We start from the raw sequence: 230,686 nt of genomic DNA on the forward strand, positions 1-230,686 counted from the left end.
CCGACGGCACCCTTCGGACCCGGTGACACCACCCCCCAGGTCATCCCGTCGACAGGGGGACACAGTCATACCGGGCCCGGAGGCCAGCGGCCCTCTTGCAGGACCGCGAAAAAGATAACGGGGGCGGACACCCGGTGGGCGACCCAGCGTTCCGGACGGACGGCCGAGCTGTCAGCACAGGCAGTGTTCCGGACGGACAGCCGAGCTGTCGGCACCGGTCGGCCAGGCACCCTGACGCAGAGTGAAGGAACGGGCACGAGTAGCATGGGCACGTCACTGGCCCAAGTCCTCAGCGGCGCGACGATAGGTTCCCGCACGTGGTGAGCACAGCAATGACGGCCGGGGCACAGCTCAGCCGGGTGACTCTCGTCGGCGAGCGGCGCCGGGCGGACATCGTTCTTCCTTCCGACACCCCGATCGGGCAACTGCTGCCGGACATATTGCAGTTGCTGGACGATCGGGCCGCCTCCCGGCCGATGACACGGCAGTTGATCACGGCGGACGGTTCCGCCCTCCCGCACGACAGCACCCTGGCCTCGGCGGACGTCCCCGACGGCGCCGTGCTGAGGCTCGTCAGGGCCCACTCCGCGCCGCCCGCCCCGGTGGTGCACGACGTCACCGAGCTGGTGGCCGACGACCTCGACCTGCGGGCCTGGCGCTGGCGGCCCGCGGCGCGGCGGACCAGCGCCGGTCTCGCCACGATCGCCTTCGCGATGACCGCCGCCCTGCTCGCCCGGCGTGAGTTCGCGCTCAGCTCCCTCGCCGGTGTCCTCGCGGCGGTCAGCCTCGTACTCCTTGCGGGCGGCGCGCTGGTCTCCCGGATCGGCGAGCGCAACCGGGGCCTGGCGACGGCCCTGCTGCTCGTCGCCGGAGGCCTCGGTGTGCTCACGGCGTGGACCGCCGCCGACGCCTTCGACTGGGCACCCGCGGCCCGACTGGCCGCGGTGGCGGGGGCGTTCGTCCTCACGCTCGCGGTCCTCGGCCTCTGCACTCCGCTCGGCCGGGGCGGACTCGTCGGGTCCGCGGCGACCGCCGGGCTCCTCGCGGTATGGGAGGCGGCGGCCGGGGTGCAGGACGAACCGGCCCGGCTCGGTGCCGTGATGGCCGTGTTCTCGCTGATCGCCCTCGGAGTGCTGCCCCGGCTCGCGCTGATGGCCTCCGGGCTGACCGCGCTCGACGACCGCCGCTCCGGTGGTGCCTCGGTCAGCCGCCACCAGGTCGGCAACGCCCTCGCGGCGACGCACCGGGGCCTCGCGCTGGCCACCCTGGCCACCGCCGTCTCGGCGGCCGCGGGCGGCTGGCTGCTCACCGTGTCCGAGGAGCCGACCGCGTGGACGGTCACCCTCTCCTCGGTGGCCGCCCTGGTCCTGCTCTCCCGGGCGCGGGCCTTCCCCCTGGTCGCCGAGGTGGTGGCGCTCTTCGCCGCGGCCGCCGTGCTCCTGGTGCGGCTGGTGGTGGTGTGGACGCGGCACGCGGGCGGTGCCGCTCCGCTGACCGTGCTGTGCGCGGCCGCCGTACTGCCGCTCCTGGTGCTGGCGGTGCAGCCGCCCGAGCACGTGCGGGTGCGGCTGCGGCGGACGGCCGACCTGGTCGAGTCCGTCGGGGTGGTGGCGCTCTTCCCGCTCGCCATCGGGGTGTTCGGCATCTACGGGCAGCTGCTCGACAAGTTCTGAGTCACCGCAGCGCACACGGCTCCGGGTGGGGCATCGGGAGAGGCGAAGAGGAGAGAAGGACCGGCATGCCGAACGGAGACAACTGGCAGGGCGAGGTGCTGCGCGACCTGCGGGGCACCGCGGACGCGCCCGCCGCGGTGGGTGCGCGAAGCGCCGGGCAGCAACCGTCCGGGGCGCCGGAGCAGACCGTCCATCAGGGTGCCCGCGCGCAGCAGAGCGCCCCGCAGCAGCGGACTCCTCCCCCGCACCACCCGCCTCCGGCCGCGCCCGCCGCGCCGGTTCCGCAGGCCCGTCCGGGGCCTCCCGCGAGCGCTCCGGCTCACCCCGTCCGTACCCCCGACTCCCGCCCTGTCCTGGACCAGGACCTCGCCGCGGCCGGGCGCGGAGCACGGCGCGGGGAGCCGCCCGTGGCGCGTGCCGTGCGGCTGCTGCGCCGTACCGTCTCCTCCTCGGCGGCGCGGGAGGTCGCCGAGGCCGCCGCCACCGCCGAGGTGCTCCAGCAGCCGGTGACGACCGGCCGCCAGATCGCGGTGACCTCGATCCGCGGCGGCGCCGGCAAGTCGACGGTCGCCGCGCTGCTCGGCACCGCCTTCGCGCACTACCGCCAGGACCCGGTGCTGCTGGTCGAGGCCGATCCCGCGCTCGGTTCGCTGCCGCTGCGGCTCGGCGCCAAGACGCTGCGCTGGACCACCGGCGACCTCGCCCGGCTGGTCGAACCGCAGATGTCGCTGCTCGACGTCACCGGTTATCTGGTCCAACTGCCGCAGAATGCCTGGCTGTTGCCGGGGAGCCAAGGGCAGATCGGCGCGACCCTGGACATCAGGGCGTACGAGCGGGTCATGGTCTCGCTGCGCCGGTACTTCGGGGTGACGGTCGTGGACTGCGAGACCCTGCCCGCCGAAGTGGCCCGGGTCGCCCTCTCCGCGGCGCAGGCCCGGATCCTGACGGCGCCCGCCACCCTGGAAGGCGTCACCAGTACGCACGCGGTGCTGCGGTGGATGCAGGGGCTGCCCCCGCGCATCATCGCGGGCACCGTGGTCGTCCTCACCGAACTCACCCCGCACGGGGGCCTCGACCTCGGCAAGGCGTCCCGGGCGCTCGCCGCGACCGGGGCCGGTGTCCAGGTGCTGCCCTACGACCGGCACCTGGCGTCGGGAGGCGCGATCCGTACGGAGCTGCTCTCGCACGCGGCGAGCCGGGCCGCCGCCCGCCTGGCCGCGGAGGCCTTCCACCGCGCGCAGCAGCGCCGCTGACGCAGCGGCCGGGCCGCCCGCACCGCCCGGCCGCACCCGACGACGAGCGACGGACGACCATGAGCGACGGACACCGATGAGCACCCGCCTGATCCACCGCCCGGCCCGGACCGCCCGGCCGGCGGCCGCCCCCGAGGCACGCACCGTCGAGGCCCCGCCCAATCTCCCCGAGGGGAAGGCGGGCAATATCGCGATGTCGCTGCTGCCGGTGGCCGGGGTGATGTCCTCGGTCGTGATGATGACGGTGATCCGCAACAGCCAGTTCGCGGCGCTCGGCGCGATCATCCTGGTCGTCACGGTCATCGGCTCCGTGGGGCTGGTCTTCTCCCAGCGGGGCAAGGCCCAGCGCACCCGCCGCAACCAGCGCGAGGCCTACCTCGCCTATCTGGAGGAGCTGCGCGAGGAGTTGTCCGGCGAGGAGCGCGCCCGCCGGGAACTGGCCGACATCCTCAGCCCGCCGCCGGACGCGCTGTACGACCTGGTGCGCGACCCGGCGCGGCTGTGGGAACGTCGCCGTACCGACCCGGACTTCCTGCGCGTGCGCACCGGCACCGGCGAGATGCCGGTCCGCGATCTCCAGCTCGCCCAGCAGGGCTCCTCGGCGCTGACCCCGCCCGACCGCTTCATGCTGAACGAGGCCTCCGCGCTGATGTCCCGCTTCCGTACGGGGACGGAGCTGCCGCTCACCGTGCCCCTGGACCGGGTCGGCGACGTCAGCGTCATCGGCCCCCGGGCGGACTGCCTGCGCCTGGCCCGCGCCCTGCTGGTCCAGGCCGCGGCCACCCATGCCCCCGACGACGTGGCCATGGCGCTCGCCGTGCCCGGGGAGCGCCTTGCCGACTGGGAGTGGGCCAAGTGGCTGCCCCATCTGCTCGACGCGGAGCGCTTCGACGGGCCGGTGGCCGCCCGCCGGATCGCCCCCTCCGCGCCGCAGCTCGCCCGGGGGATGGGCGCGGAGCTGCGCCGGCGTGCCTCCTACGCGGCGGAGGTCCGGCGGGGGCTGTCCGGCAAGGACGCGCTGGCGATGAACTCCCGGCTGCTCGTCGTCTGCGACGGGCACGGCGAGGACGCCGTCGAACTGCCGCGCCCCGACGAGGCGGTCGGCCTGCGCGAGATGGGGATCACCGTGCTGCACCTGCTCGACAAGCAGGTGCGGGAACCGGGGCAGGTCAGCGTCCGCATCACCGTCGAGGACGGCCGGGTGCACATCGAGGACCTGCGGGAAGAGCAGCCGGTGAGCGCCCACGGCACCGTGGACGAGGTCGGTGTCCCCTTCGCCGAGGGCCTGGCCCGGATGCTCGCGCCGCTCCGGCTGTCCGCGGAGTCGCTGGTCGACGCGCCGCTGTCGGGCCCGGTCGGCTTCGCCGGGCTGCTCGGCATCGAGGATGTCGCCCGGCTCGATCCGGCACGGCTGTGGGCACCGCGCGGGGAACGGGCCTTTCTGCGGGTGCCGATCGGCATCGACGACACGCACGAGCCGGTCCTCCTCGATCTGAAGGAGTCCTCCGAGCTGGGCATGGGGCCGCACGGACTGTGCGTCGGCGCGACCGGTTCCGGGAAGTCGGAACTGCTGCGCACCCTGGTGCTCGCCCTGGTGGCCACGCATCCGCCGGAGGACCTGGCCATGGTGCTCGTCGACTACAAGGGCGGTGCGACCTTCGCGCCCTTCACCGGTCTGCCGCATGTGGCGGGCGTGATCACCAACCTGGAGAACCAGGCGGGGCTCGTCGAGCGCGTGCACTCTTCACTGGCCGGTGAGGTCAAGCGCCGCCAGCAGGTGCTGAAGGACGCGGGAAACATCGCGGACATCGGCCACTACGCGGCCCTGCGCGCGGAGAAACGGCCCGAACTCGACCCGCTGCCGCACCTGTTCGTGGTGATCGACGAGTTCGGTGAACTGCTCACCGCCAAACCGGACTTCATCGACCTCTTCCTGTCGATCGGCCGTATCGGCCGCTCCATCGGCGTCCATCTGCTGCTGTCCAGCCAGCGCATCGAGAGCGGCAAGCTGCGGGGCCTTGACACCTACCTCTCGTACCGGCTGGGGCTGCGCACCTTCTCCGCCGACGAGTCCCGCACCGTCCTGGAGACCACCGACGCCTTCCACCTGCCGCCGCTGCCGGGCTTCGGCTATCTGAAGGTGGACACCAGCCACTACGCGCGCTTCAAGGCGAGTTACGTCTCCGGCGCCTACCGGGGTCCTGTGGTGCAGGACGCGGAGGAGGACAGCGGTCCACTGGCCCTGCCGTACGAGGCCTTCAACACCCTTGCCGAGCCGGAGAGTTCGGGCGAGCAGGAGCTCGCGATGCGACGCCGGGAGACCGGTCCCACCGAACTCACTGTCGTCGTGGACCAGTTGGAGGGCGCGGCCGAGCCGGTGCGCAGGATCTGGCTGCCGCCGCTGCCGGAGGCGATCGCCCTGGACCGGGCCGCGGGGCCGGTGGCGGTCGGCGCCCGGGGCATGCAACTGGCCGCCCGGCGCGGCCCCTTGCAGGTGCCCCTTGGCCTCCTGGACGATCCCGCGAAGCAGTGGCAGGGCCAGTGGTTCCTCGACCTGACCGTGGCGGGCGGACATGCCGCCGTGATCGGCGGACCGCAGTCCGGCAAGACCAGCCTGCTGCGCACCCTGGTCCTGTCGACGGCGCTGACCCACACCCCGCAGGAGGTCGGTGTCTACGGACTGGACCTGGTCGGCGGCGGGCTGCAGGCGCTGGCCGGGCTGCCGCATGTCGGCGGGGTGGCCGGGCGGGCCGACCGGGAGCGCGCGGCCCGCACGGTCGAGGAGGTCCGCACGATGCTGGCCGAGCGCGAGGAGCTCTTCCGCCGGCACGGCATCGACTCGGTGGAGCAGCTGCGGACCCGGCACGCGGCGGGGCAGCTGCCCGAACTGGCCTCCGCCGAGATCATCCTGGTGATCGACGGGTTCGGCGCGCTGCGCGACGACTTCGAGGAACTGGACGACGCGGTCGGCGACATCCTCAAGCGCGGCAGCGGCTACGGCATCCATGTGGTGGCCGGCATGCTCCGCTGGAACGACGTCCGGATCGCCGCCCAGTCCAGCTTCGGCACCCGCGCCGAACTGCGGCTCAACGACCCGAGCGAGTCCAGCATCGACCGCAAGCTCGCCGAGACCTTGTCCGCGGACGAGCCCGGCCGGGTCCTGACCGACGCCAAGCTCTTCGCGCAGACGGCGCTGCCGCGCACCGACGCCCTCCCCGAGACGACGGAGCTGGGCGCCGCCCTCGAACGCACGGTACGCACCGTACGCGCCACCTGGACCGGCGAACTCGCCCAGCCGGTACGGGTGTTGCCGCGCGTCCTCGCCCCGCACGAACTCCCGGGGCCCGCCGAGGAGCCGCGGCGGGTGCCGATCGGACTCGACCAGTCGGCGCTGCGCCCCGCGCTGCTCGACCTGTTCGCCCACGACCAGCATCTGCTGATCCTCGGCGACAGCGAGTGCGGCAAGACCAATCTGCTCAAGGCCGTCGCCCAGGGCCTGATCGAGCGGTACGGCGAGGAGGAACTGGTCTTCGCCGTCATGGACCCGCGGCGGGGCCTGCGCGGGGCGATCCCGGAGGAGTTCCGCGGCGGCTACGCCTACAACGCCAAGCTCTGCGCGGCTCTCGCGACAGGGGTGGCGGGCCAGCTGGAGAAGCGGCTGCCGGACGAGTCGGCCGACAACGAGGCCTTGGAGCCGGGCAGTTGGGGCGGCGGCCCCCGCATCGTGGCCCTGGTCGACGACTACGACGTCCTGACCACCGCGGGCCAGGCCCCCTTGGCGCCTTTCCTGCCGTACATCCCCTCGGCAGCCGACATCGGCCTGCACTTCGTCCTGACCCGCCGGGTCGCGGGCGCCTCCCGCGGGATGTACGAGCCGCTGGTGCTCGGCCTGCGCGAGTCGGGCGCCTCGGCGCTGCTGATGTCCGGGGACCGCGGCGAGGGCCAGCTCTTCCCCGGCGTCTACGCCTCCCCCCAGCCGCCGGGGCGGGGCGTCCTGATCCAGCGCGGCCGGCCGAACCGCCTGGTCCAGACCGTGCACACCGCCTGAACCGCGCGGCACGCCCGCAGCAGGACGACGACCGCAGACCGAAGGGCAAGCGACCGTGACCAAGGACGTCATCACCCTCAGCGCCAGCATGCCGGAGCCCCTGGGCGTCCTCGCGAGCCTCTTCGCCGGGGGCCCCGACAGGTTCCTCGGCACCGCCGGCGAGGACGCCGTGGTGCAGCTCTGCGACGAGCGGGGCCGCCCGCTGGTCTCCGTCGAGGCGCCCTTCCTGGTGCAGGTGCCCGGGGAGGCGGAGCGCCTCCTCGGGGCCGAGGCGCCGCCGCTGCCGTACTGGTGGACCGAGGCACGGGCGACCACCGGGGTCGAGGAGGCGGAACGTATCGCCGGGGGCTTCGCGGCCCGGCTGGCCTCGCTGTCCGCGGGCACCACCTGGCCCCCGGAGGCGGCCCGTTCGCTGGCGGTGGTGGAGTCCGAGGGCGTCCAGGTGGCGCCGCCGCCCGCGGCCGCGCAGCCCGCCGTGGACGTCCTCACCGAGAAGGCCGCGGTCATCATCCAGGACCGCCCGGTGATCGCCATGACGGCCTGGCTCTCGGACGCGCTGCGGGCCACCGCACTGGCCGGTCTGGCCCTCCAGATCGTCACCCCCGCGTCCGCCCGGCTCTCCCTCGCCGTCCGCACCGTGCTGGGCGGCTGGCCCAACCGCTGGGTCGTCCAGGACGAGGAGTCGGGCTACTACGACGGGCTCTCCGGATCCGTGCTGAGCTGGCAGGACGGCATGTTCGCGCCCGTGCCGGAAGCCGGGGGGCCGGGCGGGGACGCGGAGCCCGCGGTGGCACCGGCCTTCGGCCGGGTCACGGACACCGGCGAACGGCAGCTGGCCGTCTCCTTCCGGACCGTGCACCCCGCCGACGACCGGCTGGTGCTCGGCGGCGCACTGGAGGCCCTCTGGCGTGAACTCACCGGGGCCCCGCCCGCCGGCTGGAGCACCGCGGAGCCGGTCAGCCTGCCCTGGTCGCCGCGGCAGTTGACGGATGTCGCCCACGACCGGTCTCCGGAACCCACCTGGGCGGTGGCCGTGGGCGGAACCGGGCGGCCGGGGCTCGCCACACTTCAGATCAGCCGCACGACGGCGGGCGTGGAGGAGGACGTCACCCTGGCCTTCGGCTACGGGCCCGGTGAGGAGCCACCCCTGGACGCGCTGCGGCGCGCGGCCGGCACCCTGGCCACCCGCCACCGTCTGCAGTCGATGCTGGTGCAGCTGCGCAAGGCCCGGCGCGATCTGCTGGTACCGCCCTGCTTCGAGGGACCGGGGGTGCCGCTGGCGTTCGTGCTCGGCGCGGAGGAGGTCCGCGGGGTACCGGGCGACCGGGCCCGGCGCACCCCGCTGCCCGAACCGCCGTTCCCCCTCGGCCCGAGGACCCGCCCCGCCCTCTACTATCCGCTGCCGGGCGACCCCTCGGACCTCTCCGGCTGGCAGGAGTACGAACGCCTCGTACGGCACCTCAAGGGCGCGTGACCACCCGGCGCGGACCCGTGCGTCCCGGCCCGGTCTCCCCGCCCCGTTCTACGGTGGAACCCGGCCCGGACAACCCGAGGAGTCGAAAGAGCGATGTCTGTACGTGTACGTCCTGTTGCGACGGCTGATCTGGTGGACGAGTACGGAACCCGGCTGGAGGTCCCCGAGGTGCAGTTCCGGCAGTTCGGCGGGCGCCGGTCCTTCGCCGGGCCGGTGCGCACGGTCGCCTGCCACGAGGACAACGCGCTGCTGCGGGAGTTGCTGCGCACCCCGGGCGAGGGCGCGGTGCTCGTCGTCGACGGGCGGGGCTCGCTGCGCAGCGCCCTCGTCGGGACGTGATCGCCGGGTCGGCGGTCGCGAGCGGCTGGGCCGGGGTGGTGGTGTACGGCGCGGTGCGCGACAGCGCCGCGCTCGGCGGGCTCGACCTCGGCGTCAAGGCGCTCGGAACCATCCCGCGCAAGAGCGGCAAGGCGGGCGAGGGCAGCGTCGACACCCCGGTGACCTTCGGCGGGGTGACGTTCCGCCCGGGCCGGATCCTGCACGCGGACGACGACGGGATCGTGCTCCTGCCGGCCGACTGAGCCCCTCCCCCGCCACCCGGAAGACCGCTGCTCAGCACAGGTTCCGCCCCGTTCCCCGCGGGGCGGAACCGCCCTGCCGCAAGGCCTGCGTACCGGGCCCTCGGACAAAGCCCGATCCCCGCCACCACCTTGCCAGGTATGGTAAGCCTTACCTAATTTGACTCCGGACGGTGCGGACGCGGAAATGCGACCGGATCCGCCGTACCGATGATCCCAACCGACGTGAGGAGCACGGGAGATGGGCGCGTTGACCGCAGTACGGGAAGACCGCTTCCAGTGCCGTCGGCCCGCCCGGCTGTACGTGACCAGGGTGCGGCGCACCGAGCAGCTGACCCCGCGTATGGTCCGCGTCACCTTCGGATCCGAGGATCTGTCGGCCTTCCTGAGCAACGGCACCGACCAGCACGTGGCGCTCTACTTCTACGAACCCTGGGTGGACCTGCCGCGGCCCTTCACCCCTGAGGCCGCACGCGAACTGCTGCCCGTCGCCCGGCCCCGGCTGCGCCGCTACACCATCCGCGCCGACCGGCCCGAACTCGGCGAGGTCGACATGGACTTCGTCCTGCACGGCAGCGACCAGCTCGCCTCGGGCTGGGCCGCGCGCGCGAAACCCGGGGACGAGAGCATCTGGTACGGGCCGAGCCCCGCCAACCCCCTCGACCCCGAGACCCCCTGGTGGCTGCTGTTCGGCGACGAGACCGCGCTGCCCGCCCTCGCGGCGAGCCTGGAGCAGCTGCCGCCCGGCAGCAGGGCCCGCGTTGTCATCGAAGTCGCCGACGCGGAAGAGCAGTTGCCGCTCTACACCGGCTCCGGCACCGAGATCACCTGGCTGCACCGCAACGGCCGCCCGGCGGGCAGCCTGCTGCACAAGGCGGTGTCCGCGCTCTCCCTGCCGCCCGGCCCCGGCCGCATCTGGGGCGCCGCCGAACGCGGCGTGACCGGCGCCCTGCGCGAGCACTTCGTCCGCGGCCACGCCATCCCCCGGGACCGCACCCGGCTCACCCCGTACTGGACCGCCGGGCACAGCCAGGACGGCTAGGGCCTTTCCTTCCGGCCAGACTGAGCCCGCGTACCGCAGGGCAGGGTCCGGGCCCGGGAGCGGGAGCGGGCCCGGGGACGTAGCCTGTCCCCGAGCCCTGAGATGCCGCCCAGTTGGCACGCCGGCACGCTTGAGAGCGCGGATCAGTCATCATGTCGTCGTGTTCTGCCTTTGAACTACCGTGCACCGGACGCCGGTTGACGGGTACCACCCGCCGACCGGCGTGAAAGAGAGCTGCACGGGCCGGACTTGAACCGGCATCCGACGACCAGGTCCGGCCCGGTCGATCCGGCGATCGGCGGCGAATGCTGAGCCTGGAGCAATAGTCTGAGATTCATCGCGGTCCGCCTCTGCCGGACTTGGGCCACCGCGGCAGGTGTGCCGCGGGGAGGATTCGAACCTCCAGTGACAACCGCGTGTGTCACGACAAGCTTCAGTTTCAGCTTGCGCTCCTCGCGCACCCCCACCGCGTAGCAGCGGCAGGGGAGTTGATGACGCTACCCGAACAGGTAGCCGAAGACGACCTCACCCACCCGCTCGTCGGTGACCTCCGCGCCGTTCGCCTCCTCGCGGGCGAACTTCACCGCCTGCTGCAACTTCTCGACCCGGTCCAGGAGTTCGTTGACCCGGCGGGCGGGCAGCGCCCCGGAGAACTTCACCGTGGTCCAGTACCCGACGGGCACGTCCTCGTAGTACACCTCGACCTGCGCCGGGTGCTTCTCGGTGGCCTCGGCCTTCACATGGTTGCGCGGCACCTTCTTGGTCCGCACCGTGCGCACCGGCTCGGTCTTCCACGCGTCCGTCGACGGGTCCTGCACCCAGGACTCGGAGGCGTCCAGCACCGGCAGCTTGCGTACGAAGGTGTTGATGTCGGTGAGCTGCTTCTCCAGGAACAGCAGGTACGAGACGGGCACCTGGCTGAGCAGGGTGCGCCCCTCGACCGTGACATCGGCACGCGCCGAACAGTTGGCCCAGTCCTTCGTGGCGGTCACATCGAACAGCCTGCTCAATGTGCTCGCCGTGTCCCGCAGCACATCCTCGGCCTTCACCTGCACCCGCGTCGACTCGGGCGGCAACTGCTCACCCTCCTCGTCCTTCGGCTGGTACGTCCGCGAGATGCCTGCGAGCAAGGCGGGCTTCTGCAGCCCGTGATGAGCCGCCGTCAGGTCCTGATGCGACTTGGACTTGACGCCCTTCTCCACTGCGATGATCTGGTTGAGTTTCGCCACGCCGGAAACGTAGCAGGGTCAACTGCCGCTGTTCGAAGGGTTATTGGCAGCCACCGATCATGACCGCGAACCCGTCGAGGTGGCGGACGAGACCGTACTCGAACAGGACGTCCAGGTCGGGCGGCGTGTCGTCCGACAAGGTCGACAGGAGCGGGTACCTGCCGCTCTCCAGGAGCTGCCGGCGCCGGGAGCGCTGGCTGTCGGACCAGCGGTTCAACGTCATGCCGCTGTTCCGCTCGGCCCGGACCTCGTCGGCCTTGGACAGCGCGACGGTGATGACGAGCGCGTGCAGGGTGAGCGTCTCCTGGAGCCGGACGTCCATGGGAAGGTCGAGGCCGTCCAGGGCCCGCAGCGTCCACTCGGTGTACGCCATCATGTTCGGCACCAGGGCGGGACGTGTGAACGACACGACGTGGGGCAGCCACAGGTGCCGGCGGCACAGCCGCCACTGCTGACGGGCCGCGAGTTCGAGCTTGGCGCGCCACCCCCGCGGCCCCTCCTCGGGCAGACCGAGATCGCCGAAGACCAGGTCGGCCATCTGCGTCAGCAGTTCCTCCTTGCCCGCGACGTACCGGTACAGGGACATCGGACCGAGGTCGAGTTCGGCCGCGAGCCTGCGCATCGTCAGGGCCTGGAGCCCGTCGGTGTCGGCGAGTTCGACGGCGGTCCGCAGGATGCGCAGCCGCAGCGCCTCCTGGTCGGGCGTCTCGGTCCCCCGCGCGATCGGAGTGGCGCTCCGGTCCGCCGACGGCGCCGGCGGCCGGGCGGCCCGCGCGCTGACCACCGTGCCGGACCCGACGCTCGCCTCGACGAGGCCCTCGTCCCGCAGGACGGCCGTCACCTTGGTCGCGGTCGCGATCGCGACCCCCCACCGCTGCGCGATGGCCCGGATGGACGGCACCCGGTCACCGGGGCGGAGATCGCCGCCGAGGATCCGGGAGCGGATCTCCGCGGCGATCACGCGGTAGGGCGGTTCGGACTGCTGCGCTGACGGCACGGGTTCCTCCGCTGGCTGGGGCGCACTCCAGGATGCCAGACACATTGAACTAGTTCACTTGACCCACAGCACTAGTGCACTACGCGCCTGGATCGCGCACTTCCCAGCCCATTCAGCCAATACGTTGTACGCACAGCGATGCACCAGACGGCGTATCGGAGAACGGAGGAGACGGGACTATGCAGAATCGGGACATCCTCGTATCGGGGGGAGGCATCGCCGGAGCGACCCTGGCCTACTGGCTGGGCCGGTACGGATTCCGGCCGACCGTGGTCGAACGCGCCCCCGCCCCCCGCACGGGCGGCCACGGGATCGACATCCGCGGCACCGCGCGCCAGGTGATCGAGCGCATGGGCCTCGTCGCGCAGGTCCAGAACGCGCGCATACGCAACCGCGGCATGGCCTGGATCAATGAGAAGGGCAAGCCGGTGGCCCGGATGAACCTCGACGTGTTCGGCCCGTCCGGCGGCCCCGTAGCGGAGTGGGCGCTCCTGCGCACCGACCTGGCCCGGATCCTCTACGACGCGATCCGCGACGACGTCGAGTACGTCTTCGACGACGCGATCACCCAGGTACGGCAGGACGAGGACGGCGTCACCGTCACGTTCGCGTCGGGCGAGCAGCGACGGTTCGACCTGCTCGTGGGGGCGGACGGCGTCCATTCCGCCGTCCGCGGCCTGACCTTCGGCCCGGACGACCACTGCGTCCGCGACCTCAACTCCTTCATCTCCCTCTACTCCGTCGACTGGGACACCGACCTCGGCGGCAGCCAGCTGATGTACACCCTGCCCGGCCGCGCGGGGCGCCCCGGCAGGACGGCGGCCCTGCGGCCGCTCGCCGAGCCGGGCAGGGCGATGGCGGGGTTCTTCTTCCGCGATCCCGGGCTGGAGTTCGACCGCCGTGACACGATCGCGCAGAAGCACGTCGTGGCACGCCACTTCGGGGACGCGGGCTGGGAGGTGCCGGGTCTGCTCGCGAAGATGTGGGACGCGTCCGACTTCTACTTCGACCGGGTCGAGCAGGTGCACCTCGACACCTGGTCCACCCGACGGACCGTGCTGGTCGGCGACGCCGCCTACTGCGCCTCCCCCATGTCCGGGATCGGCACCAGCCTCGCCCTGGTCGGCGCCTACATCCTGGCCGGCGAGCTCTCCAGGGCCGACGGCGACCACCGCACGGCCCACGCCGCCTACGAGTCGGCGATGCGCGGGTTCACGGACCGGGCCCAGGAGTTCGCCCGCACGTCCGGCGACAACGGGCTGCTGCCCGACTCACCCCGGCAGATGTGGCTGCGCAACCAGTCGGTGCGGGCCCTGCCGTACCTGCCCCGACGCATCGCGGGCCGGGGCCTGGAGCCGGTGGCCCACACGGTCGTCCTCGACGACTACGCAAGCCCGGCCCACCGCTGACTCCACCCCTCCCCCACACACCAGTCCACCCATCCATCCATGCATCCACCCCTCCATGCATCCACCCCTCCATGTGGCCATGTGGCCATGTGGCCGAAACGTAGGAGCACACCATGAGCGTCAGCACTTTCCTCTGGGTCGACGGCCAGGCCGAAGCCCTCGCGACCCACTACACGTCGCTGTTCCCCGACTCCGTGATCGGTGACGTGCAGCGGGACCCGGACGGCAACGTCACCACCGTCGACTTCACTCTGGCCGGCAGCCGGTACGTCGTCTACAACGGCGGCCCGCAGTACCCCATCACCCCCGGCATCTCCCTCTACGCGGAGTGCGACACCCAAGCGGCGCTCGACGCCCTGTGGGCGGGCCTGACCGACGGCGGCAAGGAGGGCCCCGGCGGCTCGCTGGTCGACCGCTTCGGGGTCACCTGGCAGGTCTACCCCTGCCGCCTGCGCGAACTCCTGCGCGACGCCGACCCGATGACCGCCGAGCGCGTCCTCACCGCTCTGCACTCCATGACCAGGATCGACATCCAGGTCCTGGTCGACGCCCACGCAGCAGCCCAGGCCTGACACCCCGCGGAAGGCACGAACCCATGATCTCCACCAGTCCCCCCACACCCCGGCGGCACATCCGCCCAGGACGTGCGCAGCCGACGCACGGCCGCGTGCGCGCGGCGTGGACCCTGGCTCTGCTGACGACGCTGTGTGCGGAACTGACGTTCACCGCCGTCGCCGTCCCCAGCACCTGGGTGCTCCTGCCCCTGCTGCTGGTGATGTACGGCGCCGGTGTGCTCCTCGTCCGCGAGGCCGTGGTCCGCTCCGGCGGCGGATGGCCGAGCCTCGTACTGCTCGGGCTGGCCTACCAGTTGTCCGAGGACGGGCTCGGCCTACAGGCCCTGAACAGCCCGGACATGTACGACGCCGCCGACTGGGGCCTGCGTGCCCTCGGCATCAACTGGACGTACTGGGAAAGCCAGATCGGTGTCCACGTCGTGCTGAGCGTGCTGCTCCCCGTCATGATCGCCGACCTGCTCTTCCCTCACCTGCGCGGTCGCGCGTATCTGCGCGGCGGCGGCCTCACCGTCACCGGTGTGCTGGCCGTCCTCGGCGTCGTCGGCCTGCGTGTCTTCGTCTCGGCCACCGAGGATTCCGGCTACCGCACCCCGCTGGGCTGGACCCTCGTCTACCTGGTGGCCATCGCTCTGCTGGCCTGGCTGGCCCTGCGCGTACTGCCGCGACGCCGGCCGCGGAACACGGTGCAATCCGAGCGCCGGGCACCGCGCCCCGGCGTGGTCGGCTTCGTCTCCCTCTACCTGACGATGGCCTTCCTGACCACGCTGCTGCCGCTCGGCCTCGATGGAGACCTGCTCTTCGGCGACGCGATGTCGCAGCCCTTCCGGCTGATCGCCGCGGCGATGACCGCGGTGCCGTTCGCCTGGCTCGCTGCGCGCTGGCGGAGCGCGGGCAACTGGACCGACCGCCACCGGCTCTGGCTGATCGGCGGGATCCTCATCTCCCACACGGCGTTCATGATGCCGGGCTCGTGGACGAGCGCGCTCATCGGCCTGGTCACCCTCGCTCTGGAGATCCTGGCGCTGAGGATGCTGGCCCGCCGCGTCCCCCACCTCGACACGCCACCGGAGCCTTCTCCGGCCCGGTGACCCCGCCCTCCACCCGGCTGCCTTGCCCGTCCTCGAACGGGCAAGGCAGCCGCAGGTGTCTCCGACACCGCCGCTCATGCCGTCCGGCACCGGCACGGAAGCCACACGGAACCGGCCGCCTGCACGCCCTCTCTGCACCACCGGAACGACGGCGGCCTCCGCATCACCCCCCGACGGTCCCCAGTCCGTCCATGCCGGACCTCGCTCCCGGGCAACCGACTACGCCCTTCGGCAGCTCACATGTCGACCTACGGATGCCGGGAGAACCACAGCCGCGCCTGTCCACCGCCGATCCACCGCGGACGATCAGCGCGCCCCGGGCTGGCAGTAACGCACCCATTTCGATCACGAAGAACACAAAACCCCAGGTCACGAACTATGTGACCTGGGGTTCAATGGAGCCGCCTTCGGGATTCGAACCCGAGACCTACGCATTACGAGTTGTCCGATCTTGGTCCGGCAGTCTCCATGCGCATCCGAAATCCCAGGTCACCCCTCGTCTTGGACAGTGGCGGAGGACAGCGGATGACTGCGGGCGGCTCATCAATCGAGACCACAAGTGAGACCCGCTCCTGCGCGCCACGCTCGGGTGGCGGGCACCGCCCAGCACCACTGCCGCCGGCACGCGTTGAGCAGGGTGACCGCGACCGTTCAGGCGTTACGCCACGCCTCAAAGAACCGCTCCCGGTCCTGCGCCGTCTCGAACTGCCGCCGCCCGGCCAGGGCAACGTGCCACGCGCTCATCTCTGCATCCCGCAGCCAGAGTTCACCGCCGTATCGCCCGCTAACTCCGACAGCGCTTCCATCCAGGGTCGAGCCGATGACCTCCGCGACGTCGGCACGCTGAGACGGCGCCAATTCCTCCAGAAAGCTCAGGACACGCGATGCGATGCCGCCTTCGTTTCCTTCGTGAATGCGATCGAAGAAGGGACCCCCCCCCATGTTGGCCGGGACGATGTTCCATGCGGCCTCGCCTGCGGCTTCGAGGATGCGCCTCCAGAAGGTGCCCCCCTCCGGGGTGCCCGGCAACGGGAGCGCTGCGAAGAGGTCGATCAAGTGGCCATTAGCCGCTCGGCTGTACGCGGAGTCGCAGGTTGCGGCAGAGGCGATCTTGGCCACGTGTTTGACGGTGAGGCCGCCGTCCTCGGGCCAGTCGAGGGGGGTGTTGAGATCCTGAGCGAGGTGCTGTTCCAACTCGTCGTACTCATCAGGCTGCTTGCTGCCGAAGTACCGGTTCACGATCACGCCGTCCCCCTGGGGTTCCGTCTGATGCTCGACCCAGTCAGCATGCCAGCGAAGGCGATCTTCGACGCGAGCGATTCCAGCCGAAGTGGCTCGTCAGCGCCAGCCGCGTGGGACGCGCGACCGCTTCGTCCCGAACGCGATCAAGGCCACAGCGACCTGGGATCGAGCGTGCTGACCTGCTCGTTCTGTTCCGACCCTGTCCATTACCGTCCAGGGCCGTCCGGACTCGGCTGCGGCGATTGGCCCCCTGTTTGGCCCCCTCTGGGACCCAGGAACGCAACGGCTTAGCTGGGCGCCAGGGGCGCTTGGAGAGGGCAGCAACTAGTTCGCGCGATCAGCCAGCTCTCTGCCGACGCGTTGATGTCCCGGCTGCCATCCTGTGCTGGCGTGCTGTCCAACGAGGCGTGGGGCCGTGCATCGTCCGTCCTGCCTGTAGCGAAGCCCTAGCAGAGTGCACTTTCGCACTTAAACCCACATGCGACACCTTCAACATATTGAGCCGATCCCCATCCAACGTCTACACTTGTTGGACTACGACCTGTAGAATTTTCCCTTCTGGCGTATTGATCAAGACTGGACGATCGGGGGACGCATGAAAATCTCAAAGAATGCACTGCTTCCCCAGTTTGAACGACAGACAGATTATTTCGATTACTTTTCCGGCAGTGAAGTTCCGGACGTTCAGCAACTTCAAGATAAGCGCTTGAAGGCTGGTCTACAGAAGACGTATCTGTTGGAAACTGTCGACGGTGGCAACGCGGGGGGCGGTCCATCTTTAGCGGAAATTTTCCAGCGTAGCGAAATTCGCATCGATGAGCTTTCTGGCGATGACGGAGTGCACGCGCTCTACGCGCCATCGGGAGAGCGTGTAGCAGTTCTGGAGGAAGTTGACTCCAGATATCTTGCTTTGTATACGCTCTTGCCTTCGGTGGAATCAGATAAGCTCGTCAAGGATGCTGTAGCCGCTAACCCTTTCCTTGACCATCTGTGGCTTTCGTCGCAAAGTTTCCTTACGCTCTGGACGCAAGTCCTCCGAGATAACAACAATAAGCGATACGGGAAAATCACCTTCGAGCACGAGTCGATCTATGAAACTCACGAGGGCGACGAGGAATATTTCCAGGATGAACGCAGGACATCACGCTTTACGATGGTGGACAAGCTGGAAGTAATTTCCCAGAAGATGGACCCACTGTCCCAGGAGTATGCTCCGCTCGCGTCAATCACGCAGCTTCGAATTCCTGCTCAAGGTCGCGGAGGTCACGATCTCTACTACGACGGCAAGTTGACCAATCGAAGCAGTTCATTTTTGGATCACCGTGCCACTGTTCGTGGAGTTGTAGATCTGTACCGTGCGCTAACTAAGCGCGTCGAAGAGCAGCTATGGGTTTCTGCATCTGGTCCTCACGGGATCGCCGACGGGAATTTTGGATCGATTGCCGAGATCGTATTCAGCAAAACTCTCCCGGAAGACCTATTTAAACGCTGGGTGATTAGCCTGTTCAATAACAGGCGAAATCGTTTCAGGGTTACTGGCTACCCAACTTGGCTCAGTGACAGGAAAGTTCACGCCAATGCGATAGATCAGCATTTGTGGCAGCCTCTAGTGCTTGAAATGACGCCAGAGCGGGTTATTGCTGTTTTGCCTCACGGCACATGCGGTAATTCGATCAATCGACTCGTGTCGAATATTCAGCGCTTCGTTGATCCTAAGGTGACAGCGTACATCGGCGATCAAGAGTACGGGGCTTTGATTCAAGGGGTGGCAGTCTAAGCCCAGGGGGGGAATTGCTTACTCGTGACCCGGTGTTCCAGGTCAACACGTGCTTGTGGCTGGTTGCAAAGTCGACGCCGGCTAAAGATGGTAACCGACCGTTTTTTGACGCGGGATACAGGCTTCGCTCTCTAGGGGCAAAGCTTGCTTTCAGCGCGGAGTTGCGTACACAACTCGCACAGCGAGGATGGGGGCCTAATCCGCCCGAGCCTGACTTGCTATTCCATCACCTCGCTTCCGGTGACCATCTAGTCCTGGAATGCAAGGCTTCCAGTTTTAGCAGAGAGTCTAGTACTGCTGGCCAAGCCCGTAAGCTTCTGGTTTCCTGTGCAGATTCCACTACAGCGGTCGGGATAGATGGTCAAGCCGTGGTGGTCTACGTACTGCCAAGTGAGGATTACCCACTCCAGGCGGCAACACTGCAAGAATTGGCCAGTGAGCTGACGGAAGATGGTTTTCTGACCGCAATATACGGAGTGCTCGGACTCAAGATTGACGATGAAGGCCTGTGGGTCGAACTGCGAATCGGCCAAGATTCATCGCCGCATTTGGCGAGCCTCGAGGATAGATTCCTGATAGTTGCTGGGGATCCCAAGGAAGCCCGTCCTTTATACTTGATCCCTTACGACCCAACTGCGGCTGACAATCAATCCCGTGAGGAACGGGAGTACTGTCACCAAATCCTGCTTGAACGATGTTATGTAGCCGCCGTCCAGATAATCGGAACCGCAGATGTTCCGGAATGCGTGGTTATCAAGGGTGACGAGCTTTTCCGTAAGGCTACATATGGGGTGTCGGATAAGTGGCACGCCAAGGAGATCGGCCCACTCAAGAGCAAGATAGTTCACGGCATGGCGACCCTGCTAAATAAGAAAGAATTGCAGGGAAGAGTGACTGTGAACAACAATCAGGTTGAGCTGTTGCTGCGGGATGAGGACGACAGAGATCTGGCAATCAGTAGATTGCTGAAAGCCAACACGGTGCAGCTTGCCTTGAAGGCATCCAGCGGGCAAACAGACATCGATCACATCGACTGACATGCGAAAACCTGACGCATCGTGAGTGCGGAGAGAAACGTACGCATCCCTACGAGGGAGCTGCGTACGTTTCCTTCCGTACGAGTCCAGAGCAGTACACGGGAGAGCGGCGAGGGAGCCCACTGCGTGGTGCTTCTTCGGGCGGAGTCGAGCAGGCCCTCGCACGCGACCATGCGGGCTGCACCCCAAGCGCCGTGTCACATTTCAGTGCGTCCAGTCGTCAGGGCCTCCGCCCCGCCACTGGATGAGTGTGGAGCGGACGACGTCCATCTCATCCCAGTCCTGTAGCCCTGCCTCCTGCATGAACCGGGCGACGTCCTGGACGGAATGCGCGCGGCCGAGGATTGTCCCGTCAACCCGCACTCGCCGACCGCCGTCCTCGTCGGGCGGATAGATCACAACAGGTAGGGCAGCCATGCGTTCAGCGTCCCCCGGCCGTTGAGCGAACGCACGTTCAGATCCTAATCAGAGACCCGGACAGACTGTCCGGGTCTTTCTGTTGCGTAGCCCTGACCCTTGTGCCGAGGCAAGCATGGCAAGGCCCGCTACCAGCCGCAGCAGTGGCTCTGTACCGTGAAACTGGCCCCTCACCACCAGTAGGAGGCAAGACGCAATGCGTGGTCTCGGAGATCACCTCAGCATCGGCGAGCGGATCGCGTTCTACCGCAGGCGTCGCGGCCACACGCAGGAGGTCTTGGCCGGACTTGTCGGCCGAAGCACCGACTGGTTGGCGAAGATCGAACGAGGGAGCCGGAATCCTCCCCGTGTCGACATGCTCGCCGAGCTGGCGCGCATCCTGCGCGTTCCGCTCGGGGACCTGCTCGGGCAGACCGTGCTCATGGAAGACGAGCGGCAACAGGACGACGTACCTGCGGTGCGCGACGCCCTCATGAGTCCGCGCCGGCTGTCCCGACTGCTCTTCGGCCCCGAGGCTGAGACGCAGCTCCCTACACCTGCGCCGGTGGCTGTGCGCGTAGAGCAGTCGTGGAACGACTATCAGGGCGGGCGGCTTGGCAGCGTCATCGCGGCCCTTCCGGGGCTTCTCCAGACCGCGCAGGAACTGGAGGAGCGGGCGACACGGCGCGGCGAGGATCGCGGAGACTGCTGGGCCGTGTCCGCCCGCACTCACCACCTCGCCGCGACGACGCTCGCGAAGATTGGCGAGTCCGATATCTCCTGGCTGGCTGCTGAGCGCGCGATGCGGGCCGCTGACGAGTCGGACAACCCGCTTGTGCTCGCGTCGGCCGCGCGTTCCGGAACGCACGCCCTACTCGCCAACGGCCGGTACGACGACGCCCTGGAGCTGGGCAACACTGCCGCTGCATGGCTGTCGTCTCAGGTCACCGAGCAGGACCCGGAGGCGCTGAGCTTGCTGGGCATGATTCACCTGCGCGCCGCCGTAGCGGCTGCTCGCCATCAAGACCGTTCCATCGCGAATGGGCTGCTGGACCGTGCCGAGGAACTCGCGGACGACCTCGGATCCGATGAGAACTACTGGCAGACGGGGTTCGGGCCCACGAACGTCGTGCTGCACCGCTTGTCCATCGAACTGGACCTGGACAACATCGCGTACGTGGTCGAGAACGGCCGGATCAACGTCGACCACATGCCGCAGGAACGCAGCGTCTCGCACCGCATCGACTACGCGCGTGCGCTGTCGTTGGCTGGGCAAAGCGACGAGTCCTTCGCCGAGCTGCGGACGGCTGAGCGCACGTCGCCACAGCTTGTACGCAACAATCCCAGGGTGCGCGAGACCCTGCGTGACCTGATCAAGCAGGCGCCTGTTTCCAGCGGCTCGCGTTCGTCCGAGGTGTTCGTGATGGCTCAACGATGCAAGGCGGTGCAGTGAGTTCAAGCAAGCGCGGGGTGCTCGGGGTCGTCGGATCGGCGGCTGGAGGCGTAGAGGCGCTGCGTACCGGCCTCGTAGAGCCTGCGATCGACCGCGGATGGCAGGTGGCCGTAACCCTCACGCCGACTGCTGGACAGTGGCTTCGGCTCACTGGCGAGGCGGAGCGCTTGGAGGAGGCCACCGGCTTGCCCGTCCGGTACGAACCGCGGCTCCCAGGCGACGCACGGCCGCACCCGCAAGTCGACTGCTACGTGGTCGCTCCCGCGTCGGCCAATACGGTGGCCAAGCTCGCCATGGGGTTGATGGACAACCAGGCGCTGACGCAGGTGGGCGAGGCCATTGGCACGCTCTCGCTGCCGGTTGTCGTCTTCCCACGGGTGAACGCGGCTCACGCTCGCCATCCGGCTTGGGAGCACCACATCGAGGCCCTTCGGTCCGGTGGCGTCCGCGTCGTCGATGAGCCGGACGTATGGCCGTTGTACGAGCCGCGGGAGGCGCCGGCGGGCCGTGACCTCCCGTGGGACGCGGTGTTGGACGCCGTGGAGGCCAGCGCTAAATGACTGGTCGTCAACCTGCCTGACCTGCAAGGAAAGAGGACCCGGACACTCTGTCCGGGTCCTCTGCCGTTCCGTCCCACATGCTCATTGGCATGTCAGGCATCAACGAGCAGAGCGGCGAACTGCAAGGTATGACCCCTGCCGAACTCGCCTTGATCAAAGCGAGCTTGAGGGAGGCGCACGCCACCGTGGGACGACTGGTGGAACGTGCCGGCGAACTCACGGTGCGGGTGGAGTCTCGCTACCAACGATCTGTTCAAGGCGGTCCAGTCGCTCACCCAGCACGCGCAGGGCGTCATGGATCGTGCTGAGTTCAGTCGCCAAGGCGGTGAACGCAGGGCTGCTGCCCGGTTCGGTGCCGAGAGGCACGGACGGATCGCGGACGAACGTGCCACGGCCCTGCTGGCTGAGCACGAGCCCTTCGTCCCGAAGCTGGCTGTAGGCGCTCTGCACGGTCATGAGTTGAACGTGCAGCTCTTTGGCGAGCGCACGAGCTGCGGGGAGCCGGTCGCCGGGCTTGTAGTCGCTGTCAGGGGCCGTGATCTTTGCGCGGTACTCGGCTGCGATGTCCTTCGCCGTCGGCGGCTGCTGGGGCGCTTCGGGGCTCTCATCCATGCCTCCGAGCGTAACCGGACCTAGGTCAATCTCCGATCGCTTCGATGGGACCGCTTGACACTTAGATTGACATGGGTCAATCTGAAGTTGCGACGGAGCGAGAGCCCAGAAACGGGCCTCATCGGTTCGATCGCAATTGCTTGACCTGCACGAACGGGCGTCGAGTCTCCGGATTCGGCGCCAAGGGGCCCGGGATAGATCGGGCCGAGGGTCCCGGATCCCTGGTCAACCGGAGGGCTTAGGCCGAAAGGCCACTCCATGCGCCTGCAACGGGAGCTCGTGTTCCCGAAGGAGACAACGCACCACCCCAACCCTTTCCGCAGCTCATCGGCTGCGGCGGTTGCCTCCGCTGCTCGTCTCGTACGAGCAGCGCTGAGGGGAGCCGGAAACTCCGACTTCAACGGCGCGAGCCCCCGGTGCTCTAACACCGGGGGCTCTGTTCGGGCCGTTGTGACCTGCTTGGAGGCCACGACCCATGAACCACATCGTCACTGTTCAGGACGCTGTTACCGCGTTCGCTCCGTTCATGGAGCCCACGGACGCTGAGCTGGACGCCATCGACGCTGAGATGCCCGTCATTCTCGCCGATGTCGACCTGCTCGACGCGGAGATTGCCACCTTCGATCGCACTCCGACGGAGCTGGACGAGCGGCGCATCCGCCGGGCCCGTCGCCGCGCGCTGGCCGCCCGCGTGGCCCTGGTCAACCGCACCATTGAGCAGGCGGGCGGTGCCGCATGAGCGCCGCCGTGCGGGACCTGTCCGCCGCACACGCTGAGGTGAAGGCGGAGATCACGCGGACCGACAGCAAGGCCAGTCTCCTGCTCGCCTTCATCGGCGCCGTTCTGGCCGGTGTGTGGAGCGCGGGCAAGGATCTGCCGCTCACCGCCTACACGCTCGCCCCCGGCCTGGCCGGTATCGCGACGTTGCTGGGTGCCGCCTCGCTGCTGCTTTCCTCGGTGCGACCGAACTTGTCCGGTCGGCACGGTTTTCCGCTGTGGGCCACGCTCACCCCTGAGCAGATCAGGGATGCGGTGGCCACCGACATCGCCACCGACATCGCGGGACTGTCTCGGATCGCCGTCACCAAGTTCACCGCCCTGCAACGTGCGATCGACCTGACCCGAATCGGCGGCACGCTGCTCGTCGCAGCCACCGTCATCACGCTTGGCGGTGCAGCATGACCTCTGAGGCCCGCAAGGAACTGAGCAAAACTCAGAAGGTCGTGCTGGGAGCGGCATTCGTTCCGATGCTCGCGACCGGGGTGTTCGGCGGGATCGGCACCTACTCCAACATCAGCGGCGCCTACGGCAAGGGCACTGCGCTCGGGGCCGTGGCGGCCGGTGAGGGCGCGACTGCCGTCCTCGCCCTGGTCCTGCTCGGGCTGACGATGCTGGGCCAGTCCTCGCCGCGCATCGTGCGCCTCGGGCTGTGGGCGCTGCCGGCCGCCGCGTCCGCGATGGCAGCGATGGCGGCCGACGATCCGGGCACCACGGTCATCTACGCCATCACCCCGATGGGCATGTGCGTCTCTGCCGAGGGCATGGCGTTCCTGGCGCGCCGGATCGCGGTGCACACCGAGGGTCGCGACGCAGAGGGCGAGCGGCATGCGGTCGAGACCGTGCAACGGCTCGCCTATCACCGGGCCCGCGCCGCCAACCACCCCGACAAGAGGGTGCGGCAGCGCTCGGATCGGGCATCGTGGCGGCTCGCCCGCAGGGTCGGGGTCGGGGATGCGGAGTTGGGATCGAGGCTGCTCGATGTGCAGCGCGAGCGCGTCACAGTCGGCGCGGACGCCGCACTTGGATCGATGTTCCACCTCACCCCGGACGGGCCTTCGACCGAGGGTGCAAAGCAGGAGGAATCAATCGAGATCGTAGGGAAACGGTCTATGGCTGACCTGCCCGAATCGGCCCCCGCACCGATCACTGGCGGCCCGCTCGTGCTGCCGCGTGCGGTGCCGGTCGGGTTCCTGAAGTCGACCCTTCCGAGCAAGCCTGTGAAGGCGATCGAGCCGTCCCCGGCCGCCTCGATCGAGCGCCGCACGGCCCCCGCCGAATCGAGCAGGCCGCGCCGCGCCACCGGCCGCGTGCCGGACGTCGCAAAGCCGATCCGATCGAAGCGCACCCCTGAGCAACTGCTCGGCGAGGCGCGCGCGATGACGGCGGATTGGCCGGACGTGAAGCTGACCGCTGAGGGCCTGCGCCGTGAGCTGCACACGTCCCCGGCCAACGCTCGAATGCTGCGCGAGACGCTGCGTGCCGAGCGCGCCTCGTCTGCGGCGTGACCTGCAACTACTGCCTGCCGACCTCGCTGTGCAGGTGCGTTGTGCTGCTCCTACCTCCAAGACCAGCACAACGCAGCTTGACCAGGGTTCGGCCGCTCACCTTCCACCGCGGCGGCCGAACCCCTTCAACTCCCGTGAAGGAGAACCCCCAGCATGACCGAGATCGACGTATCCGGTCCGCCCGTTGAGGCGCCGGAAGAGGAGACCACCGAGACCAGTGCGCGGGTGCTGCCGTTCCTGCGCAAGGAGACCGCCCCCGCCGCCGCGACGGTGCCGACCGAGGAGGAGGCGAAGCCGGGTGAGTGGGAGGCCTACCTCCCCGACAGCGACGACCCGGAGGCCGAGGGGCTGACCGAGGGCGCCGAGGTCGACCCGCCCAAGCAGGCGTATCCGCCGTCTGCGGCGGAGTGGATGGAGGCCAAGGACAAGGCCCGCCTTCCGGTCCTGCCGGACTGGGTGAAGCTGCCCGACCAGCGCAAAGCCGTCCGCAAGTGGGCGGTGCGGCACTACTCGACGATGGTCGGCTATCACGCGGTGCGCCTGCCGATCGTCTACACCCCGAAGATCGTGGCGTACTCGCCGATCGGCGCGTGGCGCTGGTCGACCGCGATCGGCCGGTGGGTCTTCGACGCGGAAGGCAAGGCCCTGCGCCTCGCCTCCGTCGTCAAGGAGGACGCCGCGGAGTATCTGCGGCTTTCTCACCAGCGCAATGATCGGGTGCGGCTGCGCGGCATCGTCGCCGCGCTCGGCACGTTCATCGGCCTCGCCGCGGCGCTGACCCTGTATGTGATGGCGCCGTCGTGGCTGCTCATGCTCGCGATGGCCGCGCTGACCACGGCACTTGGGGCGGCGGGGGCGCCGGTGGACCGGCCGCTGATCGACCGGGCCAAGGTGACGTTCCGCAAGCGCAAGCTGTCCTCGGACATCGTGATCCGCGCGCATGAGGTGGCGGGGCTGACGGAGAAGGACATGTCCGTCGCGTTCCCGCGCCCGATCGGCCGGGACGGGGACGGGTGGCGCGTGGTCGTCGACCTGCCGTACGGCAAAACGTTCAAGGACGCGCTCAAGGCCCACGGCCGCCTCGCCTCCGGCATGGACATCGCGCCCACGCAGTTGTTCATGGACCCGGACGAGACCAGCAACCGGCGCGTGTCGTACTGGATCGCGGACCGTGACCCGCTCGCCGTGCCGTCGGGTAAGTCGCCGCTGCTCGGGGCGACTCGGGTGGACTTCTGGAAGCCGTTCCCGTGGGGTGTCGACGAGCGCGGCAACCCGGTGATGGCGACCATGCTGTGGCTGTCATTGCTGGTTGGTGCGGTGCCGCGGCAGGGCAAGACGTTCTCCGCGCGCACCATCGCACTCGCCGCGGCGCTCGACCCGTACGTGAGGCTGTACGTGTTCGACGGCAAGGCGTCGCCGGACTGGCGGAAGTTCGCGCTGGTCGCGCACCGGATCGGGTTCGGCATCGTGCCCAAGAACGGCCTCGACCCGGTGGAGCACCTGCTCGCCTCGTTGCGCGAGCTGAAGGCGGACGTGGAGGACCGCTACCACCGGCTGTCGGAACTGCCGCTGCACATCTGCCCCGAGGGCAAGCTCACCCCGGAGATCAGCCGGGACAAGAAGCTGAACATGCCGCTCACGCTGTTCGTCGTCGACGAGGTGCAGGAGTACTTGCAGCATCCCGAGCACGGCAAGGAGATCCTGGCCCTGCTCGTCTACCTCGCCCGCGTCGCCCCCGCGGTCGGCGTGAGCGTGATGACGTCGACGCAGAAGCCGGACGACAAGGCCTGCCCCTCCGAGCTGCGTGACCAGCACCAGGCCCGGTTCGCGCTGCGGGTCGGCGCCTACCAGGTCTCGGACACCATCCTCGGTGCCGGGTCCTACAGCGAGGGTCTGGACGCGTCCAAGCTGCTCAAGTCCCACAAGGGAGTTGGCCTGCTCAAGGGCATGTCCGACGACTCGGGAATCGTACGCACCTACCTCGCCGACGGTCGCGACGCGGAACGCATCCTGACCCGCGCCGCCGCCCTGCGCGAGGCCGAGGACACCCTGTCCGGCGACGCCGCCGGACAGGCCCCGGCCGCCGAAAACGCGGCCACGGTGCTCGACGACGTCGCGCAGGTCCTCGGCAAGGGCGAGACCAAGTTGTGGTCCGAGACCATCGTCGACCGCCTCGCCGAACTGCGCCCCGAGGCCTACGGGGCGTGGGCGGAGATGGAGCCCAAGCCGAAGGCCGAAGCGCTCACCGCGGCACTCAAGCCGTTCGGCATCGGCACCGAGCAGATCAGTCGCCGCGTGAACGGCGAGCAGTTCAACAAGCGCGGCATCAAGCGCGACGACATCACCAAGGCGATTACGGAGCGCAACAAGAAGAGGGACGCCGGATAGGTCTCACGGCGTGCTACCGGTAGCGACGAGCGTCGCTACCGGTAGCAACCCTGCTAGCGACCCAAACCGCCCCTGATCAGGTCGCTAGCGAGTAGCGGCCCACCTGCGGAAACCCTTCAAAACCGCCCGAGAGGCCCTGCCATGACTCTCTCCGCGCTCACTACCGCCTTCCTGTTCCTCGTCACGCTTGGTTACGGAGTGCGGTGCTGGCTGTCCCCGTTCGGCGACTGCCGGCACTGCGACGGGATGGGCCACGCCATCAAGCACGACCGCAAGGGCAAGCCCAAGCGCGGCAAGGACTGCCGCCGATGCAAGGCCACCGGCAAGCGGATACGCGTCGGTCGCCACCTCTACAACGTCAGCCGCCGCACCTACCGCGCCGGCACCCGTTGATGGTCGCCACCATGCTGCGCCTCGCCGCGCTCGGCATCGCCGCTCGGGCTGCTGCTCACGTCCTGCCTCGCCCACTGACCTGAAAGGCGGCTCTCGTGACCGTCACGATCCCGCTCGTTCTGCTGCTCGCCGCCGGGCTGCTCGCGCTGCTGCGCTTCCGGGCGCTCGGTGGCGGCGCCGCCGTGGTCGCCGTGCTCTTCGGCTTCTACCTCTCCTCCACCGACGCCAACGGCACCATCAACGGCCTCGTATCGGCCATCACCAGCGCCATCCCGAACCTTGGAAGCTGAAGGGACCGGCCGTGAACGAACCCACCCTGCACTGCCCGCCCACCACGGCGAGCACGGTCCACTACCCGGCCCCCGTACCGGCCCCGGCACCGATGGTGCCCATGCAGCCGGACCAGATTTCCGCCGTGCAGTCGATTGTGCTGCCCGACGGCCGCGTGGTCACCGGCTACGCCATGGACGCGGCCAAGCCCGAACCGTTCGCTGCGAAGCCGCCCGTCTCCCGGGCCGCGGTGAACATCGCGCTCGGGGGTATCGGCTTCGCCGCGGTGTGCGGCGGCCTGCTGATGCTCACCACGTTCATCGCCGCACTCGCCGCGCTCATCCAGCAACTCGTCATCCTCGCCGCGGTCATCTTCGGCGGGTTCATTGCCGCTCAGGTCCTCGGATCGGGCCGGGGCGGCGGAACGACGGTCAACATCCGCAAGGCCGTCATCAAGCGCAACCACTTCCACAGTTGAAGAGGAGCACCGCATGACCACGCACCCGACCCCCGCCGCGGTGGCGGACCAGGCCGCTGAATCGGTCCGCAGCCTCAACCACGCCACCCAGCACGTCAAGGGCGAGCTGGCCTACCCGAGCGACGCGTACGACGTGGTCGCCTCGCTCAAGACGCTCACCCAGCGCCTCCCGCAGACCTTCGACCAGCTCTCCGCGTTCGTGGAACGGCTCGGCAAGGTTGGCGCCGTCACAGCCGACTACGGCGACCCGGAGGAGCACATCGGGGAGGCCCGGTCCGCGCTCGCCTCCGCCGCACTTATCGCGCAGACGCTCACCGAGCACCTGGATCGCACGCACAACGCGCTCTCCCCGCTCGGCTACAGCGCCACCGCCGAGCAGTAGCTACGCCAAGGGCGGCCCCCGCATCTCGCCAAAGAACTGGGGCCGCCCTTGTCCACCTGCCCACAACAGACCTGTGGAGGTCTCCTAGCATGACTCAACCGACCGATATTCGGCGAGAGTACCTGCGCCTGTACGGCATGAACGAGCACCAATACGCCGCCCTACAGCTCGCTGCGTCAGGCTTCCCGGTCCTGCCGCTGAGGGTGGGCAAGGTGCCGTTCGGCAACTGCCGCACCTGCACCCGCAACGCGTGCGGCGGCCGGCCGAACATGAGGACCCCCGGCCCGTGCGCCTGCCCGGCGCCCTGCCACGGCTGGGCCGCCGCCACCACCAACCCGACCGTCATCACCTCGGGCATCTGGCGGCGCGCCTGGGTGCAGGCTTCTGCGGTCGCCTACCACCCCGGCGGCGCCGGTCTCACCGTCGTCGATCTAGACGATGCCGACGCCCTCGCCTGGGCACGCGAGAGCCTGCCTGCCACCCAGACCGTGCTCACCACTCGGGGCGAGCACTGGCTCTACCAGGGCGCCATGCAGTCCGCCAACGCGGTACGGCCCGGCGTCGACATCAAGTCGACCATGCAGTACGCCCGGTGGCTCGGCCCCGGCACCGGCACCCTCACGGCACTCCCGGACGTGGTGCGCGCGCTGATTGTGAAGGAACGCGCCTCCGTCCGGCCGGTGGCCGTCACGGTCCGCGCACCGGGCAGGAACGGGCCGTGCCCGCACCGCACGCCGACCTATCTGGAGCGTGGCCTTGCCATGGCCGAACAGCGCGTCACCGACGCCTCCAGCGCGGTGCACGCCACCGTCTACCGCACCTTCCTGGCGGTGCTCTCCACGCACGGCCGGTGCGGCTGCCTCACCGACACGCACATTGCGCGCCTGTTCACCGCCGCTCAGGCCAAGGGCGAGACCGCCCGGCACTGCACCGACGCGTGGGCCAACGCCCGCACCGCACTGGGGATGTGAACCATGTCCGAGGACGAGAAGAACCCGGCCCGCGAGGTCATCACCGACTACGCGCAGGCGCACTTCCGCTACTTCCGCACCGCCGACGGCACCGTCTACGCGCAGAAGAACGGCCACCCCGTGGCCCGCCCTATCCGCTCCCAGGGCACGACGGGAAGCCATCGGCAGGAACTCATGGTCGGCCTGTTCAAAGACGGCATCGGCGTCTTCAACGGCACCGCACTGAAGGAGGCGTTGGATCTGATCGAGGCACTGGCTCTGACCGAGGACACGCAGGCTGTGAACATTCGCGTCGCGCCCGGATTCGACGGCGCGACCTGGCTCGACCTGGGCCGCGACGACGGGCAGTCGGTGCGCATCCATCCCACCGGGTGGGACATCCTCACCCCCGACCCGCATGAGGTGTGCTGGCGGCGCACGCAGCTCACCGGGGAACTCCCGCTGCCCGTCAAGGACACCGACGGCAAGGGCATCGATCTGCTGTTGCGGCTGTGCAACTTCGCCACCGCCGCGAGCGAGTCGCTGGCCATCGCGTGGCTGATCGGCTGCCTAGGCCCGTCCGTGCCCGTCCCAGCACCGTTCCTCACCGGCCCTCAGGGCGCGGGCAAGTCCACGGGCGGGCGGATGCTCATGAGGATCATTGAGGGCATGAGCGGCGATCTGAGGCGCGCCCCGAAGGACGAGGCGAACCTGATCGCGGCCGTCGCCGCCGGGTGGGTCACAGCCCTGGACAACCTCTCCCACATGGCATCTGACCTGTCCGACGCCATGTGCTGCATCGTCACCGGCGCCGAGGACGTCAAGCGAGCCCTGTTCACCGACGGGGATGTCTACCGCACTGGCTACCGCCGCCCCCTGCTGCTGACCGGCATTGACGTCGGCATCATCCGGCCCGACCTCGCTGAACGGCTCCTGCCGCTGCGCTTGGAGCGGCCCACGGTGCGGCGCACCGAAGCGGAGCTGTGGGCGGAGTACGCGGAGATCCTGCCGGTCGTGCTCGGCTCGCTCCTGGACCTCACCGTCCAGGTCCGCGCGGTCGAGGCGGAGACACCGACCGACCTTCGGATGGCAGACTTCGCGCACCTGTGCGCGCAGCTCGACACCGCGACCGGGCTCGGAGCGCTCGCCGCCTACCGGGCCGCCCTGGACGATCTCAACGACGACGTGATCGAGGGGGACCTGCTCGCGCAGACCGTCCTCAAGCACGCCGAGAGCATCGAGCCGGGCGGAAACGAGCGGATGACGTCCACGGAGTGGCTGCACCTCCTCAGCGGGCTCTACAGCGGCGAGGACTGCCGTCCCCTGCCCAAGGGCTGGCCGACCACGGGCAAGGTCCTCTCCGACCGCCTCAAGCGCATCCAGCCCACACTGGCCGCACGCGGCACGTTCATCGACTCGGGCCGCACCGCCGAGGGCCGCTACGTCGAAATCGCACGAGCGGGCAACCCGCCCCCGAACGAGCAGAAGCAGATGTTCTGACCGGCGCGGACCGCGTTCAAAAGGCAAGAGGAGCACGCCGCGCCGAGGGGTGCTCCTCTTGCTGTTCGGCGGCTCGCCGCCGCCCAAAGGACGTGCCGCGAAGCGGCCCCTTCTTCGCTCTTGAGCGCATGCACTACCAACAGACACCGCCCTCCTTTTTCCTAAGGAGGGAAATGCTGCGTCATCTGCGTCATGCAAGCCGAAAAACGCTCCCGCACCTGCGGAAACAGACATGACGCAGACGGCAACCTCTGCGTCATCCTGCGTCATCTGCGTCATGGGCTGCGTCACCGATGACGCAGCCCATGACACACGCATGACGCAGACCCACACCACTGCGTCATGCAAAAGCCCTGGTCAGAAGCCCAAATGACGCTGATGACGCAATGACGCAGAAATCCCCAGCTCGGACACACACGGCACCCAAAGACGTACTGCCGAGGAGGCACCCCCCGGATGAGCACGGCTATCGCTGCCCCTGTCGACCGACTCCTCTACAAGCCCGAGGAAGCTGCCACGGCACTCTCGCTTGGACGCTCCACCGTCTACGAGCTGATGGCCGAAGGCGCCCTGAAGTACATCAAGTTGGGCCGCACGCGCCGGATTCGGCGTGCTGACCTCGAAGCCTTCGTGGAAAGCCTCGCCGTTCTCCCCAACTGATCCGCACACCCCCTGAGGCGCCCCGAGCACTCCGCTTGGGGCGCCTCCCGCATGGAGGAGTTCATGAGCCCCCGCAAGCCCAACATGGAATCGTCCATCTACCTCGGCGCCGACGGCTGGTTCCACGGCCGCGTGACGATGGGCGTCAAGAACGACGGAAGCCCCGACCGTCGGCACCGCCGCGCCAAGACCGAGCCCGAGGTCAGGCGCAAGGTCCGGGAGTTGGAACGGCAGCGCGACCAGGGCAACGCACCCGCCGCAGGCCGCAAGCCCACCGTCGCGAAGTGGATGGAGACCTACCTGACCGACATCGCCAGCCTGAAGCTCAAGCCGCGGTCCCTGGACGACTACTGGTCCAAGACGCGCAACGACATCATCCCCGGCGTCGGTCAGCACCGCATCGACAAGCTGCGGCCGGAGCACCTGGAGCGGATGTACCGAGCGTTGCTCGACGCGGGGCGCGCTCCCTCGCACGTAGTGAAGGTGCACCGCATCCTGTCTCGCGCCCTGAAGATTGCCCACCGCCGCCGCATCGTCGGCGAGAACGTCGCCACGCTCGTGGACCCACCCAGCGTCGACGAGACCGAGGCGAACCCCTTCACCAAGGAAGAGGCGAAGGCGTTCCTTGAGGCGGCCTCGAAGCGGCCCACCTTCATGCGGTGGATCGTCGGTGTCGGCATGGGGTTCCGGCAGGGCGAGACGCTCGGCCTGCGTTGGGCGTACGTCGACCTGGAGGCAGAGCTGTTCCACCCCAAGTGGCAGCTACAGCGCCTCACCTGGCGGCACGGCTGCACCGACCCTCGCGCCTGCGGGACGCGCCTCCACCGCTTCGAGCCGTGCCCGCCGAACTGCACCACGCACAAGGGCTACAAGCGCGGTTGCCCCAAGCCGTGCACCAAGACGTGCTCGAAGCACGCGAGTGCCTGCCCTGAGCGCAAGGAGGGCGGTCTCGTCTTCACCCGACCCAAGACCAAGAAGAGCCAGAACGCCGTACCAATCCCGCCCGTGTTCCTCCCGTTCCTGCTCGACCACAAGGCACAGCAAGATGAGCTGCGGACCGCAGCGGAGGAACTGTGGGAGGAATACGACGTCGTGTTCTCGCGCCCGGACGGTCGCCCCCTCGACCCCCGCGCCGACTACGAAGAGTTCAAAGAGCTGCTCCGAGAGGCCGGGATCGACGACCGCCGCCTCTACGACGGGAGCCGCCACACTGCCGGCACCATCCTGAACGAGCTGGGCGTAGACATGCCCACCATCATGGAGATCCTGCGGCACACCCAGATCAGCCAGACGAGGCGCTACGTGACGGGCAGATCACACCTGTCGAAGGACGCGATGCGGCGAATGGGAGAGTTCTTCGCCCCGCCGTCTGCGGGCCCCACTGAGACCAGAACTGAGACCGCCGACACCCGCGCGGCTCGCGCTCAGCGCCGTCGCCGCATCCGTTAAAAGCAAAAGCCCCAGGTCACGGCGAGTGAGTCCTGGGGCTTCAGCGGAGCCGCCTTCGGGATTCGAACCCGAGACCTACGCATTACGAGTGCGTTGCTCTGGCCATCTGAGCTAAGGCGGCGTGCCTGTGCATCCGTGGGTGCGGATGGCGGCCTCGCCAAGTCTACACAGGTTCGAGGGGTGCTCCGTACCGGCTTTCGGGGCGGCCCTCGGGGGTGCGGTCGGTGGGTGAAGGTGAGCGCTGAGCTGGGGGTTCGCGGGATGGGTGGGGTGCTGGTGGGGGGGTGGGGGTGGTCAGGTGCAGCGTTTGCCGGGGGTGGGGGCTCGGCCGGTGAGGAGGTAGGTGTTGACGGCTGAGTCGACGCAGCCGCTGCCTCGGCCGTAGGCGGTGTGGCCGTCGCCGGTGTAGGTGAGGAGGCGGCCGGAGTCGAGTTGGGCGGCCAGGGAGCGGGCCCAGCGGTAGGGGGTGGCGGGGTCGCGGGTGGTGCCGACGACCACGATGGGGGCGGCGCCCTTCGCCTCGATGCGGTGGGGTCCGCCGGAGGGTTTCACCGGCCAGTACGAGCAGTTCAGGGCGGACCAGGCCATGCCGCGGCCGAAGACCGGGGAGGTCCGCTCGAAGTCGGGGAGCGCGGCCTCGACCTCGGCGGGGCTGCTGAAGGAGGCGGGGAGGTCGAGGCAGTTGACGGCGGCGTTGGCGTACATCAGGTTCGTGTACGTGCCGTCGCTCTCGCGCTCGTAGTAGCTGTCCGAGAGGGCGAGCAGGCTGGTGCCGTCCTTCTTCTTCATGGCGGCGTTCAGGGCCGCGCGCAGCTGGGGCCAGGCGGCTTCGTCGTACATCGCGGCGATGACGCCGGTGGTGGCCAGTGCCTCGGTGAGGCTCCGCTTCCGGGCGGAGGTGCGCAGCGGGCGGGCGTCGGTCCGGGCGAAGAAGGCCGAGAGGTTCGCGCCGGCCTTCTCGGTGGTGGTGCCCTTGGTGCCGAGCGGGCAGTCCTTGCGGGTCAGGCAGTCGCGGGCGAAGGACTGGAAGGCCGTCTCGAAGCCCGCCGTCTGGTCCCTGTTCATCCGGCGGGCGGTCAGCGAGGGGTCCATCGCGCCGTCGAGGACCAGGCGGCCGACGCGTTCGGGGAACAGACCGGCGTAGGTGGCCCCGAGGAAGGTGCCGTACGAGGCGCCGACGTAGTTCAGGCGCTTGTCGCCGAGTACGGCCCGCAGGACGTCCATGTCGCGGGCCGCCTCCACGGTCGACATGTGCGGCAGCAGTGCGGCGGAGCGGCTCTCGCAGCCCGCGGCGAACTTCTTGAACGCGGCCACCAGGGCGTCCTGCTCGGCCTTGCTGTCCGGGGTCACGTCGGTGCGCGCGTACGCGTCCATCCGCTTGCCGTCCAGGCAGGTCACCGGCTCGCTGCGGGCGACGCCGCGGGGGTCCACGGCGACCATGTCGTAGGCGCCGCGCACCTTGGCCGGGTAGCCGAGGGCCGCGTACGACTGGAGGTAGCCGACCGCGGATCCGCCCGGGCCGCCCGGGTTCACCAGGAGGGAGCCCTGGCGTCTGCCGTCGCCGGTCGCCTTCTTCCGGGAGACCGCGAGCTTCACCTCACCGCGCGCGGGGTGCGCGTAGTCGAGCGGCGCCTTGAGGGTGGCGCATTGGAAACCGGCGGAGCCGCAGGAGCGCCAGCTGAGCTTCTGGCCGTAGAAGTGCGCCAGCGCGGACGGGGTCTTCTCGGGCAGCGCGGCCATGGCGGCGTCCGCGCGGTCGCCGCCCGAGTCACAGCCCGCGGCGAGCAGTCCGGCGGCGGCGAGCAGGGCACCGGCGACTCGGACGGCTCCGGGACGGCGGGTGCCACGGGCACCGGCGCCGGCAGTGGCACCGGCGCTCGCACCGGCACCGGCATCGGCACCGGCACTGGCACTGGCACCGGCACCGGCACCGGCACCGGCAAGGACTCCGACGCGGACACTGGCACGGGCGCGGGCGCGGGGACGGGATCTCATGCGGCGAGGGTAACGCTCCGAATGTGCTTCATCGCCGTAGGTGAGGAGGTGGGCCGTGTGAGGAGTTGGGCCGCGTGAGGAGGCGGCCTGTGTGGTGAGTGGCGCGCGGGAATCGGGAGGCGAGATGGGAGGCGAGCAGGAACAGGAAAGGGGGCGTCGGATCCGGGTGTCCCGGGCGCGGAGACCGGGGTCCGGGCGGGGCGGCCGGGGTCCGGGCGGGGCGGCCGGGGTCCGGGGGGCGGTGTCCGGGAGGGCGGTGTCCGGGAGGGCGGCGGCCGGGAGGGCGGCGGCCGCCGAGGCCGCCGGCCCCGGGCAGGTCAGCCCGCGCGCAGGGCCAGGGTCATCGCCTCCACCGCGAGGAGGGGGGCCACATTGCTCTCCAGTGCCTCGCGGCAGGCGCCGATGGCCTCGATGCGGCGGAGCGTGGACTCGGGCGAGGTGTCCTGGGCCATCCGCTCCAGGGCGTCCTGGACCTCGGTGTTGGCGAGGGCGGAGCGGGAACCCAGCTGGAGGGCGAGGACGTCGCGGTAGAAGCCTGTGAGGTCGGTGAGGGCGAGGTCGAGGCTGTCGCGCTGGGAACGGGTGCGGCGGCGCTTCTGCTTGTCCTCCAGCTCCTTCATCACGCCCGCGGTGCCGCGCGGCATGCGGCCGCCGCTCTGCCCGCCGAGGGCGGCCTTGAGCTCCTCGGTCTCCTTGACGTCGGTCTCCTCGGCGAGCTGGGCCGCCTCCTCGGCCGCCGTGTCCACGAGTTCCTGCGCGGCGCGCAGGGCTCCGCCGACGTCCTCGACGCGCAGCGGCACCTTGAGCACGGCGCGGCGGCGGCTGCGGGCCCGCTCGTCGGTGGCGAGGCGGCGGGCGCGGCCGATGTGCCCCTGGGTGGCGCGCGCCGCGGCCGCGGCCGCCTCGGGCTCGATGCCGTCCCGGCGCACCAGGACGTCGGCGACGGCCTCCACCGGCGGCGTACGCAGCGTCAGCAGGCGGCAGCGGGAGCGGATGGTCGGCAGCACGTCCTCGATGGAGGGCGCGCACAGCAGCCACACGGTACGCGGGGCCGGTTCCTCCACGGCCTTGAGCAGGACGTTGCCCGCGCCCTCGGTGAGCCGGTCCGCGTCCTCCAGGACGATGACCTGCCAGCGCCCCCCGGCCGGGGAGAGCTGGGCTCTGCGGACCAGCTCCCGGGTCTCCTTCACTCCGATGGAGAGCAGGTCGGTGCGGATGACCTCGACGTCCGCGTGCGTACCGAGGAGGGCGGTGTGGCAGCCGTCGCAGAATCCGCAGCCGGGGGCGCCGCCCAGCGCGCGGTCGGGGCTGAGGCACTGCAGTGCCGCGGCGAAGGCGCGGGCCGCGGTCGCCCGCCCCGAACCGGGTGGCCCGGTGAAGAGCCAGGCGTGCGTCATCTTCGAGGCCTCGGGCGGGGGTTGGCCCGTCTCCACGGCCGTGACGAGGGCGTCGGCGTCCCGGGCCGCGGCGCCGAGCTGTACCGCGACCTGTTCCTGGCCCACCACGTCGTCCCACACGGTCATGGCTGAGTCACCCGCCTCCTGTCCCTCTGTCCTTCGGTTCCGCCCACCTGCTGACCCGCCGTTCTGCAGTCCTGCTGTCCTGCAGTCCTCGGCGCCGGCACGCGCCGCCGACCGTCACCGCCGCCGAGCCCGCGGAACCGAAGCCCGCCCCACTGCCGGGCCGCCGCGTTTCCGCTGCGGCCATTGTGGTCCACACCTACGACAACCGGGCGCCCTGTGGACAACTCCCCCGCGCGCCACGGCCGAACCCGCCCCTGCCGCACACCAGTTCACGCACACAGCACGCGAGCCCAGCCCCACCGCACACCGGTCCGCCCCGCCGAACAAAGACCCGGGCCCCCGCGGTGAGCGGCGGACCCGGGCCCCGTACGGCACACGGCGTGCACGCACCCGCCGGACGACGGGCACGCACCTCACCGGACACCGGGCGCGCGACCCGCCGCGAGGCGAGCCGCGCGATCCCGATCAGGCGAGCGTGGTCGGACGCGCCCTGCCCCGAGGCGGAGCCTCAGCGCCAGCGGCGGCGCGGCTGCTCGTCCTCGTCCTCGTGCGGGCCGAGGAGTTCGTCGGCGAGGGTCGGGAGGTCGTCGAGCGGCGTCTCCTCGGCCCAGTCGGAGCGGCGGCGCGGGCGGCCGGACTCCGGGTCGATCTGCGGGAGTTCGCGGGTGCGGTCGTTCGACTCGGGCTGCTCCGGAGGCTGTTGGCCCTTGCCGGAGTCCTCCCGGAAGTAGTGCGAGGGGACCCGGTCGATCGGGTCGCCGCGCTCCTCGCGCACCTGGGGCAGCACCGCGGTCTCGTCGGCCCCGCGGGCACCCGGCTCCGGCGCCCCGGGCTGGGGCAGCACCGTGGTCTCCTCGGAGTCGTGGTGGTCCTCGGGGCGGACCGGCGGCAGGACCGTGGTCTCCGCCGCGTCCGCGGGCGGGGCCACGACCGGGGTCGGCACCGTGGTCTCGTTGTCCGGACGGCCGCTGTCGTGACGGCTGCTGTCCGCACGGCCGGTGTCCCGCACCACGGGGTTCTCGACCGTGATCTCGTTGTCCGGGTGGCCGGTCCCGGGCGGCGGGTTGCCCACCATGGGCGTCTCCACCGTGGTCTCCCGGTCATCGGCGGCTCGTGCCTCGGCGACGCGGGCGGCCTCCTCGCGGGCCGCGGCCTGCCGGGCTGCCTCGGCGCGGGCGGCCTCCTGTGCCGCGGCGGCCTCACGCTCCGCGGCCTCCTGGCGGGCGGCCTCCGCGAGGGCGGCTTCCCGCTGGGCGGCCTCCTCGCGTTCGGCGCGCGCCTTCGCCTCGGCGGCCGCGGCAGCGGCGGCCCGGCGCGCCTCCTCGGCGCGCAGCAGGGCCTCCTCCGCCTTGCGCTGCTTCTCCAGGCGGCGCTCCTCGGCCTCGGCATGCACCCGGGCCTCCTCGGCGGCGACCCGGCGGGCCTCCTCCTCGGCCTTGCGGCGGCGCTCCTCCTCGGCGGCCCTGGCCTGCTCCTCGGCGAGCATCCGGGCCTGCTCCTCCTCGGCCTTGCGGCGGGCCTCCTCGGCGCGCAGCCGGGCGGCCTCGGCCTGGCGTTCGGCCTCGCGGGCCTGGGCCTCTTCGAGTTCGCGGCGCTTGCGCTCCTCCTCCTCGGCGCGGAGGCGGGCGAGTTCGGCCTGCCGCTCGCGCTCCAGGCGCTCCTCCTCGGCCTTGCGCCGCGCCTCTTCCTCCGCGCGGCGCCTGGCCTCCTCCTCGGCGGCCCGGCGCGCCTCCTCCCGGGCCTCGATCTCGGCCTCGGAGAGCGGCAGTACGGTGTCCAGCCGGTGCCGGACGACCGCCGTGACGGCCTCGGGCTCCTGCCCGCCGTCCACCACGAGGTAGCGCCCGGGGTCACCGGCCGCCAGCGTCAGGAACCCGGAGCGCACCCGGGCGTGGAACTCCGCGGGCTCCGACTCCAGCCGGTCCGGCGCCTCCGTGAAGCGCTCGCGCGCCGTCTCGGGCGCGACGTCCAGCAGCACGGTCAGATTGGGTACGAGTCCGTCCGTGGCCCAGCGCGAGATGCGGGCGACCTCGGTCGGCGACAGATCGCGTCCGGCGCCCTGGTAGGCGACGGAGGAGTCGATGTAGCGGTCGCTGATGACGATGGCGCCGCGTTCCAGGGCGGGCCGTACCACCGTGTCGACGTGCTCGGCGCGGTCGGCCGCGTAGAGCAGGGCCTCGGCGCGGTGCGAGAGACCCGCGCTGGAGACGTCGAGCAGGATGGAGCGCAGCCGCTTGCCGACCGGGGTGGCGCCCGGCTCGCGGGTGAGCACGACCTCGTGGCCCTTGGCGCGGATCCACTCGGCGAGCGCCTCGGCCTGGGTGGACTTCCCGGAGCCGTCGCCGCCTTCGAGGGCGAGGAAGAAGCCGGTGGCCGGCGGCGCCTGGACCGGGTCCGCGCCGCGCAGCGCCTCCCGCAGGTCCTGGCGCAGCGGCACCCCGGAGCGGTCGTCGGACTTGGCGAGGACCAGGGCGGCGACCGGCAGCAGCAGCGCGCCGACCAGCATCAGCGTGAACGCGGCGCCGCCGTGCGCGAAGACGAAGTCGCCGTTGCCGAGGCGGTGCGGGCCGATCGCCGCGGCCAGCAGCGGGGCGGCGAGGGTGCCGAGCGCGACGAAGACCCGTACCACCGCCTGCAGATGGGTGGTCATCCGGGCGCGGCGGGGCTCCTCGGTCTCCTGGTCGATCAGGAGGTGGCCGGTGTGGGCGGCGATGCCCGCGGCGGTCGCGCCGAGGGCGAGGATGACGACGACGGTCGCGAGGTCCGGTACCAGTCCGGCGGCGAGCAGGGCGATCCCGGTCACGGCGAGCGAGAGCGCGAGCAGGCGGCGCCGGGAGAGGACCGGCAGTACGGAGGGGGCGAGGCGGATGCCCGCCACGGTGCCGCCGCTCAGGGCGAGCACCAGGAGCCCGTAGGTGACCGGACCGCCGTCGAGGTCCGTGCCGTGCAGCACGGCGACCGCGACCGCGGCGGAGACCGCCCCGGCGAGGGCGGCGCAGGCGAGCACGAGGAGCGGGATGGCGCCGGTGCGGCCCTTGTCGCGGCCGTCCTGGTGGCGGGGGCGGCGCAGTCCCTCCAGCGGGGAGCGCGGGCGCGGGGTGGCGGTCGCGGGCAGTTCGAGGAAGACGACGACGGACAGCGAGGCGGCGAACAGGCCCGCGGCCACATACGAGGTGAGCGAGGCCTGGTGCGCGCCGAACCAGTCGATGCCGGTGCCGAGAGCCTTGGTGAGCAGGCCGGTGACGACGAGGGCGGCCGCCGCGAGGGGCACGGCGACGAAGGCGGTACGCAGCGAGAGGCGGCGCAGCGCGTCCTGGTGGTCGGGCAGCGGGCGCACGCTGGCGCCCTCCGGCGGCGGCGCGGGCAGCAGGGCGGGGGCGGCGCTCTCCCGGCAGACGGTCCAGAAGCGCTCGGCGACCCCGGCGACGAAGACGGTGACCAGCAGGACCGCGAGGGCGTTCTGCGGGGACCAGTCGATCCACAGCGGGGCGACGATCAGCAGGAGCGCGCGCAGTCCGTCCGCGCCGGCCATGGTCCAGCGGCGGTCGAGGAGTCCGCCCTCGCGCTTGGCGCCTGCCTCGCGCCTGCCCGCGCCGGGCTGCTTCTCCCCGGTGGCGGTGGCGCCGGTCGCGGTGGCCTTCGCGGGCTTCTCGCGCCTGGTGCCCGGCGCGATGAGGGCGCTGAGCGGGCCGAGCAGGACGGCGCCGAAGAGCAGGGTGGCGAGAATGCGTGCCCCGAAGACCGCGGCGAGCGCGAACGCCACCCCGCGGTAGCCGCCGCCGAACGCGCTCTCCTGGATGGCCGCCTGGAGCACCAGGAGCACCAGGACGAAGAGCGCGAGGACGTCGCCGACCCCGGTGACCAGTTGCGCGCTCCACAGCCGCTTCAGCTGGGGCGCGCGCAGCAGGGCGCGAACGGCGCGCTCCCGGGAATCGGCGGCGAGATCGTCGTCGGGGGCCGCCTGGAAGGCCGCCCGCTGCTCGGTTCGCGTCATCCTGACAGCCTATCCGCAGGCTCCCGCTCGCCGTCGGGCCCGTCCGAACATGTGCACGTCTTCTCTCCGTTTCGGCCCGCCCGCACGGGCCAAAGGGGGCTGCCCTGCGCGAACCGGACGCGAGGTGCCCGCGGTCCGGGCGGGAGTGCGCTCGCAAACCGGCCCCGGCGCACGCGCGGATCGCGCACGCCCGAGTGGCCAGTTCTCGCGCACGCCCCGCGCCTGCCACCGCCATACGCCCGCGCGCACCCCGCTCGCGTACGCCCCGCCGATTCGCCCAGCCGACGCCCCGGACCCGCCCGGCCGACGACAAGGCCGCCCCCGCACCGGAGTGCGGAGGCGGCCGAAGTCGCAGGCGTGCGGGCGCGGGCCCGAGGCCGGCCCCGAGGGGTCAGTCCTCGGAACCGCCGGTGGTGGTCTTGGCGGCCGTCGCCTTCTTGGCGGTGCTCTTCTTCGCCGTGGTCGTCTTCTTCGCGGCGGTCTTCTTCGCCGTGGTGGTCTTCTTGGCGGCCGTCTTCTTCGCCGCCGTCTTCTTGGCCGGGGCCTTCTTCGCCGCCTTCTTCGCGGTCTTCTTGGCCGGGCCCTTGGCGCGCTTCTCGGCGAGCAGTTCGAAGCCGCGCTCGGCGGTGATCTCCTCGACGCTGTCGCCGGACCGCAGCGTCGCGTTGGTCTCGCCGTCGGTGACGTACGGGCCGAAGCGGCCGTCCTTGACCACCACCGGCTTCCCGCTGACCGGGTCCTCGCCCAGTTCCTTCAGCGGCGGCTTGGCGGCGGCGCGGCCCCGCTGCTTGGGCTGGGCGTAGATCGCGAGGGCCTCGTCGAGGGTGATGCCGAAGATCTGGTCCTCGCTCTGCAGCGAGCGCGAGTCCGTACCCTTCTTCAGATATGGGCCGTAGCGGCCGTTCTGCGCGGTGATCTCCACGCCCTCGGCGTCCGTGCCGACCACCCGCGGCAGCGACATCAGCCGGAGCGCGTCCTGAAGGGTGACCGTGTCGAGCGCCATCGACTTGAAGAGCGAGGCGGTCCGCGGCTTCACGGCGTTCTTGCCGGTCTTCGGGGTGCCCTCGGGGAGCACCTCGGTGACGTACGGGCCGTAGCGGCCGTCCTTGGCGACGATCTCGTGGCCGCTGACCGGGTCGGTGCCGAGCGCGAAGTCGCCGCTGGGCCGGGCGAGCAGCTCCTCGGCCATCTCGACGGTCAGCTCGTCGGGCGCGAGGTCCTCGGGGATGTCGGCCCGCTGGTGGTTCTCGCTGTCGCGTTCGCCGCGCTCGATGTACGGGCCGTAGCGGCCGACCCGGAGCACGATCTCGTTGCCGACCGGGAAGGAGGAGACCTCCCGGGCGTCGATGGCGCCGAGGTCGGTGACGAGCTCCTTGAGGCCGCCGAGGTGGTCGCCGTCGCCGTTGCCGGCCTCGGCCGCGACCCCGGTGCCCTCGCCCTCACCGAAGTAGAAGCGGCGCAGCCACGGCACGGCCTGCGCCTCGCCGCGCGCGATGCGGTCGAGGTCGTCCTCCATGCGGGCGGTGAAGTCGTAGTCGACCAGCCGCCCGAAGTGCTTCTCCAGGAGGTTGACCACCGCGAAGGAGAGGAAGGAGGGGACGAGCGCGGTGCCCTTCTTGAAGACGTAGCCGCGGTCCAGGATCGTCCCGATGATCGAGGCGTACGTGGAGGGGCGGCCGATCTCCCGCTCCTCCAGCTCCTTGACCAGGCTGGCCTCGGTGTAGCGGGCGGGCGGCTTGGTGGCGTGCCCGTCGGCGGTGATCTCCTCGGCGGAGAGCGCGTCGCCCTCGTTCACCTGGGGCAGGCGGCGCTCGCGGTCGTCCAGCTCGGCGTTGGGGTCGTCCGCGCCCTCGACGTAGGCCTTGAGGAAGCCGTGGAAGGTGATCGTCTTGCCGGAGGCGGTGAACTCGGCGTCCCGGCCGTCCGCGGCGGTGCCCGCGATGCGGACGGTGACGCTGTTGCCGGTCGCGTCCTTCATCTGGGAGGCGACGGTGCGCTTCCAGATCAGCTCGTACAGCCTGAACTGGTCGCCGCTCAGGCCGGTCTCGGCCGGGGTGCGGAAACGGTCCCCCGAGGGGCGGATCGCCTCGTGCGCCTCCTGGGCGTTCTTGACCTTGCCCGCGTAGGTGCGCGGCTTCTCCGGCAGGTAGTCGGCGCCGTACAGCTGGGTGACCTGCGCCCGGGCGGCGCCCACGGCCGTCTCGGAGAGGGTCGTGGAGTCCGTACGCATATAGGTGATGAAGCCGTTCTCGTACAGCTTCTGCGCGATCTGCATCGTCGACTTCGCACCGAAGCCGAGCTTGCGGCTGGCCTCCTGCTGGAGGGTGGTGGTGCGGAAGGGCGCGTACGGCGAGCGGCGGTACGGCTTGGACTCGACGGCGCGGACCGCGAACGCGGTCTGCTCCAGGGCGGCGGCGAGCGCGCGGGCGTTCGCCTCGTCCAGGTGGAGGGTGTCGCTCTTGAGCCTGCCGAGCGAGTCGAAGTCGCGGCCCTGCGCCACCCGCTTGCCGTCGACCGCGGCGAGCCGGGCGACCAGGGTGGACGGGTCGGAGGCGTCGCCCGCGCGGCCGGTGGCGAAGGTGCCGGTGAGGTCCCAGTACGAGGCGGAGCGGAAGGCGATGCGCTCGCGCTCCCGCTCGACGACCAGGCGGGTGGCCACCGACTGGACGCGGCCCGCCGAGAGCCGCGGCATGACCTTCTTCCACAGGACCGGCGAGACCTCGTAGCCGTAGAGGCGGTCGAGGATGCGGCGGGTCTCCTGGGCGTCGACGAGCTTCTTGTTCAGCTCGCGCGGGTTGGCGACGGCGGAGCGGATCGCGTCCTTGGTGATCTCGTGGAAGACCATCCGGTGGACGGGGATCTTGGGCTTGAGCACTTCCTGCAGGTGCCAGGCGATGGCCTCGCCCTCGCGGTCCTCATCGGTGGCGAGGAAGAGTTCGTCGGAGTCGCGCAGCAGGTCCTTGAGCTTCTTGACCTGCGCCTTCTTGTCCGCGTTGACGACGTAGACGGGCTGGAAGTCGTGCTCCACGTCGACGCCGAGGCGGCGCACCTCACCCGTGTACTTGTCCGGGACCTCGGCGGCACCGTTGGGAAGGTCGCGGATGTGCCCGACGCTTGCCTCGACGACGTACCCGGGGCCGAGATAGCCCTTGATCGTCTTCGCCTTGGCAGGCGACTCGACAATGACGAGTCGGCGGCCGCCCTGCGCGGCTTCGCTGGTCGGGGACAACTTCGCTCTTCTCTCCGTCGGCGCTGTGGCTCCCCGCTCGGCCCTGGGGCCGGGGGGCGGTCTTGGTGCGACGCTGCGGAGTGTGACGGTACAGCCCGCCCCCGTGTCAAACGGGAAAAGCCCGCAACGGCCACTCGAACGGTAACCCGACTACCGGCGTTTCTGCCGCACGGGCCGTCCGCCGGCCACCCGGGGAGCGGGCGGAGCGCACCCCTTCCCCGCCTCGCCGCAGACCGCCCGGCGAGGGCCCTGGGCCTGGTCAGGACCGCGGCCGGGGCGGTGGCCCGCTCCCCGGTGGCCGGGGCCGCCGGGTCCGCGGGAAATGCCGGAAACCCGTCCGCGGGGACCGGCAGCCGAGCGGGGAGGGAGGCCGCCGCGGCGGGCCCGGCGGATGCGACCGGGTTCACATCCGGCGGCGGGCGGCGGCGGCCGGTCAGCCCGCCACGGGCTCCAGAAATCCCTGCTCGACCAGGAGGCGGATCTGCGCGGGGGTGCGGTCGCGGAGCAGCACCGGGTCCTCGCCGAGCAGTTGGGCGATGGCGTCCAGGATCCGGCCCGCGCTCAGGCTGCCGTCGCAGACCCCGGCGAAGCCCGCGCCGACGGTGTCCACCTCGGTCGCCCGGCGCATGCCCCGGTGCTGGCGCAGCACGACGTGCTCGGGGTCCTCCGCCCCGGGCAGGCCGATCTGCTCCTGCACGACCTCGGCGGCGAGCCGGAAGTGCCCTTCGAGCAGGGCGGCGTCGTCATGCGCCCGCAGATAGTCCTGCCGCATGAAGTGGGCGTGCACCGTGTCGCCGAGCGGCTGCTCCACGGGGTGCGGCCACTCCTCGACGGTGATCGAGGGCTCGGCGGTGGCGTTGCGGCGCAGCGTGATCCAGCCGAAGCCGATCGCCTTGGTGCCGCTCGCCTCGAACTCCTGGAGCCAGGCGTCGTAGCGCGCGGCATACCGGGCCGGATCGCCGCGGTGCGCCCCGGCGTCCCGCAGCCACAGCTCCACGTACTGGGTGATGTCCTGGACCTCGCGCTGCACGATCCAGGCGTCGCAGCCGCGCGGCACCCAGGAGCGGACCCGCTCGGTCCACTCCTCGCCCTCGATGTGCTGCCAGTTGGCCAGAAACTGCGCGTACCCCCTCTCGTTGAGCCGCTCCCCCGCCTGCTGAACGAGCGTCCGGCACAGATCGTCCCCGTTCATCCCGCCGTCCCGGTAGACGAGCCGCCCCGCGCCCTGCTCGCCGGATCCCGCCGGTTCGTCGCCGAAGGGCCCCGCGGGCGAGATCACGAAGGGCGGATTGGAGACGACGAGGTCGAAGGTGCGCTCCCCCACCGGGTCGAAGAGCGAGCCCCGGAGCAGATCCGCCTCGGCCGCCCCGGAGAGCGCCAGGGTCAGCCGGGTGATCTCCAGCGCACGCGGGTTGACGTCGGTGGCGCTCACCCGGGTCGCGTGCCGCGTCGCGTGCAGGGCCTGGACGCCGGATCCGGTGCCGAGGTCGAGGGCGGAGTCCACCGGGGTGCGCACCGTGAGCTGCGCCAGCGTGGTGGAGGCGCCGCCCACGCCGAGGACGACGCCCTCGTCGGCGCTGCCGATGCCGCCCGCCCCGCCGACCGCGCAGCCCAGGTCGGAGACAATGAACCAGTCCTCGCCCGCGGGACCGCCGTAGGGCCGTACGTCGACGACCGCGGCCACCTCGCCCTCGCCGGCCGGCACCAGCCAGCCGCCGGCCAGGCAGTCCGCCACCGGCAGCGACTTGGCGGCGCTCTCCCTTGGCACCGGCTGCTGGAGCAGGAAGAGCCGGACGAGCGTTTCGAGCGGCGAGTCCCCGCGGGTGGCGTGCAGCGCGGGCACCGTCTCGCTGCGGGCGAGCGCCGCGTAGGCGGGCGCGCCGAGGAGTTCGAGCAGGCCGTCCGCGGTGAAGTCGCAGGCGAGCAGCGCCTCGCGCAGCCGCGCGGCCACGTCGGTGCGGTCGGATGAGGGCAGCGGTGTGCGGCGGGAAGTACTCACGCGCCCCATTGTGTCCGCTCGGCGGCGGCCCTCGCGCGGACGCGCATCCGGGCCCGCGGGTCCGGATGCGCGCCGGCGGAAGCCCGGGTCAGCTGCCAGCGGGCGGCGCGGAGGCGTTCTTGCAGCTCTCCTGCTTCGCCATCGCCTTGCCGACGTCGCCCTCCTCCAGGTCCTGCAGGGCGTTGTTGCCGCTCTTGCTGAGCTTGTCGAGTTCGGTGGCGATGCCCTTGAGGCCGTCCGCGAACTTCGACTGGTCACCGGCGTCGAGCTTGTCCACCCGCGTCTTGAGGTCGCCGTACGACTTCGAGATGCCGTTCAGCTCCTTCACCGCGTTCTTCTGCTTGTCCTCGCCGCCGTCCACCGGCGGGGCGCCCGCATCGTCGACCGCCTTGCCGATCGCCTTGTACGCGTCGGACATGTCCTGGAAGGCCTTGGAGTCGGTCTTCTGGACGTCCTTCGGGCTGCTGTTGTCCGAGGTCTGCTTCTGGATGGCCGCGTTGGCGTCCTCGATCTTCCGGGCCTGCGGCTGGACGTCATCGCAGACGGACTTGGCCCACTTGTCCAGTTCCTCGTTCTTGTCGTCGCCGCAACCCGACAGCGCCAGTACGAGTACCGCACCGCCGGACAGTGCGGCAGCAAGCTTCTTGTTCACCGGTTTGGTCCCTTCCATGGCTCTCGGCCCCGGAACTTACACGCCAAGTGGGCGACATCCGCGCGTCGTGCCAGTGATATGACCGCTATTGCAGCCATTTGCACCAAGGGAGAGAAGCCTCACGGGGTTCCACGGAAACCGCGACGGGCGGAGGGCGCGTCAATTCGCGCTCTCCGCCCGCCGTTTGACGCCGAGTCGGCTCGCCCGGGTCGCCGGGGCCGCCCCGGTCCGGACTACGGCACGGGGGCCGCCCCCGCCGACCGCGCCGGCCGGTCGGGGCCGCCGCCCGCCGTCTCCTCGCCGTCCTCCATGGCGATGCCGCGGCGCTTGGAGACGTACACCGCGCCGACGATGACGAGCAGCGAGACCACGGCGATCAGCGCGCGCACGCCCGCGCTCGCGTCCTCGCCGTAGCTGAACTTCACCACCGCGGGCGCGATGAGCAGCGCCACCAGGTTCATCACCTTCAGCAGCGGGTTGATCGCCGGGCCCGCGGTGTCCTTGAAGGGGTCGCCGACGGTGTCGCCGATGACGGTCGCCTCGTGCGCCTCGCTGCCCTTGCCGCCGTGGTGCCCGTCCTCCACGAGCTTCTTGGCGTTGTCCCAGGCGCCACCGGAGTTGGCGAGGAAGACGGCCATCAGGGTGCCGGTGCCGATCGCCCCGGCCAGATAGGCGCCGAGCGCGCCGACGCCGAGGGTGAAGCCGACCGCGATGGGCGCCATGACCGCGAGCAGTCCCGGCGTGGCCAGCTCCCGCAGGGCGTCCTTGGTGCAGATGTCGACGACCCGGCCGTACTCCGGCGTCTCGGTGTGGTCCATGATCCCGGGCTTCTCGCGGAACTGCCGCCGCACCTCGTAGACCACCGCGCCCGCCGAGCGCGAGACCGCGTTGATGGCGAGCCCGGAGAAGAGGAAGACGACCGCCGCGCCCGCGATCAGGCCGACCAGGTTGTTCGGCTGCGAGATGTCCATCAGCAGGTTCAGCGGCGCGTCCTTGCCGCTGACGCTCTCCCCGACGTCGTCCGCCGCGCTCACGATGGCGTCGCGGTACGAGCCGAAGAGCGCCGCCGCGGCGAGCACGGCCGTCGCGATCGCGATGCCCTTGGTGATCGCCTTGGTGGTGTTGCCGACCGCGTCGAGGTCGGTGAGCACCTGCGCGCCCGCGCCCTCGACGTCGCCCGACATCTCGGCGATGCCCTGCGCGTTGTCGGAGACCGGACCGAAGGTGTCCATCGCGACGATGACGCCGACGGTGGTCAGCAGCCCGGTACCGGCGAGCGCCACCGCGAACAGCGCCAGCATGATCGAGGTGCCGCCGAGCAGGAAGGCCCCGTACACCCCGAGCCCGATCAGGACCGCCGTGTAGACCGCCGACTCCAGGCCGAGCGAGATCCCGGCGAGGACGACGGTCGCGGGCCCGGTGAGCGAGGACTTGCCGATGTCGCGCACCGGACGGCGGCTGGTCTCGGTGAAGTAGCCGGTCAACTGCTGGATGAGCGCGGCCATCACGATGCCGATCGCCACCGCGATCAGCGCGAGCAGCCGCGGATCGCCGTCCTTCCCGCTGATCGCGGAGTCGGTGACCCCGTCCAGATCGGCGTACGAGGACGGCAGGTACGCGTAGACGGCCGCGGCCACCAGCACCAGCGAGATCACCGCGGAGAGGAAGAAGCCGCGGTTGATGGCGGACATCCCGCTGCGGTCGGAACGCCGGGGCGCCACCGCGAAGATGCCGATCATCGCGGTCACCACACCGATCGCCGGAACGATCAGCGGGAAGGCGAGCCCCGCGTCCCCGAAGGCCACCTTGCCGAGGATCAGCGCGGCCACCAGGGTCACGGCATAGGACTCGAAGAGGTCCGCCGCCATGCCCGCGCAGTCGCCGACGTTGTCACCGACGTTGTCGGCGATGGTGGCGGCGTTGCGCGGATCGTCCTCGGGGATGCCCTGCTCGACCTTGCCGACGAGGTCCGCGCCGACATCGGCGGCCTTGGTGAAGATGCCGCCGCCGACCCGCATGAACATCGCGATCAGGGCCGCCCCGAGGCCGAAGCCTTCGAGCACCTTGGGCGCGTCCGCCGCGTAGACGAGCACGACGGTGGAGGCACCGAGCAGGCCGAGGCCGACCGTGAACATGCCCACCACTCCACCGGTGCGAAATGCGATCTTCATCGCCCGGTGCGAAACAGTGGTGAGATCTTTCGGCGCTTCCCCTTCTCCGGGAGTCGCCTCTCTCGCCGCAGCCGCCACACGCACATTGCTGCGCACCGCGAGCCACATACCGATATAGCCGGTGGCCGCGGAGAATGCCGCGCCGATGAGGAAGAACAGCGACCGGCCGATCCGCTGATTCCAGTCGTCCGCGGGCAGCAGCATGAGCAGGAAGAACACCACCACCGCGAAAACCGCGAGTGTTCTCAACTGCCGGGCCAGATAGGCGTTCGCGCCTTCCTGGACCGCGGCGGCGATCTTCTTCATGCTGTCGGTGCCCTCGCCCGCCGCCAGGACCTGCCGGACCAGCACCGCGGCGACCACCAGGGCCGCGAGCGCCACGGCGCCGATGAGGATCACGATGAGCCGGTTGCCGTCGGTCAGTTCCGCGGCTGCGAGAGTGTGGGAATGGTCGAACCGCTGTGGGAGGGATAGCCCCGCCATTCGTCCTCCTTGACGCTGGGGCCGAGCTCACGATGTGGACGAAGATTCTAGGGACCGGGCACTCATCAATACAGAGCACTGCAATAGGAATTACTGCCCGTGAGGGGCCCGGAAATCGATCACTCCGCCGAGAACAGCCCGAACGTGCTAATGCCCCTAAAGCATTGAGCGCCCCCGCCCGCCGGAATTCGCAGGACCGGCACGGAAGCGGTAACCGCTGTTCATGGCTGTGCACTGCCGTTCCGGACGGTGCCGCTTCGCCCCCGGAAGACCCGTGAGGCGGCCCCCGCCACTCGCGCTCCACCACCCACCGGCGCGGGCCCACCGCCGCCCGGAAGACGGCCGCCCCGCGCGCCGACCGTTCCGGAGCGTAGGCAACAGAACCCGGACGGTGGGGCTGAGCCGTACGGAGGAGGAGGGCCCTACCGGCTCGTGCGGCGGCCCGTACGGCTCATGAGGCTCAGCGGCTCGTACGAAGGGCGCCGGGGCTTTGGCTCATACAGGCCCATACGGGCTCATGCGGACTCGTGCGGGCTCATACGGGCTCGCGCGGAGGAGTCCCGGAGCGCGGGTGGCTCGGAGGTGTGGAGATACGGAGGAGTGTGGTCCGGCAAGGGCCGGGCGGCGAGGCGGCCGGAGCGGGGCTCAGCACGAGGGCGCCGGAGCGGGGCTCAGTGCGGGAGCGAGGGCGGGACCACTCAGGCGACGGGCTCGGGGTGGTCGGGCGTGGTGGGCCAGGACATCCGGATGAGGCCGCCGTTCTCACCGGCGGAGACCTCGACGTCGTCGACGAGTCCGCTGATGACCGCGAGACCCATCTCGTCCTCGCTCTCGGCGTCGCCGTCCCCGGCACCGGAGGCGGAGTCGCCGCCGCTGGGTGCCTCGTCGCCCACCTCGATGGAGAACTGCTTCTCGTCCTCGATCAACTGCACATGCACGGGGGCCGCGATACTGCTCGCCTGATGGAGGCCCACGGCACGGCTGCACGCCTCACCGACGGCGAGGCGCACCTCGTCCAGTACGGCCTCGTCCACTCCGGCACGGCGCGCCACCGCGGCCGCCACGAGCCTGGCGGTCCTGACGTGCTCGGGCTGCGCGCTGAAGCGGAGCTCAACGGTGGCCATCCATCCCCCTCGGATGTACGGACGAACTGTCAGGGGGCCGGGCCCAGGGCCCGGTCCCCCGGCTGATCCGCCCCGGGCACACGGCCCGGAGCGACACCAGGATCTCAGTCGGTGGCAGCTACCGCTTCCTCGACCGACTGGTGGATCGGGAAGACCTTCGTCAGTCCGGTGATCCGGAAGATCTTCAGAATGCGCTCCTGGTTGCAGACGAGACGCAGCGAACCCTCATGGGCACGCACGCGCTTCAGTCCGCCCACGAGCACGCCGAGACCGGTGGAGTCGAGGAAGTCCACGCCCTCCATGTCGACGACGAGATGAAAACTCCCGTCATTGACCAGCTCGACCAGCTGCTCACGCAGCTTGGGCGCGGTGTACACATCGATTTCGCCACCGACCTCGACGACCGTGCGATCGCCGACGGTACGGGTCGACAGGGACAGGTCCACGAATCCTCCAGCACCTTGCTCTCGAGCGGTCGCCCTAGGGACACCTCGGCATGACCCCCCAAGACGGATCGCCAGCCGCGATGGCATTCAATCACTTACAAGCGGGCATGCACGACGCCTTCTGCCCATTGTCCGGCACGTCAGTGACAGACTCGGTGCCGATGGCCGAGAATCATCCTGCCCGTACAGGCCAGGACCACACTCCGAAACGGCTCGACCCGAAGGCGGTCCTGGACCGCCTGGCACCGGGCCCGAGCCGCACTTCGCGCATCACCCATACGGAGCACTTGCCCCCTCGTGCGGGCCGCCATGCAGTGTGGCCCGACCGCATCCGGCCAGAGATCATCGCCGCGGTGCAGTCCGCCGGAATCGAGCACCCCTGGGTGCACCAGGCCGAGGCCGCCGAGCACGCCCTGGACGGGAACTCCGTCGTCGTCGCCACCGGTACGGCCTCCGGCAAGTCGCTCGCCTACCTGGTACCGGTGCTCAGCACCCTCCTGGACGGCTCCGAGGCCCCCAACGGGCGGGGCGCGACCGCGCTGTACCTGGCGCCCACCAAGGCCCTCGCCGCCGACCAGTGCCGTGCCGTGAAGGAGCTGGCCGACCCGCTCGGCAAGGCCGTCCGGCCCGCCGTGTACGACGGCGACACCCCCGTCGAGGAGCGCGAGTGGGTGCGCCAGTACGCCAACTACGTGCTGACCAACCCGGACATGCTGCACCGCGGCATCCTCCCCTCCCACCCCCGCTGGTCCTCCTTCCTGCGCGCCCTGCGCTTCGTGGTCGTCGACGAGTGCCACACCTACCGGGGCGTCTTCGGCTCGCACGTCGCCCAGGTGCTGCGCCGCCTCCGCCGCCTGTGCGCCCGCTACGGCTCCGAGCCCGTCTTCCTCCTCGCCTCGGCGACCGCCGCCGAGCCCTCCGTCGCCGCGGGCCGCCTCACCGGCCTGGAGGTGCGCGAGGTCGCCGACGACGCCTCCCCCCGCGGCGAACTCGTCTTCGCCCTCTGGGAGCCCCCGCTCACCGACCTGCGCGGCGAGAAGGGCGCCCCGGTCCGGCGCACCGCCACCGCCGAGACCGCCGAGCTGCTCACCGACCTGACCGTGCAGGGCGTGCGCTCGGTCGCCTTCGTACGGTCCCGCCGCGGGGCGGAGCTCATCTCCGTCATCGCCCAGGAACGCCTGGCCGAGGTCGACCGCGCCCTGTCCCGGCGCGTGGCCGCCTACCGTGGCGGCTATCTGCCCGAGGAGCGCCGGAGTCTCGAAAGGGCCCTGCACTCGGGCGAGTTGCTCGGTCTCGCCGCCACCACCGCCCTGGAACTCGGCGTCGACGTCAGCGGGCTGGACGCCGTCCTCATCGCCGGGTACCCGGGCACCCGCGCCTCGCTGTGGCAGCAGGCGGGCCGCGCGGGACGCTCCGGCGAGGGCGCCCTGGCCGTGCTCGTCGCCCGGGACGACCCGCTGGACACCTATCTGGTGCACCATCCCGAGGCGCTCTTCCGGCGCCCCGTCGAGTCGACCGTCCTGGACCCCGACAACCCCTACGTCCTCGCCCCCCACCTCTGCGCGGCGGCGGCCGAACTCCCCCTGGCCGACGAGGACCTGGCTCTCTTCGGCCCCGCGGCACCGGGCTTGATGCCGCAGCTCGAAGCCGCCCGGCTGCTGCGCCGCCGCGCCCGCGCCTGGCACTGGACGCGCCGGGAACGCGCCGCCGACCTCACCGGCATACGCGGGGAGAGCGGCAGCCCGGTGCAGATCGTCGAGGAGGGCACCGGCCGCCTCCTCGGCACGGTGGACGCCTCGGCCGCGCACGGCACCGTCCACGAGGGCGCGGTCCACCTGCACCAGGGCCGCACCTACCTGGTCCGGCGCCTGGACCTGGAGGACGCGGTGGCCCTGGTGGAGGAGGCCAGCCCGCCGTATTCGACGGTGGCACGGGACACCACCGCGGTCTCCGTCCTGGAGACCGAGACCGAAGTCCCCTGGGGCGAGGGCCGCCTGTGCTACGGCTCCGTCGAAGTCACCCACCAGGTCGTCTCCTTCCTCCGCCGCAGGCTGCTCACCGGCGAGGTGCTCGGCGAGACCAAGCTCGACCTGCCTCCCCGCACCCTGCGGACCCGGGCCGTCTGGTGGACGGTGACCGAGGACCAACTGGACGCCGCCCGGGTCCCACCGGAGATCCTGGGCGGTGCCCTGCACGCCGCCGAGCACGCCTCGATCGGCATGCTCCCGATCTTCGCCACCTGTGACCGCTGGGACATCGGCGGCGTCTCGGTGCCCCTGCATCCCGACACCCTGCTGCCCACGGTGTTCGTCTACGACGGCCACCCCGGCGGGGCGGGCTTCGCCGAACGGGCCTTCCACACGGCCCGCGACTGGCTGACGGCCACGCGCGAGGCGATCACCTCCTGCGAGTGCGAGAGCGGCTGCCCGTCCTGCATCCAGTCCCCCAAGTGCGGCAACGGCAACGACCCCCTGCACAAGGCGGGCGCGGTCCGACTCCTGACGGTGCTGCTGCGGGGTGCGGGGGCGGAGACCGGGACCGAGACGGCGACCGAGGCCCCGGCGGAAACGGGGGCGGAGACGGGGGCTCTGACGGAGATAGACGCCGAGCCGAGCGGTACGGAGATCGACGCCGAGCCCAGCGATGTGGTGGCCGGGGGCGGAGGGCCTCAGTCCGGGGCCGGTTGAGGGCAGTCCGCGAGCGGGCGGGCTTCGCCTACGGGCGGGCCGCCGTGTCCGTGCGCACTTCTGTACATGCCTCCCTGTCCGCATGGCCGCCGTGTCCGTGCGCTCCTCTGTGCATGCCTCCCTGTCCTTTGGGCCTGTCTCCCTGTCCGTTGTGGATGGTTCCCTGTCCGTGCATGTGCCTGTGCAGGCCTCGCAGCCTGTTCGGATACGGCCGGGATCTGTGGCCGGTGTTTCCCGGTGATCCGTCGGTGCACCCGCCGGACCCGCCCTCGCTCGGGCTTCGGCGCGGAAGAAGCCCGCACCGGAAGCCGCGGTCACATCCGAGACCTCGCCTTGGACTTCGCACCGCAGGAGCCGGGCGCCCTGGGCGCGGGCCACTTCGGCGGCGCTCGCACAGGCGGGCTGCCGCCCCGCTCCGGCGTGGTCGGCGGCTGCCAGGGCCGCGAGGTCCGCGGCTCCGGCGGCCCGGTGGCGGACGACCATGGCCTGGCCCATCGCCAGGAAGGCTCCGCACACCACGCACAAGCAGGTAAGTGCCGCGAGGGCCCAGACCGTTGCCGAACCGCGGTCCCGCTGCGGGGGTGCACCGATGCCTTGCGGAGCGGCCCTGCCCGTCGGCCTACCGATGCGGGAGCCGCCCGCCCGCCGGTATCCCGTCTTCGTCACCTGCCCCCGCTCTCCTGGCTGTTGTCGATGCCGTCCCGTTCGGTTCGTGAACGGCTGGGTCCTCGGCATGGGCGGATACGTCACCACCCATCACCACCCCGCCCTCTGCCTCGTTCCGTCCGAGACCGCCGTCCTGGTCGCGACTGCCGTTCTGCCCCGTGCCGCCGTTCCGCCCCCTGCCGCCGTTCCGCCCGGCGTCGCCGTACTGGCCCGCGTCGCCGTACTCGCCCGCGCTGCTGGGCCGACCTCTGTCGCCCATCCCGCCCATCCCGCCTATCTCGCCTTGCTCACCCGTGTCGCCGCGCTGCCCGACCATCTCCTCCGCGAAGGCCACCGCCTCGTGCGTGAGCTGCACCGCCAGTGGGTCGGGCCCGGGCGAGGTCGCGGTGACCCTGACCTTCACGAGTTCGCCCTCGCGCCGGATCTCCACGCGGGCGTCCCGCGGCGCCGCTTCCTTCACCGCCGCGACGGTGGCCTCCTCGGGCTCCTGCCGTGCCGCGGCCCGAGCCCCCGCCCGGGCGGCGTCCACGCACTGGAGCTGGGCCCCGGCGGCCAGGAGCAGCCACAGGAGGCCCGCGACGAAGGCCACCAGCACGGGCAGGACCACCGCGGTCTCGGCGGTGACGAGACCCTGGTCAGGGGCTCCCGGTCCCGCCCGGCGGCGCGGGGCTCCCCGTCCCGCCCGGTGGCGCGCGCCCTCCGCTTCCCGCCTGGGCCGCCGCCCGGCCTCACAGCGCATGGAGCGCCTTCTCTACGATGTCCTGAAGTGCCTTGCGGGTCGCGGCACTTGTGATCACCTTGTAGAGCAGCCCCGCGAAGCCCACCGCCGCGATCAGGCCCATCGCGTACTCCGAGGTGACCATTCCCGCGTCCCGGCACCGGGCTCGCGCCCTTACGGCCCGCACGCGTACGCCCGTCCTCCGCGCTCCGTACATCGCTCGGTACATCTCAACCCCCATGAATGAACCCCTGTCCTGCGTCGCTGTCTCGGTTCTCTGATCTCTGTCTCGGGCGGCCGTCTCGGGCCGCTGGTCCCGGATCGCTGTCTCCGCGGATCCGCGGAGGTCGCGCTGTCGCCGCCTCCGCCGCGGTGCCCGCGTCGGGGGCACCGCCCCCGCCGGAGCGCGTACGGTCATCCGCCGCCTGCGCTCAACAACCCACCCGCCAGCCCGATGACCACGGGCAGCACCCCGATCGCCACGAAGGCGGGCAGGAAGCACAGGCCGACGGGAGCGGTGACGAGGACCGCGGCGCGGCGGGCGCGGGCGGTGGCCGCGCGTCCCCACTCGGCACGGGTCTCAGCCGCCAGGCGGGCCGCCGCCTCGGCAGCCGGGGCACCCGACTCGCCCGCGCGCTCCAGGAGCCGAGCCAGCGGTCTCGCCCCCGGCAGCGTCGCGAGCCGCTGCCAGGCGCCGGTGTGGCCGCCGCCGAGGCGCAGTTGGGCCGCGCCGGAGGACAGGCGTGTCCCCACCGGGCCGTCCATCGACTCCCCCACCGCCTGCGCCGCCTCCACCGGGGCGGCTCCGGCGGCGATGCAGGCGGCCAGCAGGTCGGCGGCCAGCGGGAGTTCCCGTGCGGCGCGTGCCGCGTCGAAGTCCGGCTCCGGGCCGGGCCCGCGCTGCCGCCGCCAGCACAGCCAGCCACCCGCCAGACCCGCCAGGAGTCCCAGCGGGCCGCCCAACACCACATACCCGGCACAGACCGCTCCGACCACCGGCACCCAGCGCCGCAGCACCGCGCGGCTCCGGGCCGACCGCGCTCCCGGGCGCGGCTTCGTCCGTACGCCCAGGACCGCTGTCAGGCGGCGCCTGCTGTGCCGCCGACGCCTCCGCTCCGTTGTCGAGGCCACCATGCACCAGGCCACTGTCATCACGCACAAGACCACCCCCAGGCTGTGGATAACTTTCATTGCTCTTCCGCTCCGCGCACGATCCGCAGCGCCCACCAGAGGCCCGCGGCCTCCAGCGAGACCCCCACGGCGAGGCAGGCGAGGCCCGCCGGGCGGTGCAGCAGGACGTCCAGCGGGCGCGCGCCGAGGGCGCTGCCGAGGAGCAGTCCCATCACCGGAAGCCCGGCGAGCAGCGCCGCGGTCGATCTGGCTCCGGCCAACTGGGCGCGGAGTTCGGCTCGTTGGGCCCGCTCCTCGCGCAGGGCCCGCTCCAGCCGCTGTACGCCCGCGGCCAGGCCCGCTCCCCGGTCCACGGCCACCCGCCAGCAGGCGGCCAGTCCGAGCAGGCCCTCGGCGCCCTCCTGCCGCGCGGCCGTCCGCAGGGCCGCCGGGACGTCGCCGCCGAAGCGTGCCGCGGCGATCACCGGCGCCCGTGCCGCGCCCAGGCCGCCGGTCTCCCGGGCGGCGAGGACGAGGGCACCGGGCGGCTGCCGTCCGGCACGCACCTCGCCCGCGAAGACTCCGCAGAGCGCGACCACCGCCTCGGCCCCGCGCTCCCGCCGGGCGCGTGCGGCCGAGGTGCGCAGGCCGTGCCGTACCGCCGGAAGGCACAGGCCGCCGAGGACCAGGGGCAGCGGCGAGCGCCCGAGCAGCGCGAGCGCGGCGGCGGCCACCAGGCACCACCACTCGCCGCCCGCCCGGCCCCGCAGCCGTGGCGTCAGCCGCTCGCGCAGCAGGCGGCCCGGCGCGAAACCGGTCCGCGCCCCGCACAGTCGGCGGAGTCTGCGCACCCCGGTGCGTGACCCGGTGGCCAGCCAGGCGGCCCCACCGGCGCAGCAGGCTCCGGCACAGGCCGCGCCCCACACCCCGCCCTGGCTCATGAGGCGCCCTTCAGGAGGAGTGCTTCGAGCCGGGGCCAGCCCGCCTCGTAGGAGAAGCCCTTGGTGCCCCAGCGGAGCGCGGGGACGGTCTCGACGAGTCCGGAGGCATCCCGTCTGAGGACATGCACCTCGGCGAGGCGTCTGCGACCGCCGCGGTCGCGGACCAGGTGGATGACCACGGACAGGGCCGCGGCCAGCTGGCTGTGCAGTGCCGCCCGGTCCAGGCCCGCGGCGGTGCCGAGCGCTTCGAGGCGGGCCGGGACATCGGCTGCCGCGTTGGCGTGCACGGTGCCGCAACCGCCCTCGTGCCCGGTGTTCAGCGCGGCCAGGAGGTGGACCACCTCGGGGCCGCGCACCTCGCCGACCACCAGCCGGTCGGGGCGCATCCGCAGCGCCTGGCGCACCAGGTCCTGGAGGGTGACGAGTCCGGCCCCCTCCTGGTTTGCGGGCCGGGCTTCGAGGCGCACCACGTGCGGGTGCTCGGGGCGCAGTTCGGCGGAGTCCTCGGCGAGGACGATGCGTTCGCCGGGTCCGACCAGGCCGAGGAGGGCGGCGAGCAGGGTCGTCTTGCCCGAGCCGGTACCGCCGCTGATGAGATACGAGAGGCGGGCGTCGAGCAGTGCCCTGAGGATGCGGTCGCCGCCCGGTGGGACGGTGCCCGCGGCGACGAGTTCGTCCAGGGTGAACGCGCGGGGCCTGACCACCCTGAGGGCGAGGCAGGTCGCCCCGACCGCGACCGGTGGCAGCACCGCGTGCAGCCGGGTCCCGTCGGGCAGGCGGGCGTCCACCCAGGGCCGGGCGTCGTCGAGCCGGCGTCCCGCGACGGCGGCCAGGCGCTGGGCGAGGCGGCGCACGGTGGCGGCGTCGGGGAAGGTGACCTCGGTGAGTTCGAGTCCGGTGCCGCGGTCGACCCAGACGCGGTTCGGCGCCGAGACCAGTACGTCGGTCACCTCGGGATCGGCGAGCAGGCGGTCCAGCGGGCCGGCGCCGATCAGCTCCGCGCGCAGGCGGTCGGTGGTGCCGAGGACCTCGGCGTCGCCGAGAAGGCGGCCCTGGGCGCGCAGGGCCTCCGCGACCCGGGCCGGTGTCGGTTCGCAGCCGCTCTCGGCCAGCCACTGCCGCACCCCGTCCAGCATCTTCGCGCCGACGACCGCGCTCATGCCGCGCCTCCGGCCACCGGGACCTGCGCCCAGAACCGGCGGCTGAAGCGGGCCAGCGGTCCGCGCGCGTCGCCACCGGGTGGGCGCCCCTTCTCCTGTGCCGCCAACAGGCCCTTTTCGAGCGGTAGTTCACCCGCGAGCGGGAGTCCGAGCAGCTGGGCGACCTCATCGGCGGCGAGTCCGCCGACGCCGCTGGTGCCGTGCCCGGGCGGCGCCACCACCACCCGCAGATCGCGCAGCAGCATGCCCGCGGCGGCGGCGATGCGCTGGGCCGCGGCGACGGCGCGCAGCTCCGCCGGGACCACGAGCAGGCCCAGGTCGAGCTGGGTGAGCACCTCGCCCGCGCTCTCGTCGACCCGCCTCGGCAGGTCCGCGACGACCACGCCGCCCCGCCTGCGGGCCGCGGCGAGCACCGCCCGTACCGCCTCGGGAGCGACGCTGACGGTCTCCCCGCGGTCCCAGCTCAGGACGCGCAGCGAGTGCAGTTCGGGGAGGGACTCCTCCAGGGCGTTGCCGCCGACCCGGCCGCGGGACTCGGTGAAGGCGGGCCATCTCAGCCCTTCGGCGCCCTCGCCGCCGAGGAGTACGTCGAGGCCGCCGCCGAGTGGATCGGCGTCGACGAGCAGGGTGCGCCGCCCGTCCCGTGCCGCGGTCACGGCCAGGGCGCAGGCCAGGGTGGAGGCCCCGGCGCCGCCCCGGCCGCCGAGGACGCCGACCGTGAACGCCGGGCGGCCGGTGCCCTCCGCGGCGTCGGCGATGCGGTCCACCAGCCACCGCTCGTCCCCCGGCAGCACCAGCACATGGTCGGCGCCGATCTCGACCCCTCGCCGCCAGACGCCCGCGTCGTCCTGGTCCCGGCCGACCAGGACCACTCCGCCTCTGCGGCGGGCCGAGCGCACCCGGCCCGCCGCGTCGTCCCCGACCAGGACGAGTGGAGCGGACTCCCAGGTGCCGCGCGCCGGGGGCACGCCGTGGTGCACCACCGGGCGCTCCGCTCCCGCCGCGGCGCACAGCCGCAGCAGGTCGTCGAGGAGCGCCATGTCCTCGGTGACGATCAGCGGTCCGTCCCGGCGTCCCTCGGCCGCCGGACGGTGCTCGTGCACCCCGGTTCCTGCCATGTCTCCCGCCCTTCGCCGCGTCCCCCGCGGGCTCCCCGTCGAGCCCGCGGCCCTGGCCGGCAAAAGGACGGGCGGACGGTTTTCGCCGGGCCCCGAATCCCTTGGGACATCCGGGCCACGGCAAACCGAACCGCTCGTGAACTTCGCAAGCAGGACGCGCAGGAATCACCGTGCAGGCATCCGGGAAATCTTGTGGATCTTGGTAAAAACCTGTGGATAACTCGACGGAGGTGAATAACTCCCCGACCCGTTCGGGGGAGTCCGGAGCCTTATTCGGCACCCCGGAACCCCTCACGCACAGTCACGGATCATGGTGAGGGCGGCGCCGGGCGCGCGAGGAGCGCGCGGACGCGCGTAGAGGGGAGCACCGCGGAGGCGATCGGAGGAAAACCCATCCGGACATGCGACGACCCCCGCCGGGGGGGGAGAGCGGGGGTCGTCCCCACGGCCGACTCGGGGGGGGAGGAGCCGGACCGGGTTAGCACGGTCGCGAACGATCCGTGACCTTCATGGTGTACCCGAGGGCCTTCTCAGGCAAACACACGCGCCACACCTTACGCCGAATGGCGGGCGCATATGCTCAGCGTGTGGAAAACCACTCCTTGCCCCGGACAGCGGCCTTCTTCGACCTGGACAAGACGGTCATTGCCAAGTCGAGCACGCTCACCTTCAGCAAGTCCTTCTACCAGGGAGGGCTCATCAATCGGAGGGCGGCGCTGCGTACCGCGTACACGCAGTTCGTCTTCCTCGTCGGCGGCGCCGACCACGACCAGATGGAGCGGATGCGCGCGTACCTGTCCGCGCTGTGCCGCGGATGGAACGTGCAGCAGGTGAAGGAGATCGTCGCCGAGACGCTGCACGACCTCATCGATCCGATCATCTACGAGGAGGCGGCCTCCCTCATCGAGGAGCACCACACCGCGGGCCGGGACGTGGTGATCGTCTCCACCTCCGGCGCCGAGGTCGTGGAGCCCATCGGTGAACTGCTCGGCGCCGACCGGGTCGTCGCGACCCGGATGGTCGTGGGCGAGGACGGCTGCTTCACCGGCGAGATCGCCTACTACGCCTACGGCCCCACCAAGGCGGAGGCCGTCCGCGAGCTCGCCGAATCGGAGGGGTACGACCTGGCGCGCAGCTACGCCTACAGCGACTCGGCGACCGACCTCCCGCTGCTCGAATCGGTCGGCCGTCCGCACGCGGTCAACCCCGACAAGACGCTGCGGCGGGAGGCCGCCGCCCGCGAGTGGCCCGTACTCGACTTCCACCGGCCGGTGCGCCTCAAGCAGCGGATCCCGGTGCCGCCGCGCCCCGCCCTGATGGCGGCGGCAGCGGTGGGCGCGGCGGCGGCCACGGCCGGGATCGTCTGGTACGCGAGCCGACGCCGCGGGACCGTCTGAGGACCGCCGCCGCGGGGGCCGGCGGCGAGAACACCCGGGCCCGTCCGCGCCGGAAGGCAAAGAAGTGGCGGCCCGGCTTCCGCTTGCCCCCGGACCGGAGTACAAAGGAGTCAACGGCCCGCGAGACCAGGGACATCCGAGAGGATCACCTCACCACGCATTCAGGCCCCACGGACCGCGCATGGAGACTGGGCACCCACGCGACGTCGACCCGTCGAATACGGGCCAGCCGCACCAGGTGACGGGCGAAGATCCCGGCCTGATGGGCACATCTTCGAGGACGCTTGGTAACCCGGTGGACATGCCAGCGGCGGTACGAGATCTCGTACCGCCGCATTCTTCTGCCCGGCTCCGGTCCCCGCGGGCCGCTCCCGGCGCCGGGACTCGTCCTGCCTCTCAGGCGGCCCCGCGCTGCAGGGCCTCGCAGACCGCGGTGGACTCCCGGGCGCCCAGTGCCACGGCGCGACCGCAGTGCGCGATCCACGCCGCCATGCCCTCGCCCGTGCCGGAGGCGTAGCCGTCGAGTGCCTCGCGGTACGCGGCGGCGCCCTGCTCGGCATGGCCCACCTCGCAGGGGGCGATGGACTTGGGGTCGAGTCCGCTGCCCACCAGGACGATGCGCTCGGCGGTGCGCGCCACCAGGCCGTTGTGCGAGGTGAAGGGGCGCAGGGTCAGCAGTTCGCCGTGCACCACGGCGGCGGTGACCAGCGCCGGAGCCTGACCGCCCGCGATGATCAGCTGGGCCAGGCCCTCAAGCCGCCCGGCCACCTCGTCGGCGCCCGGCAGCGGCAGTTCGCCGGACCCGTCGAACAGCTCCTCGTCGACCGGTTCGCCGGGCTGGCGCGGGCGGCCCACCTGCCCGGAGTCGTCCGCGGCGGCGACGAGGTGCAGCCGCGCGAGGACCCGCAGCGGCGACTGCCGCCAGATCGACAGCAGCTGCCCGGCCTCCGCCGTCAACCGCAGGGCCGCGCCCACGACGCGCGCCTCGGGGTCGGCGCTGAAGTCGGTCCGCCGCCGCACCTCTTCGAGCGCCCAGTCGGCGCCCGCGAGCGCGGCGGAGCCCCGCGCCCCGCGCAGCGCCGCCTCGGAAGTGATCTCGTTGCTGCGGCGCCGCATGATCCGGTGCCCGTACACGCGGTCCACGGACTTGCGCACGGACTCCACGGAATCGGCGACGCCGGGCAGCGAACCGAGCGCGGCGAGCGGGTCAGTCGTACTCATGGGGACGACCCTACGCAACCGCCGCCCGCGCCCCTCGAAGGAGTGGTCTTCTTCACGCCGGTGCGGGTCCGGGCGGCGGGGCGGCCTATGTTGATGAACATGAAGATCGCTTTCGTGGGGAAGGGCGGCAGCGGCAAGACCACGCTGTCCTCTCTCTTCATCCGTCATCTCGCCGCCACCGGCGCCCCGGTCGTCGCGGTGGACGCCGACATCAACCAGCACCTCGGCGTCGCGCTCGGGCTCGACGAGGACGAGGCGGCCGCGCTGCCCGCCATGGGCGCGCGGCTCACCATGATCAAGGACTATCTGCGCGGTTCGAATCCGCGCATCTTCTCGGCCGCCACGATGATCAAGACGACCCCGCCAGGGGACGGCTCGCGGCTGCTGCGGATCCGCGAGAACAACCCCGTGTACGACGCCTGCGCGCGGGGGGTGGAACTCGACGGCGGGACCGCGCGTTTGATGGTCACGGGCCCCTTCACCGACTCGGATCTCGGCGTCTCCTGCTACCACTCCAAGACCGGCGCCGTCGAGCTGTTCCTGAACCACCTGGTGGACGGCCGCGGGGAGTACGCCGTCGTGGACATGACCGCGGGCTCCGACTCCTTCGCCTCCGGCATGTTCACCCGGTTCGACATGACCTTCCTGGTGGCCGAGCCGACCCGCAAGGGCGTCGCCGTCTACCGCCAGTACAAGGAGTACGCCCGCGACTTCGGCATCACGCTGAGGGTCGTCGGCAACAAGGTCCGGGGGCAGGACGACCTCGACTTCCTGCGGGCGGAGGTGGGGGACGACCTGCTGGTGACCGCGGGGTACTCGGAGTGGGTGTGCGCCATGGAGAAGGGCCGTCCGCCGCGGTTCTCGCTCCTGGAGGACGTCAACAAGCAGGCCCTGGCGGCTCTTCAGGCCGCCGCCGACGAGACCTACGAGGCGCGGGACTGGGCCCGCTACACCCAGCAGATGGTGCACTTCCATCTGCGCAACGCCCAGAGCTGGGCCAACGACCGCACCGGCACCGACCTGACCGCACAGGTCGACCCCGACTTCGTCCTGGGCGAGCAGCAGGCCGTGGTGCAGCCGGGCTGAGCCGGGGTGCAGCCCGGCTGAGCCGCGCGCCGCGGGCGGCCGGCCGGGTGCGGTTTCGGCGGGCCGCGGGTGCGGGTGCGTACGGTCCGGGCGCGGTCAGGGGTGCGCGGGTCCGCCCGGGGCGCCGCTCGGCGTGCGCACCGGGCGGGCGGCGAGATAGCGGGACCAGCCGCGTGGCGGTGCCTGGCCGGTCCGCAGCTTCCGGAGCCCGGCGAGCAGCTCCGGGTCCTGGGCGTCGAGCCAGTCGGCGAGTTGCCGCAGGGACACGCAGCGCACCTCGCGCTGCGGGCACAGACGCCCCATCGCCTCCTCGACGGCCCGGGTGTAGGCGCCGCCGTTCCAGTCCTCGAAGTGGTTGCCGACGATCAGGGGCGCGCGGTTGCCCCGGTAGGCGCGGCGAAAGCCCTGGAGCAGCCCGTCGCGGAACTGGTCGCCCCAGTACGCCTGCCGGTCGGGGTCGCCCTGCGGGCCGCCGGACTGCCGGACCATGAAGTCCCGGTCGGTGGCCGGGACCTGGAGGCCGCCACCCGGCAGCGGGACCCGGCGCACGGACAGGTCCCACAGCCCGTCCGCCTTACGCGGCCAGACCTGTCCGGCGGCGCCGCTGCTGTCGTAGCGCAGGCCGAGTCCGCGCGCGAGGGGCAGGAAGCTCGCCCTGCCCTGGGGGCAGCGGGTGCGGGCGCCGGTGAGTTCCCGGTCGAAGTCGAAGGGCAGGGCGGGTTCGTCGGGCAGGGCGGCGCGCGTCTTCCAGTTCCGTACGAGGGAGCGGGTGCGGGCGAGTTCGACCCTCCACTGTGCCGTGTCCGGACCGTTCCGGCCTCGGCAGGGGCGGCCGGTGAGGAGGGTGCCGATCTCGTTGCCGCCGAGCCAGGCGCCGCGCAGCTGCCGCACGGTGTCGCGGACCGTGGACCGGGCGGGCGCCGCCGCCACGCGACGGGCGGGCCGCCGGGGCGGACCGCCGCCGGCACCGGGCGGAAGGCCCCGCAGCAGGTCCCGGCCGCTGAGGAAGTACGTCATCCGGGCGCCGTTGTCCTTGGCGACCTGGCGGAAGTGGGAGAACAGGCGGCGGTCGTCTTCGATGACACCGCTCCAGGTGAAGACCACGAACTGCGGGGGCCGCCGCCCGGGCGCGAGCCGGACGGGCCGGGGCAGCGCGGGCTGCGGGCCGGTGTACGAGGTCGAGCCGTCGCCGAGCAGGCGTACGGGGTGGGCCGAGGCGCCCGCCCGGGAATCCGGGGTGTCGCGGGCGGGGTCGGGCGGTGGCCCGGAGCAGCCCGCCAGCGCCGCCGCGAAGACCGCGGCGAGGCCGAGCCGTCGTACGCCTGTGCCGAGGGCGGCCATGGTTCGCCCACCTTCTTTCCGGGAGTCGCCCCCTCGCGCGCGGCCGGAGTCCTGCGCCCGCGGCGGCCCGGGCACTTCTGCGGGGGAGCGCGGCCGTCAAGGGCTCCCGGGAGGGCGGGGAGCCGCCAACCTCGCATGCCTGCCGGGGCAGTTCGGGCCGACCAGCCGATCAACACACCTATTCACACCCGCGGGTGAAGATCTGGACTGAATGCCGAAAATGTTCGACCCCCGTCTTTACTCTGCATTACGGTCCATTTACTGAATGTTGAGACATCCCACCACTGCCCCACCTCACCGCACGCGGTGTTCCACGGCCGCGCCGTCCCTCTTCTCAGCAGGGACCTCCGAGCACCCACGCGACCGCGCCACTCCTGAAGAGACGGGCCCATGAACCTCAGCCCACGCCCCTTGCCCGACACCTCCCCCACCGCCTCCGGCCAGAGCCCGCACGGCCCCCCGCGCCCGCGCGGCCCGCGCCTCGCGGGCGCCGACATCTCGGCCTCGATCGCGGTCTTCCTCATCGCCCTGCCGCTCTCCCTCGGCATCGCCCTGGCGACCGGCGCCCCATTGCAGGCGGGCCTGGTGGCCGCGGCCGTCGGCGGCCTGGTGGCGGGGCGGCTCGGCGGCTCGGTGCTCCAGGTCAGCGGCCCCGCCGCCGGACTCACCGTGGTGACCGCCGAGCTCATCCAGCACTACGGCTGGCGCACCACCTGCGCCATCACCGTGCTCGCCGGAGCGGCCCAACTGGCGCTCGGCTTCCTGCGGGTGGCGCGGTCAGCCCTGGCCGTGAGCCCTGCCATCGTGCACGGCATGCTCGCGGGCATCGGCGTCACCATCGCCCTCGCCCAACTGCACATCGTCCTCGGCGGCACCCCGGAGAGCTCGGTGCTCGCCAATCTGGGGTCCCTGCCCGGCCAGTTGGCCCGGGTGCATCCCGCGGCGCTGGCCACCAGCGCGCTCACCCTCCTGGTGCTCCTCGGCTGGTCCCGCCTGCCCGGTGGCCTCGGCCGTATCGCCCGGCCGGTCCCGGCCGCCCTGGCCGCGGTCGCGGCGTCCACCGCCTTCGCCTCGCTGGCCGGACTGCGGCTGCCTCGGGTGGACCTGCCCTCGTGGTCCAGCCACGCCCTGCCGCATCTGCCCGAGGGCCCGGTGCTCGGCCTGCTCGCGGCGGTGCTCACCATCACCCTGGTCGCCAGCGTGGAATCGCTGCTCTCGGCCGTCGCGGTGGACAAGCTCACCACCGCCCGCCCCGAGCCGCGGATGCACATCCCCCGGGCCGACCTCGACCGCGAGCTGCGCGGCCAGGGCCTGGCCAACATGGTCTCCGGGGCACTCGGCGGCCTGCCCGTGACCGGAGTCGCCGTCCGCAGCTCGGCCAATGTCCGGGCGGGCGCGGTGAGCCGCAACTCCACGGTGCTGCACGGAGTCTGGATCGTCCTCGCCGCGCTGGTCCTGGTGCCCGTGCTCGACCTGATCCCGCTCGCCGCCCTCGCCGCCCTGGTGATGGCCGTGGGGGTGCAGATGGTGAGCATCAACCACATCCGTACGGTCACCAGGCACCGCGAGGTGGCCGTGTACGCGGTGACCGCGGCGGGTGTGATCCTGCTCGGCGTCCTCGAAGGGGTCGGTCTCGGCATCGCCACCGCGGTCGCCGTCGCGCTGCACCGGCTCAGCCGCACCCGTATCACCCACGAGGAGGACACCGGGGGCAGGCATCATGTGCGGGTCCGCGGCCAGTTGACCTTCCTGGCCGTCCCCCGGCTCAGCCGCGTCCTGCACCTGGTGCCGCGCGGCGCGGACGCCCTGGTCGAACTCGACGGCTCCTTCATGGACCACGCCGCCTACGAATCCCTCCAGGACTGGCAGCACTCCCACCGCTCCCAGGGCGGCACGGCCGAGATCAGCGCCCGCTCCGGAGGACGGATCGCCGAACCTTCCCGGGCGGTCCTCTCCTGCTGCCGCCCCTGGACAGCCTGGCGCAACCACCACTGCGACCGTACGGACAAGGGCAGACCGGCGGCCGAGGCCCCGGTGGCGACCGCGGCCGGCGGTACGGAGGCCACCGAAGCCGGGAGGACTCCGGAGGCGGCGCGCTCGGGGCGGCAACTCGCCAGTGGGATCAGCGCCTTCCAGCGCGACACCGCCCCGCGGGTGCGCGAGGAGCTGGCCCGCCTGGCGCGCGAAGGGCAGCGGCCGACCCAGCTCTTCCTCACCTGCGCGGACTCCCGGCTGGTCACCTCGATGATCACCTCCAGCGGCCCGGGCGACCTCTTCGTCGTACGCAACGTCGGCAATCTGGTCCCGCCGCCGGGCGCGGAGGGCGGCGACGACTCGGTGGCCGCCGCGCTCGACTACGCGGTGGACGTACTGGAAGTGGAGTCGGTGACGGTGTGCGGGCACTCGGGCTGCGGCGCCATGCACGCCCTGCTGAACGCGCCACCGGCGGGCGGGTCCTCGCCGCTCGAACGCTGGCTGCGGCACGGGCTCCCCAGCCTCGTACGGGCGAAGGGTGCCGAGGGTCCGCGGCCACGGCTGGCCGGGCGGGAGCCGGCGGACGCCGCCGAACTGCTCAGCCTCAGCAATGTCGTCCAGCAGTTGGAGCACCTGCGGCGGCACGAGTCGGTGGCGAAGCGGCTGGCCGAGGGGAGGATCGCGCTGCACGGCATGTACTTCCATGTGGGCGAGGCCCAGGCATATCTGCTGAGCGGGGAGGAGCCGGTCTTCTCCGTGGTGGCGCCCGGGGAACGGGAAGGGGTGCATGCCTAGCCGGAGAGACGGAGAGACGGAGGAAGGCGAGGGCCGCGGCGCACCCGGGGCAGGAGGCACCGCCCCGTCGCCGGCGGCAGCGCTTTCCCGGCACGCTCCCCGTCCGGCCCGGCAGGACACGGGTGCTCCCGGTCCGGTACCCCTGTACCCGTACCGCCGGAGGTGCCAGGATCGGAGGGGTTGACCAGGTCACACCGGAGCTGAAGAATCCGCGCGATGACAAAAATGGTCTACACCACACGGGACAGTGTCAGCACGTGGGGAGCCAGCGAATGAACGAGCGTCCGTCGATCGCCAACATGCTCAAGGAGGAGCGCCGTTTCGCGCCCCCCGCCGAGCTGGCCGCGAACGCGAACGTCAAGGCCGAGGCGTACGAGCGGGCCGAGGCCGACCGGCTCGGGTTCTGGGCGGAGCAGGCGCGGCGGCTCACCTGGGCCACCGAGCCCACCGAGACGCTGGACTGGTCGAACCCGCCCTTCGCGAAGTGGTTCGCCGACGGGAAGCTGAACGTCGCCTACAACTGCGTGGACCGCCACGTGGAGGCGGGCAACGGCGACCGCGTCGCCATCCACTTCGAGGGCGAGCCGGGCGACAGCCGCGCCGTCACCTACGCGGAGCTCAAGGACGAGGTCAGCCGGGCGGCGAACGCGCTCACCGAGCTGGGCGTCACCAAGGGCGACCGGGTGGCCGTGTACCTGCCCATGATCCCCGAGGCGGTCGTGGCGATGCTGGCCTGCGCGCGTATCGGCGCCGCGCACTCGGTGGTCTTCGGCGGCTTCTCCGCCGACGCCATCGCGGCGCGCATCGAGGACGCGGACGCCAAGCTGGTCATCACCGCCGACGGCGGCTACCGCAGGGGCAAGCCCTCGGCGCTCAAGCCCGCCGTGGACGACGCGGTGTCCCGGGTCAGCGGGGTCGAGAAGGTCCTCGTGGTCCGGCGCACCGGCCAGGACGTCGAGTGGACCGAGGGCCGGGACGTGTGGTGGCACGAGGTCACCGGGCGGCAGTCCGCCGAGCACACCCCGGAGGCCTTCGAGGCCGAGCAGCCGCTGTTCATCCTCTACACCTCCGGCACCACCGGGAAGCCGAAGGGCATCCTGCACACCTCCGGCGGCTACCTCACCCAGGCCTCGTACACCCACCACGCCGTCTTCGACCTGAAGCCGGAGACGGACGTGTACTGGTGCACGGCCGACATCGGCTGGGTCACCGGCCACTCGTACATCACCTACGGGCCGCTCTCGAACGGCGCGACCCAGGTCATCTACGAGGGCACCCCGGACACCCCGCACCAGGGGAGGTTCTGGGAGATCGTGCAGAAGTACGGGGTCACGATCCTCTACACGGCGCCGACGGCGATCCGTACCTTCATGAAGTGGGGCGACGAGATCCCCGCCAAGTTCGACCTGTCCTCGCTGCGGGTGCTCGGCTCGGTGGGCGAGCCGATCAACCCGGAGGCCTGGGTCTGGTACCGCAAGCACATCGGCGGCGACCGCTGCCCGATCGTGGACACCTGGTGGCAGACCGAGACCGGCGCGATGATGATCTCCCCGCTGCCGGGCGTGACGGAGACCAAGCCGGGGTCCGCGCAGCGCGCGCTGCCGGGTATCGCGGCGACCGTCGTCGACGACGAGGCCAACGAGGTCCCGGACGGCGGCGGCGGCTACCTGGTGCTCACCGAGCCGTGGCCCTCGATGCTCCGCACCATCTGGGGCGACGACCAGCGCTTCCTGGACACCTACTGGTCCCGCTTCGAGAACCGCTACTTCGCGGGCGACGGCGCGAAGAAGGACGAGGACGGCGACATCTGGCTGCTCGGCCGGGTCGACGACGTCATGCTCGTCTCCGGGCACAACATCTCGACCACCGAGGTGGAGTCCGCCCTCGTCTCGCACCCCTCGGTCGCCGAGGCGGCGGTGGTCGGCGCGGCGGACGAGACCACCGGCCAGGCGATCGTGGCCTTCGTGATCCTGCGCGGCAGCGCGAGCGAGGACGAGGGTCTGGTCACCGATCTGCGCAACCACGTGGCGGCGACGCTCGGCCCGATCGCCAAGCCCAAGCGGATCCTGCCGGTCGCCGAGCTGCCGAAGACGCGGTCCGGCAAGATCATGCGGCGGCTGCTGCGGGACGTCGCCGAGAACCGCCAGCTCGGTGACGTGACCACGCTGACCGACTCCTCCGTCATGGACCTCATCCAGTCGAAGCTGCCGTCGGCGCCGAGCGAGGACTGAGGGCTCGGGCTCGGGGCACCGACAAGGACCCCATTGCCGCAGGGGCTGCCGGGTATCCGGTGGCCCCTGCGGTGTGTGGGGGTGCGGTGCGTGCGGGGGCTGGACGGTCGGCGGGGGCAGGGCTTTCGCTGCTGCTGGGCGACGGCTGACGGCTGACGGCTGACGGCTGACGGCTGACGGCTGACGGCTGACGAATAACAGATGACGGATGACAGATGACGGATGACAGATGACAGTCATTGAAATCTGTCATCCGTCATCTGATACCTGCCAGCTGATACCCGTCAGCCACCCCGCCCCACCCCCACCCCCACCAAGCTCACCCCCGTCTAAACTGAGCCCCACCCAAAGCTCAACCCACCCAAGCTGAGCCCCACCCAAAACCGAACCCCGCGCCCCTCTCCCCAAGACCCACCGAGTCGGGCGCCGAATTTCATGGTGTGCCGGGAAGTCTGGTCGGCAGCGCTTTCAGCGTTCCCTTTCGCCGATCGACCGGAGGCCCTTCGCATGGCCGCGCCCACCCCCCGCCCCAAGGTTCTCGCCAGGCTCTCGCTGCCCGAGCGGAACTTCGTGGTGAACGCGCTGCGCACCGAGACGGTGGGCGGAGTCCTGCTCCTCCTCGCCGCGATCGCCGCCCTGATCTGGGCGAACACGCCGCTCAAGGACAGCTACGAGTCCGTGCGTACCGCGCACCTGGGGCCCGGTGCGCTGGGCCTGGACCTGTCGGTGCAGCACTGGGCGGCGGACGGGCTGCTCGCGGTCTTCTTCTTCGTCGCGGGTGCCGAGCTCAAGCGCGAACTCGTCGCCGGGGATCTGCGCGACCCAAAGGCCGCGATGCTGCCGGTGATCGCGGCGCTCTGCGGGATGGTGGCGCCCGCGCTGGTGTATCTGCTGGTCAACAGCGCGGGCGGCGGTTCGGCGGACGGCTGGGCGGTGCCCACCGCCACCGACATCGCCTTCGCCCTCGCCGTGCTCGCCGTCATCGGGACCTCGCTGCCCTCGGCCCTGCGCGCCTTCCTGCTCACCCTCGCGGTGGTGGACGACCTCTTCGCCATCCTGATCATCGCGGTCTTCTTCACCGGCGAGCTGAACTTCGCCGCGCTCGGCGGGGCCGCCGCGGGCCTCGCCGTCTTCTGGCTGCTGCTGCGCCGCGAGGTGCGGGGCTGGTACCTCTACGTACCGCTCGCGCTGGTGATCTGGGGGCTGATGTACAACAGCGGCGTGCACGCGACCATCGCCGGGGTGGCCATGGGCCTGATGCTCCGCTGCACGCGGCGCGAGGGCGAGGAGCACTCCCCGGGGGAACGCGTGGAGCATCTGGTGCGGCCGGTGTCGGCGGGGCTCGCGGTGCCGCTGTTCGCCCTGTTCAGCGCCGGGGTCGTGGTGTCGGGCGGCGCGCTCGCGGAGGTGTTCGGCACCCCTCAGACGCTGGGCGTGGTGCTCGGCCTGGTGGTGGGCAAGACGGTGGGGATCTTCGTCGGGACCTGGCTCACGGCCCGTTTCACCCGGGCGGAACTCGGGGAGAAGCTGGCCTGGCCCGATGTGTTCGCGGTCGCCGTGCTGGCCGGAATCGGCTTCACGGTCTCGCTCCTGATCGGGGAGCTGGCCTTCACCGGGGATCCGGCGCTCACCGAGGAGGTCAAGGCGGCCGTGCTCACCGGCTCGCTGATCGCCGCGGTCTGCGCCACGGTGCTCCTGAAGATCCGCAACGCCCGCTACCGCAGGATGTACGAGGACGAGGAGCGCGACGAGGACCAGGACGGGATCCCCGACATCTACGAGACGGACGACCCCGAGTACCACCTGCGGATGGCGGAACTCCTGGAGAAGAGGGCCGCGGAACACCGCAGGCGTGCCCAAGTGGCGGGCGGGGGGAGCGCCGCGGACGAGCGTCCGGCATGATCTGTGACCAGAAACGTTCTACGGCACGTCAGTTCTCGTGGCTGACGGGCCTGTCCGGCTCCGATGGGGGCACACCACCTGAACGGCCGGACGCCGAGGAAGCATGGGAACGCCAAGGAAAGTGAGAACGCGATGAGCCACACCGACGGCCCCGTCGGCGCAGAACGCAGTCTCGGCCAGCTGGTCGCGCACGCGACCGGTGAGCTGTCCGCCCTGGTGCACGACGAGATCGCGCTCGCCAAGGCCCAGCTGCGACAGGACGTCAAGCGCGCGGGTGTGGGCTCGGCCGCCTTCACCGTGGCGGGCGCACTGCTGATCTTCTCGCTGCCGATGCTGAGCTTCGCCCTCGCCTACGGCATCCACGCCTGGAGCGACTGGCATCTGTCGGTCTGCTTCCTGCTGTCCTTCGCCGCGAGCGTGCTGCTCGCCGGGCTGATCGCGCTGGTCGGCGTGGTCTTCCTGAAGAAGGCCAAGCAGGGCGGCGGCCCGCAGAAGGCGGTCGCCTCCGCCAAGGAGACGGCGGCGGTGCTGCAGCACGCCAAGCCGCACCCGCGTGCGATCGGTGCCACCGACGCGGCGGCGCTGCCGAGCGCCGGTGAACGGAAGGCTGTGGCACGCTCGACTCCATGACAGACCCCGCCACCCACTCGGCGCAGCCGGCCTCGGTCGTACATGTCGACGGCCCCTGGACCCACCGCGATGTCGCAGCCAACGGCGCACGCTTCCACATCGCGGAACTGGGCGAGGGGCCGCTCGTCATGCTGCTGCACGGCTTCCCGCAGTTCTGGTGGGCCTGGCGCCACCAGATGACCGCCCTGGCGGACGCGGGTTTCCGGGCGGTGGCGATGGACCTGCGCGGAGTGGGCGGCAGCGACCGCACCCCCCGGGGCTACGACCCGCCGAACCTGGCGCTCGACATCACCGGCGTGGTGCGCTCCCTCGGCGAGCCCGACGCGGCGCTGGTCGGCCACGACCTGGGCGGCTATCTGGCGTGGACGGCGGCGGTGATGCGGCCGAAGCTGGTGCGCCGCCTCGCGGTGACCTCGATGCCGCATCCGCGCCGCTGGCGCAGCGCGATGCTCGGCGACGCGCGGCAGTCCGCGGCGAACTCCTGCGTCTGGGGCTTCCAGCGGCCGTGGATCCCCGAGCGGCAGCTGGTCGCCGACGACGGCGCCCTGGTCGGCGAGCTGATGCGGGACTGGTCGGGGCCGGTGCCGCTGGAGGAGGAGGCGGTGCGGATGTACCGCCGGGCGATGTGCATCCCCTCCGCGGCGCACTGCGCGATCGAGCCGTACCGCTGGATGGTGCGCTCGCTGCTGCGGCCGGACGGCTTCCAGTTCAACCGCCGGATGAAGCGGCCGGTGCGGGTGCCGACGCTGCATCTGCACGGCTCGCTCGACCCGGTGATGCGGGTGCGCAGTTCGGCCGGCTCCGGCGAGTACGTCGAAGCCCCGTACCGCTGGCGGCTGTTCGACGGGCTCGGGCACTTCCCGCACGAGGAGGACCCGGTCGCCTTCTCCACCGAGCTGGTGAACTGGCTGAAGGACCCCGAGCCGGACCGCTGAGCGCCCGGCGGCACCCGGTCCGGGACCGCCCTGCCGCTCGGTCCGAACTCCCGTCCACCGAACCGGATTTCGGGACCGATTTGGGTGTGCGGGCCGCGGTTACCGACCTTGAGGCCCGGGCAGACGTCGGGGTATGGGCTGGACTCACGACTACAGTGACGCAGCACGCCGCCGCGGCTCAGGAGCCTCTCTGACCCCTCGTCAGCAGGCCGGGCCGCCCAAGGGGGACCGGGGTTCCGGCTCCCCCGACATCGGCATTCCCCGCATTCTGCGCCGACGCGCCCGCTGGGTGTCGGCACGGCTGCGGCATCCCAGCCGCGGCTGAGGCCGCGGTGCTCCCCGCCTCCGGCGGCTCCGTCCGGCGCTGTCCGTCCGGGCCGCCTTCCGCACGCGCCCGCCCCCGCGGCCGGGTCGGCAGCCGCCGCCGAAGACCGATCGGCCCGCACGGCTGACGTACGGCCGGGCAGGTCCTGTGGGTTGGGTCTGCACTCCCCGCGCGGCTGACGTACCGGCCCGCGGTGGCCGGTCTGACGTACGCCCCTGACGGCTGGACAGTTCCGACAACCGGACGCACGGACGACCCGACAACCGGACGACCGGACGACCGGACGACCGGACGACCGGCAACTCGGACTGCCGGACCGCTCGGACGACCTGACAGCACGAACAGCGCGTGCAGCACGTACAGCCGGACAGCTCAGAGCGCGCAGCTGTCGCTGTCGACCTCCTGGCCGGCCGTGCGTCCCCGGTCGATGTCCTCGCGTACCTCGTCGTTGGTGAGGGCGTAGCCGGTGTCCGGGTCGTCCAGGGACTTGGCGAACACCACTCCGTAGACCTTGCCGTCCGGGGTGAGCAGCGGTCCGCCGGAGTTGCCCTGCCGCACGGTCGCGTACAGCGAGTAGACATCGCGGCGGACGCTGCCGCGGTGGTAGATGTCGGGGCCGTTGGCGGTGATGCGGCCGCGGACGCGGGCCGGGCGGACGTCGTAGGCGCCGTTCTCCGGGAAGCCCGCGACGATGGCGCTGCGGCCGCTGTCCGCGTCGGAGTCGGTGAACTCGAGGGCGGGCGCGTTCAGCCGGGGCACGTCGAGTACGGCGATGTCGCGGCGCCAGTCGTAGAGGACCACCTTGGCGTCGTAGAGCTTGCCCTCGCCGCCGATCTGCACGGTGGGCTCGTCGACCCCGCCGACGACATGGGCGTTGGTCATCACGCGCCGCTCGTCGAAGACGAAGCCGGTGCCCTCCAGGACCTTGCCGCAGCCCTGGGCGGTGCCGACCACCTTCACGATGGACTTCTTGGCGCGCTCGGCGACCGGGCTGCCGGAGAGCGCCGGATCGGGCGGCCGGACGTCCTTGATGGGCTCCTCGGAGAAGGGGCTGAAGACCTGGGGGAAGCCGTTCTGCGCGAGGACCGAGGAGAAGTCGTTGAACCAGGTGTCGGCCTCGGGCGGCAGGGCGCGCGAGACCCCGAGCAGCACCTGGGAGCCGCGGACCTCCCTGCCGAGGGTGGGCAGGGTGGTGCGGGCGAGGGCGGAGCCGATGAGCCAGGCGACCAGGAGCAGGGCGAGGACGTTGACCAGGGCGCCGCCGGTGGCGTCGAGGGCGCGGGCCGGGGACCAGGTGAGGTGGCGGCGCAGCCGGTTGCCGAGGTGGGTGGTGAAGGCCTGGCCGATCGAGGCGCAGACGATGACGATCACCACCGCGACGACCGCGGTGGTGGTGCCGACCTCGGCGTCGTCGGTCACGGCGTCCCAGAGCAGCGGCAGCACGGTGACCGCGACGAGTCCGCCGCCGAGGAAGCCGACGACGGACAGGATGCCCACGATGAAGCCCTGGCGGTAGCCGATCACCGCGAACCACACGGCGGCCGCCGCCAGCAGGAAGTCCAGCACGTTCACCGAATCAAGCCTCGCCTCACCTCGCGATCCTCAGGTCCCGTGCCCGGGCCGCCCGGCGGGGTCCGGGGGCGGGCCGCCGCGCCGGGAGAATCGTTCCGGGACCGCGGCGGGGCGCGGTCCCGGTCGTACACATGACGGGGGCCACCTTGTCATGAGTGCCAGTCGAGCGGGATCTTCCGCTCCCGGTCCCAGGGGCGTTCCCAGCCTGCGTAGTGCAGCAGCCGGTCGATCACTCCGGCGGTGAAACCCCAGACCAGGGCGGAGGCGACGAGGAAGGCGGGGCCGGTGAAGCCCCGCGGGTGGACGCAGGTCGCGCGGTTCGCCGGGTCCGTGAGATCGGCCACGGGCACCGTGAACACCCGGGCGGTCTCGGCGGGGTCGACCACGCCGACCGGGGAGGGCGCCCGCCACCAGCCGAGCACCGGGGTGACCACGAACTCGCTCACCGGGATGTACAGCTTGGGCAGCAGCCCGAAGAGCTGCACCCCCGCCGGGTCGAGGCCGGTCTCCTCCTCGGCCTCGCGCAGGGCCGCGCGCAGCGGGCCCTCGCCGTGCGGGTCACCGTCCTCCGGGTCGAGGGCACCGCCGGGGAAGGAGGGCTGGCCGGCGTGCGAGCGCAGCGTGCCCGCGCGTTCCATCAGGAGCAGTTCGGGACCCTGCTCGCCCTCGCCGAAGAGGATCAGTACGGCGGACTGTCGGCCGCCGCCGTCCTCGGGCGGCAGGAAGCGGCTGAGCTGGGTGGGCTCCACGGTGTCCACGGCATCGAGGACCGGGTCCAGCCAGCGCGGCAGTCCCTCCCTGTGCAACCGCACCGGCTCCTCGGTTCCCACCGGCTGTCTCCCGGGGCCGCGCGGCTCCCCCGCGGGGACAGCGTGTCCGGCCTGGCTCGCGTGTGTCATCGGCACCCCCCTTCCTCGTTCCCCGCCCTGTTCCGGCCTCCGGCTCCCGGTCCCCGGCTCTCCAGTCCCCAACGCCCCGCCACCCGCCTTTCGTTCCGCCCCTCCCCGTACGGCCCCTCCCCGTACGGCCAGTGCTCCGTACGGCCCGCTGCGCAGTGCGGCGGGCGCGGCGGGCGGCCGGGATCTCAGGCGGCGCCGAGCGGCGGGGCGGGTTTGCCCGGGTAGTCCGGCGGCGGTTTCAGGCGCTGGCCCGGCATGCCGCCCATCTCGTACTTGAGCAGCTTCCGCGCCTTCTCCGGGTCGGTCTCGCCCTCGCCGTACGACGGGCAGAGCGGGGTGATCGGGCAGGCGCCGCAGGCCGGTTTGCGGGAGTGGCAGATGCGGCGGCCGTGGAAGATCACCCGGTGCGAGAGCTCGGTCCACTCGCTCTTCGGGAAGAGCGCGCCGACCGCCCGCTCGACCTTGTCCGGATCGGTCTCCTCGGTCCACCGCCAGCGCCGCACCAACCGCCCGAAGTGGGTGTCCACGGTGATGCCGGGCACCCCGAAGGCGTTGCCGAGGACCACGAAGGCAGTCTTGCGGCCGACGCCCGGCAGCTTCACCAGGTCCTCCAGGCGCCCCGGCACCTCGCCGCCGAACTCGTCCCGGACGGCCCGCGCGATGCCCATGATCGACTTGGTCTTGGCGCGGAAGAAGCCGGTCGGCCGGATCAGCTCCTCGACCTCCTCCGGGTTGGCCGCGGCGAGGTCCTCGGGCTCCGGATAGCGGGCGAAGAGCCCGGGCGTGGTCTGGTTGACCCGCAGGTCGGTGGTCTGCGCGGAGAGCACGGTGGCGAGCAGCAGCTGGTACGGGTTCTCGAAGTCCAGCTCGGGATGGGCGTACGAGTAGACCTCGGCCAGCTCGCGGTTGATCTTGCGCGCCCGGCGGACCAGGGCGGTGTGGCTCTCCGGCGCACGGGCGGCGGCACCGGCCGCGGGGGCCTGCTTCTTGGCCGCGGTCTTCTTCGCCGCAGTGGTCTTCTTGGCCGCCGCGGTCTTCGAAGCCGCGGTTCTGGTGGCCTTCTTCGGCGCCGCGGACTTCTTCCCGGCGGTGCTCGTCGTCTCGGCGGTGGTCTTCCTCGCGGCAGCGCTCTTGGCCGCCGGGGCCTTCTTCGCCGTCGCCTTCGCCGTCTTCGCCGTCGTCTTCTCCGCCGCCGTTCGCTTCCCGCCGGTCTTCTTCGCCGCGGGCCGGGCCTGCGTCCCGGACTCGGAACTCTTCACCATGCGGGCAGCCTACGGGCCGCCGGTGACAGCGGGTGCGGAAACCGGCGGCAGGGGCTCCGGACCGGGAGCCCCCGCCCTCCGGCGGCCTCCCGCTCCGTACCCGCGCCGCCGTGACCGCTGTCCGAAACCCGACCCCCGCCGTCCCGGAGCGCGCAGAATGGGGCTCTTGACGCCCGGGCGAGGGGCTGTTCGCCCAGAGCGGAATTCGCGACGCCGGATCGCGGCGAGGCCGCCCCGGGCGCGCTCCCACCGGGGTTTTGCGGCACCCGTTCGGTCTACCGGCCGGTACGGACACCCGGCGGCCACGGGGCGCCCGGGCCCCCAATTGGCCCCCTCCTGCACGGCAACGCACGCCCGTGCGGCAGACTTGTGACTGATCGCACTGTGCGGACCCTCCCGCAACCCTCCGGCAAAAGGGGAGCAAGGTCCCCTGACAAGCCGACAAGGAGAGAACTCGTGGACGACGTTCTGCGGCGCGCCCCGCTCTTCGCGGCGCTCGATGACGAGCAGGCGGCGGAGCTGCGCGCCTCCATGAGCGAGGCCACGCTGGCGCGTGGTGACGCCCTCTTCCACGAGGGCGACCCCGGCGACCGCCTCTACGTGGTCACCGAGGGCAAGGTGAAGCTGCACCGGACCTCCCCGGACGGGCGCGAGAACATGCTCGCGGTGCTCGGCCCCGGCGAGCTGATCGGTGAGCTGTCCCTCTTCGACCCGGGCCCGCGTACGGCCACGGCCACCGCGCTGACCGAGGTCAAGCTGCTCGGCCTCGGCCACGGCGACCTCCAGCCCTGGCTGAACGCCCGCCCCGAGGTGGCCGCCGCCCTGCTGCGCGCTGTCGCCCGGCGCCTGCGCAAGACCAACGACCAGATGTCCGACCTGGTCTTCTCGGATGTCCCCGGCCGCGTCGCGCGCGCCCTGCTCGACCTCTCGCGCCGCTTCGGTGTGCAGTCCGAGGAGGGCATCCACGTGGTGCACGACCTCACCCAGGAGGAGCTGGCGCAGCTGGTCGGCGCCTCCCGCGAGACGGTCAACAAGGCGCTCGCCGACTTCGCCGGACGCGGCTGGCTGCGCCTGGAGGCGCGGGCGGTCATCCTGCTCGACGTGGAGCGGCTGGCCAAGCGCTCGCGCTGACGCCCCGGACCCGCCCGGTGGCGGACGCCCGCACCCACCGGCACCGAAGCCCTGGCCCGACGGCCCCGTAAAAGCAGGCGCGCCCCGCCCCCGCTCTCGCGCAGAGTGGGGGCATGCGCGCCGGAACGGGACTCGACGACCAGGGCTTCTTCGTACCCGAGGGTGCTCTCTCGCGGGTGCGACCGCCCTTCGACGCGGTGCTCGCCGCTGCCCGGCCCCGGCTCGAAGAGGCCTTCGCGGACCGGCTGGACGGTGCCTATCTGTACGGTTCGGTGCCGCGCGGCACCGCGCGGGCCGGCCGCAGCGACCTGGACCTGCTGCTCGTCCTCGCCCGGGAGCCCGGGCCCGCCGACCGGGCGGCGGCCGGGGAGCTGGCAGCCGGGCTCGACGAGGAGTTCCGGCAGATCGACGGCGCGGGCATCCTCCTGATGGGGCGGGAGCGCCTGCTGAGCCCCGCCGAACGCCACGACGGCGGCTGGTTCCTGGCCTGCCTGTGCACCCCCTGGTTCGGCACCGACCACGTACCGCTGCTGCCGCGCTACCGGCCCTCCTCGCTGCTCGCCCGCGAGACCAACGGCGATCTCGGTGCCCGGCTGCCGCTCTGGCGCGAGCGGGTGGCGCGGGCCCGTACGGACGCCGAACTGCGCCTGCTGTGCCGGGCCTTCGCCCGCAAGCTGGTACGGACCGGGTTCACGCTCGTGATGCCCCGGCTGAACGCCTGGACCAGTGAGCTGGACGCCTCGGCCCTGGCCTTCGGCGACTGCTATCCGCAGCGGGGCGCCCAGATGCGGCGGGCCGCCGCGGTGGCCAGGGAACCGCTCGCGGACCGCGCCCTGCTCGCCGCCTTCACCGAGGACCTCGGGCCGTGGCTGGCCGCCGAGTACGCCCGGGTGCACGGGGTGAAGTCCGAGGAGAACCCGAAGAGGGGCGGCTGAGGCGGCCGGGGGCGCTCAGCCGATGAGCCCGTGCTCGCGGAGGTATTCGAGCTGGGCGCGGACCGAGAGTTCGGCGGCGGGCCACAGGGAGCGGTCCACGTCCGCGTAGACGTGCGCGACCACCTCGGCGGCGGTGGTGTGGCCGTTCTCGACCGCGGTCTCGACCTGGGCGAGCCGGTTGGCACGGTGGGCGAGGTAGAACTCCACCGCGCCCTGGGCGTCCTGGAGGACCGGGCCGTGGCCGGGCAGCACCGTGTGGACACCGTCGTCGACGGTGAGCGAGCGCAGCCGCCGCAGCGAGTCCAGGTAGTCGCCGAGGCGGCCGTCGGGGTGGGCGACGACGGTGGTGCCGCGGCCGAGGATGGTGTCCCCGGTCAGCACCGCCCGGTCGGCGGGCAGATGGAAGCAGAGCGAGTCGGCGGTGTGGCCCGGGGTCCCCACCACCCGCAGTTCGAGCCCGCCGAGGGCGACCGCCTCCCCCTCGGCGAGGCCCTCGTCGCCGAGCCGCAGCGCCGGGTCGAGCGCGCGGACCTTGGTGCCGGTGAGCGCGGCGAACCGCCCGGCGCCCTCGGCGTGGTCCGGGTGGCCGTGGGTGAGCAGGGTCAGCGCGACGCGCTTGCCCGCCTGCTCGGCGGCGTCGAGGACCCGGCGCAGATGGCTCTCGTCCAGCGGTCCCGGGTCGATGACGACGGCGAGTTCGGAGTCCGGCTCGGAGACCAGCCAGGTGTTGGTGCCGTCCAGGGTCATCGCGGAGGGGTTCGGCGCGAGGACGTTCACGGCGCGGTCGGTGGCCGGCCCGGAGAGCACGCCTCCGCGGGGCTGGCCGGGAAGGGCTGCGGCGTCGGTCATGGGCGGGGTCCCCCAGGTCGGGCGTGCGTGGGTGGCGGTGACGACGGTAGCGACGGTACGGGGCGCGGGTCGCGGCGGGCGGCCCGTCTCCCATGGTGGTCGGCTCCCCGTGGTGGTCGGTTTCCCATGGTGGTCGGCGCGCGAGCCCCCGCGGGCTCCCGTCGGAAACTTGTCACACGGTGTTCTTCCGGGGCGCGCCCGCGGGGCCCCGGTCGCCGCGCTCAGTCCGCCGGCCGCCCCGGCTCCGCGGCCGGCATGCGGGTGGTGAACTCGGCGTGCCGCGGCCAGGTCAGGACCACCTCGCCGTCCTCGACGCGGGCGCGGGCGATCACCGGCTCCAGGTCCTGCCGCGCGGCGGCGGCAAGCGCGTCTGCCGCGCTCGGGTGGCCGACGAGGGCGCGCAGGGTGGCCAGGGTGGGCGGCAGCATCACCATCTCGCCCTTCTCCTGCCCGGCGACCGCCTCCTCGGGCCGGATCCACACCGAGAGGTCGGCCTCGGTGCGCTCGGGGCCCCGGCCGTGCACGAGGGTGCGCTGCCCGGCCGGGAGGGCGGCCACGAAGAAGAAGGTGTCGTAGCGGCGGGGCTCGAACTCCGGGGTGATCCAGCGGGTCCAGGCCCCGAGCAGGTCGGAGCGCAGCACCAGGCCGCGCCGGTCGAGGAATTCCGCGAAGGAGAGTTCGTGGGCGATGAGGGCGGCGCGGTCGGCCTCCCAGTCGGCCCCGGTGGTGTCGGCGACGACGGTGCCCTCCTCGGGCCCGGCGAGCAGCACGCCCGCCTCCTCGTACGTCTCCCGTACCGCCGCGCAGACGACGGCCTGGGCGGCGCTCTCCTCGACGCCGAGACGCTCGGCCCAGTCGGCGCGGCCCGGGCCCGCCCAGCGGACGTGCGCCTCGTCGTCGCGGGGGTCGACGCCGCCGCCCGGGTAGGCGTAGGCGCCGGAGGCGAAGGCCATCGAGGTGCGGCGGCGCAGCATGTGCACCTCGACCCCGGCGGGGGCGTCGCGCAGCAGCATCACGGTGGCGGCGCGGCGCGGGACGACCGGGGTGAGTTCCCCGGCCGCGAGCGCGCGGATGCGGGCGGGCCACTCGGGCGGGAAGGCCTGGCTCCGGGACTGCGGCTCGTCGGACTCTGCGTTCGCCATGGCCGGAGGCTATCCGCTGCGGGACGGATGTTCGAGAGGCCCCGGAACCGGAGCCTCCCGGCGATCCGCCGCCGCGCGCCGTACGCCGTACGGGACACGGCGTACGGGATGCGGCGTACGGGATGCGGTCGTACCGCTGCGGCCCGCGGCTCAGGCCTCGGTCAGCTCCACCTGGACCTCGACCTCGACCGGCGCGTCCAGCGGCAGCGAGGCGACGCCGACCGCGCTGCGGGCGTGCACCCCCTTGTCGCCGAGGGCGGCACCGAGGAGTTCGCTGGCGCCGTTGATGACGCCGGGCTGGCCGGTGAAGTCGGCGGCGGAGGCGACGAAGCCGGTGACCTTGACGACCCGGGCGATCCGGTCGAGGTCCCCGGCGACCGATTTGACGGCGGCCAGGGCGTTCAGCGCGCAGACGCGGGCGAGCTCCTTGGCCTCCTCGGCGGTCACCTCGGCGCCGACCTTGCCGGTGACGTGCAACTTGCCGTCGACCATCGGCACCTGGCCGGAGGTGTAGACGTACACCCCGCTCTGCACGGCGGGCTGGTAGGCGGCGAGCGGCGGGACGACCTCCGGAAGGCGGTGGCCGAGCTCGGCGAGCTTGGCCTCGACTGCGCCGCTCATCAGGACTTCTCCCGCTTCAGATAGGCGACGAGCTGTTCGGCGTTGGGCCCGGGCACGACCTGGACGAGCTCCCAGCCGTCCTCGCCCCAGGTATCCAGGATCTGCTTGGTCGCGTGCACGAGAAGGGGCACGGTGGCGTATTCCCACTTGGTCATGGGGGCGAGCCTATCGGCAAGCCGGGCCGGGCCCGCCGCCGCGCGGGCCCGGCGGGAGCGCGGGCGGTGTGATCCCCCTCCCGCCGGCGCCCGCTCGGTGCGTAGCGGGGCGCGGCACTGGTTAGGCTCGCATGTGTGAGCAGGTTCCAGGTCGTCAGCGGCAAGGGCGGTACCGGCAAGACCACGGTGGCCGCCGCACTCGCGCTCGCCCTCGCCACGGCGGGCAAGCGGACCCTCCTCGTCGAGGTGGAGGGCCGGCAGGGCATCGCGCAGCTCTTCGAGACGGCCCCGCTGCCGTACGAGGAGCGCAAGATCGCGGTGGCGCCGGGGGGCGGTGAGGTCTTCGCGCTCGCCATCGACCCGGAGCTGGCCCTCCTGGACTACCTCCAGATGTTCTACAAGCTGGGCGGCGCGGGCCGGGCCCTGCGCAAGCTCGGCGCCATCGACTTCGCGACCACCATCGCGCCCGGGCTGCGGGACGTGCTGCTGACCGGCAAGACCTGCGAGGCGGTCCGCCGCAAGGACAAGGCGGGCCGGTACGCCTACGACCACGTGGTGATGGACGCCCCGCCCACCGGCCGGATCACCCGCTTCCTCGGGGTCAACGAGGAGGTGGCCGGGCTCGCCAAGGTCGGCCCGATACACCACCAGGCGCAGGCCGTGATGCGCACCCTGAAGTCCCGGGACACCGCCGTGCACCTGGTCTCCCTGCTTGAGGAGATGCCGGTGCAGGAGACCGTGGACGGCATCACCGAGCTGCGGGCGGCGAAGCTGCCGGTGGGCCGCGTGATGGTGAACATGGTCCGGCCCGAGGTGCTCGACGAGGCGGCGCTCCGGCGGGTGCGCGAGACACCGCCGCGCGCCGCCCTCGCCAAGTCGCTCTCGGCGGCCGGGCTCGGCGGGGCGCGCCGGGGCGGCGGCGCCGAGCGCCTGGTGACCCCGCTGTTGGAGCAGGCCGGGGAGTACGCGGAGCGCTTCGCCCTGGAGAGCGGCCAGCGCGAGGTGCTCGCCGGGCTCGACCTGCCCTTGCACGAACTCCCCTTCCTCGCCGGGGGGTTGGACCTCGCCGGGCTCTACCGGCTCGCCAAGATCTTGCGGAAGCAGGGAGTGGCATGACCCTGGACGACGCGGCCCCGGAGCCCCTGGACGAGACCCCGCCCGCGCTCGGCGTGGACGCCCTGCTCGACGACCCCGGCACCCGCATCGTGGTGTGCTGCGGCAGCGGCGGGGTGGGCAAGACGACCACGGCGGCCGCCCTCGGCCTGCGCGCCGCCGAACGCGGCCGCAAGGTCGTCGTCCTCACCATCGACCCGGCGCGCAGGCTGGCCCAGTCGATGGGCATCGACGAGCTGGACAACACCCCGCGGCGCGTCCCGGACATCAAGGGCGAGGGCGAACTGCACGCCATGATGCTGGACATGAAGCGCACCTTCGACGAGATCGTCGAGGCGCACGCGGACGGCGAACGGGCCGCCGCCATCCTGAACAACCCCTTCTACCAGTCGCTCTCGGCCGGATTCGCCGGTACGCAGGAGTACATGGCGATGGAGAAGCTGGGCCAGCTGCGCTCCCGCGAGGAGTGGGACCTGATCGTGGTGGACACCCCGCCCTCGCGCTCGGCCCTGGACTTCCTGGACGCCCCGAAGCGGCTCGGCTCCTTCCTGGACGGCCGGCTGATCCGGGTCCTGATGGCGCCCGCGAAGGTCGGCGGCCGGGCCGGGATGAAGTTCCTGAACGCCGGGATGTCGATGATGACCGGCGCCCTCGGCAAGCTCCTCGGCGGCCAGCTGCTGCGGGACGTGCAGACCTTCGTCGCCGCCATGGACACCATGTTCGGCGGTTTCCGCACCCGCGCGGACGCCACCTACCGGCTGCTCCAGGCGCCGGGCACCGCCTTCCTGGTGGTCGCGGCCCCGGAGCGGGACGCGCTGCGCGAGGCGGCGTACTTCGTCGAGCGCCTGGCCGCGGAGGACATGCCGCTCGCCGGTCTGGTCCTGAACCGGGTGCACACCAGCGGGGCCGCCCAGCTGTCGGCGCGGCGGGCGCTGGCGGCGGCGGAAAACCTCTCCGAGGCCGGCATTGTGGATCTCGAGGACGGGAAAGCTGACCGGGGCGACACCGGATCCGGCGCCAACTCCCCTGCGGAGCAAGCCGGTTCGGACGATCCCGTACCGGCAGCGGGCGCCACCGGTACGGCCACCGAGGACCAGGGCTCCCCCGCCGAAGGACCGAGCGTGGACGAGATCACCGCCGGACTGCTGCGCCTGCACGCCGAACGCATGGAACTCCTGGCACGCGAACAGCACACCCGGGACCGGTTCGCCGCCCTGCACCCCGAGGTCGCCGTGACCGAGGTGGCGGCGCTGCCCGGCGACGTACACGACCTCGACGGACTGCGGACCATCGGCGAGCGCCTCGCGGCGAGCGGCGCGGAGGAGGCCGCGCCCTGACGCACGGGCGCGCGGCGAGGGATGCGGGCGCGCGCCGAGGGATGCGGCGTGGTGCGCGGCCGCGTCCGAAGCCGTCCGTGGCGGAAGGTGCCGTCGGCCGGGGCTCGTGGCCGATGTCAGACCGCGCCGAAGCGCGTCCCGGCCTCAAGTGCCGGGCGCCGAGGGCGTCTTGGCGGTCGGCACGAGGTCCCCTCGGCGGTCAGCCGACCGCCGCGTAGCTCTCGAAGACCTCGTCCTCCTCGCCGACGGGCAGCAGGCCCGCGTCGCGCTCGTACTCCGAGCGCGCGGTCTCCAGGAGCCGGCGCCAGGACGTGACGGTCGGCCTGCGGCGCAGCAGCGCCCGGCGCTCCCGCTCCGTCATCCCGCCCCACACGCCGAACTCGACGCGGTTGTCCAGCGCGTCGGCCAGGCACTCGGTGCGCACCGGGCACCCGGTGCAGACCGCCTTGGCCCTGTTCTGCGCTGCTCCTTGAACGAACAGTTCATCCGGATCGGTAGTGCGACAGGCCGCCTGCGCACTCCAGTCGGTAACCCAGCCCATACCGGCGCCGTCCTCTCCCGAATCGAGGCTCCCCCACCACGGCGACAGCGGCATATGCACCGCTGCCAGTTGAGGACGTTACGGAACGTGGGCAGAGCGCAACACCCCCTGCGGGCCCAATCTTGCATGGCCCGAACGGACTATGGGTACGCGGCAGATCACCCAACGGAGTGAGCCGAGGGCATATGCGACAAGCCCGGCATAGCAGGGCAGTTCAACGCGAGTAAATCGGGCGCTTCGTGACGCACTGTGCGATTCGGGGCAGGCTCCACCGGATTCGGGGACGGTGGAGGGGCGCCACAAGGCCTCATTGCCGTGACAGTTGAGAGCAGCTTAGGCCAAGGCATATACGCCTGTCCGGCGATTGGGAACGTAGGCTGGCCCCATGGGAAAGAAGCGCCCGGGCTCCGGCCTGTCCCCCGCCCAGCAGGTTGCCAAGTTCCTCGGGGTCAGCGTGCTCGCGGGAGCACTGATGGCCGGTGTCGCGCTGCCCGCGGCGGGCGCGCTCGGACTCGCGGCCAAGGGAAGCGTCGAGGGCTTCGACGACATCCCCGCCAACATGAAGCACCCGCCGCTGAGCCAGCGCACCACCATCCTGGACAACCAGGGCGGCAAGATCGCCACGGTCTACGAACGCGACCGCACCGTCGTCGACCTCAAGTCGATCTCCCCGTACATGCAGAAGGCGATCATCGCGATCGAGGACGCCCGCTTCTACGAGCACGGCGCGGTCGACATGAAGGGCATCCTGCGCGCCCTCAACGAGAACGCGCAGAGCGGCGGCGTCGCCCAGGGCGCCTCGACGCTGACCCAGCAGTACGTGAAGAACGTCTTCGTCGAGGAGGCGGGCGACGACGCCGACAAGGTCGCCGAGGCCACCCAGCAGAACATCGGCCGCAAGATCCGCGAACTCAAGTACGCGATCCAGGTCGAGGAGGAGCTGGGCAAGAAGCGCATCCTGGAGAACTACCTCAACATCACCTTCTTCGGTCAGCAGGCCTACGGCATCGAGGCCGCCGCCGAGCGGTACTTCTCCACCTCCGCCAAGGACCTCGGCGTGGAGCAGGCGGCGCTCCTCGCCGGACTCGTGCAGTCGCCGAGCCGCTACGACCCGGTGGCCTCCCCCGAGGAGGCGACCAAGCGCCGCAACACCGTGCTCGACCGGATGGCCGAGCTGCACGACATCTCCCCCGCCGAGGCGAAGGCGGCCAAGGCCAAGCCGCTCGGCCTGAAGGTCAGCCAGCCCAAGAACGGCTGCATCACCGCCGTGCAGGGCGCGGGCTTCTTCTGCGACTACGTCCGCGAGGTCTTCCTCAACGACCGGGTCTTCGGCAAGACCCGCAAGGACCGCGTGAAGGTGTGGAACCAGGGCGGCCTGACCGTGCGCACCACCCTCGACCCGCAGTCCCAGCAGTCCGTGCAGGACTCGGTGCGCGCCCATGTGAACCAGTCGGACGAGGTCGCCACCGCCGCCACCCTGGTCGAACCGGGCACCGGCAAGATCCTCGCCATGGGCCAGTCCCGCCCCTACGGCTTCAAGTCCGACGAGACGACGATGAACCTCTCCGTCGACCACGGCATGGGCGGCGGCGCGGGCTACCAGCCCGGCTCGACCTTCAAGCCCATCGTCGCCGCGGCGGCCCTGGAGCGCGGCACCCCCGCGGGCAAGCGCTACTCCTCGCCGTACGAGATGACGTATCCGAGCCCGGTCGCCCAGTGCGACGGCAAGCGGTGGAAGAACTACGGCAACGAGACGCTCACCAACGAGAACGAGTCCGAGCGCGGCCCGTACACGATGAAGGAGGCGACCGCGAAGTCGGTCAACACCTACTACGTGCAGATGATCTCGGACATCGGCATCTGCCCGGTGATCGAGATGGCCAAGGGGATGGGCGTGCAGCCCGCCAACGGACAGCCCATCCCGCAGACGCCGTCGATAGCGCTCGGCAGCTCGGAGATGTCCCCTCTCACGATGGCGAACGCCTACGCGACCTTCGCCTCCCGCGGCACCTACTGCAGCCCCATCGCCATCGGCTCGGTGACCGGCCCGGACGGCAAGGCCATGCGGGTGCCCAAGTCCACCTGCACCCGCGCCATGTCACCGAAGACCGCCGACACCGTCAGCGCCCTACTCAAGGGCGTGGTCGAGGACGGCACCGGCAAGCAGGCCGGCCTCGGCGCGGCCCGCCCGAGCGCGGGCAAGACCGGTACCACCGACAACCGCTACGCCGCCTGGTTCGTCGGCTACACGCCGAACCTCTCCGGCGCCGTCTGGGTCGGCGACCCCAAGCACCAGCGCCGGATGGTCGGCATCAACATCGGCGGCGTCCCCTACGACAAGGTCTTCGGCGGCGAGGTCCCCGGCCCGATCTGGAAGGACGCCATGACCGGCGCCCTGAACGGCAAACCGGCCCCCGGCTTCACCGACGTCCACATCCCCGGCGACAAACGGGACCGCCCCAAGCCCCCGCGCGACGGCGGCAAGCCCAACAAGCCCGACGACGACGGCAACGGCGACGACAGCCCCTGGCCCGGCATCTCCCTCCCGCCGGACTTCATCGGCGGCGGGGGGAACGGCGGCAACGGCAACGGGGGCGGGAACGGCAATGGGGGCGGTGGGTGGCCTCTGCGGTGAGGGGACTGTGGATGGTCCTCAGCTGTCGGTCCTCGGCCGTGCGGGAACGTGATCGGTCATGCGGGAACGTGAGTGGTGCGGTGGGCGCGGCTCGGTGGCACGAGTGGTGACCTGAGTCGACTGGCGACATGAGTCGACTGGCGACATGAGTGAGGGGCGCTTCCCGGGGTGGGTTCCGGGGAGCGCCCCTCTTCGAGTGCGGTCGGCCGGGGGCGAGTTGCTGCCGCCGGGGGTTCGCGGGGTGCTGTTGCACGCGGGGTGCTGTTGTACGCGGGCTGCGGCTGCTCTGGCGCGGCCGGGTGCTCGTGAGGCGGGGCTGAGGCCCGTTGCCCCCGTCAGCCGTTCGCGAGATGGAGCTGGGGGCGAGTTGCCCCCGTCAGCCGTTCGCGAGCCGCGGCCGCGGCCGGGCCACCGCCGTCAGCCGTTCGCGAGCTGCTGCTTCACCGCGGCGGCGACCCGGCCGCCCTCGGCCAGCCCGGCGACCTTCGGGTTCACGATCTTCATGACCTGGCCCATGGCCCGCGGACCCTCGGCACCCGCCGCCTTCGCCTCGGCGACCGCCTGGGCCACGATCTCGCCCAACTCCTCGTCGCTGAGCTGCTTGGGCAGGTACGAGTCGAGCACCACACCCTCCGCCTGCTCGCGCTCGGCCTGCTCGGGACGGCCGCCCTTGGCGAAGGCCTCGGCGGCCTCCCGGCGCTTCTTCGCCTCCCGCGCGATGACCTTCTGCACCTCGTCGTCGGAGAGTTCACGCGCGGTCTTGCCCGCGACCTCCTCCTTGGTGACGGCGGCGAGGGTCAGCCGCAGCGTCGAGGAGCGCAGCTCATCGCGCTCCTTGATCGCCGCGGTGAGGTCTTCCTGCAACTTCGACTTGAGCGTGGTCATGCGGCTCAGTGTCGCAGGTACGCGGCCCCCGCCGCCCGCCCAATTCCGCGGGGCGGGCGCGTGCGGGCTTCCCTGGGACGGGCGCGCACAGGCTTCCCGGGGCGGGCGCCGACGGCCGAGCGCCGGTCCACAACAACCGCGCTCCGGCCCGGGACGTCGGTACGGGGCCACCGCGGAGGCAATGCGGGAGCACCGCGGGGGGGTGCACGAGCGCCGCGAGAGGGCAGCGAGAGGGCGCGGCGACAGGCACCTCCGCTGCCGCCGCGCCTGCCCCGTGCCCCGTGCCACTGCAAGAAACGAAGAACGAAGACAGGAAGGGACCGAAGACGGCGCAGGAAGAGACCGTCGGCAGGTGGCTTACGGGCGGTCAACCCCGTTCGCGCAAACGGCAGTTGCCCGGCACCCCCGCCAAGCCGCCAGATCGAGCCGCGGTCCGGTCCCGACCCCGTACCGTACGTACCTCCCCCGCCGGCACCCGCGCCCCGGAACCCCGCCCCCGCCTCCCGCCCGCGCTGCCGGGCCCCCGCGGAGTCTGCGACGATGGGGAGATGCGCGCGCGATACGGAGTACCCCTGGGCATCACCGCCGCCGGAGTGGCGGGGCTGGCCTACGCCGCCGGATTCGAGGCCCGTTCCTTCCGCCTGAGAAGGGTCACGGTCCCGGTGCTGCCCGCGGGGATGCGCCCGCTGCGGATGCTCCAGGTCTCCGACATCCACATGGTCGGCGGCCAGCGCAAGAAGCAGCGGTGGCTGCGCTCGCTCGCCGGGCTCCGCCCCGACTTCGTGATCAACACCGGGGACAACCTCTCCGACCCCGAGGGCGTACCCGAGGTCCTCGACGCCCTCGGCCCGCTGATGGAGTTCCCCGGCGCCTACGTCTTCGGCTCCAACGACTACTACGGCCCCAAACTCCGCAACCCGGCCCGCTACCTCCTGGAGAAGGCCGCCGGCAAGCACGGCCTCAACGGCAACCCCCCGGCGGTCGCCGCCGTCCACAACCCCTGGGAAGACCTGCGCGACGGCTTCGACGGAGCGGGCTGGCTGAACCTCACCAACACCCGCGGCACCCTCAAGATCGAGGGCGTCGAGATCGGCCTGACCGGCCTGGACGACCCGCACATCAAACGTGACCGCTACGAACGGGTCACCGGCGGCCCCGACTCCGGCGCCGACTTCTCCATGGGCGTCGTACACGCCCCGTACCTGCGCTCCCTGGACGCCTTCACCGAGGACGGCTACCCGCTCATCCTCGCGGGCCACACCCACGGCGGCCAGCTCTGCATCCCGTTCCGTGGCGCCCTGGTCACCAACTGCGACCTCGACACCGACCGCGCCAAGGGCCTCTCCACCCACACCACCGCCGGCCACACCGCCCACCTCCACGTCTCCGCCGGCTGCGGCACCAACCGCTACACCCCTGTCCGCTTCGCCTGCCCACCGGAGGCGACGTTGCTGACGCTGGTGGCGGGAGCGGGAACGGCGACGGAGTGAGGTCACCACGCTGGGGTGAGGCACCGTGCGGGGGCGGGGTGTCCGGGGGTACTGCCGCGGGGGCCCGAGAGCCGCAGGCTGAGCTGCTGAGCTGGGGAGGCCCGCAGGTCGGTCCGCATCGACCGGGGCCCGGAAACCGGATTTCGTCTCCGGGCGCGGGTCCGCTAAAGTAATCGATGTCGCCGCGACGTGCACAGCGAAGCAGCGACATCGGGGTGTAGCGCAGCTTGGCAGCGCGCTTCGTTCGGGACGAAGAGGTCGTGGGTTCAAATCCCGCCACCCCGACAGCCGTAACAGCAGGTCAGGCCCGGTACTGAGAGATCAGTACCGGGCCTGATTTGCGTTTCGACCCTGTTTTGGAGCCATTTGGGAGCCAACTGGGTGTGATCTTCGGGATCCGGCTCCCAGGTTGACTCACGAGGATGGCATTCCGCCTCCTCCTAGCGCGATGTACGCCTCGCGCCCCGAATGAGTCACTGCACGGCTTGTGCCGAAGACCTGAGACGGTACGACGATCGCCATGCACGCTTGGTCTCCGACAAATGACCGGCAGCTCACACTCCTCACCCGCATCGGGGGCGGAACCGACCCCGTCACTTCTGACAGCCCCGAACTCGCCGTCACGGCCCGCGCGCTCAGGAACCGGGGCTTGGTGACCACTCCCAGGAAGAAGGGGAGGTGGCAGGGGGAGATCACTGACGCGGGTCGCTTCCGAACCGACGTGCCCCGTGATGCGGAAACACGCTGGGCTTGAGTACTTCGCGCCCCAGCTCATCAGCGACTCGGGCAACATCACGTTCTTCAACACTGGCAACGCTCTCGCTCGACCAGAAGTCTCGCGCAGATCCTGTTCGGGCCGCGGCCCTGACGACCGGGGCCATGGCAGCAGCCATGCTCGTCAGCGGCCGAGAAGGACAGCAGCGGGGACCACGTCCGCCCCATGAACCATGCGGACCACAGCGGGCAGCCGCAGCCGACGACGAGCTGATCCAACTACGCGATTCGCCACCATCCTGCAGAAGGACGGCGCCGAAGGCGGTAAACTGAGAGCGGCCGTACGGGAGTGTTCTTGGTCACACTTGAATCACATCCGTACGGCCTTTTACATGCCCCGACCCCTGTCGATCTTGAGGCGAATAGCCAGGCAAGTGCAGGGACGTCGGGCCCATAGAATGGCCGCCGTGACCGACAACACTCAGCGCCCCGACAGCGGGCCGAACAGCGCTCCCGAACTGCCGACCCAATATGCGCCGGCCGAGGTAGAGGCGCCGCTGTACGAGCGCTGGGTAGAGCGCGGTTACTTCGAGACCGACGCGAAGAGCGACAAGCCCGCGTACACGATCGTCATCCCGCCGCCGAACGTCACCGGCTCGCTCCACCTGGGCCACGCTTTCGAGCACACGCTGATCGATGCCCTCACCCGCCGCAAGCGCATGCAGGGCTACGAGACGCTGTGGCAGCCCGGCATGGACCACGCCGGTATTGCCACCCAGAACGTCGTCGAGCGGGAGCTCGCCAAGGAGGGCAAGTCCCGCCACGACCTGGGCCGCGAGGCGTTCGTCGAGCGGGTCTGGCAGTGGAAGGCCGAGTCCGGCGGCCAGATCGCCGGGCAGATGCGGCGCCTGGGCAACGGCGTCGCGTGGAGCCGCGACCGCTTCACCATGGACGAGGGCCTGTCCCGTGCCGTCCAGACCGTCTTCAAGAAGATGTTCGACGACGGCCTGATCTACCGCGCCGAGCGCATCATCAACTGGTGCCCGCGCTGTCTCACCGCGATCTCGGACATCGAGGTCGACTACCAGGACGACGACGGCGAGCTCGTCTCCATGAAGTACGGCGAGGGAGACGACACGGTCGTCGTCGCCACCACTCGTGCGGAGACCATGCTCGGCGACACCGCCGTGGCTGTTCACCCCGACGATGAGCGGTACCAGAACCTCATCGGCAAGCGGATCAAGCTCCCGCTCACGGACCGCACCATCCCCGTCGTCGCCGACGCCCACGTCGATCCCGAGTTCGGCACCGGTGCGGTCAAAGTGACCCCGGCCCACGACCCCAATGACTTCGCCATCGGCCAGCGGCATGGCCTGGAGTCGCTCTCCGTCATGGACGAGCGCGGTGTCATCACGGCCCACGGGCCCTTCGATGGGCTTGACCGCTTCGAGGCGCGTTCCGCGATTGTCGCCGCGCTGCGCGCCGACGGCCGGATCGTCGCCGAGAAGCGGCCTTACGTCCACTCGGTGGGCCACTGCTCGCGCTGCAAGACGACGCTGGAACCGCGGCTGTCTCTGCAGTGGTGGGTGAAGGTCGAGACGCTCGCCAAGGCCGCGGGTGACGCGGTCCGCGACGGCCGGGTGGACATCCACCCCGCCGACCTGTCGCAGCGGTACTTCGACTGGGTCGACAACCTCAACGACTGGTGCGTCTCACGGCAGTTGTGGTGGGGGCACCGCATCCCCGTCTGGCACGGCCCGGACGGGGAGACCGTGTGCGTCGGCCCCGACGAGCAGCCGCCGACCGGGGAGGGCTGGGAACAGGACACCGACGTCCTCGACACCTGGTTCTCCTCTGGCCTGTGGCCCTTCTCCACCCTGGGCTGGCCCGAGAGGACCGCGGACCTGGCCAAGTTCTATCCGAACTCGGCCATGGTCACCGGCTACGACCTGATGTTCTTCTGGGTCGCGCGGATGATGATGTTCGGCCTCTACGCGATGGACGGCGAGATCCCCTTCCGCACCATCGCGTTCCACGGGATGGTGCGTGACGAGCACGGCAAGAAGATGTCGAAGTCGTTCGGCAACACGGTCAATCCGCTGGACTGGATGGACAAGTACGGCTCCGACGCTCTGCGGTTCACGCTCGCACGAGGCGCCAACCCCGGTACCGACGTGCCGATCGGCGAGGACTGGGTCCAGGCGTCCCGAAACTTCGCCAACAAGATCTGGAACGCGACCCGCTTCGCGCTGATGAACGGCGCCACGGTCGAGGGCGAACTGCCCCCGGCCGAGCAGCTGTCGGCCACGGACCACTGGATCCTGTCCCGGCTGAACACCGTCGTGGCCGAGGCGGACGCGTACTACGACGACTACCAGTTCGCGAAGCTCGCCGATGCCCTCTACCACTTCGCATGGGACGAGGTCTTCGACTGGTACGTCGAGCTGTCCAAGACGACGTTCATGGCCGGCGGCGACGCGGCCAAGGTCTCGGCACGCGTCCTGGGCGAGGTCCTGGACATGACACTGAAGCTGCTCCACCCGATCGTCCCGTTCGTGACGGAAACGCTGTGGACCACGCTCACCGGCCGCGAGTCCGTCGTGATCGCCGACTGGCCCACGGACAGCGGGTTCCGCGATGCCGCGGCCGAGGCGGAGATCGAGAGCCTCCAGCAGGTGATCACCGAGGTTCGCCGCTTCCGCTCGGACCAGGGGCTGCAGCCCGGCCAGAAGGTCCCGGCCCGCTTGGACCTTTCGGGTACGGAGCTCGCTGCCCACGAGGCCGCCATCCGTCAGCTGCTCCGACTCCAGCCGGAAGGCGACGGCTTCAGTGCCACAGCGACCCTCCCGGTCGCCGGCGCCACGGTCGCGCTCGACCTGTCCGGCACGATCGACGTCGCGGCCGAGCGCAAGCGGCTGGCCAAGGACTTGGCTTCGGCGGAGAAGGAGAAGGCCCAGGCTGAGGCCAAGCTCGGCAACGAGGCGTTCTTGGCGAAGGCGCCGGACAACGTGATCGAGAAGATCCGTACCCGTCTGACGAAGGCCGAAGAGGACATCGTCCGGCTGCAGAACCAGACCAACAACCTGCCGCCTGCCTAGCAGCCAGAGGAAGCCCCGGACGCATGTCCGGGGCTTCCTTCATAGAGCGGGCGCGGCTACGGGATGCCGAGGGCCTCGAATGGGCTCGACAGGGAGAACTGCCGCTGGCGGGCAACCGCCAGGGCCTGTTCGAGGTCGAACTCGGCCATCCGGATCAGGTCGACGAGCCGGGACGGCTTCGAGGCCAGGACGAGGCGCGCGATGTCCTCGGCCGAGTCATCGCGGCTGAAGTGGTGCCGGAACAGGTCGAGGTTCTTCTCCACCACCAGCAGGGTCATGTCGAACTCGGAGATCTCGGCGTTGGAGACCCGTTGCGTCCGCGTATGGACCCGGTATTCGTGCAGCGGGCCGGCTATGCACACGATGTGGTTGGCTTCGCCCCTGCGGAACCGCCCGGCGAGGAGGTTCACGGCGAACGCCCAGTCCCCCCACTTCCGTACGTCCGGGTCGTAGAGACCGCCGTGTATGGCGTCGTCCCGGCGGTAGGCGATGGACGTGGGGACGTGGTGCTTGCGCAGGACCAGTTCCTCGCGGCACGGGTAGGAGGAGATGGTGAGCCCATCGAAGTCGCCGATCATCCGCGACATGGTGTGGACAAAGGCCACGTGCTGGTGGGTCTTGAGGAGCTTGACGGCCCGGTCCGGATAGCTGCCGGCCTTCAGCAGCTCGGGGTCCGTGGCGAGCCGGTCGTCGGCGTCGAGCTGCATCACGTACTCGAAGGAGGCTGCGTCGATGCCGGCGTTCCTGGCGGCGTGGTGTCCGCTGCGCTCCTGACGGACGATGCGCACCTCGGCGCGCTCGGCGCACTGCGCGATGGCTCGAAGCGTGGGCTGGTCGTCGGAGCCGTCATCCACGATCACGACTTCGTACGGGAACGTGTGGGGCTGCTGGATCAGGGATTCGACGGCCTCGACTAGGTCATCCCCCGAGTTGAAGCAGGAGATGACGAAGCTGATCCCCTCGGGCGTGCTCGACTTCACGGTGTTCTCCCTGTCTCTGATCAGGCTGCCCGGTTGTTGGCGGCAATGACGGTGGCCGTGGTCGCCTCGAAGCAGTTGCGCCCGGTTCGGCTGTCCTGTTCCGCGTGCTCGGACCAGAGAAGCGTGAGGTCCCAGCCGTCGTAGATCTGCTCGACGATGTGCCGGAAGGAGCCCGGGGAGTAGTCGGCCTCCCCTTCGATACGCAGCAGTCGGCCGTCCACGGACCTGCGGGTGATCCCCGTGAAGACTTCGAGGTAGTGGTAGTTCGCTCCACGCGCGTGAGTGACCGCGCTGGTGAGGAGGGACTCGACGTCGCGTCTCGCGAGGTAGTGCAGGACGTCCTTGGCGACGATGACCCCGAAGTCCTCATCGATGGCGAAGTTCTCGGCGAGGCATTCCCGAGGGTCGATCCGGCGGGCCCACTCGCCCGCGCCGTCGGTGCGGCGAAGCAGAACGTCGGTGGGTATCTGATCGACCGCTACGACGCGGAACCCGGCGCGCGCTAACGCGATGGTGTAGGTCCCGGTCCCGTATCCCAGATCCAATGCGGTAGTTGGGGTCCCGTCTCCGATGGATTCCAGGAGGGTGTTGAACCGCTCTGAGGTTGTGGCCTGGAGGTTCTCTGCGGTGTTCCGGCCGCGCGGGATCGCGTCCGCGTAGAAGGCATGCACGGATGCCTTCGAAACCAGCTCGTTCATGGGTAACTCCTCTGTGCCCTGGTTGGATTGGAGTTGCCGGCGCCTAAACGGGCACCGTGACCAGGCGCCCAGGAGCGAGCACCGACGAGGTGAGTGCCTCGGTGACCTGCATGGGCCGCAGGTGGCTCGCAAGGGAGCTGCGCTGCTCGGAGCCACGCAGCCAGTGCTCCATGAGCTGGCGGTTGCTGTCACTGTGGAACAGCCCGTCGAACGACTCCTCCGACATGTACTGCTCGTCGGGCAACAGCGCGGCGTTGGCGCGGGTGGTCACGCGGGCGAACGCGTCGATCCCGTCCGCGCTGACACCGCGAGGGATGTCGTAGCAGTGGACGTGGGTGGAGAAGAGCGTCGACAGCTGGGCCTCCAGGTTGACGCTCGACGTGCGGCCGTTGACGTTGTAGAGGCCGTCCGGCAGCTCGGCCCAGTCGCGGATGGAAGGGGTGGTCTGCTCGAAGGACAAGGTCCCGAGCGAGACGGTCCTCCCCGTCGCGGCGTCTACGAGACGGAACGTGGAGGTCACGTCGGTCTCGCCGAAACGGAAGCTCTCATCCGAGTCCGCCGGCCACCGCGCGCCGGCGTCCTGGAAGCTGCGGGCGATCGGCTGGGAGAGGCGCTGGTGCTGGTCGATGGGGAAGGCGCCGAAGGCGCTGACTTCCAACCCGAGTTGGCGCTCGGGGAAGAGCTCCGCGTTGAGCGACAGGATCTGGGTCGCGAGATCCACGTAGTGGTACGCACCGTGCATCATCATCCCGTAGCCGTACTTGTACGGGTGATCGTCGCGGCTCTCGAACTCCCGCTGGAGGTTCCACACACCGCCGGCGGCCCGTAGATGGAAAGAAGTCAGGGGCGCTTCCCACCGCTCCATCCGCTCCCTCAGCGAGGCAACGACCTTGTGGTTGTAGATCTGGTGGTACCGGCTCAGCGTCATCACCGAGTGCTCCGCGGAGGAGTCGGCAGCAACACCGATGAGTTCCTCCATGGTCTTCGTGATGTACGAGGGCTTGAACCGACCGTCGACGATGGGAGCCAGTACGGGCTTCTCCACCAGCGAGCTGATGTGGTTCTCCACGCAGAATCGCAGGTATGCCTCGTGAGCCCGTACCTCCGTGGCGATGTACACCTTCGTCGGTACGCCGGGTACTCGGAGGCGTTGGACGGCGGCCGCAATGAGCTCTTGCGGTGTCTCCCGTGCTCGGTCGCCGAAATCCGGCAGGTAAACGACTCCTCGCGGCTTCACACTCGCCGCCTGTATGCGCCCGTCGATTTCCGCCCGCTGCGACTCCAAATCGATGATGGAATAGGAGTCGATGTAACCGGAGTTGATGGCATCGCGAATGCACTGCAGGTACTTGTTGGCGACGATCTCATCAAAACCGACCACGATGAGGTGATGCATGGGTATCACGAGAACACCTTCCTGCTGGCCGAATGGGATGGATGCTGGTGACCGCTTTTGGGCGCGCGCCAGTAGGGGCTGAATTGCGTGATGCGTAACTGGCCCGAGCTCGACGGCTGGGAATTATCTGACTGCTGTCCCTGCTTCTCCGGAGCTGCTCCTCAGGGGACGACGGCTTGCGGTTCCTGTGTCTGCGCCGACCGCCCAGGCCGCGATGACTTCCCGTCCGGATCGACGAGGTGGGGCGGCTTGGCCGCCACGAGGCCGAGGACCCTGTCCTGTGCCACTGATCCCATCGGCACAGTCGGCGTGTTCACAGCCTCAATCCCGAGGGAAACCTTGCGAGGGACACCGTGACGTCCTGCACGAGCGGCCCGACGCTGTGGGTTCCGGCGAGGTAGAGGCCGAAGACCGTACACACCACGGCGTGACCCGCTTTGAGCCCACCACCACGGCATGAGAAGACGATCACGATGCCGAGGATCAGTAGGACAGCAACTTCGACAGCCACCGCGGAGCCCCCTTCGATCTCGTACGGATACTGGAGACCGAGGCGGGTAGACAACGACCGCGTCGGTGTGACCATGACAGCGGTCCGGACGCGCCCGGAGTATCACGGGCCGTTGCCGGAGCTGTTCATCATCGGCTCATGGTTGGTTGGTCTGACTTTTCAACATCCGCTTACACACGCGCCCATGAGAGGCTGACCTAGGCTCCGGATCACGACCAGAGATGGGCAGGCGGTAGGCGCGGTGGGAAAGAGTCGGCCGGGCTGGCGTCCGGACAGGTTGAGGCAGCAACGCGAAGCTCACGGCCTGACGTTGGAGGGCGCGGGCGAGCAGTTGCGTGAGGTGGCGCGGGCCGCGGGACTCGCGGTGCCGGCCGCCAACTTCCAGACGTTGTGGCAGCACGAGCAGGGCGAGATCTATCCCGGACCGCACTACCGCCGCGCGTACTGCCTGTTGTATCGCGCGACCGAGCCCGAACTCGGCTTCCGTAATGCCTTGCCCGACGAGGCCAGAAAGCTCAAGTTCACTGCGTCGAGCGAACCGCACAACGGGGCCCACGTGCTGGCGGTGGAGCGCGCGTTACTCCAGCTCTCGCCGGGTACGGAGGAAACCGACGGGCAAGGGGTACAGCAGCGAATCCTTGACGCCTGGAAGCGCCGTCACACCGGCGGCGACCCGAACAAGCCGACACTGCTGATGGTCGGCGGCTACGCCGGCAGCGGGAAATCGGAGTTCGCCCGCTTCATATCCCAGCTCACTGGTTGGCCGGTTCTCGACAAGGATCCGATCACGCGTCCCCTCGTCGAGCGCCTTCTCATAGAAATGGGCAGTGACCCCAACGACCGGCACACCGACCTCTACCGGGAGAAGGTTCGCCCGCTGGAATACCAGTGCCTGCTGGAGACCGCGTACGCGAACATCGACTGCGCGATCAGCACGGTCCTGAGCGCACCGTTCATCTCCGAGTCCACCGACCCTCGGTGGATGGGCCGCCTGATCAATCGCTGCGAAGCGCGCGGCGTCACCGTGGCCGTCGTCTGGATCCTGTGCGACCTCGACACGATGCACGAGTACATCACCTTCCGGTCCGCCGCCCGGGACAGCTGGAAGCTCCAGAACTGGGACACGTACGCCGCCGGGATCGACCTCGAACTACGGCCCGTCGTACCGCACTTGGTCGTCGACAACCGGCTCGGCGCTGCGATATCCCTCACGGACCAGGTGCGCCAGGTCTTCGGCACGGTGTTCCAGTGAGACGAGGCGTCCTGCTGTACGGGCCTCCGGCGGCAGGCAAGGACACGATCACGGCAGCACTGTCCGAACTCGACGAGCGGTACGTGCCGTTCACCCGACTGAAGATCGGGACCGGGAAGACCCAGGGCTACCGAATGGGCACACCGGAGCAGCTGGCCGCCCTGGAAGCACGCGGCGAGGTCATCTACCGCAACGACCGGTACGGCAACGTCTACGTCGTCGACCGCCCCGGCCTCGACCAGGCCACGGAGGACAGCAGGACTCCTGTCGTCCACCTCGGCCAGATGGCAGGGATGGAGCAGGTGACCGCCCTCTTCCCGGCGCACTGGGTGCGCGTCCTGCTGTGGTGCTCCAAGGACACCACCGCCCAGCGCTCACCGCAGCGGGGGGACACGGACACGGCGGCTCGGCTGGCCGCGTGGGACGCCACTCGGGCCGATCTCGTGAATCATCCACAGGCTCACTGGGAGTTGCGCGTGGACACGGATGTGACAGCGCCTCGTGAGGCCGCACAAAAAATCGACGACATCGTCTGCGCCACGTCACCTCGTTCCTGACGGCCAGGAGGGTAGCGAACTGACGCACGCTCGCCGCTCAACTCGGGCTGTTCAGGTCGCCTTCGACGCGCAAGGCTTCCAGCGCCTCGGCGACCCCCAGGCGCTCGTCTCTGCTGCCGTCCCACCGGGCGAGTGTGGCGGCAGCGGCGCGCATGAGTTCGTCGGGCAACCCGACATCACTGAGCAGAGCCGCCGCGTCCTCAAGCTCCGGGCCCCACCGCCAGGCGCGGGCAGCGGTCTTGGGGATGTAGTCGGTCTCCGCGAGGTAGCTGCGGGTGCGCTTGGCCGCGATCTCCAGCAGCTCGTCCACGACACCGTACGAGTCCGCCGCCCCGTACGCGACGGCGGCCAGCACGCGGGAGACCTTCTGGTAGCTGGAGTAAGCGAGCTTGAGTGCGGAGGCTTTGCCGATGCTGTCGCCCAGGACGTGGGGCCGCACGTCGATGCCGGCAAGAAGTTCGGCGATCCGGGCTGCCTGTTTGCTGGGGCCGGACAGATAGAGCGTCGGGCACTTGCCGCCTACCGGGGGCGATCCGACCACGGCGGCGTCGACGACCGGCATCGGGGCCAGGCAGTCGGCGATGCGCTGCACACGCGACGGCGAGACGGCATTCGCTTCAACATAGATCGCGCCCGTGCCGGCCATACCGAGCTCGGCCACTTGCGCAGCAGTCTCTTCCGCTGCGGCGGGAGGGCATAGAGAGAGCAGCACGTCGGAGCGGGAGACGAGCTCGGCCAGCGCCTCGGCTTCGAGACCCGCGTGCTCGGCCCGGCGGCGGGTTGCAACGCTGCGTCCGTCAGGACACCACAGGACGATGTGGCCGCGGGCGCGCAATTGGGCGCCGAAGGCGGATCCCATACTGCCCGGGTGCAACAGCCCGATGGTGTACGTCATGTCGTGATCCTCGTGCCGCCGGCGGAGTGCTGAAGCAGCAGGTCGATGGCAGCACGTGCATGCGGCACCGTGTGGTCCGGGCCGGGATCGTCCGGTGGCCAGGAGCTACCGCTGCCGATCCAGATGGTGCGCAGCCCCGCGGAACGTCCGCCGCCGATGTCGTTGACCGGGTTGTCGCCAACCATCCAGCCGCCGTCGCCCAGCACGGTGCCGCAGCGGGCCGCCGCCAGGGTGAAGTGCCAGGTCTGCGGTTTGCGCGCGTGGGCCTCATCGGAGACGAAGACGCCATCCACGCGCTCGGCGATCCCGGTGGCCTGCAGCTTGGTGCGCTGGATGTCCACTGCACCGTTGGTCGCCACTCCCACCCGCCAGCCGGCCGCACGCAGCTCGTCCAAGCCGTCGAGGACCTCGGCCTGGCACAACACCAAGGCCGCGATGTCGGTGTAGTACGCGCGCCACAGCTCCGCAGTCGACATGGGCAGCCGGTAGCGAATGCGGATCGCGTCAAATGTGGACGGATAGGCCCGCTCTGCCACCATGCTCAGGACGTACGCCCGCTCCTCGTCCGCCAGACGGTGCCGGGCGGTGAACTCGGCGGCCCATTCCGCGAGCGTTCCCCGCCGGTCCACGAGTGTGTTGTCGAGATCGAAGAGAGCCAGAGGGCGTCGCACATCACGCACCATAGTGCTGCAGCGCGTTAGTTCGTCGAGGTCGTGTCCCCTGTAGTGGCGTAACCGCGTCTCCTACGACTGACTCGGCCGATCACGTGACTTCTGCGGAGTCCCGCTTCGAGCCCGAAAATGTGGCAGCGCGCCCATGTACGCCCCAGTACACCTGGCGAGACCCGGCTTCCGAAACATGTCACCGCTACTGATCCAGTCGAGGACGAGGACACACGCAGCCCGAGAGTAGAAAATGGGTCGTCCGAGACCCAGCGGGGGGAAAGACACGCGTGCACGCGCAGGAGACCACGTTCAACGAACTCGTCCAAGGCGAAAAGCAGTATCAAGTGCCGCTCTACCAGCGCACCTACAGCTGGCAGCGGGATGAGCTGCGGCAACTCTGGGACGATGTGCAAGAGTTGGTCGAGGAGCACTTGGAAGGACGGCTCCCCGCCGCGCACTTCCTCGGCTCCGTCGTGCTGGCCCCGGGCCGGATCACCGCCGGCGGCATGCAGCGTTGGCTCGTTGTCGACGGCCAGCAGCGGCTCACCACCCTCATGCTGGCCTTTACGGCGTTGCGCGATCGCCACCGGGAACGCGGCGCGGAGCAGAAGGCCGAGCGCATCCATGACCTCGTACTCGTCAACAAATACCGAAACGGCGACGACCACTACCGGCTTCTGCCCACGCAAGCGGACCGCGACGCGTTCACCGCCTGTGTCGAGAGCTCACCCAGGGCAGGCGGCCCAGGCAACGTGGGCGCCGCCTACCGGTTCTTCCTGGGCGCCCTCTCAGAAGGCGAGGATAACGCCGGTGAGACGTGGACGGACGCGGTGGAGACCGTGCTGGGCGGTCTACTGTCGATCGTGGAGATCACCGCGTCGGAGGGCGACAACGTCTACCGGATCTTCGAGTCGATCAACAACACGGGGGTCGGACTCAGCCAGAGCGACCTCCTGCGCAACTACCTCTTCATGTGTCTGCCGAACCGGGGCGAGTCCGTCTACCAGAATCTGTGGCTGCCCATGCAGGAACGGCTGGGCCCCGCCAACCTCGAACTCCTCGTCTGGCTCGACCTGGTGGTGGCCGGCAACAGCCGGGCGAAGCAGAGCGAGATCTACCGGGACCAGAAGAAGCGCCTGGAGTCCCTGAGTTCCGACGAAGCGGCCCTGGAGGCCGAAATCGCCTCCCTGGCCCGCCGGGCGGAGCGTCTGATGCGGATCCTGGAACCCGAGCGGGAGCCCGACCCGGAGCTGCGCGAAGTCCTGGAGAGGCTCTCCCGGTGGGGCGGCCAGACCCACTACCCGCTGGCACTCCACCTGCTCGACCGCGTGGACGACGGGCAGGCCACACCCCACCAGGCCGCCCGGGCACTGGCGTACGCCGAGAGCTACATGGTGCGGCGCCTGTTCACCGGGCACTCCACTACGGGCAGCAACCGGGTGTTCATGGAGATGGCCAAGGAGATAGAAAAGGACGACGACCCGGCCGAGGCCGTAAGCCGCTTCCTGTCGAAGGGCAAGGCGGGTGCCCGTGTCTGGCCCGACGACGACGCCGTCCGCGAGGCGATCCGCACCCGGCCCTTCTACAAGGCGGGCCGCAGCAACCAGCGGTTCCAGGTACTGCGCAGGCTGGAGGAGAGCTACGGAGCCAGCGAACCGGTCGACTACGCCAAGGCGCACCTGACCGTCGAGCACGTGCTGCCGCAGAGCCCCTCACACCAGTGGCTGGACCTGCTGGCCGAGGAGACCGAGGACGGACAGGGCGCCGAGGAACTCCACGCCCTACTGGTCCACACGCTGGGCAACCTGACACTCTCGGCTGACAACGCGAAGCTCTCAAACCATCCGTTCCGCCGCAAGCAGGAAATCCTGGACTTCAGCTCCCTGCGGATGAACCAGGAGATCGCAGGGCGGGAGCGCTGGGGGAAGACGGAGATCCTCGACCGCGCCGCCGCCCTCGCCGACCGGGTGGTACGACTGTGGCCCGGTCCCGTCGCGGGCACGGTCCCGGTGGACGACGAGTGGTCAGGCTGGAAGGAGCTGCGGGCCGCGCTTCTCGCCATGCCGGCCGGGACGTGGACGACGTACGGTGACGTCGCGGCGCTCATCGGCACCCACGCCGTCCCGGTCGGCCAGCATCTGGCGTCCAAGGTGGGCCTGCACGGCGCCTACCGGGTGCTGACGGCGGACGGCCGCGTCTCGGCGGGCTTCAGGTGGCCGGATGGCCAGGACCTCGGTGATGTGCAAACCCGTCTGGAGGCCGAGGGAGTTTCCTTCGACGACGCGGGCCGGGCCCGCCGATCCCACCGGCTGACCACCTCCGACCTGGCAGCCCTGCTGGGCAAGGATGTCGCCGATGAGGCCGAGCCGTCACCGCGGGTCGACGGCGACGAGCAGCAGTCGGCGGCCAGTCGGTTCGAAACGCAGCTGCGTGACAACCAGATCGAGGAGACCGTCGACGGCGTCCTGGACGCCCTGCGTTTCTGGGAGCAGCAGGGCGGTCATCTCGCCTACGGCCGGGCAAGCGAGACCAGTTGCTTCCCCACAGTACGTTTCGGCAACGCGCCCGCTTCCCGAGAGCTGTGGCCCCTGGCTCTCTACCCGGTCTCCGGCACCGTCGAGGTCGTGTTCCAGTATCTGAAGAAGCGTCCCCCGTTCGATGACGAGCCGCTGCGGCGCGAGTTGATGAACCGCCTGAACGGGATCGATGGCATCGACCTGGCCGAGGCGAAACTGGACCTTCGCCCGTCCTTCTCGGTGGAGGTCTTCGCCGCGCACAGCGAGGAGATCTGCGCGGTGCTGGAGTGGTTCGCGCATACAGCGGCCCTGGCAGAGGCCCGCCGTATGATGGACGAGAACCCGGGCACTGCCTGACATCCTCCGTGCCCCCAGTGGAGTGGGGGGCACGGCATTCTGCTGGCCCCACGCACGTCACGCATGGGCCCAGTAGCCATGGCTTGCGGGACCTTTGAACGCTACGGACGCGGGTTGACGACCGGCGCTAGGAACGGGCTCTGCGCCCCGTGCCAGGACACCCGCAGTGCCTCGCGCGCCCGCGTGCACGCCACGAACAGCAGGTTCAACTCCCCGTTCAGGTCCTCCTGGTGCTGCTGGGCGTCGACCTCGACCGCGGTGACGGCCGACTTCATCGGCACGGTGCCGTCATTCACCCCGGCGACGGCGACACAGCGGAACTCCAGCCCCTTCATCCGGTGCATGGTGCCGATCCGGACACCGGCGCCATCGCGCCCGGCGCCGAGCACGCACGCGGCGAGGCCAGCCTGCTCCAGGGCCTGGGCGATGTCCCGCCCCAGCTGGACGTAGCGCACCGCCACACCGATGTCCTCCGCCTGCACCCCTGCGCCGGTCCAGTCCCGCACACGGGCCACCAGCGCCTCGATCTCCTCAGGCTTCGTGGCATACCCGGCCGTCTCCGGCCGCTCTCCGTGCATGGTGGAGCGGTATCCCGCCAGCGTATCGTTCCCGCCGTCCATGTCGTCCGGCTCCTCACCGGTCAGCAGTGAGGCCGACCAGGCCAGGATTTCCTGCGTGGTGCGGTAGTTGATCCGGAGTCGGTGCGAGCGGCCAACGACCTGGACGCCGAGCGAGCGCAGCGACACCCGGTTCCCGTAGATCCGCTGGTAAGTGTCACCAGCGAGGAACAGATCGTCCTGACCGGGAGCGACCAGGGCCCGCAGGAACCGCCACTGCGCGGGGTGCAGGTCTTGCGCCTCGTCGATCACGACATGGTGGTACGGCCTCTGTTCCCGGCCGTCCAGGAGACGTGCCGCCTCCGCACACACCTGAAGGAACGTCCACTCGCCGGCCTGGCGCAACTGCACCTCGAACGCGGTGACGGCTCGCCATACTTGAAGGCGTTTTAGCGGCGGGAGCGCGGTGCCGCGGCCGGTACGCGGCGCCTTCAGGTACTCCTCCGGTTCGGTCAGAGCCTGCGCGAGGACGATCTGACGCCACTCCTGGTCGAGGAAGACGTCCGTGAAGTCGATCCCCAACCGCTGCACAATGCGCGTCCAGCGGGCGGTGATCTCCTTCTGGTCGAAGACCAGTTTCAGTGGGGCGCCGCCGCGCTCCGCCCGTACGATCTCGTTGGCCAGGGCGTCGACGTTGACCACCCGGATCTTCGCTCGGACGTTCTCCTCCTCGACCAGCAGCGTCAGACAGCGCTCCAGCTCGGCCGCAAGATCCCTGGTGAAGGTGGTGAGCAGAACGCATCCGTCGGGGGCCTCCTCGGGAAGTTGCCGGGCCAGATGGTACGCCCGGTGCAGGGCGACCACCGTCTTGCCCGTGCCGGGCCCGCCGGTGACCCGGGCCGGCCCGGCGTAGCCCTCGTGGTACGCCACCCGGTACTGGCTCGGGTGCAGAAAGACCCGCCAGGCGTCGAACGGCCGCTCCAGGATTCCCTGCAGTTCGACGGGGCCCGACACGAGCGCGACCCGGCCGCGGGAACGGGCCATCGCGGTGCCCAGCTCGTCACCGTCGTCAGCCGCGGGGGTCCGCGCGGCGGTCCGGGCGTACGCCTGCACCAGTTCCCGGTCGATCGCCTCGGGCTTCATGCCGGTCGCGAGTCCCAGCAGTACGTCGTACTGATGCTCCGGCAGCACCTTGTGCAGTGCCTCCAGATGATCCTCGTCCGGGATCAGCCGGATGATCGGCAGGATCTCCTCGTCCACACCGAGGCTGCGCAGCACCTTGTCCGGGTAGTCGGAGGCGGGGAACAGGCGGGTCGGTTCCTCGGCGGCCAGCGCACGCAGCCCCGCCGTGGCCCGTTCCAGGGCCACGTCGTTGCGTATCTCAATGCCTTGCGTCGCCTCGTTCACCGACGCGCGGTGCTTGGCGGCCCAGTCGTTGGCCTTGTCATGGGGAAGCACCTTGAGCAGCAGGTAACTGTCGCCCGACTCGCCCTTGAGGACGACGCCGCGCCAGAAGCCGGTGATGCGGATGGTCCGCAGCCGCGGATCTTTCTGGTGAGTCAGCTTCTCCAGGTGCAGCCCAGTGTGCGTGGCTGCCGCGAACTTCTCGAACACCTCGAAGACCCGCTTCTGGACTGGTTTCTCCAACGCCGCGAACTCCAGCAGGAAGTCCCGGTGCATCCCCAGCGTCGCCATCCGCGCCCCCTCCAGAAGACTACGATCACCTTACTGACCGGCTCCGATTCGCGAGACCGGTCCGTACGTGCCAGGGCAGCCGGATCGCCTCGATCGCCGTCCGCCTGCGGCGCGGGTCAGTTGACTCGGCGGTTGCCGGGTGGAACCTCACTCCGATGCATCCCCACGACGACGGAGCCCGGCCCGTTGGCGGACAGGCTCTCGCGTATTAGGTCGATGACGTAGTCCCAGCCGGTGCCGCGCGTGCCGATCCATCCGTCCCTGAGCAGCGTGGTGAAGGTGGTGTTGTTCAGGTACCGGGGAACCGACTCCTCGACGATACGTGTCCCGCCGGACGGCCCGTCGGCCTCGGGGCGTTGAAGCAGTTCCTGGAAGTGCTCCCGCGTCAGATACATGCCAGGGATGAGGGCGGCGGAGTTCATCATGAAGGGCGTGGTGCGGCACAGTTTGACCATGCTGGGCGTGGGGACCAGGCGTGGATCCCCCAGCATCGTCGGCCCCTCCTGGCTGGTCCGAGCCCACTCGTCCTCGGCCTGGCACTCGTCGTCGACGGTCTCCATCCGCTTCAACTCCCGCTCGCCGGTGGCGTCGTGCCAGTACACCCAGCTGTGCCCGCTCTGACGCATCCGCTTGTACTGGACCATGGCCACGCTTCGGGCGTGCTCGTTCACGTAGATCATGTCGACGCCCATGACGGTCTCGGCGTTCGTGCGGTTGGCGTTGTACACGAACAGCCGATGGTGGGATCCGGAGCTGCGGCGGTAGATCCGCCAGCCGACCTGCACGGCGTCTTCACCCTCCATGCCAGGAAAGCGAAGGTAGTCGTGGACGATCTGCTGGTCCTCGATCTGCCGGAGGTCGGGCATCCCTTCGATGAAGGGGACGGATCGGGAGCGGGGATCGTCCCCGCCGAGCGGCTGCTGCCACGCTTCGAGTGGATCGCGGTCCGCGCCGAACGTCTCCATGACGGTGCCCATCGCGTCCTTCTCAAAGCTCCGCTGTTCTCCCTCCCGACCTGTAGGAGGATTGGCCCCCAGGCTGTTCTCCAAGCCATCCAGCGTCGCGTTCAGTTCCGGCCGCAGATGCCGGATGGCGGCGAGCAGGTTGTCGTCGGCCGCGGGAGACAAACGACCGTCGTCCTTGAGGAATCGGCGGCTGGCCCCCATCGCGCCCTCAAGGTCGACGAGCGGCAGCGGAACCAGGAGTGCGGTGAAGTCGCGGGCGAGCAGGGCACGTTCGTAGGTGCCCGACCGCCTGCCCGGGAAGACGCCGCCCACCCCGATGATCCTGCGCTGCTCATAGCGGGCGTGACGGTCCGTGAAGAAGGCGAGGCACCAGACGCGCGGCTTCCTCCATTCTCTGTACGGATATGCGAAGGTCCGCTCACCGCGGGTCAGCCATGCCGGAGGATTTTCGGGGAGCCGCTCCGTCATCAGCACGGTGCTGTGCACCAGAGCGACGGCGACCATTTGTGACCTCCTGCATCATGTGAAACCGGAGGCTCAATTGTTGGCCAGGTTCCGGCCGTCAGGGCTAAGTGGCCGTCAACCGGCCATGCAAATGGCGATGATTCGACGGTGACCGGACTTCATCAGGCGCCTGGCCACCGTGCGAGAACCCCTCGACGCTGCAACTCCCTTATGTGTTCCGCCATCCGTCCCGGCATGGGACCGCCGTTCAGCAGCACGCCTGCCTCGATGTTGCGCTCGGCGCCGGCCGCCGTGAGGTTGGCGCTGGAAAGAAAGAGGATCCGGTCGTCGGCCACCGCCAGCTTCGCGTGCAACCGGCTTCCGGGAGTGGGGCGTTGACCCGTCGGCCAGTGCCAGAGCCGCAGGCCCGGTACACGGGAGAAGGCATCGGCCGGCTCACGCCCGGAGAGTAGCCCGCCCGCGCCTTCCAGTGTCTCCACGACGATGTCCACTGTGACGCCCCGGGCCACGGCCTCGGACAGCGCTGCGGTCAGCGGTGCGTACGAGCGGGCCGAGTAGGTCACGGCGACGAGCCGGTGCTCTGCGGCGCCGACCACCTCCGTCAGCACCTGGGCGGTGGCGCGGCTGGGTGTCCCAGGCGTGGAAGGGCCGCTCCACACCGCACGGGCCTCGGTGTCCTCGCGCTGCCGGGTCCAGGCCGCCGCGTAACCCCGCAGATACGCCGCCGTCTCCGCCGCGGGAACGCTGTCCTCCGTCATCGACGCCAGCAACGCCGATACGGCTTCCAGCGCGGCCGGCGTCTGAAGCCTGCCGAGGATGTACGCCGGGGACCGGCCCTGGGAGAGGAGCGTGGCCAGCGCCTTAGTCCGTGTGGGCCCGAGCGAGGCGGCGGCCGTCGCTGCCGCCGCCTCGAAGCGCCTGCGGCTCACCCGGTCGATCCGCTCACCCGAAGTCCGGGATGAGGGCCAGTGATTTCGGGTCGCCTGCCAGGTGGGTGATGAACCGCCGGTCTAGGAAGCGGTTGCCGCGCTCGCACGTGGTCTCGGACACGAACAGGCAGGCGTGGCAGGCGGCACCGTGCAGGAAGTCCTCCGGCGCCTTGGGAAGGCGTTCGCCGCACAGCGGGTCCGAGGAGCACCGCCCCGCTTTGTACAGTGCCGTCCGTACGATCCTGGCCAGCCGGTTCTCACCGGTGCTCGGGTCCTGGTCGGCGAGGGAGACCAGCCCGCCGAGCGTGCCCTCCGAGTCCGGGACGGCCGTGTAGATGAGGATGCCGGTCCGCCGTTCCTCGGCGTCGCCGCTGTAGATCCGCTCGGCCAGACTCGCCGAGTTGTAGCCGCACTCCATCGCGATGGTACGGATGAGTAGGTGGGAGAGCGTGTGAAGGGCGATGTAGCGACTGCCCGGCCAGCCTTGCATCAGATCGGAGCCGTCCTGGATTCGTTCCGACCTGCGGTGCTCACGGAACCGGCCGAAAGCCGCGGCATGTGCGGCGAGGGCGTCGCTCGACGCGACCCGCTGCTCCCACTGCTCGATCAGGTGATCGTCCACCCTCAGAAACAGCCCCTCGCCACGCACCTCGCTGGCCGGCACCCAGTCGCGTTCGCGCCGCCCCAGGTCGACGCGGGTGACCAGGCCGGGGTCCTCGGGATCGGGGGCGTCCAACCGGGTGAAGCCGATGAGGGCCCGCACCTCGCGTAGCCGCTCCACCTGCCGCACCTGGGAGAAGACGGTGGACAGCGGCCCACTGAGCGAGGCGTCCACAAGCGCGAAGTCCTCGGTCGGGTCGGCGGTCTTCGCCGCGGACAGCACCTGCCACTCGGGGGTCAGCAGGTCCGGAGGGCCCGGCGGTTGCTCGGTCTCGCCCGCATCACCCGACAGGGCCGCGCGGTAGGCGGAGATGGCCTGCCAGACCTGTGCGGGCTCGTAGTCGCGAAGGTAGCGGTGGTGCTTCGACTTCTTGGCGAACATGGCGATCTCCGCCTCGTCCTCGAAGTCCTCCAGGTCCGGCCAGCGTTCCTCGACGAGCTTGCGCAGTGAGTCGGTCCCGGTGTCGGGCAGTGCCAGTGCACTGAGCGTCACGGGGAACCACTGGTTGGACGCGCCCACGACCAGCAGATACGGCGTCTCGTCGCAGGTGTCGTAGACGCCGTCCCACTGCGGATGCCGGCCACGGCAGCGGGGCAGGTTCTCGCGGCCCTTGTCGCCCATCGCGTCCCGGATGTTGCGTTTGGCCTTCTTACACACGAGGCATTCGAGGGAGACGTTGGCCGCGAGGTTGCCTCCGTTGTCGCGCATCCTCAGCGTCGGGTACGTCGTGTCGGGGCAGGCGCGGCCCTCGTGCACGAACTCCGTGTACGGGAACTCGTCGAGGTGGCCCTTGGTGCAGGCGAGCGCGAAGCGAGCGGCCACGGCGAGGGGCTTGCGGCCCTTCTTCTTCCGGTAGCAGTTCTCGTGGTAGAACCGCGCCTCGTCAGGGCGGCGGGCGTTGCTGTTCTCGAACCCCCACTTGCCCGAACCCAGGGAGGCCAGCTCATTGCACGCCGTACAGCGCAGCCACTGCGGGAAAGGGGTCACGGGCACGCCGATCCGTGCCGCGTTCCCCTTCGGGTCTGTGTCGGTGCCGGGGATCCACGGGGCGGCGCGCAACTCGCCCACCTGGTTCGGGCCGTAGCGCCGCAGGGCCCGGTTGACGGCCCCGCGGAGCCGAGGCTCCTCGATCACCGGGTCGGGCACACCGGCATAGCTCCAGTGGTCGAGGCCCTTGACCATGACGGAGAAGTTGGGCAGGTCGACTAGGGCGCCGACGCCGCCGGTGAACATGAGGTGGCTCGGCCGTACCGCCCCCACCCGCCTGAAGTATCCGCCGCCGCTCATGACCGCCGCCCCCTGGCCGTGCCGTTGTCGTCGCCGTTCCCGTCCGGGTCCGGCATCTCGCCGTGTTCGTCGCCGCTTTCGGTGTCCGGGCCGTCGGTGCCCTCGGCGGGCGGTCCGAACTCCCAGGCGTTGCCGGCAGGGGCCGACAGCACGGTGTCGGCGGACAACAGCATGTTGATCTCGTTCTCCGTCTCGCGCATCGACTGCGGGACGGTGAGCACGTCCCATCCGCTGCCGTCCGCGTTGCGCAGCAGTCCCAGCACCGTCTGCTTTTGCCGGGTCTGGCCCCGGTAGCCGAGCCGGCCCTGCTCACCCTTCTTGGCCGTCCAGGCGTCGCGCAGGGCGTCGATGCGCTCGGCGAGGTAGCCGCGCGCCCGGTCCCCGTCCACGGCCTCCGCGCGCGCCAGCAGCCGCCGCTCGACGTCCCGCACCCGCGGGTCTTCGAGGTCCACCCCCTCCGCGTCCACGTTGTCGGAGAACTCGTCGCACGCTTGCCGCACGGCGGAGACATACGTGGCGGTGGTGCCCCGGTCGAGCGCCCGCCGCGTGAACGGGGTCACCGACAGCGCCTCGACCTGCCGGTAGAACGTCGCGTGGTAGTGCTCGAAGTCTTCGAAGTGAGCGAGGTCTCGGGGCCGCGCCCAGTTGTAGAGCGTGATCACGATGCCGGGCCGCTTGGCCTGACGTCCGACACGGGAGGACGCCTGGATGTACTCGGCGGTGTTCTTCGGCTGCCCGGTGACGACCATCAGGCCGAAGCGGGAGACGTCCACGCCCACCTGGAGCATCGACGTGGCCAGCACGTGGTCGACCGGCCTGCGGTGCAGCGGGGCGGGCAGGACCCGGGGCTGACGGGCCCTCCCGGCGTCCCTGAGCTCGTCGACGATCGCCTTCTTGCGCTCCGATGTGTCGTGCTCCGGGTTGAACCCGATCTCCAGCCGCTTGAGGGTGGCGCTGATCTCTACCGACGAGATACGGGAGGTCAGCTCCTGGAGGTTGAGCATGTCGGTGTCGCGCAGCAGCCGGTTGGCGATGCCCCGGCGGCGTCCGTTGGCCCGCAGTCGGCTCGGCACGTCGTCGTCCAGGACGCGCCGCATACCGGCGAGTTCCTTGGTCGCGTTGAAGTATCCAACCACCGTCATGTACGGATCGGCGGGAGCACCGTAGAGGTCGAACATGTGCTGCCCGGCGAGCAACAGGATCTCCGCGACACGGATCTCGGCGGCCTTCATGCGCACCCCGTGCGCGCAGACGCCGTAGTAGCGCCGCCCAGGGTTGTCCCGGGTGACGTCGACCTGCTGGGAGAAGAAGGTGTCGCTGACGTCGACCACCTGCGGCGGGAAGATTGCCAGGTCTCGGGCGAACACGCCAAGCACCTGCGCACGGGCGTTGCGGGTGGTGGCCGTCGACGCGACGATCTTCGGCCCGGTGTCCCGGAGCTGCCCGTGGGAGTCCTTCGCCCGCCAGGTGCACAACTGGTCGACGGCCGACTCGAACAGCCCCACCGTGGTGCCCAGCGCCCCGGAGATCAGGTGCAGCTCGTCCTGGATGATGAGGTCCGGCGGTCGCAGCCGCCGCGGCATCGGTCGGCTGGTCACGGCCTTGTGCCGGTCCTTGGCGTTGTGCCGGGACCCGCAACCGATCTCCTCGTCGAGGTCGTCGTGGCGGTAGCCGTGCCGATCGCAGTAGGCACTCACGCGCCCGAACAACATTCCCGCATAGCCGCGCCACGGCAGCTGGGCGAGCTTGTCCACGGTCGCGATCAGCAGGCTCGGCACCAGCCGGTAGATCTCCTCGTCGACTGTGAGGATCGGCAGCCCCTCACCCCGCGCCTGCATCCGGGAGAACGGACAGGGCTCCGCGTCCTCCCCACGCGGGCAGTACACGATGACGCGCCGCCGTACGTCATCCGGTGCCACGTCACGCCACGCGCGCAGTTCCTCGCCGCACCATGGGCAGGACAGCACCTGGAGGACGTTCGCGTGCCGCCCCGAGGCGGACTCGTTGGCCTCGGCGATCTGCTGCGCCGCGTCCCCGTACCAGTTCGGCGAGACCCCGGCACCGACCCACAGCCCGATACGGAACGGCCTGCGGCCCCAGACCTCCTCGTCCTCCCTGCGGAGCACTTCCGTCGCGCACACGAGGGCGGAGGCCCGCTGGAACTGCTGCGCCGTCAGCAGCCGCAGGGTGTACCGCATCAGTACAGCGACGCCGTCCCGCCCCTCGCGGGCGTCCTCGCCCTCCCCGACGACCTTCTGCAGCCGTCGGATGGCGAACGTGTAGGCCGTGAGACCGAGATACGCCTCCGTCTTACCGCCGCCGGTCGGGAAGAACAGGAGGTCAACCGTGGCGGTGCTGTCTGCCCTGCGCTCCTTGTGCGCGGGATCGGCGAGGGAGCACAGGTTGAGCAGCACGAACGCCAGCTGGAAGGGGTACCAGCTCGCGGCCACGGGACCGCGCGCATCGATCTCGGCGTAGGCCGCCGCGTACGTGGGCGGCTTCTCACCGCCCTCGGCCCGCAGCGCGGCCGTCGCCGTGGCCCGCCGCTGCATGGCCATGGCCCGGTTGGCGAACCGGAACGCCCGCAGTGCGTCCCGGTCGGTGTGCAGCAGCTCGATGCCGAGGGCGATCCGGCCGCACGCGTCGCGGGCCTCGTCGACCGCCCGCAGCGCGGTGGTCCGCAGTTCGCCCGACAGCGACTCCGCCTTGGCGGCCTGCTGTTGCAACCAGCCGTCGTAGCCGTCGGCCAGCGGCTGCAGGGCCTTCAACAGCTCGTCGCGCCGCTCCCAGACGGCCAGTTCGGCGAGCTTGTCCATGCTCACTTCAAGACCGGCGAGCAGCGGCTGACGAGCTGTGTTCGGCGCGACCGTGGCCGGCACGTCCTTCACCGGCAGCCAGGTCGTCTCCAACCTGACCGCGCGCCGCCCCTTCGGCAGGACACTCGCGTGCACGGCGACGTTCCGCCCGTGAGCGTGCTTCAACTCCTGCCGGTACAGCAGCCGCAGATGCTGCTCTTCGGGGTTCTCCAGGATGTGGCCGGGCTCATCGGACAGCGGATCATCGATCGGCAGGAAGACGCTGGACTGCCCGTCGAAAGCCGTGACTTCCAGCTTCGTCTGGAACAGCCACTGCCCGTCCCGCAGTTCACGGGACTCCTCCAGAGAGTTGATCAGCGACACGTCGACGAAACGTAGGTTGTCCGCACCGTCGACCGTGCCTGGGCGCTCCCGCACGTGCACGTCGAGCCGGATGCAGGGAAGGTCCGGGTCGGTGTCGTCGACACCCTCCAGAACCTTGCGGACGGTGCCCGGTGAGTCGACGGGAATGTCCACCTCGTACCGGACGGGCTCCCGCGACCACGCTCGCACCGGTTTGCCGTCGTCAGTCTTACTGTCGCTCTGCCGGTACCGGCCCCAAGAGGCGACGACACTGAGCATGCCCACATCGGCCGGCACCAGGAAGCTCAGCCCCATGGACGACGCCCACAGCCGTCCGGCGGCCTGCGGGGTGAGCCGCTCTGCGAGCTCCGGGTCCCGCCCGTCCCCCTCAGCGCTGATCTCGGTCTCCGCCTGACCCGCCGCGACCTTCACGGGAGCGTCGGTCGGCGCGGGCCGGGGTCCGAGAAGCCCAACGAGGTAGCGGTCACGGGGCCCCGCGCTGTGCGGCGCCAGCGCCTCGGTCTCGTCGCCCCACGGCCCCAGCAGATCCCGGGAGATCAGCTTGCCGAGTTCCTCCCGGACGTCGTATGACGTCCCGGACTGGAAGGTCTGCGGGACCTCGTCCACGGGGTGGGGAACGCCCGGCTCCGGAACGGGGGCGTTCTGTGGTGACGACGGCATGCGCGTATCCCTCCCTGGGTGCGGACTGGCACCCGCGAACAACGATAGGGGGGCTCACTGACATTGGTGGGGTCGCGGTGAGCCGCACAGGGCCGTCCTGGTTCGGCAACGACTCAAAGCCGCATCGAGGGCTCAACTGGCATCGTGGCCCCGCCGAGCTACCGCAAGCCCCGCGGTAGGACACCACTTCAGGCTCGGGCATCCTGGCGGCACGACAGGCATTGGTGCGAGCTTGTTCTCCGCCCCTTTGGCCGTGATGCGCCCGGGTCAGCTCCTGGAAGATCAAGCACAACCACGTGAACACGGTCGTCCGCGACGGCCGCGTACCCAGCTGTGGTCGCTGGAGACGCGTGGCGCATCAGACGTTGCGTCATGAGCAGGTCTCTGCCGGAAGAGCGGTAGACCATCGTTCCGTATCGGTGTCTCAGCTGGTGGTAGCGCATGCGGATGCCGATTTTGGATGCGATACCGGCGATGGTGCGGGAGACGGATTCGGCACGTGTCCCTTCCCAGAATCTGCCACTTCCTGCCAGGTCGAGCGCCTTCATGACGACCGGCGGCACAGGGATGGTGTCCGTGCGTCCGCCCTTGCCCGTGACCCGGAGTAGTGCTGTGCCGTCATCAAGGGCGGACAGGTCTTCCCGGGCGAGTTTGGCCGTCTCGTGTGCGCGGAGACCGCAGAACGCCCCCAACAGGACCCAGGTCCTGTGCTCTCCATGTGTGGCTGCGGTGAGCCGGGTGAGTTCATCTTCTGGGAGCGGATGCGGTGTTGACCGGGGTGCTGCGGGCTTGCGTATGCCTTGTATCAGGTCCACTCCCAGCCATTTTCCGAACGCCTGGAGATGGTTCAGGTAGGTTCTGCGCGACCATGGACGCAAGGGGCGCGCAGCGAAGTACGTGATAACATGATCGACTTTGAGCTGGTCCACGCTTACGCCGGCGAAGCCAGCAATGGCGTTGATGCAACGTACGCGGGCTCCGATCGTGTTCGATGAGTAGCCGTCCGCGCGCTGGGCTTCGGTGAACTTGTCGAGTGTCATGAGGGACGTCATGTGCCCGTCAGTCGTATTCCTACCGTGGTGTGATGAGTTTGGCGGGATCCACCCCTGAATCGTCCTGAGCTGCACTCTTGGCAAGCGGCTTTCGTCTGGTAGCCAACAAGGGCAAGTCGTTCCAGGGATCCAACGTCTTGGGGAAGGGGTTCATCCTCACCCCCGAACAGGCAGACGACCTGATCCAGCGCGACCCCCGCAACAGGGACGTCCTCTTCCCCTACCTCAATGGCGAGGACCTCAACTCCCGTCCGGACTGCTCAGCCAGCCGCTGGGTGATCAACTTCCATGACTGGAGCGAGGAGCGGGCTCGGAGCTACCCCGAAGTATTCACCATCGTCGAGAGGGACGTGAAACCCGAACGACTCAAGAACAACCGCAAAGTGCGACGCGAGAGATGGTGGCAGTATGCCGAGCGAGCTCCCAAGTTGTACCAAGCCATCAAAGGACTTGACCGCATCCTGGTGGTAGCCCAAACCAGCCGGACCCAAATGCCCGCCAGGGTCCCAGTTGGTCCTGTATTCGACCAGAAACTTGTAGTATTCCCTCGACAAGGAACGGCCGATCTTTGCTTTCGAGCAAGTAGTTTCCAGTATCTCTGGACCCTTCGAATGGGTTCGACCAGGACTGCTGATCTTGTTTTTACTCCATCTACCTGTTCTGAAACGTTGCCGCAGCCACAGAATATCGACTCCTTGCAAGCAGCCGGAGATTCTCTTGAGGCGGTGCGCAATAGTGTAATGCTGGACCGTCAGATAGGACTGACGAAGCTGTATACCGCAATGCATGACCCAGCCGTCACCGATTCTTTCATCGAAGACTTGCGTAATGCACATTCGGCGGTTGATCGGATGGTGGCCCAAGCTTATAAATGGGCGGACCTCGATATTGAATGTGGATTTCATCCAACCCCGCAAGGGCTGCGATACACCTTTAACCCCGCCGTGCAGTCGGAAATCTTGGATCGCATCCTGGAACTGAACCACAACCGGCATCATCTGGAGTCTATTGACGCCGGAGGGGACAGTGGCGAGCGGTCGATGGGCAGTAGGTGTAGCAGGTCTCACTCCGGAGACGATGCCCTGTTCTGAGCGGCCGATTCTCTCAGAAGAGAACGTCGTCGACTGAAGTGAAAATCTTCGGCGAACTCACTGAGGCGTCGTTCCGGCTCTTCAGCCTCTCCCCGGTTTTCCGATTGGGGGCAATATTGCCCAACTCAAGGCCATGTTGGTTATGATTGAGTTCGAGCAGGCGGTCTAGAATCTCGATTTGCATAACTGGATCTACGGTGTAGCGGATGCCCTGCCGTGTCGGATAGAATCCGTTATCAAGGTTAAGGTCACCCCATCCGTAGGCGCCTGAAACCGCTCGATCGATTTCTCCGTGGAGGCTTCTCAGCCTCAGAATGTCACTGTCAATGACAGTCGCATCGTGGAGCAGATTGTAGATTTTCGTCAGGCCAAGTTGGCGATTTTCCATAATCGAACTGCGTGCAATTTCGAGGGCCTGTCCCATAGCGGTCAATTCGATGACTCTCTCGGGCAAGGGCAATGTATCGTACACGTCAGACGGCGTATACCGGAGATCTCCCTTGAGGCTTGATGCTCGCGCGATCGCCCATGCATAGTGGATGCCGCTGCTGAGCAGCGCCAGGTCCGCAGACCTATCAGTGGCGAAGACCACGGTTTGTTCGCTGACGACTTGGCCAGTAGGTACGAAGAGCGGCAGCCCAGTCTTGCTCACCCTTGCTACCACCAGGATGCGGTCAAGTCCTTTGATGGCTTGGTACAACTTGGGAGCTCGCTCGGCATACTGCCACCATCTCTCGCGTCGCACTTTGCGGTTGTTCTTGAGTCGTTCGGGTTTCACGTCCCTCTCGACGATGGTGAATACTTCGGGGTAGCTCCGAGCCCGCTCCTCGCTCCAGTCATGGAAGTTGATCACCCAGCGGCTGGCTGAGCAGTCCGGACGGGAGTTGAGGTCCTCGCCATTGAGGTAGGGGAAGAGGACGTCCCTGTTGCGGGGGTCGCGCTGGATCAGGTCGTCTGCCTGTTCGGGGGTGAGGATGAACCCCTTCCCCAGCACATAGGAGCCGATGAATGCTGGTGACCTCTCAACTAGCCCGCCACCCGGGTCGCTTGGTGCCCATCCTGATACCAGACGGTACGGCCGCCCCGAAACCCGAGACCGCGGATCAAGCGACGACGTGATACCTCGGACCACGACATCGTCCAGCACCCGAGTGGCCTCAGCGCCCAAGCCCGGCTTGGTGGTCCACACCGCGCAGTATTCCAGCGCCGCAGACCGCGAGGGCCAGCGTGCACTCTTCACTGCTCGGCGCACCTCGACGCCATCGTCGAGCAGCTGGTCGAGGCCGACCTCCCGAGTGTCGCCCTGGGCAAGGGTGTTAGTAGCGATCAGACCCGTCTGGCCGCGTTCGCTGAGCAGTTGGTGGGCTCGGAGTTCGAAGTACGCGACGAGGTCCGCGCTACCCCGTTGCCCCCGCCCCAGCCCCAGCACCAAGTACTCGCGATACGCCTGCCCCAGCGTTCCCGTCAGCTTCTGACCGCCGAGGAACGGTGGGTTGCCGATGATCGCGTCGAAGCCGCCCTGCTCGGCCTCGAAGACTTCGGGGAAGACGAGAGGCCAGTGCACGGGCAGGCGGACGAAGCCGTCCGTAGGTAGGTCCTTGCTCAGCCACTCCAGAGCCCGCGTCCGAGCTTCGTGGACCACGGGGTCGGAGTCACGGACCGCATCTGAGGCGACCGTGCTGGCCAATTCCGCGGCCTTGAGGTAGAGCGAGTCACTGCCGCCCACGGAGGCGAGGCCCGCTCCCGTCGTGAGGTCGCCGATCAGTCGTAGACGCTGAAGATGTTCGTTGCTGGCCGCGAGCAGGCGCCGCTTCTCGTCCAGGTCAGCGATGGAGTCGCTGTGGATTCCGGCGATGGCCTGACGGTTGCCCGACGCGCTGTGGACACGGGCGCGCGCCTGTTCCGTCCACAGCTCATCAAGGCGTCCTTCGTGCAGCTTGCGCCCCGCGACCGGATCCAGGTGAACGTTCTCGATCTGCTCCAGCTTGGCGACCCCCAACAACGAGTCCCCCGCCACCAACCGGTCGTCCAGAAACGTGAACGGGCGTTCCGGGTCCATGGAGATCAGCCACAGCGACAGCTTGGCCATCTCCACCGCCATGGGGTTGATGTCCACCCCATACAGGCAGTGCTCGATGATCAGGCGCCGGGCGCGGACCATCACCGGGTCACTCTCCGCGTCCGCCGCTGTCATGGCACCCGTTTGGTCGCGGTGGCTGCCGCGGAAGGCCAGAGCCTCTTCGTCCTCTGCCTCGACCCAGGCGTCGACCAGACGGTCCGCGAGGTAGCGGCAGGCGGCAACCAGGAAGGCGGCCGAACCCATTGCGATGTCGGCAACCTTGAGCTTCAGGATGTCGACTGCGCCGATGAGCTTCCACTGCTTGTCGTCCGCCGTCTGGAGCGGGCCCGGGCGGTAGACGAGTGGCTCCAGTGCTCCCACGGCGACCTGCTGGGCCAGGACACGCGGCGTGTAGTGGGTGCCGGTGTTCTTGCGGAGGCGGGATTCTGTGACGTACAGGCCGTCCTCCGGGATTACCACCGGCAGGCCGCGCAGGTCGTCGCGGAGGAGCCCGTGGAAGGGAAGGATGCGTTCGGCGAGGTCGCGGTCGTTCTCGGTGACCGCGAGCAGGCGGTGGACGGCCTCGCCCCGCGCCTGGTCGTCGCCGGGAGCGAGCAGCTTCTCCATCTTTGACGCCGCGGCCGGCGGCTTGGGGTCCTTGAGGTGCTCGTACAGCTTCTTCGACAGGCCCGGGAGGTTGGGCTTTTGGCCGGGGACCGCGCGTGCGCCCACTCCGAACGGGGCGGCCAGTTCCTCCAGTTCGGTCAGGCTCACCTCGTGTTCCAGGCCGGGCTTGCCGATGAGTCCGAGCACGGTGTCTTGGGCGCGCTTGCCGTCGTATGAGAGGAGGCCCTCGTAGACGTAGCCGATCTGCTCGACGTCGAGGGCTCGGAAGGTCAGCCGGCGCCGCTCCCTGTTGACGACGACGAACTGCACCGAGTCGAGGACGTGCAGGACGGTGCGGTCGTCGATCGGGAGGAGGGAGGTGTGGCCGTCTGCGGCCCGCGTGGCGTCGTCGTCCGTGGCGTCTGCGCCCTCCGGCACCGCCTCCAGCCAGGGGAAGCGCTTCGGGTCGAAGATCGAGCCGTCGTACGCGGGCAATGTGAGCAGGGGGTGGTCCACTCCGCCGTGGACGGCGTGGAAGAGGGCGATCAGCCGGTGCCAGGCAGCGGTGGTGTGGTCCAGGGAGTCCTCGCCGTCCGCGCGGCGGCGTTTGTCCAGCGTCTCGTACAGTCGCCCGGCCGAGTACGCCTCCGCGTAAAGCTCGTTGTCAGCGGGCAGCAGGCCCCGTTCCTCGGCGAAGAGGAGGAAGACGACGCGCATCATGACCGCGACTGCGCCCCGGTAGACCTCGCTCGCCGGTACGCCTGACAATCCCTTGCCGCCGCGTTTGACCATCCGGGCCTCGGCGCGGCCGATGGAGTCCACCAGGAGTTCGACGGCTTGACGGACCTGGATGCCGAGCGCCTCGGTGACGTCTTCCTGACCGTCCAGGCTCTCGCGCAGCAGCGCAGGAAGCAGTTCGTCCACCGGGCGTCCGAAGAACCGGCCGCGGCGGAGGAGGGACACCCAGGCGCGGACCGCCACCAGGTCGGCCGCCTCGTTCCAGGCGATGGTGTCGAAGGTGGCGCTCGTCGTGACGCCGCCGGGCGGTGCCCAGACCAGGGACCACCAACGGCCGTCGGTGACCAGCCCCAGCTCGACGCCATGGTGGCGCAGGACGTGGGCGAGCCGGTCGACTCCGCTCGCCGCCCAGGAGTCGTCCCTGATACGGCGGGTCGGCACGGTGTCGGGCGGGAGGACCAGGCCGAGGATCGGTACGTGCTGGGCGGTGCCAGCAGTATCCGGTTCGGCGGTGGGGTCGGTTCCGGGTCGGACGAGCGCGAAGTCGGGGCGGACGGTGGTGTCGGACCCGGGCGGGCTGACGGCGAACCGGTCCAGCAGCGTGTCGTCCTCGGCCAGGCTTTCGCCGCCGTCGCCGAACTGTCCGGCGCCCTCCCGCAGATGCAGGGCGTCGTCCCATTCCAGCAGGGTGCGCAGCTGGAAGCCGATCCAGTCGAGGCGGCCGGCGCCCTTGCGGTCGTCCTGCCAGATGCCGTGGTGGAGGCGGATGTCGGCGCGGCGCCCGCTGGGCACACCTTCCAGCTGTGGCCAGCTGCGCAGCAGGACCGGCAGGGTGAGAAACGGGCCGGACACCTCTACGAGGTTCAGCCAGTCCAGGTGCTGCTGCTTGCCGTCGGACGCCTTGGCCGCACGGATCGCGGCGGCGGAGGGGCGGCGGCCTCCGGAACGGGGCGCGGGGGTCATCAGTAAGCCTCCTTGGCAGGGATGACGAAGACGACGGCGACAGGGAAGAGATGATCCTGCGGCTCGCGGTAGCGGGCGGCGATCGCGGCGAGTTCACGCTCGCGTTCGTCCTCCACGCCGTCGAGCCGGGCCCGCCAGCGTTTGCGGTCGTCGGCGAGCTGGCGGCGTTCGTCGGGATCCTTCAGCTCGTCCAGGCCGAAGAGCGTGTCCATCCCGGCCGTCGGGGAGGCCGCCGTGGCGGAGGTGGTCTCGCCGAGCCGGTTCCGCAGAGTGCGCTGGAGACGGTCGAGGGTGGCGTTGATGCGCTGCTCCTCATCGGCCTGGCGCTCGGCCAGCCGGTCCATCAGGGACGCCTTGCGTTCCTTGCCGCGCGCGTCGACGGACTGGGTGAGGCCCTCGTACGTTTTCGGCCAGCTCTGCTGGAGGCGGTGGAGCAGGCGCTCCTTGGCGGGGCGACCCTCGGTGAGCGCACGGTCCAGGATCGAGGCGACCGCCTCCACGCCGCGCAGCCGTCGCTGCCAGCCGTTGTCGCCGAGCCAGCCGCCCGCGTGCAGGATCTCCTCGTGGAGGCGCTGCCCGTCCGTGCCGACCAGCACGAAGCGGGCGTACGCTCCGACGAAAGTGGTCTCCAGGGCCGGGTCGTCGCTGACGACGGCCGTGATCCGGCGCAGGTCGACGTTGTCCGCGTTCCATACGGCCGCGCGCAGGAGCCGCGTCGACATGGCGACGAGCGGATGGTTCAGATGAGCCAGCACGATGTCGGGGCGTCCCAAGGCTGCCTGCGCATCGAAGGTGACCGGGCGCAGGACGTCGGGGCGCAGCTTGTCGGGCAGGCCACGCGTGGCGCGCTCCCAGGAGCCGGTAAGCGGCGGCACGGTGTACAGGCCCTGCCGGAAGTCGTCTTCGGACGGCGCGTTCTCGTCGAGGCACGGTACGAGGGGCTGCTGGCGGGCCAGGTTCAGCGCGGTGTTCACCACGCGGGCGACCCGGTCCGGGGTGATGCCGAGTTCCACGGTCGTCTGCTTCAGCTGGGCGCTGAGCCGCCGCACCTGCTCGGTGACGTTCTGTTCGGCGTCCACCTTGCCGCCCGTGGGACGGCCCTTGATCTTCTTCGCGCGGGCGTGCTCGATGTCGAAGTCGTTGAGCTGACCCGTCATCCGCAGCTGGACCTTCTCGGCGAGCACGGCGTTGACCTCGCCGAGGTCCTCCTCCATCTGCGCGACCTTCCGCGCGATACGGGCCAGGAACTCCAGGTCGGCCTCGTACACGGCCGTCCTGGCCTTGTCCCAGGCCGCGCCGACGAAGTGCATGATCTGCGGGTTGTATCGCTGGCCGTACCGGTCGATGCGGCCGATGCGCTGTTCGAGCTTATTGGGGTTGAACGGGATGTCGTAGTTGATCAAATGTCGACAATGATCTTGGAGGTCGATTCCTTCGCTTGCGGCATCAGTGGCGATGAGGATGCGTACCGTGCCCTCAGGACTGGTGGGCTGCTCCTGGAATGCGAGCCGGATCTGCTCGCGCTCTTCAGCGTTCTTCCCGCCGTGGAGGGTGAGGACGCGGCCCTCCTGGGCCAGGCCCTCCTGCTGGAGCAGGTTCAGCAGCCAGTCCTGGGTGTCGCGGTACTCGGTGAACACGACGACCCGCTCGTTCCCCCACCTCCCGTCGGTGAGGCAGATGGCCTTGAGGGTCTTGACGAGCTCCTTGGCCTTGGCGTCAGGGGACGCCTGGTGGGCCTGGCCCCAGCGGGCCATCCGCTCCAGCAGCTCGGCCTCTTCCTCGGACGATCCCGGGGTGACCGTGGCGGCGCGGGTGATCGCGTCGTGCTCGGCCTCGGCCAGCTCCTCGTCGTCGAGCTCGGCCGCGTAGTCCTCGTACTGCGTGATCCACAGCGGGGTCTCGACCGGGGCCGGAACCTCCTTGTTCCCGCCTGACTTCGCCTTGGCTCGTACCGATTCGAGGTGGACGCCGACGGTGTGCGCGAAGGCGGCGGGGGAGGAGAACAGCCGCTTCTTCAGGAGCAGGGTGACCAGGTCGACGGCCTTCCTGCCGCCGCGCCGGTCGGGCGTGACCCGCTTCTTGCGCAGCTCGGCGTAGCGAGTGAGGAGGGCGTGGATCTCACGCTCGGTGTCGGGATACTCGACGGGCAGCGCCTTCGACTGGCGGACGTGGAAGCGGGGGTTGCCCTCCTCGTCGGTCACGGAGGTCTTCAGACGTCGTACGACGGTGTCGTCGAGGGCGGCCTTGTCCGGCTCGCCGCCGCGGAAGAAGCGCTGGTTGTCGATCAGTTCCAGCAGAGCCGTGTAGGACTCCTGGTAGCCGTTGTGCGGGGTGGCGGAGAGGAAGAGCCGATGCTCGAAATGGGGGGCGAGGCGTCGGATCAGCTTGGTCTGCTGGGAGTCGACGGCGTAGATCTGCTTGGGTGCGCTCGGGGCGACATGGTGTGCCTCGTCCAGGATCAGCAAATCGAAGGTACGGCGCCCGGGGCGGCCCGGCAGCTCCGTCGACCCTCCCGGGGGTAGCACCTCGTCGATAAGCCGCTGCGCCTTGGGCGTGCGCAACCAGGGGAGGCTGACGATGGTCAAGGGGAACACCCGGAACGGGTTGGCGGCGCTGCTGTGCGTGCGGCGCAGTTCGGCGCAGCAGGCAGAGTCGACCACGGTGAAGTCGAGGCCGAACTTGTCGGCCATCTCGTCGCGCCACTTGAGGGTGAGCCCCGCTGGGCAGACAACCATGACGCGGTGGGCCCGGCCTCGCAGCCGCAGCTCCTCGGCGACCAGTCCGGCCTCCACGGTCTTGCCGAGACCGACATCGTCGGCGAGCAGCAGATTGACGCGGGGGGCGCCGACGGCGCGAGCGACCGGTTCCAGCTGGTACGGCTCGATGGCCACCCCTGACCGGAAGGGGGCCTGGAGCGTCTTCACGTCAGCGGAAGCGACGGCGGACCAGCGGACGGCGTCGAGGAAGGCCGCGAGCTGCTCCGGCGGGTCGAACGCTCCGGTGGAGGCGTCGGGAAGGGAGCCGGCGGGGAGGACGCGGCGCCCCGGCTCGACCTCCCATATCACGGAGAGGGTGTCGCCGTAGCGGCCATCGGCAACGGATTGTAGATGCACCACGGTGACATCGCCGACCGGGGCGGCTTCGACTCCGGACACCACCCAGTTCTGGCCGCGTACCTGGACGAGAGCATTCTCCTTCGGCGGCGCGACGATTGCGGAGGCTTCGGAAGTACGGGTGGTTCCGGGCATGCGGACATCCTCCACTATCACTCTCGGCGAGACGGCGGTGCCTACCGGAGTGCCTCATATTGACAAGCGATTCGTTCGTTGACCTAGATCACATACTTTCTCCCCTGGTTGTGGACGGGGCGTCGACGGGTCACTGCGGGAGACGGAGCGCGCGGGTCAGTCTGCCCAGGCGGCTGACCAGACGCTCCACCTCGGCATTGGCGGGATGGTCGGGAGGCAGCGCGGTCCGTTGGTCGTCGGCGAGGTGGCGCAGAGCCTCCAGGGCTTCACCAGCCGAGCCTGAGCCCGCCAGGAGGGTGGCGATGTCCCGGCGGGTCTCCAACACCTCCGGATCCAGCGGGGGAAGCACCTCCTTCTGGAGATCGAGTGCCTCGCGCAGCTCCAGGAGGGCGGCGGAGTTGTGCCCGAGCCGGCCAAGGCAGCGGGCCGCCATCACCCGGCAAGCCGCGAGGTCCGCGTCCGGCGCGGAACGGGTCGACACGAGGGTTTTCGCGAGCTCCAGGCAGCCCTCGCGTGCCGCTTGCAGTTCCTGCCCTTCGAACTGCAACCGGAGGATGGCCAGTCGGCGGGAGACGACCTCCGGATGGGAGGAGTCGAAACGGGGCAGCACCTCGTTGAGATCCCTGCCCAGCAGCTCCAGTGCCTGTGACAACCGTCCCTCTGCCGCAAGGCGTTGCGCGCGCTCGCGCAGGTCCGCCGACTCCGCGGGCGACCCGGCCCCGGAGGTGGACGGCGGTTGCGCTGGCCGAACGGAAGGTTGTGCAGTTGCGAGCGGGGCTGGGGCGTGCTCCGGAACGGATGCGTGTGCTTTGTCCGAAGGAGGATCGTTCGGAAGGTCGCTGCCATCGTGCGGCAGGCGCGCGGTGGCCTTGCCGGGCCTCGGCGTTCCGGCGCGGGCGGCCTTCGGCACCGCCTGCTCGGCCCAGGGCGCGAGGGCCTCCCGGACTTCGGCTGCGTCCGCCGGCCGATCCTCCGGGCGCTTCGCAAGTAAGCGGGAGACCAGGTCGCACAGGTCGGCTGGTGCGTCGTCACGCAGCCGTTCCAGTGGTACTGGAGTATCGGCGATGTGCTGGACCACCAGGGCCAGCGGCTCGTCGGCCGTGAACGGCGGTCGTCCGCCCAGTATCTCGTACAGCACGCACCCCAGTGCGTACAGATCACTGAGGGGAGTGGCCGCCTGCCCCTTGCCTTGCTCTGGAGAGATGAAGCCCGGAGTTCCGGCCACCATGCCCGCGTCGGTCAACCGTGGCCCGTCCGGTGGTTGCAGGGCGGTGGCGATACCGAAGTCGAGGACGCGTACCGTGCCGTCTGTCGTGAGCATCACGTTGCGGGGCGTCAGATCCCGGTGGACGAAGCCGCGTCCGTGAGCCTGGACCAGCACGGAGCACACCTGGGCGCCCACCGCGGCGGCCCACTCCACAGGAAAAGGTCCGCGCTGGGCCACCAGCCGGTCCAGCGTGTGTCCGTACACGCGCTGCATGACCAGATAGAGCCGACTCGCTCGATGAGTGCCCGCATCATGGATGACCGGTACATACGGATGCTCCAGCTTGGCCATCAGTCGTGCTTCTCTGGTGAAGCGGACGACGGCGGGGTCCTGCGGATCGAGCCTGCGCGGCATCTTGGAGACAGCCGTCCGTGGTGTCAGCAGTTTCACCGCCACAGACCGGTCCAGCCGCTGATCGTACGCCGCCCACACCTCGCCCATGCCACCTCTACCGAGCAGCTCCGCCAGCTCGTAGCGGCCGTCGATCAGTTCGCCCCTAGACAGGTGATGGTCCCTCATCGTCTTCCCCGCGCTCTGTTGTCGACCCGGGTTACCAGTGGTCGCGGAGAGGCCGGGAATCGGGATGGGCGCGTGATGTCCATACCCGGGTCCGGGAAGGAGCCCCACGATGCGTCAGGTGTGGACGCAGGAACGTGAGGGGCCAGGAGGGACTCCACCGAGGTCGCGTCAGCGTGTCGCTCGCCGGGGTGCTTCGCGAGGAACCGGAGGACCAGATCTTCGAGGTCCGGTAGCTGGTCGTGGCGGAATGAGGCGAGGGCCGGAGGCGTACTGGTCCGGTGCGCCAGCATGACGAGCGCTGGTATCAAGGCGGTGGACGGGGGCTCTTCGGTCGGCATGAAGTACAGCAGGCAGCCCGGCGAGTAGAGATCGGCACGGTGGTCGAAGTGGGAATGAAGACCGCCTTCTTGCTCCAGGGCCCGTGAGTCCGGTGCATCGTGCCCTCTCACAGGACGGTCAATCGTGCGGGGATGGCGCCGGGCGCGGCCACCAGACTGAAGTCGATGATCTTCAAGGTGACGTTGGGCGCCACCACGACGTTCTGGGGTTTGAGATCCCCTGTGCACGAGACGTGCGGCGCGCACGGCGGGCAGCCCGGCAGTGATCTGCGCGCCTGCGACGCCAGCCGCGTCCACTGCGAGAGGACTGTGCTCCGTCACGAGATCCACCACAGTCGCGACGTCGGGGACGAGCTGCATCACGAGATGCTGCATCGTCTTCCACCCACGGGCGTTGTGCACGATCGCGACGTGGGGATGGTCGACTCCGGCGAGAGCGGCGGTCTCACGCCGGAAGCACCGGACGATGCGCTGCCGTTCGTCGTCGAAGTCGTGGAGTTCCGGGCGAATGAAATTGAGGGCGACCAGACGCCTCAGATGCAGGTCGGTGCAATTCCATAACTCGCGCATCGCTCTGTGGCCGATCGGCGTGCGCATCGCGCAACGATCGGCGATGCGCTGTCCCCGAGCCATACGGGGGCCTCCCCAAGGTATGTATATAACCGGCCCGTCCCGGACCATCACGGTGCGTGCATAGTCGCTGACGATCCTAGGTCAGCACGAGAGGACCTGGGAGCGGACAATAAGCTGGAAAGCGCGAAGGAAACCGAAGGGCCTGTTCAGGGTGAACCGGGGACGCCGGACGCCCCCATGCCGTACAGGCCGCTGCCACGGGAATCGCCACAGGCCCGCACACGTCCGTGGCATTTTCGGCCACCCACCGGCAGCGCTCATATGCGCCGCGTAACCTCACGGGCATGGAGGCATCAGCATCCGGTGCAGGTCAGGACGCCGACGAGGAGGCGCGGCGGCGGCTGAACGCGTACACATACCTCAGCGCGCCCGAGCGGCTGGAGCACGTCGCGATCATGCGGGTCTTCTGCGGAACTCTGCTGGCGGATCTCGCCGTCCCGGACGTCATGGCGAAACTGCGCCAGACCGGTGCTTCCGCCGTAGGGCTCGACGCCGACACTCTCACAGTCCGACTGGAACAGCTGGTCCAGTGGGGAAACCTGCTCCGCAGCAGCCACACGGTGAACGCGTCCAGCATCAGCGAGTACCAGCGTTCCCGCTCGCGCTACCAACTGTCGAAACTGGGCGAACGTATCCAGCGGGACGCCGACGGGGTCCTGACCGAGGCCGACGCCGCCCGCGAGGTCAGCAACGAACTGCTGGCCCTGGTCGAGCGCGGACTACGGGAGCTGGCCGGCCTCGCGACCGCGCCGGGCGGCGTCGAGCCGCAGGACGGGCTGGAGCGGATCAGCACGATGTTCGTGCAGTTCACCGAGTTCGCGGACTCCATACGCGACTTCTACGCCTACCTCGGACAGGTGCTGTCCCGCTACGACCTGGACAGCACCGAGTACCAGGGTTTCAAGGAGCTGCTCCTGGACTACGTCGAGGCGATCACCGAGGACGTAGCATTCCGCGCACCTCGGATATCGGCGGCGTTGGACACCCTGTGGCCGCACATCCCGGCTCTGCTGGACCGGCTGGACTCCCACGCCCAGGGGCTCACCGGGCTTTCGGCGCAGGCGCAGGGCGAAAGCCGCGCGGAGATCCGGATCCAGCGCAGCCGGGGCCGCGAATTCGCGGACTGGGAGGGCCTGCGCGGCTGGTTCAGCAACACCGACGGCTCGGGCAGCCAGGTCGACCAGCTACGCGATGCCACCCTGCGCGCGTTGCAGTCGCTGCTCGCCAACGCCAAGCGAATGCTGCGGTCGGCCACCGGGGAGATGTCCCGGCGCAAGGATCTGCTGCGGCTGGCCCGCTGGTTCAACGAAGCGGCGCCGCGGGACGCACACGACATCGCCGCCGCCGCCTTCGGGCTGTACGGTGCCCGCCATCTGGGCACACCTCCGGCCACCGACGAGGTGGTGCCCGCCTACACAAGCTGGTGGACCGGTCCGGTGGTCGAGGTACCGGTGGCCCTGCGTGAAAGAGGCAGCCGCGCCCAGCGGGGCCGGGCCTCCGCGGTGGAGGACCACTCCGCGCAGAAGCAGCTGCTGAGGGAGGCCGCACGGCAGCGGGCAGCGGCCAGAGCAGCGGCGGCGGACGAACTGCGCAGCGCGTCCGGCCGGTTCGCCGAGGTACGCCTCACGTCAGCGGCGCTCGGCCTGCTCTTGGAACTACTGGCCACAGCGCTCGGAAACGCACAGCTCAGCAGGCCCATCAGCACGGACGGGGAGAGGAAGGCGGTGTTCGACCTCGACTCGGCCAGCAGTGAAAACGCCGAACTACGTATCCGCCTCACCGTGCGCCGGACGGCGGGCACGCGAACGGTGCTGTACTCGGCCGACGGCGACCTGCAGCTGGAGGACCTGGAGCTGGACATCAGTCGCACCTCCGCCGCGGTCGGCGGCGAAGCGGAGGAGAGCGTGTCATGACGCTCCCTTCGACTCACGACGTAGCCCTGGCAGCCGAGCGCCGCACCGCCGCCCGGCTGCTGCTCGCCCACCCGCTGATCGCATCGGACGGCCCCCACGCCGACCTCTTCCCGCTGATCCGCAGGCACGCCGACTGGCTGGGCAAACGGTTCCAGCAGGTGCTCGGCTACCGCCTGCTGGTCGACAGCTCCTACGCCCGCCTGTTCAAGGCGGGGCTGGGGACGGATTCGGGTCATCGGCTGGAGCGCTCCACCGGCACCCCGTTCACCCCACACACGTACGCCTGCCTCGCGCTCGCCCTGTCCGTGCTGGTGACCGCGCCCGAGCAGATGCTCCTGTCACACCTGGTCGCCGATATCAGGGCTGCCGCAGCCGACGCCGGAATCGAGCTGGAGGAAACCGGCCGAGCGGCCGGGAAGCGGACCCTGGTCGCGGCTCTACGCCAGCTCGTCGACTGGGACGTGCTCATCGAGACCGAGGGCCATGTGGCCGCACTTGCGCAGGAGGCGGGCGGAGAAGCCCTGATCACGATAGACCGGGAGCTGGCACGCGTGGTCGTCGCCGGCCCGCTCTCCCAGGCACGGGACGGCGCCGACCTGGTCCGGCGGGCAGCGGACCCGGGCTTCGGCGGACCACGCACCTACGTGCGCCGGATGCTCGTCGAGACATCCGTCGTCCACCTCGACGAGCTGACGGACGCCGAGCGTGACTGGCTGCGCACCCGGCAGCGCCGGGAGGCCCAGGCTTTCTCCGAACTCCTTGGTCTGGAGATGGAGATCCGTGCCGAGGGCGTAGCGCTGGTGGACCCCGAGGAGGAGCTCACGGATCTGCACCTGCCGGGCACCGGGACCGTCGCACAGGCCGCGCTGCTGCTGGCGGAACGGCTCGTGGAACGGCTTCGGCCGCAGGAACCGGGGCATCCGGCGACCGGCGGGACGCTCGTCATCGGGGTGGCCGTACCGGACGGCCTGGTGGATGAGGTGCTCGCCGAGCTCATCGCCGAGTACGGGCAGCGCAGCAACTGGCAACGCGGCTACCTGGAGGACCTTCCCTCCCTGCGAGAGGCCGTACTGGACCTGCTGGTCCGCATGCGGCTGATGGCCCGCGCGGGCCGGCTGCGCGCCGAGGGCGAAGGACTGCCGGAGGGGTACGTCGAAGAGGCGTCGGAAGGACGCACGGTGACCGATGTCCATGGCGCACGGCCCGGCGGCGACGGCTGGGTGCTGCTGGCCGCAGCGGCCCGCTACGCCACCCAAGTCACGGTGCGCCCGGCCACCGCAGCCGGCAAAGGCACGGACGTTCAAGAGGAGTTGCCGCTATGACCACCGACGCGCGTGGCCTCGTTCCGCTGCCGCGCTCCGGCCACGCGACGGCCACCGGCGCGCGCTTCCGGCTGCACCGGGCGGGCATCCAGAACGTCTGGCAGTACGACGAGCAGGAGTTCTCCTTCGGCGACGGGCGGCTGCTGCTACGTGGCAAGAACGGCGCGGGCAAGTCCAAGGCCCTGGAGATGCTGCTTCCGCATCTTCTGGACGGCGACTCCCGGGCACTGGACGCGACAGGCACCGGCCGCACCACACTTGCCTGGCTGATGTTGGACGGGTTCGAGCAGACCAACCGTCTCGGGTATCTGTGGGTGGAGTTCCGGGGTACGGCCGACGACGGCGGTCACCGCCACCTGACGCTCGGTGCCGCCATCCGCGCCTCGAAGTCGACGCAGAAGGCGCTGCCGACGTTCTTCGTCACCCCGCTGCGGATCGGTGAGGACCTGCACCTGGTCGAGGCCGGTAAGCCGCTGCCGGTCGACCGGCTCAAGGAGATCGTCGGCTCCGACAACACGACCGACCGCGCGGTCCAGCACCGCTCACGTGTGGCCCGGGAACTGTTCGGCATGACCGACGCGACGCGCTACCGCAATCTCACCCAGCTCCTCCACCGGTTGCGGCGCCCGACGGTCGGCGACCGGATCGAACACGGGGGCCTGGTTTCCCTGCTGAGCGAGACCCTGCCGGGACTCGACGAGGACGTGGTCGAGAAGGTGGCGCGCAACCTCCACGACCTCGACGCCGTACGGGACGAACTCGGCCGCCTGGAACGCACCGACGCCGCCTTGCGTACGTTCCTCACCAGTTACCGCGGCTACCTGGCCGGGGTCCTGCGCACCTCCGCCAAGAGAGTGAGCCACGAGCTGAGCGTCCTCGCTCAGCGGCGCCGGGCGGCCGGAGACGCCGCACAGCGGACGAGCGACCTGAGGACGCAGGAGGAGGAGTTGGAAGGCCGACTGGAGACCCTGCGCGAAGAGGAACAGGACGCCCGGATCGACCTGGCCGCCCTGCACGCCAGTCACGCCTACCGCAGCCTGCGCGAACTGTCGGAGCGCCGTGGCACGGTGGAGGCGCTGCACACCGCCGCCGTGGCCGCGTTCACCACCTTGCGCAACGCCCATGACGCGGAGGAGGGCTCGGCGGAGCGGCTGGCCGAAGGTGTCGAACACCTCGGAAGCCGGCTGGCCGAGCTGGGAACCGAACATCGAGAGTTGCTGACACAGGCGGAAAAGGCCGGGCTTCCTACCGGCCATCTCGGCGAGGCGGTGGCTCTGCCGCGCACGGTTCTCGCCCAGGCCACCGAGACCGAACTGACGACTCCGGACGGGGAGACGTGTACCGTACGGCGCCGGTCGGTGGCCCGTGTGGACACGGTCACGGCGCAGGAAGGGCTGCAGTCCTGGCAGAACCAGTTGGAAAACGCCGAGTCGGTCGCGAGGAACCGGGCCCGGATGGTTCAGGAGGTGACCCACCTCATCTCACGGGCGGACGAAGCCCGGGCCGGGGCAGCCCAGGCTGATGCCGAGCGAGAACGGCTGGAAGGCGAAGCAGAAGACGCCGCCGGCCATCTCGACGGCAGCCGTGAGAAGGTCGCTGAGGAGAGCGGCGCCTACTCCCGTCAAGTCGCTGAGTGGGCGGCACGCACGCGGAATGCGCTGGGTGCCGACTGCCCGTCGCTTGACGCCGTCCACGCCGTCGTCGGCCTCGAGACTTCTACCGATGCGCCGTTCGCGGACCGCACGCTGCCGCCCGATATCGACAGCCAGGCGTGGCTGACCGCTCAGGCCGCGTTGGAGCCGTACGGCGAGAAACTCACCGAACGCCGGGACGCCCTGGTACTCGGCGTCAGCCGACTCGGCGAGGAACTCGACCGCCTGGCGGAGCAGAAGCGGGACTGGGAGCAACGTACCGACCCCGAGCCACCGGCCCCGCACCATCGCGCCGCCGCGAGGATGCCGGGCAGTGGAGCCCCTTTCTACCGGCTCGTGGACTTCGCGGACGACCTGGCTCCGGCCGACCGAGCCGGTCTGGAAGGAGCGCTGGAGGCGAGCGGAATCCTGGATGCGTGGGTGAGTGCGGACGGCGTCCTTCTCAATCCACGCACCCAGGACACCCTTCTCCAGCCGGGTCCCGTGCTATCCGACGGGTCGACTCTCGCCTCGGCCCTGCGCCCAGCCCCTGAACCAGATTGCGGCGTCACCTCCGAGCAGGTGGGGAGTCTCCTGGCCACCATCGCACTCGCATCGGCACAGGAGACCTCCGCGCACAACGCGGCCTTCTACGACGGCAGTTGGCGTCTGGGCGTACTCAGCGGTCGTCATGACAAGGACGCCACCGAGTACGTGGGGGCCGCCGTACGCGCCGAGACTCGGCGACGCATCCTTGCCGACTTGGAGGAGAGGATCGCGCATACGGAACAGCGGCTGACCGAGGTCCGCGAAGAGCTCGCCGCAGCCGATACCATGCGCCGGGCTCTCACGCTCGCGGAACGGGACTTCCCCAAAGCACGGAATCTTGCTGACGCATGGAGCAGGAGCGAATCAGCCGAGCGGACCCTGCGCGACCTGACCGCCAAGGCGACCCGAGCGGCGCGGCTGGCCGAGGAGGCACGCGCTCTCGCGGTATCGGCGCGAACCAAGGCGGAGGCCACCGCCTCCGCCCACGACATGCCCGGCGACCCCGCCTCCCTGGACCGTGTGCGCACCGCACTGGCTGGCCTGCTCAGCGGTATCGGGCATCTGCGCAGGGCCGTCAGCGGCACGGGTGAGCGGCTTGGTACCAACCAGGCCGATGCCGACCGGTACGGACGCGCCCAAGAGGATCGCCTGGCCGCGGACGAGAGCTACCGGCTCCACCGCGCCGGACTGCGCACCGCTGAGCAGGACCTGCGCACCCGCGAGGAAGCCATCGGGTCGTCCGAGGAGGAGATCCTCTCCCGCGAGCAGGAGGCCAAACAGCGCATCGCACACGCCGTCCGCGTCCTCCCCGGGGCGCAACGAGCCCGCGACGACCTCCACGACCTCCGCGTGCGCGCGGAAGAGGACGAGAAGCGCCTGCGCGGGACCCTGGCGGACCAGGAAACGATGGTCATCGACACCGGCAGCGCTCTTCGCGCTGCTCTCGGCCGACCGGAGGTGGTGCTCGGCGCCGGCCTCGACCGGTCCTCGCTGTCCGAGTACGTGTCGGACGATCCCGCCGCGGACGTGCGCAGCCGTCTGCGAGCGCTGCGGGCTCTCGCCGACGCCGTGGAGCAAGCCCTCGGCCGCCCGAAGGGCGAGGTGTCGGACAGCACCCTGCTCAACCGTCACACCGATCTGCGCGACCAACTGGCCGGCGGGTTCGACGCGCAGCTGGAGGAGCGCGACGGGATCAAGGTGTGCCGCTTGGTCGACGACCACGGGTCCCATGACGTCGCAGCCGTGGGCGAGCGGATCGCCGTGCAGGCGGCGGAGGCCCGGGGACGGCTCACCGAGCGCGAACGCGAGGTCTTCCAGCGGTTCCTGACCGGCGAGCTCGGCGACCACCTCTCGGCGCAGGTCATCACCGCGGCGAATCTGGTCGCCGCTCTCAACGACACCCTGCGGACCGTGCGCACCTCCCACGGCCTCGGTGTCGAGCTGCTGTGGAAGCTGGACGAGGACGTGGACGCGGATGTGCGCGCGGCCGTCGAGCTGCTGCGCAGTCCGTCGAGCCTCAGGACGCGCGACCAGACCGAGCAGCTGCGCGAGGTGCTGCAACGCCGAATCGAGGACGCCCGCCGTGCCGACCCGTCAGCCGGTTACGCCGCCCATCTGCGGACCGCGCTGGACTACCGCAACTGGTTCCGCTTCCACACCTTTGTGGTCGAGGACGCGGCTCCGGGCCGCCGTAGGAAACTGACCGGCCGGACCGGTCTCAGCCAGGGCGAACAACGGGTTCTCTCCTACCTCGTGCTCTTCGCCGCGGCAGCCGCCCATTTCGCCAGCCTCGCCGAGTCGGCACCGCATGCACCACGCCTGATTCTCCTGGACGACGCCTTCGCCAAGGTCGACGAACCCACCCACGGCCGACTGGGCCGCATACTCGTCGACCTCGATCTCGACTTTGTCCTCACCAGCGAGCGGCTCATGGGCAACTGGCCCGAGGTCCCGTCCTTGCACATCTACGAGTGCCTCCGCGACCCCCACGTGCGCGGCGTAGCCACGCTTCACTACACCTGGAACGGCCGCCACCGGCGTCTGATGTCCGTATGAGCGGACTGCCCTCCGCAACGCGCGACTGGTTGACGGGTCCTGGGCTCGCCCGGCTCTGGGCGGGCGTACGCAAACGCCTGGAGAGCAACGGCGTACAGGCCACCGGCTCTCTCCGGCTGACCGCGATAAACCCCCAGGAACGCAACGACCTGTCGCTCCTCCTGGGCAAACCTCTCACCGGTGCCGCCGTGACCGTACGGCTCGACGTACTCGACGCACGGCTGCGCGCCTCGGCCGCCGGGCTCGGGCTCCGGCAGACCCTGGAGGAACTCGGCCCGCCCGTCACCGACCGCCGAGCCGCCCGCGCGGACGCGACGGCACGGCGGGAGCAGGTGTGGTCATCCCTCGCTTCGTCGCTGGACGCCTCCCCGCTCGCCAGCCAGGAATGGGCCCGGCAGTGGTACGAGCTGTTGCGCCGGGCCGGCATTCCGCGAGGAGTGACGCCCGACGCGGCGGTGTGGACACTCCAGCAGGCGATCCAGGTCCTCACCACCCTCCTCGGCCCCGAGCGGGGCGGCGCACGCGGCCGAGGAGAACTCGCCGCCATGGCCACCGGCTCCGCGCACGGCCTGGACGACGGCACATGGCTCGCCCGCCTCGTCCAACGCGGCGCCGCCCTCGCCCACGGCACCGAGTTCCCCGACGACGCGGCAGGTCGGCGCGCTCTGTGGCGGCTGGTGTCCGTCACGCCGGACGAGGTCTCCAGCACGGTGCTGACCTACGGGCTGCGCCCCGAAGGCGAGGGCTGGCGGGAGCGTGCCCTACGTGAGCGGGCCAAGCATCACGCCGAAGCGCACTTGACGCCGCGCGACCTACACTCACTGCGGCTGAGACTCCCCGCCGGAACACTCGTCCACATCTGCGAGAACCCGCGCGTGGTGGAAGCCGCGGCGGACGCGGCCTGCGTCCAGCCCCTGGTGTGCACGTCCGGCAGCGCCGCCACGGTGGTCTTCACCCTTCTCGACGCCCTCGCCGCCACAGGCTGCCACTTCGCGTACCACGGCGACTTCGACTGGCCGGGGATCGCTCTGACCAACCGGGTCATCCGCCGCTACGAAGCCCAGCCGTGGCGCATGGGCACCGCGGACTACGAGCACCTGGCCGCTCGCAGCCAGGCTGAAGGCATCCCTCAACTGGCGCTCGATGGCCAGCCGGTCAGCGCGGACTGGGACCCTGATCTCGCGCCGGCCATGACTGCCCTCGGCGTCGCACTCCATGAGGAGGCCACGCTCGGCCTCTTGGTGGCCGACCTTTCACGCCTGGCGTAGAGACATCGGCACCATGCCGGACTCCGGGAGCCAAGCTGCTCTCAAGCCCCCGGCCTGGGTCGGTTCCCGACTCGGGCACCACTCCGGAGTCGGAAGCAAGTCCGGACCCAGCCAACTGCCGGGGCCGTAACCTCGACCAACTCCGCTGGATTACTGGGGTTGCCGTGTGAAAATGCCGCTCCGACCCGTGCCCGTGCCCACTGGAGATGACGTGACTATCGCGCACCTTGTGGCAGCGCCAGACCGGCAGCAGGCGCCGCTCAAGACTCTGGCTCACGTCGAGTTCCAACTGCGAGTGCTCGGGCTGCTCTGTGCCGCTGCGACCGGAAAACCTACCTCTTTGACTACACCGGGATCCCTCGATGTCTGGTCCCGCTACATCCTGCTACGGCGCAGTTCTCTGAGATGTGACATCTGTGAATCCGCCGCGCTTGACGTCGCCGACAGCATCAACACCGAGGTGGCTAAAGACACCTCGATCCGCCGAATGCGCAACCAGGTGTTCCACGGTGGCCCAGATCCGGAAAACGTAGACCTCGATGCACTCCATCAGGTTGTCTCAGCCAACGCGGACCACATCGTGGCGATCTATGCACACGGGCACGTCACCGAGCTGGAGCCGTTCTTCATTCCCATCAACGGCGAGCTCGCCGCCCTGCACGATTACTCCGAGGGATCCGCAACCTACTGGCCCCGCCACGGGCACGCGACCGATGTCACGCGGCCGGAGATCCTTGAGGCGCTCCAGAAGCTGGGGCCGCAACGCGGCGACCGGCTTCTGGAGAGCTTCGCGCTGGACATCCAGAAGGATCTGGACGGTTTCGCCGCACGGGAGTCAATCCAGACTCTCGTCGCCCCGCCCGAGCCAATCGTGGTGCGCTGGGATCTACGCACGTCCGGTGGCACGATCCGGCGCGTCGACCGGTTCGAGCTGAATGCTGATCACGCCCGGGTCTGGCATTCCGAGTCGGGCACAAGGCCGTACAAGGCATTCCTAGCGGACATCTGCAATTGGGAGCTCCTCAAGGAACGACTCCTGGAGGAGCTCGAGGAGCAGGTAACGGAAGAGAGTCTGATCAGGGAGGAGCTATTCCCGGATCTCAAGCAGCATGTCCCCGATGTGTCTGCGCGGGTCTGTGTCGCAGATGGTCCGTTCGGAGATGGCAGCGACGTCACCATCACTCAAGCGTGTGAGCGGATCGCCGCCCGGACCGGCATCTACAGTTCGTACACGAACCTCATCACGCTCACCGGTGAGGCCGGATCAGGCAAAACGCATAGCCTGCTGCAGTTTGCTCGGGAGTCACTCGCCCGTGGCGGGGAGCTCGCCCCCATTTCGATCTACATCTCGTCGAGCGGGAAGAGTGCAAACAGCCTCGACACGCTTCTCGACGCCAGTATGGGGCGTACGTTGATTCTCAACTCGCGTTCCGTGCTGGCGCTGTGCCGCGCGGGTCTGGCGATTCTGGTGATCGACGGCTTCGACGAGTTGCTCGGCTTCCGTACCTACGACAACCCACTGAGCGGTCTGAGGCCGATCCTGGACGCACTGCGCGGCCGGGGAACAGTGATCCTGTCTGCGCGGTCAAGCTACTCTGAAGCCCGCCTCCGTCAGGACCTGGAACTTCACGCCTCGATGGACTGGCCGCCATATGTGACGACGCTCGAGCTCCTGCCATGGCGGCCGGAAGAACTACGGGAACTCACCCACAGACTCCCTGCCGAGGAAGCCCGGGCCAAGATGTCCCCGGAGATTCGGCAGATGTTGACTACACCGTTCTTCTGTCTAGCCTTCGCGGTCTGGGCACGGACCGATAAGTCGCTGGAGTTCTTGCAGTTTGTCGTCGAGACCTACCTACAGCGCGAACGGCGCAAGCAGCCTGGCCAGGCCGGCGTCGAACTCTTCAGCTCGGGAGTGCTTGCCGACATCTTCTCCGAGGTTGCGGAAATGATCGCCCGGAACGCGGTTGCGGAAGTCTCGGAAGACGATCTTGAGTTGGCAGCGTCACAAGCTCTGGACCGTGACCTCACGAAAGAGGAGAAGCGTCGGCTGATCGCGCTGTGCGGAATGAGCGCCGAATGGGCGGAGAATGAACTCTCGTTCAAGTTCACTCACCTCGCCATCGCCGAGCAGTTCCTCGCCCGGCAGGTTGCCCGGCTGCCGCTCGACCAGGCAGCCTCCCTGTTGTTCAGCGTTGCCATCTCGGGGCTCTGCGCGCAGCTGATCGTCTCGATTTGGCGAACGGAGCGTGGCAACGTGCCGACCGAACTGATCGCCGCACTCCAGGAAAAGGTGACCGCCGCCGAGCCCTACGACCAGCGTCTACCTGGGGCGATCAGTCTCGGCGAGCTGTGGGCGAAGATTCACGGAACCGGTGACGGCCCTCGCTCCGTGCGGCGGATCACGGTCGAGTCTCTAGAGCTCGGTGGCTCCGGCCGGGTTTCACTCGAGGAGGCGCATGTCCAAAACCTGACCGTGGGGCCAGATATTGAGCTTCGGCTGGCCTCCAGCCGCGTCGATAGACTGGATCTGTCGAAGTCGACGGGCGTCGCCCTGGTGGGAGACTCCTACAAACAGGTGCTCGAGTTGCTGACGCAAGACGAGTTGGCGGTTGGGCAGTCGAGGATCAAACACGCGCTCGGGCTGGCCGAGGAAGTTACCGAAGACATCACCGAGATCGACAGCTACTTCAAGTCGAACATCGCCCTCGCCAGGGGGCCAATCATTGTGAACTCGCGTGATTTCGCACCCGACGACAACCGGCTCAACTGGGTTCGAGAATACGGTCTCGACGCTTGGCAGGGCTTCGTCCGCAGGATGCAGGAGGAAGGAAAAATCACTCTTGAAAAGGTGAATGCGAGTGGGCGCCAGAAAGTGCGACTGCGCCTGACGGAGGCATTCGACGAGCAGTGACGCGGACAGGCCCGTCACCGTGCTGGCAGGCGACGGGTCACTCCGGCGGGGCAGCGATCTCCGCTCGACAGGCGTTGTATCACCGAGAACCCGGAAGACCTCAACTCGGCGGTCGGCTCGGTGACATCCGTCGTCACCATCTTGCAAGGGACTCACCACTGCTGTGGCTGCGCTACACGGCTGATCCACGTTCGTACAGGACCCTGGGAGCCGTCTGGGAGCCAACCCGCTCTCCAAGCCCCTTCGACACGAACCGACACCGCCCCACACCAACAACCTGACCAGGCAAAACAGCAAACCAACCGTTGATGATCAAGACCGACCCTCATCCGGGACGAAGAGGTCGTGGGTTCAAATCCCGCCACCCCGACAGTGAAGTACCAGATCAGGGACTTGATCCGCATCGCGGGTCGGGTCCCTGAGTGGTTTCTCGGCCTTCTTGGGAGTCGTTGGGGAGTCACCGTCCCTCTCCGTCCCGTTCCCCCTTGATTCTCGAAGCAGTCGGTTTTCGACGGTTCGGCGATCCGGTGATTCCGTGGGGAGGCCCTCACGGTGCCACCACCCGCGTACGCTCAGTGTGCCCGACTCACCAGCCGGACGGACGCACGAGGGACACCGTGGATCATCTCTTCACCGTCGACGGCCAGCGGGCCACGCCGATATCGCGGACCGGGCTGGCCGCCGAGAACCTGTTGGAGCGGCAGCACCTTCAGGAGTGGGTGATCGCTCATCCCCAGGTGCTCGGGGAGTCGGTGCTCGTGGTCACCGCGGAGTACGACCGGTGGGCCGACACCGACGGGGTGCCGGCTCGTGACCGGCTGGATGTCCTCGGGCTGGATGCGACGGGGCGGCTCGTCGTGGTCGAGCTGAAGCGTGGCACGGCTGACCGGGACGTTCACCTCCAGGCGATCACGTACGCCGCCCTGGTCTCGCGCTTCGACCTCGACACCCTCGCCCATGCGCACTGCGCCTTCCTGTCCCGTAGAGGGGAGGCACTTGACGTCGAGGTGTGCAGGCAGCGGCTGCTGGACCATGTGGACGGCGAGTGGAGCCCCGCGTTGCTCCAGCGTCCGCGGCAGGTCATCGTGGCCGCCGACTTTCCGAAACAGGTCACGCACTCCGTGGTCTGGCTCTCCGAGATGGGCATCGACATCGATCTCGTACAGGTCGGTCTGTGGCGGGTGGAGGGGCATCTCGTCGCCGGATTCACCAAGGTGTACCCGACTCCGGAGGTGGAGGAGTTCACGCTTGCTCCCGCCCGGGTCGAAGGCGAGGCGGTAGCCAGGAAGTTGCAGGAGCGCTCGCATTCACGCAAGGCCGTCCATGTGCTCGTCGATGCGGGCCTGCTGCCCGAGGGGACCAGGCTGCTGATGACGCCGCGCCACGGCGTCACGGAGGCCATCCGCGCCGACATCCGGTCCTGGGTGGCGCAGGACACCGCCCGAGCGGCCGCCACCTGGACCAATGACACCGCCAAACCCCTGCTCTGGGACGCGGACGGAGCCGCCTACTCCCCCACCGGGCTCGCCAACCACATCTTCACCAGCGTGACCGGCCGCAGCGTGGACGGCATCCAGGGAACGAAGTGGTGGGACGTGGACACCGCCCACGTGCCCGCCGGTGTCGACCCCGAAGCATGGGCGACGCTGGCGGGCTCCGACCTGACCGCTCTGGCCCGACAGGTCACCGGCACCCGCAAGGACTGGACCGAGCTGCACACCCTGCTCGGCGGTGTCACCGCAGGTCGGTGGACCACGTATGGCGATCTGGCGACGGTGGTCGGCAGCCATCCGGTCCCCATAGGCCAGCACCTCAGGGCCTGCGGCCGATGTCCGAGCCCCTGGCGCGTCCTCACGGCCACCGGAGAAGTCAGCCCCGGCTTCCAATGGCCCGACCCCGCGCGTACGGACACGGCCGCTTCTGTCCTGGCGGGGGAAGGCGTGCGTTTCGACGGAGGAACCGCCGACCCGGAGCAGCGCATGCGCGAGGAAGAACTCCGGCAGCTCCTCGACGGCTGAGAGCCTTCATCGTTCTCAACAACCCCACGGAGGACGGGAATTGCCGCAGGGCCCGGGCGATAGGGGTCGAAGGGAGACCTCACGACCTGCGGTGAGCCAAGGCGTCACTACGATCACCCCCCATGGACTGGCTGGAGCGCGCCGCGACGTTGCGGCAGTGGAGTCGGCAGTCCCGGCACCGGAGTACGGGAGCTTCGGGCCAGCCGAGCCACCGGGCGGCTGGTGCCGGAGCTGCGGGCGGCCCTCCACCGGGAACCGTCGCTGCTGGGCCGCATGGCACGGGTGCTGCTGGACCTGCACTTCCCGCCCTCGCTGCACCAGGACCTGTGCGAAGCCGTGGGCCTGGAGCTGGAGTTGGCGGAGACGGATGCCCTCGCTCCCTCCACGCGGCAACCGCGGGATCGACGCATGAGGGAACTGGTGCTGACGGCCTACGAGTACCAGTGCGCCTTCTGCGGTTACGACGGCATGATCGGCGCGGTGCCGGTCGGCTTGGAGGCTGCGCATGTGCGGTGGTGGGCGTTCGACGGGCCCGACGACATCGACAACGGGCTGTGCCTGTGCTCGCTGCACCACAAGCTCTTCGACAAGGGCATCCTCGGTATAGGGGACGGCCACCGCATTCTGGTCTCGCAGCGGTTCGTGGGCCGAAGCGCTGCCGCCCGCGCGCACGTCACCGCGCTCGCGGACCGTCCGATCCTCGGCCCTCAAAACGGAATCCCACCCGTCGCGGCGACGCACCGCTCGTGGCATACCAGCCAGGTATTCCAAGGTTCCCCGCGGAGCGTTGCCTAGTCGAGGTCCTCCTTGAGAAACGCCGCATGACGGGCGCGGGCTTCGGTGCGGAGCTTTTTTGTCAGCTCGCGTCGGTTCTCTCCTCGTGTCTTGAGGGCGTGGCAGTTCGGGCAGAGGGCCACCATTGCGTCGGGGACGTCGGGGCCGCCTCGGGCCAAGTCGTCGACGTGGTCGACCTCCAGGAGAGGGGCGCCCTTATCGGTGCGTTCGGTGGGATGTCCGAGGCAGGAAGGATTTTCGCAGCTTCCCTTGCTACGAATCAGCACGGCATCGCGGGCTGCCGGTGAGCGGAGGTATCGCTCTACGTGAGCCAGTTTGGCGGGAGTTGAACGACCGCTCGCGGTGTTGATTGCTGCCGCGGTGAGCCGCTGGTACAGCTCGCGATCGCTGAGGCGTGGCCCCTTCGACTTTGGCGACTTTGGCGCCTTCGATGACGGCGATGACGAAGATGCGGAGTCTGCGGCCGATGCCGTAGTAGGGGTAACCGCAGGAGCGGACCGCACCTCAAGAGGTACGACATCTTCAGAGTCATCGTGGAGCATTCCGTCGTCCTGCTCGAGGGCTTCGCGCACCGAGGGAGGCCATGAGTTGGGCAGGGGCGAGGGAACCGGGGCGAGGATCCAGACGAACTCGCGGCGTTGCTTGCCGTCTTCACCTCGGCCCCAGCGCCGGCGGCGTTGCACGATGACCGCCCAGGTCTCGAATGTCCAGTGGCCGTTATGGGGCTTGTGCCAGTAGCGCAGGGCTTTCTTCTGTATCTGGTAATTCGCCATGCTGTGATTACCGGCTGACAAGGTCTGATCGCCGGAAAGGCCGTCTCCCGTATAGGCGATCCAGTCCGAATCTGGCACACGCTGGTCATCGTAGGGACCCTTATCGTCCGAGTAGACGGTAAGAATTCCGTCGGCGAGAGGGGTGATGCCGAGCACGCGGTTTCCACCGTAGGCATCTCCGATTTTTCCGCGGTGCTCGTACGGCTCCCCGCGCAGAGGTCGGAGACCATCGAGGGTCTCTCCGGCCATCAGTTCCTGGAGGCCCAACGCGTTGATCAAGGGCGCGGATTCGTGATCGAAGAAGCGTACAAGCAGCGTGCTGACCGCCCAGGCAGCGAACGCAAAGTCTGTGGTGAGGCGGTCGTAGTCCTGCTCCGGGAGACCGGCGAGTGGGTTTGCCTTATTCATGGCCGGCAGCTTTGGGGTTCCTCCCCCGCTCGCCGGGAGAAGATCAGCGGACTCCGCCACCTCCCACAGCTTGTTCTCCCGTTTGATCTTCTGTAGCTCCCAGAAGGCGCGCAGCGTGGCCTGAGGACCCTCGGCGGCGCCCGCGAACTCGGTGAGCAGTGGGCCGACGGCATCGCGGATGGTCGTCCATGAGTGCTGTCTCGGGTGTCCGTGGACCGCCTGAGCAATTGCCCACAGCAGGAACAAGGGGCGATGGCGGCGCCGACCGGTGCGTTGAGAAGCGTCCAAGTCCTTGAACTGCCCGATGCGCTTGATCAGGGTCCGGCCCTCGGTCACGTCGTCGCTCCAGTCCTCCAGTACCAGCACTAGTGGGACTATCTGATCAGACGACACTGACAGCGGCGTTCCGTAGGACGGACTGGAGTGCGATATCGCGGTCGCAGGGCGATGCCGCGTCCGGGACTCAACCAAGAAGGGCAGGTGCAGCGTTGATCATCTTCGGCACCAAGGGCTACCTCTACCAGTTGGCCATACTCACCCTCGTCTGCGGGCGTTGCGGGACGCCCGCCGCGCACACGCTGCGGAAGCGGGTCACGAAGTTCACCTTGTTCTTTGTGCCGTTGTTTCCGTTCTCGACGAAGTACGCGACGCAGTGCACCTTCTGCGGGGCCGAGGTCCAGGTCCCCAGGGCGCAGGCGGAGCAGCTCGAAGCCCAGGCGCACATGCAGGGGCAGGGACAGGGGCAGGGACCCGGTCAGGGTTATGGCCAGGCCCAGGGGCAGGGGCAGGGGCAGAACCCGTACGGGCAGCCGGGCCAGTACGGGCAGCCGGGCCAGCCGCCTCAGCAGCAGCCCTACCAGTAGCCCGACCGGCAACCCCACGCCGACAACCCCATCGGCAGCCCCACCCGCAGCCCGACCCGCAGTCTGTGGAGATCGCCGGCGCCGCGAGCGGTCCCGCCCGTACGTACGTTCCTCAGTTGTTCCTCAGTAAGCGCGTTCCTTCCGCCTCTCCCGTGAGCAGCCTCACTTTCCGTGAAGGTTTGGGCATATCTCGGGCGGAGCCGGGGAGGTAACCGGGTCGCTGGTTCGACCAGTGGCAGTGCTGGGTGACCAGTGGCAGAACTGTGTGAGCGGAAGGCAGTACAAGGTGGCGTCGATCGAGACCGGTCACGTGGGCGGGGACGTGGAGAGCGTTCCCGTGGACATCGAGACCCTTCACGTGGACGGGGTGTGGCGCGCGGCGGCGGCCGGTGGGACCAGGGAGGTCCTCGACCCCGCGGACGCGAGCACGCTCCGGGTGGTGTCCGAGGGCGGTGCCGAGGACGTGGACGCGGCGGTGGCCGCGGCGCGGCGGGCCTTCGGGGGTGGGGCGGGGGCCTGGCCGACCACGCCGGTGGCGGAGCGGGCGGCGCTGCTGCGGCGGGTCGCGGAGCTGCTGCAGCGCGACCGCGAGGAGATCGCGCTGGTGGAGAGCCGGGACACCGGCAAGACGCTGGAGGAGGGGCGGGTCGACGTCGACGACGTGACCAACGCCTTCCGCTACTTCGCCGACGCGGTGAGCAACGACAGCGGCGGGCGGGTCGTCGACGCGGGCAGCGCCGAGGTGCACAGCGTGGTGGTGCACGAGCCGGTCGGGGTGTGCGCCCTGGTCACGCCGTGGAACTATCCGCTGCTCCAGGCGAGTTGGAAGATCGCGCCCGCGCTGGCGGCCGGGAACACCTTCGTGGTCAAGCCGAGCGAGATCACCCCGCTGTCCACCGTGCACCTGGTGCGGCTGCTCGCCGAGGCGGGGCTGCCGGACGGGGTCGCCAATCTGGTGACCGGGGCGGGGGTGCCGGTCGGGCAGCGCCTCGCCGAGCACCCGGATGTGGACCTGTTCTCCTTCACCGGCGGTCTGGCCAGCGGCACCACGGCCGGCGCCGCGGCGGTCAAGGGCGCGAAGAAGATCGCCCTCGAACTCGGCGGCAAGAACCCCAACGTGGTCTTCGCCGACGCCTGCGCGAGCGCCGAGGGCTTCGACACCGCGGTCGACCAGGCGCTGAACGCCGCCTTCATCCACAGCGGGCAGGTCTGCTCGGCCGGGGCCCGGCTGATCGTCGAGGCCTCGGTGAGCGAACGCTTCGTCGCCGAGCTGGCCCGCCGCGCCGAGCGGATCAGGCTGGGCCGCGGTACCGAGGAGGGCGTGGAGTGCGGGCCGCTGGTCTCGCGGCAGCAGTTGGAGAAGGTGGAGGCGTACGTGGCCTCGGCGCTGGCGGAGGGGGCCCGGCTGCGCTGCGGCGGCTCCCGGCCGGAGCCCGCTGACGTACGGCCCGCGGGCGGCTACTTCTACGCGCCGACGGTTCTCGACGGCTGCCACCGGGAGATGAAGGTGGTCCGGGAGGAGACCTTCGGGCCGATCCTCACCGTGGAGACCTTCGCCTCCGAGGAGGAGGCGGTCGCGCTGGCCAATGACACCGAGTACGGGCTCGCCGGTGCCGTCTGGTCCGCGGACACCGCCCGGGCCCGCCGGGTCGCCGCGCGGCTGCGGCACGGCACGGTCTGGATCAACGACTACCACCCGTATCTGCCGCAGGCGGAGTGGGGCGGTTTCGGGAAGTCCGGGATCGGGCGGGAGCTGGGGCCCACGGGCCTCGACGAGTACCGGGAGAGCAAGCACATCTACGAGAACCTGCGGCCGGAGCCGGTCAAGTGGTTCGCCGGCTGACGGGCGCCGTCCGGCCGGGCAGGCCCCGCGCCCGCCCGGCCGCTCTCCGGTGCCCGTGACGACCTCGTCTCCGCAGTGGGGGGCTGGTGGTCCGGTCCCGGTGATCCGGGCCCATGATCCGGACCCCATGATCCGGACTCCGTGAATCGGTCCCGGTCATCGGCCCCGGTCATCGGCCCCGAAGACCGGCCCTCCTGACCCGGTCCTCGCACCCTGGCCCGGTGACACCGATGACCGACCGCCACAGGCCACAGGCAACCCGCCTCCCGCCTCCCGCACCCCGCCCCTCGTTCCCTCTCCCGTCCCGCATCGCCGTCCCCGTCCCCGTCCCCCGCGCAGAAGGAGCCCTCCCCATGCCCCCCTCGCCCGCGAACGCCTCACCCACCGACCCGCCCGCAGATCCGGCAGCAGATCCCGCCGCGGACCCCGCCGCGGGGACGAGCCCCGGTACCGCCCGTACCCCCCGCACCCTCCGAGCCGACTACGTCATCATCGGCGGCGGCACCGCCGGGTCCGTGATCGCCTCGCGGCTCGCCGAGGATCCCGAGCTGAGCGTCCTCGTGATCGAGGGCGGTCCGAGCGACCTCGGCCGCGAGGAGGTGCTGACGCTGCGCCGGTGGCTCGGTCTGCTCGGCGGTGAGCTGGACTACGAGTACACCACCACCGAGCAGCCGCACGGCAACTCGCACATCCTGCACAGCCGGGCCAAGGTCCTCGGCGGCTGCTCCTCGCACAACACCCTGATCTCCTTCAGGCCGCTGCCCTCCGACTGGGACGAGTGGGAGGCCGCGGGCGCCGCCGGGTGGAACGCGGCGGCCATGGACCCGTACTTCGGCAGGCTGCGCAACAACATCGTGCGGGTGGCGAAGAAGGACCAGAACGAGATCGCCGCGGACTGGATCGAGGCGGTGAAGTCGGCGCTCGGGGTGCCCGAGGTGGTCGGCTTCAACGACCGGCCCTTCGAGGAGGGCGTCGGCTTCTTCGACCTCTCCTACCACCCGGAGAACAACCACCGCTCCTCCGCCTCGGTCGCCTATCTGCACCCGCATCTGAAGGCCGGGGACCGCCCCAACCTCCGTCTGCTCCTGGAGACCTGGGCGCACCGGCTGGACATCGCCGAGGGCCGTGCGAAGGGCGTGCGGGTACGGACCGCCGAGGGCGAGGAGGTCTGCGTCGAGGCGGGGCGCGAGGTGATCGTCTGCGCCGGTGCGGTGGACACCCCGCGGCTGCTGCTGCACTCCGGCATCGGGCCGCGCGCGGATCTCAAGGCGCTGGGCATCGACTGCGTGCTCGATCTGCCGGGGGTCGGCGAGAACCTGCTGGACCACCCGGAGTCGGTCATCGTCTGGGAGACCCACGGGCCGATCCCGGACAACTCCGCGATGGACTCCGACGCGGGCCTCTTCGTCAAGCGGGACCCGGAGCACCGGGGCCCGGACCTGATGTTCCACTTCTACCAGATCCCGTTCACGGACAATCCGGAGCGGCTGGGCTACGAACGGCCAGAGCACGGCGTCTCGATGACGCCGAACATTCCCAAGTCCCGTTCCCGCGGGCGCCTTTATCTGACCTCCGCCGACCCGGAGGTCAAACCCGCCCTGGACTTCCGCTACTTCGAGCCCGCCGCGGACGGCAGCGACTACGACGGGCAGACCCTGGTCGACGGCATCAAGCTGGCGCGGAAGGTGGCGGCGGCCGAACCCTTCGCCAAGTGGCTGAAGCGGGAGGTCTTCCCGGGTCCCGAGGTCACCGAGGACGCACAGATCAGCGAGCTGGCGCGGAAGGCCGCGCACACCGTCTACCACCCGGCCGGCACCTGCCGGATGGGGGCGGCGGACGACCGACTCGCCGTGGTCGACCCGCAGTTGAAGATCCGCGGGCTGAGCGGCATCCGGATCGCGGACGCCTCCGTCTTCCCGACGATGCCCGCCGTCAACCCGATGCTCGGCGTCCTGATGGTCGGCGAGAAGTGCGCCGACCTGCTCAGGGGGACCCCCGCTCCGGCACCGCAGGCCCCGGCACAGCAGTCCACCGCACCACACCATTCCCGCACCGAAGAAGGAGGTGACGCGTGATGACCGGCACCTCCGGCGGCGCATCCGCCGAAGCCAAGTCCGAGAACACCCCGGCGAAGAGCGGCACTCCCGGGCAGGCCGCCTCCGCGGCTCCCGGGTCCGCGACCACCGGGTCCGCTACCGACGGGCGTGAAGTCGTCTTCTCCGTACGGGAGTTGTGGAAGGTCTTCGGGCCGAAGGCGGAGCGGATACCCCAGGACGCCTCGCTCGCGGAACTCTCCGCGGCGGAGCTGCGCGAGCGGACCGGCTGTACCGCCGCGGTCCGGGACGTCTCCTTCGACGTGCACAAGGGCGAGGTCTTCGTCGTGATGGGCCTGTCCGGCTCCGGCAAGTCCACCCTCGTACGCTGTCTGACCCGGCTCGTCGAACCGACCAGCGGGGGCCTTGCGATGGACGGCGAGGACGTGCGCGCCATGGACCGCACCGCGCTGCGCGAACTGCGCCGCCACCGCGCCTCGATGGTCTTCCAGCACTTCGGTCTGCTGCCGCACCGCACCGTGCTCGACAACGTCGCCTACGGCCTGGAGATCCAGGGCATGGGCAAGGCGGAGCGCCGCGAGAAGGCCGCCGCGATGGTGGCGAAGGTCGGCCTCGACGGGCTGGAGCAGCGCCGCCCGGGACAGCTCTCCGGCGGCCAGCAGCAGCGCGTCGGGCTGGCCCGCGCGCTCGCCACCGACCCCGAAGTCCTGCTCTTCGACGAGCCGTTCAGCGCGCTCGACCCGCTGATCCGGCGGGACATGCAGGAGGAGGTGGTCCGCCTGCACCGCGAGGAGGGCCGCACCATGGTCTTCATCACCCACGACCTCTCCGAGGCGCTGCGGCTCGGCGACCGGATCGCCCTGATGCGGGACGGCCGGATCGTGCAGCTGGGCACCCCCGAGGAGATCGTGGGCTCGCCCGCCGACGACTACGTCCGCGACTTCGTCCGCGATGTGCCGCGCGAGCAGGTGCTCAGCGTGCGCCGGGCGATGCGCCCGGCCCGCGAGGGCGAGGCCGAGCAGGGTCCGGCGCTGCGGCCCGGCACCCTCATCAGCGAGGCGATCGAGGCGGTGGTCCGCTCCGGCGGCACCGTCCGGGTCGTCGAGGACGGGCGCTGCCTGGGCGTCGTCGACCACGCCTGCCTGCTCGACGTGGTGGCCCGCCTCGACCAGCCGGGCCCCCGGGACGAGGTGGCCGCCTGATGTCCGCCACCCCGCCGGCCCCCGCCCCGGCCACCCCCGCACCCGGCGCCCGCGCGCACCTCCCCGCGGCGCACCTGCCCGCCGCGGCGCACCTGCCCGCCGCGGCCCCCGGCTGTCCCGGGCGGTGGCGCGCATGAGCACCCTCGCTCCCCCGCCCCGCCCCGTCGTCGACCTCGCGCCCCCGGCGGGCGGGCCCCGCGCCCTGCTGCGCCCCCGTCCGGTGCACAAGCTCGCCCTGCTCGCGCTGCTCGCCGCCGTCCTGGTGCCGGTGGCGGCACTCACCTGGTCCGGGGCCCAGTGGCCCGCCGGCCTGACCGTCGACGTCTCGGGTCCGCTCGGCGACACCACCGACTGGATCATCGACAACCGCGACAGCCACCCGCTGTTCGTCTACTTCCTCGGCCATCTCAGCAACGCCGTGGTCCTGTCGGTGCGCGGCGTCTACCTGCTGCTGCTCGCGCTCGGCTGGATCGGTGTGACGGCCGGCGGGACGCTGCTCGCCTGGCGCCTCGCGGGTGCCCGGATCGCCGCGCTCACCCTGGTCTTCTTCCTGGTCTCCGGCGGCCTCGGGATGTGGGTGCCGACCATGCAGACGCTCGCGCTGATGGTCGTGGCGGTCTTCGTCTCGGCGCTGGTCGGCGCGCTGCTCGGCCTCGCCGCGGGCCTGTCGGAGCGTACGTTCCGGCTGCTGCGGCCGGTGCTCGACACCATGCAGGTGCTCCCGGCCTTCGCCTATCTGCTGCCGGTCGCCCTGGTCTTCGGCAACGGCGTGCCCGCCGCGCTGCTCGCCACCGTGATCTACGCGGCCCCGCCGATGGCCCGGCTCACCGCGCTCGGTCTGCGCGGCGCGGACGCCACCGTGATCGAGGCGGTCAGCTCGCTCGGCGCGACCGGCCGGCAGAAGCTGCTGACCGCCCGGCTGCCGCTGGCCCGCAAGGAGCTGCTGCTCGGCCTCAACCAGACGATCATGATGGCGCTCTCCATGGTCGTCATCGCCTCCATGATCGGCGCCGCCGGTCTCGGCGACCGCGTCTACCAGGCCCTGTCCACCGTCGACGTCGGTGCCGCGCTCGCCGCCGCCCTGCCGATCGTGCTGCTCGCCATCGTGATGGACCGCACCACCGCGGCCGCCGGTGAACGCCTCGGCGCGGGCGGCACCCCGCCGGGACCCGGGGGACTGCGCGGCCCCCTGCTGTGGGCGGCGCTCGCCGCGGTCACCGCCGTCTTCGCCGTCGCCGGGCGGCTGTCGGGCTCCCGGGTGTGGCCGACCGGCGGGACCCTGGAGATCGCCCGCCCCGTCAACGACTTCAAGGAGTGGATGGTCGACCACCTCTACTCCGGGGTGCCCGTCGTCGGCGGCACCGCGGACTGGGCGGGGCGCTTCACCGACTGGGTGCTCAACCCGCTGCGGGACGGCCTGACCGCCCTGCCCTGGTACGGCACCCTGCTCGTGGTCGCCGCCCTCGCCTGGCTGATCGGCACCTGGCGCACCGCGCTGACCGCGGTCCTCGCGATGGCCGCGATCGGTGTCCTCGGCGTCTGGGAGCCCTCGATGAACACGCTCTCCCAGGTGCTCGCCGCCCTCGCGGTGACCCTGGTCCTGGGCTTCGCGGTGGGCGTGTTCGCGGCGGGCAGCAGGCGGTTCGAAGCGCTGCTGCGGCCCGTCCTGGACGTCCTGCAGACGATGCCGCAGTTCGTGTACCTGATCCCGGTGGTCGCGCTCTTCGCGGTGGGCCGCGCCCCGGCCGTCGCCGCGGCCGTGGTCTACGCGCTGCCCGCGGTCATCCGCATCACCACCCAGGGGCTGCGGCAGGTCGACCCGGCCGCCGTGGAGGCCGCGCGCTCGCTCGGCGCGACCCGCTGGCAGACCCTGCGCCAGGTCCAACTGCCGCTGGCCAGGCCCGCCTTGCTGCTCGCCGTCAACCAGGGCGTGGTCCTGGTACTCGCCGTCGTCGTCATCGGCGGTCTGGTGGGCGGCGGCGCGCTCGGCTACGACGTGGTGACCGGCCTCGCCACCGGCGACCTCGCCCTCGGCCTGGTCGCGGGCGTCGCCATCGTCTGCCTCGGCCTGGTCCTCGACCGCGTCACCCAGCCCACCGAACGCCGCTCCACCGGAAAGGGGGCCTGACCGTGTCCCGTATCCGGTACCGGACCCGTACCCAGCCACCGGCCACCGCGGGCGGCCGCCCCCGTACGCGGGCCGCCGGGGCCGCCCTGCTCGCGGGGACGGCGCTCCTCGCGCTCTCCGGCTGCGGCAAGGCGGACATGACCAAGCAGGCCTCGCCGTTCGCCGCCGCGGCGGGCAGCAAGTCGGTCACGCTGTCCGTGCAGACCTGGGTGGGCGCGCAGGCCAATGTGGCCGTCGCCAAGTACCTCCTGGAGCACGAGCTCGACTACCACGTCGACACCGTCCAGATCGACGAGATCCCCGCCTGGGACGCGCTCAGCCAGGGCCGGGTCGACGCGATCCTGGAGGACTGGGGCCACCCGGACCAGGAGGCCCGCTACATCGAGGACAAGAAGACGATCACCGCGGGCGGCGACCTCGGCGTCACCGGGCACATCGGCTGGTTCGTCCCCACCTACTGGGCGAAGCAGCACCCCGAGGTGACCGACTGGAAGAACCTCAACAAGTTCGCGAAGCAGTTGCGCACCCCGGAGAGCGGCAACAAGGGCCAGCTGATGGACGGTTCGCCGTCGTACGTCACCAACGACAAGGCCCTGGTGAAGAATCTGAAGCTGGACTACGAGGTGGTCTTCGCGGGTTCGGAGGCGGCGCAGATCACCCAGATCCAGCAGTTCGCCAAGGAGAAGAAGCCCTTCCTCTCCTACTGGTACGAGCCGCAGTGGCTCTTCAACCAGGTGCCGATGACCGAGGTGAAACTCCCGAAGTACACCGACGAGTGCGCCGAGAAGGGCACCGAGGACCCGACGACGGTCGACTGCGCCTATCCGAAGACCCCGCTGCAGAAGTTCCTCAACACCGACTTCGCCAAGAGCGGCAGCGCGGCGGCGAAGTTCCTCAAGGCCTTCCACTGGACCAAGGACGACCAGAACACCGTCTCCGAACTCATCGCCTCCCAGGGCCTGTCGGCCGACGAGGCGGCCGAGCGCTGGGTGGAGAAGAACCCGGAGGTCTGGAAGGAGTGGCTGCCGAAGAAGTGACCGGCGGCCGGGCGCCGCGCTGAACCGGCCGGAGCACGGGGGCAGTTGGACTGTCCGCCGTGCTCCGGCCGTGGTCGGTCACCGGCTCGGCGCTCCCGCCGAGGGGTCCGCTCGGAACGCGCTGCTCAGAGGTCGAACTCGTGCGGCGGCAGGTCCAGGGCGAAGCAGGCCTCGCGGACGACGGCGCGCTCGTCCTTGTCGAAGTCGCCGTCGGCGCCGCCGATGACGATGCCGATCTGGACGACGGCACGGGCCTCGGCGGGCTTCTTCTTGGCCTTGGCGATCTCCTGGAGGACGCTGACCTTGCCGAGGGCGAAGTCGGCGACGAGCTTGTCGAGGTTCTGCTCGAAGCGGCGTTGCAGGTCGTTCGCGTCGAAGTTCTGCAGGACCTCGTTGCTGGTGATCAGCTGGGTCACGCGCCGGCGCTCGGACGGGTCCACCTGGCCGTCGGCTGCGGCGACCAGGGCGCAGATCGCCATGGAGGCATCGCGGAAGGCGCCGCTCTTCAGGTCGTTCTTCTTCGCCAGGAGCTGCGTCTGCATCGTCGACGCGGACTCCTTGAAGCGGTCCCACAGGGCCATGAACTCTCCATCACTCGACATCGGCCGGTCGTCACACCGGGGAGCCCGGCATCCGTCGCACCCGGCCCGGAAATACATCTACAGCAAAGTAGAAACTAACGGGGGCGGCGACAAGTTCCCGGCGGACAGGCGAAGTTCACCCGGAAGCGGTGGACGAGAGGACACCGAGGCCCCAAAAGGCCCCCGGGGCAGGGGAATTCGGGCAGCCGCCGATGACATGCGCGGGCGTACGAACGGCCGGTGATGCACGCGGGCGTACGAACCGGGAGGAGCGGGCGCACGAAACCGCCCCGGCCGGACGTGCGCGTGGGGCCCCGCGGGGGGCCTCCGCCCGGCCGGGGCGGGGTTTCGGTGCGGCCTCGGGGCCGAGCCCAAGTCACCGGCGTGTGCGAGAAGTTAACACCGAAGCCGCACGCCGGGAAGAGTCCGTGCAAGTTCTCAACGCGACGATCCCGCAGACCTCCGCCGCGGGGGCGCAACGGGCCCCCGTACTGCGACGATGGACCCATGGACGACACCGAGCGGGACGAACTCCTCACCGAGGCACGGCGGCTGCGCGCAGGCGGCGAACTCGACGCCGCACGCGGGCTGTTCCTGCGCCTGGCCGCCGCCCGCCCCGGCGACGCCCCGCTCGCCTACGAGACCGCCGACCTGCACGACCGCCTCGGCCTGGAGGCGGAGGCGGTCCCCCACTACGAGCGCAGCCTGACCACCCCGGACGCCCTGCCGGAGGAGGACCGCCGCGGCGCCTTCCTCGGCCTCGGCAGCACCTACCGCGTCCTCGGCCGCCACCGGGACGCCGAGCGCACCCTGCGCGAGGGCGTCCGGCGCTTCCCCGAGGACGGCGGGCTCCGGGCCTTCCTCGCCATGGCCCTGTACAACACCGGGGCGCACCACGAGGCGACCACCCTGCTGCTGCGGCTGCTCGCCGAGACGAGCACGGATCCGTCCGTACGGGAGTACCGGCGCGCGCTCCTTCACTACGCGAACGATCTGGACGCGACCGTGTGAATCGGGAGAACGCGACCGCGCGGAGCGGGAACGCGTGACCGCCGCCCCCGGGAGAACCGGCCCGCGCCCGGCGCGGGACCGTCCGGGCGGCGCGGCGGCGCCTCCCGGCGTTGCCTTTTGATCCCCTTTATCCCCCTGGGCATGCTGGGCGCCGATCAGGCACCGAGCATCGAAGGGCGCACGCATGAAGGTCACCTGTGTGGGCGGCGGCCCCGCCGGGCTGTATCTCTCCGTCCTGCTGAAGCAGCAGGACCCCTCGCACGAGATCACCGTGTACGAGCGGAATCCGGCCGGTTCCACCTACGGCTGGGGCGTGACCTACTGGGCCTCGCTGCTCGACGTGCTGCACCGCGGCGACCCGGAGACCGCGCGGCAGATCCTGCAGCACTCGGTGCGCTGGAGCGACGGGCTCGCCCATCTGCACGGCACCACCGTCCGCCACCGGGGCGACGAGGGCTTCGGCATCGGGCGGCGGCGGCTGCTCGGCATCCTCGCCGGGCGGGCCGAATCCCTCGGCGTACGGCTGGAGTTCGGGCAGGAGGCCGGAGCGGGGGAGGACGCCGGGGAGGAGCTGCTCGACGGGGCCGATCTCCTTGTCGCCGCCGACGGGGTGGGCAGTGCGCTGCGCCGCCCGCACGAGGCGCACTTCGGCTCGGCGACCGTGCTCGGCCGCAACAAGTACATCTGGCTGGGCACCACCAAGGTCTTCGACGCCTTCACCTTCGCCTTCGTGGAGAGCGAGCACGGCTGGATCTGGTGCTACGGCTACAAGTTCAGCGAGGAGCAGAGCACCTTCGTGGTGGAGTGCGCGCCCGAGACCTGGTCGGGGCTCGGCCTGGACCGCGCGGGCGAGTCCGAGGGCCTGGTCCTCCTGGAGAAGCTGTTCGCCGAACCGCTGGACGGGCACCCGCTCATCGGCCGCGCCCAGCCCGACGACCGCGCCCAGTGGCTGAACTTCCGCACCCTCACCAACCGCACCTGGCACCGCGGCCGCCTGGTCCTGCTCGGCGACGCCGCGCACACCACCCACTACTCCATCGGCGCGGGCACCACCCTCGCCCTGGAGGACGCGGTCGGCCTGGCCACCGCCCTCGGCGGCGCCACAACACGGGACCAGCTCACCGCCGCCTTCACCCGCTACGAGCGCGAGCGCAGGTCCGCCCTGCTGCCCACCCAGAGCGCGGCCCGGCACAGCGCCCGCTGGTACGAGGACCTGCCGCGGTACACCCAGCTGCCGCCGGAGCAGATGTTCGCCCTGCTCGGTCAGCGGCACTCCCCGCTGCTCCCCTACCTGCCGCCGCGGCTGTACTACCGCCTGGACCACGCCGTGGAGCAGCTGGAGTCGCTGCGCCGCGCCAAGCGCTGGCTGGGGCCCCGGGTGGCCCGGGCCCTACACGGCGGGCGGGCGCGGTCGGGGCGGAGCTAGGGCCTTTCGTTCGGATCGTGCTGGATCAGGGAGCGGGGGCTGGTGCGTGCAGCTGCAAGGCGGAGGAGGGCGTCGACGCGGAGCGATTGGGGCCTCCCCTGCTCGAACGCAGTTGAGAGTTTGGGGAAAACTGACGACAACGCCGCAGATGTGCGTGCCAGCCCCCGCGAGCCCAGCCTGATCCAAACGAAAGGCCCTAGGGGTGTCTTCGCCTCAGGCCGGGCCCGCCCCCGTACCGCTCAGGGTTCGATGAGGCCCACCCGGATCGCGTAGCGGGTGAGTTCGAGGCGGTCGCGGAGGCCGAGTTTCTGGAGCAGGTTGGCGCGGTGGCGCTCGACCGTCTTGGCGCTGATGACGAGGATCTCGCCGATCTCCTTGGAGGTGTGGCCCTCGGCGACGAGCTTGAGGATCTCCTCCTCGCGGTCGGTGATCGCCTTGTCGGGCAGCGCGCGGCCCGCCTCCGCCCGGTCCAGGTAGCGGCGGATCAGGGCGGTCTCGGTGCCCGGGTAGATGAAGGGCTCGTCGCGCATGGCCGAGCGGCAGGCCTGGACCAGGTCGCGGTCGGCCACCGACTTGGGGACGTAGCCGCAGGCACCGGCCCTGAGCGCCTCGAAGAAGAACTGCTCGTTGTCGTACATCGTCAGGATGAGGATCCGCAGCTGGGGCCGGATGCGGCTGAGTTCGCGGGCCGCCTGGAGGCCGGTCATCCGCGGCATCGCGATGTCCAGGATCGCCAGGTCCAGATGCCGGGCGCGCGCCTCGGCCACCGCCTCGGCCCCGTCCTCGGCCTCGGCGACGACCTCCAGGTCCGGTTCGTTGTCGAGGATCAGCCGGACGCCGCCGCGCACCAGGGCGTGGTCGTCGGCGAGCAGGATGCGGGTACGCGCCGGGCCGCCGCGGCCGGTGGGCGCGGCGGCATCCGGTGCGGGCGCCGGAACGGACGGCCGGTTCACCAGGGCTTCTCCTTGTCGGAAGACGGGCGGTCGGGAGAGGAGGACTCGGGCTCGGAGCCGGCCGCACCGGAACCGGCCGCGCCGGAGCCGGCCGCACCGCACGCCGCCGCCCCCGGCCCCGCGGGCCGGACCCGCAGCCCCAGTTCGGTGCCGCCGCCGGGCGCGGGGGCGAGGGTGAGGGTGGCGCCGATCAGCAGGGCGCGTTCGCGCATGCCGCGGATGCCGGCGCCCTCCGCGGCGGGGCCGATGCCCTTGCCGTTGTCGCGGACCAGGAGTTCCACGCTCTCCCCGGGACCGTGGCGCAGCTCCAGGCCGACGTGGTCGGCGCCCGAGTGGCGGGCGGTGTTGGTCAGCCCCTCCTGCGCGACCCGGTAGACGACCAGTTCGCTCTCCGCGTCCAGGCGGGGCAGTCCGGGGGCGATGTGGTGGCGTACCGCGAGCGCGCGGGTGCCGAACTCGTCGGTGAGCGCGCGCAGGGCGCTGGCCAGGCCGAGTTCCTCCAGGATGCCCGGGCGCAGCCGCCGCGCGATCCGGCGGATCTCCTCCAGGCCCGCCCGGGTGGTCTCCTGCACCTGCCGCAGCTCCTGCTGTACGGGTTCCGGCGCGCGGTCGGCGGCGTGCTTGAGCTGGAGCAGGACCGCGGTCAGGGTCTGGCCGACCTCGTCGTGCAGCTCCTGGGCCAGGCGCTTGCGCTCGTCCTCCTGGGCGGAGAGGACCCGGGCGCTGCTGGCGGCGCGTTCGCTCTCCAGGCGGTCGAGCATCGCGTTGAAGGCGGCGGTGAGCTGGGCCATCTCGCCGGTGCCGGTGACGGTGGGGCGGGCGCCGGGGCGCAGCAGGTCGGCGGTGGTCATGGCGCGGTTGAGCCGGGCCAGCGGGGCGAGGCCGATGCGCAGCAGCAGCCCGTTGGCGAGCAGCATGGCGACCAGACCGGCGAGCACCACCAGGGCCTCGCCGAGGAGCACCGGGGTGGAGACAGTCACCGGGCCGAGCAGCAGCAGGGTGGCCGTGATCAGCACGGCGGCGTTCAGCAGGAAGATCCGCCAGAACAGCGACATGGCGTCGTCCTCCGTCCTGGCCGCACCGCCGGGGTCCGCGCCGTCTTCCTGATCTGGTGGAGCCGGGGCCGCCCCCGCCGGGTCGGTGCCGCCCGGTCTCCCATCCTCGCCGCCGTGCCCCGGGACGCAAACGCGGGCCGAGCGGCCGGGACGCACACTGGGGCCCGTTCACCGTGCCCGCCGGGGCCCGGCCCTGTCCATCCGTGCCGGCACCCATCCCCAAGGCCCCGCCGCGGATGGCACCATGCAGAGGTTCTGGCTGGTCAGCGAGGTGCCCCATGGACCGCTCCCGGCGGCCGGGGCCACCCCGGCCCAGCTGAACCCCGTACACCCGAGACGAGACGAAGGAGGGACGGGCCGTGCCCGCTCCCCGGATGCGCACCACGCCCCTGCCCGGCATCGGTGTCCAGTACGACCTCACGACGCGCGAGCGCGGCCACCTGTCGGTGATCGCGCACCGGGACGGCACCCGGACGGTGAACGTCTACCGCACCGACGATCCCGACGCCTGCGCCCAGTCGCTCCATCTGACGGCGGCCGAGTCGGGCTCGCTGATCGACGCGCTGACGCCCTCCCACCACAGCCCGAGCGTGCTGCACACCACCGACCTCGGCCTGGTCGCGGAGCGGATCGACGTGTCGGTGCACTCGATGTGGAACGGCCGCGTCCTCGGTGACCTGCGGCTGCGCACCGAGACGGGGGCCTCGGTGGTCGCGGTGATGCGGCGCTCCGGCGCGGTGCCCTCGCCCGCCCCCGACTTCCGGCTCGCGGGCGGGGACACCCTGATCATCATCGGCACCCGTGAGGGCGTCGATGCCGCCGCGGCCATCCTCGGACAGGAGTGAGCCGTGCACTCCGCGGTCTTTCTCATCGAATTCGGCGCGATCATCCTGGGGCTCGGCCTGCTCGGCAGGCTCGCGGGCCGGCTCCAGTTCTCCCCGATCCCGCTGTATCTGCTCGCCGGGCTCGCCTTCGGGGAGGGCGGGCTGCTGCCGCTGGGCGCGAGTGAGGAGTTCGTCGCGATCGGCGCCGAGATCGGCGTGATCCTGCTGCTGCTCATGCTGGGCCTGGAGTACACGGCGAGCGATCTGGTCTCCAACCTCAAGACGCAGTACCCGGCCGGGATCGTCGACTTCGCGCTCAACGCGCTGCCCGGCGCCGCCGCGGCCCTGCTGCTCGGCTGGGGCCCGGTGGCCGCCGTGGTGCTCGCCGGGGTCACCTGGATCTCCTCCTCCGGGGTGATCGCGAAGGTGCTCGGCGACCTCGGCCGGGTCGGCAACCGGGAGACCCCGGTGATCCTCAGCATCCTGGTCCTGGAGGACCTGGCGATGGCGGTCTACCTGCCGATCATCACCGCCCTGCTCGCCGGGGTGAGCCTGGCCGCGGGCAGCCTGACCCTGGCGATCGCGCTCGGGGTGGCGGGCGCGGTGCTCTTCGTCGCCATCCGCTACGGCCGGGTGATCTCCCGTTTCGTCTCCAGCGACGACCCGGAGAAGCTGCTCCTGGTGGTGCTCGGCCTGACCCTGCTTGTCGCGGGCATCGCGCAGAAGCTCCAGGTCTCGGCGGCGGTCGGCGCCTTCCTGGTCGGCATCGCGCTCTCCGGCGAGGCGGCCGAGGGCACCCACACCCTGCTCAGCCCGCTGCGGGACCTGTTCGCCGCGGTGTTCTTCGTCTTCTTCGGGCTGCACACCGATCCGGCGAGCATCCCGCCGGTCCTCCTGCCCGCCCTGGTCCTCGCCCTCGCCACCGCCGGTACGAAGATCGCCACCGGCTACTGGGCGGCGAAGCGCGCCGGGGTCGGGCCGCGCGGACGCTGGCGGGCGGGCGGCACCCTGGTGGCCCGCGGGGAGTTCTCCATCGTGATCGCCGGGCTCGCCGTCTCGGCGGGCATCGAGCCGGACATGGGTCCGATGGCCACCGCGTACGTGCTCCTGCTCGTCGTCATCGGCCCGCTCACCGCCCGCTGGACCGAGCCGCTGGCCACCCGGCTGACGGCGGGCCGGCGCCCCGAGATCCCCGCGGAGAAGGCGGGCGCGGCCCGCTGACCGCCCGGGCCCCGCGGACTCACCAACTCGGCGGCCCCGGCGGCCTCTTGCGGGGCGGATCGAAGAGGTTCGCGGCGATCCCGGCGAGGACCAGGCCGGTGGCGAGCAGCAGGCCCTGCCCGTGCAGCGCGCCCGAGAGCAGCGCGGCGAGGGAGGCGGCCAGCGTCAGCCAGGCCGGGACCCGGCCGCGCACCGGTCCACTGGGGTGTCCGCCGCGGGGGTGACCGTCGCGGGGGTGCCGGGCGCGGGGGTGGTCCTGCGGCGCCCGGGCGTGCGGGATGCGGGGGCGGTCCGTGGGGGGCTCGTCTTCGTACGGGTGGGGCATGACGCCTCCTTCGGCACGGGCGAGGGCGGGCTCCTGGGCGGTGCGGCCCGGCGGGCTCTCGCGGGCCGGGCGGCCTCCTGGCGGATCGGCGGTCTCCGTTCGGATCGGTGGTCTCCGTTCGGCTCGGCGGTCTCCTTGCGGTCCGGCGGGCTCCCTTCGGCTCGGCGGTCTGCTTTCCCCGGCTGGCTCCTTTCCCGAGGGCTCCTTTCCGCGGCTGGCTCCTTTCCCGGTGGGCTGCCGCTCTCAGGCGAGGGCGAAGTAGCGCAGCCAGACGTAGAGGGCGGCGACCAGGACGCTGACCGCGGTGACGACCAGGCCGTAGCGGCTGAACTGCCAGAAGGAGATGTGGTGGCCGCTGCGTTCGGCGATGCCGACGGCGACGACGTTCGCCGAGGAGGCGATGATCGTGGCGTTGCCGCCGAGGTCGGCGCCGAGGGCGAAGGACCACCAGAGCATTCCGGCCTCCTCGCGGCCGCCGGAGGAGGCGACGACCTCGGCGACGATCGGGCTGGTGGAGGCGACGAAGGGGATGTTGTCGATGACCGCCGAGGGGATCACCGAGCCGAAGAGCAGCGCCATCGAGGTGGGCAGCAGCCGGCCGTCCGCGGCGCTCGCCGCCGAGCGGCCGAGGTCGCCGATGATCCCGGTCTGCACCAGCGCGCCGACCATCACGAAGAGCCCGGCGAAGAAGGCGAGCGTCTCCCAGTCCACGTCCCCGACGACCTCCCGGGTGTTCAGCCGGGACAGGACGAGCAGCGCCAGACCGCCGGTGATCGCCACCACCGAGGGCTCCAGGTGCAGGGTGGTGTGCAGCACGAAGCAGACCATCACCGCGCCGATCACCACCAGGCTGACCACCAGCAGCCGCACATCCTTGATCTCGTCGCGGGCCCGCAGATGCGTGACCCGGTCGGCGCGTTCGGGGTCGTGGCGGAAGGCGGAGCGGAAGAGCAGGCGGCTCAGGCCGAGCAGCACCAGGATCAGCACCGCGACCACCGGCGTCATGTGCAGCAGGAAGTCGTTGAAGTTCAGGCCCGCCCGCGCCCCGATCATCAGATTGGGCGGATCCCCGATCAGCGTGGCCGCGCCACCGATGTTGCAGGCCATCACCTCCGCGATGAGGTACGGCACCACCGGCACCCCGAGCCGTTCGCAGACGGAGATGGTGACCGGCGCGATGAGCAGCACCGTGGTGACGTTGTCCAGCCAGGGCGAGAGCACGGCGGTGGCGAGGATCAGCAGGACCATCAGCCGGTACGGGCGGCCCCCTGAGCGTTTCGCCGCCCAGACCGCGACGCACTCGAAGGCGCCGGTGCGCCGGAGCACCGAGACGATGAGCATCATCCCGGCCAGCAGGACCAGGACGCTCCAGTCGATGCCGGAGTGCCGGGAGAAGAAGGCGTGGTCGGGTTCGGTGGCGCCGATGACCAGCATGACGACGGCACCACCGAGGGCGGCGGTGACCCGGTGGACGCGTTCGGTGGCGATCAGGACGTACACGGCGGCGAACACCGCCACCGCCAGCACGGCGGTGACACTCACGTCGTCCCCTCTCGTCGGCTCGTCGGCTCGTCGGCTCGTCGGCGTCGGGCGGCGGCGTCGGTCTCCTCGCTCCCCGCGACAGCCCTCGCGCCGAAGGCGGTCGGCGCCGCCCCGGCGGGAGCGGGCCGCCCCGGCGGAGGCGGGCCGCCCCGGCGGAGGCGGGCACGGCCGCATGGCCGCGCGGCGGGCGGGGGTCCGCGGGCGGCGGACCGGTCGAGCGCTCTGCGGCGGTGCGGCGGTCGGCTGTACGGCTGGTCGGCCGGGCGGGAGGCCGGCCGGGGCGGAGCGAAGGGATCGGGTGGACCGGGCGGTTGCCGCGCGGGAGACCGGGGCGCGGAAGGCCACGGAGGCCCCTCGCGCCGGACGGTTTCCGCTCCCGGTGGACGCGCACCTCAGGCGGTGCGCCCGGGGCGGATGGGCCCCGCGAGCAAGCGCGCCGCGCCACGGATCCCGGGGCGCGGCGGAGAGTCCTCCACCGGAACACCACTCTCCCCCATGTCCGGTTTCTCCCGCATCGGGCCCAGCACCCATTTCCGCCGGGATCGCCGGATCGCGGGACCAGGAACGGGAGCGGGACAGGCGAAGGGACCGGCACCGGCCGCAGCCCGCCCCGGCCGCCGTTCACAGCTCGGTCGCGGGCCAGTCCAGGAGGCGGGCGCCGATCACCGCGGTCTGGAGCATGTAGCGCTGGGCCGGGTCGGCGGGGCTGGCTCCGGTGAGGCGGTGGATGCGTTCGAGGCGGTACGTCAGGGCGCGCACGCTCAGCGAGAGGCGGCGGGCGGCCTCGGCGCTGACGCAGCCGGAGTCGAAGTAGACGGTGAGGGTGTCCAGATGGGGCCGGGCGCCGCCGCGGGCCGAGGCGAGCGGGCCGAGGACGTTGCGCACCAGGTCGGCCATGGCCTGCCGGTCGCGGCCGAGGACCGGGTAGACGAGCAGGTCGGCGGCGCGCAGCACGGGGTCGTCGAGGTCGAGGCGCTGGGCGAGTTCGAGGACGCTCAGCGCCTCCTCGTAGGAGTGCATGACGCCGCCCGCGCCGGACTGGGGGCGGCCGAGGGCGACCTGGCAGCCGTCGGTGGCGGCGTAGGCCTGCTTGGCGAAGTGGCTGAGGATCTCCTCCTGGTCGCCGGGGGCGACGCAGAGCAGCCGCCCCTCCTTGGTGGTGAGCAGCACGGACCGGCCGCCGAAGCGCCCGAGGAGCGCCTGCTCCACCTGGCGGGCGACCGAGTCCCCCTCGTCGTAGAACTCCGGTCCCTGGGCGACGGCGACGGCGTGCGCCTGGGCGAGGCGCAGGCCGAAGCGTTCGGCGCGGGCGGCGAGCCGGCCGAGGTCGCTGCGGCCGTGCAGCAGGTCGTCGATGAACTCGCGGCGCACCGCCTCCTCGCGCCGCACCGCGAGCCGCTGGGCCCGCTCGTACCCCTCGGCGAAGGCGTCCACCGCCTGCTGGAGGGCGGCGAGGACGCGGTCCGCGGAGCCGGGGACGCCGGGCCAGTCGGTGCGGGCCGCGGCGAGGTGGCTGGAGACCATGGCGCGCAGCCCGAGCCCGGAGGCGGCGGCGAGTTCGCCGAGGGCGCGGCGCGCGTCCAGCTCCTCGCGGCGCGGGCGGCGGCCGGTGGCGGCGACCTCGGCGAGCATCCGGGTGCAGCCGTCCAGCCAGTCGGCGGGCAGTTCCGCCCCGATCACGTCTGCCCCCTCGCTGTCACGCCCAACTCCCCGATCTTGACGGCCTGTTAACGCGCCTCTTAACGCTCTCTTTACGGTGACCCGGCACCCGGAGCGTAGTGAACTCTGCCGGGTTCCGGCAATGCGGGGGCCCTGCGAAGCCGGGCACAATGATGCCAGGGGAACACACGGGGGCGGCTCCGGTTCCGGACACCGGCAAGGTGTCCGTACCGGGGCCCGGAGATGCCTCCTGCCCTCCTGACCGGAGGCGCGGGAGAGGACCGGGGGCTGGGATGCGGACGTTCGTCGAGACCGCCGCGGGCTTTCCGACCATCCTGTTCACCGCCGCCCTGGTGGTGGTGCTCGTCTTCTGGGTCCTGGTGGCCGTCGGCGTCGGCGAGGCCGAGAGCTTCGACGCGGACGCCGACTTCGGGGCCTGGGGCCTCGGCGGGGTGCCGGTCAGCATCGCCTTCTCGCTGCTGACCGCGCTGGCCTGGTTCCTGAGCCTGGCCTCCTCGCTGCTGATCGCGGACGCGGTACCGGCCGGGGCGGGCACCGTACGGCTGCTCGGCGAACTCCTCGCCTCCGTACTGGCACTGCTCCTCGCCTGGCGGCTGACGCGGCTGCTGGTGCGCCCCTTCGCCCGGCTCTTCCCCGACGAACCCGGGCCGTCCCGGCAGGACTTCCTCGGCCGGACCTGCACCATCCGCACCGGCCGGGTGGACGGCGCCTTCGGCCAGGCGGAGGTCGCCGCCGCGGACGGCTCCACCGCTCTCGTCCAGGTCCGGCAGACGGGCACCGACCCGCTGCGCCTGGGCAGCACCGGGCTGCTGTACGCCTACGACTCCACCGGGGAGTTCTTCTGGGTCGCCTCCTTCGAGGAGGCGCTCGACCCCCGGGACTGAGCGGCGCCGGCCGCCGGCACCGCACTCCCCCGGGTCCGCGGGGGCGCAGGGCACGGGCTCCCACGGGGGGTGTCCGGGGCCGCGTCCGCCGCGCGGCCGCCCATGTCCGTCACCGCTCCGAACCAAGGACCCGCCATGGATGCGCTCACCCTGGGCATCGGCGTACTCGCCGCCGTCGTCCTGTTCCTCGCCCTCGCCGTCTTCCTCGTCGTCAGCAGACTGTTCCGCAAGGTGGAGCAGGGCAAGGCGCTGATCGTCTCCAAGATGCGCAAGGTCGATGTGACCTTCACCGGGCAGGTCGTGCTGCCGGTGCTGCACAAGGCCGAGGTGATGGACATCTCGGTGAAGACCATCGACATCACCCGCAGCGGCCGGGACGGGCTGATCTGCCGGGACAACATCCGCGCCGACATCCGCATCTCCTTCTTCGTCCGGGTCAACAAGACCGTGGAGGACGTGGTGAAGGTGGCGCAGGCCATCGGCACCGCGCGGGCCAGCGACAAGGCCATCCTGCAGGAGCTGTTCAACGCCAAGTTCTCCGAGGCGCTGAAGACGGTCGGCAAGCAGATGGACTTCTCCGACCTCTACACCAAGCGCGACGAGCTGCGCGACCGCATCATCCAGGTCATCGGCACCGACCTCAACGGCTACAGCCTGGAGGACGCGGCGATCGACTACCTGGAGCAGACCCCGCTCGCCCAGCTGGACCCCTCCAACGTCCTGGACGCGCAGGGCATCCGCAAGATCACCGAGCTGACCGCGGTCGAGCATGTGCGCACCAACGAGTACCAGCGCAACGAGGAAAAGGAGATCACCCGGCAGAACGTCGACGCCCGGGAGGCCATCCTCGAACTCGAACGCCGCCAGGCCGACGCCGAGATCAAGCAGAAGCGCGAGATCGACACCGTACGGGCCCGCGAGGAGGCCGAGACCGCCCGCGTCGTCGAGGAGGAGCGGCTGCGCGCGCAGACCGCCTTCCTGCACACCGAGGAGCAGCTCGGCGTGCAGCGCGAGAACCAGGCCCGCGAGGTGGCCGTCGCCGCGAAGAACCGCGAGCGGGTCATCGCGGTGGAGAACGAGCGGATCGAGAAGGACCGCGTCCTGGAGGTCATCGCCCGCGACCGGGAGACCGAACTGACCCGGATCTCCGCCGAGAAGGAGGTCGAGGCGCAGAAGCGGGAGATCGCCGAGGTGGTACGGGAGCGGGTGGCCGTGGACCGCACGGTCGCCGAGCAGGAGGAGTCCATCAAGAAGCTGCGGGCCGTGGAGGAGGCCGAGCGGCAGCGGCAGGCGGTCGTCATCGCCGCCGAGGCCGAGGCGCAGGAGCGGCTGGTCAAGGACATCAAGGCGGCGGAAGCGGCGGAGCAGGCGGCCGCCCACCGCGCCGCCGAGGAACTCACCCTGGCCGAGGCCCGGTTGAAGTCCTCCGACCTCGACGCCCGGGCCAAGCTGCGGCTCGCCGAGGGCGTCCAGGCCGAGTCCGCCGCCGAGGGCCTCGCGCGGGTGCAGGTGCGCGAGAAGGAGGCGGACGCCATCGCCAAGACCGGCGAGGCCGAGGCCCGGGCCACCGAGGCGCGGCTGCGCGCGGAGGCCGAGGGGGCGCGCAGCCGGGCGCTCGCCGAGGCCGAGGGGGTCAGCAGCAAACTCAAGGCGGAGGCGGCCGGACTCACCGAGAAGGCCGCGGCGATGGCCGCCCTCGACGAGGCCTCCCGCGGGCACGAGGAGTACCGGCTGCGCCTGGAGGCCGACAAGGAGGTCCGGCTCGCCGGTCTCGACGCCCAGCGGCAGGTCGCCGAGGCGCAGGCCGCGGTGCTCTCGACCGGTCTGGAGAACGCCGACATCAGCATCGTCGGCGGCGAGTCGGTCTTCTTCGACCGCCTGGTCGGCTCGGTCTCGCTCGGCAAGGGCGTGGACGCCTTCCTCGACAGCTCCCGGACCGCGCGGACCCTCGCGGGCCCCTGGCTGGACGGCACCGCCAGCTTCACCGAGGACCTCGGCCGCGTCCTCAGCGGCGTCTCCACCGCCGATGTGCAGAACATGACGGTCTCCGCGCTCCTGCTGAAGCTGCTGAAGTCCGGCGGCGCCGACTCCGGACGGCTGGACCAACTCCTCCAGCGCGCGGGTGAGTTGGGCCTCGCGGACATGCCCATCGGCGAAGTCGGCGGCACGGTGCGGACCTGACCCCCTGCCCGGGCCGCCACGGGGGCGGCCCGGGCTCCCCGAGACGAAGGAAGGCTGGCCAGGATGGCACGGGGCACGGAACCCGCCACGGACACCGGCAGGCAGGCGGACACCGGTACGCGACCCGGTACGGATACGGAAGCGGGCGCGGGTACGGGTACGGGCGCAGACGCGGGTACGGGCGCGGGTACGGCGGCGCCCCCCGCACCCGGCGCGGGCCCGGCCCCCGGCGAGGACACCGGCGCCTACGAGGTGCTGCGCGCCCGCCTCGACGCGGAGGCCGCCGAACTCGCGCGCCGCGCCGAGGAGTTGAACGAGCGCCGGACCGCCGAGTTCGGCGAGACCCGGCTCGCCCTGACCGGCACCGGCGACCTGCGCACCCCGGAGAACTGCGCCCCCGCCGATCTGGTGGCGGTCGGCGGGGCCCTGCTGCTCGGCCACCACGGCGCCCGGCGCGGCGGCGGCGACGCGGTCCCCGGCGACGTCTTCGCCCTCTACGACCGGCAGTTGGCGCCGCTGCCCGCCTCGGCGGTGCCCGGACTCCTCGACGACCCCGCCTTCGTACGGGAGTTCGCGGCCCTGCACCGCTACTTCCGGGGCACCCGGCTGCTGCGCCTGGTGCGCACCGAGGGCAGGCTGCTCGCGGTCTTCCGCACCGGCGAGGCGGCGGGCGATGTCCGGGTGCTGCGCTGGTCGCTCACCGCCGCGGGCGAGGCCTCCTTCCTGGACGCCCAGGGCGAGCGCGACCGACTCCCCGCCGAGCCCTACGACTTCACCTGGCAGGTGCCCGGCCGCGAGCACCATGTGCCCGGCCGCCACCCGCACATCGGCGTCGAGGACCTGGTCTGGGTCGGCACCACCGGCGGCCTGCTCACCGTCAAGACCCGCGACGACACCACCGACCAGCGGGCCGAGTACAGCGAGCCGGTCGAGGAGCCGCTCCAGTCGCTCGCCGACGCCGAGATCGCCTACGCCCGCGTCGGTGTCCTGCTGCTCCTCAGGGTGCGCCCCTACAAGGAGCGTGCCGACCGCCACCTGGTCTTCCACACCCTCACCGGCGAGGTGCTGCGCCTCGACGGGATCGGCCAGTCCTGCCGCCGCCTGCCCGAGGACCAGGGCATCGTCTTCCCCGGCGGATATGTGCCGGCCACCGGCGCGCACAAGGTCTTCGGCACCGGCACCGGCGACCTCCGCTTCGTCCGCCTGGTGCGCTCCCCCTACGGCGAGGACGTGCTCTACGTCTTCCGCGACGAGGAGCGCGGCCGCGAACTCCTGCTGCCCTACAACCTCATCCGCAAGCAGCTCGCCACCCCGCTGGAGTGCCACGGCCACGCCCTCTTCGACGACGGCACCCTGGTCACCTCGCGGGCCGCGGGCGAGGAGGGCGCCCGCGTCCACCCGGTGCAGCTGTGGCGCACGCCCTTCGTCGCGGACACCTTCGCCGCCGCCCGGCCCGCGGGCTCGGGACCGCTCGCCCGGATCGGCAACGCCGACCTGGTGTCCGGTATCGCCGACTGCCTCTCGCTGACCCGCGCCGTCGCGGAGTCCTCGGGCACGGCCTCCGGCTACGAGGCGCTGGCCGCCGACTGCACCGCCGCCGCGGACCGCCACCACTGGCTGGCCGAGCCCGAACTCGGCGCGCTCGCCGAGCCCTTGGAGCGGCTGCGGGTCACCGCCGGGCAGGTGCTCGCCGAGTTCGCGACCGTACGCGAGCTGACCCGGCAGGCAGCCGAGGAGCTCGCCGGGACCGAGCGGGAGATCACCGCGGTGGTCCGGCGGCTGCGCGGCGAGAGCCCGCGGGAGGCCACCGCCTGGGTCGACGGGCTGACCGCGCTGCGCCGCGCCCGCGGCCGCCTGCTGACCCTGAAGGACCTGCGCTACGCCGACCGCGCGCGCATCGCCGCCCTCGACGCCCGCACCGAGGAGGACCTCGCCGGATTCGGCCGCCGCGCCACCGCCTCCCTCGCCCGCGCCGACGCCTTCGCCTCCGCGCACGCCGAACTCGCCGCCCTGGACGGGGAGATCGCGGCGGCGGCCACCGTCGCCGCCACCGAGCCGCTCGCCACCCGCCTCGACGCACTCACCGCCGGGCTGCAGACGGTCACCGAGGTCCTCGCCTCCCTGGGCACCTCCGACGCCACCGTGCGCACCGCCGTCCTGGAGCGCCTCGCGGAGGTCTCCGCGGGGGTCAACCGCGGCCGGGCCGCCCTCGACGCCCGCCGCCGCGCCCTCGGCAGCACCGAGCAACGGGCGGAGTTCGCCGCCGAGTTCGCCCTGCTCGGGCAGTCGGTGACGGCCGCGCTCGCCACCGCGCACACCCCCGAGGACTGCGAGCGGCAGCTCGCCGGGATGCTCCTGCACGTGGAGAACCTGGAGTCCCGCTTCACCTCCTCCGCGGACTTCCTCACCGAACTCGACGCCAAACGCACCGAGATCCACGAAGCCTTCTCCGCCCGCAAGCAGAGCCTCGCCGACGCCCGCGCCCGGCACGCCGCCCGGCTCGCCCAGAGCGCGGCGCGGGTCCTGGAGACCGTGGGCCGCCGCGCCTCGGCGCTCAAGGGCCCCGAGGAGGTGGCCACCTGGTTCGTCTCCGACCCGATGGCCGCCAAGGTCCGCCGCACCGCCGCCGAACTGCGCGAGCTGGGCGAGCAGGCCCGCGCCCAGGAACTCGACGGGCAGCTGGAGTCCGCCCGCCGGGCCGCCCTGCGCGCGGTCCGCGACCGCGGTGACCTGGGCGCCGCCGGTGGTGCCCAAGTCCGCCTGGGCAGGCACCTGTTCGCGGTCAACTCCCAGCCGCTCGACCTGACCCTGGTGCCGCGGGAGGAGGGCCTGGTGCTCAGCCTCACCGGCACCGACTGGACCGCCCCCGTCACCGACCCGGACTTCCTCGCCACCCGGCACCTGTGGGACCGCCCGCTGCCCTCCGAGTCACCGGCCGTCTACCGCGCCGAATACCTCGCGGTACGCCTCTTCGAGACCCACGGCCCCGCCGCACTGGCCGCCGCCGACCTGCCCGGGCTCGTCCGCGCCGCCGCCGAGGAGGCCTACGACGAGGGCTATGCGCGCGGGGTCCACGACCACGACGCGGCCCTGATCCTCGCCGCCCTGCTGCGGCTGCACGAGCAGGCGGGGGTGCTGCGCCACGAACCCGCCGCCCGCGCCCGCGCCCAGCTGCACTGGGCGCACCGGACCACACCCGCCGCACGCGCGGACCTCACCCGCCGCGCCCGCTCGCTGGCCCGCGCCCGGGAGGCCTTCGGCCCCGGCCCGGCCCTCGACGCCTTCCGCGCCGAACTCACCGCGGCGATCCGCGCGGGGGAGGACGAGGGGGCCGCGGCCCCGGACGGCGGGGCGGGCGACGGTGCCGCGCGGGCCGCCGCGTACCTCTTCGAGGAGCTGACCGGCGGACCGGAGGGCTTCGTGCTCAGCGCCCGGGCCCGCACCCTCCTGGAGAAGTTCCGGCGCGGCCTCGGCACCCCGGCCTACGAGGAGGACCTGGCCGCGCTCGACAGACTGACGGACCGTCACCAGCTGGTCGAGGCCTGGCTCTTTGCCTGGGTGCACAGCAGCGGCGAGGATCTCGACCCCGGCGACCTCGCCGAGGCGGTGGCCGCCGAACTCTGCCCGGAGCTGGTCCGGCACCCCGGCGAGGCCCCGCTCACCGAGACGGTGACCGGGCTGCGCGGCGCCCATCCCCGCGTCGACGAGGGCGCCTTGCCCCTGCGTCTCGACGAACTCCTGGCCCGGGTGGGCGAGTTCACGGCCCGCGAGGTCCCGGAGTACCGCGCCTATCAGCGCCGCCGCACCCAACTCGTGGCCAGGGAAAGGGAGAAGCTCCGCCTCGGCGAGTTCCGCCCGCGGGTGCTCTCCACCTTCGTCCGCGGCCGCCTGGTCGACGAGGTCTACCTCCCGCTGATCGGCGACGGCCTCGCCAAACAGCTCGGCACGGTGGACGGCAGCGGCGGCGCGGGCACCGGCGGCCTGCTGATGCTGGTCTCCCCGCCCGGCTACGGCAAGACCACCTTGCTGGAGTACGTCGCCGAACGCCTCGGCCTGGTTCTGGTGCGTATCAGCGGCCCCGCCCTCGGCGACGCGGTCACCTCCCTCGACCCGGCCGAGGCACCGGGCGCGGCGGCCCGCCAGGAGGTCGAGAAGATCAACTTCGCCCTGGCGGCGGGCAGCAACACCCTCCTGTACCTGGACGACATCCAGCACACCTCCCCGCGGTTCCTGGAGAAGTTCATCCCGCTGTGCGACGCCACCCGCCGCATCGAGGGCGTACGGGACGGGCAGCCGCGCACCTACGACCTGCGCGGCAAGCGGTTCGCGGTCTGCATGGCCGGCAATCCGTACACCGCCTCCGGGGCGCGCTTCCAGGTCCCCGACATGCTCGCCAACCGGGCCGACGTCTGGAACCTCGGCGAGGTCCTCACCGGCAAGGAGGAGGTCTTCGCCCGCAGCTTCGTGGAGAACGCCCTCACCGCCCACCCGGTCCTCGCCCCGCTCGCCGAACGCGACCGCCCGGAGCTGGACCGGCTGCTGCGACTGGCCTCGGGGAGCGCCGGTGACCCCGGCACAAGCGCGGCCGACGGCCTCCCGGCGGACCCCGCCGCGGTGGACGCCCTCGCGGACGGGGCCGCGCTCTCGCTGCCGCCCGCCGAGGTGGAGCAGATCCTCGCCGTGCTGCGGCTGCTGCTGCGCGCCCGGGAGACGGTCCTCGCAGTCAACGGGGCCTATCTCGCCTCGGCCGTGCAGAGCGACCGGACCCGGAGCCGGCCGCCCTTCCGACTCCAGGGCTCGTACCGGAACATGAACCGGATCGCCCAGCGCATCCAGCCGGTGATGAACACCCGCGAACTCGACGCCCTCGTCGGCGACCACTACACCGCGGAGGCCCAGACCCTCACCACCGGCGCCGAGGCCAACCTGCTGCACCTGGCCGCCCTGCGCGGCACCCTCAGCCCCGAACAGGCGGCCCGCTGGGAGGAGTTGTGCGCCGCCTGGCGGGCGGGCGGCCGAGGCGGGGAGGGTGAACCGCTGGCCCGCGCGGTCGCCGCCCTGGACCGACTCGCCGACCGCCTCGGGGCGATCGAGTCGGTCCTGGGCCGGGCGATGACCGGCGGCGACTCAAGGAGGGTGGAAACAGGGGGAGTTGACGGGTCCTGAGGCCGTACCGGAGGCGAGCGGCTCAAGCGGGCGGCGCCGGGGACCAGACGCCCATCCACTGCTCGGCGCCCCACTCCTCGAACCGCCGGACCTCGGTGAAGCCGAGCCTCGCCGCGAGGCGCATCGACCGGGCGTTGGCGCTCTGGGTGCAGAGCACCACCGGCTCACCGGGACGCGTCTCGGCGAACCAGCCGAGCACCGCCGCGCAGGCCTCGGCGGCGAACCCGTACCCCCATGCCTCCGGCAGGAGCAGATAGCCGAGTTCGGCCTCCCCGGCGTCCGGACGGACCCGGCTGCGGTGCTCCGCGTCGCGCCGGCCCAGTTCGACGGTCCCGATCATCGCCCCCTCATGCTCGACCACGAAGAGCCCGGGGCGTCTCCCGGGCGTCTCGGGCAGCGCGCGCTCGCACTCCGCGCGGGTGCGGTGGCCGCCCGTGTAGGCGCCCACCTCGGGCGAGCTGAACAGTGCGACGAACGCCGCGCGGTCCCGGGCCTCGGGTGCCCGGAGCACCAGCCGCCCGGTCCTGATCACCGGTGCCTCCCTCATCGGGCCGGCACCGCTTCCCCGGCCCGCACCGGACCCGTAGACCGCCGCACCACCAGGGACAGGGGCAGCAGTACGGACTCGGCCGTCTCGTCCGCCGGGACGGGTGCGCTGAGGCGGGAGAGCAGGAGGCGGGCCGCCTGGGCGCCGCAGTCGTACTGGGGGACCCGGACCGTGGTCAGGGACGGGGTGAGCCTGTCCACGAAGGGCATGTCGTTGAAGCCGACGACGCTGAGGTCCTCGGGGCAGCGCAGCCCCCGGGCGGCCAAGGTCTCGAAGCAGCCGAGGGCCAGCAGGTCGTTCGCGGCCAGCAGGGCGGTGAACCCCGGTGCGGAGTCGAGGAGTTCGGCGGTGCAGCGGGCGCCCTCCTCGGTGCGGTAGGAGGCCGCGAGGGCGACCGGGCAGCCCGCCGCGTCGAGGCCGAGCGCCGCGGTCTCCCGGCGGAAGGCGTCGAGCCGGGCGGCTCCGGTGGGCGTGCCGGCGGGCCCCGCGAGGTGGGCGATGCGCCGGTGGCCGAGCGCGTGCAGATGGGCCACCGCCTGCCGGATGCCGTCCGTGTCGTCGCCCGCGACACCGGGGACGCACAGCACCGGCTCGACGCGGTTGACCAGGACCACCGGCACCCCGGCCGCGACCAGGGCGAGCACGACGGGGTCCGCACGCCGGGCCGAGGCCAGGATCAGCCCGTCGACCTGGCGGGCCCGCAGGCTCGCGACCTGGCGGCGCTCCCGTTCCGGGTCGTCGTCGGTGTTGGCGATCAGGACGTTGAAACCGGCCTCGGCGGCGACGTCCTCGATGCCCCGGAGGATCGGCGGGAACAGCGGGTTGGCGATGTCGGGGACCAGGGCGCCCAGCGACTGCGTACGGCTCGTCTTCAGGCTGCGGGCAAGGGAGTTGGGCACATAGCCGAGCTGCTCGGCGGCGTGCCGCACCCGGCGCGCGGTCGCCTCGTTCACCAGGTGCTCCATGTCCGGGTTCATGGCCCGCGAGGCCGTACCCGGGTGCACCCCGGCCATCCGGGCGATGTCGCGCAGGGTCGCGCCCACAACTGTTCTCCTTGCCGTCGAGGGTCCAGGACGTCAGAACCTCGGGGCACCCATTGCCGCAACGTTTCGTCACCGCACGGCGACTCTCGGTCCCGTCCATATGCCGGACCAGCATGGCCGGTGCGGCGGTACCCGCGGGCGGCTGAGCGCCGGGCCTGGCCGGGAGCTTTCGCGTGCTGGCTCGAATACCGCGCTTGTACTCCGGTTTCCGCCGGTTTCCGCGGCGCGGGGCGGGTGGCCCGCGCGGGCCACCGCGGCCGGGAGCGACCTGAGGCGCCAGGTCCGCCGCTTGCGCCCCCGCCCATACTGTCCCCATGACCAGCCAGGACCCGCCCTCATGACCAGCCAGGACCCGCCTTCCCCGGAGGAGCGGTCCCGGGACGAGGGGTCCCGGGACGAGCGGTCCCAGGTCGAGCCGTCCCCGGAGTCCTCCTCCCGGGACCGGCGATCCGGGGATCCTCGATCCCAGGACCCCGCACCCCAGGACCCGCTGTCCCAGGACTCGCGATCCCGGTCTCGGCAGTCCCCGGACTCACCGTCCCGGGACCCGCGGTCCCAGGATCGGCAGCCCGAGGACCCGCCGTCCCCCGACTCACCACCCCAGGACCCGGCATCCCAGGACTCGCCACCCCAGGACCCGGCGTCCCAGGACTCACCGTCCCGGGCCCCGGTGCCTCCCGCCCCGCACTCCCCCGCCCCCAACACCCCACTGGCCACCGGCATCCCCCTGGGCCTGGCCTGCGGAGTGGCCCTCGGACTGACGCTCGGGCGGCTCGTCTTCGACGACACCATGCTCGGCCTCGGCCTCGGCATGGTGATCGGCCTGCTCTTCGGCGTCGCCCACGGCCAGTCCCGGCAGAACACCCGGGACACCGAGCACCTCCCGAACGCCCAGGGAACCCCGAACGCCCAGGACACCCGGCACACCCAGGACACCGCCACCCCGCACCAACGGCCCGGCGAGCACGACTCCCACCCCGGCGCGGAACCGCCTTCCGGCCGACCGGACTGAGCCCACCCGGCCGACCCCGCTGAGCCGCCCGGACCCCAGGACCGAGCCCACCAGGCGAGACCGGCCGCCCCAGCCCCGACTGCCCCGGCCCCCGCCCCGGCGCGCCGCTCCCCCGCCGCCGCCCGGGCCGGAGGGACGATGGCAGGCCCTGCCCCGTTCGCGGGGCGCCCCTGCCCAGGAGCCCAAGTGACCACCGAGATCTGCCTGTTCACCGCGGACCTGCGGCTGCACGACAACCCGGTCCTGCACGCGGCCGTGCGCGGCGCCGACTCCGTCGTCCCCCTCTTCGTCTACGACCGCGGGGTGCGCGACGCCGGTTTCGCCGCCCCGAACCGGCGGGCCTTCCTCGCGGACTGCCTGGCCGACCTGGACGCCGGGCTGCGCGCCCGCGGCGGGCGCCTGGTGGTGCGCGAGGGCGAGGTGGTGCGCGAGGTGTGCACCCTGGCCCGGCGCACCGGCGCGCGCGCCGTGCACGTGGCGGCGGGCAGCAGCGGCTACGCCCAGCGCCGCGAGGAGCGGCTGCGTGCAGCCCTGGCGGAACAGGACCGCCTGCTGCACGTCCACGAGGCGGTGACCACCGTGCTGCCGCCGGGCGAGGTCCTCCCCCAGGGCAAGGACCACTTCGCCGTCTTCACCCCGTACTTCCGGCGCTGGACGGCGACCGCGCCGCGCGAGACCGTGCCGCTGCCGCGCTCCGTGCACGTACCGGACAGCGCCGTCTCGCACCGCCTCGAAGACCGCGCGGACGTGTCCGGCACCTCCCCGGGCCTCGCCAAGGGCGGCGAGAAGGAGGCGCGGCGCAGGCTCACCCGCTGGCTCGGCGAGCCGCTCGACGGCTACGCCGAGCACGCCGACGAACTGGACGGCGCCCCCACCTCCCGCCTCTCCCCGCACCTGCACTTCGGCACCCTCTCCCCGATCGAAGTGGCCGCGCGCGCACGGGAGTCGGGCTCGCCGGGCGCGGAGCCCTTCGTACGGCAGGTGGCCTGGCGGGACTTCAACCACCAGGTGCTCGCCGCCCGGCCGGCCGCCGCGCACGAGGACTACCGGCCGCGTCAGGACCACTGGCGCCGGGCGGAGGAGGAGGCCGAGGCCTGGCGGGCGGGCCGTACCGGCTTCCCGGTGGTCGACGCGGCGATGCGGCAGCTGCGGCACGAGGGCTGGATGCCGGGCCGCGCCCGTCTGCTGGTCGCGAGCTTCTTCAGCAAGACGCTCTATCTCGACTGGCGACTCGGCGCCCGGCACTTCCTGGACCTCCTGGTGGACGGCGACGTGGCCAACAACCAGCTCAACTGGCAGTGGGCGGCCGGCACCGGCACCGACACCCGCCCGGGCCGCGTCCTCAACCCGCTGACCCAGTCCAAGCGCTTCGACCCGGACGGCTCCTATGTACGGCGCTGGGTGCCCGAACTCGGCGGTCTGCGGCGGCCCGCGGTGCACGAGCCCTGGCGGCTGAGCGGCGCCGAGCGCTCCCGCCTGGACTACCCGGAGCCGCTGGTCGACCTCTCCGAGGGGCTGGCCCGCTTCCGCCGCGCCCGCGGCCTGGAGTGACGCGCGGCCCGGTGGCACCGCCGCCGCGCCCCGCCATTCGCGTTACTTGTCGTGTCGTCGCCCGAATTGGCCGTGACCGAGCGTGAGGGTCCGCGTTGTAGGGGGAGTACGCCCGCGCAGTGCGGCGTAAACATCGAAGGTCAAAGGAGTACGTGATGTCTCGCATCGCGAAGACGGCCGCGGTCGCGCTCGGCACGGGCGCGGTCATGCTCTCGGGCGCTGGTCTGGCGATGGCCGACGCGGGCGCCGAGGGCGTGGCCAAGCACTCCCCGGGTGTCCTCTCGGGCAACGTCGTCCAGATCCCGGTGAACATCCCGGTCAACGTCTGCGGCAACACCATCAACGTCATCGGCGCCCTGAACCCGGCCGTCGGCAACACCTGCGCCAACCTCGGCCACGAGAAGAAGCACGGCTACGGCGACTGACCGGCCCCCGCCCGCTTCACCGGCAGCACCGAAGCCCCCGTACCGCACGCACGAACGCGCGGTACGGGGGCTTCGCCGTGCCCGGCCCCGCTCCGGGCGGAAGGCGGGAGCGGGGCCGGGCACGGGGACGGAGGAGGCGGCGGCGCTACGCGTACCGGTAGACCCGGTCGTGGCGTTCCATGTCCGCCGGGGTGACGTCCCAGGGCGGCATCTTCTGGTGGGCGGTCAGGACCCGGCCCTCCTGGAGGTCGGCGGGGCCGAGCGGCTGGGCGGGCAGATAGCGGCCGCCGGGGTGGGCCTGCTGCCAGCGGGACCAGAGCAGGTCGATGAAGCTGTGGTGCAGCCAGAACACCGGGTCGTTGACGGAGGCGCCGCCGAGCATGTGCCCGCCGACCCAGCGGTGCACCCGGTTGTGGTTGCGCAGCGCGTTGCTGCCGAAACCTTCCGTCCAGCCCTCCAGCTTGTTGCGGAAGCCGCCGGGCGAGGTGGAGTCCCAGGGCTCGACGTCGTACGTGCCGTCGCGCAGGGCGGCGTCGACATCGCGGGCGGTGGGCAGGGCGACCGGGTCGCGCGGGTGCCCGAACTCACGGGTGAGGAACTCCCCGTCGGTCACGCTGTGCCGGATCCGCCAGCCGTTGCGGTAGGCGAAGGGGCCGGTGGTGACCTGCCGGTCGCCGCTGCGGCCGTTGCCGCCGAGCAGTTCCTCCGTCCACAGCGGGGAGCGGGCGGAGCGGTCGGCGGTCCAGTCCCAGTAGGGCACGCTCACCGCGGGGTCCGCGCGCCGCAGGGCCTCCTCGAATTCGAGCAGGAAGCGCCGGTGCCAGGGGAAGAAGGTCGGCGTCATATGGGCGAGGCGCAGTCCCTCGTCCCCGTCGGCGTTGTACTGGGCGATGTGCCGGGCGACGAACTCGTCGTACTGTCCACTGCGTTTGACCTTGAGCACCGCGGCGACGAAGCGCCGCTTCTCGGCGCGGCTGAGGTGCCGCTGGTTCTTGCGGACGTAGACCATGGGTGTCCCTTCGGGCGGCGGGCAGGGCTGGGCGGTGACGGGCGGGAGAGCCGGACCGGCGTGCGTGCCGGGGCGTACGCGCGGGCACGCGCATGCTTCGCGCGCGGGCACCCGGGTCGTACGTGCCGGGGCGCGCGGGTCCGGTGGTTCAGGCGAGGGCGGTGGTGCCCAGCTCCAGGACGGCGGCGCGGGCGGCGGCGCGGGGCGAGGGGTACGACTCGTAGTGGTCGAGCATGCTGAGCCAGGTGCCGTCGACGCGGCGCATCAGGTGCAGGGGGCGGCCGTCGACGGTGACGGCGGCCCGGCCGCCGGGCAGCGCGGTGGCCCGCAGGCGGCGCCCTCGGAAGGTCTCCTCGAACAGGATCTCGCCGTCCGGCTGCGGTCCGTGCTGGACGGCGACCGGCCGGGCCGCGCCGCCGCCCGGTGCCTGGACCGTGCCGTCCCCGGCGCTCTCCCCCCGGGTCAGGACGAGCGGGGAGAGCGCCCCGGCGACGCCGACGGCGGGCCCGGCCAGGAAGAGGGAGCGCAGGGCGGCCCGCCGGGTGGGCAGCCGGAGCGGCGGCCGCTCCGCTTCGGCGCCCGTTGCCGTGCGCCGCTTCCCGCCGGGTCTTCTGCCCTGGCCCGCAAGGGAGTTGGGGGTGGGCGCGGTGCCGTCGCCGGGGCCGCGGGCGGGCGGCGTGCCGCTGTCGCGGGGGGCCGTGGGCTGCGTACCGCTGTCGCGGGGGGCGGTGGGCGGCTGCGCGGTCGGTGAATCGGTGCGGTCTGCTCCGGGTCCTCGGCTCATCTGGCTGGTCCTCGTCTCGCTCGCTCGGGCGGGCGGTCAGGCGCGGGGCCTGTCCGTGCTCCGGCGAGCGAGTGGGATCAGCCGGTCCAGAAGTCCCACCAGCGGGTCAGGACGAGCATCCCGATCACGCCGATGTGCAGCACCGGAGCCACCCACGTGAACTCGCCGAAGAAGCTCCTCAGCCACCCCGGCGCGGGCAGCAGCCCGGCGCGCACGGTGAAAGAAGTCACGTACCAAAACATGATGATCGTGGCAATCCAGGCGAGAGAGCACCACAGACACAGGGCGTTGATCCGGTAGAGCGACTGGAACTGCAGCCAGGTGCAGAATCCGACTCCGAAGAGGGTGCCCGCGTTCAGGCCGAGCCAGTACCAGCGGGGGAAGGTGCTGCGGCCGAGCAGGGCGGCGCCGATGCCCATGACGATGCCGTAGGCGACCAGGCCGAGCATCGGGTTGGGGAAGCCGAAGGCGGCGGCCTGCTCGCTCTTCATGATGTTGCCGCAGGACACCACGGGGTTGAGGCTGCACCCCGGGGTGAAGTCCGGGTCTTCGAGCAGCTTGAACTTGTCGAGGGTGATCACCCAGGCGGCGAGGAGTCCGGCGGCCCCGGTGAGCAGCAGCATCAGCCCGAAGCCGGGTCCGGCGCCCGCGGTCACCCGCGCCGCGTCGGGCAGCGGCCCGTCCTGCCGCGCCCGTTCCCCGGCATGCCGCGCGCCGTGCGGGCCGACCCTGGTGTCCATACCTGCGCCGCCTCTTCCCTGCTTCTCGGTCCTGCTGCTCTGTCGTACTGCGCTGTCCGGCTGATCTGCCGTGCCGGTCCGCTGTGCTGGTCCGCCGTGCCGATCGGCCGTACCGACCCGCTGCGCCGTCGTCGTGCCGGTCCGTCGCGCTTCCCGGCCCGGGGCGCCCCGGCTGCTCGGTTCCGCCTGCGGCGCGCGGGGGTGTCACGCGCCGGGGCCGGTTCCCGGGGGTGGGGAACCGGCCCCGCTCCCGCACCGCGGGCGACCTCTCGCGGCGGTACGGGGTGGGTCGCGCCCGGGATCGCGGCGGCCACTGGTGCGGCGCGCGGTCGGGCGCGCGGGTGTCAGCCGCCGAGGGGCAGTCCGCCGAGCATCGGGGCGTTGCCGCCGCCGGAGTCGAGGCCGCCGGTGGCGCCGTTGAGGGCACCGGTCACGGAGCCGGCGCTCGACGGGTCGAGGGCGTTCGTGGAGACCGGGGAGTCGGCGAGCAGAGGCTGCTTGCTGACGGTGTCGGTCGCCAGGTCGGTGACGCCGGTGGGGACGAGTCCCGCGGCGAACGCCGGGGCTCCGGCACCCACCACGGCGAGAGAACCGGCGACGACAGCGGCAGCCTTGAGGGGCTTCATCATGATCCTTTCATCGGCGACGACCGTCGCCGGGCAGAGGGACACCCGGGCCACAACTCGCCCTCGGGTGTGCTTCGTTGTGGTTAACGAGCCCCGCACGGCTCAGAAACGAGCAACCGCGAATTTCCTGGACGCCCACCCGATTGACCGGGCGGGACGAAGGCGCCCCGGCCGCCTGCGAACCCCCGTGGCATGTGCCCGCGGCCTACCGGCCCGCGACCGGGCCCCGACCGGCATGCGGCCGGCCCGCGACCGGCGCTCGACCCCGCCCCCAAAAACGCGGAAGGCCGCGCACCCTCTTCGGGTGCGCGGCCCACAGCGCGAACTGCGGGAGCAGCTCAGTGGTTGACGCAGGTGTTGCCGGCGGCCGGGTTCAGCAGGCCGATCACGTTGATCGTGTTGCCGCAGACGTTCACCGGGACGTGGACCGGAACCTGGACGACGTTGCCCGAGAGGACACCGGGGGAGTGGGCGGCGCCGCCCTCGGCGCCGGAGGAGGCGCTGGCGAGGCCGGCGCTGCCGGCCACGGCGGCAGCAGCAACGGTGGAGAGGACGAGGGCCTTCGCAGTACGCGACATGGAGTGTTGCTCCTTGTGTTGATGGCAATCACCGGGGCGGGATGCCCGGCTCATGGACCAACGCCTGCGGCCCGAGGGAGTTCTGCGTCCATAGGGGTGATCCTTCTCCGCAACGCCTGACGAACACCGTCATCCGGAAGTGTGAGCGCGCACTCTGCACTGACCAACACACATTCTTTACAAGCCCGGAGAGCCGTCTAGGTCATGCGCCGTCCACTGGGTCCTGTACTGCGCCGCTCACTGCTGCCGCTGCTGCTGCTCGCCGCCTGTCCGGCGGCGCTGCCCGCCCCGGCCACGGCGGCCCCGCCCGCCCCCGCTCCCGCGGAGTCGCCCGCGCTCGCCTTCGCGCCCCGCTACCACACCGTGCAGCACGGCGGCCTGGTCCGGGCCGCGAACTCCGCCGTCTCCTGCCGGACCTCCGGGCCCACCGCGAAGCGGTGCCCCGCGGTGCGCGGCGGCCGGGCGGGCGGGGTCAACGGCGACTTCGACATGTTCTACACGGACGTGGACCGCGACCCGAACACGTACAACTCCAGCCGCGGCGAGGTGCGGCTGCCCGCCGGTTCGCGGGTGAGCTACGCCCGCCTGTACTGGGGCGGGAACCTGCTCGCCGGTGAGCAGAAGCCGCCGAAGGACAACGGGCGGGTGCTGTTCGCGGAGCCGGGCGGGGCCTACCGGGAGGTCCGCGCGGACAGCCGGACGGGGCACCGCGTCGCGGGCGGCATGGACGCCTTCCAGGCCTCCGCGGACGTCACCCGCCTGGTGCGCGCCGCCGGGCCGGGGCAGTACACCGTCGCCCAGGTCAATGTGGCCAGCGGCCGTTCGCGGGCCGGCACCTGGGGCGGCTGGACCCTCGTCGTCGCCTACGCGAACCCGCGGGAGCCGCGCCGCGAACTGGGCCTGTGGGACGGCTTCGTCGCCTTCGACGCCGCGCACCCGAGCCACACCGTGCCGCTCACCGGTGTCGCGGTGCCGAAGGGGGCGCGCGGGACGGCCGGGTTCGTCGCCTACAACGGGGACCGCGGCACCCGCGGGGACTCGCTGACGCTCTCCACCGGCCGCGGGCCCGGGGTGTCGCTGTCCGGCCCCGCCGACCCGGCCGACGACATCCTCAACTCCACGGTCTCCGGGCCCGGCGGGGCGCGCACGGCGCGTACGCCCGCGTACGACAACACGCTCGGCTACGACTCGGATGTCCTGGACGCCTCCGCGGCGCTCGCGCCCGGCGGTGACCGGCTCGGGGCCCGCTTCACCTCCCGCCGGGACGCGGCCTGGCTCGGGGCGTTCTTCCTCGCCGCCGACGCCGGGCGCTGACCGGGGCAGTACGGGAGACGGGCGCATGGAGCAGTCAACCGCGGGCCGGGCCGGGCCGCTTCGGGTCCTGCATGTGGCACAGCCCGCGGAGGGCGGGGTGGCCCGGGTCGTCGCCGACCTGGTGCGCGCCCAGCTCGCGGCGGGCCTGGACGTGCGCGCCGCCTGCCCCGAACAGGGCGGCCTGGCACCCTCGTTGCGCGGACTCGGCAGCGAGGTGCGCGCCTGGGAGGCGGGCCGGGACCCCGGACTCGCGGTGGCGTCGGAGGCCCGGCGCCTGGCCCGGCTGGTCGGCGAGGTGCGGCCCGATGTGGTGCACGCGCACAGCGCGAAGGCGGGGCTCGCGGCGCGGCTCGCGGTGCGCGGGCGCCTGCCGACGGTCTTCCAGCCGCACGCCTGGTCCTTCGAGGCGGTCACCGGGACGACGGCGGCGCTGGCCCGCCGCTGGGAGCAGTACGCGGCCCGGTGGAGCGCGCGGGTGGTGTGTGTGAGCGAGGCGGAGCGGCGCACCGGGCTGCGGGCCGGGGTGCGCGCCGCCTGGTCGGTCATCCCCAACGGTGTGGACACCGACCTCTTCAGTCCGGGCCCGGCCGCGCTCCCCGCGCCGGGCCCCCGGGAGTCGGGGGGCCGGCCCGGCGGCTCGCGGCCGGTGGACGCGCCGGGCCCGCTGGTGGTGTGCGTGGGGCGGCTGTGCCGGCAGAAGGGGCAGGACGTACTCCTCGACGCCTGGCCGCAGATGCTGCGCAGGCTGCCCGGGGCCCGGCTCGTGCTGGTCGGCGAGGGCCCGGCCGAGGAGCGGCTGCGGCAGGCCGCGGCGGCGACGGGCGCCGGGGCCTCGGTGTCCTTCCCGGGGGCGGTGGCCGATCCGGCGCCCTGGTACCGGGCGGCGGACCTGGTGGTGCTGCCCTCGCGCTGGGAGGGGATGGCGCTGGCGCCGATGGAGGCGATGGCCTGCGCGCGGGCTGTCGTGGTCACCGATGTCGGCGGCAGCCGGGAGTCGCTGCCGCCGGGCCATGTGCCGTACTGCCTGGTGCCGCCGGAGGATCCCGGGGCGCTGGCCCGCGCGGCGGTCGGTGTGCTCACCGACGCGCGGCTGCGGGACGCGCTCGCCCTCGCGGGGCGCCGTCACGTCCTGAGTTCCCACGATGTGCGGCGCACCGCCGAGCAGTTCGCCGACCTCTACCGCGAACTGCTCGGCATGCAGCGCACCGATCCCAGGGAGAACCGCACCCCGTGACCGCCGAAAGCACCGTCCCTCCGCCCGCCGGGCGCCCCCGCGGCGAGAGTGCCGCGCCCGGTTCCGCCTCCCGCAGCTCACTCGCCCTCGCGCCCCGGCCGGTGGCCGGGAAGCCGCTCGGCGGGACCGGCCGCGGCCCGGACCGCCGATGGGGCGGCCGGCCCCCGCTCCTGATCGTCGACATGCTGGCGGCACTGGTCTCCTCGGTGCTGCTCGGCGGCCCGGCGGCCCGGCCGCTGCCGACCGCGCTCCTGGTGGCGACGGCGGCGCTCGCGCATGCCCGCGCGCCCCGGCGCACCGGCCCGGCGCCGGGCGCCCTGGAGGAGCTGCCCGCCGTGTTCCTGCGCGCCGCGGTCTGCTGGTGCCTGACGGCGGCGCTGCTCGCGGCGCTCGCTCCGGCGCGCGCCCTCTCGCTCGCCACCCTGGGCGCGGCGCTCGCGCTGCACACCTCCCTCGGCTTCGCGGGCCGCACGCTGCTGGCGCGGCTGCGCACCCGCGCGGCGCTCGCCCACCCGCGCGCGGCCCTGGTCATCGGCGAGAGCGGCGCCGCCCGGCAGGTGGCGGCGGCGATCCTGCGGCATCCGCGGACCGGACTGCGCCCGGTGGGCCTCGTCGGCGCCCGGGAGACGGAGGCCGCCGACGAGGACGAGGAGCGGCCCGGGACCGAGCCGCCGCGGCTGCCGGTGCTGAACTCCCCCGAGGAGATCCGCCGCGCGGTGGTCCAGAACGGGGTGCGCGCCGCCCTGGTGGTGGGCGCCGACACCTGCGTGGCCCGGCACCAACTCCTCGCCCAGCTCGACGAGTTCGGCTGCGAGCTGTGGCGCATCGACACCGCGGGCGGCTACGCCCCCGCGACCGGGCACCGGCTCGCCGCCTTCCCCTGCGAACTGCTCGCCCCGGTGCGCGGCGCCCGGCTCAGCCTCGCCAAGCGCTCCCTGGACGTGGTGGTCTCCGCGCTCGCCCTGCTGGCGCTGAGCCCGCTGCTCGCCCTGTGCGCGGGCGTGCTGCGGCTGACCGACGGCCCCGGGGTGGTCTTCCGCCAGGAGCGCATCGGCCGCGACGGCCGCCCCTTCACGCTGCTGAAGTTCCGCACCTACCGCCCGGCCGACGCCGAGGAGTCGGCGACCCGGTGGAGCGTCGCCGGGGAGGCCCGCATCAGCCTGTTCTGCCGGTTCCTGCGCAGCACCAGCCTGGACGAGCTGCTGCAACTGGTGAACGTGCTGCGCGGCGACATGAGCCTGGTCGGCCCGCGCCCCGAACGCCCGTATTTCGTCGCCGAGTTCAGCCGCCTGCATCCGGGCTACGCGGCGCGGCACCGGCTGCCGGTCGGCATCACCGGCCTCGCGCAGATCAGCGGGCTGCGCGGCGACACCTCCATCGAGGACCGGGCCCGCTTCGACAACGCGTACATCGAGACCTGGTCGCTGTGGGGGGATGTGTGCATCCTGCTGCGCACGGTCTCCTCGCTGCTGCGCCGCACGGGAAGCTGAGGACGACGTGAGCCAGTGGGCCGCACCCCTGCCGCTGCCGGACCGGGCGGCGGCACTCGGCGCCTTGCGGCGGGCGGCACCGGTACTGCCGGTGGTGCTGCTGCTCGCCCTGGTGGCGCTGCCCGCGGGCGGTCCCTTCGGGGCGGGCGACGGCTCCGGCGGCACCCTCGCGGACGCGCTCTCCGCGGTGCTCGTCGCCGGCTGCGCGCTGCGCCTGGTGCGCGGGGCGCACCGGCCGCTCAGCCGGCTCGCGGCGCTGGTGCTGGGGCTGCCGGTCGCGGGCATCGCGCTGGCCGCGGCGGGCGCGGCCGGTACGACGGGCCTGACCGGCATGGTCCGCTATCTGCAGATCTTCGTCCTGGTCCCGGCCGCGGTGCTGCTCCTGGTGCGCGACGCCCGCGACTTCCGCCTGGTCGCCTGGTCCTTCCTCGGCCTCGCGCTGTGGCAGGGCGCGGTCGGCGTGCACCAGTACCTCACCGGCACCGGCGCCTCGTACATGGGCTCCGACGTACGCGCGGTCGGCACCTTCGGCCCGAACGACATCATGGGGATGTCCACGGTGGTCAGCTACGGACTGGTGTGCGCGGTGGGGCTCGCGCTCGGCCCGGGCGCCGCCGCTGCCGACTCCCCTTCTGCCGCGTCGACTTGGGAGCACTGGCGGCGGCCGCTCGCGGCGGGCTGCGCGGTGCTGCTCCTGGTGCCGCTGTCGCTGTCGTTCAGCCGCGGCGCGTGGATCGCGACGGTGGTGGCGCTCTCGGTGCAGCTCCTGATGGCCGGAGTACGGCGCGCGGTACGGGTGTTCGCCGCCGTCGCCGCGGCCGGGGTGGTGCTGGTCGCGGGCATGGGCGTCGGCTCGCAGCTGCTGAGCGAACGCGTCGGCAGCATCGGCCGGGTGACCGCGGCCCCCGACCAGTCGGTGACCGACCGGTACACGATGTGGGCGGCGGCGCTCGGCATGTGGCGGGAGCAGCCGGTGACGGGCGTGGGCCTCAAGCAGTTCCCCGCCGAACGCGACAGCCACGCCTCGCTCGCCCTCTCCTCCGGCAGCGATGTCGCGGGCGCGGGCACCGACTTCCACCGCCAGGCCCTGCTCTCCCCGCACAACATGTATCTCCTCGTCCTCAGCGAGCAGGGCATGCTCGGCCTCACCGCCCTCGCGGGCAGCTGGGCCGTCCTCCTGGTCCGGGGCCTGCGCCGCGCCGCCAAGTCGCGTCCCGGAAAAGGCAGTTCGCACCCGGGACACCCCGACCGGGCCCCCGCCAAGGACTGCGCCTTCGTCGCCTGCGGACTGCTCGTCTGGCAGCTCGCCGACTTCGTGTACGCGGACATCGGCGGCCCCTCGACCGTGCTGACCGCGGTCGTCCTCGGACTCGCCGCCTGGTGGGCCCTGGCCGACCGCGGCCCCCGGGAGGCGACCCGGTGAGCAAGCGGACCCGGCCCACCGCCGGTACGCCCGAGGAGGCCGCGACGGTACCCACGCCGCAGGGGACGGCGGCCACCGCGACGATGACGGCCCCGGCCACCCCTCCCCCCGGCACCGAAAGCACGGAAATCCCCGGCGCCGCGACCGGGAGCCACTCCCCCAACTCCCGTACCTCCGAGGGCACTTCCCCGGCCGCCGCTTCTCCCCCTCCCTCCGTCAACCGCCTCCTGGCCCGGGCGGCGCTGCTCACCGCGGTGTTCTCGGCGGCCGGTTCGCTGCTCGGCCTGGTGCGGGACCAGACCCTGGCGCAGCTGTTCGGGGCGGGTCCGGGCACCGACGCCTTCCTGGTGGCGTGGACGGTGCCGGAGCTGGCCTCGACGCTGCTGATCGAGGAGGGGCTGGCCTTCGCGATGGTGCCCGCGTTCAGCGTGGCGCTGTCGCGGCGGGCGCGCGGCGAACGGGCGGCCGGCGGCGGCGATCCGGTGCGCGCCCTGGTGGCGGCCTCCCTGCCGCGCCTGGCCCTGTGGCTCACGGGCGCCGGGGCCCTGCTGATCGCCACCGCGCCGCTGCTCGTGGACCTGCTGGCACCGGGCCTCGACGACCCGGGGCTCGCGGTGGACTGCACCCGGCTGACGGCGACCTCGCTGCTCAGCTTCGGGCTCACCGGCTACTGCAGCGCCGCCCTGCGCGCGCACCGCAGCTTCCTGGCACCGGCGACCATCTACGTGGCGTACAACACCGGCATCATCACCGCCCTGTTCGTCTGCGGCGGGCGCTGGGGAGTGGCCTCGGCGGCGGTCGGGGTCGCGGTCGGCGGCTGCCTGATGGTCGCGGTGCAGGCACCCTCGCTCTGGCGCCGCCTGCGCACCGGGGAGGCGGCACCCCCGGCCGCCCCCGGCTCCGGCGCCCAGACCGCCGAGGAGACATCCGTACCGCCCAACGGGGCCCGGCGCGGGGCGGGTTGGCCAGTGGACGGCGGGCTGCTGCTGACCGTGCTGCTGTTCGCGGCGGTGCGCCAGTCGCAGGTGTTCATCGAGCGCTTCCTCGCCTCCGGGCTGCCCGCGGGGGCCATCTCGCACCTCAACTACGCCCAGAAGATCTGCCAGTTGCCGATGGTGCTCTCGCTGATGCTGTGCACGGTCACCTTCCCGGTGGTGGCGCGGGCGGTCGCCGACGGGGACACCGAGGCCGCCCGCGACCGGGTGGAACGCGATCTGCTGCTGGCCGCCTCGGTGGTACTGCTCGGCGCCGCCGCGGTGGTGGCGAGCGCGCCGCAGCTGGTGCAACTCCTGTTCCAGCGGGGGGCGTTCACCGCCGCCGACACCCTGGCGACGGCCGGGGTGATGCGGGTGTACGCGGCCGGGCTGCTCGGGCACACCCTGGTGGGCGCGCTGATCCGGGCGTACTTCTCCGGCAACCGGCGGGCCTGGTACCCGGTCGCGGCGATGGCGGCCGGTGCGGCGGCGACCGGGCTGCTCGGCGCGCTGGCCGTCGGCCCCTTCGGGGTGCGGGGCATCGCCGCCGCGAACGCCGCCGGGATCACGCTGACCGCGGCGCTGCTCCTGTACGGCTGCACCCGTACCGTCCCGCTGCGCACCGGCCGGGTGGCCGCCGCGCTGCTGTGCCCGCTCGGCGGCGCGGTGGCCGCCGCGGCGGCCGGACTCGCCGCCGCGCCCCTGCTCGGCACCCTCGGCGCCACCGCCCCGGCAGCCGCGCTCGCCCTCCAACTCCCCCTGATCGCGCTGGTGTTCGCGGCGGTGACCTGCCTCCTCGGCCGTCGCGGCTTCCCGGCGCTCTCCGTACGCCTGCCCCGGCTCGGCCGCCCGGCACCGCACCCGGCGCGCACCGCCGACGAGCCGACCGCCACCGCCACCGCCACCAAAGACACAGACACAGACACAGACCCCGCCGACCGAAAGAGCGCCGATGTCCGTTGAACCGCAGCCGGGACGCACCCCGCGCCCCCGCCGGGCCGCCTTCGGGGTGCCCTGGATCGCCATGTACCACTCGGTGGGCAGCTGCGCCGACGACCCGTACCGCATCACCGTGAGCCCCGACCGGCTCGCCGAGCAGCTGCGCTGGATGCGGCGCAACCGGCTGCGGGGCGTCGGGGTCGGGGAGTTGCTCGCCGCGCGGGCCGCGGGCGGGGGCCGCGGTCTGGTCGGGCTGACCTTCGACGACGGCTACACCGACTTCCTCAGCCACGCGCTGCCGCTGCTGCGGCGCTGCGGATTCCGGGCCACGGTGTTCGTGCTGCCGGGGCGGCTCGGCGGGGTCAACGAGTGGGATCCGCTGGGCCCGCGCAAGCCGCTGCTGACCGCGGAGGGCATCCGCGAGGCGCATGCCGCCGGGATGGAGATCGCCTCCCACGGGCTCACCCACATCGATCTGACCGGCTGCGACGAGCAGTTGCTGCGCGCCGAGACGGTGGGCAGCCGCACCCTCCTGTCCGAGCTGGTGCGCGCCGAGGTGAGCGGCTTCTGCTATCCGTACGGCACCGTCGACGCCCGGGTGGCGGCCGCGGTCCGCAGGGCCGGGTACCGCTACGCCTGCGCGATCGACCCGGGCCGCCTGAGCGGGCCGTTCGCGCTGCCGCGGCTGCACATCGGGCAGCAGGACACCCCCTTGAGGATGGCGCTCAAGCGCAGGCTGCACCCGCTGCGCCGCCGGGCCCCGCGCGAAGAGGCGGCCCCGGTGTGAGGGCGCTGCACATCATCACCGGCCTCGGCGTCGGCGGTGCCGAGCAGCAACTTCGGCTGCTGCTGCGGGAGTTGCCGGTGGACTGCGAGGTGGTCACGCTCACCAACCCGGGCCCGGTCGCGGACGGGCTGCTCGCCGACGGGGTCCGCGTGGTCCATCTGGGCATGGCCGGCAACCGGGACCTGTCCGCGCTGCCGAGACTGACCGCGCTGATCGAGCGCGGCGGCTACGACCTGGTGCACACCCATCTGTACCGGGCCTGCCTCTACGGCCGGATCGCCGCCCGCCTGGCGGGCGTACGGGCCATCGTGGCCACCGAACACTCCCTGGGCGAAAGGCAGTTGGAGGGCCGCCCGCTGACCGGCGCGGTACGCGGCCTCTACCTCGCCGGGGAGCGCCTGGGCCGTGCCACGGTCGCCGTCTCCGCCACCGTCGCCGAACGGCTGCGCCGCTGGGGCGTGCCCGAGGGCCGGATCCACCTGGTACCCAACGGCATCGACGCCGGGGCCTTCCGCTTCGACGCCGCCGCCCGCCGCCGCACCCGGGCGCTGCTGGGCCTCCCCGAGGACGCCTATGTCATCGGCGGGGTGGGGCGGCTCGCGGCGGGCAAGCAGTTCGGCGTACTGATCGAGGCACTCGCCCAACTCCCGGCCGACTGCCGCCTGTTGCTGGTCGGGGGCGGCCCCGAGGAGGCCGCGCTCCGGCAGGCGGCACGGCAGCGGGGCCTCGCCGGCCGGGTCGTGCTCGCCGGGGAGAGCCCGCTGCTGCCCGCGCCCCGGGACGCTCAACGCCCGCCGCTGGGCGCCCTGTTGTCCGCGATGGACGTACTGGCCTCGCCCTCCCCGGAGGAGGCCTTCGGCCTGGCCGCCGTCGAAGGGCTCGCGGCGGGACTGCCGGTGCGCTACGCGGCCTGCCCCGCCCTGGAGGACCTGCCCCGGCAGTCCACCGCGGGCGCCGAACGCCTCGCCCCCGGCGCCGCCTCCTTCGCCCGCGCCCTCGCCGCGCTGCGGGCCGCGGGCCCGCGCCGCCTCGACGTACCCGGCGCCGTCCACCACTACAGCATCGCCCGCAGTGCCCGGCAGCTGACCGGCGTGTACGCACAGGCGCTGGCACCGACCAAGGGAGTGACCCGCTCATGACCGAACAATCCCCGCCCCGCCCGGCCGCCCGCGCCGCGCTCGCCCGTCTGCGGCGGCTGCCCGCCTGGTGGCTGCTGCCGGTGTGCGCCCTGCTCGGCGCGGTGATCGGCGGCGCGTACGGGCTGCTGCGCGCTCCCCAGTACACGGCGACGAGCTATGTCATCGCGGTCCCCGGCGACAAGGCGGATCCGGCGACCGCGCTCGGCTTCGCCCAGGCCTACGGCCGGGTCGCCACCCAGCTCGCCGTCCTCGGCGACGCCCAGGTCGAGGCGGGCGTCCCCGTCGCGACGCTGCGCGAGAGCGTACGGGCGGCCACCTCCCCCGACGCGCCGATGATCTCCCTGTCGGCCACCGCCGCCTCGCCGGGGACCGCCACCGACATGGCCAACGCGGTCGCCCGCGCGCTGACCGCCAACGCCCGCCTCACCAAGGACGCGATGCGGGTGCAGCTGGTGCAGTTCTCCCGCGCCACCGAACCCTCCTCCCCCGCCTCCGCCTCCGCCGCGGTGACCGCCCTGGTCGGCGCGAGCGCGGGCGGACTGCTCGGCGGCCTCGCCCTGCTCGCCCGGCCCCGGCGCCGCACCACGGTCGGGGAGAACGCCTCGGTACCGGCCCCGGCGGGCGAGAGCGCGCCCGCCGCCGAGCGGGCCGGTGACGCCCGGGCGGCCACATGAGCAGCGCCCTCGGCACCGGCCTGCCGCGCGCCGGCGCCCGCCGCGCCCCCTCCGCCGCGGCGGACGCCGCCGGGCAGAGCGCCGTCTTCGGCTGGTGCCGCACCCAGAGCGAGTTCGCGGCGCTGGCCCCGGAGTGGGAGCGCCTGTACGACAACTGCCGCAGCGCGACGCCCTTCCAGAGCCACGCCTGGCTGCACTCCTGGTGGCGCGCCTACGGCACCCGGGGCCGCCTGCGCCTCGCCCTGGTGCGCGACGGCGCGGGCCGGCTCCTCGCGGTGGCCCCGCTGCGGGCGGTGCGGTGGCCGGTGCCCGCGCTGGTCCCGCTCGGCAGCGCGGTCACCGACTTCATGGACGTCCTCCTCGACGACGACCACCGGGGCGCCGCCGCCGAGGCCCTGGTGCGCGGACTGTCGGCCGCCGCCCGCACCCGGCTGCTCGACCTGGGCGAGGCCCGGCCCGGCGCGGCCACCGCCCTGCTGTACGAGGCCTGGCCGGGCCCGCGGCGGATCCTGGACGACTCGGTGTGCCTGCAACTGCCCGCCGTACCGCTGGAGTCGCTGCTGACCCGGCTGGCGGCGCCGCGCGCCCAGCGGGTCCGCGCCAAGCTGCGCAAGCTGGACGCCCTCGGCATCGAGCAGCGCCCGGTGCCCGCCGCGGAGGCCGAGCAGGCGGTACGCACCCTGCTGCGGCTGCACCGGCTCCAGTGGCAGGGCCGCGGGGTGACCGCCGAGCATCTGCGGCCCCGGTTCGCGGAGCACCTGGTGGGCGCCGCCGGCCGGATGGTGGCCGCCGGGCAGGCCCGCCTGACCGAGTTCCGCCTCGACGGGGAGGTAGCCGCCGTCGACCTGAGCCTGCGCGGCCCCCGCCTGCGGGGCGGCTACCTCTACGGCGCCGATCCCCGGCTGCGGGAACGCAAGGCGGACGTCGCCACGATGCTGCTCCGCTCTGTCCTCGCGGACTGCCCGGACACCGGCGCCCCCGGCGGGATTCTGAGCCTGCTGCGCGGCGAGGAACCGTACAAACACCACTGGCGCCCCGACACCGCCGTCAACCGGCGCTATCTGCTGGCCAGTCGGAGCACCGCCCCGCTGCTCACCGCGGTCACCCTGGACGCGGCGGCCCGGCAGCGGGCACGGGCACTGCGCGCGGCCTGGCGGGAGCGGACCTGGGCGGCGCCGTGGGAGCGGGGGGAGCGGAACGGGACGGGGAAGAGGGCCGGTCAGCGGGCCCTGGGGCCTGAGGAGAAGGCGAAGGGGCCGGAGCAGAGGAGCAAGGCGCCGGACGCGCAGGGGCGGAACGGGAAGGGACGGAACGGGAAGGAGCCAGACGGCAAGGCGCCCGGCGGGAAGGCATCGGACGGGAAGAGGCCCGACGCGAAGGCACCCGTCCGTAAGGCACCCGTCCGTAAGGCGCCCGTCCGTAAGGCGCCCGTCCGTGAGGCACCCATCCGCGAGGCAGCCCTCCGTGAGGCACCGATCCGGCAGGCGCCGCCCCGGAAGGCGGGCGTCGAGGCGGCCTCCTCCTCACCGGCCCGGAGCGGGCAAGGCGGCGGGAAGTCCGCCGCTCCGGCGCCGCGGACCGCCCCGGATGCCGGAGCCGGGCGCGGGGCGGACCGTGAGAGCTGAGGCGGAGGAGGAGGCGGCGAGGGCGGCGGCGGAAGGGCCGAAGGCCAGGCGGGCTGCCGGGACCGGCGAGGCGCCCGGGGCAGACAGGGCAGACGGCGCCGAGGGGGCAGACGGGCGGCGCACACCCGGCACCGCTGCCGCCGCCCGCGTCTCCCCGGCCCCCGTTTCCCCGGCCCTCGGCACCCGGGCGGCAGTCCCCGGCGCCGGATCATCCGTCCCCGCCACCGGACCAGCGGCCCTCCCCACCGGACCAGCGGCCCTCGCCACCGGACCACCGGCCCTCCCCACCGGACCAGCGGCCCTCGCCACCGGACCACCGGCCCTCGCCACCGGACCAGCAGCCCTCGCCACCGGACCGACGGCCCTCCCCACCGGCTCAGCAGCCCCCGCCACCGCATCCGCAGGCCTCTCCACCGGCTCAGCAGTCCTCGTCGCCGAACCAGTCCCGCAGCCAGCCGGGCAGCCGGGACTCGCAGGACCCGTCGTCCTCCGGCGGGTCGGGGACCTCGGCCTCCGGCGGGTCCGGGATCTCGGGCCACTCCGGTTCCTGGGGCTCGCCGGGTTCCTCGGGTGCCGTGCCGCCGGAGACCACCGAGCGGTAGAGGGCGGCGGCGCGCGGATTCTGCCCGCACTGCCAGACGCCGTGCGGGCAGTAGTCGGTGATGGTCTGGTAGAGCGGCTTGTGGTCGCTCATCCAGTCGAGCATGCCGCGCATGTAGGCGGAGTTGTCACCGCCGCGGAACAGTCCCCACTCGGGGAAGGAGATCGGCTTGCGGTGCGCGGCGGCGAAGGCGGCGTGGTCGCGCAGCCCGTACGGCTCCTTGATCTGGTCCTCGAAGGACAGGCCCTCGGGCTGGTCGTAGGCGTCGAGGCCGATGATGTCGACGACCTTGTCGCCGGGGTAGCACTCGGTCCACGGGATGGCGTCCCGGCCGCGGGTGGCGGTGAAGTCGAAGCGCAGCTGCTGCCCGGGGACCATGCGCATGACGCGGACGATGCGGGTCCAGTACGCCTTCCAGGCGGCCGGGTCGGGGCCGCAGCGGTGCGAGTAGGTGGTGCCGTTCATCTCCCAGCCGGGCACCAGGACCGTGTCGGGGACCTTCAGCGCGACCAGGCGCTGGGCGAGCCGGTAGAAGTGCTGGTCGTAGGCGCCGGACGCGCCGCGGCGCAGCAGGGTGCGGACCTCTCCGTCACCGAGCCGCTCCTCGTTGCGTTCCATCATCGGGACGTTGACGACGAGCATCCGGTCGTTTTCGGCGCGGCGCCATTTCGCCCAGCTGTCGAGGAATCCGTGGCCGCCCTCGATGTTCTCCCAGCGGTCGCCGGGCAAGTAGGTGTGCCCGACCCGGATTTCGGCGCCGCCGAGCCAGCGGCTGAATTCGGCGATCCGCCGGACGCCCTTCTCGCCGTAGTCGAGATAGGCGCCCACGGCGGTTTCCGCGGCGGCCGGAGCGGGCGCGCCGCCGGGCGGTGCACTGCCCGGCGGTCCGCCCTCGGGCCCGGGCCCCGCGGCGGGCGCCGCCTCGCGGGCCGTACCCCCCGGACCGGCGCCGTCACCGCCGCCGACCGGTGTGAAGAGCGCGGCAGCCGTGACCAGCACGGCCGCGCATACCAGCCCGCCGGCCACCCGGCGCCGATGCTGGGATACGAGACCGTCGTGTGCGCGCATACCCATGCCGCTCCCTTTCTCACTGCCCGACCCTGCATTGTCCGACCCTGCACTGTCCGCTTTCCCGGTCGCCGTCACCCGGCACGACTCTCCCGGTTCTCGGTTTCCGCGGAGACGCTTTCCTGTTCCGCGTCCTGTTCATTTTCTTGTGCCACGCCGACTGACCCGACGTCATAAATATTTCTATTACGCCGATTGAGTTTCTGAAACGCCCTCCGCCCACCCTTTCCCTCTGCCGGGTGAGCAAATGGCGGGCTCGACGAGGAGGATCAGCCAGGTGCCGCAGTTCGACACCCGCGTACCCGCCGTACTGCTGCGGATCGACCGGAACCCCTTCCATCACGGCACCCTCGGTGCGGTGCGCTCGCTCGGCCGCGCCGGAATCGACGTGCACCTGGTGGCGGATCTGACGGGCAGTCCGGTCGGCCGCTCCCGCCATCTGCGGGCGGTGCACGTACCGCCGCCGCCCGACGCCCCGGAGGAGCGGATCGCGCGCGCCCTCGGCCGGCTCGCCGGGCGGCTCGCGCACCCCGCCGTGCTGATCCCGCTGGACGACGCGAGCGCCGTCGCGATCGGCCGCCGCCACCACGCGCTCGCGGGCCGCTTCCTGCTGCCCGGCATCCCGTCCGTACTGCCCGAGGAGGTCGCCGACAAGGAGCGCCTGGCGGGGGTCTGCGCCCGGCTCGGCATCCCGCACCCGCTGACCCTGGTGCCCGCCGACGCCCGGCAGGCCGCGGCCGCCGCCCGGCGCCTGGGCCTGCCCGTGGTCGCCAAGTGGAGCCGCCCCTGGCTGCTGCCCGCGGGCGCCGGACTGCGCAGCACCTGCCTGCTGCGCACCCCCGCCGAGGCCGCCGCCCTGTTCACCCGCGGCGCGCGGGCGGGCGGCAGCCTGCTCCTCCAGCGGTATCTGCCGCCGGGACCCGGCCGGCACCTCGACTGGTTCTTCCACGGCTACGCCGCCCGGGACGGCCGCATCCACGGCGGCGGTGCGGGCCGCAAGGAGCGCTCCTGGCCGCGCGGCGCCGGACTGACCGCGCTGGGCCGCTGGACCCCGGGACCCGAACTCGCCGAGGCCGCGGGCGCCCTCGTCGCCGCCCTCGGCTACCGCGGCATCCTCGACCTCGACTTCCGCTACGACCCCGGCACCGGCACCTACCACCTGCTCGACTTCAACCCCCGCCCCGGCGCCCAGTTCCGCCTGTTCGCGGACGCGGGCGGACTCGACGTGGTGCGCGCCCAGCACCTGGACCTGACCCACCGTCCGCTCCCGGCGCCCCGCCCGCGGCCCGGCCGGGTCTTCGTCGTCGAGAACTACGCGCCGCTCGCCGCCCTGCGCCCCGCGCGCGGCGGCCGCCGCGAGGGCGCCTGGCTCGCGGCCGACGACCCGCTGCCCGGCCTCGCCCTCGGCCGGCTGTTCACCCGGCACGCCGTGTCCAGGCTGGCCGCCCGGCTGCGCCGCGCCCTGCCGCCCCGCCCCCGGCGGGCACCCGCCGCGGGCACCACCGCCCTGGTGCCGGGCCAGGCGGGCCCCGGCGACCTGGAGTCCGCCCCTCGGGCCGGACAGGAGGACCTCCGCCCCGCGAAGAACCCCACGGAGAAGAACCCCACGGACCGGAACGCGGACCGGAACACGGACCGGAAGACGGACAGGAAGAAGGCGAGCAGTTGCTGACGCACGATCTGCTGGTGGTCGGCGCGGGACCCTACGGACTCTCGATCGCCGCGCACGCCGCCGCGGCCGGACTCGACCTCAAGGTCTTCGGCCGCCCGATGGACTCCTGGCGCAGCCATATGCCGCCCGGCATGCTCCTGAAGTCCGAGCCCTGGGCCTCCCACCTCTCCGACCCGGCGGGCGCCTTCGGCCTCGACGCCTACGCCGCCGCCCACGGGCTGAGCGCCCGGCACGGCGAGCCGATCGGGGTGGCCGAATTCGCCGCGTACGGGCTGTGGTTCGCCGAGCGCGCGGTCCCCGCCGTCGACGAGCGCCTCGTCCGTTCCCTGCGGCCGGTCCCCGGCGGCTTCCGGGCCACCACCGAGGACGGCGAGGAGGTCCGCGCCCGCACGGTCGCCCTCGCGGTCGGTGTGCTGCCCTTCGTCGATTTGCCCGGGGCGCTGCGCCCGCTCGGCACGGACGGCGCGCTGGCCTCGCACAGCAGCCACCACGGCGATCTGACGCGCTTCCGCGGCCAGGACGTCACCGTCGTCGGCGGCGGGCAGGCCGCCCTGGAGACCGCGGCCCTGCTCGCCGAACAGGGCACCCGCACCAGGGTCCTGACCCGCGCCGGGCAGCTGTGCTGGAACGACCTGCCGCCCGCCCTCGACCGCCCCTGGTGGCGCCGCGCCCGCTCCCCGCTCAGCGGCCTCGGCCAGGGCTGGCGCAACTGGTCCTACGCGCAGCTCCCGGGCGCCTTCCGCCTGTTGCCCGCCGAGCGGCGCACCAGGATCAGCGCCACCGCGCTGGGTCCGGCGGGCGCCTGGTGGGTGCGCTCACGCGTGGAGTCGGGGGTCGAGGTGCTGACCGGCCACGAGATCGTCCGCGCCGAGCCCGCCGGGGGCCGGGTGCGCCTGGAGGTCGCCGGCCCGGGCGGCACGCTTCGCCTGCGCACCGACCACGTCCTCGCGGCCACCGGCTTCACCGCGAGCAGCGCGCGGCTCGCCCCGCTCGACCCGGAGATCCGCGCGGCCCTGCACACCCTCGGCGACGGCTCCCCCGCCACCGGCCCGGGCTTCGAGTCCTCCTGCCCCGGCCTCTTCCTCGCGGGCCTGGTCACCGCCTCCGCCTTCGGCCCGTCGATGCGCTTCGTCTACGGGGCCTCGTACACGGCGGACCGGCTGGTACGCGGCGTGCGGCGCAGGCTCCGCCGGGGCGGGCCGGTACGGGTGCCGGGTCCGGCGGTGGGGGCCGAGGCGGGCGCGGTGGGGCCGGGCGCGATCGTGGTGGGTTCGGGCGCGGTGGGGTCGGGCGCGATCGAGGTGGGCGCGGCCGGAGCCCGTGCGGCCGGGACCGGGGCAGCCGGGGCGGACGACGGGCGCAGCCCGGCCGGAGCGGGCGCGGCGGGCTGAGCTGCGGTAGCGGGGGGGGCCGCCGGGGGGCGGGCAGCGCAAAGGGCCGGGTGGCCGCCGTGTGGCGGTCGCCCGGCCCTTCTGTCGCCGTACCCCTGTTACGCGGCCCGGCGGGAAGCGGCCGTACCGCGGCGGTAGAGGACTCCGCCGCCGATCAACAGTACCGCGCCCGCCGCTGCCGCGGTGGTGGTGAGCGCGCTGTCGCCGCCGGTCTCGGCCAGCACGGGCGCCTGCGGCTCGGGTGCCTGAGGCTTCGGTGCGGGCGGTGCTTCGTGATGGACCGGGGTCTCGGGCTGCGGCTCGGGCTTCGGCTTCTCAGGGGCCGGTTCCGAGTCGTTGACGCAGCTGTTGCCGACCGCCGGGTTGGCGACGCCGACGACATCAACAGTGTTGCCGCACACGTTCACCGGCACGTCGACCGGTACCTGGACGTTGTTGCCCGAAAGGACTCCGGGCGAGTTCGCCGCCGAACCACCGGCGTTCGCATCGGCGAACGCGGAAGCCGCGGGCAGGGACAGGACGCTCGTCGCGGCCGCGAGAAGTCCCACACGGAAAGCCTGTCGCACTCTGGTTGTCTTCCTGCTTGGAAAGATGGAGATACCGGCCCTGGAGCCATGAACCCGGACCGGGATCAAGGACGTTCATCGATACGCGGGGGCCAGCACCGCGGTGTTCCCACCGCGGCCCGGGCCGTCCGCTCGCAAGCCGCCGCGATCACCCGCGGGTGAGCACGGCTCCACAGCCGACGGTGACCGGCCCTCGGGGCCGGTCGTGCATCAACGATTCACTTGTTGACGCAGGTGTTGCCCGCGGCCGGGTTCAGCAGACCGATCACGTTGATCGTGTTGCCGCAGACGTTCACCGGGATGTGCACCGGCACCTGGACGACGTTGCCGGACAGCACGCCGGGGGAGTGCGCGGCGCCACCCTCAGCACCGGAGGAGGCCATCGCGGGAGCGGCGGCACCGAGGGCCACGACCACACCGGCGACGATCGCCGAGCTCTTCTTGATCATCTCGGAGAATCCCTTCTTTTCCTACGGGCATGTCGGGGTGACGGCGATACCGGGCGAGCACGTATGAACGGCCCGCACCATGACCCGCATTGAGAGAAACGACCGGCACCGGGAGAGGAAACCGCGCAGCACTTTTTCGCCCCGGCTTTCACCCGAATGCCGTCGATTGAAGGACGGAAGTCGACGCACAGCCAGAGCCCGGGCCAAAGGAGGCCAAAGGAGACCGAAGGAGGAGGGGGGTGGGAGGAGAGGTGGGGTGAGGGAGGAGGCGGCTGCCGGGGGGCGGGCGGCCGGGCGGCCGGTCAGCCCTTGGGCCAGAGGTCGCGCGAGGTGAGCGCGTTCCACTCCGGATCGGGCCGCCCCGGGACCGTTCTGCCCTGCCGGTACCAGCTCTCCAGCAGAGAGGAGTAGATCGGCTCGGGTGCCGCCCGCCCGGGGGGTCTTCGGCTCTCGGGGATGTAGCGCTGCTGCTTCCAGCCGCCCAGGGAATCGGTCATACGTCCTCGTCAGGTGGGGCCGACGACAAGCGGCCCCGCCCCGCTGCCGCGCCCTCCCGCCGAGGGAGACCCGCGGCCGCCGGGCGCCCTGCCGCACCGGGTCCAACGCACCAGCGGGACGCCGGACATGGGAAGCCGTTCGAACGAGGTACCGGAACGCGCAGAAGCCCAGCTCGGACCCGTACGCCCTACCCGTTCGGCCCAGCCGTCCCGCACCGCCCGCCACCGCGGCCACCTGCGGTTCCGACCCCGCCGCCCCGAGTTATCCACAGGCTGGGGACCCTCTCCCCACGAAATCCCGCTTCCCGTGCACTATGGGGCCATGACTCAGAGCAACAACCCCGGAACCCCGGGCCAGCCGCCCGCCGCCCCGGCAGGCACGGACACCACCATGCCCGACTGGGAGAAGCGCTTCCGCGCACCCCGCGTCTCCCTCCCCGACTGGGCGGAGGACGCCCCCGAGCGCGCCCTGTTCGTCTCCAACGCCACCGGCACCTACGAGCTCTACGCCTGGGACCGCGCCACCGGCAGCCGGCGCCAGGCCACGGACCGCGCCAACGGCACCACCGACGGCGTGCTCACCCCCGACGGCGAGTGGATCTGGTGGTTCGACGACACCGACGGCGACGAGTTCGGCATCTGGCGCCGCCAGCCCTTCGCCGGTCACGCGGAGGGCGAGGCCGGGCCCGCCAAGGACGCCGTGGCCCGAGGCAAGGACATAGAGGCGAAGGCCGCGGAGGGCAAGGACGCGGGCGGCAAGGACGAGGCGGCGGTGCCCGGTCTCGCCCCCTCCTATCCGGCGGGGCTCGCCCTCGGCAGGGACGGGCGCACCGCCGTGATCGGCCGCTCCACCGACGAGGACGGCTCCACCCTCCATGTGGCCCGCGCGGGCGCCGAGACCGTCGAGATCTACCGGCACCGCGAGTCGGCGGGCGTGGGCGACCTCTCCCACGACGGTTCGCTCATCGCCATGGAGCACACCGAGCACGGCGACGCCATGCACTCCGCGCTGCGGGTGATACGGCTCGACGGTTCCACGGTCGCCGAGCTGGACGACACTCGGGGCGGCACCGAGGAACTCGGCCTGGAGGTCCTCGGCTTCGCCCCCGTCGACGGCGACACCCGGCTGCTCATCGGCCACCAGCGCCGCGGCCGGTGGGAGCCGCTGATCTGGGACATCGCCTCCGGCGAGCAGAGCGACCTGCGGCTCGAACTCCCCGGCGACGTCTCCGCCGAGTGGTATCCGGACGGCTCCGCGCTGCTGATCGCGCACAGCTTCGAGGCCCGCAGCGAACTGTGGCGGTACGACATCGCCACGGCCGCCCTGATCCGTATCGAGACTCCCCCGGGTTCGGTGTCCGGTGCGACCGCGCGCCCCGACCACAGCGTCGAGTACCTCTGGTCCTCGGCCGCCGAACCGCCGGTGGTGCGCTCCACCGACGGCGGCGTGGTCCTGGATCCGCCGGGCATGAAGGCCCCGGCCTCCGTCCCCGTCGAGGACGTCTGGGTGGAGGGGCCGGGCGGCCGCATCCACGCCCTGGTCCAGCGCCCGGCCGGGGCGAGCGGGCCGCTGCCCACGGTGTTCGAGATCCACGGCGGCCCGACCTGGCACGACAGCGATGCCTTCGCCGCGGCCCCGGCGGCCTGGGTAGACCACGGCTACGCCGTCGTCCGGGTCAACTACCGCGGCTCCACCGGGTACGGCCGCGCCTGGACGGACGCGCTCAAGCACCGGGTCGGCCTGATCGAGCTGGAGGACATCGCCGCGGTCCGCGAGTGGGCCGTGACCTCGGGCCTCGCCGACCCGGACCGGCTGGTCCTCACCGGCGGCTCCTGGGGCGGCTACCTGACCCTGCTCGGCCTCGGCACCCAGCCGGAGTCCTGGACCCTCGGCATCGCCGCGGTACCGGTGGCCGACTACGTCACGGCGTACCACGACGAGATGGAAGCGCTGAAGGCGATGGACCGCACCCTGCTCGGCGGCACCCCGGAGGAGGTCCCCGACCGCTTCCGCGCCTCCTCCCCGCTGACCTACGTGGACGCCGTCAAGGCACCGGTCTACATCTCGGCCGGGGTGAACGACCCGCGGTGCCCGATCCGCCAGGTCGACAACTACGTCACCCGCCTCGCCGCCCGCGAGGCCGTGCACGAGGTCTACCGGTACGACGCGGGCCACGGCTCGCTGGTCGTCGACGAACGCATCAAGCAACTCCGCCTGGAGCTGGAATTCGCGGAGCGGCACCTGGGGCGGTAGGTCCACGGGCCCGCGGAGGCGGGAGGACGGGCAGAAGAGAGGAGAAGGGAGAAAGAGGAGGGGAGGGGATAGGGAGGAGAGGCGCGGCGCGGGGAGAAGCGGAGTGCCGGTGGGGAAGGGAGGGTGGCTGTGGGCCGGCACCGATGAGTTTCGCCTCCGGCGGCGGTCACCACCGTGAACGCACCGTACGTAGGAGGAGGCTCAACCTCATGCCGGAGCAGAGCAGCATCACCGGACTCGGGATCATCCTCGGCACCACCCGGCGCGACCAGCTCGTCGACTGGTACCGCGCCGCGCTGGAGCCGCTGGGGGCCCGCTGGCAGGAGCACATGCTCGTCATCGGTGACTCGGCGATCATCGGCTTCGACGAGCGCGACGACCTCGCGGACAAGGCCGCGGAACCCGGGCGGCACCTGATCAACATCACGGTGCGCGATATCCGGGAGACCGAGCGGCACCTGAACACGCTCGGGGTGACCTGGGTGCGGCCGGTCGAGGATGTCGGCGGCGGCTGGTTCTTCTCGACGGTCCTGGACCCGGTCGGCAACTACCTCCAGTTCCTCCAGGGGCCGGGGACGCCGTGAGGAGGTGGGACGGGGGACTGCCTGCCGGGAGTGGGTGAGGGGACCGGGTCGAGGGGGCCCGAGACGGGGGGTGAGGGGATCGCCTGAGTGTGGCGCGAGTCCTCCGGGGGGCGGGGAGGGGGCTGGGCTTGGGCTAGGTGGAGGGAGTCGGGCGGGGCGGGGTGTCCTGAGGTGGGTGCCACGTGTCCGGGGGGTGGGGTGGGGTGGGGCGAGGGAGGACGGGTGGGGTGGGGGTGGGGGGGAGCCCCCCGGAGGATTGCGAGCCCCCCGAGAACCCCGCCCCCACCCCGCCCCGTACCGTGGTGCTGTGTACCGGTTCCTGCTGACTCCCCGCTGGTGGGGGATCAACATCTTCGTCGTGCTGGCCATCCCCTTCTGTGTGCTCATGGGGTCCTGGCAGCTCGGCCGCTTCGAGGACCGCGTCGACGACCACCGCACGGCCAGCGAGAAGTCGGAGCGGGACAGCAAGGCGGCGCCCACCCCGCTCGCCGACCTGCTCCCGGTGGACAAGGACACCTCGGGACAGCGGGCGCAGGTCGAGGGCCGCTACGGCAGGCAGCTCCTCGTACCCGGCCGGAAGCTCGACGACAAGGACGGCTTCTACGTACTGACGATGCTGCGCACCGGCACCGGCAAGGCCCTTCCCGTGGTGCGCGGCTGGCTGCCGGGGACGGCGGATCCCCGCAGGGCGCCCGCCGCGCCGACCGGAGAGGTCGAGGTCACCGGCGCGCTCCAGGCCTCCGAGAGCGCGAGCACCGACGGGGTGAACCCGGCGGGCGGACTGCCCCCCGGCCAGCTCGGCATGATCAGCGCGGCCTCCCTGGTGAACCTCGTGCCCTACGACGTCTACGACGCCTGGGTCACCCTGGACCGCGCCGACTCCGGTATGCGGGCGGTCCCGGCGGCGGAACCGGAGGGGACCGGCCTCGACCTCAAGGCCTTCCAGAACCTCGGCTACACCGGCGAGTGGTTCATCTTCGCGGGCTTCGTGCTCTTCATGTGGTTCCGGCTCCTGCGGCGCGAGGTGGAGTTCGCGCGCGACGCGGAACTCGGGCTCCTCCCGGAACCCGGACCGCAACTCGAACCGGAACCTGGACCGGACCCCGAAGCAGCAACCCCCACCCCCGGCCCGAATCCGAGCACCGAGAACGCCCCGGCCGACCCCCGCCACGAGGCGGAGACCTCCCCACGCCACTGAGCGGACCCATGCCCCGCCTTCGGCAACGGACTTCACGCGCCCCTTTGAGGCGCCGTCCCCTGGGCCCCGCCTTCCTTCTCCCTCCTCCCTCCCCGCGCCCGGAGACCTCACTTGATGTAGCCGAACTCCGCCAGGCTCTCGGGGTGAAAGGTCAGCACGTTCTCGTACATCTCCGACAGGGTGCGGTCCGATGCGCCGGGACATCCTGGTCGAGTCGAGATCTTGTAGCAGCCGGTCTTGTCCTCGGCCCGGCGGATGTCGACGCGGAATCTCGTCCCGGATGCACGACCCGGCCGAACGCCCCGTGCACCGCGTGCAGTTGTGGCCGACCCTGGTGGTCCGCGCCTCCTGCGGGGGCGCGCCGGAGGAGGAGTCGGCGCCCGGCCGCTGATCGGTCACCGGCGGCTGCGCGGTCCGGGATCCGGTCACGCGGCATCCGGGCCGGTCGGTCGGGTCGATCGGCGGCCGGTTCGGGCCCCCGCCTCAGGACCCGGCCAGCACGCCCGTCTTGTACAGCGTGCCCGCGCAGGCGTTCGGGATGGTGGTCGACGCCGACGGGGCGCCCGGTTCCGCGACATGGGAGACCGCGACGCTGCCGCCGCCGTCGTCGGCCAGCTGTGCCGACATGCCGGTCTGGTCGGTGTTGCCGGGGCTGTCGGTGGGCGTCGGGTCGGTGGAGGGGCCGCCGGGGTCGCCGCAGGACTCGGTGGGCACCCAGGCGAACTTGACCTCGTAGGACATGCCCGGCTGGAGGACCAGCTGCCCCGCTTCCTGGGAGGGGTCGGGCAGTCCGCTGCCGTCGCCCGAGGTGTGGTCGACGACGTTGATCTTCCCGGGCTCCGCGGTGCCCTGGGCCGAGGTGAGGAGACCGCCGGGGCCGCCCACGGTGCAGTTGGACGCGGAGACGTTGCTGACGCGGAAGGTGCCGTAGACCCTGCCGGCGCCGTCCGGGCCGGTGACGCTGGCGGTGGCGTTGCCGAGTTCGGCGGAGCTGCAGCTGGGCGAGCTGACGGACATGGTGTTGTCCGGCTGCGGGTCCCTGCTGGGCCGGTCGCCCTTGTCGGTGCCGTCCTCGCCCTTGCCGTCGTCCTTGCCCTCGGAGCCCCGGCTGGCGCCGGAGCCGTCCGGCTCGGTGTCGTGGGAGCCCTCGTCGGGGCCGCGGCCCTCGCTGCTGCCGCCCTGGGTGTCCTCGCGGTGCCCGGCGAGGGAGGGGCGGTCGTCGGAGGCGCCGGGTGAGCGGGAGACGTGGATGACGGCGGGTACCGCGGTGCCGAGCAGGACCGCCGTGGCGAGCGCGCCGACCAGGGCCTGCCGCTTGCGGGCGGCGCGGGCGGGCACGGCGCGCCGCAGGTGCTGGAGGGTGCCGTCCCGGGGTTCGAGGTCCTGGACGGCGCCGTGCAGCAGGCGGCGCAGCGCCTCCTCGTCGGCGCCGGGCCGGTCCTCGTACAGGTACGGGAGGCCGTGGTCGCGGCGGGCGGCGAGTTCGTCGAGCGGGTGCCCGGTGTCCCGGCGGTCCTCCTGCGGGCCGTCGCCCCGGCTCGTGTCGTCGGAGCGTTCGCCTTCCCGGCTCGCCTCGTCGGAACGTTCGCCGTCCCGACGGTCGTCGTCCCGACGGTCGCCGTCCCGACGGTCGCCGTCCCGGAGTTCGTCGCCCCGGCGGTCGTCGTCCTGGTGGTCGTTCATGGTGCGGTTCCCGGCATGCTGTTCCTCGGCGGACGTGGATTCCTGCCCCTGGGACGTGCCGGAGGGCACTTCGGATCCCTCATCCTGCCCTCGCGCGAGGCCGCCGCCGGGCGGGGCGGTGCTCTCGTGCGGGGCGGTGTTCTCGTCGCGGTTCACCGGGTGGTCCTCGGGCCGGTTCATACGGGTTCCTCCATCGCGACGCGCAGTGCCGCGATGCCACGTGAACCATAGGCCTTCACGGAGCCCAGCGATATCCCGAGGGTGTCGGCGACCTGGGCCTCCGTCATGTCCGCGAAGTACCGCAGGACGAGGACCTCCCGCTGACGGCGCTGGAGTCCGCGCATGGCCTTGATGAGGGCGTCGCGTTCGAGCTGGTCGTAGGCGCCTTCCTCGGCGCTCGCCATGTCCGGCATCGGCTTGGAGAGGAGCTTCAGGCCGAGGATGCGGCGGCGCAGCGCGGAGCGGGAGAGGTTGACCACGGTCTGGCGCAGGTAGGCCAGGGTCTTCTCGGGGTCGCGGACGCGCTTGCGGGCGGAGTGGACGCGGATGAAGGCCTCCTGGACGACGTCCTCGCAGGAGGCGGTGTCGTCGAGGAGGAGGGCCGCGAGTCCGAGCAGCGACCGGTAGTGGGCGCGGTAGGTCTCGGTGAGATGGTCGACCGTGGTGCCCGCGGCGGCCTCGTCGGCGCCTTCGCGCTGGCCGGGTACGCGGGCGGGCCTCGTCGTCTGGGGCATGGGCGCGATCACCGGCATGCCGCCGGCCGCCGCCAGGCGGGGCCGGAGGGGCGGTCGGAGGGCTGCGCCGCTCGCTGTGAAGTCAAGTACCTCTGCCACGACTGTTTGACGCGCTGACCCCCGCGAGGGTTGTATGCGGCGCCGGTCACATCTGCCGCGTACCGTCCGGTCGCCTCTGTCGCCTGCCGTGCGGGGACGGTCGTCGCTCTTCGGCCGGGGTCCGCCGTTCGCGAGCCGGGGTTCGCGGCGGTCCGGGTCATGGCGTGCCGCGGTGCCTCGCATGCTGTCATCGGTACCAGCTCTTCCCCTGTGCCCCGTCGTCCGCGAATCCGTGCTGCGCCCCTGGTGCCAATGGGGGGTGACCGCGAAGACGCTCCGCGCCGGGTGTGCGGTTGCACGGGCGGGGAGTGAATTCCCGGGCGCCTGCGGGCCGGTTCACCGGCCGCGCCAGTGTTCGCGGGCGGGCGGCCCACCCCTGCGCCGCCCATGGTCAGTCCGTAGATCCTATAAACAATTCCGGGCGGCGCCAGGGATCTTCCGGCCCCCGGAGGTGAACGGCCCGCCGCGTACCGGTTCCCGCACGGTACGCGCACAAAGCGGGCGGTACGGAAACGGGGCGGACCGGGGCGGGAGGCCGGCCCGCGGGCGCGTCAGCCCGTCAACTCCGCGGCCACGAGTTCGGCGATCTGGGTGGTGTTGAGGGCGCCGCCCTTGCGGAGGTTGTCGCCGCAGACGAAGAGTTCGAGGGCGGTGGGGTCGTCGAGGGAGCGGCGGACGCGGCCGACCCAGGTGGGGTCGGTGCCGACGACATCGGCCGGGGTGGGGAACTCCCCCGCCTCGGGGTTGTCGAAGAGGACCACTCCGGGCGCGGTGGCGAGGATCTCGCGGGCCCGGTCGACGGTGACCTCGTTCTCGAACCGGGCGTGGACGGTGAGCGAGTGGGCGGTGACCACGGGCACCTGGACGCAGGTGGCGGTGACCGGGAGGTGGGGCAGCGAGAGGATCCGGCGGGACTCCTCGCGGATGCGCATCTCCTCGGTGGTCCAGCCCTGCTCGCCGAGGGCTCCGGCCCAGGGCACGACGTTGAGCGCGACCGGTTCGGGGAAGGGCCCGGTGTTCTCGCCGACGGCGCGGCGCACATCGCCGGGGGTGGTGCCGAGCGCGCTGCCCGCGACGAGTTCGAGCTGGGCGCGCAGGGTGTCGATGCCGGACTGCCCGGCCTCGGAGACGGCCTGGTAGGAGGAGACGACCAGTTCGCGCAGGCCGAACTCGGCGTGCAGCGCCCCGACGGCGACGATCATCGACAGGGTGGTGCAGTGCGGGTTGGCGAGGATGCCGCGCGGCCGGGTGCGGGCGGCGTGCGGGTTGACCTCGGGGACGACGAGCGGCACCTCGGGGTCGGCGCGGAAGGCGCCGGAGTTGTCGACGACGACGGTGCCGCGCTCCGCGGCGTGCGGCGCCCAGTGCGCGGCGACCTCTTCGGGTACGGCGAACATGGCGAGGTCGACGCCGTCGAGGGTGCCCTCGCCGAGCGGGAGGACTTCGCACTCCTCCCCGCGGACGGTCAGCTTGCGGCCGGCCGAGCGCGGGGAGGAGACAAGCCTGATCTCGCCCCAGATGTCCGCGTGCTGGGACAGGATCTGGAGCATCACGGTGCCGACGGCCCCGGTCGCTCCCACGACCGCGAGCGTCGGACGGCCCGTCATCGCGTACGGCCTCCGGTGCGGGCGCCCCGGGCGGTCACCGGCCGGTGCCGCCGTAGACGACCGCCTCGTCGCTGTCGGAGTCGAGTCCGAAGGCGGTGTGCACCGCGCGTACGGACTCGTTGACGTCCTCGGCGCGGGTGACGACGGAGATGCGGATCTCGGAGGTGGAGATCAGCTCGATGTTGACCCCGGCGTCGCTGAGGGCCTCGAAGAAGGTGGCGGTGACTCCGGGGTTGGTCTTCATCCCGGCGCCGACGAGGGAGATCTTGGCGATCTGGTCGTCGTAGCGCAGGGATTCGTACCCAACCTGGGCGCGGGTCTTCTCCAGCGCGTCGACGGCCTTGCGGCCCTCGGTCTTCGGCAGCGTGAAGGAGATGTCGGTCAGGCCGGTGGTGGCCGCGGAGACGTTCTGCACCACCATGTCGATGTTGACCTGGGCGTCCGCGATGGCGCGGAAGATCGCGGCGGCCTCGCCCGGCTTGTCCGGTACGCCGACGACGGTGATCTTCGCCTCGGAGGTGTCGTGGGCGACACCGGAGATGATGGCCTGCTCCACCTTGCGGTCCCCTCGCGGTTCGTTGCTGACCCAGGTGCCCTGCAGTCCGGAGAAGGAGGACCGCACATGGATCGGGATGTTGTATCGGCGCGCGTATTCCACGCAGCGGTGCAGCAGCACCTTGGAGCCGGAGCTGGCGAGCTCCAGCATGTCCTCGAAGGAGATCCAGTCGATCTTGCGCGCCTTCTTCACGACGCGCGGGTCGGCGGTGAAGACACCGTCGACATCGGTGTAGATCTCGCAGACGTCGGCGTCCAGGGCGGCCGCGAGCGCCACCGCCGTGGTGTCGGAACCGCCTCGCCCCAGGGTGGTGATGTCCTTCTTGTCCTGGGAGACGCCCTGGAATCCGGCGACGATGGCGATGTTGCCCTCGTCGACGGAGGTCTTGATCCGGCCCGGCGTGACATCGATGATCCGCGCTTTGTTGTGGACCGAGTCGGTGATCACGCCTGCCTGGCTGCCGGTGAACGACTGGGCCTCGTGGCCCAGGTTCTTGATCGCCATCGCCAGCAGGGCCATGGAGATCCGCTCTCCGGCGGTCAGCAGCATGTCGAACTCACGGCCGGAAGGCATCGGTGACACCTGTCCGGCGAGATCGATCAGCTCGTCCGTCGTGTCGCCCATCGCGGAAACCACGACGACCACCTGGTGGCCGTTCTGCTTGGCTTCGACGATTCTCTTGGCGACCCGCTTGATGCCCTCGGCATCGGCTACGGAGGAGCCTCCGTACTTCTGCACGACAAGGCTCACGTGCGCTCCTCGCTCAATCCTTTTTGTGCGTTCGGCTCAGTTTATCGGGCGGCCGGAATCCGCCCCACTGGTCTCATATCGCGAGATGTCCCGCTCGCGGCACGATCACAGGGAGCTGGGCGCTTCCCACAGCGATGACCCTTCCGGCCGCCCGGGAAGCCTCTGCCCACAAGCGGAGCAAACACTCCGGAAAGTGGGGCGGCTCACAACCGGGACCGGGCACGGGGGCGGGTTTTCCGGATGAGTACGGAGTGAGTACGGGAGCGGAGGGCGGCGCCGGGCGCCTCTGGTTGGATGGGGGCTTCGGGCGCCGGGGCAGCGCCCGGGCGAGGGGGAGACGGGGATGCGGGGCTCAGTTCTGGACGGCCGGTACCGGCTCCTCGCGGAGATCGGCGCCGGCGGCATGGGCCAGGTCTGGCGGGCCGAGGACTCCCGGCTCGCCAGGCGGGTCGCGGTGAAGCTGCTGAGCGTGCCGCCCGGCACCCCCGCCGCCGCGCGCGAGCGGCTGCTCGCCATGTTCGTGCGCGAGGCGCGGGCCGCGGCCTCGCTGGACAGCTCGTACATCGTCCCGGTCTTCGACCACGGCGTGCACGAGGGGACCCCGTACCTGGTGATGCCGCAGCTGCTCGGCCGCACCGTGCGCGAGCTGATCGCCGAGGAGGGGGCGCTGCCGCTCGGGCGGATCGCGGAGGTCTGCGCGCAGGTCTGCCGGGCGCTCGCCGCCGCGCACGGGGCGGGCATCGTCCACCGGGACGTGAAACCGGCCAACGTCATGGTGACCGCCGAGGGCACCGTGAAGATGCTCGACTTCGGCCTCGCGAAGTTCCTCGACGCCACCTCGGTCACCGGCTACCTCACCGCCTCCGCCGACGCCCCCATCGGCACGCTGCACTACATGGCGCCGGAGCGCTTCACCGGCAAGGGCGACGACGGCCGCACCGACGTCTACGCGCTCGGCTGCATGGCCTATGAGATGGCCACCGGCTCCCCGCCCTTCGACTCCGGCTCGGCCGCCGCCCTGATGCACTGCCATGTCTACGAGGCGCCGGGGCCTCCCTCGCTGCGCCGCGCGGGCCTGCCCGCCGACTGGGACCGCCTGCTGCTGCGCATGCTGGCCAAGGAGCCGGACGGCCGCCCCGACGCCCGCCAGGCCGAGACCGCCTTCACCGCCCTGGCCGCGGGCCCGGCCGGGACTCCGGCTGCGGCGGCCCCGGCCACGACAGCCTCGGCCCCGGCCACGACCGCTCCGGCCACGACGGCCTCGGCTCCGGCTCCGGCAGCTCCGGCTCCGACCCCGGCTCCGGCTCCGACTCCGGCCACCAGTGATTCCCCGGCGAAGGTCTCCGCCCCCGGCGACCCCGCGCGCACCGGCACGGCCCCGCCCGCCCCGGCCCCCGCGCCCGGCCCCGACTCGTACCCCCTGCTCCCGCCGCGCCCTGCCCACGCGCCGCCGCCCGGGCAGTTCGGCCCGCCCTCCGCGCTGCTGCCGCCCGGGCCGCCCGTGCCGGGCCCCGGCGGCGGTGCGCACCGGCGGCGCTGGTGGGCCGTGGCCGCCGCGGCGGTCGCCCTCGCGGCCGTCGCCGGCACCCTCACCGTCCTGGACCCCTTCGGGGGCGGCGGGGACGGCGGTACGAAGACCGGCGGCAAGGGCAGCCCCTCCCCCGGCCCCGTCGCGGCGGCCTCCGCCGTGGCGCCGCTCGCCAAGACGCAGACCCTCACCACCGGCACCGAGGCCGACTCCCGGGGCCCGGCGCCCGCCGTACGGGGCGCCCGCGCCGGGGGCACCGTCACCGTCCTGGAGCCGGGCCTGCTGGAGCACACCGACCCCGGCAAGATCTGGTCGGAGGGCGAGCGCCTGCTCAGCCGCCTCCTGCACCGCTCGCTCACCGGCCTGAAGACCGGGCCGGACGGCGCCGTGAAGGTGGTCGGCGACCTGGCCGAGGGCCCCGGCACCGCCTCCGACGGGGGCCGGACCTGGACCTTCCGGCTGAAGCCGGGCCTCAGATACAGCGACGGCACCGCGGTGCGCGCGGCGGACTTCGCGTACGCCGTGGAACGCGCCATGAGCACGGAGTCGGACTTCCCCCTCGGTGACCTGACCCTGCGCACCTTCCTGCTCGGCGAGGGCAAGGAGACCGGCGAGCTGCCCGCGGGCGCCGTCGAGACCCCCGACGAGCGCACCGTGGTCTACCACCTCGCCAAGGCCCACCCGGACTTCGCCGTCGTCCTCACCGGGCCGGGCGGGGTCCCGGTCCCGGAGCGGGGCGACGACCCGGGGATCAAGCCGGAGGACCAGCCGTCCACCGGCCCGTACCGGGTCGGCGGCTTCACCGGCGGCAAGGGCGTGCAACTGGTCCGCAACCGCGAGTGGGACCCGGACACGGACCCGCTGCGCACCGCGTATCCGGACCGGTTCGCCGTGGAGGCGAACGTGGACCCGGCGGCGGCGCTCAAGCGCATCGGGTCCGCGGGCGACGGCGAGCCGGTGATGACCTTCACCGGCGCGCTCAAGGCCTCCGACGCCGGGGGCGAGGGCACCGAGGTGGTCAGCGCCCCGGCGCCGCTGGTGCAGTCGTACACCCTGAACACCGAGCGGCTGAAGAACCAGAAGGTCCGCGAGGCGCTGGTCACCGCGCTGCCCGCGGCCGCCCTGCTCAAGGCCTCCGGCGAGCGGGGCGAGGTCCGGCGCGGCATCCTGCCGCCGGGGGTGCGCGGCGCCCGCACGCTCGACGTGCACGGCGCCGGAGCCGACGGCGATCCCGCGCGGGCCCGCGCCCTGCTGGCCGAGGCCTCGCAGGACGGCTACCGGCTCACCCTCGGGGCGAGCGAGGTGGACAAGGAGCGCACGGCCGTGGTCGAGCGGGCGCTGGAGAAGGCCGGGTTCGAGGTCACCGTGGAGACCGACGAGGTCGGCACCTTCTACCAGAAGGCCGAGGACGGCGACTACGACCTCTTCCGGCTCCCGCTCGGCGGCGGCTTCCCGGTGGCTTCGGCCTTCCTGCCCTCGTACTTCGACAGCCGCCTCGGCGAGGGCCAGTCCCTCAACTACTCCCGGCTCTCCTCGGACACCGTCGACGAGGCCATCGACAAGGCGACCGCCACCGGCGACCTCGCGGCGGCCGGGGAGCTGTGGTCCGCGCTCGACCGCCGGGTCACCGAACTCGCCGCCGTCGCCCCGGTGTACGTACAGCGGCGCGACTATCCGCACAGCGCGGCGCTGAAGGGTCTCCAAGCGGGCCTGGACGGGGCCTCACCGCTCAACGCCTGGGTCGAGCGGTGACCTCCGGGCACTGACCGGTGGAGCCCGGGCCGGACGGTGCAGCCCGGGGCCGGGCCGCGAGGATCCGCGCCGCCGCGCTCCCGGCCGCTACTTGACCGGCCGCAGGCCCAGCGGCCCGGCGATCTCCCGGGCCATGACCTGCCCGGCCTCCTCCGCCAGCGCCTCCTCGCCGAGGTCCTGGTCGGTGTCGAGTCCGTCCAGCTCGTCGAGCGGCTGGTCCAGCCGGATGTGGGTGAGCAGCGACTGCAGGGCGCGCAGCACCGCGGAGACGGTGGAGCCCCAGTTGGAGAAGTACGAGAACTGCCACCACCACAGCGCCTCGGTGGCGCGGCCCGCGTGGTAGTGCACCAGGCCGTGCCGCAGGTCGGCGACGGCGTCGGCGAGGTCGTCGGAGATACGGGCGGCGACCCGGGCCTTGCGGGGCTCGTAGGGGTCGAAGACCTCGGAGTAGACGTCGACCTGTTCGAGCAGGCGGGCCAGCTGCTCGCGCAGGATCTCCACGTCGCTGTCCGGACCGGGGTCGGTCTCGTAGCGCTCCTCGGGGACGATGTCCTGGTGGAAGCCGAGGCGTCCGCCCGCGAACATCAGCTGGGAGACCTCCAGCAGCAGGAAGGGCAGCGCCGAGCCGGGGTCGTCGCCCTTGGCGATCTCCGTGATCGCGACGACGAAGCTCTCGATCTGGTCGGAGATCTGGACCGCGAAGTCGTCGGGGTCCTGGGCGGCGGAATGCAGCATGGCGTCGTTGGTCTCAGACATCGAGCAACCTTCTCCCCTCGAAGGCACGTCCCAGCGTGACCTCGTCGGCGTACTCCAGATCGCCTCCCACCGGGAGGCCGCTGGCCAGGCGGGTGACCCTGAGGCCCATGGGCTTGATCATGCGGGCGAGGTACGTGGCGGTGGCCTCGCCCTCGAGGTTCGGATCGGTGGCGAGGATCAGCTCGGTGACGGTGCCGTCGGCGAGCCGGGCGAGCAGTTCGCGGATCCTGAGGTCGTCGGGGCCGACGCCCTCGATGGGGCTGATGGCGCCGCCGAGGACGTGGTAGCGCCCGCGGAACTCACGGGTCCGCTCGATCGCGACGACGTCCTTGGGCTCCTCGACCACGCAGATCACCGCGGGGTCGCGGCGGGTGTCGCGGCAGATGTTGCACCGCTCCTCCTGCGCCACATTGCCGCAGACCGCGCAGAAGCGGACCTTCGCCTTCACCTCGGTCAGCGCGTGGGCGAGGCGCCGTACGTCGGTGGGCTCCGCCTGCAGGATGTGGAAGGCGATCCGCTGCGCGCTCTTGGGACCCACGCCGGGCAGCCTGCCCAGTTCGTCGATCAGGTCCTGGACCACGCCTTCGTACAACGGACTGCCTTCCTCTTGTCTGCTGCTGTGTACGGTAGTTGGCCGCCGGAGCGGTGAGAAGTGCGAGCGGCTTCCCGGCTGCGGCCGCCGTCCGGTACCGGCCGGTTCAGAAGGGCAGGCCGGGGATGCCGCCGCCCATGCCCTGGGCCAGTGGGCCGAGCTTCTCCTGCTGGAGCTGCGCGGCGTTGGCGTTGGCCGCCTGCACGGCCGCGACCACGAGATCGGCGAGCGTCTCGGTGTCCTCCGGGTCGACCGCCTTCGGGTCGATCCGCAGGCCCCGCAGCTCGCCGGAGCCGGTCACGGTCGCCTCGACGAGCCCGCCGCCCGCCTGGCCCTTGACCTCGGTCGCCGCCAGCTCCTCCTGGGCGACGGCGAGGTCCTGCTGCATCTTCTGGGCCTGCTGGAGCAGTTGCTGCATATCGGGCTGGCCACCACCGGGAATCACGGGCGCTCACTCCTGAGGTTCGGGGATCTCGGCACCGGCCGGGTGGCCGGAACCGCTGTCGTGTGTAGTTGTCGTCCACCGCGGGCGGACACCGGGTCCGGAGACGGCATGGGCGCGATTGTCCGCTTGGCACGAGCCTACGTGCTCGCCGCACCGCTCGCTCCGGCACTCTTTCGGGTGAGCCGGACCCGGCTCCTCTACCTGATCACAGCCCCCTTCCGGGCTCAATCCCCCCGAAACGCGGCCCATGGCCACCCATTGGGCGGTAGTAAGGGGGCTGCGCGCGAGCCGTCCGGTGGCGGGGGTCGCACGCGCGTGCCCATGCGCCCGCCGGGTCCCGCCCGGCTCGCGCGCTCGGGCCGGGGCCGGGGGAGGCGCGGGCGTACCCCGGGCTGTGCTGCCGGGCGGGTGCCCGGGGCCGTCCACGGACAAGCCCGCGGGCACGTCCGCCGGAACAGGCGGGCACGTCCGCCAGGACAAGCGCAGACATCCGCGAGGAGAAGCGCAGCGAAGCGCAGAGGGAGTGCCGGGTGAGCCAGCCGGAGAAGCAGCCCGAGGGGCCGCCCCAGCAGGAACGGGGCGAGGGCGGGGGCGGGGGCCCGGCCGGAAGGAGCGATCTGCGGGGGCGGAGCTTTCCGCACGGAGACTGGGAGGAGCCCGCCGAACGCCTCGACGAGCTGTACCGGTGGGTGGAGCAGGGCGCCCTGCAGACCGCCGACTGGTATCTCGGCGACCGGATCTGGAAGCGCCGCGGCGCCCGCGCCCTGCGCGCCGGGGCGGCCGTGTCCGCGGTGACCGCGGCGATCCTGCCGCTGCTCGCGCTCACGGACTCGGCGAGCGAGGCCGCGCCCTGGGCCTTCCTGGCGCTGCTGCTCGCCGTCGCCTGCGTGTGCTGCGACCGCTATTTCGGCCTGACCTCGGGCTGGATAAGGGACATGGCGACCGCCCAGGCGGTGCAGCGCCGCCTCCAGGTACTCCAGTTCGACTGGGCCTCGGAGTGCGTACGGGAGGTCCTCGGACCCGCGGAGGGCACCGCGAGCGAGGCCACCGAGCGCTGCCTGACCGTGCTGCGGCGCTTCTCCGAGGACGTGACCGAGCTGGTACGGGCCGAGACGGCGGGCTGGATGGTCGAGTTCCGCTCGGGCCCCGCGCCGCTGTCCCTGCAGGCCTCGCTGCCGGGCACACCGCGCGGCGAGGGCGGCGCCCCGGCGGGCCGCTTCCCGCTCCCGCCGGGCGCCCGCCCCAATATGCCGCGCCAGCGCCCGCCGGAACCGCTGTAGCCGGACGGGCTGCCGGGGCCGGGCGGACCGCCGGGGCCGGGCACCGCCTCGCGGACACCGTCACGGCCGGGCCCCGGCGGGGCCGCCTTCAGCTGAAGATGATCATCGAGCCCTGGGCCAGGCTCCGGGTCGCCGCCGCGTGCAGGCCGAGCCAGACATGGCGCTCCCGGGCGAACGGCCCGTCCTCCTGCGGCGGAGCCGGGGCGCGCTCCTCCAGGGAGGTCGGCGCGCCGGGCGGCTCGGGCACCGCGGGCGGGTTCGCCGGGTCGATCCCGATCGCGGCGGCCACGTACTCCAGCTCGCGCAGCAGGGCGTGCGAGGAGCCGAGCGGGCCGGAACCGGCGAGCAGTTCCTCGTTGGACAGCGGGGCGGCGAAATCCAGCGGGACGTAGGAACCCGCGTGGTCGTAGTGCCACACCAGATGCGACTGCTTCGCGGTGGCCTCGAACATCTCCAGCAACTGCTCGTAGTCCCCGCCGAGTTCGTCGACCGGGGTCACCGCGAGTCCGCACATCTGGAGCAGATAGGCGCGGCGCAGGAAGTGCAGCGCGTCGTAGTCGAACCCGGCGACCGGGGCGACGTCCCCGGAGAGCCCCGGCATATAGGTGTAGACGGGCACCGGGGGCAGCCCGGCCTCGCCCAGCGACCTGTCGTAGAGGGCCAGTTCCTCGGCAAAGGGGTTGTCGGGGCTGTGGCAGAGCACGTCCACCAGCGGAACCAGCCACAGGTCACAGGCCAAGATCTCACTCCTCACATCACGCCGGTCGGGGGCGGTGATCAGGGCAGCGTAATGCGCGAACGCCGCCCCGGCTCCCCCGCTGCACTTTCCTTCGCCCCACTGCCCTCACGGCCTTCCGCCCATGTGTCGTCACGGCCTTCCGCCTCGCTGTTCTCACGGCTCTCCGGTTCGCTGTCTCCACGGGGGGATCCGCTGCCGGTGGCTTCGGCGGGCGCGCCGCGCGGCGCCTCGGGTGTACCGCCCGCGGCCGGATCCCGCGGCGGCTCCGGCCGGACGGCCGTACTCCGCATCCTGCTCGCCGAGGGCCGGGGATATGCGCCTCCCGGACGAACGGCTGGAAGCAGCACCCGGAGCGGAATCCGGGGCGTGAGGCCGGGCGCCCTCAGCCTCCCGGTCCGGGTCGGGCCACCTGTCCGGTCCGGGCCGGTCGGTCGGGCTTGCCGTCAGGGCCGGGCCCCCGGTCTCTGTCAGGCCTCCGGTCCGGTCCAGTCCAGTCCGGTGCGGTCCGGTCCAGCTTGCGGTCCGGGTCAAGGGTGCGGTCCGCCGGGTCGGGCCTCCGGTCCGGTGGGCCTTCGTCCGGTCAGGCCTCCGGTGCGGTGACCGTGTCCTCGCCGCTGAGGGACTCGATCAGGGCGAGGGACTGCGCGTTGTACTGGGAGATGGTCACCTGCGCGGTCTGGATGTCCCGCCGGGCGAGGGCGTCCACCAGGTGCGGATGCCCCGCCCACAGCCGGCCGCGCAGCTCACCGGCCTGCCGCAGCAGCGGCACCGCGCAGGCCCAGGACAGCAGCCGGAGCCGGCCGAGGAAGTCCGTCAGGTACGGATTGCCGAAGAGGGTGCTGACCTCGCGCCAGAAGCGCAGGTCGTAGCCGATGAGGACGTTCAGGTCCCCGGCCAGCGCCGCCCGCTGCGCCTCCTCGCCCCGCCGCCGTACGGAGGAGAGCAGGGCACCCCGGGTCTTCTCGTCCGGTTCGGCACCGATGCCGCTCGGCGAGGGAGGGGCGCCCAGGACCTCCAGTCCCTCCTGCCCGGCGGCGGCGAGCTTCTCGCGGGCGACGTAGCCGTGGAAGATCGCGTCGGTGATGAGGCTGCGGGCCTCGACCATGCCCCGGAAGTCCGCGAGCGAGAACTCGTGCACCCGAAAGCCCCGGTGCTGCACCGAGTCGAGCAGCCCCTGCGCGGAGAGGTCGACGAGCGCCTCCCGTACCGGTGTCGCGGAGACCCCGTACTGTTCCGCGATCTCCTTGACCGTGAACTCCTGCCCGGGCACCAGCCGGCCCCCGAGCACCTCGTCGCGCAGCGCCTCGGCGATCTGCTGGCGCAGGGTGCTGCGGGTGACGGCACTGGAGGCGGGCATCGCTGGCGTCCTCCCGGTCGGCTCGCTGCGGTCGTGGTGGCGGGTGCGGGTACGAGGGTCTGGTGCGGCGTGCTGGTACGAGGTGCTGGGCGGCCCTGCTGGTACGGGTACGGGGTGGTGGCCGGGCCGGTGCGGCTGCCGCTCCGGCACCTGCCCCGGTGCGCGGGGCGGGCAGAGCCACCGGCGCCGGTCCGTACCGGCGGGCACCGGTATGACCGCTGAAGAGGCAACCCTACGCGCTCCACGGCGATGCTCCCCGCCGCGCGCCCGAGGACGCGGCCCGGGCCCGGCCCCCGCCCGACCGTGTCCCTTGCGCGAGGCGGGCGCGGCGCGGGCGCACCCGCCCGCGTGGCACAGGCGCGTACTCGTGCGCGGTGCGGGCGCGTGCCCGTGCGCGGTGCGGGCGCGTGCCCGTGCGCGGTGCGGGCGCGCACGGGTACGCGATCCGGCGGCACCGCGCCCAGCCGCACCCGGCCGCACCACCTCCGGCCCCGCTCTCACCTCCCCCGTTCCGCTCCCGCCTCCTTCTGTCCCGCTCTCAACTTCCCGTCCTGGCCCCCGCCTTCGCCTCCTGTGCTCCCAGTTCCCAGTTCCCAGCTCTCAGCTCTCAGCTCTCAGCTCCCACTGTCGCTTCCTGACTGCGCCTCGGGCTTCGGTCCCGGGTCTCATCCGGCGACGAACTCGTCCGCGACCGTCAGCGCCTTGTCGAGCGCCGCGAGCCCTTCCTGCGCCTCGGACTCGGTCAGGGTGCACGGCGGGACGACATGCGTGCGGTTCATGTTGAGGAAGGGCCACAGGCCGTGCTTCTTGGCGGCGGCACCGAAGGCGGCCATGGGGGCGTTCGCCTTGCCGGTGGCGTTGTACGGCACGAGGGGCTCGCGGGTCTCCCGGTCACGGACCAGTTCCACGCACCAGAAGACGCCCGTGCCGCGGACGTCGCCGACGCTCGGGTGGTCCTCGGCGAGGGCGCGCAGACCCGGGCCGAGCACCTGCTCCCCGAGGTGGGCGGCGTTCTCGACGATCTTCTCCTCGGCCATCACGTTGATCGTCGCCACCGCAGCCGCGCAGGCCAGCGGGTGCCCCGAGTAGGTGAGGCCGCCGGGGAAGGGCCGCTGGGCGAAGGTCTCCGCGATCTCGGCGCTGATCGCGACCCCGCCGAGCGGGACGTAACCGGAGTTGACGCCCTTGGCGAAGGTCATGAGATCCGGGCGGGCGTCGTAGAGGTCGGCGGCGAACCAGGTGCCGGTGCGCCCGAAGCCCGCCATCACCTCGTCGAGGATGAAGACGATGCCGTACTTGTCGCAGAGCTCCCGGACACCCGCGAGGTAGCCGGGCGGCGGCGGCATGATCCCGGAACCGCCCGGGATGGTCTCCAGGATGATCGCGGCGATGGTCGCCGGCCCCTCGTAGCGGATGGTGTCGTCGAGGTGCTTGAGCGCGCGCTCGCACTCCTGCTCCTCGCTCTCCGCGTAGAAGGGCGAGCGGTAGAGGAAGGGCCCCCAGAAGTGCACGACGCCCGCCGCACCCGTGTCGTTGGCCCAGCGGCGCGGGTCACCGGTCAGATGGATCGCGGCCGAGGTCGAGCCGTGGTACGAGCGGTAGGCGCTCAGCACCTTCGGGCGGCCGGTGTGCACCCGGGCCAGCCGGACCGCGTTCTCCACCGCCTCCGCGCCGCCGTTGGTGAAGAAGATCTTGTCCAGATCCCCCGGAGTCCGCTCGGCGACGAGACGGGCCGCCTCGGAACGCGGCGCCACCGCGAAGGCGGGCGCGAAGGTGACGAGCTGGGCGGCCTGCTCCTGTATCGCCGCGACGACCTTCGGATGCTGGTACCCGATGTTGGTGAAGACGAGACCGCTGGTGAAGTCGAGGTAGCGGTTGCCCTCGAAGTCCCAGAAGTACGAGCCTTCCGCACCGGCCACGGCGAGCGGATCGATGACGTCCTGCGCGGACCACGAGTGGAAGACATGCGCCCGGTCCGCCGCCTTCACGGCCGCGCCTTCCTGAGGATTCACCTGTTGCGTCATGGGGCCGAGCGTAAAGCCCGCTCCCGCAACCCGGCACGGCCTGTGGAAAACGCACAAGCTGTGGACAGATTCCGTGCACACCGACCGCCCGTCCCCTCAGCCTGTGGATAACTCGGGGGCCCTCCGGAATTTCGGCAAGACTGCCTGCCACATCCCACGGAACCCACCCACCACCACCCCACCTGCCTACGGCGCCCCCGTGCCCCGGCACCACGCCACTCACCACGAACCTGGAGCACACGATGGCCACGATGACCACCACCCCGCCGACCGCGACGACCCCGGCGGCCGGAACCACCACCGGCGCCTCCGCCCCGCACGGCGCCCCCGCCCCCACCTCGACACGAACCCCACGGACCTGCTCGCCACCGCTGCGGTCGGGGCCGCTGCGGATGCCGCTCCGGATGGCGTTCCGGTCGAGACGGCGCACTCCGCCGCCCTGCCGGTCGGGGCCACCCGGTCCGGGCCGGGTCACGGTCTCGCTGCGTAAAGCACGCATGGCACTCTCGCGTGCCCGGACCGGATTATCCTCGGCCTGTCACTTTCGGGGGAGGACGGGCGCAGCGATGGAAAAGCTCGGGGCAGGGGATCCGCAGCGCATTGGTGCGTACCGGCTGCTGGCGCGGCTCGGCGCGGGAGGCATGGGCCAGGTGTTCCTGGCGCGCTCCGACCGCGGGCGGACCGTCGCGGTGAAACTGGTACGCCAAGAGCTCGCCGAGCAGGAGGAGTTCCGCAACCGCTTCCGCCAGGAGGTGCACGCCGCGCGGCGGGTGGGCGCCCAGTGGACGGCGCCGGTCCTGGACGCGGACACCGAGGCGGCAGTGCCCTGGGTGGCCACCGGCTATGTCGCCGGACCCTCGCTCCAGCAGGTCGTCGGGCGCGACCACGGGGCGCTGCCGGAGCGTTCGGTGCGCATCCTGGCCGCCGGTCTGGCGCACGCGCTGGGCGACATCCACCGGGCGGGGCTCATCCACCGGGACCTGAAGCCGTCCAACATCCTGGTGACGATCGACGGCCCGCGGGTCATCGACTTCGGCATCGCGCGCGCCCTGGAGACGGTCACCGACGGCGGGCTCACCCGGACCGGCGCCCTGGTCGGCTCACCCGGTTTCATGGCGCCCGAGCAGGTGCGCGGGGAGAGCATCACGGCCGCCTGCGACGTCTTCTGCCTGGGCTCGGTGCTCGCCTACGCGGCCACCGGCGCGCTGCCCTTCGGCACGGCGAACAGCGGGGTGCACGCCCTGATGTTCCGCATCGCGCAGGAGGCTCCCGAGCTGTCCGAGGTGCCGGAGTCACTGGCGGAACTGGTCCGCGACTGCCTCCAGAAGGACCCGGCCGCCCGCCCCAGCCTGGCGGAGATCCTCGCCCGCACCGGGGCCGAGGAGACCGTCTCCGACGGCCGTGCCCGCGACCCCTGGCTCCCCGGCGCACTGGTGGCCCAACTCGGCCGCCACGCGGTCCAGTTGCTGGACACCGAGGACCCCGACAGCCACGACGACCCCGCCGCCTCCGGCACACCCCGGACCGGCCCGGCCGCCGCCCCGCAGGCGGTGAACGCAGGCGCCGGATCCGAGGCGGCACAGGCCGAGGGCAGAGGCAAGGAGAGGGACAAGGACACCGGACCGGACGCGGGCCCGGGACCGAACCCCGGCCCCGAGGCGGCAAGCGGCTCCGCCGCGCACCCCGCTCAGGACGGGCAGGACACCCCGGGCGCCGCAGCCGCAGCCGCAGCCGCAGCCGACGGCACACCCGCGAGCCCCACCCCCAAGTTCCCCGCACTCAAGGTCCCGCCGAGGTCCACCTCCGCTCCCCCGGCCTCCGCACCGGCCGACTCGGAACCGGCGGACTCGGCGGACTCGGACTCCTCCTCGCCCTCGGCACCGGCATCCGCAGCCGCATCGGCGGAGTCCGCGTCGGCCACCCCGCCGCCGCCCGGCACCCCGGGAGCAGCCCCGCTCGACCACCTCCCCACCCAGGTCTCCGGCTCGTACACGGCGCCACCGCCCTCGGCCACGGCCCCGCCCCCCTCGGCGCTGCCCGCGGTCCCGGCCACCCCGCCGCCCGGCGCTCCCTACGGCTATCCGCACGCCGGTCACCAGGCACCGAGCGCCTACGGATACCCCCCACAGGGCGGATACGGACCGCAGGGCATACCCGGCGGCCCTCCCCCGTACGGCCCGCCGACGGCCGCCCCGGGGCAGGGGGCAGCGCTCGGCGGCACCCCGCCGTACGGGCCGACCCCGCCGTACGGTCCCGGTGTCGTCCCGGTGCCGGAGCCCGCGCCGCGCAGGCGGGCGACGGCGCTGCTCGTCGCGGTGGCGCTGGTGGTGGCGCTGGGCGCGGGCGGCGCGGTCTATCTGCTGATGAAGCCGGACGGCAAGGACGAGGCGAAGGGCGGCCCCAGCCCCACCGCGAGCAAGAAGGGCCCCTCGCAGGGCCCCTCCGAGCAGGGCAAGGGGCCCACGGACCCGGGGAGCAGTTCGCCGCCGCCCACCGAGGGGGACATACCCACCGACTTCCTCGGCACCTGGAACGGCACCATCGACAACGACAAGGGCCGCAGCACCCGCAAGCTCGTCATCCAGCAGGGCGAGCCGGGCGACACCGTGCTCTCGCTGACCGCGGACGGCCCCGCCGACTCGGGTACGTACCACTGCGTCTTCCAGGCCGATCTGACCTCGAAGTCCGGGGAGGACTCGCTGACCATCGGGCCGTCCACGGTGATCGTCGGGGAGCCCATGTCCTCCTGCACCCCGGGCGCGGCGAGCACGGTCACCCTGCTCCCGGACGGCCGCCTGAAGCGGGTGAACAACGACAACGGCGACGAGCTGACGTACACCAAGTCCCAGTGAGGCGAAGGGAGTCGGAGGGACCCGGGCGGAGGGAGAGCCAAGAAGGCCGGGCCCGGGTGACACGGGCCGAGCCCGGATGACGCAGCCCGAGCCCGGGTGACATGGACCGAGCCCGGATGACGCAGCCCGAGCCCGGGTGAAGGGAACCGGGTCCGCGAGTCCGCGGCGAACCCGGCCGGAACCCACGGTTCCCGACCGGAAGCCGCAGCACTCGGCCGGAACCCGCAGCACCCGGCCGAGACCCGCGGCACCCCGGCAAGGTCCACGCCACCTCAACTCAGCCCGCAGCGCGGCGAGTTCTCGCCCAGCGACTACTCGCCGCCAGCCAAGAAGTCACCGCTCGCCCACCGAAGGGCCACCGCGCAGCACAGAGTCGACGTACCGTCGCCGGCCCCCTCCGGCCCTTCTTCGGCCCTTCGCCGGCCCTTCTCCGAACGTCCGGCGAACCCGCGGCGAACATCGGACGACGCCGGTGCCGGGAGGCCGCGCCGGGGCGCCGGCGCGTTTACGGTGACCGGACCATCGGTTCGTTCACGTACACGGGGGCAGGCGTGGACTGGTTCTCGGCCGAGAACGTCATTGCGGTCGGTACGGCGCTGCTGGGCGTGGCGGCGACCTTCGGCGCGCTGGTGTACGAGCGTTCGCCGCGTCAGCGGCACATCGGCTACCGCGTGCAGATGGACACCTTCATCCGGGACATCGAGATCTCCGACGGCCAGGCGCAGGGCCTCGGGATCTTCAACTCCGAGGCCCAGCGCAACGACCGGACGCTGGTGCTGCTGCGTATCGAGAACGACGGCTCACGCCATATCGGCCTGGACGACTACACCACCGAGGGAAGGCGCGGTCTGACCGCCGTCTTCACCGGCCGTACGGTGCTCGGCTGCGCGGTCACCGGCACCGACGCGGTGCCGGACTCCGAGGCGGAGGCCGACCCGGAGGCGCGCTCCAGCCACGAGGAGTACCTGACCCACGCGGCCGGTCTGCGGCCGGACGGCAGCAGACTGCACATCCCGCGGGTGCCGCTGAACAAGGGCGACCACTTCAAGCTGCTCGTGCTGCTGTCCGGCGGGGCCGAGGGCGGCCGGGTCACGGTCAGCGGCGGGCTCAAGGAGGGCGCGGTCTCCAAGAACCGTTCGGCCAGTACCAGCCTGGACGCGAAGCCGCGGCAGTTCAGCCGCCCGGCGCAGGTGCTCGCCTCGCTGCTGACGGCCTGTGTGGTCACCCTGGCCGCGATCGTCGTGGCGGACGGCGGCGAGAGCACCGCCGAGCCCCGGTCGCTGTGTGCGCGGGGCGAGTTGAGGCTGACCGGCTCGACCGCCTTCGCCCCGGTGGCCGAGGCGCTGAAGAAGGCCTACGAGAAGGAGTGCCCGAGGACCCGGATCACCGTCGCGGCGGGCGGCAGCGCCACCGGCATCCGCGAGCTGCGCACCGCCGGTGCCCGCGCCACCGGGGGCGCGCCCGCCACGGTCGTCTTCACCGACGGCCCGGCCACCGGCGCCTATCCGCAGCTCCAGGGCCGTTCGCTGAGCGTGGCCGCCTTCGCCCTGGTGGTCAACGACCGTGTCGGGCTGCGTGATCTGACGCTGACTCAGGTGCGCGACCTCTACGCGGGCCGGGTCACCAACTGGAACCAGCTGCCGGGCGGCCCCGACGAGCCGGTGACCCTGGTCAGCCGGGTCTCCAACTCCGGCACCCGGGACGTGCTCCAGCGCCGGCTGCTCGGCGGCAGGCAGGAGTTCGGCGACTACGCGCCCGGCGGCTGCGACGGCGAGCCCGAAGGGGGCGGGCGTCCCGAGCGCTGCGAACTGGACAGCACCGCCCAGGTCCTGGAGGCCGTACGCAGCTACCCGGGCGCGATCGGCTACAGCGAACTCGCCGCCGCCACCGGGGTCAGGGGCACCCACCCGCTCTCGCTCGACGGCCGGGCGCCCTCCCTGGTGGACCTCCAGCACAGCGGCTACCGCTACCGGGACGTGGAGTTCGCGTACACCTACGGCCCGCCCGCCGCCGACTCACCGGCCGCGCGCTTCCTGGAGTTCGTCACGGCACCCGGCGGCCGGGGCGAGGAGATCATCCGCGAGAAGGGCCAACTGCCCTGCACGGAACCGGAGGCGCGCCGGCTCTGCGCGGGGCCGTAGGCACCGACGGCCGACGCCGAGGTCAAGGACGGCCGAGGTGGAGGTCAACGACGGCCGACGTCGAGATCGAGGCCGAGGTCGAGCACAGCCGAGGCCACGGCCGCGAGCGACGCCGAAGCCGCACACGCACACGGGCTCGGGCACGCACACAGACCACGGGCACGGGCACGGACCAATCCACCCGCCCACTCCAAGTACCGCCCCCCGGACGCGAGTTGGCTGCGCGCGCCGGATGCCCAAGTGCTCTCGTACCGGTCTACCGTGGAAGCTTCCACCGCCTGAGCAGCTCCGGGCGCGGATACAGAGGAAGCCCGCCCCCGGACCTCGCAGGGGAGAGGTCCGGGGGCGGGCGCCTCTGCCGCATGCGGGGCGGCCGCACCTCTGTCGGCCGTTCCGGACGGGTTCGCCCGTCTGCCGCGAAGGAGCTGTACGCGTCAAGGAGGTGGAAAGGTGACCGGGAAGAAGAAGGAGTGGCGTCAGGAGCTGGCGACACGGTTCGCCGTCGCAGCACTCACCAGGGTGCTGTGGGGGCTGATCGTGGAGCTGCTCATCCGTCCTCACGACTGATCGGCACCAGGCGGCGCCCCCGCACATCCCTGTCCGCGGGGGCGCCGCTCACCGGCGCCCCCGCGAGGGCTCATCCCGCTCCCTCACCTCTGCTGCGACGCCTTCGGCGAGCAGGGCGGTCCCTGCCGCGCCGTCTCCTGACCCTGCTGGTAGGCACCGCAGGCCGCGACGGTCACCGGGCCCTCGGCGGTCTGCCGCAGCAGGACCAGGGTCTTGTCGGGCGGTGGGGCGTTGCTGCCCTGGCCGTAACTCACGTACCCGGTCGCCCCGTCGAAGGAGATGCCGCCGCTGAGCGCGGTGAGCATCGAGCGCGGGTCGGCGTTCTTGTCCCGGTAGGTGACGTCGGCGGCGCGGGACAGGACATGGAAGGCGTCGTAGGCGACGGCGGAGTGCCCGTCCTGGCGCCAGGGGTCGCTGCCCTTGGTGGTGCCGCTGACGAACCGGTCGTAGTCCTCGACGAACTGCCGTGTCTTCTCGCTGGCCTTCGCGTCGTTCTCGGGCAGCCGGTGCGCGGAGTAGTACAGCCGCAGCCAGTGCTTGTCGTCGAAGGCCCCGGTGAGGGCGACATTGGTCAGCTCATTGCCGCCGAGGACGGTGATGTCGTGCTGGATGCAGGTGCCCTGGGTGTGCAGGGCGTTGACGAAGGCGGTGAAGTCGCGGGCCCGCGCCGACCAGAACACCATCGACTCCGGCTGCTCCTTGAGCGCCTTGCACACCGTCTCGGCGAGGTCGTGCGCGCTGGAGACCTTCGGCGTACCGGCGGGGGCGCCCGGGAAGCGGCCGTCCTGCGCGAAGTTGACGACCTTCTCCCGGCCGGGGAAGTCCTTGACGAACTTCTCCGCCAGGCTGCTGCTGTACAGGTCGCCGGAGTTCTGCACGACGATGGCCTGCTCGGCCGGGGTGCAGCCCGCGCCCCTGTGCCGGGCGACGATGTCCTGCTGCCCGGCGAAGCGGGCCTCGATGCCCGCCTCGGTGCTGTTGGCGGGGGTGAAGGGCCAGTAGCTCTGGTAGGTCTCGCTGTCGAGCATCTCGTCGGCGGTCGCGGTGGTGCCGATCGCGGGGATGCCCTTCTCGCCGAGCACCGTCAGCGCGGCCCGGGTCTCGGTCTTCGACTGCGCGTAGCCGAGGACGCCGATGACCTGCCGGGCGCCCTTGCGCTGCCCGCTGTCGATCTCCTCGACGAGTTTCTCGGCCTCCCGCTCGGCATGCGCGAAGCCCGCGCCGGTGGGGATCACCTCGACCCGCAGCGGTACCCGGGAGTCGTCGGAGTCGGCGTCGTCGTTGAGTTTGCGCTGCCACATGGCGATGCCGCGCAGCTCCGGGATGGTCCCGTCGAAGAGGGTCAGGGTCGCCGAGGAGGGCGGGTCGGAGCCGAAGGCGACGACGGTGCGCACGGTGCGGCCGCGGTTCTTCGCGAAGTCCTCGGCCCGGCGGTTCTCGTCGGCGATCACCCCCAGGACGGACTCGTACCACTCCTCCGCGCGCAGCCGCGGCGGCCCCTGCGCGGCGGAGGCGTCGGCGAGGGTGCGGTCGCCGCCGACGCACGGGTGCTCCTCGGGGGTGCCGAAGGCGAGCCGCAGGCTGATCCCGCCGCCGAGCACGGCGAGCGCGGCGACGGCGGCCACCGCCGAGGTCATCGCCCGCCAGCTGGTGCGGAACATCCGCGGTTCGATCTGCCGGATCGGCAGCCCGAACCGGGTGAAGGGCTCCTCCCGCAGGGTCACCAGGACGGGTGCGCCCTCGCGCTGGTTCAGCTGGAGTCCGGCCTGGGCGAGGTTGACCTCCGCGGGTTCGCCGAGCTGGTGCAGGAGCCGCTCGGAGGGCCGTCCGACGGCGATGACCAGCGGTCCGGGCGGCTGCGTGGCGGCCCGGGCCCGGTGGAAGGCGGCGAGGAAGCGCTCCACCGGGCGGGCGGCCTCCTCCTGCCCGGGGAGTTCGGCGAGGATCACCGGACGGGCGGTGCGGCGGCGGCGCCGGGGCAGGAAGCGGCGCGCGGGCGGCACCCGGAGGTCCTCCAGGAGCGCGCGTACCAGCAGGTCCTCCAGGCCCTGCAGAGCCTCCTCGCGCTGCGGGTGGCCCGGGTCGAGGGCGAGCCGCGGTATCTGCCGCTGGGCGACCTCGTCCATGACCCGGAAGAGGTTCTCCTTGCCGCGTTCGGCGCCGAGTTCGACCCCGAGCCACCGGCGGCGGCGGAACGGCGAGAGCCGCGCGGGCCTGATCAGCTGCCGCGTCGTGCGGCGCGCCCAGCACCAGCGGGGCAGCACATGGGTGAGCGGCTGCCACACCACCTGCACCAGCCAGGCGTACGCGCCCCCGGCGGCCGGCGGTTCACTGCCGCCGAGCCCCCACAGCAGCGCGGGCAGCCCGCCCCGCTCGACCCGCTTGCGGTACGCGGCGTCCCGCAGCGCACGCGCCCCCGCGCCCGCGCCGCCCGCGCTCCGGCTCTCCAGGATCTCGGTGACGACGTCGCGCAGCAGCGAGAACTGCGGGAAGCGGTCCGGGGTCATGAACCGCGGTATCCCGAACTCCAGCCGCTTGCCCACCTCGTCGGCGAAGAGCTCACCGCCGGCACCCGCCTCCAGGACCGCGTACGGGGCGAGCTTGCCGTTGTCGTCGAGGGGTTCGCGCAGCGCCTCGACGACTCTGCGCACCCGGCGCTCGTAGGCGGTGCCGCTGCCGGGCACGGTGAACAGGAACAGCGGCGGGCCGGTCCCCAGGTACTCGCGGTCGGCCGGTGCCACGGCCGTCGGATACTGCCGGACGAAGATGTCCGCCCCGGTGTCGTCCGGGAACTGGCGTGGTACTTCCCGTGGTGTGGCCATTTACCCAACTCCCCCGTCAAATGGCCTGCGAATAACGGAAGTTGACAAGGTAATCACCCAGTCACTCTCCGGCAACGAAAAAAACGCGCCAGAGGGTGATACCCCGTCAGACCGGACGCGTCACCGCCGCACGGGCCCCGTGACGAAGACGTGACGCGGCGGAAGCGGCCCGGGCGGCCCCGGACGCCTCGGGCCGGTCAGCGCACGTAGTGCTTCAGGATCTCCGTGTCGAGGGTGAAACCGACGGGGTCGGGGAGGGTGACCTGCTCGCCGAAGGGGGCGCGGTGGATGTCGGCGTAGTGGCCGAGGTCCCGGTCGGGGTTCGTGTGGACGACGAGGGCGCAGGCGTCGCGGTCCACAAGGAGATAGACCGGAATGCCCGCCGCGGCGTAGGCCTTCGGCTTCTCATGCCGGTCGCGTCGGTCGGTGTCCCAGTCGTACGAGGTGATCTCGACGGCCATCAGCACGCCGTCGGTGTCCGCCCAGTCACCCTGCCCCGCGAAGTGCGCCACCGGGGCGAGGACACCGTCCGGGCGCGCCCTGCCGCTGCGGTACTCACCGACCTTGAGCCCCTTGTTGGGGTAGAGGTCCAGCTCCGTTCGTACCCTCATGCACTGCCTCAGCAGCCACATGAAGATCGTCTCGTGGTCCCCGTCCGGCACCCGCTTCTCCTCGATCCGTCCGCCGATGAACTCCAACGTGACGGTCTCGGGAGCCGTGGAGGCGATCTGCTCGAAGTCCTCCACCAGCATCTGAGACTTGCGCTCGGCCATAACCGTCATGTTGCACCCCCTTCCAGGCGAACGCCAGTATCCGCAGGTACGGGCACCGCGGTGCCACGGTTGTCCGGGACCTCACTCATACGAGTGAGCCGTGCCGGTACGGGAACTTCCCCGCACCTGCACGGCTCCGGCTCAGCTCCTCCCGGGCCGCCCGGGAAGCCCGGGAGACCCGGTCACAGGAACGAGTTGATCTGGATCGTCTCGTCCCGGCCCGGGCCCACGCCGATCGCGGAGATCGGGGCGCCCGACATCTCCTCCAGGGCCTTCACGTAGTCCTGCGCGTTCTTCGGCAGGTCGGTGAAGGTCTTGGCCTTGGTGATGTCCTCGGACCAGCCCGGCAGCATCTCGTAGACCGGCTTCGCGTGGTGGAAGTCGGTCTGGGAGTACGGGAGTTCGCTGACCCGGCGGCCGTCGATCTCGTAGGCGGTGCAGACCGGGATCTGCTCCCAGCCGGTGAGGACGTCGAGCTTGGTGAGGAAGAAGTCGGTCAGGCCGTTGACGCGGGTCGCGTAGCGGGCGATGACCGCGTCGAACCAGCCGCAGCGGCGGTCCCGGCCGGTGGTGACACCGCGCTCGCCGCCGATGCGCCGCAGCGCCTCGCCGTCCTCGTCGAGCAGTTCGGTCGGGAAGGGCCCGGAGCCGACGCGGGTGGTGTACGCCTTGAGGATGCCGATGACCCGGCTGATCTTCGTCGGACCGACGCCCGCGCCCGTGCAGGCGCCGCCCGCGGTCGGGTTGGAGGAGGTGACGAAGGGATAGGTGCCGTGGTCGATGTCGAGCAGGGTGCCCTGGCCGCCCTCGAAGAGGACGACCTTGTCCGCCTCCAGGGCCTCGTTGAGGACCAGGACGGTGTCGGCGACGTAGGGGGCCAGCTTGTCCGCGTAGCCGAGGAGTTCTTCCACGACCTGGTCGACGGCGATCGCGCGGCGGTTGTAGACCTTCGCGAGGAGCTGGTTCTTGAAGTCGAGGGCCGCCTCCACCTTCTGGGTGAGGATCGACTCGTCGTAGAGGTCCTGGACCCGGATGCCCACGCGGTTGATCTTGTCCGCGTAGGTGGGGCCGATGCCGCGTCCCGTGGTGCCGATCTTGCGCTTGCCGAGGAAGCGTTCCGCCACCTTGTCCATGGTGACGTTGTAGGGCGTGATGATGTGCGCGTTGCCGCTGAGCAGCAGCTTGGACGTGTCGACGCCGCGCTCGTTCAGACCGCTCAGCTCGGAGAGCAGGACCGACGGGTCGACGACGACGCCGTTGCCGATGACGGGCGTGCATTCGGGAGACAGGATCCCGGAAGGCAGGAGATGCAGCGCGTAGGTCTGGTCGCCGACGACGACCGTGTGGCCGGCGTTGTTGCCGCCCTGGTAACGCACCACGTAGTCCACGGATCCGCCGAGCAGATCGGTGGCCTTTCCCTTGCCTTCGTCACCCCACTGAGCACCGAGCAGCACAAGTGCGGGCACAGGCGTACACCCCTTCCGGGCGGGGCATGTCCAAGGTCAGGGGCATACGCGCGGCGTATGCCGGCGGCCTTCGTCGGCCGCAACCCGTCGGACCGGTGCCCCGGAATAGACGAAGCCCCTGGCGCAACAGCGCAAGGGGCTCTTGCACAAGGATGTTACCCGAGGATGCGAGGCAGGACCGAGGTGGCCGTGTTTGACCAGCTTCTCGTGGTCGTCGACCCGGCCGCGCGGCGCAGCGACGGTGAGTCGGTGCGGATCGCGAAGGACGTGCTCGGCGCCGGCGCCGACACCAAGGTGTGCCTGCCGCAGGGGCCCGAGGAGTTCGCGCGGGCGCTGGCCAGGCGGGGCCACCGGCGCCCCGTGGTGGTGGGCGACGACCGGGCGCTGCTCCGCGCGGTCGGGGTCCTGCACCGCGAGCGGGAGCTGGGCTCCTGCGCGCTGGGCCTGGTCCCGGTGGGCGGGCTGCTCTCGCTGACCCGGCTTCTCGGGGTGCCGACCAGCGCGGTGGCCGCGGCGCGTGCGGTGCTCGACGGCGGCGAGCACCGCCTCGACCTGCTGGTGGACGACAGCGACGGGGTGGTCCTCGGCGATCTGCACATCCCGCCGCTCACCGGCGGCCGGGCCGCCCCGGACACCGCCGGGTCACCGGCCGGGGGCTCCCACTCGCTGCTGCGCACCTGCCAGTCCCTGGTGCGCACGCTCGCCCGCCCGGCGCGGACCGCGGCCCCGGTACGGGAGCCCGCGCGGCTGCGGGTGGAGGCGGACGGGGTGCTCCTGGTCGATCTGGACCAGCCGGTGCGGGCGATGTCGCTGGCGCCGGAGGCGGACGGCCTGGCCCGGATCGAGCTGCATCCGGCACAGGACGGGGGCGAGGCGGTGCGGACGACGGCGCGCACGGTGACGGTCTCCGGGCCCGACTTCCGCTACCGCGCGGACGCGCACACCGCGGGCCCGGTGCGCACCCGGACCTGGACGGCGCTCGCGGGCGCCTGGTCGCTGACCCTGCCCGGGCCGGCCCCGGCGGGCTCGGGGGCGGAGCAGGCACCGGCCTGAGCGCCGGGCGCGCGGCCCTGGGCGCCGGGGCGCGCGCGGCGCACCACCGGCGGCCGACCGGCTGACGGCCGACCCCCCGCCGCGCGAAACCCGCGCGCCGCGGAACGCCCCGCCGCTCAGAACCCCGCCCGCCTCAGCTGCCGAACATCCGCTCCCGGTGCTCCCGCCAGCGCTCCATCATTCCGGACAGTTCGCGCTGCATGAAGTCGAAGAACTCCAGGGTCTCGGCGATGCGCCGCCCCGGTCTGCTGTCCGGGCCGACGGTCGCGATGCCCTCGCGCAGGGTGCCGTCCCAGCGCCGCAGGATGGAGTCGCGGTTGGTGAGGGCCTCGTACCACTGGTTGGTGTGGACGCGGTAGCGGTCGCGGCGGGAGCCGGGCTCGCGCTCGCGGCTGACCATGTTGACCTGGGTGAGGTAGCGGATCGCGCCGGAGACGGCGGCGGGGCTGATGCGGATCTGCTCGGCGATCTCGGCGGAGGTCATCACGCCCTCGTCGGAGGCGAGCAGGGCGGCGAAGACGCGGGAGGGCATGCGCGGCATCCCGGCCTCGACCAGCTCGGAGGCGAAACGTTCCACGAAGCGGGAGACGGCCTCCTCGTCGCGGGGCGCGCGGCCCGCGGGGCCCTGTGCCTCGGTGCCGCCCGTCGCACGGGTGCCGGTGGTGTCCACTGCCTCCGTCATACCGGTCCTCTCCCCCTGGCTGGCTGGTCCCCTACGAGTTTATACGCTTCCTTAACTTCACAAGTTTGTGAAAGTAGCGTACGTTCAGAATCATGACGAAGGCAATCACGGTCTCCGGCCTGCGCAAGTCGTTCGGGCGGACACACGCACTTGACGGTCTCGACCTGGAAGTCGAGACGGGTGAGGTCCACGGCTTCCTCGGCCCCAACGGCGCCGGCAAGTCCACCACCATCCGGGTCCTGCTCGGCCTGCTGCGCGCCGACGGCGGCGCCGCCCAGCTCCTCGGCCAGGACCCGTGGAACGACGCGGTCGAGCTGCACCGCCGCCTGGCGTACGTGCCGGGCGATGTCACGCTGTGGCGCAACCTCTCCGGCGGCGAGGTCATCGACCTCTACGGGCGGCTGCGCGGCGGCCTGGACAAGGCGCGCCGCGCCGAGCTGATCCAGCGCTTCGAGCTGGACCCGACCAAGAAGGGACGCACCTACTCGAAGGGAAACCGGCAGAAGGTCGCCCTGGTCGCGGCCTTCGCCTCCAATGTCGACCTGCTCATCCTGGACGAGCCGACCTCCGGCCTCGACCCGCTGATGGAGGAGGTCTTCCAGAGCTGTGTCGCCGAGGAGCGCGACCGCGGCCGTACCGTGCTGCTGTCCTCGCACATCCTCAGCGAGGTCGAGTCGCTCTGCGACCGCGTCAGCATCATCCGCAAGGGAAAGACCGTGGAGAGCGGCTCCCTCGCGCAGATGCGGCACCTGACCCGCACCAGCCTCACCGCGGAACTGGTCGGCACCGCCGACGGGCTCGCCTCCCTGCCCGGCGTGCACGACGTCGAGGTGCAGGGCGGCAAGGTCAAGCTGCAGGCCGACACCGACAAGCTGGACGCGGTGCTGCGCGCGCTCACCGACGCCGGGGTGCGCTCGCTGATCTCGACGCCGCCCACCCTGGAGGAGCTGTTCCTGCGGCACTACCAGACCGACGGCGACGAGACGGCCGCCCAGGACCAGGGCCGGGAAGCGGTGGCCCGATGACCGCAGTAGCCCTGCCCGTCGCCCGAAGCGGCGGCGGCTCCCGGCAGTTCGCCGGAACCGGCGCCCTGCTGCGCCTGGCCCTGCGCCGCGACCGGGTCATGCTCCCGGTGTGGGTCCTGGTCGTCGGCGGCGTCGTCGGCGGCGCCGCGGGCGGACTCAAGGGTGTCTACGACACCGCCGAGAAGCGCGCCCAGGTCGCCACCGACATGACCGGCAACAGCTCGCTGCGCGCCCTGTACGGGCCGGTCTTCGACGACTCCATCGGCGGCCTGGTTGCCTGGCGCTACGGGGCCTTCGCCACCGTCATCGCCGCGGTGCTGAGCCTGCTCCTGGTCGTACGGCACACCCGTGAGGAGGAGGAGACCGGCCGCCAGGAGATGGTCTCCTCCGCGATGGTGGGCCGCCGCGCCCCGCTGACCGCGGCGCTGCTCACCGCGCTGATCGCCAACCTCGGCATCGTGCTGCTCGTCACCGCGGGGCTGTCCGCGGAGGGGCGGAGCGGCGCCTTCGCCTTCGGTCTCGCGCTCGGCGGGGTCGGCATGCTCTTCGCGGGGATCGCCGCGATCGTCGCGCAGATCACCGAGAGCGCCCGGCTCGCCAAGGGCATGACGGCGGCCGTCCTCGGCGTCTTCTTCGCGCTGCGCGCCGCGGGCGACGCCGCCACCGACGACGCCTCCTCCCCGCTGAACTGGATCTCCCCGCTGGGCTGGGCGGAGAACGTCCGCTCCTTCGGCGAGGAACGCTGGGGCGTCTTCGGCCTGTTCGCGCTCGCCGTGCTGGTCACGGTCGCCGCGGCCTACACCCTCGCCGGGCGCCGCGACCTCGGCCTCAGCTTCCTGCCGCCGCGGCCCGGGCCCGCCGAGGGCAGGCTCGCCACCGCGGGCGGTCTGGCCTGGCGGCTCCAGCGCGGCAGCCTCTTCGGCTGGACGGCCGGCTTCCTGCTCGCCGGGATCCTCTTCGGCGGCATGGCCGACGGCGCCGCCGACCTGGTCGGCGACAACGAGTCCACCCGTGACCTCTTCGAGCGGATGGGCGGCCAGTCCGGCATCACGGAGGCCTTCCTCTCCTCGATGGTCAGCCTCTTCGGCATGATCGCCGCGCTGTACGCGGTCGCCTCGGTGCTGCGCCTGCACGGCGAGGAGACCTCCCAGCGCGCCGAGCCGCTGCTCTCCAACGCGGTCAGCCGCATCACCTGGGCGGCCGGCCACCTCGCCGTCGCCTTCGGCGGCGCGGCCGTGATCCTGCTCGCGAGCGGCGCCGGCATGGCCATCGGCTACGGCGACCAGGCACCGGACATCCTGGGCGCCAGCCTCGTGCAGGTCCCCGCGGTGTGGGTGCTCGCCGGGATCGCCCTCGTCCTGTACGCGGTGGTGCCGAAGGCGGCCACCCTGGGCTGGGCGGCGGCGGGACTGTGCCTG

Annotated in this window: 164 protein-coding genes, 2 tRNA genes and 4 pseudogenes (1 of these 170 cut by a window edge); 90 read left to right on the top strand and 80 right to left on the bottom strand. The window is 71.6% G+C overall.

Annotation, left to right across the window (positions count from 1 at the left end):
* Window positions 1-332 precede the first annotated feature (332 nt).
* From eccD to HFV08_RS09895, 6 genes and pseudogenes are all read left to right on the top strand, one after another.
* A complete protein-coding gene (gene eccD, locus HFV08_RS09870; protein ID WP_168538490.1) occupies window positions 333-1,673 on the top strand; it encodes a type VII secretion integral membrane protein EccD in 1,341 nt (446 codons plus the stop codon).
* A gap of 65 nt (window positions 1,674-1,738) precedes the next feature.
* On the top strand, window positions 1,739-2,926 hold the full coding sequence (locus HFV08_RS09875; RefSeq protein WP_168537953.1) for a nucleotide-binding protein: 1,188 nt from the start codon (window positions 1,739-1,741) through the stop codon (window positions 2,924-2,926).
* Window positions 2,927-3,002: 76 nt separating this feature from the next.
* On the top strand, window positions 3,003-6,974 hold the full coding sequence (eccCa, locus tag HFV08_RS09880) for a type VII secretion protein EccCa (RefSeq protein ID WP_168537955.1): 3,972 nt from the start codon (window positions 3,003-3,005) through the stop codon (window positions 6,972-6,974).
* Window positions 6,975-7,029: 55 nt separating this feature from the next.
* Window positions 7,030-8,448: a DUF6177 family protein gene (locus HFV08_RS09885; protein WP_168537957.1), complete on the top strand. Its 1,419-nt coding sequence runs from the start codon at window positions 7,030-7,032 to the stop codon at window positions 8,446-8,448.
* 93 nt (window positions 8,449-8,541) lie between these two features.
* Window positions 8,542-9,029, top strand: a pseudogene (gene rraA / locus HFV08_RS09890) (ribonuclease E activity regulator RraA).
* A 238-nt stretch (window positions 9,030-9,267) separates the two neighbouring features.
* Window positions 9,268-10,068 (top strand): siderophore-interacting protein, encoded by an 801-nt coding sequence (locus HFV08_RS09895; RefSeq protein WP_168537959.1) that lies wholly within the window; start codon window positions 9,268-9,270, stop codon window positions 10,066-10,068.
* A gap of 497 nt (window positions 10,069-10,565) precedes the next feature.
* Here HFV08_RS09895 and HFV08_RS09900 read toward each other — a convergent pair whose 3' ends face one another.
* Entirely contained in the window at window positions 10,566-11,297 is a 732-nt protein-coding gene (locus HFV08_RS09900; RefSeq protein WP_040250093.1) for a DUF7873 family protein, read from the bottom strand.
* A 40-nt stretch (window positions 11,298-11,337) separates the two neighbouring features.
* Window positions 11,338-12,294 carry a TetR/AcrR family transcriptional regulator C-terminal domain-containing protein gene (locus HFV08_RS09905; protein WP_210430123.1) on the bottom strand — a complete coding sequence of 319 codons (957 nt, stop codon included), beginning with the start codon at window positions 12,292-12,294 and terminating at the stop codon, window positions 11,338-11,340.
* Window positions 12,295-12,473: 179 nt separating this feature from the next.
* Here HFV08_RS09905 and HFV08_RS09910 point away from each other — a divergent pair, with 179 nt between their 5' ends.
* The 3 genes from HFV08_RS09910 (at window position 12,474) to HFV08_RS09920 (ending at window position 15,366) form a co-directional block, all read left to right on the top strand.
* Window positions 12,474-13,703, top strand: a complete 1,230-nt coding sequence (locus tag HFV08_RS09910; RefSeq protein ID WP_168537963.1) for an FAD-dependent monooxygenase — start codon at window positions 12,474-12,476, stop codon at window positions 13,701-13,703.
* A gap of 113 nt (window positions 13,704-13,816) precedes the next feature.
* The gene (locus HFV08_RS09915) at window positions 13,817-14,275 is read left to right on the top strand and encodes a VOC family protein (RefSeq protein ID WP_168537965.1); all 459 of its coding nucleotides are present in this window, start codon (window positions 13,817-13,819) and stop codon (window positions 14,273-14,275) included.
* A gap of 95 nt (window positions 14,276-14,370) precedes the next feature.
* A complete protein-coding gene (locus HFV08_RS09920) occupies window positions 14,371-15,366 on the top strand; it encodes a hypothetical protein (protein ID WP_210430124.1) in 996 nt (331 codons plus the stop codon).
* Window positions 15,367-16,017: 651 nt separating this feature from the next.
* Here HFV08_RS09920 and HFV08_RS09925 read toward each other — a convergent pair.
* Entirely contained in the window at window positions 16,018-16,611 is a 594-nt protein-coding gene (locus HFV08_RS09925) for a hypothetical protein (RefSeq protein WP_168537967.1), read from the bottom strand.
* 592 nt (window positions 16,612-17,203) lie between these two features.
* On the opposite strand from HFV08_RS09925, the gene HFV08_RS09930 reads away from it, so the two are divergent.
* On the top strand, window positions 17,204-18,385 hold the full coding sequence (locus HFV08_RS09930; RefSeq protein ID WP_168537969.1) for a hypothetical protein: 1,182 nt from the start codon (window positions 17,204-17,206) through the stop codon (window positions 18,383-18,385).
* A 368-nt stretch (window positions 18,386-18,753) separates the two neighbouring features.
* Window positions 18,754-19,422: a hypothetical protein gene (locus tag HFV08_RS09935; RefSeq protein WP_168537971.1), complete on the top strand. Its 669-nt coding sequence runs from the start codon at window positions 18,754-18,756 to the stop codon at window positions 19,420-19,422.
* A gap of 204 nt (window positions 19,423-19,626) precedes the next feature.
* Here HFV08_RS09935 and HFV08_RS31515 read toward each other — a convergent pair whose 3' ends face one another.
* A complete protein-coding gene (locus HFV08_RS31515; protein WP_246341645.1) occupies window positions 19,627-19,839 on the bottom strand; it encodes a hypothetical protein in 213 nt (70 codons plus the stop codon).
* Window positions 19,840-20,035: 196 nt separating this feature from the next.
* Here HFV08_RS31515 and HFV08_RS09940 point away from each other — a divergent pair, with 196 nt between their 5' ends.
* Both HFV08_RS09940 and HFV08_RS09945 read left to right on the top strand, forming a co-directional pair.
* The gene (locus HFV08_RS09940; protein WP_168537973.1) at window positions 20,036-21,271 is read left to right on the top strand and encodes a helix-turn-helix domain-containing protein; all 1,236 of its coding nucleotides are present in this window, start codon (window positions 20,036-20,038) and stop codon (window positions 21,269-21,271) included.
* Complete coding sequence (locus tag HFV08_RS09945; protein WP_312885498.1) at window positions 21,268-21,831, top strand: flavoprotein; 564 nt, start codon at window positions 21,268-21,270, stop codon at window positions 21,829-21,831. The genes HFV08_RS09940 and HFV08_RS09945 overlap by 4 nt, the downstream gene beginning before the upstream one ends.
* A 216-nt stretch (window positions 21,832-22,047) precedes the next feature.
* Here HFV08_RS09945 and HFV08_RS09950 read toward each other — a convergent pair whose 3' ends face one another.
* Window positions 22,048-22,443, bottom strand: a complete 396-nt coding sequence (locus tag HFV08_RS09950) for a GntR family transcriptional regulator (protein ID WP_168537975.1) — start codon at window positions 22,441-22,443, stop codon at window positions 22,048-22,050.
* 475 nt (window positions 22,444-22,918) lie between these two features.
* Here HFV08_RS09950 and HFV08_RS09955 point away from each other — a divergent pair, with 475 nt between their 5' ends.
* The 12 genes from HFV08_RS09955 to HFV08_RS10010 all read left to right on the top strand — a co-directional run bounded on the left by HFV08_RS09955 (window position 22,919) and on the right by HFV08_RS10010 (window position 33,198).
* Entirely contained in the window at window positions 22,919-23,182 is a 264-nt protein-coding gene (locus HFV08_RS09955) for a DUF6284 family protein (RefSeq protein WP_168537977.1), read from the top strand.
* Window positions 23,179-23,625 carry a Pycsar system effector family protein gene (locus HFV08_RS09960; protein WP_168537979.1) on the top strand — a complete coding sequence of 149 codons (447 nt, stop codon included), beginning with the start codon at window positions 23,179-23,181 and terminating at the stop codon, window positions 23,623-23,625. Before HFV08_RS09955 ends, HFV08_RS09960 begins: the two co-directional genes overlap by 4 nt.
* Entirely contained in the window at window positions 23,622-24,728 is a 1,107-nt protein-coding gene (locus tag HFV08_RS09965) for a conjugal transfer protein (RefSeq protein WP_168537981.1), read from the top strand. The genes HFV08_RS09960 and HFV08_RS09965 overlap by 4 nt, the downstream gene beginning before the upstream one ends.
* Window positions 24,729-24,881: 153 nt before the next feature.
* Window positions 24,882-27,116 carry a cell division protein FtsK gene (locus HFV08_RS09970; RefSeq protein ID WP_168537983.1) on the top strand — a complete coding sequence of 745 codons (2,235 nt, stop codon included), beginning with the start codon at window positions 24,882-24,884 and terminating at the stop codon, window positions 27,114-27,116.
* A gap of 141 nt (window positions 27,117-27,257) precedes the next feature.
* Window positions 27,258-27,509: a hypothetical protein gene (locus tag HFV08_RS09975; protein WP_168537985.1), complete on the top strand. Its 252-nt coding sequence runs from the start codon at window positions 27,258-27,260 to the stop codon at window positions 27,507-27,509.
* Between the two features lie 95 nt (window positions 27,510-27,604).
* A complete protein-coding gene (locus tag HFV08_RS09980; protein WP_168537987.1) occupies window positions 27,605-27,799 on the top strand; it encodes a hypothetical protein in 195 nt (64 codons plus the stop codon).
* An 11-nt stretch (window positions 27,800-27,810) separates the two neighbouring features.
* A complete protein-coding gene (locus HFV08_RS09985; RefSeq protein ID WP_376770595.1) occupies window positions 27,811-28,257 on the top strand; it encodes a hypothetical protein in 447 nt (148 codons plus the stop codon).
* 13 nt (window positions 28,258-28,270) lie between these two features.
* Window positions 28,271-28,639, top strand: a complete 369-nt coding sequence (locus HFV08_RS09990; RefSeq protein ID WP_168537989.1) for a hypothetical protein — start codon at window positions 28,271-28,273, stop codon at window positions 28,637-28,639.
* Between the two features lie 137 nt (window positions 28,640-28,776).
* On the top strand, window positions 28,777-29,610 hold the full coding sequence (locus tag HFV08_RS09995) for a bifunctional DNA primase/polymerase (RefSeq protein WP_168537991.1): 834 nt from the start codon (window positions 28,777-28,779) through the stop codon (window positions 29,608-29,610).
* A 3-nt stretch (window positions 29,611-29,613) separates the two neighbouring features.
* The gene (locus HFV08_RS10000) at window positions 29,614-31,089 is read left to right on the top strand and encodes an AICE element replication initiation protein (protein ID WP_168537993.1); all 1,476 of its coding nucleotides are present in this window, start codon (window positions 29,614-29,616) and stop codon (window positions 31,087-31,089) included.
* 456 nt (window positions 31,090-31,545) lie between these two features.
* Window positions 31,546-31,749 (top strand): helix-turn-helix domain-containing protein, encoded by a 204-nt coding sequence (locus tag HFV08_RS10005; protein WP_161236311.1) that lies wholly within the window; start codon window positions 31,546-31,548, stop codon window positions 31,747-31,749.
* A 63-nt stretch (window positions 31,750-31,812) separates the two neighbouring features.
* Window positions 31,813-33,198, top strand: coding sequence for a tyrosine-type recombinase/integrase (locus HFV08_RS10010; protein ID WP_168537995.1), 1,386 nt, complete (start codon window positions 31,813-31,815; stop codon window positions 33,196-33,198).
* A 47-nt stretch (window positions 33,199-33,245) separates the two neighbouring features.
* Here HFV08_RS10010 and HFV08_RS10015 read toward each other — a convergent pair.
* From HFV08_RS10015 to bldG, 10 genes are all read right to left on the bottom strand, one after another.
* Window positions 33,246-33,319 (bottom strand) — tRNA-Thr (locus tag HFV08_RS10015).
* 173 nt (window positions 33,320-33,492) lie between these two features.
* A complete protein-coding gene (locus HFV08_RS10020) occupies window positions 33,493-35,193 on the bottom strand; it encodes an alpha/beta hydrolase (RefSeq protein ID WP_168537997.1) in 1,701 nt (566 codons plus the stop codon).
* Between the two features lie 317 nt (window positions 35,194-35,510).
* Window positions 35,511-36,716 carry a DNA polymerase III subunit delta' gene (locus HFV08_RS10025; protein WP_168537999.1) on the bottom strand — a complete coding sequence of 402 codons (1,206 nt, stop codon included), beginning with the start codon at window positions 36,714-36,716 and terminating at the stop codon, window positions 35,511-35,513.
* Window positions 36,717-37,224: 508 nt separating this feature from the next.
* Window positions 37,225-40,710, bottom strand: coding sequence for a dTMP kinase (gene tmk / locus HFV08_RS10030; RefSeq protein ID WP_168538001.1), 3,486 nt, complete (start codon window positions 40,708-40,710; stop codon window positions 37,225-37,227).
* Window positions 40,711-41,101: 391 nt separating this feature from the next.
* Entirely contained in the window at window positions 41,102-43,939 is a 2,838-nt protein-coding gene (gene topA, locus HFV08_RS10035; protein ID WP_168538003.1) for a type I DNA topoisomerase, read from the bottom strand.
* A gap of 433 nt (window positions 43,940-44,372) precedes the next feature.
* Window positions 44,373-45,947, bottom strand: coding sequence for a DUF7059 domain-containing protein (locus tag HFV08_RS10040; RefSeq protein WP_210430126.1), 1,575 nt, complete (start codon window positions 45,945-45,947; stop codon window positions 44,373-44,375).
* Window positions 45,948-46,026: 79 nt separating this feature from the next.
* Window positions 46,027-46,608: a small secreted protein gene (locus HFV08_RS10045; protein WP_168538007.1), complete on the bottom strand. Its 582-nt coding sequence runs from the start codon at window positions 46,606-46,608 to the stop codon at window positions 46,027-46,029.
* Window positions 46,609-46,823: 215 nt separating this feature from the next.
* The gene (locus HFV08_RS10050) at window positions 46,824-49,244 is read right to left on the bottom strand and encodes a sodium-translocating pyrophosphatase (protein ID WP_168538009.1); all 2,421 of its coding nucleotides are present in this window, start codon (window positions 49,242-49,244) and stop codon (window positions 46,824-46,826) included.
* Window positions 49,245-49,942: 698 nt separating this feature from the next.
* Window positions 49,943-50,368 carry an ATP-binding protein gene (locus tag HFV08_RS10055; protein WP_168538010.1) on the bottom strand — a complete coding sequence of 142 codons (426 nt, stop codon included), beginning with the start codon at window positions 50,366-50,368 and terminating at the stop codon, window positions 49,943-49,945.
* 104 nt (window positions 50,369-50,472) lie between these two features.
* Window positions 50,473-50,814, bottom strand: coding sequence for an anti-sigma factor antagonist BldG (gene bldG, locus HFV08_RS10060; RefSeq protein ID WP_040250126.1), 342 nt, complete (start codon window positions 50,812-50,814; stop codon window positions 50,473-50,475).
* 80 nt (window positions 50,815-50,894) lie between these two features.
* Here bldG and HFV08_RS10065 point away from each other — a divergent pair, with 80 nt between their 5' ends.
* Window positions 50,895-53,501: a DNA 3'-5' helicase SftH gene (locus tag HFV08_RS10065; protein WP_210430127.1), complete on the top strand. Its 2,607-nt coding sequence runs from the start codon at window positions 50,895-50,897 to the stop codon at window positions 53,499-53,501.
* 270 nt (window positions 53,502-53,771) lie between these two features.
* Here the strand turns inward: HFV08_RS10065 and HFV08_RS10070 are convergent.
* The 7 genes and pseudogenes from HFV08_RS10070 to ssd all read right to left on the bottom strand — a co-directional run.
* Window positions 53,772-54,236, bottom strand: a pseudogene (locus tag HFV08_RS10070) (Rv3654c family TadE-like protein); the annotation flags it as partial.
* Complete coding sequence (locus HFV08_RS32310; protein ID WP_168538013.1) at window positions 54,121-54,906, bottom strand: TadE family type IV pilus minor pilin; 786 nt, start codon at window positions 54,904-54,906, stop codon at window positions 54,121-54,123. The pseudogene HFV08_RS10070 and the gene HFV08_RS32310, both read right to left, overlap by 116 nt.
* Window positions 54,896-55,030: a DUF4244 domain-containing protein gene (locus HFV08_RS32505; RefSeq protein ID WP_376770596.1), complete on the bottom strand. Its 135-nt coding sequence runs from the start codon at window positions 55,028-55,030 to the stop codon at window positions 54,896-54,898. The genes HFV08_RS32310 and HFV08_RS32505 overlap by 11 nt, the downstream gene beginning before the upstream one ends.
* Window positions 55,031-55,299: 269 nt before the next feature.
* The gene (locus HFV08_RS10085; protein ID WP_376770597.1) at window positions 55,300-55,902 is read right to left on the bottom strand and encodes a type II secretion system F family protein; all 603 of its coding nucleotides are present in this window, start codon (window positions 55,900-55,902) and stop codon (window positions 55,300-55,302) included.
* A 170-nt stretch (window positions 55,903-56,072) separates the two neighbouring features.
* Window positions 56,073-56,936 (bottom strand): type II secretion system F family protein, encoded by an 864-nt coding sequence (locus HFV08_RS10090; RefSeq protein WP_168538019.1) that lies wholly within the window; start codon window positions 56,934-56,936, stop codon window positions 56,073-56,075.
* Window positions 56,933-58,096, bottom strand: coding sequence for a TadA family conjugal transfer-associated ATPase (locus HFV08_RS10095; protein ID WP_168538021.1), 1,164 nt, complete (start codon window positions 58,094-58,096; stop codon window positions 56,933-56,935). The genes HFV08_RS10090 and HFV08_RS10095 overlap by 4 nt, the downstream gene beginning before the upstream one ends.
* A complete protein-coding gene (gene ssd / locus HFV08_RS10100) occupies window positions 58,093-59,214 on the bottom strand; it encodes a septum site-determining protein Ssd (RefSeq protein ID WP_168538023.1) in 1,122 nt (373 codons plus the stop codon). The genes HFV08_RS10095 and ssd overlap by 4 nt, the downstream gene beginning before the upstream one ends.
* A gap of 563 nt (window positions 59,215-59,777) precedes the next feature.
* On the opposite strand from ssd, the gene HFV08_RS10105 reads away from it, so the two are divergent.
* Entirely contained in the window at window positions 59,778-60,611 is an 834-nt protein-coding gene (locus tag HFV08_RS10105; RefSeq protein WP_168538025.1) for an HAD family hydrolase, read from the top strand.
* Window positions 60,612-61,007: 396 nt separating this feature from the next.
* Here the strand turns inward: HFV08_RS10105 and HFV08_RS10110 are convergent, their stop codons facing one another.
* Window positions 61,008-61,832 carry a Fic family protein gene (locus HFV08_RS10110; protein WP_168538027.1) on the bottom strand — a complete coding sequence of 275 codons (825 nt, stop codon included), beginning with the start codon at window positions 61,830-61,832 and terminating at the stop codon, window positions 61,008-61,010.
* Between the two features lie 93 nt (window positions 61,833-61,925).
* Between HFV08_RS10110 and HFV08_RS10115 the strand changes: the two genes are divergently transcribed.
* Window positions 61,926-62,918, top strand: a complete 993-nt coding sequence (locus HFV08_RS10115; protein WP_168538029.1) for an ATP-binding protein — start codon at window positions 61,926-61,928, stop codon at window positions 62,916-62,918.
* 96 nt (window positions 62,919-63,014) lie between these two features.
* On the opposite strand, the gene HFV08_RS10120 is transcribed toward HFV08_RS10115, so the two are convergent.
* Window positions 63,015-64,259 carry a polysaccharide deacetylase family protein gene (locus HFV08_RS10120; protein ID WP_168538031.1) on the bottom strand — a complete coding sequence of 415 codons (1,245 nt, stop codon included), beginning with the start codon at window positions 64,257-64,259 and terminating at the stop codon, window positions 63,015-63,017.
* 390 nt (window positions 64,260-64,649) lie between these two features.
* Here HFV08_RS10120 and HFV08_RS10125 point away from each other — a divergent pair, with 390 nt between their 5' ends.
* From HFV08_RS10125 to HFV08_RS10145, 5 genes are all read left to right on the top strand, one after another.
* Window positions 64,650-67,028: a bifunctional SulP family inorganic anion transporter/carbonic anhydrase gene (locus HFV08_RS10125; protein WP_168538033.1), complete on the top strand. Its 2,379-nt coding sequence runs from the start codon at window positions 64,650-64,652 to the stop codon at window positions 67,026-67,028.
* Window positions 67,029-67,300: 272 nt separating this feature from the next.
* Complete coding sequence (gene acs / locus HFV08_RS10130; RefSeq protein ID WP_168538035.1) at window positions 67,301-69,259, top strand: acetate--CoA ligase; 1,959 nt, start codon at window positions 67,301-67,303, stop codon at window positions 69,257-69,259.
* 507 nt (window positions 69,260-69,766) lie between these two features.
* On the top strand, window positions 69,767-71,161 hold the full coding sequence (gene nhaA, locus HFV08_RS10135) for a Na+/H+ antiporter NhaA (RefSeq protein ID WP_168538037.1): 1,395 nt from the start codon (window positions 69,767-69,769) through the stop codon (window positions 71,159-71,161).
* Window positions 71,162-71,293: 132 nt separating this feature from the next.
* Window positions 71,294-71,791: a phage holin family protein gene (locus HFV08_RS10140; protein WP_040250161.1), complete on the top strand. Its 498-nt coding sequence runs from the start codon at window positions 71,294-71,296 to the stop codon at window positions 71,789-71,791.
* On the top strand, window positions 71,788-72,726 hold the full coding sequence (locus HFV08_RS10145) for an alpha/beta fold hydrolase (RefSeq protein WP_168538039.1): 939 nt from the start codon (window positions 71,788-71,790) through the stop codon (window positions 72,724-72,726). Before HFV08_RS10140 ends, HFV08_RS10145 begins: the two co-directional genes overlap by 4 nt.
* 697 nt (window positions 72,727-73,423) lie before the next feature.
* Here HFV08_RS10145 and HFV08_RS10150 read toward each other — a convergent pair.
* From HFV08_RS10150 to nth, 3 genes are all read right to left on the bottom strand, one after another.
* The gene (locus HFV08_RS10150; protein ID WP_168538046.1) at window positions 73,424-74,623 is read right to left on the bottom strand and encodes a MarP family serine protease; all 1,200 of its coding nucleotides are present in this window, start codon (window positions 74,621-74,623) and stop codon (window positions 73,424-73,426) included.
* 149 nt (window positions 74,624-74,772) lie between these two features.
* A complete protein-coding gene (locus HFV08_RS10155; protein ID WP_168538048.1) occupies window positions 74,773-75,522 on the bottom strand; it encodes an NUDIX hydrolase in 750 nt (249 codons plus the stop codon).
* Window positions 75,523-75,707: 185 nt separating this feature from the next.
* Window positions 75,708-76,784: an endonuclease III gene (gene nth, locus HFV08_RS10160; protein ID WP_168538050.1), complete on the bottom strand. Its 1,077-nt coding sequence runs from the start codon at window positions 76,782-76,784 to the stop codon at window positions 75,708-75,710.
* A 456-nt stretch (window positions 76,785-77,240) separates the two neighbouring features.
* On the opposite strand from nth, the gene HFV08_RS10165 reads away from it, so the two are divergent.
* Complete coding sequence (locus tag HFV08_RS10165) at window positions 77,241-77,915, top strand: Crp/Fnr family transcriptional regulator (protein WP_040250176.1); 675 nt, start codon at window positions 77,241-77,243, stop codon at window positions 77,913-77,915.
* Between the two features lie 113 nt (window positions 77,916-78,028).
* Entirely contained in the window at window positions 78,029-78,850 is an 822-nt protein-coding gene (locus tag HFV08_RS10170; protein ID WP_168538052.1) for a nucleotidyltransferase domain-containing protein, read from the top strand.
* 15 nt (window positions 78,851-78,865) lie between these two features.
* Here the strand turns inward: HFV08_RS10170 and HFV08_RS10175 are convergent, their stop codons facing one another.
* The 4 genes from HFV08_RS10175 to sp36 form a co-directional block, all read right to left on the bottom strand.
* On the bottom strand, window positions 78,866-79,699 hold the full coding sequence (locus tag HFV08_RS10175; RefSeq protein ID WP_168538054.1) for an MBL fold metallo-hydrolase: 834 nt from the start codon (window positions 79,697-79,699) through the stop codon (window positions 78,866-78,868).
* Window positions 79,700-79,920: 221 nt separating this feature from the next.
* Window positions 79,921-80,841, bottom strand: a complete 921-nt coding sequence (locus HFV08_RS10180) for an NUDIX hydrolase (protein WP_168538056.1) — start codon at window positions 80,839-80,841, stop codon at window positions 79,921-79,923.
* Window positions 80,842-80,991: 150 nt separating this feature from the next.
* Window positions 80,992-81,462: a RidA family protein gene (locus HFV08_RS10185; protein WP_040250187.1), complete on the bottom strand. Its 471-nt coding sequence runs from the start codon at window positions 81,460-81,462 to the stop codon at window positions 80,992-80,994.
* Entirely contained in the window at window positions 81,462-81,617 is a 156-nt protein-coding gene (gene sp36, locus HFV08_RS10190; protein WP_121791750.1) for a Sp36 family protein, read from the bottom strand. The genes HFV08_RS10185 and sp36 overlap by 1 nt, the downstream gene beginning before the upstream one ends.
* A 135-nt stretch (window positions 81,618-81,752) precedes the next feature.
* Here sp36 and bagA point away from each other — a divergent pair, with 135 nt between their 5' ends.
* Both bagA and bagB read left to right on the top strand, forming a co-directional pair.
* On the top strand, window positions 81,753-82,733 hold the full coding sequence (gene bagA / locus HFV08_RS10195) for an ATPase BagA (RefSeq protein WP_168538058.1): 981 nt from the start codon (window positions 81,753-81,755) through the stop codon (window positions 82,731-82,733).
* Window positions 82,730-84,067, top strand: coding sequence for an ATPase BagB (gene bagB, locus HFV08_RS10200; protein WP_168538060.1), 1,338 nt, complete (start codon window positions 82,730-82,732; stop codon window positions 84,065-84,067). The genes bagA and bagB overlap by 4 nt, the downstream gene beginning before the upstream one ends.
* Window positions 84,068-84,266: 199 nt before the next feature.
* Here bagB and HFV08_RS10205 read toward each other — a convergent pair whose 3' ends face one another.
* Window positions 84,267-84,608, bottom strand: coding sequence for a WhiB family transcriptional regulator (locus HFV08_RS10205; protein ID WP_040250196.1), 342 nt, complete (start codon window positions 84,606-84,608; stop codon window positions 84,267-84,269).
* A 385-nt stretch (window positions 84,609-84,993) separates the two neighbouring features.
* On the opposite strand from HFV08_RS10205, the gene HFV08_RS10215 reads away from it, so the two are divergent.
* Window positions 84,994-87,243: a transglycosylase domain-containing protein gene (locus HFV08_RS10215; RefSeq protein ID WP_168538062.1), complete on the top strand. Its 2,250-nt coding sequence runs from the start codon at window positions 84,994-84,996 to the stop codon at window positions 87,241-87,243.
* 417 nt (window positions 87,244-87,660) lie between these two features.
* On the opposite strand, the gene HFV08_RS10220 is transcribed toward HFV08_RS10215, so the two are convergent.
* Complete coding sequence (locus HFV08_RS10220) at window positions 87,661-88,128, bottom strand: GatB/YqeY domain-containing protein (RefSeq protein WP_168538064.1); 468 nt, start codon at window positions 88,126-88,128, stop codon at window positions 87,661-87,663.
* Between the two features lie 548 nt (window positions 88,129-88,676).
* Here HFV08_RS10220 and HFV08_RS10225 point away from each other — a divergent pair.
* The 3 genes from HFV08_RS10225 (at window position 88,677) to HFV08_RS10240 (ending at window position 93,430) form a co-directional block, all read left to right on the top strand.
* A complete protein-coding gene (locus HFV08_RS10225; RefSeq protein WP_168538066.1) occupies window positions 88,677-89,618 on the top strand; it encodes a metallophosphoesterase in 942 nt (313 codons plus the stop codon).
* A gap of 211 nt (window positions 89,619-89,829) precedes the next feature.
* A tRNA-Pro gene (locus HFV08_RS10230) sits at window positions 89,830-89,903 on the top strand.
* Window positions 89,904-90,790: 887 nt separating this feature from the next.
* Window positions 90,791-93,430 (top strand): valine--tRNA ligase, encoded by a 2,640-nt coding sequence (locus HFV08_RS10240; protein WP_210430128.1) that lies wholly within the window; start codon window positions 90,791-90,793, stop codon window positions 93,428-93,430.
* A gap of 56 nt (window positions 93,431-93,486) precedes the next feature.
* On the opposite strand, the gene HFV08_RS10245 is transcribed toward HFV08_RS10240, so the two are convergent.
* The 4 genes from HFV08_RS10245 to HFV08_RS10260 all read right to left on the bottom strand — a co-directional run bounded on the left by HFV08_RS10245 (window position 93,487) and on the right by HFV08_RS10260 (window position 97,090).
* The gene (locus HFV08_RS10245) at window positions 93,487-94,410 is read right to left on the bottom strand and encodes a glycosyltransferase family 2 protein (protein ID WP_168538074.1); all 924 of its coding nucleotides are present in this window, start codon (window positions 94,408-94,410) and stop codon (window positions 93,487-93,489) included.
* Between the two features lie 20 nt (window positions 94,411-94,430).
* Complete coding sequence (locus HFV08_RS10250; protein ID WP_168538076.1) at window positions 94,431-95,108, bottom strand: class I SAM-dependent methyltransferase; 678 nt, start codon at window positions 95,106-95,108, stop codon at window positions 94,431-94,433.
* Window positions 95,109-95,151: 43 nt separating this feature from the next.
* The gene (locus HFV08_RS10255) at window positions 95,152-96,504 is read right to left on the bottom strand and encodes a hypothetical protein (RefSeq protein WP_168538078.1); all 1,353 of its coding nucleotides are present in this window, start codon (window positions 96,502-96,504) and stop codon (window positions 95,152-95,154) included.
* Window positions 96,505-96,817: 313 nt separating this feature from the next.
* Entirely contained in the window at window positions 96,818-97,090 is a 273-nt protein-coding gene (locus tag HFV08_RS10260) for a hypothetical protein (RefSeq protein WP_168538080.1), read from the bottom strand.
* A 166-nt stretch (window positions 97,091-97,256) separates the two neighbouring features.
* Here HFV08_RS10260 and HFV08_RS10265 point away from each other — a divergent pair, with 166 nt between their 5' ends.
* Both HFV08_RS10265 and HFV08_RS10270 read left to right on the top strand, forming a co-directional pair.
* Window positions 97,257-98,267 carry an AAA family ATPase gene (locus tag HFV08_RS10265; RefSeq protein ID WP_168538082.1) on the top strand — a complete coding sequence of 337 codons (1,011 nt, stop codon included), beginning with the start codon at window positions 97,257-97,259 and terminating at the stop codon, window positions 98,265-98,267.
* A complete protein-coding gene (locus HFV08_RS10270; protein ID WP_168538084.1) occupies window positions 98,264-98,824 on the top strand; it encodes a P-loop NTPase family protein in 561 nt (186 codons plus the stop codon). Before HFV08_RS10265 ends, HFV08_RS10270 begins: the two co-directional genes overlap by 4 nt.
* Window positions 98,825-98,861: 37 nt before the next feature.
* Here the strand turns inward: HFV08_RS10270 and HFV08_RS10275 are convergent, their stop codons facing one another.
* Window positions 98,862-99,719 (bottom strand): NAD(P)-dependent oxidoreductase, encoded by an 858-nt coding sequence (locus HFV08_RS10275; protein WP_168538086.1) that lies wholly within the window; start codon window positions 99,717-99,719, stop codon window positions 98,862-98,864.
* The gene (locus HFV08_RS10280; RefSeq protein ID WP_168538088.1) at window positions 99,716-100,390 is read right to left on the bottom strand and encodes an HAD family hydrolase; all 675 of its coding nucleotides are present in this window, start codon (window positions 100,388-100,390) and stop codon (window positions 99,716-99,718) included. The genes HFV08_RS10275 and HFV08_RS10280 overlap by 4 nt, the downstream gene beginning before the upstream one ends.
* Before the next feature lie 281 nt (window positions 100,391-100,671).
* On the opposite strand from HFV08_RS10280, the gene HFV08_RS10285 reads away from it, so the two are divergent.
* Complete coding sequence (locus tag HFV08_RS10285) at window positions 100,672-103,257, top strand: GmrSD restriction endonuclease domain-containing protein (protein ID WP_168538090.1); 2,586 nt, start codon at window positions 100,672-100,674, stop codon at window positions 103,255-103,257.
* 101 nt (window positions 103,258-103,358) lie between these two features.
* Here the strand turns inward: HFV08_RS10285 and HFV08_RS10290 are convergent, their stop codons facing one another.
* The 6 genes from HFV08_RS10290 to HFV08_RS10315 all read right to left on the bottom strand — a co-directional run bounded on the left by HFV08_RS10290 (window position 103,359) and on the right by HFV08_RS10315 (window position 114,695).
* On the bottom strand, window positions 103,359-105,509 hold the full coding sequence (locus tag HFV08_RS10290) for a UvrD-helicase domain-containing protein (protein ID WP_168538092.1): 2,151 nt from the start codon (window positions 105,507-105,509) through the stop codon (window positions 103,359-103,361).
* 116 nt (window positions 105,510-105,625) lie between these two features.
* The gene (locus tag HFV08_RS10295; protein WP_168538094.1) at window positions 105,626-106,978 is read right to left on the bottom strand and encodes a hypothetical protein; all 1,353 of its coding nucleotides are present in this window, start codon (window positions 106,976-106,978) and stop codon (window positions 105,626-105,628) included.
* Between the two features lie 122 nt (window positions 106,979-107,100).
* Window positions 107,101-107,868, bottom strand: coding sequence for a DISARM system phospholipase D-like protein DrmC (drmC, locus tag HFV08_RS10300; RefSeq protein ID WP_168538096.1), 768 nt, complete (start codon window positions 107,866-107,868; stop codon window positions 107,101-107,103).
* Between the two features lie 13 nt (window positions 107,869-107,881).
* Window positions 107,882-109,816 (bottom strand): MrfA Zn-binding domain-containing protein, encoded by a 1,935-nt coding sequence (gene drmB, locus HFV08_RS10305; protein ID WP_168538098.1) that lies wholly within the window; start codon window positions 109,814-109,816, stop codon window positions 107,882-107,884.
* The gene (gene drmA / locus HFV08_RS10310; RefSeq protein ID WP_168538100.1) at window positions 109,813-113,655 is read right to left on the bottom strand and encodes a DISARM system helicase DrmA; all 3,843 of its coding nucleotides are present in this window, start codon (window positions 113,653-113,655) and stop codon (window positions 109,813-109,815) included. Before drmA ends, drmB begins: the two co-directional genes overlap by 4 nt.
* A 188-nt stretch (window positions 113,656-113,843) precedes the next feature.
* Window positions 113,844-114,695, bottom strand: a complete 852-nt coding sequence (locus HFV08_RS10315; protein WP_168538102.1) for a tyrosine-type recombinase/integrase — start codon at window positions 114,693-114,695, stop codon at window positions 113,844-113,846.
* Between the two features lie 89 nt (window positions 114,696-114,784).
* On the opposite strand from HFV08_RS10315, the gene HFV08_RS10320 reads away from it, so the two are divergent.
* Window positions 114,785-115,798, top strand: a complete 1,014-nt coding sequence (locus tag HFV08_RS10320) for a DNA methyltransferase family protein (RefSeq protein WP_168538104.1) — start codon at window positions 114,785-114,787, stop codon at window positions 115,796-115,798.
* A gap of 13 nt (window positions 115,799-115,811) precedes the next feature.
* Here the strand turns inward: HFV08_RS10320 and HFV08_RS10325 are convergent, their stop codons facing one another.
* The 3 genes from HFV08_RS10325 to HFV08_RS10335 form a co-directional block, all read right to left on the bottom strand.
* Window positions 115,812-120,164 carry an Eco57I restriction-modification methylase domain-containing protein gene (locus HFV08_RS10325; RefSeq protein WP_210430131.1) on the bottom strand — a complete coding sequence of 1,451 codons (4,353 nt, stop codon included), beginning with the start codon at window positions 120,162-120,164 and terminating at the stop codon, window positions 115,812-115,814.
* Entirely contained in the window at window positions 120,164-123,412 is a 3,249-nt protein-coding gene (gene drmD, locus HFV08_RS10330) for a DISARM system SNF2-like helicase DrmD (protein ID WP_168538106.1), read from the bottom strand. The genes HFV08_RS10325 and drmD overlap by 1 nt, the downstream gene beginning before the upstream one ends.
* A 130-nt stretch (window positions 123,413-123,542) precedes the next feature.
* Window positions 123,543-125,198, bottom strand: a complete 1,656-nt coding sequence (locus HFV08_RS10335) for a serine/threonine-protein kinase (RefSeq protein WP_168538108.1) — start codon at window positions 125,196-125,198, stop codon at window positions 123,543-123,545.
* Window positions 125,199-125,701: 503 nt separating this feature from the next.
* On the opposite strand from HFV08_RS10335, the gene HFV08_RS10340 reads away from it, so the two are divergent.
* The 8 genes and pseudogenes from HFV08_RS10340 to HFV08_RS10375 form a co-directional block, all read left to right on the top strand.
* Window positions 125,702-126,097: a hypothetical protein gene (locus tag HFV08_RS10340; RefSeq protein WP_168538110.1), complete on the top strand. Its 396-nt coding sequence runs from the start codon at window positions 125,702-125,704 to the stop codon at window positions 126,095-126,097.
* A gap of 356 nt (window positions 126,098-126,453) precedes the next feature.
* Window positions 126,454-128,082 carry a TIGR02677 family protein gene (locus tag HFV08_RS10345; protein WP_168538112.1) on the top strand — a complete coding sequence of 543 codons (1,629 nt, stop codon included), beginning with the start codon at window positions 126,454-126,456 and terminating at the stop codon, window positions 128,080-128,082.
* On the top strand, window positions 128,079-129,404 hold the full coding sequence (locus HFV08_RS10350) for a TIGR02678 family protein (protein WP_168538114.1): 1,326 nt from the start codon (window positions 128,079-128,081) through the stop codon (window positions 129,402-129,404). The genes HFV08_RS10345 and HFV08_RS10350 overlap by 4 nt, the downstream gene beginning before the upstream one ends.
* A complete protein-coding gene (locus HFV08_RS10355) occupies window positions 129,401-133,639 on the top strand; it encodes a TIGR02680 family protein (RefSeq protein ID WP_168538116.1) in 4,239 nt (1,412 codons plus the stop codon). The genes HFV08_RS10350 and HFV08_RS10355 overlap by 4 nt, the downstream gene beginning before the upstream one ends.
* Window positions 133,636-134,907: a TIGR02679 family protein gene (locus HFV08_RS10360; protein WP_168538118.1), complete on the top strand. Its 1,272-nt coding sequence runs from the start codon at window positions 133,636-133,638 to the stop codon at window positions 134,905-134,907. Before HFV08_RS10355 ends, HFV08_RS10360 begins: the two co-directional genes overlap by 4 nt.
* Window positions 134,908-135,118: 211 nt before the next feature.
* Window positions 135,119-137,821, top strand: a complete 2,703-nt coding sequence (locus tag HFV08_RS10365; RefSeq protein WP_168538120.1) for an NACHT domain-containing protein — start codon at window positions 135,119-135,121, stop codon at window positions 137,819-137,821.
* A 617-nt stretch (window positions 137,822-138,438) separates the two neighbouring features.
* Entirely contained in the window at window positions 138,439-139,839 is a 1,401-nt protein-coding gene (locus HFV08_RS10370; RefSeq protein WP_168538122.1) for a PDDEXK family nuclease, read from the top strand.
* A 147-nt stretch (window positions 139,840-139,986) separates the two neighbouring features.
* Window positions 139,987-140,634, top strand: a pseudogene (locus HFV08_RS10375) (phosphorothioated DNA-binding restriction endonuclease); the annotation flags it as partial.
* On the opposite strand, the gene HFV08_RS10380 reads toward HFV08_RS10375, so the two are convergent.
* Entirely contained in the window at window positions 140,631-142,181 is a 1,551-nt protein-coding gene (locus HFV08_RS10380) for an HNH endonuclease signature motif containing protein (RefSeq protein WP_168538124.1), read from the bottom strand. The pseudogene HFV08_RS10375 and the gene HFV08_RS10380 overlap by 4 nt on opposite strands.
* Window positions 142,182-142,303: 122 nt before the next feature.
* On the opposite strand from HFV08_RS10380, the gene HFV08_RS10385 reads away from it, so the two are divergent.
* From HFV08_RS10385 to HFV08_RS10415, 6 genes are all read left to right on the top strand, one after another.
* Window positions 142,304-142,678, top strand: coding sequence for a zinc-ribbon domain-containing protein (locus HFV08_RS10385; RefSeq protein WP_168538126.1), 375 nt, complete (start codon window positions 142,304-142,306; stop codon window positions 142,676-142,678).
* Between the two features lie 367 nt (window positions 142,679-143,045).
* Entirely contained in the window at window positions 143,046-144,521 is a 1,476-nt protein-coding gene (locus HFV08_RS10390) for an aldehyde dehydrogenase family protein (protein WP_168538497.1), read from the top strand.
* Between the two features lie 353 nt (window positions 144,522-144,874).
* A complete protein-coding gene (locus HFV08_RS10395) occupies window positions 144,875-146,596 on the top strand; it encodes a GMC family oxidoreductase (protein WP_168538128.1) in 1,722 nt (573 codons plus the stop codon).
* Window positions 146,596-147,777 carry a quaternary amine ABC transporter ATP-binding protein gene (locus HFV08_RS10400; RefSeq protein WP_168538130.1) on the top strand — a complete coding sequence of 394 codons (1,182 nt, stop codon included), beginning with the start codon at window positions 146,596-146,598 and terminating at the stop codon, window positions 147,775-147,777. Before HFV08_RS10395 ends, HFV08_RS10400 begins: the two co-directional genes overlap by 1 nt.
* Window positions 147,778-147,910: 133 nt before the next feature.
* The gene (locus tag HFV08_RS10410; protein ID WP_168538134.1) at window positions 147,911-149,905 is read left to right on the top strand and encodes an ABC transporter permease; all 1,995 of its coding nucleotides are present in this window, start codon (window positions 147,911-147,913) and stop codon (window positions 149,903-149,905) included.
* 2 nt (window positions 149,906-149,907) lie between these two features.
* Window positions 149,908-150,942 (top strand): ABC transporter substrate-binding protein, encoded by a 1,035-nt coding sequence (locus tag HFV08_RS10415; RefSeq protein WP_376770598.1) that lies wholly within the window; start codon window positions 149,908-149,910, stop codon window positions 150,940-150,942.
* Window positions 150,943-151,067: 125 nt separating this feature from the next.
* Here the strand turns inward: HFV08_RS10415 and HFV08_RS10420 are convergent, their stop codons facing one another.
* On the bottom strand, window positions 151,068-151,523 hold the full coding sequence (locus HFV08_RS10420) for a tellurite resistance TerB family protein (RefSeq protein ID WP_168538501.1): 456 nt from the start codon (window positions 151,521-151,523) through the stop codon (window positions 151,068-151,070).
* A 507-nt stretch (window positions 151,524-152,030) separates the two neighbouring features.
* On the opposite strand from HFV08_RS10420, the gene HFV08_RS10425 reads away from it, so the two are divergent.
* Window positions 152,031-152,534 carry a tetratricopeptide repeat protein gene (locus tag HFV08_RS10425; protein WP_168538136.1) on the top strand — a complete coding sequence of 168 codons (504 nt, stop codon included), beginning with the start codon at window positions 152,031-152,033 and terminating at the stop codon, window positions 152,532-152,534.
* A 184-nt stretch (window positions 152,535-152,718) separates the two neighbouring features.
* A complete protein-coding gene (locus HFV08_RS10430; protein WP_168538138.1) occupies window positions 152,719-153,960 on the top strand; it encodes an FAD-dependent monooxygenase in 1,242 nt (413 codons plus the stop codon).
* 239 nt (window positions 153,961-154,199) lie between these two features.
* On the opposite strand, the gene HFV08_RS10435 is transcribed toward HFV08_RS10430, so the two are convergent.
* Both HFV08_RS10435 and HFV08_RS10440 read right to left on the bottom strand, forming a co-directional pair.
* Entirely contained in the window at window positions 154,200-154,835 is a 636-nt protein-coding gene (locus HFV08_RS10435; RefSeq protein ID WP_040257030.1) for a response regulator, read from the bottom strand.
* Between the two features lie 74 nt (window positions 154,836-154,909).
* Window positions 154,910-155,968, bottom strand: coding sequence for a sensor histidine kinase (locus HFV08_RS10440; RefSeq protein WP_168538140.1), 1,059 nt, complete (start codon window positions 155,966-155,968; stop codon window positions 154,910-154,912).
* Window positions 155,969-156,327: 359 nt separating this feature from the next.
* Between HFV08_RS10440 and HFV08_RS10445 the strand changes: the two genes are divergently transcribed.
* Window positions 156,328-156,813: a cation:proton antiporter regulatory subunit gene (locus HFV08_RS10445; RefSeq protein WP_168538142.1), complete on the top strand. Its 486-nt coding sequence runs from the start codon at window positions 156,328-156,330 to the stop codon at window positions 156,811-156,813.
* 3 nt (window positions 156,814-156,816) lie between these two features.
* Window positions 156,817-158,013, top strand: coding sequence for a cation:proton antiporter (locus HFV08_RS10450; protein ID WP_168538144.1), 1,197 nt, complete (start codon window positions 156,817-156,819; stop codon window positions 158,011-158,013).
* A gap of 19 nt (window positions 158,014-158,032) precedes the next feature.
* On the opposite strand, the gene HFV08_RS10455 is transcribed toward HFV08_RS10450, so the two are convergent.
* The 3 genes from HFV08_RS10455 to HFV08_RS10465 all read right to left on the bottom strand — a co-directional run bounded on the left by HFV08_RS10455 (window position 158,033) and on the right by HFV08_RS10465 (window position 161,512).
* The gene (locus tag HFV08_RS10455) at window positions 158,033-158,338 is read right to left on the bottom strand and encodes a hypothetical protein (RefSeq protein ID WP_168538146.1); all 306 of its coding nucleotides are present in this window, start codon (window positions 158,336-158,338) and stop codon (window positions 158,033-158,035) included.
* Window positions 158,339-158,581: 243 nt separating this feature from the next.
* Window positions 158,582-159,880 (bottom strand): ArsB/NhaD family transporter, encoded by a 1,299-nt coding sequence (locus tag HFV08_RS10460; protein ID WP_168538148.1) that lies wholly within the window; start codon window positions 159,878-159,880, stop codon window positions 158,582-158,584.
* 621 nt (window positions 159,881-160,501) lie between these two features.
* The gene (locus HFV08_RS10465) at window positions 160,502-161,512 is read right to left on the bottom strand and encodes a PucR family transcriptional regulator (RefSeq protein WP_210430160.1); all 1,011 of its coding nucleotides are present in this window, start codon (window positions 161,510-161,512) and stop codon (window positions 160,502-160,504) included.
* Between the two features lie 320 nt (window positions 161,513-161,832).
* On the opposite strand from HFV08_RS10465, the gene HFV08_RS10470 reads away from it, so the two are divergent.
* From HFV08_RS10470 to HFV08_RS10480, 3 genes are all read left to right on the top strand, one after another.
* A complete protein-coding gene (locus tag HFV08_RS10470; RefSeq protein WP_168538152.1) occupies window positions 161,833-162,444 on the top strand; it encodes a hypothetical protein in 612 nt (203 codons plus the stop codon).
* Window positions 162,445-162,579: 135 nt separating this feature from the next.
* Complete coding sequence (locus HFV08_RS10475) at window positions 162,580-164,625, top strand: SPFH domain-containing protein (RefSeq protein WP_168538154.1); 2,046 nt, start codon at window positions 162,580-162,582, stop codon at window positions 164,623-164,625.
* A gap of 63 nt (window positions 164,626-164,688) precedes the next feature.
* Window positions 164,689-169,791 carry a DNA repair ATPase gene (locus HFV08_RS10480; RefSeq protein WP_168538156.1) on the top strand — a complete coding sequence of 1,701 codons (5,103 nt, stop codon included), beginning with the start codon at window positions 164,689-164,691 and terminating at the stop codon, window positions 169,789-169,791.
* A 22-nt stretch (window positions 169,792-169,813) separates the two neighbouring features.
* Here the strand turns inward: HFV08_RS10480 and HFV08_RS10485 are convergent, their stop codons facing one another.
* Both HFV08_RS10485 and HFV08_RS10490 read right to left on the bottom strand, forming a co-directional pair.
* Complete coding sequence (locus HFV08_RS10485; RefSeq protein WP_168538158.1) at window positions 169,814-170,338, bottom strand: GNAT family N-acetyltransferase; 525 nt, start codon at window positions 170,336-170,338, stop codon at window positions 169,814-169,816.
* Window positions 170,335-171,381: a LacI family DNA-binding transcriptional regulator gene (locus HFV08_RS10490; protein WP_210430133.1), complete on the bottom strand. Its 1,047-nt coding sequence runs from the start codon at window positions 171,379-171,381 to the stop codon at window positions 170,335-170,337. Before HFV08_RS10490 ends, HFV08_RS10485 begins: the two co-directional genes overlap by 4 nt.
* A 670-nt stretch (window positions 171,382-172,051) precedes the next feature.
* Between HFV08_RS10490 and HFV08_RS10495 the strand changes: the two genes are divergently transcribed.
* From HFV08_RS10495 to HFV08_RS10505, 3 genes are all read left to right on the top strand, one after another.
* Window positions 172,052-172,393 (top strand): hypothetical protein, encoded by a 342-nt coding sequence (locus HFV08_RS10495; RefSeq protein ID WP_168538160.1) that lies wholly within the window; start codon window positions 172,052-172,054, stop codon window positions 172,391-172,393.
* A gap of 186 nt (window positions 172,394-172,579) precedes the next feature.
* Window positions 172,580-173,944 (top strand): cryptochrome/photolyase family protein, encoded by a 1,365-nt coding sequence (locus HFV08_RS10500; RefSeq protein ID WP_168538162.1) that lies wholly within the window; start codon window positions 172,580-172,582, stop codon window positions 173,942-173,944.
* 155 nt (window positions 173,945-174,099) lie between these two features.
* On the top strand, window positions 174,100-174,369 hold the full coding sequence (locus HFV08_RS10505) for a chaplin (RefSeq protein ID WP_168538164.1): 270 nt from the start codon (window positions 174,100-174,102) through the stop codon (window positions 174,367-174,369).
* A 145-nt stretch (window positions 174,370-174,514) separates the two neighbouring features.
* Here the strand turns inward: HFV08_RS10505 and HFV08_RS10510 are convergent, their stop codons facing one another.
* The 5 genes from HFV08_RS10510 to HFV08_RS10530 all read right to left on the bottom strand — a co-directional run bounded on the left by HFV08_RS10510 (window position 174,515) and on the right by HFV08_RS10530 (window position 178,106).
* Window positions 174,515-175,378: a tyrosinase family protein gene (locus HFV08_RS10510; RefSeq protein ID WP_168538166.1), complete on the bottom strand. Its 864-nt coding sequence runs from the start codon at window positions 175,376-175,378 to the stop codon at window positions 174,515-174,517.
* 148 nt (window positions 175,379-175,526) lie between these two features.
* Window positions 175,527-176,162: a tyrosinase family oxidase copper chaperone gene (locus tag HFV08_RS32320; protein ID WP_168538168.1), complete on the bottom strand. Its 636-nt coding sequence runs from the start codon at window positions 176,160-176,162 to the stop codon at window positions 175,527-175,529.
* A gap of 77 nt (window positions 176,163-176,239) precedes the next feature.
* Window positions 176,240-176,785 carry a vitamin K epoxide reductase family protein gene (locus HFV08_RS10520; protein WP_246341661.1) on the bottom strand — a complete coding sequence of 182 codons (546 nt, stop codon included), beginning with the start codon at window positions 176,783-176,785 and terminating at the stop codon, window positions 176,240-176,242.
* A gap of 461 nt (window positions 176,786-177,246) precedes the next feature.
* Window positions 177,247-177,531 (bottom strand): hypothetical protein, encoded by a 285-nt coding sequence (locus HFV08_RS10525; RefSeq protein WP_312885502.1) that lies wholly within the window; start codon window positions 177,529-177,531, stop codon window positions 177,247-177,249.
* Window positions 177,532-177,866: 335 nt separating this feature from the next.
* Window positions 177,867-178,106, bottom strand: a complete 240-nt coding sequence (locus tag HFV08_RS10530; protein ID WP_168538172.1) for a chaplin — start codon at window positions 178,104-178,106, stop codon at window positions 177,867-177,869.
* Window positions 178,107-178,310: 204 nt separating this feature from the next.
* On the opposite strand from HFV08_RS10530, the gene HFV08_RS10535 reads away from it, so the two are divergent.
* The 9 genes and pseudogenes from HFV08_RS10535 to HFV08_RS10575 form a co-directional block, all read left to right on the top strand.
* On the top strand, window positions 178,311-179,420 hold the full coding sequence (locus HFV08_RS10535) for a DUF3344 domain-containing protein (RefSeq protein ID WP_168538174.1): 1,110 nt from the start codon (window positions 178,311-178,313) through the stop codon (window positions 179,418-179,420).
* A 25-nt stretch (window positions 179,421-179,445) separates the two neighbouring features.
* The gene (locus tag HFV08_RS10540) at window positions 179,446-180,654 is read left to right on the top strand and encodes a glycosyltransferase family 4 protein (protein WP_168538176.1); all 1,209 of its coding nucleotides are present in this window, start codon (window positions 179,446-179,448) and stop codon (window positions 180,652-180,654) included.
* Window positions 180,651-182,144: an exopolysaccharide biosynthesis polyprenyl glycosylphosphotransferase gene (locus tag HFV08_RS10545; RefSeq protein ID WP_168538181.1), complete on the top strand. Its 1,494-nt coding sequence runs from the start codon at window positions 180,651-180,653 to the stop codon at window positions 182,142-182,144. Before HFV08_RS10540 ends, HFV08_RS10545 begins: the two co-directional genes overlap by 4 nt.
* A gap of 7 nt (window positions 182,145-182,151) precedes the next feature.
* Window positions 182,152-183,567: an O-antigen ligase family protein gene (locus tag HFV08_RS10550; protein WP_376770599.1), complete on the top strand. Its 1,416-nt coding sequence runs from the start codon at window positions 182,152-182,154 to the stop codon at window positions 183,565-183,567.
* An 83-nt stretch (window positions 183,568-183,650) separates the two neighbouring features.
* Window positions 183,651-185,504 (top strand): murein biosynthesis integral membrane protein MurJ, encoded by a 1,854-nt coding sequence (murJ, locus tag HFV08_RS10555; RefSeq protein WP_168538510.1) that lies wholly within the window; start codon window positions 183,651-183,653, stop codon window positions 185,502-185,504.
* Window positions 185,494-186,267, top strand: a complete 774-nt coding sequence (locus tag HFV08_RS10560; RefSeq protein WP_246341647.1) for a polysaccharide deacetylase family protein — start codon at window positions 185,494-185,496, stop codon at window positions 186,265-186,267. Before murJ ends, HFV08_RS10560 begins: the two co-directional genes overlap by 11 nt.
* Complete coding sequence (locus tag HFV08_RS10565; protein WP_168538185.1) at window positions 186,264-187,406, top strand: glycosyltransferase; 1,143 nt, start codon at window positions 186,264-186,266, stop codon at window positions 187,404-187,406. Before HFV08_RS10560 ends, HFV08_RS10565 begins: the two co-directional genes overlap by 4 nt.
* Complete coding sequence (locus tag HFV08_RS10570; protein WP_168538187.1) at window positions 187,403-188,080, top strand: YveK family protein; 678 nt, start codon at window positions 187,403-187,405, stop codon at window positions 188,078-188,080. Before HFV08_RS10565 ends, HFV08_RS10570 begins: the two co-directional genes overlap by 4 nt.
* A pseudogene (locus HFV08_RS10575) lies at window positions 188,077-189,258 on the top strand (GNAT family N-acetyltransferase); the annotation flags it as partial. The gene HFV08_RS10570 and the pseudogene HFV08_RS10575, both read left to right, overlap by 4 nt.
* 865 nt (window positions 189,259-190,123) lie before the next feature.
* Here the strand turns inward: HFV08_RS10575 and HFV08_RS10580 are convergent.
* On the bottom strand, window positions 190,124-191,380 hold the full coding sequence (locus tag HFV08_RS10580; RefSeq protein WP_246341648.1) for a glycoside hydrolase family 26 protein: 1,257 nt from the start codon (window positions 191,378-191,380) through the stop codon (window positions 190,124-190,126).
* Between the two features lie 271 nt (window positions 191,381-191,651).
* Between HFV08_RS10580 and HFV08_RS10585 the strand changes: the two genes are divergently transcribed.
* Together HFV08_RS10585 and HFV08_RS10590 are read left to right on the top strand one after the other, a co-directional pair.
* Window positions 191,652-193,046, top strand: coding sequence for a carboxylate--amine ligase (locus tag HFV08_RS10585; RefSeq protein WP_312885503.1), 1,395 nt, complete (start codon window positions 191,652-191,654; stop codon window positions 193,044-193,046).
* Window positions 193,043-194,437 (top strand): FAD-dependent oxidoreductase, encoded by a 1,395-nt coding sequence (locus tag HFV08_RS10590; protein WP_210430163.1) that lies wholly within the window; start codon window positions 193,043-193,045, stop codon window positions 194,435-194,437. The genes HFV08_RS10585 and HFV08_RS10590 overlap by 4 nt, the downstream gene beginning before the upstream one ends.
* A 98-nt stretch (window positions 194,438-194,535) precedes the next feature.
* On the opposite strand, the gene HFV08_RS10595 is transcribed toward HFV08_RS10590, so the two are convergent.
* The 3 genes from HFV08_RS10595 to HFV08_RS10605 form a co-directional block, all read right to left on the bottom strand.
* Window positions 194,536-194,985: a chaplin gene (locus tag HFV08_RS10595; RefSeq protein WP_312885504.1), complete on the bottom strand. Its 450-nt coding sequence runs from the start codon at window positions 194,983-194,985 to the stop codon at window positions 194,536-194,538.
* Window positions 194,986-195,221: 236 nt separating this feature from the next.
* Entirely contained in the window at window positions 195,222-195,452 is a 231-nt protein-coding gene (locus HFV08_RS10600; protein ID WP_168538191.1) for a chaplin, read from the bottom strand.
* A 302-nt stretch (window positions 195,453-195,754) separates the two neighbouring features.
* Window positions 195,755-195,949 (bottom strand): hypothetical protein, encoded by a 195-nt coding sequence (locus HFV08_RS10605; RefSeq protein WP_168538193.1) that lies wholly within the window; start codon window positions 195,947-195,949, stop codon window positions 195,755-195,757.
* A 322-nt stretch (window positions 195,950-196,271) separates the two neighbouring features.
* On the opposite strand from HFV08_RS10605, the gene HFV08_RS10610 reads away from it, so the two are divergent.
* The 3 genes from HFV08_RS10610 (at window position 196,272) to HFV08_RS10620 (ending at window position 199,985) form a co-directional block, all read left to right on the top strand.
* Complete coding sequence (locus tag HFV08_RS10610) at window positions 196,272-198,203, top strand: S9 family peptidase (RefSeq protein ID WP_376770600.1); 1,932 nt, start codon at window positions 196,272-196,274, stop codon at window positions 198,201-198,203.
* 209 nt (window positions 198,204-198,412) lie between these two features.
* Window positions 198,413-198,787: a VOC family protein gene (locus tag HFV08_RS10615; protein ID WP_168538195.1), complete on the top strand. Its 375-nt coding sequence runs from the start codon at window positions 198,413-198,415 to the stop codon at window positions 198,785-198,787.
* 307 nt (window positions 198,788-199,094) lie between these two features.
* Window positions 199,095-199,985, top strand: coding sequence for an SURF1 family protein (locus HFV08_RS10620; RefSeq protein ID WP_168538197.1), 891 nt, complete (start codon window positions 199,095-199,097; stop codon window positions 199,983-199,985).
* A gap of 483 nt (window positions 199,986-200,468) precedes the next feature.
* On the opposite strand, the gene HFV08_RS10630 is transcribed toward HFV08_RS10620, so the two are convergent.
* The 4 genes from HFV08_RS10630 to HFV08_RS10645 form a co-directional block, all read right to left on the bottom strand.
* Window positions 200,469-201,848, bottom strand: coding sequence for a hypothetical protein (locus HFV08_RS10630; protein ID WP_246341650.1), 1,380 nt, complete (start codon window positions 201,846-201,848; stop codon window positions 200,469-200,471).
* The gene (locus HFV08_RS10635; protein WP_078844952.1) at window positions 201,845-202,501 is read right to left on the bottom strand and encodes a SigE family RNA polymerase sigma factor; all 657 of its coding nucleotides are present in this window, start codon (window positions 202,499-202,501) and stop codon (window positions 201,845-201,847) included. The genes HFV08_RS10630 and HFV08_RS10635 overlap by 4 nt, the downstream gene beginning before the upstream one ends.
* Before the next feature lie 551 nt (window positions 202,502-203,052).
* A complete protein-coding gene (locus HFV08_RS10640) occupies window positions 203,053-204,108 on the bottom strand; it encodes an aspartate-semialdehyde dehydrogenase (protein ID WP_168538203.1) in 1,056 nt (351 codons plus the stop codon).
* 34 nt (window positions 204,109-204,142) lie between these two features.
* Entirely contained in the window at window positions 204,143-205,414 is a 1,272-nt protein-coding gene (locus HFV08_RS10645) for an aspartate kinase (protein WP_040250323.1), read from the bottom strand.
* Between the two features lie 343 nt (window positions 205,415-205,757).
* Between HFV08_RS10645 and HFV08_RS10650 the strand changes: the two genes are divergently transcribed.
* The gene (locus tag HFV08_RS10650) at window positions 205,758-208,694 is read left to right on the top strand and encodes an ABC transporter substrate-binding protein (RefSeq protein WP_168538205.1); all 2,937 of its coding nucleotides are present in this window, start codon (window positions 205,758-205,760) and stop codon (window positions 208,692-208,694) included.
* 87 nt (window positions 208,695-208,781) lie between these two features.
* On the opposite strand, the gene HFV08_RS10655 is transcribed toward HFV08_RS10650, so the two are convergent.
* The 3 genes from HFV08_RS10655 to HFV08_RS10665 form a co-directional block, all read right to left on the bottom strand.
* On the bottom strand, window positions 208,782-209,450 hold the full coding sequence (locus HFV08_RS10655) for a DUF5063 domain-containing protein (protein WP_168538207.1): 669 nt from the start codon (window positions 209,448-209,450) through the stop codon (window positions 208,782-208,784).
* Window positions 209,443-210,042, bottom strand: a complete 600-nt coding sequence (gene recR, locus HFV08_RS10660; protein WP_040250330.1) for a recombination mediator RecR — start codon at window positions 210,040-210,042, stop codon at window positions 209,443-209,445. The genes HFV08_RS10655 and recR overlap by 8 nt, the downstream gene beginning before the upstream one ends.
* 106 nt (window positions 210,043-210,148) lie before the next feature.
* A complete protein-coding gene (locus HFV08_RS10665) occupies window positions 210,149-210,487 on the bottom strand; it encodes a YbaB/EbfC family nucleoid-associated protein (RefSeq protein WP_078844954.1) in 339 nt (112 codons plus the stop codon).
* Window positions 210,488-211,017: 530 nt separating this feature from the next.
* Here HFV08_RS10665 and HFV08_RS10670 point away from each other — a divergent pair.
* A complete protein-coding gene (locus HFV08_RS10670; protein ID WP_168538209.1) occupies window positions 211,018-211,767 on the top strand; it encodes an SLATT domain-containing protein in 750 nt (249 codons plus the stop codon).
* An 88-nt stretch (window positions 211,768-211,855) separates the two neighbouring features.
* Here HFV08_RS10670 and HFV08_RS10675 read toward each other — a convergent pair whose 3' ends face one another.
* The 3 genes from HFV08_RS10675 to HFV08_RS10685 all read right to left on the bottom strand — a co-directional run bounded on the left by HFV08_RS10675 (window position 211,856) and on the right by HFV08_RS10685 (window position 215,887).
* Window positions 211,856-212,506, bottom strand: coding sequence for a putative DNA-mimic protein (locus HFV08_RS10675; RefSeq protein WP_040250336.1), 651 nt, complete (start codon window positions 212,504-212,506; stop codon window positions 211,856-211,858).
* Window positions 212,507-213,086: 580 nt separating this feature from the next.
* Window positions 213,087-213,863, bottom strand: coding sequence for a GntR family transcriptional regulator (locus tag HFV08_RS10680; RefSeq protein WP_168538211.1), 777 nt, complete (start codon window positions 213,861-213,863; stop codon window positions 213,087-213,089).
* 665 nt (window positions 213,864-214,528) lie between these two features.
* Complete coding sequence (locus tag HFV08_RS10685) at window positions 214,529-215,887, bottom strand: aspartate aminotransferase family protein (RefSeq protein ID WP_168538213.1); 1,359 nt, start codon at window positions 215,885-215,887, stop codon at window positions 214,529-214,531.
* 566 nt (window positions 215,888-216,453) lie between these two features.
* Between HFV08_RS10685 and HFV08_RS10690 the strand changes: the two genes are divergently transcribed.
* Both HFV08_RS10690 and HFV08_RS10695 read left to right on the top strand, forming a co-directional pair.
* Window positions 216,454-218,739 carry a serine/threonine-protein kinase gene (locus HFV08_RS10690; protein WP_168538215.1) on the top strand — a complete coding sequence of 762 codons (2,286 nt, stop codon included), beginning with the start codon at window positions 216,454-216,456 and terminating at the stop codon, window positions 218,737-218,739.
* Between the two features lie 551 nt (window positions 218,740-219,290).
* Complete coding sequence (locus HFV08_RS10695) at window positions 219,291-220,880, top strand: PstS family phosphate ABC transporter substrate-binding protein (RefSeq protein ID WP_168538217.1); 1,590 nt, start codon at window positions 219,291-219,293, stop codon at window positions 220,878-220,880.
* A 650-nt stretch (window positions 220,881-221,530) separates the two neighbouring features.
* On the opposite strand, the gene HFV08_RS10700 is transcribed toward HFV08_RS10695, so the two are convergent.
* The 3 genes from HFV08_RS10700 to HFV08_RS10710 form a co-directional block, all read right to left on the bottom strand.
* Window positions 221,531-224,269, bottom strand: a complete 2,739-nt coding sequence (locus tag HFV08_RS10700) for a type 1 periplasmic-binding domain-containing protein (RefSeq protein WP_210430136.1) — start codon at window positions 224,267-224,269, stop codon at window positions 221,531-221,533.
* A gap of 197 nt (window positions 224,270-224,466) precedes the next feature.
* On the bottom strand, window positions 224,467-225,051 hold the full coding sequence (locus HFV08_RS10705; protein WP_168538219.1) for a Uma2 family endonuclease: 585 nt from the start codon (window positions 225,049-225,051) through the stop codon (window positions 224,467-224,469).
* 173 nt (window positions 225,052-225,224) lie between these two features.
* On the bottom strand, window positions 225,225-226,508 hold the full coding sequence (locus HFV08_RS10710; RefSeq protein ID WP_168538221.1) for an adenylosuccinate synthase: 1,284 nt from the start codon (window positions 226,506-226,508) through the stop codon (window positions 225,225-225,227).
* 165 nt (window positions 226,509-226,673) lie between these two features.
* On the opposite strand from HFV08_RS10710, the gene HFV08_RS10715 reads away from it, so the two are divergent.
* Window positions 226,674-227,561 (top strand): diacylglycerol kinase family protein, encoded by an 888-nt coding sequence (locus HFV08_RS10715; RefSeq protein ID WP_168538223.1) that lies wholly within the window; start codon window positions 226,674-226,676, stop codon window positions 227,559-227,561.
* 133 nt (window positions 227,562-227,694) lie between these two features.
* Here the strand turns inward: HFV08_RS10715 and HFV08_RS10720 are convergent, their stop codons facing one another.
* Window positions 227,695-228,243, bottom strand: coding sequence for a GbsR/MarR family transcriptional regulator (locus tag HFV08_RS10720; RefSeq protein ID WP_168538225.1), 549 nt, complete (start codon window positions 228,241-228,243; stop codon window positions 227,695-227,697).
* Between the two features lie 92 nt (window positions 228,244-228,335).
* Between HFV08_RS10720 and HFV08_RS10725 the strand changes: the two genes are divergently transcribed.
* Window positions 228,336-229,268: an ABC transporter ATP-binding protein gene (locus HFV08_RS10725; RefSeq protein WP_168538226.1), complete on the top strand. Its 933-nt coding sequence runs from the start codon at window positions 228,336-228,338 to the stop codon at window positions 229,266-229,268.
* A protein-coding gene (locus tag HFV08_RS10730) for an ABC transporter permease (RefSeq protein WP_168538227.1) crosses the window boundary here: on the top strand, window positions 229,265-230,686 show its 5' portion. Its footprint extends 189 nt past the window's final position; 1,422 of the gene's 1,611 nt are visible here — the first part of the coding sequence; it begins with the start codon at window positions 229,265-229,267; its stop codon lies off the right edge, out of view. Before HFV08_RS10725 ends, HFV08_RS10730 begins: the two co-directional genes overlap by 4 nt.

Origin of the sequence: Streptomyces physcomitrii, assembly GCF_012273655.1 — a bacterium.
Lineage (GTDB): Bacteria > Actinomycetota > Actinomycetes > Streptomycetales > Streptomycetaceae > Streptomyces > Streptomyces physcomitrii.

Bases quoted from the DNA above. Each gene is read 5' to 3' on its own strand.
- HFV08_RS10725 (WP_168538226.1), top strand. From the start codon at position 228,336: ATGACGAAGGCAATCACGGTCTCCGGCCTGCGCAAGTCGTTCGGGCGG.
- eccD (WP_168538490.1), top strand. From the start codon at position 333: ATGACGGCCGGGGCACAGCTCAGCCGGGTGACTCTCGTCGGCGAGCGG.
- acs (WP_168538035.1), top strand. From the start codon at position 67,301: ATGAACGAGCGTCCGTCGATCGCCAACATGCTCAAGGAGGAGCGCCGT.
- HFV08_RS10040 (WP_210430126.1), bottom strand. From the start codon at position 45,947: ATGGGGCGCGTGAGTACTTCCCGCCGCACACCGCTGCCCTCATCCGAC.
- HFV08_RS10010 (WP_168537995.1), top strand. From the start codon at position 31,813: ATGAGCCCCCGCAAGCCCAACATGGAATCGTCCATCTACCTCGGCGCC.
- HFV08_RS32505 (WP_376770596.1), bottom strand. From the start codon at position 55,030: ATGGTCACCTCGGAGTACGCGATGGGCCTGATCGCGGCGGTGGGCTTC.
- HFV08_RS10175 (WP_168538054.1), bottom strand. From the start codon at position 79,699: ATGACCGACGCCGCAGCCCTTCCCGGCCAGCCCCGCGGAGGCGTGCTC.
- HFV08_RS10315 (WP_168538102.1), bottom strand. From the start codon at position 114,695: ATGACACTCGACAAGTTCACCGAAGCCCAGCGCGCGGACGGCTACTCA.
- HFV08_RS10680 (WP_168538211.1), bottom strand. From the start codon at position 213,863: ATGCCCGCCTCCAGTGCCGTCACCCGCAGCACCCTGCGCCAGCAGATC.
- HFV08_RS10540 (WP_168538176.1), top strand. From the start codon at position 179,446: ATGGAGCAGTCAACCGCGGGCCGGGCCGGGCCGCTTCGGGTCCTGCAT.
- HFV08_RS09965 (WP_168537981.1), top strand. From the start codon at position 23,622: ATGACCTCTGAGGCCCGCAAGGAACTGAGCAAAACTCAGAAGGTCGTG.
- HFV08_RS10350 (WP_168538114.1), top strand. From the start codon at position 128,079: ATGACGCTCCCTTCGACTCACGACGTAGCCCTGGCAGCCGAGCGCCGC.
- HFV08_RS10240 (WP_210430128.1), top strand. From the start codon at position 90,791: ATGGCCGCCGTGACCGACAACACTCAGCGCCCCGACAGCGGGCCGAAC.
- HFV08_RS10180 (WP_168538056.1), bottom strand. From the start codon at position 80,841: ATGGCGAACGCAGAGTCCGACGAGCCGCAGTCCCGGAGCCAGGCCTTC.
- HFV08_RS10705 (WP_168538219.1), bottom strand. From the start codon at position 225,051: ATGACGGTTATGGCCGAGCGCAAGTCTCAGATGCTGGTGGAGGACTTC.
- HFV08_RS10610 (WP_376770600.1), top strand. From the start codon at position 196,272: ATGACTCAGAGCAACAACCCCGGAACCCCGGGCCAGCCGCCCGCCGCC.
- HFV08_RS10720 (WP_168538225.1), bottom strand. From the start codon at position 228,243: ATGACGGAGGCAGTGGACACCACCGGCACCCGTGCGACGGGCGGCACC.
- HFV08_RS09970 (WP_168537983.1), top strand. From the start codon at position 24,882: ATGACCGAGATCGACGTATCCGGTCCGCCCGTTGAGGCGCCGGAAGAG.
- HFV08_RS10260 (WP_168538080.1), bottom strand. From the start codon at position 97,090: ATGGTCACACCGACGCGGTCGTTGTCTACCCGCCTCGGTCTCCAGTAT.
- HFV08_RS10425 (WP_168538136.1), top strand. From the start codon at position 152,031: ATGGACGACACCGAGCGGGACGAACTCCTCACCGAGGCACGGCGGCTG.
- HFV08_RS10055 (WP_168538010.1), bottom strand. From the start codon at position 50,368: ATGGCCACCGTTGAGCTCCGCTTCAGCGCGCAGCCCGAGCACGTCAGG.
- HFV08_RS10145 (WP_168538039.1), top strand. From the start codon at position 71,788: ATGACAGACCCCGCCACCCACTCGGCGCAGCCGGCCTCGGTCGTACAT.
- HFV08_RS10560 (WP_246341647.1), top strand. From the start codon at position 185,494: ATGTCCGTTGAACCGCAGCCGGGACGCACCCCGCGCCCCCGCCGGGCC.
- tmk (WP_168538001.1), bottom strand. From the start codon at position 40,710: ATGACGCGAACCGAGCAGCGGGCGGCCTTCCAGGCGGCCCCCGACGAC.
- HFV08_RS10525 (WP_312885502.1), bottom strand. From the start codon at position 177,531: ATGATGAAGCCCCTCAAGGCTGCCGCTGTCGTCGCCGGTTCTCTCGCC.
- HFV08_RS10510 (WP_168538166.1), bottom strand. From the start codon at position 175,378: ATGGTCTACGTCCGCAAGAACCAGCGGCACCTCAGCCGCGCCGAGAAG.
- HFV08_RS10090 (WP_168538019.1), bottom strand. From the start codon at position 56,936: ATGAGCCAGGGCGGGGTGTGGGGCGCGGCCTGTGCCGGAGCCTGCTGC.
- HFV08_RS09955 (WP_168537977.1), top strand. From the start codon at position 22,919: ATGAACCACATCGTCACTGTTCAGGACGCTGTTACCGCGTTCGCTCCG.
- HFV08_RS10000 (WP_168537993.1), top strand. From the start codon at position 29,614: ATGTCCGAGGACGAGAAGAACCCGGCCCGCGAGGTCATCACCGACTAC.
- HFV08_RS10335 (WP_168538108.1), bottom strand. From the start codon at position 125,198: ATGAGGGACCATCACCTGTCTAGGGGCGAACTGATCGACGGCCGCTAC.
- HFV08_RS09875 (WP_168537953.1), top strand. From the start codon at position 1,739: ATGCCGAACGGAGACAACTGGCAGGGCGAGGTGCTGCGCGACCTGCGG.
- HFV08_RS10530 (WP_168538172.1), bottom strand. From the start codon at position 178,106: ATGTCGCGTACTGCGAAGGCCCTCGTCCTCTCCACCGTTGCTGCTGCC.
- HFV08_RS10700 (WP_210430136.1), bottom strand. From the start codon at position 224,269: ATGGCCACACCACGGGAAGTACCACGCCAGTTCCCGGACGACACCGGG.
- HFV08_RS10105 (WP_168538025.1), top strand. From the start codon at position 59,778: ATGGCGGGCGCATATGCTCAGCGTGTGGAAAACCACTCCTTGCCCCGG.
- HFV08_RS09915 (WP_168537965.1), top strand. From the start codon at position 13,817: ATGAGCGTCAGCACTTTCCTCTGGGTCGACGGCCAGGCCGAAGCCCTC.
- HFV08_RS10615 (WP_168538195.1), top strand. From the start codon at position 198,413: ATGCCGGAGCAGAGCAGCATCACCGGACTCGGGATCATCCTCGGCACC.
- HFV08_RS10295 (WP_168538094.1), bottom strand. From the start codon at position 106,978: ATGGTCGCCGTCGCTCTGGTGCACAGCACCGTGCTGATGACGGAGCGG.
- HFV08_RS09930 (WP_168537969.1), top strand. From the start codon at position 17,204: ATGAAAATCTCAAAGAATGCACTGCTTCCCCAGTTTGAACGACAGACA.
- HFV08_RS10125 (WP_168538033.1), top strand. From the start codon at position 64,650: ATGAACCTCAGCCCACGCCCCTTGCCCGACACCTCCCCCACCGCCTCC.
- HFV08_RS10485 (WP_168538158.1), bottom strand. From the start codon at position 170,338: ATGAGGGAGGCACCGGTGATCAGGACCGGGCGGCTGGTGCTCCGGGCA.
- bagB (WP_168538060.1), top strand. From the start codon at position 82,730: ATGACCCTGGACGACGCGGCCCCGGAGCCCCTGGACGAGACCCCGCCC.
- HFV08_RS09975 (WP_168537985.1), top strand. From the start codon at position 27,258: ATGACTCTCTCCGCGCTCACTACCGCCTTCCTGTTCCTCGTCACGCTT.
- HFV08_RS10325 (WP_210430131.1), bottom strand. From the start codon at position 120,164: ATGACCCCCGCGCCCCGTTCCGGAGGCCGCCGCCCCTCCGCCGCCGCG.
- HFV08_RS10640 (WP_168538203.1), bottom strand. From the start codon at position 204,108: ATGACGGGCCGTCCGACGCTCGCGGTCGTGGGAGCGACCGGGGCCGTC.
- HFV08_RS10410 (WP_168538134.1), top strand. From the start codon at position 147,911: ATGAGCACCCTCGCTCCCCCGCCCCGCCCCGTCGTCGACCTCGCGCCC.
- HFV08_RS10095 (WP_168538021.1), bottom strand. From the start codon at position 58,096: ATGAGCGCGGTCGTCGGCGCGAAGATGCTGGACGGGGTGCGGCAGTGG.
- HFV08_RS10005 (WP_161236311.1), top strand. From the start codon at position 31,546: ATGAGCACGGCTATCGCTGCCCCTGTCGACCGACTCCTCTACAAGCCC.
- HFV08_RS10340 (WP_168538110.1), top strand. From the start codon at position 125,702: ATGATCTTCAAGGTGACGTTGGGCGCCACCACGACGTTCTGGGGTTTG.
- HFV08_RS10505 (WP_168538164.1), top strand. From the start codon at position 174,100: ATGTCTCGCATCGCGAAGACGGCCGCGGTCGCGCTCGGCACGGGCGCG.
- HFV08_RS10120 (WP_168538031.1), bottom strand. From the start codon at position 64,259: ATGGCCGCCCTCGGCACAGGCGTACGACGGCTCGGCCTCGCCGCGGTC.
- HFV08_RS10045 (WP_168538007.1), bottom strand. From the start codon at position 46,608: ATGGAAGGGACCAAACCGGTGAACAAGAAGCTTGCTGCCGCACTGTCC.
- HFV08_RS10225 (WP_168538066.1), top strand. From the start codon at position 88,677: ATGCGCGCGCGATACGGAGTACCCCTGGGCATCACCGCCGCCGGAGTG.
- HFV08_RS10470 (WP_168538152.1), top strand. From the start codon at position 161,833: ATGCGGACGTTCGTCGAGACCGCCGCGGGCTTTCCGACCATCCTGTTC.
- nhaA (WP_168538037.1), top strand. From the start codon at position 69,767: ATGGCCGCGCCCACCCCCCGCCCCAAGGTTCTCGCCAGGCTCTCGCTG.
- HFV08_RS10480 (WP_168538156.1), top strand. From the start codon at position 164,689: ATGGCACGGGGCACGGAACCCGCCACGGACACCGGCAGGCAGGCGGAC.
- HFV08_RS10215 (WP_168538062.1), top strand. From the start codon at position 84,994: ATGGGAAAGAAGCGCCCGGGCTCCGGCCTGTCCCCCGCCCAGCAGGTT.
- HFV08_RS10655 (WP_168538207.1), bottom strand. From the start codon at position 209,450: ATGTCTGAGACCAACGACGCCATGCTGCATTCCGCCGCCCAGGACCCC.
- HFV08_RS10250 (WP_168538076.1), bottom strand. From the start codon at position 95,108: ATGAACGAGCTGGTTTCGAAGGCATCCGTGCATGCCTTCTACGCGGAC.
- drmA (WP_168538100.1), bottom strand. From the start codon at position 113,655: ATGCCGTCGTCACCACAGAACGCCCCCGTTCCGGAGCCGGGCGTTCCC.
- HFV08_RS10650 (WP_168538205.1), top strand. From the start codon at position 205,758: ATGCGGGGCTCAGTTCTGGACGGCCGGTACCGGCTCCTCGCGGAGATC.
- HFV08_RS10690 (WP_168538215.1), top strand. From the start codon at position 216,454: ATGGAAAAGCTCGGGGCAGGGGATCCGCAGCGCATTGGTGCGTACCGG.
- HFV08_RS09990 (WP_168537989.1), top strand. From the start codon at position 28,271: ATGACCACGCACCCGACCCCCGCCGCGGTGGCGGACCAGGCCGCTGAA.
- eccCa (WP_168537955.1), top strand. From the start codon at position 3,003: ATGAGCACCCGCCTGATCCACCGCCCGGCCCGGACCGCCCGGCCGGCG.
- HFV08_RS09940 (WP_168537973.1), top strand. From the start codon at position 20,036: ATGCGTGGTCTCGGAGATCACCTCAGCATCGGCGAGCGGATCGCGTTC.
- HFV08_RS10275 (WP_168538086.1), bottom strand. From the start codon at position 99,719: ATGACGTACACCATCGGGCTGTTGCACCCGGGCAGTATGGGATCCGCC.
- HFV08_RS10025 (WP_168537999.1), bottom strand. From the start codon at position 36,716: ATGACCGTGTGGGACGACGTGGTGGGCCAGGAACAGGTCGCGGTACAG.
- HFV08_RS10465 (WP_210430160.1), bottom strand. From the start codon at position 161,512: ATGCTCGCCGAGGTCGCCGCCACCGGCCGCCGCCCGCGCCGCGAGGAG.
- HFV08_RS10440 (WP_168538140.1), bottom strand. From the start codon at position 155,968: ATGTCGCTGTTCTGGCGGATCTTCCTGCTGAACGCCGCCGTGCTGATC.
- HFV08_RS09895 (WP_168537959.1), top strand. From the start codon at position 9,268: ATGGGCGCGTTGACCGCAGTACGGGAAGACCGCTTCCAGTGCCGTCGG.
- HFV08_RS10185 (WP_040250187.1), bottom strand. From the start codon at position 81,462: ATGAGCGGCGCAGTCGAGGCCAAGCTCGCCGAGCTCGGCCACCGCCTT.
- HFV08_RS10535 (WP_168538174.1), top strand. From the start codon at position 178,311: ATGCGCCGTCCACTGGGTCCTGTACTGCGCCGCTCACTGCTGCCGCTG.
- drmD (WP_168538106.1), bottom strand. From the start codon at position 123,412: ATGCCCGGAACCACCCGTACTTCCGAAGCCTCCGCAATCGTCGCGCCG.
- HFV08_RS10345 (WP_168538112.1), top strand. From the start codon at position 126,454: ATGGAGGCATCAGCATCCGGTGCAGGTCAGGACGCCGACGAGGAGGCG.
- HFV08_RS10065 (WP_210430127.1), top strand. From the start codon at position 50,895: ATGGCATTCAATCACTTACAAGCGGGCATGCACGACGCCTTCTGCCCA.
- HFV08_RS10170 (WP_168538052.1), top strand. From the start codon at position 78,029: ATGCGCGCCGGAACGGGACTCGACGACCAGGGCTTCTTCGTACCCGAG.
- HFV08_RS10570 (WP_168538187.1), top strand. From the start codon at position 187,403: ATGACCGAACAATCCCCGCCCCGCCCGGCCGCCCGCGCCGCGCTCGCC.
- HFV08_RS10395 (WP_168538128.1), top strand. From the start codon at position 144,875: ATGCCCCCCTCGCCCGCGAACGCCTCACCCACCGACCCGCCCGCAGAT.
- sp36 (WP_121791750.1), bottom strand. From the start codon at position 81,617: ATGACCAAGTGGGAATACGCCACCGTGCCCCTTCTCGTGCACGCGACC.
- HFV08_RS09910 (WP_168537963.1), top strand. From the start codon at position 12,474: ATGCAGAATCGGGACATCCTCGTATCGGGGGGAGGCATCGCCGGAGCG.
- HFV08_RS10155 (WP_168538048.1), bottom strand. From the start codon at position 75,522: ATGACACACGCGAGCCAGGCCGGACACGCTGTCCCCGCGGGGGAGCCG.
- HFV08_RS10020 (WP_168537997.1), bottom strand. From the start codon at position 35,193: ATGAGATCCCGTCCCCGCGCCCGCGCCCGTGCCAGTGTCCGCGTCGGA.
- murJ (WP_168538510.1), top strand. From the start codon at position 183,651: ATGACGGCCCCGGCCACCCCTCCCCCCGGCACCGAAAGCACGGAAATC.
- HFV08_RS10110 (WP_168538027.1), bottom strand. From the start codon at position 61,832: ATGAGTACGACTGACCCGCTCGCCGCGCTCGGTTCGCTGCCCGGCGTC.
- HFV08_RS10140 (WP_040250161.1), top strand. From the start codon at position 71,294: ATGAGCCACACCGACGGCCCCGTCGGCGCAGAACGCAGTCTCGGCCAG.
- nth (WP_168538050.1), bottom strand. From the start codon at position 76,784: ATGGTGAAGAGTTCCGAGTCCGGGACGCAGGCCCGGCCCGCGGCGAAG.
- HFV08_RS10400 (WP_168538130.1), top strand. From the start codon at position 146,596: ATGACCGGCACCTCCGGCGGCGCATCCGCCGAAGCCAAGTCCGAGAAC.
- HFV08_RS32320 (WP_168538168.1), bottom strand. From the start codon at position 176,162: ATGAGCCGAGGACCCGGAGCAGACCGCACCGATTCACCGACCGCGCAG.
- HFV08_RS10220 (WP_168538064.1), bottom strand. From the start codon at position 88,128: ATGACCACGCTCAAGTCGAAGTTGCAGGAAGACCTCACCGCGGCGATC.
- HFV08_RS10255 (WP_168538078.1), bottom strand. From the start codon at position 96,504: ATGCATCACCTCATCGTGGTCGGTTTTGATGAGATCGTCGCCAACAAG.
- HFV08_RS10360 (WP_168538118.1), top strand. From the start codon at position 133,636: ATGAGCGGACTGCCCTCCGCAACGCGCGACTGGTTGACGGGTCCTGGG.
- HFV08_RS10520 (WP_246341661.1), bottom strand. From the start codon at position 176,785: ATGCTGCTGCTCACCGGGGCCGCCGGACTCCTCGCCGCCTGGGTGATC.
- HFV08_RS10050 (WP_168538009.1), bottom strand. From the start codon at position 49,244: ATGGCGGGGCTATCCCTCCCACAGCGGTTCGACCATTCCCACACTCTC.
- HFV08_RS32310 (WP_168538013.1), bottom strand. From the start codon at position 54,906: ATGCGCTGTGAGGCCGGGCGGCGGCCCAGGCGGGAAGCGGAGGGCGCG.
- HFV08_RS31515 (WP_246341645.1), bottom strand. From the start codon at position 19,839: ATGGCTGCCCTACCTGTTGTGATCTATCCGCCCGACGAGGACGGCGGT.
- HFV08_RS10475 (WP_168538154.1), top strand. From the start codon at position 162,580: ATGGATGCGCTCACCCTGGGCATCGGCGTACTCGCCGCCGTCGTCCTG.
- HFV08_RS10455 (WP_168538146.1), bottom strand. From the start codon at position 158,338: ATGCCCCACCCGTACGAAGACGAGCCCCCCACGGACCGCCCCCGCATC.
- HFV08_RS10715 (WP_168538223.1), top strand. From the start codon at position 226,674: ATGCGAGGCAGGACCGAGGTGGCCGTGTTTGACCAGCTTCTCGTGGTC.
- HFV08_RS10605 (WP_168538193.1), bottom strand. From the start codon at position 195,949: ATGACCGATTCCCTGGGCGGCTGGAAGCAGCAGCGCTACATCCCCGAG.
- HFV08_RS10115 (WP_168538029.1), top strand. From the start codon at position 61,926: ATGAACATGAAGATCGCTTTCGTGGGGAAGGGCGGCAGCGGCAAGACC.
- HFV08_RS10355 (WP_168538116.1), top strand. From the start codon at position 129,401: ATGACCACCGACGCGCGTGGCCTCGTTCCGCTGCCGCGCTCCGGCCAC.
- HFV08_RS10685 (WP_168538213.1), bottom strand. From the start codon at position 215,887: ATGACGCAACAGGTGAATCCTCAGGAAGGCGCGGCCGTGAAGGCGGCG.
- drmB (WP_168538098.1), bottom strand. From the start codon at position 109,816: ATGAGCGGCGGCGGATACTTCAGGCGGGTGGGGGCGGTACGGCCGAGC.
- HFV08_RS09960 (WP_168537979.1), top strand. From the start codon at position 23,179: ATGAGCGCCGCCGTGCGGGACCTGTCCGCCGCACACGCTGAGGTGAAG.
- HFV08_RS09950 (WP_168537975.1), bottom strand. From the start codon at position 22,443: ATGGATGAGAGCCCCGAAGCGCCCCAGCAGCCGCCGACGGCGAAGGAC.
- HFV08_RS10630 (WP_246341650.1), bottom strand. From the start codon at position 201,848: ATGAACCGGCCCGAGGACCACCCGGTGAACCGCGACGAGAACACCGCC.
- HFV08_RS10420 (WP_168538501.1), bottom strand. From the start codon at position 151,523: ATGGCCCTGTGGGACCGCTTCAAGGAGTCCGCGTCGACGATGCAGACG.
- ssd (WP_168538023.1), bottom strand. From the start codon at position 59,214: ATGGCAGGAACCGGGGTGCACGAGCACCGTCCGGCGGCCGAGGGACGC.
- HFV08_RS10290 (WP_168538092.1), bottom strand. From the start codon at position 105,509: ATGGCGACGCTGGGGATGCACCGGGACTTCCTGCTGGAGTTCGCGGCG.
- HFV08_RS10600 (WP_168538191.1), bottom strand. From the start codon at position 195,452: ATGATCAAGAAGAGCTCGGCGATCGTCGCCGGTGTGGTCGTGGCCCTC.
- HFV08_RS10430 (WP_168538138.1), top strand. From the start codon at position 152,719: ATGAAGGTCACCTGTGTGGGCGGCGGCCCCGCCGGGCTGTATCTCTCC.
- HFV08_RS10580 (WP_246341648.1), bottom strand. From the start codon at position 191,380: ATGGGTATGCGCGCACACGACGGTCTCGTATCCCAGCATCGGCGCCGG.
- HFV08_RS09995 (WP_168537991.1), top strand. From the start codon at position 28,777: ATGAACGAGCACCAATACGCCGCCCTACAGCTCGCTGCGTCAGGCTTC.
- HFV08_RS10205 (WP_040250196.1), bottom strand. From the start codon at position 84,608: ATGGGCTGGGTTACCGACTGGAGTGCGCAGGCGGCCTGTCGCACTACC.